215 protein-coding genes, 7 tRNA genes and 1 riboswitch (1 of these 223 cut by a window edge) are annotated in these 230,686 nt (G+C 32.9%); of the genes, 127 read left to right on the plus strand and 95 right to left on the minus strand.

The window, feature by feature from the left end; all coding sequences use genetic code 11:
- Together ACE01P_RS00005 and ACE01P_RS00010 are read left to right on the plus strand one after the other, a co-directional pair.
- A tRNA-Lys gene (locus ACE01P_RS00005) sits at positions 1 to 73 on the plus strand.
- A gap of 43 nt (positions 74 to 116) precedes the next feature.
- Positions 117 to 199, plus strand: a tRNA-Leu gene (locus ACE01P_RS00010).
- A 129-nt stretch (positions 200 to 328) separates the two neighbouring features.
- Here the strand turns inward: ACE01P_RS00010 and ACE01P_RS00015 are convergent.
- On the minus strand, positions 329 to 925 hold the full coding sequence (locus ACE01P_RS00015; protein ID WP_379692726.1) for a hypothetical protein: 597 nt from the start codon (positions 923 to 925) through the stop codon (positions 329 to 331).
- A gap of 486 nt (positions 926 to 1,411) precedes the next feature.
- Here ACE01P_RS00015 and ACE01P_RS00020 point away from each other — a divergent pair, with 486 nt between their 5' ends.
- A complete protein-coding gene (locus ACE01P_RS00020) occupies positions 1,412 to 2,554 on the plus strand; it encodes a DUF6438 domain-containing protein (RefSeq protein ID WP_379692728.1) in 1,143 nt (380 codons plus the stop codon).
- A 159-nt stretch (positions 2,555 to 2,713) separates the two neighbouring features.
- Positions 2,714 to 2,786: transfer RNA gene (locus ACE01P_RS00025), tRNA-Lys, on the plus strand.
- A 67-nt stretch (positions 2,787 to 2,853) separates the two neighbouring features.
- On the opposite strand, the gene ACE01P_RS00030 is transcribed toward ACE01P_RS00025, so the two are convergent.
- Positions 2,854 to 3,549, minus strand: a complete 696-nt coding sequence (locus tag ACE01P_RS00030) for a hypothetical protein (protein WP_379692730.1) — start codon at positions 3,547 to 3,549, stop codon at positions 2,854 to 2,856.
- A gap of 224 nt (positions 3,550 to 3,773) precedes the next feature.
- Here ACE01P_RS00030 and ACE01P_RS00035 point away from each other — a divergent pair, with 224 nt between their 5' ends.
- The 7 genes from ACE01P_RS00035 (at position 3,774) to ACE01P_RS00065 (ending at position 10,506) form a co-directional block, all read left to right on the plus strand.
- On the plus strand, positions 3,774 to 4,274 hold the full coding sequence (locus tag ACE01P_RS00035; protein WP_379692732.1) for a tetratricopeptide repeat protein: 501 nt from the start codon (positions 3,774 to 3,776) through the stop codon (positions 4,272 to 4,274).
- Positions 4,275 to 4,490: 216 nt separating this feature from the next.
- On the plus strand, positions 4,491 to 5,390 hold the full coding sequence (locus ACE01P_RS00040; protein WP_379692734.1) for a MerR family transcriptional regulator: 900 nt from the start codon (positions 4,491 to 4,493) through the stop codon (positions 5,388 to 5,390).
- 39 nt (positions 5,391 to 5,429) lie between these two features.
- Positions 5,430 to 6,896, plus strand: coding sequence for a phytoene desaturase family protein (locus tag ACE01P_RS00045; RefSeq protein WP_379692736.1), 1,467 nt, complete (start codon positions 5,430 to 5,432; stop codon positions 6,894 to 6,896).
- 4 nt (positions 6,897 to 6,900) lie between these two features.
- The gene (locus ACE01P_RS00050; RefSeq protein WP_379692738.1) at positions 6,901 to 7,740 is read left to right on the plus strand and encodes a phytoene/squalene synthase family protein; all 840 of its coding nucleotides are present in this window, start codon (positions 6,901 to 6,903) and stop codon (positions 7,738 to 7,740) included.
- 239 nt (positions 7,741 to 7,979) lie between these two features.
- Positions 7,980 to 8,420: a carotene hydroxylase gene (locus tag ACE01P_RS00055; protein WP_379692740.1), complete on the plus strand. Its 441-nt coding sequence runs from the start codon at positions 7,980 to 7,982 to the stop codon at positions 8,418 to 8,420.
- A gap of 136 nt (positions 8,421 to 8,556) precedes the next feature.
- A complete protein-coding gene (locus ACE01P_RS00060; protein ID WP_379692742.1) occupies positions 8,557 to 9,027 on the plus strand; it encodes a hypothetical protein in 471 nt (156 codons plus the stop codon).
- Positions 9,028 to 9,207: 180 nt separating this feature from the next.
- Positions 9,208 to 10,506, plus strand: a complete 1,299-nt coding sequence (locus tag ACE01P_RS00065) for a cryptochrome/photolyase family protein (protein ID WP_379692744.1) — start codon at positions 9,208 to 9,210, stop codon at positions 10,504 to 10,506.
- Positions 10,507 to 10,848: 342 nt separating this feature from the next.
- Here ACE01P_RS00065 and ACE01P_RS00070 read toward each other — a convergent pair whose 3' ends face one another.
- Together ACE01P_RS00070 and ACE01P_RS00075 are read right to left on the minus strand one after the other, a co-directional pair.
- Entirely contained in the window at positions 10,849 to 12,153 is a 1,305-nt protein-coding gene (locus ACE01P_RS00070; protein ID WP_379692746.1) for an ABC1 kinase family protein, read from the minus strand.
- Entirely contained in the window at positions 12,153 to 12,812 is a 660-nt protein-coding gene (locus ACE01P_RS00075) for a TetR family transcriptional regulator C-terminal domain-containing protein (protein WP_379692748.1), read from the minus strand. Before ACE01P_RS00075 ends, ACE01P_RS00070 begins: the two co-directional genes overlap by 1 nt.
- Positions 12,813 to 12,910: 98 nt before the next feature.
- Between ACE01P_RS00075 and ACE01P_RS00080 the strand changes: the two genes are divergently transcribed.
- Complete coding sequence (locus tag ACE01P_RS00080) at positions 12,911 to 13,822, plus strand: TIGR01777 family oxidoreductase (protein ID WP_379692750.1); 912 nt, start codon at positions 12,911 to 12,913, stop codon at positions 13,820 to 13,822.
- A 3-nt stretch (positions 13,823 to 13,825) separates the two neighbouring features.
- Here ACE01P_RS00080 and ACE01P_RS00085 read toward each other — a convergent pair whose 3' ends face one another.
- The 4 genes from ACE01P_RS00085 to rmuC all read right to left on the minus strand — a co-directional run bounded on the left by ACE01P_RS00085 (position 13,826) and on the right by rmuC (position 17,160).
- Entirely contained in the window at positions 13,826 to 14,392 is a 567-nt protein-coding gene (locus ACE01P_RS00085; protein ID WP_379692752.1) for a YceI family protein, read from the minus strand.
- A 206-nt stretch (positions 14,393 to 14,598) separates the two neighbouring features.
- The gene (locus ACE01P_RS00090; RefSeq protein WP_379692754.1) at positions 14,599 to 14,994 is read right to left on the minus strand and encodes a VOC family protein; all 396 of its coding nucleotides are present in this window, start codon (positions 14,992 to 14,994) and stop codon (positions 14,599 to 14,601) included.
- Between the two features lie 40 nt (positions 14,995 to 15,034).
- Complete coding sequence (locus tag ACE01P_RS00095) at positions 15,035 to 15,583, minus strand: acyl-CoA thioesterase (protein WP_095929541.1); 549 nt, start codon at positions 15,581 to 15,583, stop codon at positions 15,035 to 15,037.
- Positions 15,584 to 15,786: 203 nt separating this feature from the next.
- Positions 15,787 to 17,160, minus strand: a complete 1,374-nt coding sequence (gene rmuC, locus ACE01P_RS00100) for a DNA recombination protein RmuC (RefSeq protein ID WP_379692757.1) — start codon at positions 17,158 to 17,160, stop codon at positions 15,787 to 15,789.
- Between the two features lie 183 nt (positions 17,161 to 17,343).
- On the opposite strand from rmuC, the gene ACE01P_RS00105 reads away from it, so the two are divergent.
- From ACE01P_RS00105 to ACE01P_RS00125, 5 genes are all read left to right on the plus strand, one after another.
- Entirely contained in the window at positions 17,344 to 18,219 is an 876-nt protein-coding gene (locus ACE01P_RS00105; protein ID WP_379692759.1) for a protease complex subunit PrcB family protein, read from the plus strand.
- Positions 18,220 to 18,226: 7 nt separating this feature from the next.
- Complete coding sequence (locus ACE01P_RS00110) at positions 18,227 to 18,625, plus strand: hypothetical protein (protein WP_379692761.1); 399 nt, start codon at positions 18,227 to 18,229, stop codon at positions 18,623 to 18,625.
- Positions 18,626 to 18,712: 87 nt separating this feature from the next.
- Entirely contained in the window at positions 18,713 to 19,228 is a 516-nt protein-coding gene (locus ACE01P_RS00115) for an RNA polymerase sigma factor (protein WP_379692763.1), read from the plus strand.
- Positions 19,225 to 21,084, plus strand: a complete 1,860-nt coding sequence (locus ACE01P_RS00120; protein ID WP_379692765.1) for a hypothetical protein — start codon at positions 19,225 to 19,227, stop codon at positions 21,082 to 21,084. The genes ACE01P_RS00115 and ACE01P_RS00120 overlap by 4 nt, the downstream gene beginning before the upstream one ends.
- Positions 21,085 to 21,129: 45 nt before the next feature.
- Entirely contained in the window at positions 21,130 to 21,639 is a 510-nt protein-coding gene (locus ACE01P_RS00125; RefSeq protein WP_379692767.1) for a MepB family protein, read from the plus strand.
- Between the two features lie 47 nt (positions 21,640 to 21,686).
- Here ACE01P_RS00125 and ACE01P_RS00130 read toward each other — a convergent pair whose 3' ends face one another.
- From ACE01P_RS00130 to ACE01P_RS00145, 4 genes are all read right to left on the minus strand, one after another.
- Positions 21,687 to 25,124 carry a T9SS type A sorting domain-containing protein gene (locus tag ACE01P_RS00130; protein WP_379692769.1) on the minus strand — a complete coding sequence of 1,146 codons (3,438 nt, stop codon included), beginning with the start codon at positions 25,122 to 25,124 and terminating at the stop codon, positions 21,687 to 21,689.
- A 112-nt stretch (positions 25,125 to 25,236) separates the two neighbouring features.
- Positions 25,237 to 25,359 carry a hypothetical protein gene (locus ACE01P_RS00135; protein ID WP_379692771.1) on the minus strand — a complete coding sequence of 41 codons (123 nt, stop codon included), beginning with the start codon at positions 25,357 to 25,359 and terminating at the stop codon, positions 25,237 to 25,239.
- 75 nt (positions 25,360 to 25,434) lie between these two features.
- A complete protein-coding gene (locus tag ACE01P_RS00140; protein ID WP_379692773.1) occupies positions 25,435 to 26,187 on the minus strand; it encodes an SDR family NAD(P)-dependent oxidoreductase in 753 nt (250 codons plus the stop codon).
- 154 nt (positions 26,188 to 26,341) lie between these two features.
- Complete coding sequence (locus ACE01P_RS00145) at positions 26,342 to 26,716, minus strand: hypothetical protein (protein ID WP_379692775.1); 375 nt, start codon at positions 26,714 to 26,716, stop codon at positions 26,342 to 26,344.
- Between the two features lie 143 nt (positions 26,717 to 26,859).
- On the opposite strand from ACE01P_RS00145, the gene ACE01P_RS00150 reads away from it, so the two are divergent.
- The 3 genes from ACE01P_RS00150 (at position 26,860) to ACE01P_RS00160 (ending at position 28,211) form a co-directional block, all read left to right on the plus strand.
- A complete protein-coding gene (locus ACE01P_RS00150; protein WP_379692777.1) occupies positions 26,860 to 27,066 on the plus strand; it encodes a hypothetical protein in 207 nt (68 codons plus the stop codon).
- Between the two features lie 45 nt (positions 27,067 to 27,111).
- Complete coding sequence (locus ACE01P_RS00155) at positions 27,112 to 27,678, plus strand: pseudouridine synthase (protein ID WP_379692779.1); 567 nt, start codon at positions 27,112 to 27,114, stop codon at positions 27,676 to 27,678.
- Positions 27,679 to 27,752: 74 nt separating this feature from the next.
- Positions 27,753 to 28,211 (plus strand): tRNA (cytidine(34)-2'-O)-methyltransferase, encoded by a 459-nt coding sequence (locus ACE01P_RS00160; protein WP_379692781.1) that lies wholly within the window; start codon positions 27,753 to 27,755, stop codon positions 28,209 to 28,211.
- 147 nt (positions 28,212 to 28,358) lie between these two features.
- Here the strand turns inward: ACE01P_RS00160 and ACE01P_RS00165 are convergent, their stop codons facing one another.
- From ACE01P_RS00165 to ACE01P_RS00180, 4 genes are all read right to left on the minus strand, one after another.
- Complete coding sequence (locus ACE01P_RS00165; RefSeq protein WP_379692783.1) at positions 28,359 to 29,135, minus strand: ABC transporter ATP-binding protein; 777 nt, start codon at positions 29,133 to 29,135, stop codon at positions 28,359 to 28,361.
- A gap of 99 nt (positions 29,136 to 29,234) precedes the next feature.
- Positions 29,235 to 29,648 (minus strand): GxxExxY protein, encoded by a 414-nt coding sequence (locus ACE01P_RS00170; protein WP_379692785.1) that lies wholly within the window; start codon positions 29,646 to 29,648, stop codon positions 29,235 to 29,237.
- 141 nt (positions 29,649 to 29,789) lie between these two features.
- Positions 29,790 to 30,815, minus strand: a complete 1,026-nt coding sequence (locus tag ACE01P_RS00175; RefSeq protein WP_379692787.1) for a FecCD family ABC transporter permease — start codon at positions 30,813 to 30,815, stop codon at positions 29,790 to 29,792.
- 2 nt (positions 30,816 to 30,817) lie between these two features.
- Complete coding sequence (locus ACE01P_RS00180; protein ID WP_379692789.1) at positions 30,818 to 31,960, minus strand: ABC transporter substrate-binding protein; 1,143 nt, start codon at positions 31,958 to 31,960, stop codon at positions 30,818 to 30,820.
- Positions 31,961 to 32,053: 93 nt separating this feature from the next.
- On the opposite strand from ACE01P_RS00180, the gene ACE01P_RS00185 reads away from it, so the two are divergent.
- The 7 genes from ACE01P_RS00185 (at position 32,054) to ACE01P_RS00215 (ending at position 39,399) form a co-directional block, all read left to right on the plus strand.
- A complete protein-coding gene (locus ACE01P_RS00185) occupies positions 32,054 to 32,416 on the plus strand; it encodes a DUF5522 domain-containing protein (RefSeq protein WP_379692791.1) in 363 nt (120 codons plus the stop codon).
- 106 nt (positions 32,417 to 32,522) lie between these two features.
- Positions 32,523 to 33,032 carry a bifunctional adenosylcobinamide kinase/adenosylcobinamide-phosphate guanylyltransferase gene (gene cobU / locus ACE01P_RS00190; protein WP_379692793.1) on the plus strand — a complete coding sequence of 170 codons (510 nt, stop codon included), beginning with the start codon at positions 32,523 to 32,525 and terminating at the stop codon, positions 33,030 to 33,032.
- Positions 33,033 to 33,139: 107 nt separating this feature from the next.
- On the plus strand, positions 33,140 to 34,819 hold the full coding sequence (gene cobT / locus ACE01P_RS00195; protein WP_379692795.1) for a nicotinate-nucleotide--dimethylbenzimidazole phosphoribosyltransferase: 1,680 nt from the start codon (positions 33,140 to 33,142) through the stop codon (positions 34,817 to 34,819).
- A 61-nt stretch (positions 34,820 to 34,880) separates the two neighbouring features.
- Positions 34,881 to 35,666, plus strand: coding sequence for an adenosylcobinamide-GDP ribazoletransferase (locus ACE01P_RS00200; RefSeq protein WP_379692797.1), 786 nt, complete (start codon positions 34,881 to 34,883; stop codon positions 35,664 to 35,666).
- Positions 35,651 to 36,184: an alpha-ribazole phosphatase gene (gene cobC / locus ACE01P_RS00205; RefSeq protein ID WP_379692799.1), complete on the plus strand. Its 534-nt coding sequence runs from the start codon at positions 35,651 to 35,653 to the stop codon at positions 36,182 to 36,184. Before ACE01P_RS00200 ends, cobC begins: the two co-directional genes overlap by 16 nt.
- 65 nt (positions 36,185 to 36,249) lie before the next feature.
- Positions 36,250 to 36,456: riboswitch (cobalamin riboswitch) on the plus strand.
- Between the two features lie 26 nt (positions 36,457 to 36,482).
- A complete protein-coding gene (locus ACE01P_RS00210; protein ID WP_379692801.1) occupies positions 36,483 to 38,336 on the plus strand; it encodes a TonB-dependent receptor plug domain-containing protein in 1,854 nt (617 codons plus the stop codon).
- A gap of 4 nt (positions 38,337 to 38,340) precedes the next feature.
- Positions 38,341 to 39,399, plus strand: coding sequence for a DUF5074 domain-containing protein (locus ACE01P_RS00215; protein WP_379692803.1), 1,059 nt, complete (start codon positions 38,341 to 38,343; stop codon positions 39,397 to 39,399).
- A gap of 84 nt (positions 39,400 to 39,483) precedes the next feature.
- On the opposite strand, the gene ACE01P_RS00220 is transcribed toward ACE01P_RS00215, so the two are convergent.
- A complete protein-coding gene (locus tag ACE01P_RS00220; protein ID WP_379692805.1) occupies positions 39,484 to 40,947 on the minus strand; it encodes a S41 family peptidase in 1,464 nt (487 codons plus the stop codon).
- A 168-nt stretch (positions 40,948 to 41,115) separates the two neighbouring features.
- Here ACE01P_RS00220 and ACE01P_RS00225 point away from each other — a divergent pair, with 168 nt between their 5' ends.
- The 6 genes from ACE01P_RS00225 (at position 41,116) to ACE01P_RS00250 (ending at position 44,434) form a co-directional block, all read left to right on the plus strand.
- Positions 41,116 to 41,625, plus strand: a complete 510-nt coding sequence (locus tag ACE01P_RS00225; protein ID WP_308068871.1) for a sigma-70 family RNA polymerase sigma factor — start codon at positions 41,116 to 41,118, stop codon at positions 41,623 to 41,625.
- Positions 41,612 to 42,073: a hypothetical protein gene (locus tag ACE01P_RS00230; RefSeq protein ID WP_379692807.1), complete on the plus strand. Its 462-nt coding sequence runs from the start codon at positions 41,612 to 41,614 to the stop codon at positions 42,071 to 42,073. The genes ACE01P_RS00225 and ACE01P_RS00230 overlap by 14 nt, the downstream gene beginning before the upstream one ends.
- Positions 42,074 to 42,093: 20 nt before the next feature.
- Positions 42,094 to 42,621 (plus strand): DUF4252 domain-containing protein, encoded by a 528-nt coding sequence (locus tag ACE01P_RS00235; protein WP_379692809.1) that lies wholly within the window; start codon positions 42,094 to 42,096, stop codon positions 42,619 to 42,621.
- A 2-nt stretch (positions 42,622 to 42,623) separates the two neighbouring features.
- The gene (locus ACE01P_RS00240) at positions 42,624 to 43,163 is read left to right on the plus strand and encodes a DUF4252 domain-containing protein (RefSeq protein ID WP_379692811.1); all 540 of its coding nucleotides are present in this window, start codon (positions 42,624 to 42,626) and stop codon (positions 43,161 to 43,163) included.
- 181 nt (positions 43,164 to 43,344) lie between these two features.
- Positions 43,345 to 43,743, plus strand: coding sequence for an inner membrane protein YiaA (gene yiaA, locus ACE01P_RS00245; RefSeq protein ID WP_379692813.1), 399 nt, complete (start codon positions 43,345 to 43,347; stop codon positions 43,741 to 43,743).
- 163 nt (positions 43,744 to 43,906) lie between these two features.
- A complete protein-coding gene (locus tag ACE01P_RS00250) occupies positions 43,907 to 44,434 on the plus strand; it encodes a hypothetical protein (RefSeq protein WP_379692815.1) in 528 nt (175 codons plus the stop codon).
- A 72-nt stretch (positions 44,435 to 44,506) separates the two neighbouring features.
- On the opposite strand, the gene carB is transcribed toward ACE01P_RS00250, so the two are convergent.
- Together carB and rpmH are read right to left on the minus strand one after the other, a co-directional pair.
- On the minus strand, positions 44,507 to 47,362 hold the full coding sequence (carB, locus tag ACE01P_RS00255) for a carbamoyl-phosphate synthase large subunit (RefSeq protein WP_379692817.1): 2,856 nt from the start codon (positions 47,360 to 47,362) through the stop codon (positions 44,507 to 44,509).
- Positions 47,363 to 47,507: 145 nt separating this feature from the next.
- Entirely contained in the window at positions 47,508 to 47,669 is a 162-nt protein-coding gene (gene rpmH, locus ACE01P_RS00260) for a 50S ribosomal protein L34 (RefSeq protein WP_008464848.1), read from the minus strand.
- 167 nt (positions 47,670 to 47,836) lie between these two features.
- Here rpmH and ACE01P_RS00265 point away from each other — a divergent pair, with 167 nt between their 5' ends.
- Positions 47,837 to 48,352 carry a DUF2892 domain-containing protein gene (locus ACE01P_RS00265; RefSeq protein ID WP_379692819.1) on the plus strand — a complete coding sequence of 172 codons (516 nt, stop codon included), beginning with the start codon at positions 47,837 to 47,839 and terminating at the stop codon, positions 48,350 to 48,352.
- A 155-nt stretch (positions 48,353 to 48,507) separates the two neighbouring features.
- On the opposite strand, the gene ACE01P_RS00270 is transcribed toward ACE01P_RS00265, so the two are convergent.
- Positions 48,508 to 49,167, minus strand: coding sequence for an alpha/beta hydrolase (locus ACE01P_RS00270; protein ID WP_379692821.1), 660 nt, complete (start codon positions 49,165 to 49,167; stop codon positions 48,508 to 48,510).
- 291 nt (positions 49,168 to 49,458) lie between these two features.
- On the opposite strand from ACE01P_RS00270, the gene ACE01P_RS00275 reads away from it, so the two are divergent.
- Positions 49,459 to 49,761, plus strand: coding sequence for a GNAT family N-acetyltransferase (locus ACE01P_RS00275; protein ID WP_379692823.1), 303 nt, complete (start codon positions 49,459 to 49,461; stop codon positions 49,759 to 49,761).
- Here ACE01P_RS00275 and ACE01P_RS00280 read toward each other — a convergent pair.
- The 3 genes from ACE01P_RS00280 to ACE01P_RS00290 all read right to left on the minus strand — a co-directional run bounded on the left by ACE01P_RS00280 (position 49,758) and on the right by ACE01P_RS00290 (position 54,238).
- Positions 49,758 to 51,188, minus strand: coding sequence for an anion permease (locus ACE01P_RS00280; protein ID WP_379692825.1), 1,431 nt, complete (start codon positions 51,186 to 51,188; stop codon positions 49,758 to 49,760). The two genes, ACE01P_RS00275 and ACE01P_RS00280, sit on opposite strands and share 4 nt — an antisense overlap.
- A 21-nt stretch (positions 51,189 to 51,209) precedes the next feature.
- Entirely contained in the window at positions 51,210 to 52,352 is a 1,143-nt protein-coding gene (locus ACE01P_RS00285; RefSeq protein ID WP_379692827.1) for a porin, read from the minus strand.
- 251 nt (positions 52,353 to 52,603) lie between these two features.
- Positions 52,604 to 54,238, minus strand: a complete 1,635-nt coding sequence (locus ACE01P_RS00290; RefSeq protein ID WP_379692829.1) for an ABC-F family ATP-binding cassette domain-containing protein — start codon at positions 54,236 to 54,238, stop codon at positions 52,604 to 52,606.
- Positions 54,239 to 54,482: 244 nt separating this feature from the next.
- On the opposite strand from ACE01P_RS00290, the gene ACE01P_RS00295 reads away from it, so the two are divergent.
- Positions 54,483 to 54,926: a PepSY-like domain-containing protein gene (locus ACE01P_RS00295; RefSeq protein WP_379692831.1), complete on the plus strand. Its 444-nt coding sequence runs from the start codon at positions 54,483 to 54,485 to the stop codon at positions 54,924 to 54,926.
- Positions 54,927 to 55,060: 134 nt separating this feature from the next.
- On the opposite strand, the gene ACE01P_RS00300 is transcribed toward ACE01P_RS00295, so the two are convergent.
- Both ACE01P_RS00300 and ACE01P_RS00305 read right to left on the minus strand, forming a co-directional pair.
- Positions 55,061 to 56,236: a GlmU family protein gene (locus ACE01P_RS00300; RefSeq protein ID WP_379692833.1), complete on the minus strand. Its 1,176-nt coding sequence runs from the start codon at positions 56,234 to 56,236 to the stop codon at positions 55,061 to 55,063.
- 160 nt (positions 56,237 to 56,396) lie between these two features.
- Positions 56,397 to 56,651 carry a type B 50S ribosomal protein L31 gene (locus ACE01P_RS00305; RefSeq protein WP_250837252.1) on the minus strand — a complete coding sequence of 85 codons (255 nt, stop codon included), beginning with the start codon at positions 56,649 to 56,651 and terminating at the stop codon, positions 56,397 to 56,399.
- A gap of 250 nt (positions 56,652 to 56,901) precedes the next feature.
- Here ACE01P_RS00305 and ACE01P_RS00310 point away from each other — a divergent pair, with 250 nt between their 5' ends.
- From ACE01P_RS00310 to ACE01P_RS00330, 5 genes are all read left to right on the plus strand, one after another.
- Positions 56,902 to 57,432 carry a DUF4199 domain-containing protein gene (locus ACE01P_RS00310; protein ID WP_379692835.1) on the plus strand — a complete coding sequence of 177 codons (531 nt, stop codon included), beginning with the start codon at positions 56,902 to 56,904 and terminating at the stop codon, positions 57,430 to 57,432.
- Positions 57,433 to 57,440: 8 nt separating this feature from the next.
- Entirely contained in the window at positions 57,441 to 58,397 is a 957-nt protein-coding gene (locus ACE01P_RS00315) for a glycosyltransferase family 2 protein (RefSeq protein WP_379692837.1), read from the plus strand.
- 129 nt (positions 58,398 to 58,526) lie between these two features.
- Complete coding sequence (locus ACE01P_RS00320; protein WP_379692839.1) at positions 58,527 to 60,254, plus strand: phospho-sugar mutase; 1,728 nt, start codon at positions 58,527 to 58,529, stop codon at positions 60,252 to 60,254.
- Between the two features lie 236 nt (positions 60,255 to 60,490).
- Positions 60,491 to 62,320 carry an ABC transporter ATP-binding protein gene (locus tag ACE01P_RS00325; RefSeq protein ID WP_379692841.1) on the plus strand — a complete coding sequence of 610 codons (1,830 nt, stop codon included), beginning with the start codon at positions 60,491 to 60,493 and terminating at the stop codon, positions 62,318 to 62,320.
- A 129-nt stretch (positions 62,321 to 62,449) separates the two neighbouring features.
- On the plus strand, positions 62,450 to 63,151 hold the full coding sequence (locus ACE01P_RS00330) for a DUF2971 domain-containing protein (RefSeq protein WP_379692843.1): 702 nt from the start codon (positions 62,450 to 62,452) through the stop codon (positions 63,149 to 63,151).
- Between the two features lie 113 nt (positions 63,152 to 63,264).
- Here ACE01P_RS00330 and ACE01P_RS00335 read toward each other — a convergent pair whose 3' ends face one another.
- From ACE01P_RS00335 to ACE01P_RS00350, 4 genes are read right to left on the minus strand one after another with little or no spacing between them, the layout of a single operon-like run.
- Positions 63,265 to 63,984, minus strand: coding sequence for a hypothetical protein (locus tag ACE01P_RS00335; protein WP_379692845.1), 720 nt, complete (start codon positions 63,982 to 63,984; stop codon positions 63,265 to 63,267).
- A 31-nt stretch (positions 63,985 to 64,015) separates the two neighbouring features.
- Positions 64,016 to 64,657, minus strand: coding sequence for a hypothetical protein (locus ACE01P_RS00340; protein ID WP_379692847.1), 642 nt, complete (start codon positions 64,655 to 64,657; stop codon positions 64,016 to 64,018).
- Entirely contained in the window at positions 64,654 to 67,116 is a 2,463-nt protein-coding gene (locus ACE01P_RS00345) for a TonB-dependent receptor (RefSeq protein WP_379692849.1), read from the minus strand. Before ACE01P_RS00345 ends, ACE01P_RS00340 begins: the two co-directional genes overlap by 4 nt.
- Positions 67,117 to 67,128: 12 nt before the next feature.
- A complete protein-coding gene (locus tag ACE01P_RS00350) occupies positions 67,129 to 68,811 on the minus strand; it encodes a M23 family metallopeptidase (RefSeq protein WP_379692851.1) in 1,683 nt (560 codons plus the stop codon).
- Between the two features lie 180 nt (positions 68,812 to 68,991).
- Here ACE01P_RS00350 and ACE01P_RS00355 point away from each other — a divergent pair, with 180 nt between their 5' ends.
- The 3 genes from ACE01P_RS00355 to rny all read left to right on the plus strand — a co-directional run bounded on the left by ACE01P_RS00355 (position 68,992) and on the right by rny (position 71,349).
- On the plus strand, positions 68,992 to 69,282 hold the full coding sequence (locus tag ACE01P_RS00355) for a hypothetical protein (protein WP_379692853.1): 291 nt from the start codon (positions 68,992 to 68,994) through the stop codon (positions 69,280 to 69,282).
- A gap of 4 nt (positions 69,283 to 69,286) precedes the next feature.
- A complete protein-coding gene (locus ACE01P_RS00360) occupies positions 69,287 to 69,580 on the plus strand; it encodes a cell division protein ZapA (protein WP_379692855.1) in 294 nt (97 codons plus the stop codon).
- 209 nt (positions 69,581 to 69,789) lie between these two features.
- The gene (gene rny / locus ACE01P_RS00365) at positions 69,790 to 71,349 is read left to right on the plus strand and encodes a ribonuclease Y (protein ID WP_379692857.1); all 1,560 of its coding nucleotides are present in this window, start codon (positions 69,790 to 69,792) and stop codon (positions 71,347 to 71,349) included.
- 68 nt (positions 71,350 to 71,417) lie between these two features.
- Here the strand turns inward: rny and ACE01P_RS00370 are convergent, their stop codons facing one another.
- From ACE01P_RS00370 to ACE01P_RS00385, 4 genes are all read right to left on the minus strand, one after another.
- Positions 71,418 to 72,938, minus strand: coding sequence for a PAS domain-containing protein (locus ACE01P_RS00370; RefSeq protein WP_379692859.1), 1,521 nt, complete (start codon positions 72,936 to 72,938; stop codon positions 71,418 to 71,420).
- A 140-nt stretch (positions 72,939 to 73,078) separates the two neighbouring features.
- Positions 73,079 to 73,975, minus strand: coding sequence for a site-specific tyrosine recombinase XerD (gene xerD / locus ACE01P_RS00375; RefSeq protein WP_379692861.1), 897 nt, complete (start codon positions 73,973 to 73,975; stop codon positions 73,079 to 73,081).
- 80 nt (positions 73,976 to 74,055) lie between these two features.
- The gene (locus ACE01P_RS00380; RefSeq protein WP_379692863.1) at positions 74,056 to 74,637 is read right to left on the minus strand and encodes a porin family protein; all 582 of its coding nucleotides are present in this window, start codon (positions 74,635 to 74,637) and stop codon (positions 74,056 to 74,058) included.
- Between the two features lie 204 nt (positions 74,638 to 74,841).
- Entirely contained in the window at positions 74,842 to 75,402 is a 561-nt protein-coding gene (locus tag ACE01P_RS00385; protein ID WP_379692865.1) for an outer membrane beta-barrel protein, read from the minus strand.
- A 290-nt stretch (positions 75,403 to 75,692) separates the two neighbouring features.
- Here ACE01P_RS00385 and ACE01P_RS00390 point away from each other — a divergent pair, with 290 nt between their 5' ends.
- The 3 genes from ACE01P_RS00390 (at position 75,693) to ACE01P_RS00400 (ending at position 79,400) form a co-directional block, all read left to right on the plus strand.
- Positions 75,693 to 76,253, plus strand: coding sequence for a porin family protein (locus ACE01P_RS00390; RefSeq protein ID WP_379692867.1), 561 nt, complete (start codon positions 75,693 to 75,695; stop codon positions 76,251 to 76,253).
- A gap of 129 nt (positions 76,254 to 76,382) precedes the next feature.
- Entirely contained in the window at positions 76,383 to 76,796 is a 414-nt protein-coding gene (gene aroQ / locus ACE01P_RS00395; protein ID WP_198858214.1) for a type II 3-dehydroquinate dehydratase, read from the plus strand.
- Between the two features lie 114 nt (positions 76,797 to 76,910).
- Positions 76,911 to 79,400, plus strand: coding sequence for a DUF5686 and carboxypeptidase regulatory-like domain-containing protein (locus ACE01P_RS00400; protein WP_379692869.1), 2,490 nt, complete (start codon positions 76,911 to 76,913; stop codon positions 79,398 to 79,400).
- A 273-nt stretch (positions 79,401 to 79,673) separates the two neighbouring features.
- On the opposite strand, the gene ACE01P_RS00405 is transcribed toward ACE01P_RS00400, so the two are convergent.
- From ACE01P_RS00405 to ACE01P_RS00420, 4 genes are all read right to left on the minus strand, one after another.
- Positions 79,674 to 80,552: a cation diffusion facilitator family transporter gene (locus tag ACE01P_RS00405; protein ID WP_379692871.1), complete on the minus strand. Its 879-nt coding sequence runs from the start codon at positions 80,550 to 80,552 to the stop codon at positions 79,674 to 79,676.
- 152 nt (positions 80,553 to 80,704) lie between these two features.
- Entirely contained in the window at positions 80,705 to 82,018 is a 1,314-nt protein-coding gene (gene murA, locus ACE01P_RS00410) for a UDP-N-acetylglucosamine 1-carboxyvinyltransferase (RefSeq protein WP_095929490.1), read from the minus strand.
- Positions 82,019 to 82,118: 100 nt separating this feature from the next.
- Positions 82,119 to 82,844 carry a DUF4290 domain-containing protein gene (locus tag ACE01P_RS00415; protein WP_379692874.1) on the minus strand — a complete coding sequence of 242 codons (726 nt, stop codon included), beginning with the start codon at positions 82,842 to 82,844 and terminating at the stop codon, positions 82,119 to 82,121.
- A 4-nt stretch (positions 82,845 to 82,848) separates the two neighbouring features.
- Positions 82,849 to 83,145 (minus strand): DUF493 family protein, encoded by a 297-nt coding sequence (locus ACE01P_RS00420; protein ID WP_035649758.1) that lies wholly within the window; start codon positions 83,143 to 83,145, stop codon positions 82,849 to 82,851.
- Positions 83,146 to 83,435: 290 nt separating this feature from the next.
- On the opposite strand from ACE01P_RS00420, the gene ACE01P_RS00425 reads away from it, so the two are divergent.
- From ACE01P_RS00425 to ACE01P_RS00455, 7 genes are all read left to right on the plus strand, one after another.
- The gene (locus ACE01P_RS00425; protein ID WP_379692876.1) at positions 83,436 to 84,350 is read left to right on the plus strand and encodes an alpha/beta hydrolase family protein; all 915 of its coding nucleotides are present in this window, start codon (positions 83,436 to 83,438) and stop codon (positions 84,348 to 84,350) included.
- Positions 84,351 to 84,361: 11 nt separating this feature from the next.
- Positions 84,362 to 85,156, plus strand: coding sequence for a hypothetical protein (locus tag ACE01P_RS00430; protein ID WP_379692878.1), 795 nt, complete (start codon positions 84,362 to 84,364; stop codon positions 85,154 to 85,156).
- 601 nt (positions 85,157 to 85,757) lie between these two features.
- Positions 85,758 to 86,291, plus strand: a complete 534-nt coding sequence (locus ACE01P_RS00435; protein WP_379692880.1) for an AAA family ATPase — start codon at positions 85,758 to 85,760, stop codon at positions 86,289 to 86,291.
- A gap of 66 nt (positions 86,292 to 86,357) precedes the next feature.
- Entirely contained in the window at positions 86,358 to 88,253 is a 1,896-nt protein-coding gene (locus tag ACE01P_RS00440; protein WP_379692882.1) for an ATP-dependent DNA helicase RecQ, read from the plus strand.
- Positions 88,253 to 89,200 carry a methionyl-tRNA formyltransferase gene (fmt, locus tag ACE01P_RS00445; RefSeq protein ID WP_379692884.1) on the plus strand — a complete coding sequence of 316 codons (948 nt, stop codon included), beginning with the start codon at positions 88,253 to 88,255 and terminating at the stop codon, positions 89,198 to 89,200. Before ACE01P_RS00440 ends, fmt begins: the two co-directional genes overlap by 1 nt.
- A 180-nt stretch (positions 89,201 to 89,380) precedes the next feature.
- Positions 89,381 to 89,653, plus strand: a complete 273-nt coding sequence (locus ACE01P_RS00450) for an HU family DNA-binding protein (RefSeq protein ID WP_008464760.1) — start codon at positions 89,381 to 89,383, stop codon at positions 89,651 to 89,653.
- Positions 89,654 to 89,781: 128 nt separating this feature from the next.
- Positions 89,782 to 90,342 (plus strand): YqgE/AlgH family protein, encoded by a 561-nt coding sequence (locus ACE01P_RS00455; RefSeq protein WP_008464759.1) that lies wholly within the window; start codon positions 89,782 to 89,784, stop codon positions 90,340 to 90,342.
- Here the strand turns inward: ACE01P_RS00455 and ACE01P_RS00460 are convergent.
- Both ACE01P_RS00460 and ACE01P_RS00465 read right to left on the minus strand, forming a co-directional pair.
- Positions 90,339 to 91,175 (minus strand): aminotransferase class IV, encoded by an 837-nt coding sequence (locus ACE01P_RS00460; protein ID WP_379692886.1) that lies wholly within the window; start codon positions 91,173 to 91,175, stop codon positions 90,339 to 90,341. The genes ACE01P_RS00455 and ACE01P_RS00460 overlap by 4 nt on opposite strands.
- A gap of 54 nt (positions 91,176 to 91,229) precedes the next feature.
- Positions 91,230 to 91,622: an START-like domain-containing protein gene (locus ACE01P_RS00465; protein ID WP_379692888.1), complete on the minus strand. Its 393-nt coding sequence runs from the start codon at positions 91,620 to 91,622 to the stop codon at positions 91,230 to 91,232.
- Positions 91,623 to 91,772: 150 nt separating this feature from the next.
- Here ACE01P_RS00465 and ACE01P_RS00470 point away from each other — a divergent pair.
- A tRNA-Met gene (locus ACE01P_RS00470) sits at positions 91,773 to 91,846 on the plus strand.
- 458 nt (positions 91,847 to 92,304) lie between these two features.
- Here ACE01P_RS00470 and ACE01P_RS00475 read toward each other — a convergent pair.
- Both ACE01P_RS00475 and ACE01P_RS00480 read right to left on the minus strand, forming a co-directional pair.
- On the minus strand, positions 92,305 to 93,456 hold the full coding sequence (locus ACE01P_RS00475) for an IS3 family transposase (RefSeq protein ID WP_379692890.1): 1,152 nt from the start codon (positions 93,454 to 93,456) through the stop codon (positions 92,305 to 92,307).
- A 16-nt stretch (positions 93,457 to 93,472) separates the two neighbouring features.
- Positions 93,473 to 94,570 carry an IS3 family transposase gene (locus tag ACE01P_RS00480; RefSeq protein ID WP_379692892.1) on the minus strand — a complete coding sequence of 366 codons (1,098 nt, stop codon included), beginning with the start codon at positions 94,568 to 94,570 and terminating at the stop codon, positions 93,473 to 93,475.
- 387 nt (positions 94,571 to 94,957) lie between these two features.
- Here ACE01P_RS00480 and ACE01P_RS00485 point away from each other — a divergent pair, with 387 nt between their 5' ends.
- The 3 genes from ACE01P_RS00485 to ACE01P_RS00495 all read left to right on the plus strand — a co-directional run bounded on the left by ACE01P_RS00485 (position 94,958) and on the right by ACE01P_RS00495 (position 96,743).
- A complete protein-coding gene (locus ACE01P_RS00485; protein ID WP_379692894.1) occupies positions 94,958 to 95,791 on the plus strand; it encodes a hypothetical protein in 834 nt (277 codons plus the stop codon).
- Positions 95,792 to 95,798: 7 nt separating this feature from the next.
- Positions 95,799 to 96,245, plus strand: coding sequence for a hypothetical protein (locus tag ACE01P_RS00490; RefSeq protein WP_379692896.1), 447 nt, complete (start codon positions 95,799 to 95,801; stop codon positions 96,243 to 96,245).
- Between the two features lie 87 nt (positions 96,246 to 96,332).
- Positions 96,333 to 96,743 carry a hypothetical protein gene (locus ACE01P_RS00495; protein ID WP_379692898.1) on the plus strand — a complete coding sequence of 137 codons (411 nt, stop codon included), beginning with the start codon at positions 96,333 to 96,335 and terminating at the stop codon, positions 96,741 to 96,743.
- A 69-nt stretch (positions 96,744 to 96,812) separates the two neighbouring features.
- On the opposite strand, the gene ACE01P_RS00500 is transcribed toward ACE01P_RS00495, so the two are convergent.
- From ACE01P_RS00500 to ACE01P_RS00515, 4 genes are all read right to left on the minus strand, one after another.
- On the minus strand, positions 96,813 to 97,748 hold the full coding sequence (locus tag ACE01P_RS00500; RefSeq protein ID WP_379692900.1) for a hypothetical protein: 936 nt from the start codon (positions 97,746 to 97,748) through the stop codon (positions 96,813 to 96,815).
- 177 nt (positions 97,749 to 97,925) lie between these two features.
- A complete protein-coding gene (locus tag ACE01P_RS00505) occupies positions 97,926 to 98,219 on the minus strand; it encodes a helix-turn-helix transcriptional regulator (RefSeq protein WP_379692902.1) in 294 nt (97 codons plus the stop codon).
- Positions 98,220 to 98,318: 99 nt separating this feature from the next.
- Positions 98,319 to 99,599, minus strand: coding sequence for a hypothetical protein (locus tag ACE01P_RS00510; protein WP_379692904.1), 1,281 nt, complete (start codon positions 99,597 to 99,599; stop codon positions 98,319 to 98,321).
- Positions 99,600 to 99,824: 225 nt separating this feature from the next.
- Entirely contained in the window at positions 99,825 to 101,108 is a 1,284-nt protein-coding gene (locus ACE01P_RS00515; protein ID WP_379692906.1) for a tyrosine-type recombinase/integrase, read from the minus strand.
- 368 nt (positions 101,109 to 101,476) lie between these two features.
- On the opposite strand from ACE01P_RS00515, the gene ACE01P_RS00520 reads away from it, so the two are divergent.
- The 11 genes from ACE01P_RS00520 to ACE01P_RS00570 all read left to right on the plus strand — a co-directional run bounded on the left by ACE01P_RS00520 (position 101,477) and on the right by ACE01P_RS00570 (position 111,645).
- Positions 101,477 to 101,734, plus strand: coding sequence for a hypothetical protein (locus tag ACE01P_RS00520; protein WP_379692908.1), 258 nt, complete (start codon positions 101,477 to 101,479; stop codon positions 101,732 to 101,734).
- A 178-nt stretch (positions 101,735 to 101,912) separates the two neighbouring features.
- Positions 101,913 to 102,281: a hypothetical protein gene (locus tag ACE01P_RS00525; protein WP_379692910.1), complete on the plus strand. Its 369-nt coding sequence runs from the start codon at positions 101,913 to 101,915 to the stop codon at positions 102,279 to 102,281.
- 19 nt (positions 102,282 to 102,300) lie between these two features.
- Positions 102,301 to 103,719, plus strand: a complete 1,419-nt coding sequence (locus tag ACE01P_RS00530; protein ID WP_379692912.1) for a PLP-dependent aminotransferase family protein — start codon at positions 102,301 to 102,303, stop codon at positions 103,717 to 103,719.
- A 7-nt stretch (positions 103,720 to 103,726) separates the two neighbouring features.
- Positions 103,727 to 104,209: a GNAT family N-acetyltransferase gene (locus ACE01P_RS00535; RefSeq protein ID WP_379692914.1), complete on the plus strand. Its 483-nt coding sequence runs from the start codon at positions 103,727 to 103,729 to the stop codon at positions 104,207 to 104,209.
- Between the two features lie 84 nt (positions 104,210 to 104,293).
- Complete coding sequence (locus ACE01P_RS00540) at positions 104,294 to 105,010, plus strand: type 1 glutamine amidotransferase (RefSeq protein WP_379692916.1); 717 nt, start codon at positions 104,294 to 104,296, stop codon at positions 105,008 to 105,010.
- A 125-nt stretch (positions 105,011 to 105,135) separates the two neighbouring features.
- A complete protein-coding gene (locus ACE01P_RS00545) occupies positions 105,136 to 106,233 on the plus strand; it encodes a DUF1214 domain-containing protein (protein WP_379692918.1) in 1,098 nt (365 codons plus the stop codon).
- 222 nt (positions 106,234 to 106,455) lie between these two features.
- Positions 106,456 to 106,977, plus strand: a complete 522-nt coding sequence (locus ACE01P_RS00550; RefSeq protein WP_379692920.1) for an RNA polymerase sigma factor — start codon at positions 106,456 to 106,458, stop codon at positions 106,975 to 106,977.
- Positions 106,978 to 107,022: 45 nt separating this feature from the next.
- Positions 107,023 to 107,232, plus strand: coding sequence for a hypothetical protein (locus ACE01P_RS00555; protein WP_379692922.1), 210 nt, complete (start codon positions 107,023 to 107,025; stop codon positions 107,230 to 107,232).
- Between the two features lie 12 nt (positions 107,233 to 107,244).
- The gene (locus tag ACE01P_RS00560) at positions 107,245 to 108,087 is read left to right on the plus strand and encodes a FecR family protein (RefSeq protein ID WP_379692924.1); all 843 of its coding nucleotides are present in this window, start codon (positions 107,245 to 107,247) and stop codon (positions 108,085 to 108,087) included.
- A 98-nt stretch (positions 108,088 to 108,185) separates the two neighbouring features.
- Positions 108,186 to 110,804, plus strand: a complete 2,619-nt coding sequence (locus tag ACE01P_RS00565) for a carboxypeptidase-like regulatory domain-containing protein (protein ID WP_379692926.1) — start codon at positions 108,186 to 108,188, stop codon at positions 110,802 to 110,804.
- Positions 110,805 to 110,808: 4 nt separating this feature from the next.
- The gene (locus ACE01P_RS00570; protein ID WP_379692928.1) at positions 110,809 to 111,645 is read left to right on the plus strand and encodes a DUF4249 domain-containing protein; all 837 of its coding nucleotides are present in this window, start codon (positions 110,809 to 110,811) and stop codon (positions 111,643 to 111,645) included.
- A 71-nt stretch (positions 111,646 to 111,716) separates the two neighbouring features.
- Here the strand turns inward: ACE01P_RS00570 and ACE01P_RS00575 are convergent, their stop codons facing one another.
- Positions 111,717 to 112,856, minus strand: a complete 1,140-nt coding sequence (locus tag ACE01P_RS00575) for an Atu1372/SO_1960 family protein (protein WP_379692930.1) — start codon at positions 112,854 to 112,856, stop codon at positions 111,717 to 111,719.
- Positions 112,857 to 112,924: 68 nt separating this feature from the next.
- Between ACE01P_RS00575 and ACE01P_RS00580 the strand changes: the two genes are divergently transcribed.
- A complete protein-coding gene (locus ACE01P_RS00580; RefSeq protein ID WP_379692932.1) occupies positions 112,925 to 113,725 on the plus strand; it encodes an AraC family transcriptional regulator in 801 nt (266 codons plus the stop codon).
- Between the two features lie 91 nt (positions 113,726 to 113,816).
- Here ACE01P_RS00580 and ACE01P_RS00585 read toward each other — a convergent pair whose 3' ends face one another.
- The 3 genes from ACE01P_RS00585 to ACE01P_RS00595 form a co-directional block, all read right to left on the minus strand.
- Positions 113,817 to 117,464 carry a DUF2339 domain-containing protein gene (locus ACE01P_RS00585; protein WP_379692934.1) on the minus strand — a complete coding sequence of 1,216 codons (3,648 nt, stop codon included), beginning with the start codon at positions 117,462 to 117,464 and terminating at the stop codon, positions 113,817 to 113,819.
- 125 nt (positions 117,465 to 117,589) lie between these two features.
- Positions 117,590 to 118,111: a GNAT family N-acetyltransferase gene (locus ACE01P_RS00590; RefSeq protein WP_379692936.1), complete on the minus strand. Its 522-nt coding sequence runs from the start codon at positions 118,109 to 118,111 to the stop codon at positions 117,590 to 117,592.
- Positions 118,112 to 118,146: 35 nt separating this feature from the next.
- Positions 118,147 to 118,611, minus strand: a complete 465-nt coding sequence (locus ACE01P_RS00595) for a GNAT family N-acetyltransferase (RefSeq protein WP_379692938.1) — start codon at positions 118,609 to 118,611, stop codon at positions 118,147 to 118,149.
- A 69-nt stretch (positions 118,612 to 118,680) separates the two neighbouring features.
- Between ACE01P_RS00595 and ACE01P_RS00600 the strand changes: the two genes are divergently transcribed.
- The gene (locus tag ACE01P_RS00600) at positions 118,681 to 120,156 is read left to right on the plus strand and encodes a PLP-dependent aminotransferase family protein (protein ID WP_379692940.1); all 1,476 of its coding nucleotides are present in this window, start codon (positions 118,681 to 118,683) and stop codon (positions 120,154 to 120,156) included.
- Positions 120,157 to 120,158: 2 nt separating this feature from the next.
- Here the strand turns inward: ACE01P_RS00600 and ACE01P_RS00605 are convergent, their stop codons facing one another.
- A complete protein-coding gene (locus ACE01P_RS00605) occupies positions 120,159 to 120,788 on the minus strand; it encodes an MgtC/SapB family protein (protein ID WP_379692942.1) in 630 nt (209 codons plus the stop codon).
- A gap of 196 nt (positions 120,789 to 120,984) precedes the next feature.
- On the opposite strand from ACE01P_RS00605, the gene ACE01P_RS00610 reads away from it, so the two are divergent.
- Positions 120,985 to 121,962 carry a hypothetical protein gene (locus ACE01P_RS00610; protein ID WP_379692944.1) on the plus strand — a complete coding sequence of 326 codons (978 nt, stop codon included), beginning with the start codon at positions 120,985 to 120,987 and terminating at the stop codon, positions 121,960 to 121,962.
- On the opposite strand, the gene ACE01P_RS00615 is transcribed toward ACE01P_RS00610, so the two are convergent.
- The 3 genes from ACE01P_RS00615 to ACE01P_RS00625 all read right to left on the minus strand — a co-directional run bounded on the left by ACE01P_RS00615 (position 121,945) and on the right by ACE01P_RS00625 (position 125,900).
- Positions 121,945 to 122,913 (minus strand): DNA cytosine methyltransferase, encoded by a 969-nt coding sequence (locus ACE01P_RS00615; protein ID WP_379692946.1) that lies wholly within the window; start codon positions 122,911 to 122,913, stop codon positions 121,945 to 121,947. The genes ACE01P_RS00610 and ACE01P_RS00615 overlap by 18 nt on opposite strands.
- The gene (locus ACE01P_RS00620; RefSeq protein WP_379692948.1) at positions 122,910 to 123,794 is read right to left on the minus strand and encodes a type II restriction endonuclease; all 885 of its coding nucleotides are present in this window, start codon (positions 123,792 to 123,794) and stop codon (positions 122,910 to 122,912) included. Before ACE01P_RS00620 ends, ACE01P_RS00615 begins: the two co-directional genes overlap by 4 nt.
- Before the next feature lie 303 nt (positions 123,795 to 124,097).
- Positions 124,098 to 125,900 (minus strand): glycoside hydrolase family 2 protein, encoded by a 1,803-nt coding sequence (locus ACE01P_RS00625; protein WP_379692950.1) that lies wholly within the window; start codon positions 125,898 to 125,900, stop codon positions 124,098 to 124,100.
- Positions 125,901 to 126,236: 336 nt separating this feature from the next.
- Here ACE01P_RS00625 and ACE01P_RS00630 point away from each other — a divergent pair, with 336 nt between their 5' ends.
- A complete protein-coding gene (locus tag ACE01P_RS00630; protein ID WP_379692952.1) occupies positions 126,237 to 127,523 on the plus strand; it encodes a DUF262 domain-containing protein in 1,287 nt (428 codons plus the stop codon).
- A gap of 2 nt (positions 127,524 to 127,525) precedes the next feature.
- The gene (locus tag ACE01P_RS00635; protein WP_379692954.1) at positions 127,526 to 129,376 is read left to right on the plus strand and encodes a DUF262 domain-containing protein; all 1,851 of its coding nucleotides are present in this window, start codon (positions 127,526 to 127,528) and stop codon (positions 129,374 to 129,376) included.
- 52 nt (positions 129,377 to 129,428) lie between these two features.
- Here the strand turns inward: ACE01P_RS00635 and ACE01P_RS00640 are convergent, their stop codons facing one another.
- The gene (locus tag ACE01P_RS00640; protein WP_379692956.1) at positions 129,429 to 130,034 is read right to left on the minus strand and encodes a nucleosidase; all 606 of its coding nucleotides are present in this window, start codon (positions 130,032 to 130,034) and stop codon (positions 129,429 to 129,431) included.
- A gap of 179 nt (positions 130,035 to 130,213) precedes the next feature.
- Here ACE01P_RS00640 and ACE01P_RS00645 point away from each other — a divergent pair, with 179 nt between their 5' ends.
- From ACE01P_RS00645 to ACE01P_RS00660, 4 genes are all read left to right on the plus strand, one after another.
- Positions 130,214 to 130,777: a DUF6642 family protein gene (locus tag ACE01P_RS00645; protein ID WP_379692957.1), complete on the plus strand. Its 564-nt coding sequence runs from the start codon at positions 130,214 to 130,216 to the stop codon at positions 130,775 to 130,777.
- 3 nt (positions 130,778 to 130,780) lie between these two features.
- A complete protein-coding gene (locus tag ACE01P_RS00650; protein ID WP_379692959.1) occupies positions 130,781 to 131,701 on the plus strand; it encodes a helix-turn-helix domain-containing protein in 921 nt (306 codons plus the stop codon).
- A 70-nt stretch (positions 131,702 to 131,771) separates the two neighbouring features.
- Positions 131,772 to 131,972, plus strand: a complete 201-nt coding sequence (locus ACE01P_RS00655) for a hypothetical protein (RefSeq protein WP_379692961.1) — start codon at positions 131,772 to 131,774, stop codon at positions 131,970 to 131,972.
- A gap of 27 nt (positions 131,973 to 131,999) precedes the next feature.
- On the plus strand, positions 132,000 to 132,572 hold the full coding sequence (locus ACE01P_RS00660) for a pentapeptide repeat-containing protein (protein ID WP_379692963.1): 573 nt from the start codon (positions 132,000 to 132,002) through the stop codon (positions 132,570 to 132,572).
- 153 nt (positions 132,573 to 132,725) lie between these two features.
- Here ACE01P_RS00660 and ACE01P_RS00665 read toward each other — a convergent pair whose 3' ends face one another.
- The 4 genes from ACE01P_RS00665 to ACE01P_RS00680 form a co-directional block, all read right to left on the minus strand.
- Complete coding sequence (locus ACE01P_RS00665) at positions 132,726 to 134,303, minus strand: DUF5123 domain-containing protein (protein WP_379692965.1); 1,578 nt, start codon at positions 134,301 to 134,303, stop codon at positions 132,726 to 132,728.
- 26 nt (positions 134,304 to 134,329) lie between these two features.
- Positions 134,330 to 136,144, minus strand: coding sequence for a RagB/SusD family nutrient uptake outer membrane protein (locus ACE01P_RS00670; RefSeq protein WP_379692967.1), 1,815 nt, complete (start codon positions 136,142 to 136,144; stop codon positions 134,330 to 134,332).
- Positions 136,145 to 136,161: 17 nt separating this feature from the next.
- A complete protein-coding gene (locus ACE01P_RS00675; RefSeq protein WP_379692969.1) occupies positions 136,162 to 139,407 on the minus strand; it encodes a SusC/RagA family TonB-linked outer membrane protein in 3,246 nt (1,081 codons plus the stop codon).
- Positions 139,408 to 140,025: 618 nt separating this feature from the next.
- A complete protein-coding gene (locus ACE01P_RS00680; RefSeq protein ID WP_379692971.1) occupies positions 140,026 to 141,192 on the minus strand; it encodes an MFS transporter in 1,167 nt (388 codons plus the stop codon).
- Between the two features lie 103 nt (positions 141,193 to 141,295).
- Here ACE01P_RS00680 and ACE01P_RS00685 point away from each other — a divergent pair, with 103 nt between their 5' ends.
- The 8 genes from ACE01P_RS00685 (at position 141,296) to ACE01P_RS00720 (ending at position 149,926) form a co-directional block, all read left to right on the plus strand.
- Positions 141,296 to 142,129 (plus strand): AraC family transcriptional regulator, encoded by an 834-nt coding sequence (locus ACE01P_RS00685; protein WP_379692973.1) that lies wholly within the window; start codon positions 141,296 to 141,298, stop codon positions 142,127 to 142,129.
- Positions 142,130 to 142,199: 70 nt separating this feature from the next.
- Complete coding sequence (locus ACE01P_RS00690) at positions 142,200 to 142,559, plus strand: hypothetical protein (protein WP_379692975.1); 360 nt, start codon at positions 142,200 to 142,202, stop codon at positions 142,557 to 142,559.
- Positions 142,560 to 142,657: 98 nt separating this feature from the next.
- A complete protein-coding gene (locus tag ACE01P_RS00695; protein ID WP_379692977.1) occupies positions 142,658 to 143,188 on the plus strand; it encodes a DUF3347 domain-containing protein in 531 nt (176 codons plus the stop codon).
- 2 nt (positions 143,189 to 143,190) lie between these two features.
- A complete protein-coding gene (locus tag ACE01P_RS00700) occupies positions 143,191 to 143,751 on the plus strand; it encodes a helix-turn-helix domain-containing protein (RefSeq protein ID WP_379692979.1) in 561 nt (186 codons plus the stop codon).
- Between the two features lie 401 nt (positions 143,752 to 144,152).
- On the plus strand, positions 144,153 to 146,681 hold the full coding sequence (locus tag ACE01P_RS00705) for a heavy metal translocating P-type ATPase (RefSeq protein WP_379692981.1): 2,529 nt from the start codon (positions 144,153 to 144,155) through the stop codon (positions 146,679 to 146,681).
- A gap of 188 nt (positions 146,682 to 146,869) precedes the next feature.
- On the plus strand, positions 146,870 to 149,110 hold the full coding sequence (locus tag ACE01P_RS00710) for a multicopper oxidase family protein (RefSeq protein ID WP_379692983.1): 2,241 nt from the start codon (positions 146,870 to 146,872) through the stop codon (positions 149,108 to 149,110).
- A 112-nt stretch (positions 149,111 to 149,222) separates the two neighbouring features.
- Complete coding sequence (locus ACE01P_RS00715) at positions 149,223 to 149,648, plus strand: hypothetical protein (protein ID WP_379692985.1); 426 nt, start codon at positions 149,223 to 149,225, stop codon at positions 149,646 to 149,648.
- Positions 149,649 to 149,767: 119 nt separating this feature from the next.
- Positions 149,768 to 149,926, plus strand: coding sequence for a hypothetical protein (locus ACE01P_RS00720; protein ID WP_379692987.1), 159 nt, complete (start codon positions 149,768 to 149,770; stop codon positions 149,924 to 149,926).
- 137 nt (positions 149,927 to 150,063) lie between these two features.
- Here the strand turns inward: ACE01P_RS00720 and ACE01P_RS00725 are convergent, their stop codons facing one another.
- Positions 150,064 to 150,516, minus strand: coding sequence for a DUF4442 domain-containing protein (locus ACE01P_RS00725; protein ID WP_379692989.1), 453 nt, complete (start codon positions 150,514 to 150,516; stop codon positions 150,064 to 150,066).
- A gap of 255 nt (positions 150,517 to 150,771) precedes the next feature.
- On the opposite strand from ACE01P_RS00725, the gene ACE01P_RS00730 reads away from it, so the two are divergent.
- The 5 genes from ACE01P_RS00730 (at position 150,772) to ACE01P_RS00750 (ending at position 155,102) form a co-directional block, all read left to right on the plus strand.
- Positions 150,772 to 151,230 carry a DUF4870 domain-containing protein gene (locus ACE01P_RS00730; protein WP_379692991.1) on the plus strand — a complete coding sequence of 153 codons (459 nt, stop codon included), beginning with the start codon at positions 150,772 to 150,774 and terminating at the stop codon, positions 151,228 to 151,230.
- Between the two features lie 96 nt (positions 151,231 to 151,326).
- Positions 151,327 to 151,659, plus strand: a complete 333-nt coding sequence (locus ACE01P_RS00735; RefSeq protein ID WP_008464689.1) for a PadR family transcriptional regulator — start codon at positions 151,327 to 151,329, stop codon at positions 151,657 to 151,659.
- A gap of 3 nt (positions 151,660 to 151,662) precedes the next feature.
- The gene (locus tag ACE01P_RS00740; RefSeq protein WP_379692994.1) at positions 151,663 to 153,420 is read left to right on the plus strand and encodes a PspC domain-containing protein; all 1,758 of its coding nucleotides are present in this window, start codon (positions 151,663 to 151,665) and stop codon (positions 153,418 to 153,420) included.
- A gap of 3 nt (positions 153,421 to 153,423) precedes the next feature.
- Positions 153,424 to 154,158 (plus strand): head GIN domain-containing protein, encoded by a 735-nt coding sequence (locus ACE01P_RS00745; protein ID WP_379692996.1) that lies wholly within the window; start codon positions 153,424 to 153,426, stop codon positions 154,156 to 154,158.
- An 83-nt stretch (positions 154,159 to 154,241) separates the two neighbouring features.
- Positions 154,242 to 155,102, plus strand: a complete 861-nt coding sequence (locus ACE01P_RS00750) for a GIN domain-containing protein (RefSeq protein ID WP_379692998.1) — start codon at positions 154,242 to 154,244, stop codon at positions 155,100 to 155,102.
- Positions 155,103 to 155,213: 111 nt separating this feature from the next.
- Here the strand turns inward: ACE01P_RS00750 and trxB are convergent, their stop codons facing one another.
- Positions 155,214 to 156,161: a thioredoxin-disulfide reductase gene (gene trxB, locus ACE01P_RS00755; protein WP_379693000.1), complete on the minus strand. Its 948-nt coding sequence runs from the start codon at positions 156,159 to 156,161 to the stop codon at positions 155,214 to 155,216.
- Between the two features lie 177 nt (positions 156,162 to 156,338).
- On the opposite strand from trxB, the gene ACE01P_RS00760 reads away from it, so the two are divergent.
- Positions 156,339 to 156,413: transfer RNA gene (locus tag ACE01P_RS00760), tRNA-Pro, on the plus strand.
- Positions 156,414 to 156,555: 142 nt separating this feature from the next.
- On the opposite strand, the gene ACE01P_RS00765 is transcribed toward ACE01P_RS00760, so the two are convergent.
- Positions 156,556 to 158,727 carry a hypothetical protein gene (locus ACE01P_RS00765; protein ID WP_379693002.1) on the minus strand — a complete coding sequence of 724 codons (2,172 nt, stop codon included), beginning with the start codon at positions 158,725 to 158,727 and terminating at the stop codon, positions 156,556 to 156,558.
- A 229-nt stretch (positions 158,728 to 158,956) separates the two neighbouring features.
- On the opposite strand from ACE01P_RS00765, the gene ACE01P_RS00770 reads away from it, so the two are divergent.
- From ACE01P_RS00770 to ACE01P_RS00800, 7 genes are all read left to right on the plus strand, one after another.
- Complete coding sequence (locus ACE01P_RS00770; protein WP_379693004.1) at positions 158,957 to 159,361, plus strand: septal ring lytic transglycosylase RlpA family protein; 405 nt, start codon at positions 158,957 to 158,959, stop codon at positions 159,359 to 159,361.
- A gap of 220 nt (positions 159,362 to 159,581) precedes the next feature.
- Positions 159,582 to 160,346: a ParA family protein gene (locus ACE01P_RS00775; RefSeq protein ID WP_379693006.1), complete on the plus strand. Its 765-nt coding sequence runs from the start codon at positions 159,582 to 159,584 to the stop codon at positions 160,344 to 160,346.
- A gap of 9 nt (positions 160,347 to 160,355) precedes the next feature.
- Positions 160,356 to 161,258 carry a ParB/RepB/Spo0J family partition protein gene (locus ACE01P_RS00780; RefSeq protein ID WP_379693008.1) on the plus strand — a complete coding sequence of 301 codons (903 nt, stop codon included), beginning with the start codon at positions 160,356 to 160,358 and terminating at the stop codon, positions 161,256 to 161,258.
- On the plus strand, positions 161,258 to 161,818 hold the full coding sequence (locus ACE01P_RS00785; RefSeq protein WP_379693010.1) for a DUF5683 domain-containing protein: 561 nt from the start codon (positions 161,258 to 161,260) through the stop codon (positions 161,816 to 161,818). The genes ACE01P_RS00780 and ACE01P_RS00785 overlap by 1 nt, the downstream gene beginning before the upstream one ends.
- A gap of 40 nt (positions 161,819 to 161,858) precedes the next feature.
- Positions 161,859 to 162,560 carry a 4-hydroxy-tetrahydrodipicolinate reductase gene (dapB, locus tag ACE01P_RS00790; RefSeq protein ID WP_379693012.1) on the plus strand — a complete coding sequence of 234 codons (702 nt, stop codon included), beginning with the start codon at positions 161,859 to 161,861 and terminating at the stop codon, positions 162,558 to 162,560.
- Between the two features lie 54 nt (positions 162,561 to 162,614).
- Positions 162,615 to 164,168 carry a signal peptidase I gene (lepB, locus tag ACE01P_RS00795; protein ID WP_379693014.1) on the plus strand — a complete coding sequence of 518 codons (1,554 nt, stop codon included), beginning with the start codon at positions 162,615 to 162,617 and terminating at the stop codon, positions 164,166 to 164,168.
- A gap of 94 nt (positions 164,169 to 164,262) precedes the next feature.
- Entirely contained in the window at positions 164,263 to 164,877 is a 615-nt protein-coding gene (locus ACE01P_RS00800) for a WbqC family protein (RefSeq protein ID WP_379693016.1), read from the plus strand.
- Positions 164,878 to 164,964: 87 nt separating this feature from the next.
- On the opposite strand, the gene ACE01P_RS00805 is transcribed toward ACE01P_RS00800, so the two are convergent.
- The 6 genes from ACE01P_RS00805 to ACE01P_RS00830 form a co-directional block, all read right to left on the minus strand.
- Positions 164,965 to 165,981, minus strand: coding sequence for an endonuclease/exonuclease/phosphatase family protein (locus tag ACE01P_RS00805; RefSeq protein WP_379693423.1), 1,017 nt, complete (start codon positions 165,979 to 165,981; stop codon positions 164,965 to 164,967).
- 48 nt (positions 165,982 to 166,029) lie between these two features.
- A complete protein-coding gene (locus ACE01P_RS00810; RefSeq protein WP_379693018.1) occupies positions 166,030 to 166,893 on the minus strand; it encodes a rhomboid family intramembrane serine protease in 864 nt (287 codons plus the stop codon).
- A gap of 42 nt (positions 166,894 to 166,935) precedes the next feature.
- Entirely contained in the window at positions 166,936 to 167,748 is an 813-nt protein-coding gene (locus tag ACE01P_RS00815; protein WP_379693020.1) for a rhomboid family intramembrane serine protease, read from the minus strand.
- Positions 167,745 to 169,685, minus strand: a complete 1,941-nt coding sequence (gene mutL, locus ACE01P_RS00820; RefSeq protein WP_379693022.1) for a DNA mismatch repair endonuclease MutL — start codon at positions 169,683 to 169,685, stop codon at positions 167,745 to 167,747. The genes ACE01P_RS00815 and mutL overlap by 4 nt, the downstream gene beginning before the upstream one ends.
- Positions 169,686 to 169,851: 166 nt before the next feature.
- A complete protein-coding gene (gene ribH / locus ACE01P_RS00825; RefSeq protein ID WP_379693024.1) occupies positions 169,852 to 170,424 on the minus strand; it encodes a 6,7-dimethyl-8-ribityllumazine synthase in 573 nt (190 codons plus the stop codon).
- A gap of 78 nt (positions 170,425 to 170,502) precedes the next feature.
- Positions 170,503 to 171,285, minus strand: coding sequence for a tetratricopeptide repeat protein (locus ACE01P_RS00830; RefSeq protein WP_379693026.1), 783 nt, complete (start codon positions 171,283 to 171,285; stop codon positions 170,503 to 170,505).
- A gap of 241 nt (positions 171,286 to 171,526) precedes the next feature.
- On the opposite strand from ACE01P_RS00830, the gene recF reads away from it, so the two are divergent.
- The 10 genes from recF (at position 171,527) to ACE01P_RS00880 (ending at position 180,861) form a co-directional block, all read left to right on the plus strand.
- The gene (recF, locus tag ACE01P_RS00835; protein WP_379693028.1) at positions 171,527 to 172,606 is read left to right on the plus strand and encodes a DNA replication/repair protein RecF; all 1,080 of its coding nucleotides are present in this window, start codon (positions 171,527 to 171,529) and stop codon (positions 172,604 to 172,606) included.
- Between the two features lie 203 nt (positions 172,607 to 172,809).
- Positions 172,810 to 173,487 (plus strand): DUF2461 domain-containing protein, encoded by a 678-nt coding sequence (locus ACE01P_RS00840; protein WP_379693030.1) that lies wholly within the window; start codon positions 172,810 to 172,812, stop codon positions 173,485 to 173,487.
- Positions 173,488 to 173,562: 75 nt separating this feature from the next.
- Positions 173,563 to 174,612: a glycosyltransferase gene (locus tag ACE01P_RS00845; RefSeq protein WP_379693032.1), complete on the plus strand. Its 1,050-nt coding sequence runs from the start codon at positions 173,563 to 173,565 to the stop codon at positions 174,610 to 174,612.
- A 117-nt stretch (positions 174,613 to 174,729) separates the two neighbouring features.
- Positions 174,730 to 175,833, plus strand: a complete 1,104-nt coding sequence (gene hisC, locus ACE01P_RS00850) for a histidinol-phosphate transaminase (protein ID WP_379693034.1) — start codon at positions 174,730 to 174,732, stop codon at positions 175,831 to 175,833.
- Between the two features lie 108 nt (positions 175,834 to 175,941).
- Complete coding sequence (gene murB, locus ACE01P_RS00855; RefSeq protein ID WP_379693036.1) at positions 175,942 to 176,955, plus strand: UDP-N-acetylmuramate dehydrogenase; 1,014 nt, start codon at positions 175,942 to 175,944, stop codon at positions 176,953 to 176,955.
- 71 nt (positions 176,956 to 177,026) lie between these two features.
- Complete coding sequence (locus ACE01P_RS00860; RefSeq protein WP_379693038.1) at positions 177,027 to 177,641, plus strand: FMN-binding negative transcriptional regulator; 615 nt, start codon at positions 177,027 to 177,029, stop codon at positions 177,639 to 177,641.
- A gap of 85 nt (positions 177,642 to 177,726) precedes the next feature.
- Positions 177,727 to 178,833 carry a glycosyltransferase gene (locus ACE01P_RS00865; protein ID WP_379693040.1) on the plus strand — a complete coding sequence of 369 codons (1,107 nt, stop codon included), beginning with the start codon at positions 177,727 to 177,729 and terminating at the stop codon, positions 178,831 to 178,833.
- Positions 178,824 to 179,375, plus strand: coding sequence for an RNA polymerase sigma factor (locus ACE01P_RS00870; protein ID WP_109190507.1), 552 nt, complete (start codon positions 178,824 to 178,826; stop codon positions 179,373 to 179,375). The genes ACE01P_RS00865 and ACE01P_RS00870 overlap by 10 nt, the downstream gene beginning before the upstream one ends.
- 156 nt (positions 179,376 to 179,531) lie before the next feature.
- On the plus strand, positions 179,532 to 180,356 hold the full coding sequence (locus ACE01P_RS00875; protein WP_379693042.1) for an energy transducer TonB: 825 nt from the start codon (positions 179,532 to 179,534) through the stop codon (positions 180,354 to 180,356).
- 124 nt (positions 180,357 to 180,480) lie between these two features.
- Positions 180,481 to 180,861, plus strand: a complete 381-nt coding sequence (locus ACE01P_RS00880; RefSeq protein WP_008464535.1) for a PH domain-containing protein — start codon at positions 180,481 to 180,483, stop codon at positions 180,859 to 180,861.
- Positions 180,862 to 180,918: 57 nt separating this feature from the next.
- Here the strand turns inward: ACE01P_RS00880 and ACE01P_RS00885 are convergent, their stop codons facing one another.
- Positions 180,919 to 181,791: a M48 family metalloprotease gene (locus ACE01P_RS00885; protein WP_379693044.1), complete on the minus strand. Its 873-nt coding sequence runs from the start codon at positions 181,789 to 181,791 to the stop codon at positions 180,919 to 180,921.
- Between the two features lie 200 nt (positions 181,792 to 181,991).
- The gene (locus ACE01P_RS00890; protein ID WP_379693046.1) at positions 181,992 to 182,849 is read right to left on the minus strand and encodes a M48 family metalloprotease; all 858 of its coding nucleotides are present in this window, start codon (positions 182,847 to 182,849) and stop codon (positions 181,992 to 181,994) included.
- A 293-nt stretch (positions 182,850 to 183,142) separates the two neighbouring features.
- On the opposite strand from ACE01P_RS00890, the gene lipA reads away from it, so the two are divergent.
- The 3 genes from lipA to ACE01P_RS00905 all read left to right on the plus strand — a co-directional run bounded on the left by lipA (position 183,143) and on the right by ACE01P_RS00905 (position 187,279).
- A complete protein-coding gene (gene lipA, locus ACE01P_RS00895) occupies positions 183,143 to 184,009 on the plus strand; it encodes a lipoyl synthase (protein ID WP_379693048.1) in 867 nt (288 codons plus the stop codon).
- 73 nt (positions 184,010 to 184,082) lie between these two features.
- The gene (gene gap, locus ACE01P_RS00900; protein WP_379693050.1) at positions 184,083 to 185,081 is read left to right on the plus strand and encodes a type I glyceraldehyde-3-phosphate dehydrogenase; all 999 of its coding nucleotides are present in this window, start codon (positions 184,083 to 184,085) and stop codon (positions 185,079 to 185,081) included.
- 26 nt (positions 185,082 to 185,107) lie between these two features.
- On the plus strand, positions 185,108 to 187,279 hold the full coding sequence (locus ACE01P_RS00905; protein WP_379693052.1) for an ATP-binding protein: 2,172 nt from the start codon (positions 185,108 to 185,110) through the stop codon (positions 187,277 to 187,279).
- Between the two features lie 43 nt (positions 187,280 to 187,322).
- Here the strand turns inward: ACE01P_RS00905 and lpxK are convergent, their stop codons facing one another.
- Positions 187,323 to 188,339, minus strand: a complete 1,017-nt coding sequence (gene lpxK / locus ACE01P_RS00910; RefSeq protein ID WP_379693054.1) for a tetraacyldisaccharide 4'-kinase — start codon at positions 188,337 to 188,339, stop codon at positions 187,323 to 187,325.
- A gap of 93 nt (positions 188,340 to 188,432) precedes the next feature.
- On the opposite strand from lpxK, the gene ACE01P_RS00915 reads away from it, so the two are divergent.
- From ACE01P_RS00915 to rluF, 4 genes are all read left to right on the plus strand, one after another.
- A complete protein-coding gene (locus tag ACE01P_RS00915; RefSeq protein WP_379693056.1) occupies positions 188,433 to 189,527 on the plus strand; it encodes a Nif3-like dinuclear metal center hexameric protein in 1,095 nt (364 codons plus the stop codon).
- A gap of 4 nt (positions 189,528 to 189,531) precedes the next feature.
- Positions 189,532 to 190,311: a zinc ribbon domain-containing protein gene (locus tag ACE01P_RS00920; protein ID WP_379693058.1), complete on the plus strand. Its 780-nt coding sequence runs from the start codon at positions 189,532 to 189,534 to the stop codon at positions 190,309 to 190,311.
- Positions 190,312 to 190,470: 159 nt separating this feature from the next.
- A complete protein-coding gene (locus ACE01P_RS00925) occupies positions 190,471 to 191,331 on the plus strand; it encodes an alpha/beta fold hydrolase (RefSeq protein WP_379693060.1) in 861 nt (286 codons plus the stop codon).
- A gap of 78 nt (positions 191,332 to 191,409) precedes the next feature.
- Entirely contained in the window at positions 191,410 to 192,243 is an 834-nt protein-coding gene (gene rluF, locus ACE01P_RS00930; protein WP_379693062.1) for a 23S rRNA pseudouridine(2604) synthase RluF, read from the plus strand.
- 39 nt (positions 192,244 to 192,282) lie between these two features.
- Here rluF and ACE01P_RS00935 read toward each other — a convergent pair whose 3' ends face one another.
- From ACE01P_RS00935 to ACE01P_RS00990, 12 genes are all read right to left on the minus strand, one after another.
- A complete protein-coding gene (locus tag ACE01P_RS00935) occupies positions 192,283 to 193,137 on the minus strand; it encodes a LamG domain-containing protein (protein WP_379693064.1) in 855 nt (284 codons plus the stop codon).
- 94 nt (positions 193,138 to 193,231) lie between these two features.
- The gene (locus ACE01P_RS00940; RefSeq protein WP_379693066.1) at positions 193,232 to 194,623 is read right to left on the minus strand and encodes a DUF4173 domain-containing protein; all 1,392 of its coding nucleotides are present in this window, start codon (positions 194,621 to 194,623) and stop codon (positions 193,232 to 193,234) included.
- 59 nt (positions 194,624 to 194,682) lie between these two features.
- Positions 194,683 to 194,973, minus strand: coding sequence for a winged helix-turn-helix domain-containing protein (locus ACE01P_RS00945; RefSeq protein WP_379693068.1), 291 nt, complete (start codon positions 194,971 to 194,973; stop codon positions 194,683 to 194,685).
- A 4-nt stretch (positions 194,974 to 194,977) separates the two neighbouring features.
- Positions 194,978 to 195,592, minus strand: a complete 615-nt coding sequence (locus ACE01P_RS00950) for a hypothetical protein (RefSeq protein ID WP_379693070.1) — start codon at positions 195,590 to 195,592, stop codon at positions 194,978 to 194,980.
- 260 nt (positions 195,593 to 195,852) lie between these two features.
- Positions 195,853 to 196,779 carry a magnesium transporter CorA family protein gene (locus tag ACE01P_RS00955; RefSeq protein ID WP_379693072.1) on the minus strand — a complete coding sequence of 309 codons (927 nt, stop codon included), beginning with the start codon at positions 196,777 to 196,779 and terminating at the stop codon, positions 195,853 to 195,855.
- A 257-nt stretch (positions 196,780 to 197,036) separates the two neighbouring features.
- Positions 197,037 to 197,924, minus strand: coding sequence for a bifunctional 5,10-methylenetetrahydrofolate dehydrogenase/5,10-methenyltetrahydrofolate cyclohydrolase (locus ACE01P_RS00960; RefSeq protein WP_379693074.1), 888 nt, complete (start codon positions 197,922 to 197,924; stop codon positions 197,037 to 197,039).
- A 151-nt stretch (positions 197,925 to 198,075) separates the two neighbouring features.
- Positions 198,076 to 199,437: a signal recognition particle protein gene (gene ffh / locus ACE01P_RS00965; RefSeq protein ID WP_379693076.1), complete on the minus strand. Its 1,362-nt coding sequence runs from the start codon at positions 199,435 to 199,437 to the stop codon at positions 198,076 to 198,078.
- A 300-nt stretch (positions 199,438 to 199,737) separates the two neighbouring features.
- The gene (locus ACE01P_RS00970) at positions 199,738 to 201,420 is read right to left on the minus strand and encodes an MBOAT family O-acyltransferase (protein ID WP_379693078.1); all 1,683 of its coding nucleotides are present in this window, start codon (positions 201,418 to 201,420) and stop codon (positions 199,738 to 199,740) included.
- A 1-nt stretch (position 201,421) separates the two neighbouring features.
- Entirely contained in the window at positions 201,422 to 202,843 is a 1,422-nt protein-coding gene (locus ACE01P_RS00975; RefSeq protein WP_379693080.1) for a GDSL-type esterase/lipase family protein, read from the minus strand.
- Positions 202,840 to 204,318, minus strand: a complete 1,479-nt coding sequence (locus tag ACE01P_RS00980) for an SGNH/GDSL hydrolase family protein (RefSeq protein ID WP_379693082.1) — start codon at positions 204,316 to 204,318, stop codon at positions 202,840 to 202,842. Before ACE01P_RS00980 ends, ACE01P_RS00975 begins: the two co-directional genes overlap by 4 nt.
- A 278-nt stretch (positions 204,319 to 204,596) precedes the next feature.
- Positions 204,597 to 206,012, minus strand: coding sequence for an HmuY family protein (locus tag ACE01P_RS00985; protein ID WP_379693084.1), 1,416 nt, complete (start codon positions 206,010 to 206,012; stop codon positions 204,597 to 204,599).
- Between the two features lie 12 nt (positions 206,013 to 206,024).
- A complete protein-coding gene (locus ACE01P_RS00990) occupies positions 206,025 to 208,190 on the minus strand; it encodes a TonB-dependent receptor plug domain-containing protein (protein ID WP_379693086.1) in 2,166 nt (721 codons plus the stop codon).
- A gap of 105 nt (positions 208,191 to 208,295) precedes the next feature.
- Here ACE01P_RS00990 and ACE01P_RS00995 point away from each other — a divergent pair, with 105 nt between their 5' ends.
- The gene (locus tag ACE01P_RS00995) at positions 208,296 to 209,198 is read left to right on the plus strand and encodes a DUF6607 family protein (RefSeq protein WP_379693088.1); all 903 of its coding nucleotides are present in this window, start codon (positions 208,296 to 208,298) and stop codon (positions 209,196 to 209,198) included.
- A gap of 83 nt (positions 209,199 to 209,281) precedes the next feature.
- Here the strand turns inward: ACE01P_RS00995 and argS are convergent, their stop codons facing one another.
- Positions 209,282 to 211,060, minus strand: a complete 1,779-nt coding sequence (gene argS / locus ACE01P_RS01000; protein ID WP_379693090.1) for an arginine--tRNA ligase — start codon at positions 211,058 to 211,060, stop codon at positions 209,282 to 209,284.
- Positions 211,061 to 211,383: 323 nt separating this feature from the next.
- Here argS and ACE01P_RS01005 point away from each other — a divergent pair, with 323 nt between their 5' ends.
- A complete protein-coding gene (locus ACE01P_RS01005; protein WP_379693092.1) occupies positions 211,384 to 213,804 on the plus strand; it encodes a TonB-dependent receptor domain-containing protein in 2,421 nt (806 codons plus the stop codon).
- 99 nt (positions 213,805 to 213,903) lie between these two features.
- Here the strand turns inward: ACE01P_RS01005 and ACE01P_RS01010 are convergent, their stop codons facing one another.
- The 5 genes from ACE01P_RS01010 to ACE01P_RS01030 form a co-directional block, all read right to left on the minus strand.
- The gene (locus ACE01P_RS01010; RefSeq protein WP_379693094.1) at positions 213,904 to 214,575 is read right to left on the minus strand and encodes a copper homeostasis protein CutC; all 672 of its coding nucleotides are present in this window, start codon (positions 214,573 to 214,575) and stop codon (positions 213,904 to 213,906) included.
- Positions 214,576 to 214,711: 136 nt separating this feature from the next.
- Complete coding sequence (locus ACE01P_RS01015; RefSeq protein ID WP_379693096.1) at positions 214,712 to 215,719, minus strand: 3-oxoacyl-ACP synthase III family protein; 1,008 nt, start codon at positions 215,717 to 215,719, stop codon at positions 214,712 to 214,714.
- A gap of 258 nt (positions 215,720 to 215,977) precedes the next feature.
- Entirely contained in the window at positions 215,978 to 216,928 is a 951-nt protein-coding gene (locus ACE01P_RS01020; protein ID WP_379693098.1) for an ABC transporter ATP-binding protein, read from the minus strand.
- Between the two features lie 107 nt (positions 216,929 to 217,035).
- Complete coding sequence (locus ACE01P_RS01025; protein WP_379693100.1) at positions 217,036 to 217,731, minus strand: OmpA family protein; 696 nt, start codon at positions 217,729 to 217,731, stop codon at positions 217,036 to 217,038.
- A gap of 18 nt (positions 217,732 to 217,749) precedes the next feature.
- The gene (locus tag ACE01P_RS01030; RefSeq protein WP_250837368.1) at positions 217,750 to 218,253 is read right to left on the minus strand and encodes a lipocalin family protein; all 504 of its coding nucleotides are present in this window, start codon (positions 218,251 to 218,253) and stop codon (positions 217,750 to 217,752) included.
- Between the two features lie 203 nt (positions 218,254 to 218,456).
- On the opposite strand from ACE01P_RS01030, the gene htpG reads away from it, so the two are divergent.
- The 5 genes from htpG (at position 218,457) to ACE01P_RS01055 (ending at position 225,101) form a co-directional block, all read left to right on the plus strand.
- A complete protein-coding gene (gene htpG / locus ACE01P_RS01035) occupies positions 218,457 to 220,340 on the plus strand; it encodes a molecular chaperone HtpG (protein WP_379693102.1) in 1,884 nt (627 codons plus the stop codon).
- Positions 220,341 to 220,514: 174 nt separating this feature from the next.
- Positions 220,515 to 221,597, plus strand: coding sequence for a patatin-like phospholipase family protein (locus tag ACE01P_RS01040; protein WP_379693104.1), 1,083 nt, complete (start codon positions 220,515 to 220,517; stop codon positions 221,595 to 221,597).
- A gap of 330 nt (positions 221,598 to 221,927) precedes the next feature.
- Positions 221,928 to 222,761, plus strand: a complete 834-nt coding sequence (locus tag ACE01P_RS01045) for a hypothetical protein (RefSeq protein WP_379693106.1) — start codon at positions 221,928 to 221,930, stop codon at positions 222,759 to 222,761.
- A gap of 132 nt (positions 222,762 to 222,893) precedes the next feature.
- The gene (locus tag ACE01P_RS01050) at positions 222,894 to 223,616 is read left to right on the plus strand and encodes a DUF4369 domain-containing protein (protein WP_379693109.1); all 723 of its coding nucleotides are present in this window, start codon (positions 222,894 to 222,896) and stop codon (positions 223,614 to 223,616) included.
- A gap of 228 nt (positions 223,617 to 223,844) precedes the next feature.
- Positions 223,845 to 225,101, plus strand: coding sequence for a hydroxymethylglutaryl-CoA reductase (locus ACE01P_RS01055; RefSeq protein ID WP_379693111.1), 1,257 nt, complete (start codon positions 223,845 to 223,847; stop codon positions 225,099 to 225,101).
- 159 nt (positions 225,102 to 225,260) lie between these two features.
- Here the strand turns inward: ACE01P_RS01055 and ACE01P_RS01060 are convergent.
- The 7 genes from ACE01P_RS01060 to idi all read right to left on the minus strand — a co-directional run bounded on the left by ACE01P_RS01060 (position 225,261) and on the right by idi (position 228,355).
- Positions 225,261 to 225,334, minus strand: a tRNA-Thr gene (locus ACE01P_RS01060).
- Between the two features lie 101 nt (positions 225,335 to 225,435).
- A tRNA-Thr gene (locus ACE01P_RS01065) sits at positions 225,436 to 225,509 on the minus strand.
- 76 nt (positions 225,510 to 225,585) lie between these two features.
- A complete protein-coding gene (locus tag ACE01P_RS01070; RefSeq protein WP_111364281.1) occupies positions 225,586 to 225,852 on the minus strand; it encodes a hypothetical protein in 267 nt (88 codons plus the stop codon).
- 57 nt (positions 225,853 to 225,909) lie between these two features.
- Entirely contained in the window at positions 225,910 to 226,878 is a 969-nt protein-coding gene (locus ACE01P_RS01075; RefSeq protein WP_379693114.1) for a type I phosphomannose isomerase catalytic subunit, read from the minus strand.
- A 56-nt stretch (positions 226,879 to 226,934) separates the two neighbouring features.
- Positions 226,935 to 227,393 (minus strand): peroxiredoxin, encoded by a 459-nt coding sequence (locus ACE01P_RS01080; protein ID WP_379693116.1) that lies wholly within the window; start codon positions 227,391 to 227,393, stop codon positions 226,935 to 226,937.
- A 3-nt stretch (positions 227,394 to 227,396) separates the two neighbouring features.
- A complete protein-coding gene (locus ACE01P_RS01085; RefSeq protein WP_066033610.1) occupies positions 227,397 to 227,807 on the minus strand; it encodes a 6-carboxytetrahydropterin synthase in 411 nt (136 codons plus the stop codon).
- 20 nt (positions 227,808 to 227,827) lie between these two features.
- A complete protein-coding gene (idi, locus tag ACE01P_RS01090; RefSeq protein WP_379693119.1) occupies positions 227,828 to 228,355 on the minus strand; it encodes an isopentenyl-diphosphate Delta-isomerase in 528 nt (175 codons plus the stop codon).
- A 293-nt stretch (positions 228,356 to 228,648) separates the two neighbouring features.
- Here idi and msrB point away from each other — a divergent pair, with 293 nt between their 5' ends.
- From msrB to ACE01P_RS01110, 4 genes are all read left to right on the plus strand, one after another.
- Entirely contained in the window at positions 228,649 to 229,203 is a 555-nt protein-coding gene (msrB, locus tag ACE01P_RS01095; protein ID WP_379693121.1) for a peptide-methionine (R)-S-oxide reductase MsrB, read from the plus strand.
- A 7-nt stretch (positions 229,204 to 229,210) separates the two neighbouring features.
- Positions 229,211 to 229,816, plus strand: coding sequence for a peptide-methionine (S)-S-oxide reductase MsrA (gene msrA, locus ACE01P_RS01100; RefSeq protein WP_379693124.1), 606 nt, complete (start codon positions 229,211 to 229,213; stop codon positions 229,814 to 229,816).
- 180 nt (positions 229,817 to 229,996) lie between these two features.
- Positions 229,997 to 230,449: a carboxymuconolactone decarboxylase family protein gene (locus ACE01P_RS01105; protein ID WP_379693127.1), complete on the plus strand. Its 453-nt coding sequence runs from the start codon at positions 229,997 to 229,999 to the stop codon at positions 230,447 to 230,449.
- A gap of 79 nt (positions 230,450 to 230,528) precedes the next feature.
- Positions 230,529 to 230,686: the start of a YciI family protein gene (locus tag ACE01P_RS01110; RefSeq protein ID WP_379693130.1), read on the plus strand. The gene runs 181 nt beyond the window's last position; 158 of the gene's 339 nt are visible here — the first part of the coding sequence; its start codon is at positions 230,529 to 230,531; its stop codon lies beyond the right edge, outside the window.

A 230,686-nucleotide genomic window follows, 5' to 3' on the forward strand; every position in this document is an offset into this window, starting at 1 on the left:
GACTCGATAGCTCAGTCGGTAGAGCACATCACTTTTAATGATGGGGTCCTGGGTTCGAGCCCCAGTCGGGTCACAAAAGGTCGGGTAATTTATTTTACTCGACCTTTTTCTTTTAAGGCCATGTGGAGAAACGGTAGACTCGCCATCTTGAGGGGGTGGTGCTCGCAAGGGCGTGAGGGTTCAAATCCCTCCATGGTCACTATAAGATTAAAAAGCCTGAGAATCTGCATTCTCAGGCTTTTTTTATGGTTCGAAAATTTAGAAGATTTTTTTCTAGCTTTGAAAGTATCATATTTAAATGAGATTGTGGCTCAAAGCCCATCATGGATTAATCCATGAGTTCAGATTCTAACAAATACAAATCTGAATCAATTCCATAGTTTTTCAATTGACCACATATTTTAAGTATTGAATAATTAAAAAAGTTATAGCTTTGAATGGTATTGTCGCCTTCTTTGTTCGAAAAGTAAATCCTTAAAACTCTTCTTTTGTCTTTAAACTTAATTATCGTTTTTAAATAACTATAGTCTTCATTATCATCTATATTAATCACATAGCGATATTTTTTAATTTCAGTTTGAAAATTATAAATTGTTTTTTCAAAACTTTCCCAGTTTTCTTGAAAAATTGATTCAGACTTTATGGAAACTTTAAAAAACATTCGTAAATCATTTTCTGTTAATTTGCTATTTTGCCAAAATCCAACAATTTCATTATCCGGAAGTTTTAATATTACTTCACCTCTTTTAAATCCTACTTCACGGATTGGTTTACCAAAATCAGAAAATTCTATAAGCCATTCAGTAATTTCTCCAAAGTCCGACATATATCTCATGTAATCTTCACCTAAATGACTCAATAAATCATACATAGATGATCCATTACATTCTTTTGGCATTGCAAACTGTATATATTTTTTTTTCATACGAAATAAAGTAAACTGAATTATGTGTTTGAATTCGAATTTCCAATAACTTTTATTTCCGCCTTGTGATGTTCGCCCTTTTCGACCACAATTAAATTAGCTATCCTTGACAAATTTTAGTATTTCTTGTTTTCAAAAATAGAATTTTTAACTCATGAAATTAGCAAATGCACTTTATATTTTTTTTGCACTTTCCTACTGCATCAATGTGAATTTCAACGGCACTACATATTTTAATTAATTAGCAAAAAAAACACTAATTAATAGTGACATCAACTTAGAATCACAATTTAGAAATCATTTAAACCCCTCAAATCCCCCATTAAGCGATTCGAATTCTGTCCCGTCAAGGTCACTTAAAGCGGAAATCTTTATAATTAAGATTTCCGCTTTTTTAGTTTTAAAACCTCTCCTTAAAAACTACTTCCAAAATCGATTATATTTACATTACTGTAAACCAAAAATTACAATAATCGAAATAAATATATGAAGCCGACACTCGTATTATACATCGCACTATTTTTTATTTTATACTCGTGCCAGACCAACAATGACAAAAAATTTGAAAAAGATATTCTTGGCGAATGGATCTATGTTAAAACAGATGACCAGCGAAAACCAAAGACACAAAACCCTAATATCCCACCTCCCCCTCCATTTGACTCACCTAAACAAGGGTATATCTTTTCAGAAAACAATATAGCGGAGTATAAATCTGGATACTTTAAAATGACTGAAGCAAAAGAATGGGACGACAGAAAGACCTATTTTTTAGGAACCACTACTAAATATAAAATCGAAAATGATAGTTTGAAAATTTTTGATTTACGAAGCAAAACTTGGGAAAATCAGAAAATAGAATCTATTATTGGAGATACATTAACAACAAAAGTAGAAGATAGCATTTTTGCAAAATACGCAAGGACGAAATACAAAATCAATCCTGATGAGAATTACGATCAAATTATAGTTTCATCTTCAGGTTGTTTTGGTTCTTGCCCTATTTTAGACATCAGTATTGAAAACAATGGCAACGTCTTATATTATGGCCAAGATTATAATACTCAAAATGGCTTTTTCGAATCTAAAATTACTAAAGCTCAATATAAAGAAATTCAAAATAGATTTAAGAAAGCTGACATAATGAATCTTAAAGACCATTATGAAGCAAACTGGACAGATGATCAAAGGGTTACCATAACATTCATTAAAAACAACAAAATTGTAAAATCGATTAGCGATTATGGAAGACAATCTCCTGAAGCTCTAATTTGGGCATCTATTCCTGTTCGATATTTATACCAACAAATAAAACTAACTCCTTTAAAAACAGAAGACCTTTTATTTCCGATATGGCGAATCAGTTTCAAAAAAGGAAATCAAATTTGTGATTTGACAAAATCGGAAAGCTATTATTTGTTTACCGAAATTTTCAAAGGCAAAGAAACAACTGACGCGTTTGAACACAAATATTATATCGAATTTTGGGACGATCAAGATAAAAAAGAAATAATTTATACTGACGGCAGATATTTCAAATTTAAAAACAAAACCATTGACATTGAATATAACTTCCTAACAGAAAACAACTTAATTAAAAATTTCAAACTAAAAGGCAAATACGATTAAAATCTATCCTAATTTTTATTTACTTAAAACAAGAAGTTTTATTCCACTATAAAACAACACCTTACCAGTTTTTCTAAATTTTATTTCAAAATTCATTCAAAAAAGACTTGCCAAGCTAAATAAAGTCCTTATATTTGCACCCTCATTGAAGAAATGAATGACTCGATAGCTCAGTCGGTAGAGCACATCACTTTTAATGATGGGGTCCTGGGTTCGAGCCCCAGTCGGGTCACAAAAGGTCAAGTAATTATTTTACTTGGCCTTTTTTGTTTTTAGGATATTTGAAAATAAAGAACCGATTAGAGATGCCCTTTTAATAATTTATTTTCATATAATAACTCCAGCTGACTTTCTCTCATATCTATCCCCATAATAAAGCCGAGCTTGTTTTGGTATGCAATATCTAGCAATTTTAAGAAAGATTCTGCCCGTTCATTATCTTCAAAATGCAAATTTTCTTTATCAAGATAAAGAAGTTCAACATCTTCATGTGTTATCCAATTTGCAATTCCCATTCTATCTTCAGACAAAAAATCATACGAATCGTCAAGTTCATCAATAATATTGGACGCCATTGTTTTGCTAGAAATAGTAAAATTTCGTGAAACTCCTCCTTTGCCTAATCCCAAATACGGATTATAGTCAGCGCAAGTCTTAAACAAATAATACTCCAAAAATTTACAAAACTCATAATGACCATCTAATCTGCTTAAAAAAGAATTCTGACTTTTATAGTCTGTAATTTTATCGAATTCATGATGAATCTTAAAAGTCTGATCCATTGATTTCGAAATTGAAATAATGTTTTGATTATTCTGCTCGATTAAACTGTTCAGTTTTTCATCAGACAAATGAGAAATCCCACCAGTAAGATAATGCTTTAAGAACTCCCGAATAGCTTCAGTCAAATCTCCAACTTCCCCTCTTAGCTGCGGAACCACTTCTTTATAGAATTTCTTATCATCAAATAAATGCAAACTACACCAATATCCCATATTAATTCATTTTCTAACGAATGTATAAATAATTTCCCTCTACTTGTTTTCCATTCAAATTTTAAAGTAAAAAGAAACAAAAAATAGCTCTTGACTATTTATATGCTAGCCTATTTTTTTAATTAAATTTTCCATCCATTATTTTAAAAAGAAATCTTTCTAGAAAACAAAACTTTCTTAAATTCGTTCACAAATAATTAAACCACTAATCCCAAATTAGTATTATGAAAAACCTACTATTAGCATCATTTATGATGATGACTTGCTCTATCTGGGCACAATCTGCAACGGGCTATTTCGACAAAGCCATGAAAAAAGCTGAAGCCGGAAACACTAAAGGCGCAATCGCCGACTACACCAAAGCTATCAGCATGAATTCTAAATTTGTTGAAGCTTACCAAAACCGTGGCGTTGCAAAATTCAAACTAAATGACCTGAAAGGCGCTCAAGCTGACTTTAGCAAAACAATCGAACTTGACGACATGAATGCAGATGCTTACACAGGCAGAGCCAATGTTAACTACAAATTGCTAAACTACCAAGGAACAATTGACGATTGCACAGCTTCTTTAGGCTTAAATCCGAAAGATTATGTTGCTTACAATTTAAGAGGTTTAGCTTACAATAAAATCGGAGACAAGAAAAATTGTTGCAAAGATTTTACAAAAGCAATCGAATTAGGAAGTCAGAGCGCTGCAAAAAATAGAGCTACTTTCTGCAAATAATAAAAAACTAAAAAAATAAGAACAGTCTGTCAAGATTTTTAATCTTCAGGCTGTTTTCTTTTTTATCAAAGTAATATATTTCTTAGAAAATAAATACCTGTTTTTAGGTAAAAAATATATTCTAAATACGTAAACCTCTAATTCTCTATCTTTTTAATTTAGTTTTAATGTCGAATCTAAGATTTTATTTTACATTTGTTGACTTAATCGCGAAAAATGATAAACAATATTAAAACTGTTTTCAGCATTAAAGATCTTGAGAACTTATCTGGAATAAAAGCGCATACCATACGCATCTGGGAAAAGAGATACAACATCCTTGAACCGATGCGAACCGATACCAATATCAGATTTTACAATCTTCAGAACCTACAGAAACTTTTAAACATTACGTTACTGCACGAATACGGATATAAGATTTCTAAAATTGCAACTTATCCTGAAGAAAAAATACCGCAACTGGTACGCGAAATAATTTCGAAGAAAAACTCTCAAAACTACGCCATCACTTCTTTTAAAATGGCGATGATGAACTTTGACCAAGAATTATTCTTCAATACATTCGATTGGCTTATTACTGAAAAAACGTTTAAAGAAGTTTTTAAAGATCATTTTTTACCTCTTTTAAAAGAGTTGGGATTACTATGGCAGTCTGAAACAATCACTCCTGCGAATGAACATTTTATGAGTCATTTAATCAAGCAGAAGATATTGATTTATACAGAAAGTCTTCAAATTAGAAAACCAATCAAAACCGATCGAATTTTTGTTTTATCACTTCCGTTAAACGAAATTCATCAAATCGGATTATTATATCTGCAATATGAAATTTTAGATAAAGGATACAAAACCATTTATCTAGGAGAAAGCATGCCTATTGAAAACTTACAGGATTTAACCAAACATTTTGAGAACATTACGTTTATTTCATTCATGACTGTTCAGCCGGACAGAAGCGTAATTAATCAATATGTAAAATCTATGGGACAGAAATTATTGCAGAAAAATAATGAAATCTGGCTTATGGGTAAAATGGTTGAATACATAGATGAAAAAATCTTAACAGACAGAATTCGAGTTTTTGATTCGATGGAAGAAACTATTAACATGCTTTAATTTATATTTGTTTAAGTTTTTCTTATATTTGTTAAACAAATGAGAAAAACTATCCAAATAATAGGCTCAGGCTTCTCTTCTTTAGCGGCCGCATGCTACCTTGCTCAACAAGGAAATAACGTTACCGTTTACGAAAAAAACAGTACAATTGGCGGGCGCGCAAGACAATTCAAAGAAGATGGTTTTACTTTTGACATGGGTCCAAGCTGGTACTGGATGCCAGATGTTTTTGAACGCTTTTTTCAAGATTTCAATAAAAAACCTTCCGATTATTATGAACTGATAAAATTAAATCCAGCCTATCGGGTTTATTTTGGAATGGATGATTTTATCAGCATTTACGATAATTTGGAAGAAATAAAATATACTTTCGAAACCATCGAAAAAGGAAGCGGTCAAAAGCTGCAAAACTTTATTGATCAAGCCAAAAGCAATTATGATATTGCAATCAAGGATTTGGTTTATCGCCCAGGAGTTTCTCCGTTAGAATTAATTACAAAAGAAACTGCATTAAAACTCAATCAGTTTTTTAAGAATGTAAGTTCTGATATTCGGAAAAATTTCAAGAATGAAAGATTAATTCAGATTCTTGAATTCCCAGTTTTATTTCTTGGAGCAAAACCAACTAAAACGCCTTCGTTTTATAATTTTATGAATTATGCCGATTTCGGTTTAGGAACTTGGCATCCTAAAACCGGAATGTTTGATATCATTCGAGGAATCGAAAAATTGGCTTTAGAACTTGGCGTTACCATTCAAACCAATTCAGCAATTGATAAAATAATTGTCGAAAATAAAACTGCAAAAGGAATTGTTATTAATGGCGAAATCTTAAAAGCAGATATTGTTTTAAGCGGTGCCGATTATCATCATTCTGAAACTTTACTCGAAAAAGAACACCGAATGTATTCTGAAAAATATTGGGAAAGCAGAGTTTTCGCTCCATCTTCTCTCCTATTTTTTGTGGGTTTCGATAAAAAAATAGAAAATATTTCGCATCACGCTTTATTTTTTGATGTCGATTTCAATCAGCATGCTGCCGATATTTACGACAATCCAAAATGGCCGAATGCTCCGTTATTCTACGCCAATTTCCCATCTAAAACAGATGCGACCGCAGCTCCAGACGGAATGGAATCTGGATTTTTCTTAATTCCGCTTGCGCCTGGAATCGAAGATAACGAAACCTTACGGGAAGAATATTTCGAAAAGATAATCACTCGTTTTGAAGAACTTACACAGCAAAAGATAAAAAATAGCATTATCTTTAAGAGATCATTTTGCAAAAATGACTTTGTAGCCGATTATAACGCCTACAAAGGAAATGCTTACGGAATGGCCAATACGCTATTGCAAACGGCTTTTTTAAGACCAAAATTAAAAAGCAAAAAAGTCAAGAATCTATATTTCACAGGACAATTAACCGTTCCTGGCCCAGGTGTTCCGCCTGCTTTAATTTCAGGAAAACTCGCAGCTGAATTAATTCAAAAATCTTTTAGATCTTAAAAAAATGAAATCACTATTCGACGCCGTTTCTTTCAAATGCAGCAAACTGGTAACCAAAAATTACAGTACTTCATTTTCGCTCGCCGTAAAAATGCTTTCGCCAAGCATTCGCGATGCCATTTACAGCATTTACGGATTTGTTCGTTTTGCTGACGAAATTGTAGATTCATTTCACGATTATGAAAAAGAATATCTTATCGAAGATTTCGAAAAAGAATATTACAAAGCAATGCAATTGGGCATCAGTTTAAACCCGATTTTGAATTCGTTTCAACACACTGTAAAAGAATATAATATCACCGACGATCTAGTTCAGGCTTTTCTAAAAAGCATGAAAATGGATCTGATAAAATCGAATTATCAGACTCAAACCGAATACATCGATTACATCTACGGTTCTGCCGATGTTGTAGGTTTAATGTGTTTGAAAGTTTTTGTTTCTGGAAAAGAACATAAATACGAACAACTAAAAAACGAGGCGATGCGTTTGGGTTCTGCTTTTCAGAAAGTAAATTTCTTGAGAGATTTAAAAGACGATAACACGATCTTAAACCGAACTTATTTTCCGGGCATCAATCTGAATAATTTCAACGAAGATTCAAAAAACCAAATCATAAAAGAAATTGAAGAAGATTTTAGAATTGCCTATCAAGGAATTGTAAAATTGCCAATCGAAGCCAAATTCGGAGTTTACACCGCTTATGTTTACTATAGAAAATTGCTTCAAAAGCTAAAAAATACGCCTTATTACGAAATTGGAAACTCCAGAATTCGGGTTTCTAATTACACAAAAGCAGGACTTTTGGCGCAGTCTTTTGTGACGTATAAATTGAAATTGGTATAGCACACAGTTTGTCATTAAAGTCCAGTTTGTCATTTCGACGAAGGAGAAATCTCCGCGAGAAGCTCGACAAAGATTGGAATTTCGTTGAGGAGTTACTTACGGAGATTTCTCCTTCGTCGAAATGACAAGATTGGGTGAATTTCGAACAAAACAAAAACCATTTGAGTCAATCTTTTATAATTTAAAAGCTAAACTCAAAACCAATAAAACGATAATTTTAAAACCTCAACATTTATAAAATGATTTCTTTTTTAATCTTTTTAGGCGTTTTTCTTTTCATGGAATGTGTGACGTGGCTGACGCACAAATACGTCATGCACGGATTTATGTGGTATTTTCACACCGATCATCACCAGCCGAAATACGAAAATACCTTTGAGCGCAACGATATTTTCTTCGTCATTTTTGCCACTCCGAGTATTATTTTATTCTACTTTGGCGTTCAGGGCGGATTCAATTATTTGTTTTTCATTGCCTGCGGAATCACACTTTACGGCGCTTGTTATTTTTTAATTCACGATGTCTTGATTCATCAGCGATTTAAATGGTTTAAAAACACCAAAAACAAATACCTCATCGGACTCCGTAAAGCCCATAAAATACACCACAAACACCTCAACAAAGAAAAAGGAGAATGTTTCGGAATGTTGTTCGTACCATTCAAATATTATAAAATGTAAAATATTTTGGGCGTTTCCGCCGCGGCGGATCGAGTGTTCCGTTCCCGCTTTTTTATGTCAGGCAAAAAAAGCCTGCCACAAAAAGAGCTCCACTTCACCCCCTAACGCTCACGTATTTCAAGAAAGATTTGTGATTATGAAATTATATAAGATAGTTACCGTACAAAATATCAATGCAAGCGTAGAAGATTGCTGGGATTTTTTCTCGAGTCCGAAAAACCTCCAAACCATTACGCTCGACAATATGAATTTTCAAATTCAAGATTACGACGGAAAGCGTATGTATCAAGGACAAATCATCACTTACACTTTAAAACCACTTCTCGGAATCAAAGTTTCTTGGGTAACCGAAATTACAGCCTGCAAAGAAAACGAGTATTTTGTAGACATTCAGCAATTCGGACCTTATAAAATTTGGCATCATAAACATTTCTTCGAACCAACACCAGACGGCGGAACCAAAATGACTGACATTGTTCATTACGCTTTACCTTTCGGAATACTCGGAAGAATCATGAACCGTTTAGTTGTAAAAAATAAACTCAAAAGTATTTTTGATTATAGATTCAATAAAATCAACGAATTATTTAATTCTAAAAAAGCTTAAAAATTTTAAACACATAGAATCATAGAAATTAAATTAAGTAAAAAAAGACGTTTCACTCACATAAATACACATAGCTTAAATACACAAACAGCTATGTGTTAGAAACTAGTTTCTTTCTTTTCCCTTTTTTAAACAAAATAAAATCTATGTTTCTATGTGTTTAAAAAATAAAACCAACCAATGACAAAACAAAAAGTTACTTTATTCTGGTTTAGACGTGATTTGCGTTTAGAAGACAATACAGGATTATTTCACGCCTTACAATCTGATTTTCTTGTAATTCCTTTATTCATTTTCGACGATGATATTTTAGAACACCTTCCAAAAAACGATGCCAGAGTAACTTTCATTTACGATTCTTTAGAAAAAATAAATTCAGAATTAAGCAAATTAGATTCTTCTATTCTAATTAAAAAAGGAAAAACTAAAGAAGTTTGGAAATCGCTTATTGAAGAATTTGACATTCAGAACGTTTTCTTCAACAAAGATTACGAACCGTTTGCTATTAAACGAGATACTGCAATTTCATCTTTATTAAAAGAAAATAATATCGAATCTTTCTCTTTTAAAGATCACGTAATCTTCGAAGAAAAAGAAATCACAAAAGCTGACGGACTTCCCTATACGGTTTACACACCTTATAAAAACAAATGGCTGGAGAAATATCATCTTTCAGGATCTGCTCCAGAATATGATTCGACTCCATTTCAATCTAATTTTGCGAAAAACAAATTCAAATTTCCCGAATTAGCAGAAATCGGTTTTGAAAGAAGTTCTATAAAGGTTCTTCCGCACAACTTAACACAAATTGCTAATTATAAAGAAACTCGAGATTTTCCGGCTTTAGACAGCACTTCTTATCTTTCTCCACATTTACGTTTTGGAACGGTAAGCATTCGAAAATTAGTAAACTGGGCGAACAAAAAAAATCAGACTTTTTTAAGCGAATTAATCTGGAGAGAATTCTTTATTCAGATTCTATTTAGCTTTCCAAATTGTGTAAATCATAATTTCAAATCCAATTACGACGGAATTCAATGGCGAAATAACGAAGAAGATTTCAAGCGCTGGTGTTCTGGCACAACTGGATATCCAATGGTTGATGCTGGAATGCGCCAATTAAACGAAACCGGATATATGCACAATCGTGTGCGTATGGTTGTGGCAAGTTTCCTCTGCAAACATTTACTCATCAATTGGCAATGGGGTGAAGCGTATTTCGCAGAAAAACTTTTGGATTTTGAATTGGCTTCCAACGTAGGAAACTGGCAATGGGCAGCGGGAACAGGTTGCGATGCCGCGCCTTATTTCAGAGTTTTCAATCCCGAAATTCAACAAAAGAAATTTGACGAAAAAGGAGAATATATTAGAAAATGGATTCCTGAATTTGATTTTGGTTATAATGAACCAATGGTTGATCACGCTTTTGCAAGAGATCGTGCGATTGCGACTTATAAGAAGGGAATTATTGCTAAATAAATTCCAATTTAAAAATTCCAAATTCCAAACTTTACGCACAATCTTGTCATCCCGAGGAACGAGGGATCTCCACAAGTAGCTCCATAAAGTATGTCTCAATCTGTGTCGAGCTACTTGTGGAGATTTCTCCTTCGTCGAAATGACAAACTTTATGAGTAATATTTTTGTCCTCCTGAGCGAAGTCGAAGGACCGCATGCTGCATCCATACTTTGTGTCCTCACTTTGCGACCCTTCGACTTCGCTCAGGAAGACATACTAGATTTAATATGAAACAAAAAAATCCAAATTCCAATCAAGTTAAACATTGGAATTTGGATTTTAAAATATTGAAATTTAAAACTTTAATATTTCAAATAATTATCCACCACAATTTTTGCTTTCAAATCAAACATTAAATTGTACAAACCAAAGAAAGTACGATTCATGTAAATAAAGTGCTTAGAACCGCGATTTCCGTTCATTTTTTTCAGGTTTGTATCTTCTGAGAAACGTTTTCCTAATTCGGCAATTGCGTTGAAGAATTTTTCATCCGCAAAATCGAAAGTGTCGTTTTGGAAAGGTTTCGTGAAAAGAGATAATAAATCATGAAACATTTCGGTAAAATATTCAATTTCTGCTGGCGTATCGTCTTGACGAAGAATTTCTAATTCGAATAATTTTTCATTGAAAAGCTTTTTATCTGTAATGACATTTTTATTGATCAATTCGAAATACGGCGTATAAAAATCCTCTGGAATTTGTTTCATACAACCAAAGTCTAAAGCAATCAATTGGTTTTTATCATCAACCAAAAAATTGCCTGGATGCGGATCTGCGTGTACTTTTCTCAAAACATGAATTTGATACATGTAGAAATCCCAAAGCGCTTGACCTAATTTATCTCCAGCTTCTTGATCGGTATTCTTGGCTGTAAATTCAGAAAGGTGAATTCCCGTCATCCAATCCATTGTAATGATTTTCTCTGACGAAAACTCCGGATAATAATTCGGGAAAGTGATGTTTTCAATCTTACTGCAAGCTTCAACAACTTCTTGGCTTTGTTTCAATTCTAACAAATAGTTAGTTTCTTCAATCAGTTTGTCTTCAACTTCTTTAAAATATTTATCAGAATCTTTTCCTTGTAGATTAAACATTCGAATCGCAATTGGTTTAACCAAAGCCAAATCTGACGAAATACTATTGGCAACTCCAGGATATTGAATTTTAACCGCTAGTTTTTTATCATTTTTCTTTGCCAAATGCACTTGACCAATACTTGCTGCATTGACAGAATTCGGATTGAATTCGTCGAAAATCTCATATGGCGTTTTTCCAAAATTGCTTTTGAAAGTTTTTAAAACCAAAGGAGCAGAAAGTGGCGGAACAGAAAACTGCGATAAAGAAAATTTTTCCACATAAGCTTGAGGCAGAAAATTCTTGTCCATACTCAACATTTGAGCCACTTTTAAGGCACTTCCTTTTAAGCTTTTTAGTCCGTCATAAATATCTTCTGCATTGTTTTCGTTCAATTTATCACGAGTCAAATCTGGGTTTACCATTTTTTCGGCGTAATGCTTTACGTAGTTTACACCGATTTTAGCACCCGTTTGAACCAATTTTCCCGCTCTTTCAATTTTTGAAGTTGGGATATAATCTATCGTTTTCATTATCTGCTGTGTACTTTTTCTTTAAACAAAAATTTTCCAAAATCAATCAGATGATTCATTGGCGCAACATTCATTAATTCGAATGAAGCGTTAACCGACTTTTCGATAAAAATATCGGTTTTCTCAAAAGCAGGAGATTCATCTTCCATCCAGAATTTAATGGTCATCATTAATTGCAACCAAGAAGATTCTTGAATCGCTTTTTCCTGAAATTTTTGAAATCTTTCTTGTTCTAATCTGTAATCATCCGTTAAGATTTCGGCAACATAATCTTTAAAACTATTTCGAAGCGTTGTCAACTGAACTAAATTCTTAATCGGATTTCTATCTATTTTAAGTGATTGTAAAACATAGCTTCTGTTTGCTGTCAGGATTTCGAAGAAAGTAAAATAAAAACTCAGCATTTTATTCTTCATGTCATATCCTTGATATTCTTCATTTTTGTGAAGAAGATTCACAGTGTTTTCAAAAAACAGTCGGAATATTTCTTTTTCTAAACCTTCTAATGTTCCGAAGAAAGCATAAAACTCAGCTTCAGTAAAATCATTTTCTTTGGCAAAATGATAAACCGATTTTGGTTTTTGACCTTTTTCTAGAACTTCTTCCATATATTTTGAAACGATATCATCTTTGGTAATTACCTTTTTTTTAGTCGTCATTTTATTAAAATTTAGAATTTGCCATAAAGGTAAACATTGTTTAAGTACCTTTACTTATCATTAAACACAATACTCTGTTAAATATATTATAAACTATTATGGCTCAAAATGTTCTATTAACTGGCGGAACTGGTTTCATCGGAAAACATTTGACTGATGTTCTGATCGAAGCTGGCTTTTCTGTATCTATTTTGAGTCGTTCTGATAAAGAAGATACGCCAAGAGTTACTTATTACAAATGGGATCCGAAGAAAAACTATATTGACAAAAATGCGATTCTCAATGCCGATTACATTATTCATCTTGCTGGCGAAGGAATAGTCGAAAAAAGATGGACCAAAAGACGTAAAAGAGCCATTGTTGAAAGTCGCGTTTGTCCAGTAGAAATGATTTATTCTATTTTAGAAAAAAACAATAAAAAACTAGACGCATTTGTTTCTGCTTCTGGAATTGGAGTTTATGGAGCTGTTACTAGCCATAAAATCTTCACGGAAAATACGCCTCCAGCCGATGATTTTTTAGGCACTACTTGTCAGAAATGGGAAAGTGCTGCAGATAAAATTGGTTCTTTAGGTATTCGAACAGTCAAAATTAGAACTGGAATTGTTTTGGGTAAAAATGAAGGTTTCTTAAAAAAAATGATTCCTACGTTTAAATCTGGTTTTGGAGCTGTTTTGGGTTCGGGCAAACAATATCTCCCTTGGATTCATATTGAAGATTTGTGCCAAATCTATTTAAAAAGCATTGAAGACACCAAACTCGAAGGCGCCTACAATGCTTGTGTAACAGACAATACAACAAATGCTCGGTTTTCTAAAACCCTAGCTAAATTGTACGATTATAGTATATGGTTGCCAAAAGTTCCTCCATTTTTCCTAAAAATTCTTTTAGGCGAAATGAGCATTGCTGTCTTAACAGGAACACGTGTTTCTTCAGAAAAAATTCAGGAAACTGGTTTTAAGTTTCAATTTACCGATTTAGAAAAAACGCTTATAAATTGCATCAAATAACTTTTATTTCAGCGTAAGCATCGCTTCATCGCTACGCACTACACCCGTCAGTTCTGTGTTGGCCGTTTTTCCAATTTTCCCAGCAATCGTATTTGGAATATGAATATTAAAATCGGATACCTCGATTGGAAAATCGGAGATAACTTGAATTCCTTCTGGAACCCTTTTAATTAAAGCATTCACAATAATTTCCTTCGACTTTCCGCGCAAATTAAGTTTGCCTTTTATCTGATATTGTCTTTCAACTTCATTAACATTTTTCAAATCAAATTTTTCAATCTTTCCTTTAAAAATGGCTTTAGGATAACGATTGCTTTCCATGTAATTTTCATTGAAATGCTCTTGCATGAGATCCAATTTAAAACGAAAATCTTTGATGATAACAGTACAGATAAAAGTACTTGTTTTAGGCTCTAAAAGTATAGCAACTTGTCTATTTACGGCTCTGACTTCTTCGAACAAAGGAACAGACGCTTCAAAGTTTATTGTCCCTGTATTTGTGAAAAATTTGTCTTGGGCAATGACAGATAAAGCGGTAAAAAGTAAAAATAATAAAGTAGTTGTTTTCATAATCGTCTGCATTTGAACAATTATGTCATTCTATTTTTTCTGGCTAAAAGAAAACAAAAAACAGATTCTGATAAATCTGAAAAAACGAACGGCAGTACCCAGTGAAAAAAATTCCGTAACCCAATAATTACACTTAAAGTTACGGAATTTTTGCTTGCAAAGTTTTAGAACTTATGCTAAATATTTGTGAATGTTTTTGTTGCAAACTAACCTTTCACTTCTGTGCAAATCTCAATCAAAAAACCATTTAAATCTCTTGCATACGCAACAATTTGTCCCCATGGTTTTTCTACCGGTTCAGAAACGATAACTGCACCAAAAGAAGTCGCTTTTTGTAAAACTTCAGGCACGTTCTCAGTTATAAAACCGATTTCTATTGCAAAAGGTTTGTCTTCTAAACTGCTTTCAACAAAACCATCAGGCAGATTTTTTGCCGCTAATTTTTTTGAAGCAAACGAAAGTGCCGTTTCTCCTGTAATTAATTCGCCGTAATCATTATCTGGCGAAACAAATTTTCTCGAAAAACCGAATGCGTTTTCATAAAACGAAACAGATTCTTCGACATTTTCAACGTATAAAATAGTATATCCGAACTTGACCATATTTTCTAATATTTAATGTATTAAATAAATATAAGAAAATTTAGCTAATTTCTAAAAGAACATTATACTTTTCTAGACTTGCCAAATCTTCGATTGAATTGATATTGGCTAACTTTTCGTGTTCTTCAACTTCTTTTCTAACTTCGATATGTTTTATCGCTTTTCTAAAACGGCGCACTTCCTGCAAATTTGACAAAATCAAGCCTGGAACCTGAACGCTTTTTCCTTCTTTATCTTTGGCAACCATTGTAAAATAAGATGAATTACAATGTTTGATAACTCCTGTCTGAATGTTTTCTGCTTCTACACGAATTCCGACCACCATAGAACTTCTTCCGACATAATTTACAGAAGCTTTCATCGTTACTAATTCACCAACTTCAATTGGTTTAAGAAAGTTTACCGTATCTACAGAAGCCGTTACGCAATAATTTCCGCTAAATTTTGATGCCGATGCAAAAGCAATCTGATCTAATAATTGTAAAATATATCCTCCGTGAATTTTCCCGCTAAAGTTGGTATGCGAAGGCAGCATTAATTCTGATATACTAACTTTTGATGATGAAACGGGTTTGAAATCTGTACTCATGTTTTTGTTTTTGGTATTTTTTGATTAGTTGTGTTCTTCTTTTTTTTTAAACACATAGAAACATAGATTTTGGTTTTCTTGAAAAGAACTTAGAAAGAAACTAGTTTCTAACACATAGCTATGTCTGTGTATTTAGCTATGTGTATTTATGTGAGTGACGCCTTTTATCAATCTGAATTCTATGTCTCTATGTGTTTATTTTTTTAATTCAATAATTCATTTTCATCTGAATTCATTGCTCTTGCAATAATATTTTCTGGAAGCGCTTTCTTGGCCTTTGCTCCCATTTTTTTCAATCTTTCAACGCTCGAAATTAAATTTCCTTTTCCGTCGACCAATTTATTCATCGCGCTTTCGTATTCTGTTTTGGTATCTTTTATTTTATTTCCAATTCGGACTAAATCAGACACAAAACCTTCAAATTTATCATACAAAGCTCCAGCTTGTCTTGCAATCTCTAAGGCGTTTTCTTGTTGCTTTTGATTCGTCCACATACTGTCAATTGTTCTTAACGTAGCCAAAAGCGTGCTTGGCGTAACGATTACAATATTTCGGTCGAAAGCTTTTGTGTATAAAGAAGGATCTTCGTTTAAAGCAATGGCGAAAGCAGGTTCCATCGGAATGAAAAGCAACACAAAATCTGGGCTTTCCATTTGATATAAATCGTGATAATTTTTACTGCCCAATTGATCGACGTGCCTTTTTATCGAAATGACGTGTTCTTTCAAAAATTCAATTTTTAAAAGTTCCGATTCTTCGTTGACCCATTTCTCGTAAGCCGAAAGCGAAACTTTCGAATCGACAATCATTTTTTTACCATCAGGGAGATTAATTACAACATCTGGCAAAACTCGATTTCCTTCTGCGTTTGTAAAACTCTGCTGCACTTCGTACTCTCTGCCTTTTTCTAAACCTGATTTTTCTAAAACACGTTCTAGAACTAATTCGCCCCAATTTCCTTGCATTTTACTGTCGCCTTTTAATGCTTTGGTCAGGTTTAAGGTTTCTTTGCTCATTTGCGCGTTCATTTCGCTCAAACCAATAATCTGCTGACGAAGCGCCGCATGATAATCGATACTTTCTTTATGAGTTTGTTCTACTTTTTGTTCAAAAACCAGAATTTTATCCTGCAAAGGCGTCAGGATATTTTTCATGTTTACGGTATTTTGTTCGGTGAACTTTGCCGATTTTTCTTCGAGAATTTTATTGGCAAGATTTTCAAATTCTTTGGTAAATTTTTCCTGAAGTTCGTTGATTTCGCTTTTTTGTTCTTTATGTCGTTCCCATAAATTTTCAAAATCAACTTCTTTTTTAGAAAGTTGAATGGCCAAACTGTCTTTTTCTGTTCGAATGTTTTCTTTCTCAGCCATATTGAGTTGCAATTGTTTCTGCAAATTATTTTTTTCGTTTTCAAACTGCTCTTTTTGCATTTGCAATTGACCGTTTACAGCATTTAATCTTTCCTCAGAAATAGCTTTTTCTGACTGAAATTTTGACGTAGAAAGCATTTTTCCTACGTATATACCCACGAAAAGTGCAACAACAAAACCTAATAAAAACGGTATATAATCAAACATAACTAAGTTTATTTTACGTAAAAGTACGCAATAATACGTAGTGCTTAGTTTTTAAAATAGAAATTTCACTAATTCATTCTCAATTCAAACTAAACCAACATTTTATTCTAAAAAAAAATCAACCTCAACGCAACCTTTTTTTGAAACCGTAATCTACTAAGATATAAACCTATTGAAATAATTATGAAAAAATTAATGCTTGGCTTGTTTGTAGCCTTTGGATTCAGCGCCTGTTCTCTCAATGATGGAAATAACTATGTAGATTGTGGTGCTAATACAATTGTAAATTTTACTGGTTTTCCTTTCTCATGTAATTATAGCGAAAAAACGCAGCAAAGTGTTCCAGCAGCAATTGTTGTTGGATCTCAAGAAAAAATGAATGAATATTTTACAAAACATGCTAACAGCTGCCCTGTTGCAAGTGATCCTAATATTGATTTTACAAAAGAATATTTAGTTGGAATCTTTGCTGGCTCAAAACCTACAAGCGGTTATGAAATCGTGATTAGTTCTATTGTAGAAAACAATTGTGAAATCGTTGTGAACTACTACGAAAAAACTCCTGCTACAGGTGAAACGGTAACGCCTTCTACTACTTATCCTTCAAATTTTGTTTTGATTCCGAAAACATCAAAAGGAATGATTTTCAATAAAACAACAGAGAATGCAGACCATATTGTTGTTGGAAGTTTCAACAACCAATGTTTAAGTTCAGACTGCCAAAAATTCTATCAAATTAATGATTACAACACTTTGAAATTCTTAAATGTTGCTGCAAATCAATATAATTTTGGACAATACAGATATACTCCAACTATTAAAAGAGGCGAATATACTTTATTATTAAAAAGCGTTCCTGCAGAAATTTTAGCTCTAAAAGGACAGACTAAAACATACGGTTCTCCTGACGCTGCAGATCAAGGCGGAATATATTTCGAATTGCAACAAGGAGCAAGCGTAACTAAAGTTTACATCGATAATAACGATACTGAAGATCAAAGCGCCGATATCAAACTTTTCAAAAAAACGATTCAAGAAAAAATTACAAGCTTAAAATAATTCAATCATGAAACAACTTTTTTTATCTTTTATTATTTGTTTTCTTTTTACATCAATGATTTCTGTAAACGCATCTAAAGAAGCCGGCGGATCAATCATAAATACTTGGACTTGGGAAAAATCTATTGGCGGCGCTGATAATCCTTACGTGACAACGCCAAAAACAATCGGATTTACCAAGAAAATTATCTTTACCCAAGACGGAAGGGTTATTACATATAAAAACGATGTTGAGATAAGAAATAGTGCTTATCAGATAGAAAAAGGAAATGGATTTTTTGATCATTCACAGCATGATCTAATTACGTTTGAAGGCAAAACTTACGTAATAGAAAAGCTTGACAATCAAAACTTAACAATAGTAAGTAACAGTCAAGACGGTACTCGAACTATTTTTAAAAGATAGTTTTGTAAGCTATTTAAAACTATTTTTGCAAAATCAAATTTGAACCATTTCTTGAAAGACGAGTTAGAAAAATATATCAAACTGTGCATGAAAAATGACAGAGAGGGACAGCTGAAAATTTATCAGTTGTTCTCTCCTGTTCTGTATGGTATATGTTTGAAATATATGAAGAACGAAGATGACGCGAAAGATGTTTTTCAAGAGGCCTTTGTAATTGCGTTTCAGAAAATAAGCCAGTATAAATTTGAAGGAAGTTTTGAAGGCTGGCTGAAGCGGATTTTTATAAACAAACTCATCGAAACTTTAAATAAAAAGAAAAAAGAGAGTTTCTTTTTAGATGTTTTTGATCCCGACACCGATTTTGTAGAAGAAGAGGAATTAGAAACTATTCCGATAGAGCAGGAAAAACTGCTGGAGTACATTCGGGATTTACCAGATCAATATCGGACGGTTTTTAACTTGTATGTATTTGAAAAAATGAAACACAAAGAAATTGCCGAGCTCCTAAAAATCTCCGAAGGGACATCAAAATCAAACTTAAATCGCGCCAAACACATATTACAAAAGCGAATTTTGAGCATAAAAAATTTTAAAACAGCATGAAGAAGCATAAAATAGAAGATATTTTTTCATCAATGGAAGACTTTTCGAGTGTTCCGCCTCCAGAATTATGGAGTCAGATTGAAGAAAAATTAGACAAACCTAAAAAGAAGAAGAGAGTTGTTCTTTGGTGGTCGGCTGCTGCATGCTTATTATTAGGGTTGCTTCTGCCTTCAATTTTACATTTTACTGGTTCATCTGAAAATACAAATCTTAACAATGGCGGTTTAGAAAACAGCAATAACAGTGTTGTTTTGGACAAAAAAATAAATGACAATTCTAACAACAAAAATTTAGATCAAAATAAAAATATTGGCAAAAGGTCTGATTCTTTAAATGTAAATTCAATAACAAAAAATAAATTCAATACTGAATCTGGAATTCAAACTCAAGAGACTTCTGTAGCAGAGACAAATTCTAAAAATAAAACCGATAAAAAAGATTCTAAATTCAGCGTTCCAAGTCAAAACAATACTCCAAATCAATCTGTAGCATTTCAGAATTCTAATTCATCAGAAGATAGGTCAAGTGTGAAATCTTCTAACAAATCTGTTTTAGGAAATTCAACAAGAAAAAATCAGCTTACTACTGAATCTGGAGTTCAAGCTCAAGAGACTTCTGTAGCTCAAAACAATTCTAAATACAAAACCAATAATAAAGATTCTAAATACAACGCACCAAGTTCCTCAAATACTCCAAACCAAACTGTAGCATTTCAGAATTATGATTCATCAAAAGATAAATCGATTGTAAAATCTTCTGGCAAATCTATTTTAGGAAATAATTCGAAAGTTTCAAACAAAGGAATTTCTGAAGAACGAATTGCATTTGGTAAAGAAAGTAAATTTAATTCGACAGCAAAAAAACAGCTTTCAAATTCTATTTTTGACGAACAACTAGCTGCTAAAAACAACAAAAATCTAGCTTTCAATAGTCAAAACGCTTCTGGAAACAGCAACACATACAAATCGAATACTGCGCTTTCAGGGAAAAACGAAAATATCCGCACGGATAAAGCAGTTATTATAAAAGACGAAGTGAAACTTAACAATAGTTTGAGCAAAGTAGATTCTATGCAGTTGGCTGAACTTCAGAATTTAGAAAAAGGAATTTTATCTCCAGAAAAGGAAAAAGAAGAAAAAGAGAAAAAAGATAATTTCATTGATAAAAAAGAAAGATGGGCGGTTGCCGTTTTTGCTGGTGTTGCAAGTTCTGAAAATACTAAAAATGAAAAAACTCTAGGCAACGTAAACGATTCTAAACAATCTAACTCTTACGGTGTAAAAACAAAATATAGCCTTAATAAAAAATGGGCTGTAGGTTCTGGATTAAAAATTAGTGAATTAGGACAAAGCGTTGCCAATGTATCGTATGTTAGTGCCAAAAGCAATGCGTTTTTTAATTCTGGCAATTCTTATGCTGACAGTCCTGTTGCTACAGCAAATTCATCAAGTCAGGAATATCTTTTGATTTCAAATAGTACAAAAGAAGCGATGAAAAGTGAGAATGTACAAACGGGTAAACTGGATCAAAATTTAAGATATGTGGAGATGCCTCTTGAGGTTTCTTATGCTATTTTTAATAAAAATAAAGCCCGCATTAATCTAAATACGGGAGGTTTTGTTGGTAAATTAATTTCTAACAATGTGAATTTGGACGGACATTCTATTGGAGAAAATATGAATGCAAATGATTACGTTTATGGTTCTACTTTGAGCAGTACAGTTCAATATCGCGTGTACAAAAAAACCAATGTTTTTGTTGAACCTGCGATGAATTATTATATCAATCCGTTAAATAGCCAATCTTTCAATCAGTTTCAATGGGGATTAAATTTTGGTCTGAATGTTTCTTTCTAAAGTGAATTTGCAGTAATTTTCAAAAAAACTTTAGAGTTGATTTTTATGGATTTTATTACTGCTTCAGCTGATTTATTATTAAGCAAAGAAATTGTTTTTGACAAAGCCGAATTACAGCCAGCTTCTTTACAAAAAGAATCTGAAAGCGAAGAATATAGCGCTTATCGTTTTGTATTAAACAATAAAAATATTTGTTACAGAGAAGCGAAAATCACTTCAACCAAAACGGGGCAATTTGTTACTTTATGGAAACGAAATCAAACTGGAATTATTGAACCTTTCGATTATTCCGACGAGATTGATTTTGTAATTGTAACTGTTCGAAAAGATCAAAATTGGGGACAATTTATTTTTCCGAAGAAAATATTACTGGAAAAAGGTGTTTTTTCTACCCAAAATAAAGAAGGAATCAGAGCTACGAGAGTTTATCCGCCTTGGGATGAAACTACGAGCAAGCAAGCACAAAAAACTCAGAAATGGCAATTGGATTATTTCTTTCTTTTTACTGAGCCGGATAAAATTGATTTAGAAGAATTCAAAAAAATATTTGCATAAAAAAAGGCAGTCTTAAATGACTGCCTTTTCTGTTTTATAAAAGTCGATTATTTCTTAATGACTTTATCTTTGAAAATTACTTTATTATTTTCTGTAACCGTATAGAAATAAACTCCAGAAACTAGATTTCCAACAGCCACAACTGCTGTACTAACTTCAGATTCATTTTTAACGTTAATTGGGTTTCCAATTGCACGACCATTAAAATCGTATAATCTAATTTTCAAGTCTCTTCCTTGCGTTGTTTTGATATCAAAATTTAAAACATCTGTTGCAGGATTTGGATATGCTTTTACGAAATATTGGTTCTTTCCAAAATCAGGTGTAGAAAGTACGTCTTCTGACAAATAGAAACGAGCAATAACTGGTCCGTGGTCTGAAGTTGTTGTCGTATAATTTGAAATATAATTTCTCGGGTCATAAACTGCGATCGAGTTAGCGATATAATCATCATTCAATTCGCTTGAAATTAAAATATGATCTAAGAATCCTTGTGAACTTAAGAAACTATAAGCTCCAGCTTGGCTAATTCCTAATGTTAATGCATTATAGTTAGTAGTATCATCTACAAATTTCTTGTAAGACGAAACTGTATTTGCATTTCCAACCCAAGCTTTAACGTCATCATTAAAATCTCCTAAAAGAATTAAATTTGAATCTGGATATTCAGCATCTAATGCATCTTTTAGATAATCAATATCATATTTACGCTGATTGTATTTCGAAATATCACTTCCGCTGTTTGCACGTGCGTGAAGATCAATCAAGTTAATTTCTTTTTTAATTCCGCCAATATTAGCTTCAACTTGAACCAAATAAGGAAGACGTCCTGATGAGAAAAAGCTATCATCATTTTTTTGTGGAGTATCTGTTCCTGGATAACCTCGTAAAACTACCGTGTTAGCGCGAACTTGATCGTACAAATCTTTAAATAACACTTTTGTACTTTTTACAGTAGTAGTTTGCGTATTGTAAATTACAACCAATTTTTGAGGTGGAAAAAATGGATCTAAAGGCTGAAATGAGTAAGACCAAGAAGTTGATATTGTTTTATCGAATGTTTTTCCGTTAACACTAATTTTTTGAATTAAAATATCTAATGATGGCTCATCAGAAACTTCCTGAACTACATAAACGTCTGCGTTCAATGTGTTCATTACTTTCGCTACGTTTTCTATTTGTAACGCATCATTTGTTGGTCCAAATTCTTTACCCGTTGCGTCTCTAGCATCTGTTCCAAAAAACTCTAAGTTATAAGACACTACATCATAAGTGTCTGCCTTTAAAATAGAAGTACCCGTAAATAAACCAATTTGTTTGCTTAGAGCTGTTCCTGTTACCGTTAAAACACCAGAAATATTTGGTAATTTTGTAGTTGGAGCAAATCTTGCATAAACTGTTTTCCCTGTTAATGCATCTGCAGAAGGAACAACAATACTTGATGCAAATGAAATATTATCTAATGATAATTCAAAAGAAGCCGGAGCTGCAATAGTGATATCATCATATCCTGCTGCACTAAAAACAAAAGTTTGACTAGCAGAAACCGAATTCGGACTTACATCTGCAAAATCTAAAAACGGGTTAGAATCTACATATTTTGATCCGTCAAGAATAGCAAAGTCATCAAACGACCATTCTGCAGCGTTATCAGATCCACCAGAAGTAGTTTCGTAAACCCAAGCCAAATAAGTATGATCTGTTTTATAAGCTGATAAATTGATAAACTCAGATTTTGCGTAACTTCCTGTAGTTTCAGGAAATTTACCGTTTAATGGTGTCCATGTTGCCGTATTTGGATCGCTAACTCCGTCATAATTTGTAGAAACTACTAATTTTAAAGATGGTCCATCATAAAATTGGCGAGAATAAAAAGATAATACAGGAATTTGGCTAAAACCATCTAAACGTAATCTCGGAGAAATTAACCAATCTTTACTAGCTCCACTGTCTGAATATCCGTTTACCAAAACTGCTCCAGTTCCAGAATTAACATTACGTGATTGGTTAGTATAAACCCATTTGTTTATTGGTCCTGCCTCATTATATTGCACCCAATCGCTATTTACAAAAACATCTGGATCGTCAAAATTTTGTACAAAAGGATTTACTCCAAGAGCTGTCAAATTAACAGTTTTAGTTGTTCCTCCTGTTGTTTCATGAGTTATTGTACCTGTAAAACTTGCAACAGAAGTTGGAGTGAATTTTACATAAACTGTTGGCGTTGCATTAGCATCAAAATCAGTTGAAACAAATGATAAAGATGAAGTGAATGTCGAATTATCTTTTGAAATAGTAAAACCTCCAGTTGCAGTAACGACTACATTTGCAGTAAGATCTGAAGCTCCTATTTGGTAGCTATTTGTTAAAGTATTAAAATTTGGTTCAGTACCTCCCAAATTCAAAACAGCAACAGATGGAGATATAGCAGGAGGCATCACGCTTAGTGTTGTCACATCTACTTTATTAACCGATGACTGAATATTTCCAACAACATCTTCTGAGATAGAAAATATAGAATATGCTGTGTTTAAAGGCAATCCCGTAAAACTTTTTACATATTCCAGATCAGAATTTGTTACATCAAAAACTCCTGATTCTAATGCAGAAGCTCCATTTGCATCCTGACCTGCTTTTATTTGTGCAACTGTTGGTTCTGCGCTACCTGCAGGAAGTAAAACATAATGCGTTTTTCCGTTTTCATTTATTTTATTAACAAAATCGAAACTTAATCCTAGAACATTAGTAGCTTTTGGGTAACCAACGCTATTAATTGGGGCAACTATATCTTTTTTAATAAGAAGATTATCAATTGCATAAGATTGACGAGAACCCGAAGTACCTGAAGCTAATCTCGCAATCCATCTTATTTGAACCACTTCTTGGTTATCACATGTAGATGGCAATGTAACACCAATTCTTTTAAAAGTATTATCTAACGGATTTGTAACTGCCGTTAATTGCGGTGTTGTACTATTATTAATATAAGCTGTTGAAGGTAAAGTTATAAAAGGCCCACTAACTCCAACACGATATTGTAAAGCCATTTCTTGAAGACGATAATTAGCTGTTCCATCATATGGATTACGTATTACCATAGCATCATATTCAACCCTAACACCTGTTATGCCAGCGCTCGAAAACGCAAAACCAATTGCAAAATCTGCACTAGTTGTATTTAAAAAACCAATTTTACCATTGAAGTTATGTATATTTCCACTGGTAGTATTTGCTGTACTGCTAGCTATCAAACCTCTATCGCCAGTCAATGCTGTACTATAAGTTGAAGTGTTTTGAGTTGAACTTACTAACCAGCCCTGAAAACCAGCTGGATAAGTAGTAGAATTTGCCGCTAATCCATCAAATTTTTGATCAATCGGTAATTCTTGCGCTGTTGGATTATTCTGGGCAAAAAGTTCTCCAGAAATGCAACAAAAAAAACATAAAAGTGCCAAAAGATGGCGCGAAAAGTAATTGTTTTTCATACGTTAAAGAATAGAGTTTTTAGAGTTCAAATTTATTGCCTTTAAAATTAAGCTAATGTTACAAAACCATAAACTTAATGTTTAGTTATTTATCAATATAATTCAATAAAACTTAACACAAACTTAAAGATACTAAAATAAAATCAACAAAAACAACCCAAAACAAAACATTATTCAAAACCACAAACTCCCAAAAACCTTCAAAAACTCCCGTGTTTCCTACAAATTCAGGCATTTTTAAACAAAAAAAAGCAGCAAACTTTCGCTTACTGCTTTCTTCAATTGTCATGTTATTTACTCTAAAAAATAATTAGACTGCTGTATAACCACCATCGGCTATAATATAACTTCCTGTTGTGAAAGAAGATTTTTCAGAACTTAAAAATGTTACCAATTCGGCAATTTCTTCTGCTGTCCCTAAACGATTCATTGCAGATTTTGCCGCAACGGCCTGCATCATTTCTTTATTTAAATTGTCTTTTAAAAGTGCTGTTTCAATATAACCAGGTCCAACAGCATTACATCGAATGTTTTTTTGTGCATATTCTACTGCTATATTTTTAGTCAAACCAACAACAGCATGTTTAGAAGCTGTATATGCTGGACTAAGCGGAGCTGCAACTTGTCCATGAATTGAAGCAATATTTACGATACTTCCTCCTCCGTTTTTCTCCATTTGTTCCAATTGGTAACGGCAGGCATAAAAAACACCATTTAAATTCAATCCAATCACTTTATCCCAAGCCTCAGGTTCGTATTCTCCCGTTGGTTTGGCTGGCCCGCCCATTCCCGCATTGTTACAGGCAATATCCAATCGGCCGTATTTTGAAACCGTAACTTCAACCATATGTTTGTTGTCACTGGCACTCGACGAATCGCCTTTTACAAAAAAAGCTTCTCCGCCTTTGTCTTTTATATTTTTTACGGTTTCTTCACCGTGCTCAACATTTATATCAGATACTACTACTTTTGCTCCTTCTCGAGCGTATGCTTCTGCCACTGCGCGTCCGATTCCTGAACCGCCGCCAGATACGAAAGCAACTTTATTTTCTAAAAGTGCCATATTCTTTAGGTATTAAAATTGTTCTCTAAATTTACAAAGAACTCAACCGACACAGAAGCTTTCAAAGGAGTTTACAAAAACATTAACGCTTACCGCTAATGTTATGTTATTTGATATTAAAATGACTCGATTCTGCTAAAAATTTCGTATTGTATTATTCCTCTTCATCCAATTTCATGTTTCCACGGTCTTCATGATTATCAGGATGCGAGTTTGGGTAGCGATTTGGCGTTATATCAGAATTATGATCTTTATTCTCGACCGTTTTATTGGCTTCTTCCTCTGTTTCTACTCCACGGTTTGCATTTGGATTTTTCGGATTTGTTTGATGGAGTTTTTCATTAATATCCTCATTTTCGTTTCGAGCCCTTTCAACAATCTTTTTATCGCCGTCAGAATCTGTCACCAATTCTTTATTCAATTTTGCATCTTTTAGTTCTTTATCGTGCGAAACGTTTTTTCCTTTAGATTCATCAATATCCTTTTGCGTTCCGTTTATCTTTTTTGTTCCTAAATTATTCGTTTCCATAATATTCGCTTTTAAATTTAAATTATAATATTACGAATTCTAACTGCAAAAAAATTACGACTTAAGATTGCATTCCTTTTATAATTGCCACCTGTTTTTTATTTTATTATCTTTATTCAAAGCAACTTAACAACCTGATTATTATGAATTTCTTCAAAATCAAAACCAGCTGGTCTAATGCCGAATTTATATTGATTAAACTTTGCATGGCTTCTGTTTATATTTTAGTCGGAAGTTATTTTCATGAATTTTTCGAAAACTATTATTCCGTTTTAATAGCCGTTTTTATCGTTACCGTAATTTGGTTTGTGTACCAATGGCTGAAAAAAATGAAATCACAAAACCAGTAGTTGGTTTTAATTTTAGGAAAGAACTATCTTTGCAAAAAATTAAAAATGCACCGACACTTCATTCTTTTTAAACCTTACGGCTACTTAAGCCAATTTATTTATGAATTAAAAAGAAAGAAAAAGCTTTTGGGCGAATTGCATGATTTCCCTGAAGGAACAATGGCAATTGGAAGATTAGACGAAGATTCTGAAGGCCTGCTGTTATTGACAACCGACGGAATGGTGAGCGAATTGGTCAGAAGCAAAAAAGTCGAAAAAGAATATTATGTTCAAGTTGATGGTGTTATTACTCCCGAAGCTATTGAGCAATTAAAAAAAGGTGTCGAAATTGGTTTAGACGGCGGAAAATATAAAACAAAACCTTGCACTGCTTTTATCGTTACCGAAATTCCTGATTTTGGACCAAGAGCCAAAAAAATTAGAGACGAACGCCATGGTCCGACTTCTTGGGCTTCTATTACTGTAAAAGAAGGAAAATTTCGCCAGGTTCGAAAAATGACTGCTGCAGTTGGTTTTCCTACTCTTCGTCTCGTTCGTGTTCGAATAGGAAACGTATATTTGCAAAACCTAAAAGCAGGCGAAGTTCTCGAAGTTGATCAATTTGATAATTAGATAATGTGGCAATTAGTCAATTGATAATTTTAGAAAACTCATAACTTATAACTCATAATTCATAACTCAAAAAGATGTTAAACGTAGTTCTTGTAGAACCAGAAATACCAAATAATACCGGAAATATCGGCAGATTGTGCGTTGGTACAGAAAGCCGTCTTCATTTAATTCACCCTTTCGGATTTGTAATTAATGACAAAAACCTGAAACGTTCGGGATTGGATTATTGGGTTCATCTTGATGTTACGGAATATCAAAATGTAGAAGAATGGATTGCGCAAATTCCGGATCATTCTCGCGTGTTTTTAATGAGTTCTCATTCTGAAAAATCATACATTGAAAATGAATTTCAAGATGGTGATTGGTTGGTTTTTGGAAAAGAAAGCGTTGGTTTAAGCAAGGAATTCATGGCGAGATTCGAAAATCATTTAACGATTCCGATGTCACCGCTTATTCGCAGTTTTAATATCGCTAATTCTGTTGCTTTTGTAGTTGGTGAAGCGAAGAGACAGATTGGATTGAAGAAAGTTTAATCGTTTATTTGTTAAACAGTTTAATCGAAAAAACTTCTTCTGAAAACGGGACTTCTAGCCCTGATGGAAGCGGCATCCTTTTGTGGCCCCGATAACTATAGAGGCCACAAAAGATATAGCGGACAGCAGGATTAGCTCCTAAAAAAACTAAGTCACAATAAACTTTCCTTTTTCAGCATCAAAAACAATATGCTCGTCTTTGAATAAATTGCTGAAACTTCCGTTTGAAATTAAATTACACGGCTGATCTTGCACAATATTTTCTGGTGTCATCATAATCATTTCGTCGCTTAACTGAATCGCCAAATCGATATCGTGTGTCGAAAACAAAATGCATTTTTGAGTTTCCTGAGTTAATTTTTTTAATAATTTGAATAAGGAAACTTTATGAAGTAAATCGAGATGTGTCGTTGGTTCGTCCAAAATAATTAAGGGCGTATCTTGCGCTAAAGCTCTTGCAATTAACACTTTCTGCAATTGGCCATCACTTATTTGAAAATGCTTTTTTGAAGCTAAATGTTCGATTTGAGTCAGACTCATTGCTTCATGAACTTTTGCAATATCTTCATCAGACAATTTATCTACCCAATTGGTATAAGGCTGACGGCCTAAAGCGACCAATTCGAAAACAGAAAGATTACTTGGTGGCAGTTTTTCAGTTAAAACTAAACTAAGGTTCTGCGCCAATTCTAAAGGCTGGTAATCTGAAATTTTTCTTTCGTTCAAATAAACATTTCCCGACAATGGTTTTTGAATTCCAGTAATCGTTCGCAACAAAGTCGACTTTCCTATTCCGTTTGCTCCTATTAAAGTAATGAGTTTTCCTGAAGCTAAATTTAAATTTAAATTCTCAGCAATGGTCGTAACACCTTTCTTGGATTTATATCCAATGTTTAAATTTGAGGTAACGAGAATATTTTTCATTTTTGAGTAGATTTTTAAACACATAGAAACATAGATTTTCTATCTGCTGAAAAAGGTTATTTGAAAATTTACTTGTAAATTAACACATAGCTATTGAACTTAGAACTTTGGCAATAATTTAAAATATTCGTTTACAAATGTTTTTTGACCTTCTTTGAAAATATTTAAGCAATTAAAATTAATTAGAATGCCTTTTGGCGCTTTCAAAAGTTTCATATAAGTCATTAACTGTGCTTCATATATAGAACTTAGTTCTGATGCTGCTTTTAATTCTACGACCAAACAATTTTCAATGAATAGATCACATTTTAAATTCGCCTTTAATTCCTTATTTCTATAAACCAATGGCACATTCATTTCTGTGAAAAAATTTATTTTGCGACAACTTAATTCTTCTTTCAAACATTCGTGATAAACAGTTTCCAGCAATCCTCTTCCAATGGCTTTATGAACTTCTATACATGCGCCTATTACATTAAAACTTAATTCATCTAAATACTTCTGGGTAATCATTATCTTTAATTTTATGAGACAAGCTAAATTTCACTACGTCTATGTTTTGTCTAAAAAGTGAAACGCCTTTATTAAGCTTTTAAAACTATGCCTCTATGTGTTTAAAAAAATTAAAGGTAATTATATTTTATAAGTTTTTTCTTAAAAATTTCTTTTTCTAACTAAAAGCCAAATGACAACCGGCGCACCAATTATAGAAGTAACCGCATTTATTGGAAGTGTTACGTCAAAACCAGGCATTTGAGAAACAATATCACAAAACAACATTATAATTGATCCAAAAAATAAAGTGCTCCAAAATAAAATTGTATGATTGCTCGTCTGGAAAGTCAGTTTTGCAATATGCGGTACTGCTATTCCAATAAAAGCTATTGGTCCAGCGAAAGCAGTAATTGCCCCAGATAATATGCTGGTCGCAAATATGATTATTAATCTTGATTTCTTAAAATTCAGTCCTAGGCTTTTGGCATAATTTTCTCCAAGAAGCAAGGCATTTAGAGGTTTTATACTTTTGGCACTTAAAAGCAAACCAATTACAACACCAAATGTCAAAATTACAATGTTCGCCCACGAAAGATTTCCTAAATTTCCCATTGACCAAAAAGTAAATTTCTGAAGCTGTTCTGCTGTACTAAAATAACTCAAAACACTAACAATCGATGTTGTAAAACTTCCGAACATTAAACCAATAATCAGAATTGCCATTGTATCGCGTAATTTCTGCGAAACCCATAAAACTAGAAACAAAACTAATATACTTCCTAGTGTAGATGCTAAAACAATTCCGTAAGACGATAAAGCTATTACACTTAAAAATGGAGGCAGAAATCCTGCTCCTAAAATCACAAAAGCAACACCAAGACTTGCTCCGGAACTTAATCCTAAAACATCGGGACCTGCAAGTGGATTTCGAAATAAAGTCTGCATTAAAAGTCCGCTGATGGAAAGTCCCATTCCGACTAAAACTGCCGTAATTGCTTTTGGCAAACGATAATTAATGATAATATATTCCCAAGTTGATTTTGTCGCATGGCCGCCAGTTAAACTTGCAAAAACATCTTTTAACGGAATTGTAACCGATCCCAAACTAATGCTGGCAAAAAACATTAATAAAAGACCTAGAGCCAGAACGACAAATAAAATGGTATTTCGTGTTTTACTTACCAAAATTAATTCAGTTTAGAAGCAAAAGTAAATTCATAACTCGCCAATAAATCAGGATGAAAGATCTTGATATAATCTTTCAATACCAAATCTGGTCGGCTTGGCGCTAATTCATAATAAACTGTTCCGCCTGTTGCTCCCACTTTACCTTCAAAACTGTAAACACTTTTATTTTTAAACGCATCAAATTCAGCATAATGCGGATTCGCTTTTTGCAACTCTTCCAAACTTTTAAAAGATCCAGAAGCAATCCAGACATTTGCATCTTTAGCTTTGTCTAAAACTTTTTCAAAAGACAAACCTTCACTTCCAGTTCCTTTCAAATCGGCCCATAAATAATTAGATTGTGCATCTTTCATAAACTCTGCAACCCAGCTATTTCCTTTCGCAACATACCAAACATCTTCATACATAGAACCATATAGAACTTTTGAAGTTGCAGGCTTATCGCTAACTAATTTTTTTGCCTGATTGTAACTTTCTACAATTTTATCAAACAATTCTTTTGCCTTTTCTTCTTTTCCGAATAAAGCGCCGTAAAGTTTAATCCACTCTGCTTTTCCTAGAGGAGACTGTTCCATCCAATCGCCTTGAATCAAAACATTTAAACCGCTTTTTTTAAGATTATCTAGCATCGGATTATTGTTATCAACGCCAAACGTTACTATCAAATCTGGAGCTAATTCTATTAATTGTTCGATGTTCAATTTCTCGTTTTGTCCAACGTTTTTCACAGAACCTTTATCAATTAATGCTCTTGTTTTTTCTGAAGAAATGTAATCAGTATGCGGAAATCCGACTAATTTATTTTCCACTTCTAACATTTCTAAAAAAGGAATATTGGTTGTTGAAGTTACCACAACGGTTTCTAAAGGGACTTTTATAGAAATATATTTATTTAAACTATCAGGAATTTGTGCATCTTTTTCTTTTAAAATGTAAGTAAAATTTCCTTTCGCATTTGGCCACGGATTGCTCACATTTACAATTGAATAACCTTCATTTTTCACGATTGAAAGTCCAGACGCAAATTCGATGCTTTCTTTGGCAGTAGCAGATTTTACAACATCTTGCGCTTCATTCTTTTTACATCCGATTAAGATAAATAGTACAAAAACGACTGGTAATTTATGGAAAAAATATTTCATATTTTATGTTTTGCTTGATCACAAAGGTAAATCAATTTCTATTTTTTTTGTTTACCTTTATTCGTACAAATTTAAACAAATAGCTTTTATTTGATGAATGCACCAAAAACAAAAATCTGCTCCAGTTGTGAAACCGCTTTTTTATGCGGCGACACTTCGCTTGAAATTAAGTGCTGGTGTAATGATTACCCTCCTATTTTCAATCTTTCTGACGGAGGCGATTGCCTTTGCCCTGCCTGTTTTCAGGAAGCCTGCGAAGATAAAATTGATGCTTATGTCGAAACCGTAACTCCAAAAAAGGCTCCTAACAACAAGGCTATGTTTTTGCCTAAAACGGATAATTTAATTGAGGGAATTGATTATTATATCGAAAATGGTAATTATGTTTTTAAAGCTTGGTTTCATCTAAAAAGGGGGACTTGCTGTAAAAATAACTGCCGACATTGCCCGTATTAGGAGTTATGAGTTATAAATTATGAGTTATGAGTGTGACTCTTAATTAAATTTATAAATTGCCAAACAAAACTCATAACTTATAATCCATAACTTATAACTGAATAAAATGATTTACTTGGTAACTGGCGGCGAACGTTCTGGAAAAAGCGGGTACGCTCAGAAACTTGCTTTAGAACTTTCCGACTCTCCTTTATATGTAGCAACTGCACGAAAATGGGATGCTGATTTTCAAACCCGAATCGATCGCCATCAAAAGGAAAGAGACGAGCATTGGACGAATATTGAAAAAGAAAAATATTTAAGTGAAATTGATTTTTCAGAAAAAACAGCCTTAATTGACTGTGTAACACTTTGGCTGACCAATTTTTTTATTGACACTAAAAACGATGTGGAGCTAAGTTTGGAAGAAGCTAAAAAAGAATTCCTCGCTATCGCTAAACATGAAAATGCTAATATAATTATTGTAACAAATGAAATCGGAATGGGTGTTCATGCAGAAACTCACATAGGAAGAAAATTTGTCGAACTTCAAGGCTGGATGAATCAATTTCTTGCTACAAACGCCGATCAGGTTGTACTGATGGTTTCTGGAATTCCAGTAAAAATCAAAGGTTAAATTCCAATATAAAAATTCCAAATTCCAAAGCTATGCTTTATCTTTACTAGAATTATTCCATTTTCGGATTTGGAATTTGGAGTTTAAAAAAAATTGGAATTTAAAAAATGAGCCATTTAGACGATATATTAAAATCCCGCCGAGACACCCGACATTTTACAGCCGATGAGGTTCCAGATGAAGTAATTCAAAAAGCTTTACAAGCTGGACATTGGGCACCTTCTGTTGGATTGACCGATGCTACAAGGTATTTTCTAATTAAGTCGGATGAGGTTAAAACGTCTATTAAAAAGCTTTTTTTAGATTACAATAAAAAAGCCGAAGAACTTACCGACAATCCTGAACAGAAAGAACTTTACAGATCATTAAAATTAGAAGCTATCGAAGAAGCTCCAATCGGACTTATCATTGCTTATGATCGCTCGGTTCTAAATCAGTTTACGATTGGAACAATTGGCAGTAATGAAGCCGTAAAATTCAGCACGGTTTGTGCAGCTCAGAATATCTGGCTTTCGCTTACAGAACAAGGTTACGGAATGGGCTGGGTTTCGATTTTAAATTATTATCAGTTTAAAAAAATCCTCGATTTACCCGAAAATATAGAACCTCTAGGTTATTTCTGCATTGGAAAACCAGCGACCAATTATAATAATCAGCCAATGTTACAGCAATTGCATTGGAAACAAAAATCGGAAGCTCCTATTTGTAGCGAAATCAAAGAAATTCATCAAATAAAGGTTCCAGATTTTGATTTGAAATCAGAAACCAAAATTGAGAACAAATCTGATTTTCATTCACTTTTACAAGAAAAAATAGATTCCAAAACAAAACCTGTCGGTTCTTTAGGAACTTTAGAATCTTTGGCTTTTCAAATGGCAACGGTTTTTGAAACTTTGAATCCGAAAATTGTAAAACCTAATATTGTTGTTTTTGCAGCCGATCACGGAATTGCAAATCATGGTGTAAGCGATTATCCTCAAGATGTCACGCGCCAAATGGTCAATAATTTTCTGGATGGAGGCGCTGCTATAAACGTTTTCTGCAAACAAAATGATATCGAATTGTCTATTGTCGATTCTGGCGTGAATTACGATTTTCCAACAAATGCTAAATTAATCGATGCTAAAATTGCGAAAGGAACTCAATCTTTTTTGCATGTTCCTGCCATGAGCGAATCTGAAGTTCAGCTGTGTTTGGATAAAGGAAAGTCGATTGTTCAAAATATTGCAAAATCGGGTTCAAATTGTATTGGCTTTGGCGAAATGGGAATTGGAAACACTTCAACTGCTTCGGTTTTAATGAGTGTTCTAACCGGTTTTCCTATCGAAGAATGTATCGGAAAAGGAACTGGTGTTGAAAACGAAAAACTACTTCTAAAACAAAACTTACTCAAAAAAGCAATCGAGAATTATTCCGGTCAAGCCGAATTAATGTCACAACTTTCTTATTTTGGAGGTTTTGAAATTCTCCAAATGTCTGGGGCTATGCTTGAAGCTTTCGATAATAAAATGCTGATTCTAGTTGACGGTTTCATTTGTACGGTTGCATATTTAATTGCTTCGAAAATAAATCCGAACATCAAACAAAATGCTGTTTTCTGTCATTGCTCTGCCGAAAAAGCACATTCAGAATTACTGAAATATCTTGGAACAAAACCTGTTTTAAATTTAGATTTGCGTTTAGGAGAAGGCACTGGCTGTGCGGTTGCTTTTCCTATTTTAAAATCGGCTGAGGCTTTTTTGAATGAAATGGCTAGTTTTGAAAGTGCTGGAGTGAGTCGTAAATAGTTTTCAGTCTCGGTCTCAGTTGACAGTCTAATTCGATGAAATCAAATTATCAATATTTTAAATGAAAAAAGAACTACACATTTTCTTTACCTGTTTAATGTTTTACACTAGAATTCCATGTCCAAAAAACATTACGCACCATCCCGATTATTTAAATAAAGCCACAAGATATTTTCCATTTATAGGATGGATTGTTGGGAGTATTTCTTTTTTAGCGTTTTATCTTTTTTCATTTTTTCTTTCTACAGAAATTGCTGTAATATTAGCAATCATTGCTTCTATTTTGACCACAGGTGCTTTCCATGAAGACGGATTTGCAGATGTCTGCGACGGTTTTGGCGGAGGTTGGACTAAAGAAAAAATCTTAATGATTATGAAAGACAGTGCCATCGGTGCTTATGGAGCAATCGGATTGGTTTTACTTTTTTTATTAAAATTCAAACTGCTTTCAGAATCTGTTTCTCTTTTCCCAAATAATCTTCTTCTCGTTTTTCTTTTGTTTATTGCTGCTCATTCTTTGAGTCGTTTGGCCGCAATCAGCATTATATTTACACATCAATATTCTCGTGATGATGCTTCGAGCAAAAGCAAACCAATTGCAAAACAACATACTTGGAAAGAAGTTTTTGGTTCTTTCTTTTTTGGCTTAATTCCGTTAATTGCTTTTTCTTATTTCGATTTGAAATTTCTTCTTGCTGTAATTCCAGTTTTTATAACAAGGTATTTTCTAGCGCGTTATTTTCAAAAATGGATTGACGGTTATACTGGAGATTGTCTTGGCGCTACACAGCAAGTTTGCGAAGTTATATTTTACTTAAGCATTTTATTTTTATGGAAATTTATCTAGTTCGCCACACCGAAACTATTTGCGAAAAAGGAATTTGTTACGGGCAATCTGATGTAAATATTGCCGAACCTTTTGATGAAGTTTTCACCAAAATCATTTCGGAGTTACCTTCAGAAGCAGTTATCTTTTCTAGTCCTTTAAAGCGTTGTGTGATTTTAGCCAAACACATTCAAGAAAATATAAACACCATTTCTTATCAGGAAGACGATCGTTTAAAGGAAATGAATTTTGGCGATTGGGAATTGAAAACTTGGAATGAAATTCCGCCAGAAGAACTCAATCCGTGGATGGAAGATTTTGTGAATATCAAAGCTACAAATGGAGAATCTTTTGTCGAATTACATGAAAGAGTGGGGCATTTTTTATCTGATATCCTTTCAAAAATAAATCAGCCAATCGTAATTGTTGCCCATGCTGGAATCATCAGAAGTATTTTATGCCATCAAAGTTCACTTCCATTAAAAGATGCTTTCAATAATAAAGTTGATTTCGGAGAAGTTATAAAAATCGATTTTTAATGCAAATTATTTATAATTTTTCATGAAACATAAAACAAATTTGAATAATCAATATTTTTAACTTTATCTTTGCAGCAAATTAAGGTTGTGTTTTTTATTTAAAAAATACATTAAAAGGGAATCAAGTAAAATTCTTGAGCTGTACCCGCAACTGTAAGCTAAGTTCTAAAAAGAATGCTTTCTGTTAACTACGACCACTGTTCGCCACGACGAATGGGAAGGTAAACAGCAAGACGCAAGCCAGGAGACCTGCCTTTGTAACAATTATCAAGCTCTCGGGAAAAAGAGTGAAGAAATTATGACTTTAAAAAGATTTTTTATTTTTTGTTTTGTTGTGATGTGCCAGATTATTTCGGCGCAGAACGATTCTATTACCAGTCTTAAAGAAGTTTTAGTTTCAGACAAAAATTTGAAAACCTACTCGGTTTCGCAGTCTGTTTTAAAATTAAACGATTCTGTAATCAATAAAAATGAGGCTCTTCTTACCGATTTATTAAATTTCAATTCTACGATATATTTCAAGGAATACGGGCGTGGAATGCTTTCTACAGTTGCTTTTAGAGGAACAACTTCTTCTCAAACAGCAGTAATCTGGAACGGAATAAACATTAATTCTCAAATGAACGGAAGCACCGATTTTAATACGATTTCGGGTTCCGATTATAATTCTATAAGCGTAAAAGCTGGCGGCGGAAGTGTTATTTACGGTAGCGGAGCTGTTGGAGGAACTGTGCACTTAAATAACGATTTGTTATTTTTTAATCGTTTTGAGAATAATTTAAAACTAGATTACGGTAGTTTTAATACAATTGGGATTAATTATAAAACTTCTATTTCTAACAAAAAATGGAGCGCCCAAATTGGTTTGTCAAAAAATAGCTCAACAAACGATTATAAATATTTAAACCAATATAACTGGAAAGGCGAACAGCGCTGGAACCAGAACGGCCAATATGATGTTATTACGTTAAGTGCCAATGTAGGTTATAAAATAAATGCTAAAAATATTTTAAAATTATATTCTCAAACTTCAAATACAGATAGGAATACTTCATTAGTTTCTGAATCTGAAATGAAAAGCAAATACGTTAATGGTTTCAATCGGAACTTACTTGAATATGACGGTAATTTTGGAAGGTTTACAACCAATTTAAAAACGGCTTATATTTTCGAAAACTATCAGTATTATGCAGATAATTCGACTAATATTTACACTTACGGAAAAACAGAAAACTTAATCACTAAAGCAGATTTCGGATATCAATTATTCAAATCATTGCAAGTTAATGGAATCTTAGATTATAGCAGAACTAAAGGATATGGCAGCGGTTTTGGCGACAATACGAGAGAAATAAGTTCTGCCGCTTTACTTGTTAAGCAAGACGCCTCGGCTAACTGGAAAAATGAATTTGGAATTCGAAAAGAGTTTACAGACAACTATAAATCTCCGGTTTTATTTTCAGCGGGTTCTTCTTATCAATTTGGAAAACTATATAACTTGAAACTGAATGTATCGCGAAACTTCAGAATTCCAACTTTTAATGATTTATATTGGGAAGAAGGCGGAAATCCTGACCTAAAACCTGAAAGTTCTTATCAGGCCGAGATTGGTAACGTTTTTACGTTTGCCAACTTCAACATCACTCAAACCTTTTATTACATCAAAATAAAAGATCTGCTTCGATGGGTTCCTGGAACAAATGGAATTTGGATGCCTCAAAATACAGACAAAGTCGATAGTTATGGAGCTGAAACATTATTAAGCTGGAAAAAAAGTTTTGGCAAAAACAACCTGACAGCAAATGCAACTTATGCTTATTCTGTTTCAGAAAATATTGAAACAAAAAAGCAGTTGTTTTTTGTTCCTTTTCATAAAGCTACAGCTTCTGTTGCCTATTCAAGAAAGAATATTTCTGCCTATTATCAATTTCTTTATAATGACTTTGTTTATACACAATCTGACAACGATCCTGACAAAATTGTTGATGCTTACAATGTATCAAATATCGGAATTGATTATGATTTCAAACTTTTGCAATCTTTCAAAGTAGGATTTCAGGTTCTAAATCTTTGGAATACATTTTATCAAAGTTTAGAATACAGACCAATGCCAGGAAGAAATTTTAATTTGTACTTAAACCTTAAATTTTAATATAATGAAACTAACTAGATTATTTTTAGCAGCAATTAGCGTTTCGCTTCTTGTTTCTTGTTCTAATGACGATGACTCCAATGATCCAAAAGGAGTGTATGATAATGGAGTTTTCATCTTAAATGAGGGAAATTTTACTGATGGTGGTTCTGTTTCTTTTGTTACTGACGATTTAAATACTTTCACTAAAGATGTATACAATACAGTAAACGGTGCTGATTTTGTTGGAAAATATCTTCAAAATATATTTTTTGATGGAGATAAAGCCTATATAATTGCTGGTGGTTCTAATGTTATAAATGTAGTAAATCGTTATACATTTAAACTTGAAGCAAAAATTGAAACTGGCTTAATTACTCCAAGATATGGTGTTGTAAAGGACGGAAAAGCTTATGTTACTAATGCAAACACATATTCGTCTGCCTCAAATCCAGCTGGAAATACTGATGACTTTATTGCTGTTATTAATTTAGCTACAAATAAAGTAGAATCTACAATTGCGCTAAATACAACTGCTAATCATATTGAAGTTTCTAACAATAAGCTTTATGTAACTGAGCCTTATAACAACGATAAATTATTAGTAATAAATCCAACAACAAACAAACTTGAAACTTCTGTAACTATTGGTTTGGGAGCAGATACAATGGAAGTTAAAGATGGAGTTTTATATATAATTAAAAGTTCATTCGGAGAAAGAAGTGAAATTGTAAAAGTAAAATTATCTGATAATTCTATCAGCAAAATTACTTTCCCTGAATCTCTTGATGGAGTTAAAAACTTAGATATCTACAACAATAAAATATACTATACGCTAGAAACTGCAGTTTACGCTATAGATTACACGGCAACATCAGCTTCAACAACTCCAATTTTTCAATATAACTCAACTTCAGAGTATGGAAAAATGTACGGTTTTGCAGTAAATAACGATAAAATCTTTATTGCTGATGGTGGTGATTTTGCTTCAAGCAGTAAAACTTACATTTATAACTTAAGCGGAAGCTTAATAAAAGAATTAACTGTTGGTGTAGGTCCAAACGGATTCTACTTCAACGATTAATTTTACCCTTAGAATTAGTTTTTGTTTTTTTTGGAAAAAAGGCTTTCAGAAATGAAAGCCTTTTATATTTAATAACATTTTATTTTAAAACTTTTTAGGAGCATTTTCAAAATACATTCCGTGTCTTAATCCGTTTAAGATTTTTGAATCTGTCAAGTAAGGATGTTCTGGTTCAGAATCATTAAGAATTCTTTTAGCAGCAGAACCCGTAATCTTTGAAATAGCAAGATTAAGAAGTGGCTCAGTAGTTTCTCCTAAAACACCATAATCATCTAAATATTCCTTCTGCGGGAAAGTTGGTTGCAAACCTTGAGCATAATCTCCAAAACCTACAGAATTTGAGATTTTGAAAACCAAAGGCTGCATCGCATATTTATGATTTGGATTGATTCCTTTTTTTGTGAATAAAGTCTCAGAATCGTAAATCGTATACGAACCTACATTTTTACCTGTAGTCGTTTCTCCAATCTGAACTACATTGATATATGGTTTTAAGCCATTAATAACCAATTCGCTAGCAGATGCTGTACTAGCCGTTGTAATTATATAAACCGTACTTAAGTCCAAGCTATTCAAAACTTTCCCATCAACATTATCTACAAATTTATAGTTCAAACTTTCTAAATCATCGGCAGTCATATCTTTCATCCACTTGGCATTAAACTGTGTTTTTGCAAAAACCTCATTATTATTAAAGTTTCCTTTAATCATACTGGCAAGTTTAACTGCTGAAGACACTGCTCCTCCTCCATTATAACGAAGATCCAAAATAAAGTTTTTTATATTTTCATTTTTAAAGGTTGCAAAAGCCTCGTTTAATTTTTCATCGTATTTAGAATAAAAACCATTATACATTAAATAACCAATCTTATATCCTTCATAATTGATTATTTTACTAATAAAAATAGGATTTTCTTCTAAAACCGTTTTAGTCAAGTCAACCGATTTTCCATTTAAATTATAATTACCTCCGTTATAATCTGCCAAGTTTAATGTATAGCTATCTTTACCGAATAATAATTGCTGATAATTTGAAACGGTAAGTTTTACGCCATCAACACTTGTAAATAAATCACCGCGTTTAATTGCTTTATTAGAAGCATCAGAATTTGGAATAATGTATCGTACAAAACCAACCACATCATTCGATCCTGAAGCTACGCGGCTCAGTCTAAAATCGACACCATTATTTTTTGTAACACCACCTAATTCTTGCTCTAAAACAGTATAATCTTCAACAATCCAGCTGAAACGATCAATTGCATCACCGTTAGGATATTTGCTTTCTGGCTTATTCAATAAATCTTCAAACAAGTCTTCGGGATGAGAATATCCTCTTAAAAACTGATTAAAATCTGGCTGCAGATTACGTCCATCGGCTAGATTTGGCACATCTTGCTGCCATAAGTATACTTCATTTAATCCTCTCCAGATAAAATTATTAATCTGCAAATCTGCCGGAGCTGCAACATCATCTTGATCTTCGCAAGACTGCAAAGAAAGAGCAAATAAAAAGAGAAAAAGAAAGCTCTTTAAAGTTGTTTTCATATCGTGTAGGTTATCTATATTCTGAATAAACGTAAAAGTAGTATCTTTAATTTTAGCTTCGTTAATAAAGCAGTATTTTTTTACATAAAAAATATTTTCTTTTTTGTTGTAACAAATATAATTGTGCCTCGTCTTGAATATATAAGCTAACGATTAACCATCAGATTAATGAACCAAGTTGTATTTATAGAATTAATAAATCCTTTTAAAGACAAAGTTTTTCGTCTGGCAAAAAGATTGCTTACAAGTACTGAAGAGGCAGAAGATGCCACTCAGGAAGTAATGGTAAAATTGTGGAACAAAAAAGAGAACCTGCAAAGCTATAATAGCGTAGAAGCATTGGCGATGACGATGACCAAAAATTATTGTCTCGATCAGCTGAAGTCTAAAAGAGCTAGCAATCTGCAAATTGTTCATAATAATTTCACTGATCGGCAGCCACAATTGGATAAAAAACTAGAAGATCAAGATAGCTTAGAGTGGGTTGAAAAAATTATAAATGAAATGCCCGAACAAATGCAATTATTAATTCAGCTTCGGGATGTTGAGCAATATGAATTTGAAGAAATAGCCAAAATCGTAAATATGAACGAAACGGCAATACGAGTAGCGCTTTCGAGAGCGAGAAAAAAAATTAGAGAATCAATGACAAATACACACCTTTATGGAACTAAATAAAATAGAAGATATATTAGAAAAATACTTTCAGGGAGAAACTTCTATTGCCGAAGAAAATCAATTAAAAGAATATTTTTCTTCGCCGAATGTTGCGCAGCATTTGGAGCAATACAAACCAATGTTTGGATATTTCTCTCAAGCAAAAGAACAAAAATCAACGTATGAAATTCCACTACAATCTAAAAAACGTAACGTAGCGTGGTTATCGATTGCGGCATCAGCTGTTGTTTTGCTGGGAATTGGGACCTACTTTTTTATGAGCGAGCAAAAAGAAGCAACTGCTGTGGCTTCTCAAACAGAATTAGGAACCTATGATAATCCCGAAGAAGCTTTAAAAGCAACTCAAAAGGCTTTGGCTTTATTATCAAACAATGTTAATGTAGGTATTGAAAGTGTACAATACATTAACGAATATGAACAATCAAAAAACAAAATTTTTAAACAGTAATTAAACACAAGAAAATAGTCATGAAAAATTTCATTATAACTTTAGTATTCGCATTCGTTACCACAACATTTTACGCACAAGGTGCTTTTGATAAATTTGATGGTCAAGACGATGTGACCTCAGTAATCGTAAATAAAAAAATGTTCGATTTAATGAGCAAAGTAAAAGTTGATGCTTCTGATAAAGAGACACAACAGTATATTGCTCTAATCAAAAAATTAGATTACTTAAAAGTGTTTACCACTAAAAATCCAAAAGTAGAAGCCGATATGAAAGCTACAGCTGATAAGTATATAAAAACTGCTGGCTTAGAAGAATTAATGCGTGTAAATGATAGCGGAAAAAACGTTAGAATAATGGTTAAATCTGGTGCTTCAGACACACAAATAAGAGAATTATTAATGTATGTTGACGGTGCAAAAAACGACGAAACGGTTTTATTATCTTTAACTGGTAACTTCGATTTAAACGAAATCTCAGTATTAACAGATAAAATGCAACTTCCTGGAGGAACAGACTTAAAAAAAGCTTCTAAAGGCAAAAAATAACCATGAGAACAAATATTTTCATCATAGCGCTTATGGCTCTCCTAACTTTAGGAAGCTGTAATTCTGAACCAACACTGCAAAAATATTTTGTTGAGAATTCGGAGAAAAAAGATTTTATAGCATTAGATGTTTCACCAAACATTCTGAATGTTGACAAAGCAAATTTATCAGCCGAACAAAATGAAGCTTTAAATTCGTTTGACAAAATGAATATTCTAGCTTTTAAAGCCGATCAAAACAATCAGGTGCAATTTGAGACAGAAAGAACAAAAGTAAAAGCCATATTAAAAGATCCGAAATATCAGGAATTAATGAAAATTGGTTCTGGCAAAGATGGCGCTTCTGTAAGCTATGTTGGAAGTGATGATAATATTAAAGAGTTTGTCATTTTTGCCAATAGAAAAGAAAACGGCTTTGCTGTAGTTCGAGTTCTTGGCGAAAACATGAATCCGAACAACATTATGACTTTAATGTCTGTTTTACAAAAATCTAAAATAGATATGGAACAGCTAAAACCTCTAGAACAATTACTTAAAAAATAATACAATCTTACTTTTTCAATTAAGAAAGCTCCAATATAAATTGGGGCTTTTTTTATAACATCAACTAAGATTATACTTATTAATTTATTTGCGTTTTCATTTTGCCATTAATCAAATTTAATTACATTTACGAACTGAGATTGCCAAAAAGTCTCACAAATCTAATTTAACCAGAATTAATATGATACAAAAAACATCAAATGCCTTTATTGCGGCATCTTGGGTGGCTCTAGGAGCGGGAACAATCGGATTTATCGTTGGACTAACAAGAGCTGAAATGTTATTAAATGAAAAAGGATACTATTTTACCGTTTTAATGTTCGGTCTATTTGCTGTAGTTTCTTTACAAAAAAGTGTAAGAGATAAACTTGAAAATCTTCCAGTAACAGATATTTATTACGGAATCTGCTGGTTCGGAACCTTACTTTCAATTGTACTTTTGGTTGTTGGTTTATGGAATGCTACAATTCTGCCAAGCGAAAAAGGTTTCTACGCATTTGCTTTTTTATTAGCATTGTTTGGAGCTATTTCAGTTCAAAAAAACACCAGAGACAATATGAATTTTGGTCAAGGCGAATAATTTCAAAAATATATTAATCAAAACTGATTCCACAATTAAAAGCTCCGTTACTGGAGCTTTTAGTTTTAATAGCAATCTGAAAAAAAAATAGACAGTACCTTAAAATCACGAATTAATAAAAAAATATTTACATTTACTCTCCGTCAAACCTAAAACAAAAAGAATGAGAACACCAAAAACCATATTGATCTTCTTATTATTAATTTTAAACAGCTGCACAAGTGACAATGCAGAGCCTACCAAACATGATCCTGGATATGCAATGACCGCAACTATTGATGGAACAGAATGGGAAATGAACAATCCATTCAATTCTAATACGGCTACAAAATCTTTATTCACTTATTATCCAACAACAGAATTCATACAATTACAAGGAAGAAAAGGATTAAACGAAATTGTGCTTTTAATCAAAAGAAGCGACCTTAAAAAAGGCGAAATTCCAATAGGATTGGCCACATACGACGCATCAAAAACTCAGATCGAAATGTATTACACTACTAAAGAAACTCCTCAGTATGTAGTCGAAGGTCTTTTAGCCATAAATGACATTGATGTAAATGCAAAAATTGTAGCAGGAACATTTTCATTTAACTGTGCCGCTGAAAACAAACCAATAAGCACCTCTAATCCTGTCACAACAAAAGTTACCTATGGAATATTTAACTATAAATATGATGCTGTCAATTAGTAACATTAGATCTAAAACCAAAAAAGCTCCAATTTTCATTGGAGCTTTTCTTTTATATTTAAATATCTGAGATTATTTACTCAAATACATTTTTCTTCTAGAGTACAATTCGTAGAATTGATCGTCTTTTAAATCATCAATAAACAAGATGCTTTCTCCTGTAGACTTCATTTCTGGCCCTAATGCTTTGTTTACATTCGGGAATTTGCTGAAAGAGAAAACCGGTTGTTTGATTGCAAATCCGTTTAATTGTGGGTTGAAATCAAAATCTGTTACTTTATTGTGTCCTAACATTACTTTTGTAGCGTAGTTTACATAAGGTTCTCCGTAAGCTTTTGCAATGAACGGAACCGTTCTAGAAGCTCTTGGGTTTGCCTCGATAATGTAAACTGTATCATCTTTAATTGCAAACTGGATGTTGATCAATCCAACTGTTTTTAAAGCTCTAGCAATTTTATGCGTATGATCTTTAATTTGCTGCATTACAAATTCTCCTAAGTTGAAAGGAGGTAATGTTGCGTTACTATCTCCAGAGTGAACTCCACAAGGCTCGATGTGCTCCATAATTCCGATGATATAAACATTTCCATCAGCGTCACAGATTGCATCAGCTTCAGCTTCGATTGCTCCAGCTAAGTAGTGATCTAGTAATAATTTGTTTCCTGGAATTGCTTTCAACAAATCGATAACGTGCTCTTCAAGCTCTTTTTTGTTGATTACAATTTTCATTCCCTGACCTCCTAATACATAAGAAGGACGAATTAAAAGTGGGAAATCTAAAGTATCAGCTAATTTTGAAGCTTCATCAGCCGTTTCAGCGATTCCAAATCTTGGGAAAGGAATATGTAATTCAGTCAACAAGTCAGAGAAACGCCCTCTGTCTTCTGCTAAATCAAGAGCATCAAAACTAGTTCCGATGATTTTCACTCCGTATTTAGAAAGTTTGTCAGCTAATTTAAGCGCTGTTTGTCCTCCTAATTGAACAATTACACCTTCTGGTTTTTCGTGTTGGATGATATCATAAATATGCTCCCAGAAAACTGGCTCGAAGTATAATTTATCAGCAGTATCAAAATCTGTAGAAACCGTTTCAGGATTACAGTTAATCATGATCGTTTCATAACCGCATTCTTTAGCTGCTAAAACTCCGTGTACACAAGAGTAATCAAACTCGATTCCTTGCCCAATTCTGTTTGGTCCAGAACCTAAAACAATCACTTTCTTTTTATCTGTTACGATACTTTCGTTGTCAACAAAACGCTCTCCGTTTGCTTTTTCAATATCAGCCTCAAAAGTTGAGTAGTAATATGGAGTCAATGCTTTAAACTCAGCCGCACAAGTATCAACCAATTTAAACACACGGTTGATTTTTTGTTCCATACGCAAAGTGTGAACTTCACTTTCTAAACAATTCATCATGTGAGCCAACTGTCTGTCAGCAAAACCTTTTTGTTTCGCTTCAAGCAATAATTCTTTTGGAAGATCAGAAACTTTGTAGTTCGAGATTTCTTTCTCTAAAATATAAAGCTCCTCATATTGTTTCAAGAACCACATGTCGATTCTTGTAATTTCGTGAATTGTGCTCAACGGAATTCCCATTGCAATTGCATCGTAAATTACGAAAACACGATCCCAACTTGCGTAAGTCAGTTTATCAATGATTAATTCGTAATCTTTATATCCTTTTCCGTCTGCACCTAAACCATTTCTCTTAATTTCAAGAGATTGAGTTGCTTTATGAAGTGCTTCTTGGAAAGAACGTCCGATTCCCATAACCTCACCTACAGATTTCATCTGAAGACCTAAAGTTCTGTCTGAACCTTCAAATTTATCGAAGTTCCAACGTGGTATTTTTACGATTACATAATCTAAAGTTGGTTCGAAAAGAGCCGAAGTAGATTTTGTAATTTGATTTTGTAATTCATCTAAATTGTATCCTAAAGCTAGTTTAGAAGCAATTTTTGCAATTGGATATCCAGTTGCTTTTGATGCTAAAGCAGAAGAACGAGAAACACGAGGGTTGATTTCGATTGCTACGATATCTTCTTTTTCGTCTGGCGAAACTGCGAATTGTACGTTACATCCTCCAGCAAAATTTCCGATACTTCTCATCATTAAGATAGCGTAGTCACGTAATTTTTGGAAAGTCGTATCTGATAATGTCATCGCCGGTGCTACTGTAATCGAATCTCCAGTATGGATTCCCATTGGGTCCATGTTTTCGATTGAACAGATAATTACAACGTTGTCATTTTTATCTCTTAAAAGCTCTAACTCGTACTCTTTCCATCCCATTAAAGCTTTATCAATTAAAACTTCGTGAATTGGAGAAGCTTCAAGTCCGCGAGTTAAAAGCTCATCAAAATCTTCTTTTTTATAAACCACAGCTGCTCCAGTTCCTCCAAGTGTAAACGAAGGACGAATTACAAGCGGGAAACCAAACTCTTGAGCAATTTCTTTACCTTCTAAGTAAGAAGTAGCTGTTTTTGCTGGTGCAGTTGGTACATTAATTTTTTCTAAAAGCTGTTTAAACTGCTCTCTATCTTCAGTAATATTAATTGCATTTACGTCAACACCGATTAATCTTACTCCGAAATCCTGCCAGATTCCTTTTTCTTCAGCTTCCAAACACAAGTTCAAAGCAGTTTGCCCTCCCATTGTTGGTAAAACAGCGTCAATTTGTGGATGTTCCTTAAGAATTTCAATAATCGATTTTGTCGTTAAAGGTTTCAAATAAACATGATCGGCCATAGATGGGTCGGTCATAATTGTCGCTGGATTCGAGTTAATCAAGATAACCTCAATTCCTTCTTCACGAATCGAACGAGCAGATTGAGATCCTGCATAATCGAATTCGCAAGCTTGGCCAATAACAATAGGTCCTGAACCTATAATTAAAACTGATTTTATTGATGTGTCTTTAGGCATTTTGTATGTATTGTGTAGTTATTTAAGATTTTAAAAAACTGTTCTAGTGCGTTTAAAACTAGAAAGTTGAGAAAATTTTTACCGACAAGGTATAAAAAAAGGCGATACTAAAAAAGTAATCGCCTTATGTATGTTTATACAAACATTATTTTTTGTGTCTAGGCTCGCTAGAAACAGTTAATTTATGTCTTCCTTTTGCTCTTCTACGCGCTAGAACTTTTCTTCCATTCGCAGAAGCCATTCTGTCCATAAATCCGTGCTTATTTCTTCTTTTTCTTTTCGATGGTTGAAATGTTCTTTTGCTCATTGCTTTGTATCTTTAAAAATGGTATCTATTAACTCTTTTTTGGTTTTGGATATCGTTGTTCAAAAACCGAGTGCAAATATACAAAGACTTTTTTTTCTCGCAAGCACTTTTATAAAAATATTTTTAATTCCTTTTACTATATTTGCAATCACAAATTTACATTAATTATGTTTCACAAAAATATTAAACTGATTTTGGCCGGACTTCTAGTAGTGGCGGGCATTTGGCAATTTACAGAAAGTAATATCGGAAATGGTATATTTTTGATTTTATTGACTGCGATTCCAATTTTTCTTTATTTTAAAAACGAATTTATCCTTTTAGCTTTCCTTAAATTAAGAAAACAAGACTTTGTTGGAGCTAATAAATGGTTATCATATATCAAAAATCCAGAAGGCGCATTAGTAAGAAAACAACAAGGATACTTAAATTACTTACAAGGTATCATGTTATCTCAAACAAATATCAACCAAGCAGAGAAGCATTTCAAAAAAGCAATCGAACTTGGATTATCAATGGATATGGATTTAGCTGTAGCTAAATTAAACCTTGCAGGAGTTGCAATGTCACGCAGAAGAAAACTTGAAGCGACTAATTTATTAAATGAAGCTAAGAAATTAGACAAGCAAGGAATGCTGAAAGAGCAAATCACTATGATGAAAGAACAAATGAAGAAAATCTAAACGATTTTTAATTTTCAATTTTTAAAATCCCAAATTCCACAAGAATTTGGGATTTTTTATTTGTGTTTTTTTTCATTCCGAGGAACGAGAAATAAAAACTAAGCGGTTAAACTTTGACAAAGGTCAAAAACTTGGAATTTGGAATTTAAATCTTTTTAGTCTTCCAATATAATAGAAGGCAGATTTTCATTCAGCCATTTATACTTATTTAAGATCATAATATGTGTTCCTCCTTTCACTATAATACACTTATCAATATACTTTATAGGAAAAACATCGTCGTGATCTCCGTGAATGTGCACTACATTTTCATCGATTTTATTGCGATCCCACAGAATTACACTTTCTACTGCCCATTGCAGATAACCTAAATCACGAACAGATAAAAATTTCTCGTACAATTTGATTCTCTTATTGACTTTTTCACCAAAAGAAAATTTAGCTAATTTTTCAACATTAAGAATTAATTGCATCGGAATTAATTTGTAGGCTTTTGTGGTCTTCCCTATCTTCATTCTTCTAGGAAATTCCAAATTACTTCGAACACTCGAAATAATAATTACTTTTCTAGCTTTTATATGTTTAGAAATTTCCTGCACTAGGATTCCGCCAAAAGAAACTCCGACCAAAACAGGATTTTCGTCTTTTATCTTTTTACTAATTCGAAGTGCATAATCTGACAAAGATTCTTTTGGATTTGGAATTTCCCATTCTAAAAGATGCATTTCAAAAATATCTTCATCCAATTTTATTCTTTCAAAAATAGATGAACTCGCAGCCAAACCTGGCATAAAATAAACTGGAATTTTACTCATAACATTAAAATGAAATTACCATTAGGGTATTTATTCTAAAAAATAAAGTTACTTTTTTTAATATCATGACAATCAAATTTCAGACCTATTTTACAGCGATTCCAAAAAAATTGAACTTCGAAACAATAACTTAAAGTTTATAGCTACAAAAAATAATTTAATATTGAAAATCAAATGATTACCTTTGCAATTCGAAATATTTTTTGAATTTAAAACTTATAAAGAATTTTCTTTCAATAAAATTTCGGATCCCAAATTCACTATTTACCAATAACCTAACAAGAAATTACTATGGAAACTTCTGTAACTATGGAAATCAAAGACAACACATTTGCACGCCAATTCGAAACTGTCATCCCTGAAGGTATGTTAGCAGTTGAGTACTCATTTCAAGAAAAAAAGATCTTTTTAACCAAAATCAACAAGCCAGATTCATACGAGAACGAAGATGCAATTAACACTTTACTTAAAAATATACTAGATTTAAGTTCTGAAAAAAATTACAGAGTAGTTCCTATCCATCCAAAGATTGTTACATTTTTCAAAAAAAATCCTAGATATAAAGAATTGCTTCCTCCTGGAATTAGAATCTAAAAATATCCAATAACTCGGAGCCATAATCCTCCGATTACCATATAAATTAAGAGCATAACCAAACCGGTTATAAGCCCTTTGACCCAACAGCTCTTTAGGTCAACGTAGCCGCTCCCGAAAAACACGGGTGCCGGACCATGACCATAATGAGTTAAAGTTCCGTAAAGAGATCCGATAAAACCAAGCATGAATGCTAACAATAACCCCGGAATCCCGAGCGAAACTCCAACACCAAGCAAGGCTGCGTACATTGCTGCAACGTGCGCAGTTGCACTTGCAAAAAGATAATGACTAAAGAAATACACCAATATAATAATCGGAAAAGCCATCTGCCAGCTTAATCCGCCGATTTGCGCTTTTACTAAATCGCTGAACCACGCTATAAAACCTAATTCGTTTAACGAACTGGCCATCATTACCAAAACAGAAAACCAGACAATTGTATCCCAAGCACCTTTTTCAGCTTTCACATCTTCCCACGTTAAAACTGAAGTCAAAAGTAGAATCACTAATCCGATAAAAGCGGTTGTTGTAGCATCAATAGAAAGCAAATCTCCTGTCATCCAAAGAAAAAGAAGAATAAAAAATGTCAACAGCATCATCCATTCGTTTCTTGTAATGGCGCCCATTTCTTTTAATTTCTGCATGGCAAGCTGTGGAGCATCACCCGTTTTCTTTAATTCTGGCGGATAAATTTTATAAAGCACAAACGGAATCACAAAAAACGCGCACAAACCCGGAACAATCGCCGCCGCCGCCCAAGACATCCAACTAATTTTTATTCCTAAATTAAGTGCAAACTTTTGGCACATCGGGTTACTTGCCGTACCTGTTAAAAACATAGAAGAGGCAATCAAATTCATATTATAACTATTCAAAGTCAAATATGCACCTAATTTTCTATGTGTTTCAGGCTTATCAGGCATTGAACCAAAACTCATCGACATAGATTTCATGATCGGATAAACGATCCCTCCTCCTCTAGCCGTATTACTTGGCACAGCTGGCGCTAAAACCAAATCTGCCAATCCTAAACCATAAGCCAATCCTAGAGAACTTTTTCCGAATATTTTTATGAACAAAAAAGCAATTCTGTTTCCAAGACCCGTTTTTATAAATCCCCTTGCTATGAAAAACGAAATTCCGATCAGCCAGATTACTTTATCACCAAATCCTTTTAATGCCAATGTGATCGATTTTCCAGGATCTCCCGGAGCCAAAACCTGAGACATTGCCGTTAAAGCAATTGCAATCATACACATAGTTCCCATCGGAGCTGCTTTTAAGATGATTCCCAAAATAGTAGCTACGAAAATGGCAAACAAATGCCATGCTTCTGTCACAACGCCTTCTGGAGCAGGAATAAACCAAATGGCAACTAAAACTGCCAGCGTAATTAGAGTCTGAGGAATTTTTACTTCTTTCATAAAAAACAAAAATTAAGTGAATTAAATTCTAAGCTGTAACTGAATTAAAAACAGGTTATCGTTATAGGTTGACGTATCTGGAATACTTCTATCGAATCTGTCAATTTCAAATCCCATTTCGATACGGCCTGTATACGATTTTCCAAATTCTAAACTGATCATTGGCGTGTAAGTAGTACGAACATTTGAATCGACCTTATAACTTGGGTCGAAAGTTTCGTAACGACAAGAAATTTCAAGTGCCGTGAGTTTATTATAATTTACTACATATCTAAAGTTTGGCAGAAAATATATGCCTCGCATTTGATAATCTGCAACATTATCTGTACGGTTAGCAACTGGCAAAGAGTAATATAAATTATGATTTGTTCCTTGTTTATATTCTATCTGCAAATCGAAACTAAGTTTATCAGTTATTTTAAAATCGCTGGTAATATCAGCTCCAATAGCAAAAACATCTTCTTTAAAAACCTTACCAAAACCTCCGTTTAAACCCAGATTAATTTTATGTTCTTTTGACAAACCAAAAACCCATCTTGACGAAAATTGTTTTCCGTTATCTTTATCCATTTCTGCATTTTTCCCATTTCCATTTAAAACAGAAACAGCATAATTTACTGGAATCTTTCCAAGGTCAAAAGCTCCTGTTGCTGACGCTCCAATCTGAAAACTCGTCCATCCGTTTTTTCCAAATTCATAATACTGATTTGAAAAATCAAAAGACTTAATAATATCTACCGGAACAAGCTCTTCAATACCAAATGCCGGACGAAATTGTCCTCCTGTTAAGGCTATGTATTTATTAAAAGTATACTTCCCGTAAGCGTTTTCAAGAACTTTCCCTTTTGGATCAGATTTAAAATCAGCTAAATTGACTAGAATTACAATTTCTGTAGTCTCGCTTAACTTCGTATTTAAACCGACACGCATTCTTTTTATATCAAAAGAACTTTGAACTGCATCTCCTGTCGAATGATGTGTTCCTAAAACATCTACATTATCTCCAAAGCTTTCTAGATATCTTGCTTGAAGAAGACCTTTTAATTGAAATTGTGGATATTTTACTTCTTCAATTTCTTTTTTATCAGTATCAGCTCCTTGATTCAAATCACCTTGGGCGTGTAAAAAAGTTGGCGTTATAAAAAAGAGAAAAAAAATTGGCATTAGTAGACTTTTACTCATAGGCTCAAAATAAATGAAACAGTAATGCTTATACAGCAATTTATAAATCAGCTCTTTATTCTTAAGATCAAAAAGTTAACTACTGATAGTCAACGCGAAATGGGAGTACTAAAATAACAAAAAAAGACATTTATTGTAAAAAAAATTGCATTAAAATAATGTTATAAATATTGCAATAAAAAAAGGGCGTAAGAATTAAACTTACGCCCTTTTAAAATTTATAGTGAAAAATATTATTTCTCGATCTCTCTCATAGAATCCATTTTCTTGTGCGCTAAGAAACCAGCCACATCTTCAAAATGTTCTTTTACTCTTTTGTTTCCGAATTCAAAAACTTTAGTTGCTAATCCGTCAAGGAAATCACGGTCGTGAGAAACTAAGATTAAAGTTCCATCAAAATCTCTCAATGCATCTTTAATAATGTCTTTTGTTTTCATATCTAAGTGATTCGAAGGCTCATCCAGAATTAACAAGTTAACTGGCTCCAACAATAATTTAATCATTGCCAAACGTGTTTTTTCTCCTCCAGAAAGCACTTTTACTTTCTTAGTAATATCATCACCTTGAAACATGAAAGCTCCCAAGATATTTTTGATTTGAGTTCTAATGTCTCCAACCGCTATACTATCAATAGTTTCAAAAATTGTAGCATTTTCATCTAACAATGCCGCTTGATTTTGAGCAAAATATCCAATTTGTGCATTATGACCGATTTCAACGCTTCCTGAGTCAACGCCGATTTCTTTCATAATTGCTTTAATCATGGTTGATTTTCCTTCACCATTTTTCCCAACAAAAGCCACTTTTTGTCCACGCTCGATTACAATGTTTGCATCTTTAAAAACCACATGATCTCCGTAAGCTTTAGACATTTCTTTCACAATAACAGGATATTGTCCAGAACGCGCAGCAGGCGGGAATTTTAAACGTAATGCAGAAGTATCTACTTCATCAACTTGAACGATTTCTAATTTTTCCAACATTTTCACACGAGACTGAACAGCGTCTGTTTTAGAGAATGTTCCTTTAAAACGATCAATAAAAGCACGATTTTCCGCAATCATTTTTTGCTGCTCATCGTATGCTTTTTGTTGGTGAATTCTACGATCTTTTCTTAATTCTAAATAATGAGTATATTTTGCTTTGTAATCGTAAATTCTTCCCATTGTCACTTCGATAGTTCTGTTTGTAATATTATCTACAAACGCTCTATCGTGCGAAATTACCACTACCGCTTTAGCTTGATTTAGCAAAAACTCCTCTAACCATTGAATACTTTCAATATCCATGTGGTTCGTTGGCTCATCTAGCAAGATCAAATCTGGTTTTCTTAATAGAATTTTAGCCAATTCAATACGCATTCTCCATCCTCCAGAAAATTCAGAAGTCTGACGTGTAAAATCTTCTCTTTCGAAACCTAAACCAACTAAAATTTTCTCTACTTCTGCTTCGTAGTTAACTTCTTCAATTGCATAAAATTTCTCGCTTAAGTCAGAAACTCTTTCGATCAATTTCATGTATTCGTCACTTTCATAATCAGTACGAACTGTCAATTGCTCATTGATATTGTCAATTTCAGCTTTCATTGTAAAAATCTCGCTGAAAGCTTTTGACGCCTCTTCCATAACGGTTGCTCCGTCTTCAGTAAGCAAATGCTGTGGCAAGTAAGCAATTACAGCTTCTTTTGGAGCAGAAATACTTCCTGTAGAAGGTTTGTTTACACCAGCAATTATCTTTAAAAGTGTCGATTTTCCCGCACCATTTTTACCCATAAGGGCAATTTTATCATTTTCATTAATAGCAAAAGAAACATCGCTAAAAAGTGTAGTTCCGCCAAACTGAACCGAAATATCGTTAACTGTAATCATTTGTCTTTGTTAATTTGTTTAATCGGTTAATCGTTTATCTGACTACCCCATTTTTTTCGTGCTGCAAAGATAGATTAATTAGATAATTAGGCAATTTGAAAATTAGATAATTTTGAAAATGTGTATATTAGATAATTTACTAATTAATAATACGTTAATTCTAAATAAATAAAAACCTAAATGGTTTTTAACATTTGAAAATTTTAATCTTAACTTGTACTATAATTTTAAAAATCAGCAAAATATGAGAACGAAATTAAAACTGACCGTTTACTTAATTGCAGGGTTGCTATTTGGACTTTCTGCAAATGCGCAAAAAACCGTAATTAAAAAAGAAGCTTTACCCGCAAATGCGCAAGCTTTTTTAAAAACACATTTCGGATCGAAAAAACCGAGCTACATATTACAAGACAAAGACATTCTTTCTACAGAATACAAAGTAAAATTTAACAATGAGATCGAAATCGAATTTGACAAAAAAGGAAACTGGAAAGAAGTTGATGGAAAAAGTAACAACATTCCAAAATCTATAGTTCCTAAAAAAATCGCTTCTTACATAAAAGAAAATTTCCCAAAAGAAAAAGTAACCAAAATCGAAATCGAAAGTTCTGGCTATGAAACGAAACTTACTAACGGTCTAGAATTGAAATTCAACTTAAAAGAAGATTTTATTAAAATTGACAAATAAAAAAATGTGTCAATTTGATAATGTGCCAATTAGAAAATTCTCAATACTTTAAAACAAAACCCGACAGGTTTTTGAAATCTGTCGGGTTTGGAAAAATTATCTAATTGACTAATTTTCTAATTATCTCATTAAAATTAATCCTTTCTCCATTTTTTAGTTTCTTCGAAGACATGCTCTAATATCGCCTGTTCAGTTTCATCAAAATCGATATTTCTTCTTGACAAAACCAATCGAGCAGTTTCAAAAGCTTTTTTAGTTACGTAAGTTGTAAATCCTGCAGCACCTCCCCAAGAAAAACTCGGAACAAAATTACGAGGAAAACCAGAACCAAAAATATTAGCACTTACACCAACAACAGTTCCTGTATTGAACATCGTATTGATTCCGCATTTACTGTGATCTCCCATCATTAAACCACAAAACTGAAGTCCGGTTTTAGCAAAACCTTCTGTTTCGTAGCTCCATAATTTCACTTCTTCGTAATTGTTTTTTAGGTTTGAATTATTAGAATCTGCACCGATATTGCACCATTCTCCTAAAACAGAATCTCCTAAAAATCCTTCGTGTCCTTTGTTTGAATTAGCAAAAAGAACTGAGTTCTTCACCTCTCCGCCTATTCTAGATCCAGGCCCAACAGTTGTTGCACCGTAAACTTTAGCCGACATTTTTACCATTGCATTTTCGCATAAAGCGAATGGCCCGCGAATTACAGTTCCTTCCATAATTTCGGAATTCTTACCTATATATATAGGTCCGTTGGATGCGTTTAAAGTTACGAACTCTAATTTTGCTCCTTCTTCGATAAAAATATTTTCAGGCGCTATTACATTAACGCTTTTAGGAATTGGCTGTGAAGTGCGATCTTCTGTCAAGTATTTAAAATCCTGACGAATTGCAGCATCGTTTTTAGAAAAAATATCCCAAGTATGTTCAATAGTAATACAATCTTCGTTGTATGGAATAATTTCGTAAGAATCAAAATCGACTTCTTCCTGATTTTCGCTTGCAAAAAATGCAATTACATCTTCGCCTTTAAAGATTGCTTGATTTTCTGATAAATTAGAAACCATCTCTGCAAGAGTATCATTTGGCAAATACGCTGCATTGATCATTACGTTTTCTTCCATTTCAACCATTGGGAATTTCTCCGATAAATATTCCTCAGTAATGGTAGTGATAGTCGAACCTAAATATTTTTCCCATTTCTGACGAATGGTCATAATTCCGACTAAAATATCAGCTACGGGTCTAGTAAAAGTAAAGGGTAATAAAGCATTCCGAACGGGGCCGTCGAAAAGAATGTAGTTCATAAATAATTGAGTGTTTATTAAAAATTAGTTTGGTTACCTGGTTCAAAGTTACAAATAATTTACTGTTTTAATTAAAAACCACATTAACGAAAAGTAATATTTCACCCATAAAAAAAGCCTTCCAGAGTATGGAAGGCTTTTGTATAATGTAAAACAGCTATTATTTTTTAGCGTGTTTAGCGTATTTAGTTTTGAATTTATCAATACGTCCTGCAGTATCGATAAGTTTAGATTTACCAGTATAAAAAGGGTGAGATGTTCTAGAAATCTCCATTTTTACAACTGGATACTCAACTCCGTCAACTTCAATTGTTTCTCTTGTATCTGCAGTAGATTTAGTGATAAAAACGTCATCATTAGACATGTCTTTAAATGCAACTAATCTGTAATTTTCTGGGTGAACTCCTTTTTTCATCTTTTCTTTTTATTTTATTGTTATAGAGCACTTTTATTTTGAAGCTTTTTCATGGTTAGAAAAAGGTATAAACAAGCAATACTCTTTTTTGTTTAAAAATTTAATTATTTTTGAGTGTGCAAATTTACAATTCTTTTTTAATAAACAAACAGTTAGCCTACTTTTTTTTAGTTTATTTCGAAAAGCTTTTTTTATATTCGATTATAGTGGGAATTACTATATTTGTGGATTAATTTTAAACCTATCAAATATGATTAATGAAGTTATAAAAAAGAATGGCGTTACGTATGGTGTAATGATCGGAATTGCATCGGCTTTGGTTACCGCTACAATCTATGCTGTTGATTTAAACTTATTTACAGCTTGGTGGATGGGAATACTAGGAATCGTAATAAGCCTTACAATTAGTATTATTTTACTTTCTAAAACTAAGAAAGAATTAAATGGCGTTTTTCCTTTCAAAGATGCTTTTACTACTTATTTTATAGCCGCAGTAATCGGTATTTTAATATCTACAACTTTTAACATCGTATTATTTAACGTAGTTGATCCAGGTGCAAAAGATACTTTAAGCGAAATTATGATCAAATATACTGTTGGTATGATGCAGAAATTTGGCACACCAGCATCGGCAATTAACGAAGCTGTCGCTAAAATGAAAGAAAGCAACCCATACTCTACTTTTGAACTATTAAAAGGATCAATTTTTGCTATGGTTGTCAGCGCAATTTTCGGATTAATTTTCGCAGCATTTTTTAAAAGCAAATCTACACAAGAATAAAAATATAAATGAATTTATCTATACTTATACCGCTTCTAAACGAGGAGGAATCACTTAAAGAACTCTATACTTGGATCATTAAAGTGATGCAGTCTAACAATTACTCTTATGAAATCATTTTTGTAGATGATGGTAGTACAGATAATTCTTGGCAGATTATTGAAGGCTTTTCTAACGAAAACCCAAATGTAAAAGGGATTCGTTTCATGAAAAACTTCGGAAAATCTCAAGCTTTGCATGCTGGTTTTGCAAAAGCAAAAGGTGATGTTATTATTACTATGGATGCTGACTTGCAAGACAGTCCAGACGAAATTCCTGAATTGTACGAAATGATTACAGCTCAGAAATTCGATTTGGTCTCTGGCTGGAAAAAGAAACGTTACGATTCTGTTGTAGCAAAAAATCTTCCTTCAAAATTATTTAACTGGGCGGCTAGAAAAACTTCTGGCGTTGAGCTAAACGATTTTAACTGCGGATTGAAAGCCTACAAAAATGTCGTAGTAAAAAACATCGAAGTTTCTGGTGAAATGCACCGCTATATTCCTGTTTTGGCTAAAAATGCCGGATTCGGAAAAATTGGCGAGAAAGTAGTAATTCACCAAGCTAGAAAATATGGTGAAACTAAATTCGGAATGGAGCGTTTCATAAACGGTTTCCTAGATTTGATTACGATTTGGTTCTTATCAAGATTCGGAAAAAGACCTATGCACTTATTCGGCGCTATGGGATCTTTAATGTTTATCATCGGATTTTTATCTGCAGGATATATTGGTGTTTCTAAACTATACCATATGTATACTGGAATGAAATATACTTTAGTTACAAACAATCCATGGTTTTATATTGCTTTAACTACTATGATTCTTGGTACTCAATTATTTTTAGCAGGTTTCTTAGGTGAAATTATTCTAAGAACTAAAAGCAATGAAGCACGTTACAAAGTAGCCCGAGAGGTTAATTTTTAACGAAAAGCCCTAGCCCTGATGGGAACGGCATCCTTTTGTGGTGGGGTTCACCACAAAAGATATAGTGTACAGCAGGATTAGCTCCTGAAAAAAAACTTATCTTTAATTAAAACTTTAAAAAGACATTACATGAATATCGCACCAAATATATTAGATGCTGTAAACGAATGGTTAACACCAACGTTTGATCAAGAAACGCAAGCTGCTGTTAAGGAATTAATGACAACTTCTCCAAAAGAACTAGAAGAGAGTTTTTACAAAAACTTAGAGTTTGGGACTGGTGGAATGCGCGGTGTTATGGGTATCGGAAACAACCGAATCAACAAATATACGCTTGGAAAAAATACTCAGGGATTATCTGATTATATGCATAAAGTTTTTCCAAACGAGCCTTTAAAAGTTGCTATTGCTTACGATTGCCGTCATAATAGTAATACTTTGGCAAAAGTGGTTGCTGATGTTTTCTCTGCAAACGGAATCCAAGTTTATTTGTTTTCTGATTTAAGACCAACTCCAGAATTATCTTTTGCTCTTAAATATTTAAAATGTCAGTGCGGAATTGTGTTAACAGCTTCTCACAATCCACCAGAATATAACGGTTACAAAGTATATTGGCAAGATGGCGGACAGATTGTTCCTCCGCAAGACAAAGAAATTGTCAATGAAATTGAAAGCTTAAGCTATGACAAAATCAAATTCAACGCAAACGAAGATTTGATTCAATACATTGATACAGAAATAGACAAAGCTTTTATAAAATCGTCTATTGAAAACGCAAGTTTTAACACTCCGGCTGAAGCCAAAGACGATCTTCATATTGTTTTTACTTCATTGCACGGAACTTCTATAAAATCAATTCCAGATACTTTATCGCAAGCTGGATACAAAAATGTTCATATTGTTCCAGAACAAGCTGTTCCAGACGGAAATTTCCCAACAGTAAAATCTCCGAACCCAGAAGAACCAGAGGCTTTAACAATGGCTTTGGCTTTGGCAGACAAAACAAATTCTGACATTGTAGTGGGAACAGATCCTGACTGCGACCGTTTAGGAGTTGCTGTTCGTAATAACGATGGCAAAATGATTTTATTGAACGGAAACCAGACTATGGTTTTAATGACTTCTTTCCTTTTGAAACAATGGAAAAAAGCTGGTAAATTGAACGGAAAACAATTCGTTGGTTCAACAATCGTTTCAACTCCAATGATGATGGAATTAGCGACAAGCTATGGTGTTGAGTGCAAAGTTGGTTTGACTGGTTTCAAATGGATCGCAAAAATGATCAAAGATTTTCCTGAACTTGAATTTATCGGTGGTGGTGAAGAAAGTTTCGGATTTATGGTCGGAGACGCTGTTAGAGACAAAGATGCTGTTGCAGCTACTTTATTAATTTGTGAAGTTGCCGCTCAAGCGAAAGCTGCCGGAAGCTCTGTTTATAAAGAACTTTTACAGCTTTATGTTGAAAATGGTTTTTACAAAGAATTCTTAGTTTCATTGACTAAAAAAGGAATGGAAGGCTTACAAGAAATCAACCAGATGATGATTGATTTACGTGAGAATCCTCTAAAAGAAGTTAACGGACAAAGAGTTATTATGGTTGAAGATTACCAGTCGTCTACTGCTTTAAACTTATTAGACGGATCAGAATCAACAATGGATATTCCGAAATCGAATGTATTGATTTATTACACAGAAGACGGATCAAAAATTTGTGCAAGACCTAGTGGAACTGAGCCTAAAATTAAATTCTACATCAGTGTAAATGCTGAAATCGAATCGGTTTTAGATTTTGAGGAAGCTGAGAAATTCTTAGACAGCAAAATACAAAACATCATTGCAGACATGCAATTGAACTAAATCTGTATTTTTCAATAATATATTTTTGCACATTGCGTACAAAACTAACAAGTTAGACATCTTCACTCTGATTTACAATCTTAAAAGTAAATCAGAGTTTTTTTTATAAAAAAAACTAAAAAGAAATTGAAAACACCTCAATTGGATTAATTTTGTGCAGTAAAAATTACACGCTCAAAATAAACACCAAAATCCAAAAGAGCTGACAAACCAAAAAAATAATATCAAAAAAATAAATGAGTAATTTCAAAAAAATAGTTCCCTTTATATATCCGTATAAAAAATACGCATTCTTAAATATCTTTTTCAATATTTTGTATGCACTTTTCAGCACACTTTCGTTTGTTGCTTTAATACCGATGCTTCAGGTACTATTCGACAAAACCAAAGAAAATTATGCAAAACCTGTATACACAGGAATTTTACACATTAAAGAGTATGGAGAAGATTACTTGAGCTACTATATTACTACTTCAAAAGGAACTCATGAATCTGGTTATGTGTTATCTATAATGGTTGCCATAATCATCTCAATCTTTTTACTTAAAAACTTAGCCGATTATTTGGCGATGTTTTTCATTAATTTCCTTCGAAATGGTGTTTTAAAAGACATGCGAAATGCATTGTACAAAAAAACATTAGAACTTCCTTTGGCTTTTTATTCTGAAAAAAGAAAAGGAGATGTAATTTCAAGAATTTCTGCTGACGTAAACGAGGTTCAAAACTCCTTCTTAGCAATCTTAGAACTTATCGTAAAAGAACCTTTAACGATTATCTTTACGATTATCACCATGCTTATTATTAGCACTAAACTGACTCTATTTGTTTTTATTTTTATTCCGGTTTCTGGTTATATCATTTCATTGATCGGAAAACAGCTTAAAAAACAATCTACTAAAGCGCAGGAAGAACAAGGAAGATTTCTTTCTACTATCGAAGAAACAATTGGAGGATTAAAAGTTGTAAAAGGTTATAATTCTGAAAATTATTTTAATCAAGTTTTCCAAAATTCGACAGAACGTTTTTTCACGTTATCAAATAGTATCGGAAACCGCCAAAACTTAGCTTCTCCTGCAAGTGAATTTATGGGAATCACTGTAATTGCCATTTTACTTTGGTACGGAGGTCAGATGGTTTTAATTGATAAAACTTTAGAAGGCGCTGCATTTATCGCTTACATGGGATTGGCGTATAATATTCTAACTCCTGCAAAAGCAATTTCTAAAGCTTCTTACGGAGTAAAAAGAGGAAATGCCGCAGCAGAACGCGTTCTTGAAATTCTAGAGCAAGAAAACACTATTGTTTCTAAAGAAAATGCTATTGAAAAAACAACTTTTGACGACACTATCAGTGTGCAAAATGTAAACTTCAAATATGAAGAAGAAACGGTTTTAAAAGACTTTTCTCTTCAAATTAAAAAAGGGCAAACTGTTGCTTTGGTTGGACAATCTGGAAGTGGAAAAAGTACTATCGCGAATTTATTGACTCGTTTTTACGATGTTAATGACGGTGCTATTTCTATTGACGGAATCAACATTAAAGACATGAATCTGCAATCGCTTCGCAGCTTAATGGGATTGGTAACGCAAGACAGCATTTTGTTTAATGACACCATTAAAGCAAACATTTCTTTAGGAAAATTAGACGCTACTGACGACGAAATCATCGAAGCGCTTAAAATTGCTAACGCTTACGAGTTTGTAAAAGATCTTCCGCAAGGAATTTACACGAATATCGGAGATAGCGGAAACAAACTTTCTGGAGGACAAAAACAACGTTTATCTATTGCTCGTGCTGTATTGAAAAATCCACCGATTATGATTTTGGATGAAGCTACATCAGCATTAGACACAGAAAGCGAAAAATTTGTTCAAGTTGCACTTGAAAACATGATGCAGAATAGAACTTCGATTGTAATTGCGCACCGTCTTTCTACTATTCAAAAAGCAGATGTAATTGTCGTAATGCAAAAAGGGAAAATCGTTGAACAAGGAACTCATGAAGAATTGATCGCACTCAACGGAACTTATAATAAATTGGTAACGATGCAGTCTTTCGAATCGTAAGAAACACATCAAGCCAAAATAATTCTACACAGATTAAGGAAATATTAAAACTCAGTTTAATTTCTTTAATCTGTGTTTATTTTTATAACTTTAGGTTAGTTAAAGAATAAATCATTTAATCACACAAAAATGTATCTTAACAACCCAAACATTACACTTCCTGAAGATCCTAACACTGTAGTTTGGAAATATCTGGACTTATCGAAATTTCTAGATTTACTGCTTTCAAAAAAGCTTTTCATGTCTCGTTCAGACAAATTTGAAGATCAATACGAAGGCACTTTCAGCGAACCTACTTACGAAGAGATTAAAAAACTCGCTATTGACAATCCTGACTTTTTAAAATATTATAAAACCCAGCGCGAACAAGTTGCCATAAGCAGTTGGCATATCAACGAATATGAATCTTTTGCCATGTGGCAGATTTTTACTCAAAATAGCGAAGGACTGGCTATTCAATCAACAATTGGGAGATTGCAGAAAGCATTAAAACCCGAAAATAATTTTGACCAATATATCGGCGAAGTAAATTACATTGATTATAAGAAAGAATATATTCCATTTGATGATTTGTTCTTTCCGTTTTTATTTAAACGAAAAAGCTTTCAATACGAGCGAGAAGTCCGCATTATTACAGACACTTCAAAAAGTGACATCAAACTAAACGACGGATTAAAAATAAATGTAGACATTAATCAGCTAATCGAAAAAATATACATTCATCCAAAATCTGAAAACTGGTATAAAAAACTTGTAATAGAATTAGTTGAGCGTTTGGATTTTGGTTTTGAAATTGAAAAATCGGATTTAGAAAGTGATATTTTGATTTAAGATGCTGAGATACTAAGATTCTAAGATACTCAGTTTTCCTATTGTGACTTAAAAGAAAAACCGCGTAGAAAAATTTCTACGCGGTTTTTTTATCTGTAGCAGATCTTAGAAGCTTAAATAGGCTTATAACTTTTCACTTCCCATTTTTTCGAAGCCAAATCTATATAATTATAATGTAAAACATCGTTTTTATCAAACTGACCATTTTGGTTTGTATCTTCTATTGTTCTAAAATACAAACGGTTTTTAGATTCAATTAAATTCCAATCTACCAATTCTTCTAAATCTGCCGAAACTTTTGTGAAGTTCTCTCCACTGATATCGCTTAAGTATAAAGTTTTAATATCGCTTGTATCGATTTTTCCGTCTTTATTGGTATCTGAATCTGTTAGCGTGTAAACCATAACATTATTATGCGTTTTGTCAGCAACAGTTTTTAAATAAGTAGCCGTTAAAATCAAAACTGGTTTATCAGATAAAGGTCGGATAGAATCTGAATCTACTTTTTGGAATTTTAAATTCTGCAGATAACCTGTGATTTCATATTCGCCTAAATTAGAAATTGTAAAACTTACATCATTTACACTTGAAGTGCCAAATCTAGCTTTAGAACCTCTTTCAAAAACTCTTAAGTCCCCAACTGGATGAATTAAATAATTAGTTCCTTCCATTTGGATTGGCAAATCAGCGATTTCAATTTGAGTTGTATCGGCTTTAGTAATACTCACTTTATTTGAAGCACTGTAGCTTACTTTTGGTTTTTGAACTTCTTCTCGGCAGCTAATTACTGTTCCGACAAGTATTAGGGCGATATATTTAAAATACTTTTTCATCTATCAAGATTATATACGATTATCAAATATACTATTTTTGATTGTATTTTTTGTTTTTATTGAATTTTACTAAAGCAAAGATATTGATTAGAACAATTCCAAAATATCCTAAAAGAATAGGCCATCGCTGCTTTAAAAAAGAGATTTGAAAAACATTAAGTTCCTTTTCCCGATTTTCTTCCTCTATTAAACGTGAATTTCTTAAAAAATATTCTGTAGTTCCACAAACAAATCCACGTTTCTTTGGCTTAGCACTTGCAATTACATACATATAATTATTAAATAAAACATATGTTGGCACTTTTTCTTCAGAAACAATATCAATTACACTAACAAAAGTATCATAGTCCGTTTTTGGTCCAAATTGAACTTTTGCTCCATTAATAGTATCATATTGTTTGACTAAATCACGTGTAAAAAATCGTAATTCTTTTAGTTTTTGCTCTTCTTTTGATTTCTGATTATTGAAATTAAATATTTTATATTTTCTTAAATCCCCAACTCTATGCTTTTCAAAATCTTCTTTATTTGGAAGCCCAAAATCTAAAGCTCCATAAGTTTTAAAAGCCTCAATATTATCAAAATGGCACAAACAAAACAAAGGAATCAAAACCAAGGAAATCATTCCTGGAACGTAAAAAATCTTTTTTCTTTTTTCACGTTTTTCTATCACAACCTCGCATTTAACTTAACGTTAAAAACCCTCGAAGTCATATAATTTGGAATCGCATATTGATTTTTTGAATACACATCACGAACCCAAGTATTTGTAATTGCGTTTTGATTATTAAAGAGATTAAAAATTTCTAGCCCTAAAGACAATTCTTTAAAGTTTTTCAGCCAGCCTGTTTTTGTGTTTTGCGTACTGCTATCTACAAAAACTTTTGCAAAACCAATATCAGCTCTTCTGTAATCATTTAATCTATTTTGATACAAATACGGATCAGAGTATGCTGGCGCACCGCCTGGCAATCCAGTATTGTAAACCAAATTTAAGTACACTTTTACACTTGGAATATTCGGCATATAATCCTGAAACAGCATCGCAAATTTTAAACGCTGATCCGTCGGACGAGCAATATAGCCTTTGTTGTCGTAATTTTCTTCGGTTTTCATATATCCAAAACTCACCCAAGATTCAGTTCCAGGCACGAATTCACCATTTAATCTAAAATCCAAACCTTGCGCGTAGGCTTTTGCATTGTTGTTGGCAACATAACGAATACGAACATTATCAATAGAATATACGTTTACATCTGAAAGCGATTTATAATACAATTCCGTTACCCATTTAAAAGGACGATTCCACATTTTAAAATTATAATCGTTACCCAAAACAACATGAATTGCTTCTTGTGCTTTCACATTCGGATTCACGACTCCTTCCAAATCACGTAACTCTCGATAAAACGGCGGCTGATGATACAATCCTCCAGAAATCCTAAAAACCATATCACGATCCCAATCTGGTTTTATTGCAAACTGCGCACGCGGACTTACCACAAATTGCGTTTTTCCTTCTTCTATAGCTCCAGAAACATTCCATCCCTGAAAACGCGCTCCCAAATGATACCAAATTTGGTTTGAACCAATTTCCGATTGCTTATTCCATTGTGTATAACCTGAAATTCTATTTATAGTATTAAAATTTGTCGCACGAATATTTTGATATGGCAAAAGTGGACCAGTGTAAGGCGTGTAAGGTTCGTTATTTTTTGGAAGCTCTAAAGGCGGATTTATAGAAAATCCTGCAGAATCGATTACCTCCCATTCCACTACTCGATCTCGGATCGATTCTCTAGTGTACTTTAAACCAAATTCTAACTGGCTTTCTTTCCAATCTTTAGTTCCTTTCAATTCGATATTTGCGATTAAAGCATCTAAATCATTTCGAGCATGATTCAATTGAGAACCAATTCCTCGTGTAAAATCAATTGTAGATGCATTTTCTGGATCTTCAGCATTTACACTTCCTAAACGGTATTGAGCCAAAATATCGAAATGTTCTTTTTCTTTAGTATGAAATAAAGATCCTATTAACTTTAAAGTCAATGTAGGCGAAGCTTTGTAAGTCGTTTTTAAAGCTCCGAAATAAGTATCATATTGATCTTTTTCTTGTCCGTCATAATAAACCGCAAGTGCCATTGGCTGATCTACTGTTCCAAAATTTGTTTGACGCACCAAAGGCTCATACGAATATTTATTCTGAGAAATATTTCCTAAAAAGCTCATTTGCCATTTTTCAGAAATATCATAATTTACATTGGTTTGAATATCAGCAAAAGTCGGTTTGTAATTTGTCTCCGTATCTTGACTATTTACCAAAAGACTGTTATTTCTGTAACGAACGCCAGTTACGGCAGACCATTTTTTATTTTTAGAAACTAAATCAACCGCCGCGCTTCCTCCTAGAAAACTTGCCTCAAAAGCAGCTCCAAATTCTTTTGGTTTGCGATAAGTAATATCTAAAACAGAAGATAATTTATCTCCAAATTTAGCCTGAAATCCGCCGGCAGAAAACTCAACATTTTGAACTAAATCTGTATTGGTAAAACTTAAACCTTCCTGCTGTCCCGAACGAATTAGAAAAGGACGATACACTTCTACTTCATTTACATAAACTAGATTTTCATCGTAATTTCCGCCGCGCACCATATATTGCGAACTTAATTCATTGTTTGAATTAACGCCAGGAAGTGTTTTTAGAATATTTTCAATTCCAGCATTTGCACCTGGAATTTTCTTTATGGTTTCAGTGTCAACAGACGTAATCCCTTGAACTCGCTTTCTATTTCCAGAAGAAACGAAAACTTCGCCCATTTGTTCCTCAGAATTATTCATAATCGGATTAAAAACAAAAATTTCATTTGTTTTCAAACTAACCGTCAAACTCATCATTTTTAATGAAACATGAGTAAAAATCAAAGAAACTTTTTTGTTTGAAGGAATTACAATTTCATAAAAACCATTTGAATCAGATTGCACAAAAGTGTCCTGCGAAGAAACATTCACACCCGAAACAGGATGTTTCTCTGCATCCAAAATCAGCCCTTTAATTCGAGCGTTTTGAGCTAATGCAATGCAGCTGAAAAATAAAAAGAGAAAAGCGAATGTAAACCTATTTTGACTCAAAGATTTTGGGTTTTATTTTTTTTGACTTCTAAAAAAACGTGTTTCAAAGATAGTAGTATTTCCTACATTATCAACTACCTCAATTTTTAAAACATTTTCTCCTTCCGCCAAATACTGATCATCGAAAGTATGTGTAATTCTTCTAGCTTTATTTTCATATTCAAATAAAACCCAACTTCCGTTTAAATAGCCGTTATAAGATTTTATTCCCGACAAAGCATCGCTTATTGTAAGATCAATTTTCTTTTGATCGCTGATCCATTTTCCTTCAACAGGTTTTGCAATTTTTATAACAGGCGCAATCGTATCTAAAACTAACCCATATGCACCTAATATTTTTGCTTTGGCAGTAAAAACATCACCTTTTCTGATTGTTCCGTTATGACTAGTTCCTTTACCTATATAAAGTTTATCTCTTAATGATTCCGGATAAGTGGAGTCTTTTATCGTAATTGTAAAATTAGAATGTACAGGAACTGTATCATCATGAATATAAACTTTGTTATTTTTTACATCAAAATTCATATTAAAATCTTCGTAGAAAGTTCCCGCTGGAAAGAAAACAGACATATTGTCTTTTTCAAAATTAGCATCTCTATTGTACTTGATAAAATATTTTCCGCTAACTGGCTCTGCCTCGACAAGTGGTGTCGCAGCATCAAACTCAATTGGAACTGTAATTGAATTCATATTCCCAAAATAATCTGAAACTTCAATTTTATAATTTGAAGTTAAGTTCGGTTCAGCTTTTAAAATTCCACGAAGAGAATCTGTTTTGATAATGCTTAACGCAAAAGGCGTTTTCATAAAAAGCTTCTGCACGCGCTGTCCAGACTTTTTATATCGTGAATAATCAATAAAAGCATTGATATAACGCATCTCATCAAAAGAATACGTATTAAACTGACAATTGTAATTCTGATTTCCGTTTAAAAAAGTCGAAACATTAAAAACTCCATTTTTGTTATGCGAAACATCATCCGTATCTACAGCATTGATTCCGAAACCAATTTTTCCGTTAGCTTTTATTTTAGAAGCCAAATACGTTCCATCTTTTTGAAGCGCCATATTAACCAACAAAGGCTGTTTTGAAAGATTTACAGTCGAATTATCTAAAGGATAAACATACAAACTCGACAAAGTAGGCTTTTTAGTATCTTTTAAATTTTGGTCAAAGCCAAAGAAAATCGGATTAATAACAAATTCTGTTTTAGTATCTCTTATTTCGAAATGAAGATGAGGACCTTCAGAAGAACCTGTATTTCCAGAAAGACCAATTATGTCTCCTTTTGTAACAGGAAGTTCATCTGGTTTTGGAAACATTTCAATTTCATACGCCTTTTCTTTGTAATGCGTTTTTTTCACATAATCTAAAATTGGCCCAACCGGTGTTTGCAAATGTCCGTAAACTGAAGTATATCCATTTGGATGTGTAATATAAATACATTTTCCGTTTCCATAAGTCGAAATTTTAATTCGAGAAACATATCCATCCGCAATGGCATGAACACTCAAGCCTTCTCTTTGATTGGTTTTCAAGTCAAAACCAGCATGAAAATGATTAGGTCTTAACTCTCCAAAATTACCAGAAAGTTGCATTGGAATATCTAGTGGAGGGCGGAAATAGTCTTTAGGATATTGCGTTTGAGCAAATATAAAATTACAAATTAAAAGGGTAAAGGCAGAAAATCTCATAAGCAACATTTTTGCTAAGATAAAGAAAAATACAGCAATAAAAGCAAGAAAAAACTTATAATTTTACAATTAATTGAAATACATCTATTTATCTATTTTAATGTAAAAAAATCGATAAAAAATTGCATTAATAAAAAGGAATATTAACTTTGTATGATTAAGTAATGAATAGGATGTATAATGAGTGTAATTGCAGAAATAATTGATACTCTTGAATATAAAGTCGAAAAGCTTTTTGAGAAGTCAAAAAGTTTGGAGCAAAACAATCAAGTATTACGATTAGAATTAGCCAAAGCTGCGCAAATTATCCAGAAACAATCTGAGGAAATGGAAACTTTGAAAAAGCAAAATGAAACACTTAAGATAGCCAATTCGTTGCTTGGCAGCGACAATAACAAGAGAGAGACAAAGCTTAAAATAAATTCATTAATTCGCGAAATTGATTACTGTATAGCACAACTATCAGATTAACAGCATGGACGGAAAGCTTAGAATTAAAATATCAATTGCCGACCGCGTTTACCCACTTACGGTTGAACCCGCTCAGGAAGAAGGACTTAGAAGTGCTTCTAAAAAAATTGATGTCATGATAAAGCAATTCGAAGAAAATTATGCAGTTCGTGACAAACAAGATGTTCTAGCAATGTGTGCATTACAATTTGCATCGCAAGTAGAACAAAAACAGATAGATAATACAATCGATGGAGAAGAAACTATCGAAAGAATTAAAAGATTAAATACGCTTTTAGATCAATATCTCGAAAAATAAACGTTCTTTACAGAAACTAAGATACTGCCTACATTAGTTCACAATTGGTAAACTCAACACTAACAATTTAGAATGAGCAAATCGTCGCTACTATAGTATGCCCTCCATTTGGCTGGGAAACTTGAACAGTGAGTTAGCTCAAAACTTGTCTTTACGAGTTTATACAAGCAATTAATGTAGGCTTTTTTTATATATAAACCCTAACAAACATGGACATCATAACGATCATTATTGGTATTGTAGGTATTGCAGCAGGATTTGCAATAGCTAAAATTATCGAGAAAAGTAATATTTCAAACCTAATCAAAAACGCTAAAAAAGAAGCAGCTTCTATCTTAAAAGATGCTAATTTAGAGGCAGAAAATATCAAAAAAGATAAAATTCTTCAAGCAAAAGAGCGTTTTATTGAACTTAAATCTGAGCACGAACAAGTTATTTTAGCACGTGATAAAAAAGTTGCTGAAGTAGAAAAACGTGTACGCGATAAAGAATCTCAAGTTTCTAATGAACTTTCAAAAGCTAAAAAAGTAAATGACGAATTTGAATCTAAAACTGCTGAATACAATAACAAAATTGAAGTTTTAGACAAAAAACAAGCTGAAGTAGACAAACTTCACAAAAGTCAACTACAACAATTAGAAGTAATTTCTGGTCTTTCTGCTGAAGAAGCAAAAGAACAATTGGTAGAAGGATTAAAATCTGAGGCAAAAACTAAAGCAATGTCTCATATTCAAGATACAATTGAAGAGGCTAAATTAACGGCACAACAAGAAGCTAAAAAAATCATTATCAATACAATTCAAAGAGTTGGAACTGAAGAAGCGGTTGAAAATTGCGTTTCTGTTTTCAATATTGAATCTGACGATGTAAAAGGACGTATTATTGGTCGTGAAGGACGTAATATTAGAGCTCTTGAAGCTGCAACTGGAGTTGAAATCATTGTAGATGATACGCCAGAAGCAATCATTCTTTCTTGTTTTGATCCAGTTCGTAGAGAAATCGCTCGTTTGTCTTTACACAAATTAGTAACTGACGGACGTATTCACCCTGCGAGAATTGAAGAAGTTGTTGCTAAAACAGCTAAACAAATTGATGACGAAATTATTGAAGTAGGAAAACGTACTGTTATCGACTTAGGAATTCACGGTTTACACCCAGAATTAATTAAAGTGGTGGGTAGAATGAAGTACCGTTCTTCTTATGGACAAAACTTATTACAGCACTCAAGAGAGGTTTCTAAACTTTGCGGTATTATGGCTGCAGAATTAGGATTGAACGTTAAATTAGCAAAAAGAGCTGGTTTATTACACGATATCGGGAAAGTGCCTGATACAGAAAGTGATTTACCACACGCACTTTTAGGTATGCAATGGGCTGAGAAATATGGCGAAAAAGAAGAAGTTTGCAACGCAATTGGAGCTCACCACGATGAGATTGAAATGAAATCTTTATTGTCTCCAATTATTCAAGTTTGTGATGCTATTTCTGGAGCTAGACCAGGTGCTAGACGTCAGGTTTTAGATTCTTACATTCAACGTCTAAAAGATCTTGAAGATGTAGCTTACGGATTCAGCGGTGTTAAAAATGCTTATGCAATTCAAGCCGGTAGAGAATTACGTGTGATTGTAGAAAGCGAAAAAGTTTCTGATGATAATGCTGCAAACTTATCTTTCGAAATTTCACAAAAAATTCAAACAGAAATGACTTACCCTGGACAAGTAAAAGTTACAGTTATTAGAGAAACTAGAGCTGTAAATATTGCTAAATAATCTAAGGAAAACATAAATAAAATAAAGGCTGTCAATTGACAGCCTTTATTTTTTATCTCTATTTAGTTTTACATATCATTAAAAACGATTTTAAAGCTTGTTCCCACTCCTACCTCACTTTCTACTTCAACAGTTCCTTTCATTGCTTCAATTTGATTTCTTGTAATATACAATCCTATACCGCGAGCTTCCTCGTGTTTATGAAAGGTTTTATACATTCCGAATATTAAATCACCATAAACCTTCAAATCGATTCCGAGACCATTATCTGTAATTTTAAGCGATTTAAAGCCTTCTGGTTCAATTGCAAAATCAAAAGTAATTACCGGATTACGATCAGGATGCGCATATTTGATCGCATTTGTTGTAAAATTCAACAAAACACTTTCCATATAAGCCGGATTAAAATTAATCGTCAAATACTTCGGAACATTGTTTACAATCGTTACTTCACGCTGTTTATCATAACCTTTGATTGTCGAAATCGTCTTTTCAATATATTCACAAAGCTTCAAAGGAACAACTGCAATATTTATGTTACTCTGCGTTTTTACAATCTGAGTAAGATTTAGAATCGTTTCATTCAGATCATTAGAAACAGCACGCAAATATTCCAGCATTTCTGTTACAGTCTGTTTATTGACATCAGCATCAATAAGATCCAAAATCGATTTGATATTTCCGGCTTGCGTATTCAAATTATGCGAAACAATATGAGAAAAGTTCAACAAACGACTATTCTGATCACTATATAATTTCATCGTTTTCATAAGCTCCAGCTCTTTTTCTTTTTGAGCTGAAACATCTGTATGGGTTCCAATTACGCGTAAGGGTCTTCCGTTTTCATCACGTTTAATCACTTTGCCTCGGTCTAAAATCCATTTGTAGTTGCCGCTAGAAGTCATCACACGATGGTAATTTTCATAAAATGGAATCTTATTGTCAAAATGCTCATGAATATCTGAATAGTATTTTGGAAGATCATCAGGATGCACAATTTTATCCCAGCGCTCTGGATCATCAAAAACATCAGCTGATTCTAGTTCTAAAATTTTGAGAGATAATGAAGAGTAAAAAACACGATTCGTAACCATATCCCAATCCCAAATTCCAGCCGTAGAAGCATCTAGAGCGAACTGAAAACGTTCTTCCGAGATTCTGAGTTTTTCTTCTTTATCTTTTAATTCGGTAATATCTGAAACATGACCGTAAAAAATCACATTTCCATTTGTTGAAGATTCTGTTTTGGAAGAAACCTTAAACCAGCGAAGTCCTTTATTAGGAAGGAGAGCTCTAAATTTTACATCCCAAGGTTTTATTTCTTTTCTGGCTTTAACTAAAGATTGAAAAAAATGTTCACGATCCTGTGGTACAATTCGATCGTAAATTATAATCTTTATATCATTTTTAAAATCTGCTGCAGAGAGCTCAAATATTTCATCTGCCGATTTACTTACAAGGGGAAAGGTGTAATTATTATCGACATCAATCACAAATTGAAAAAGCAGGTCGGGCATTTCGGCCAATAATTTTTTGTAAAAATTATTTACCTCTAAGCAATCATCATTTCCATATAAATCAAAAACCATATACTACTTTTTTATGTAAATAAGATATTCAGAACTTATTCGAAAAAAGCAAAACAAGCTATATTGTTTTAGTGCTTTTTATTTGTTTTAACACAATATTAAGAATTTCCTAAATAAAAAACGCATAATACGGTAAAAAATTACTTTCTGGGATGAAAACTATGCATTACTTCTTTTAAAAAACTGCGGTCTAAATGCACATAAATTTCTGTTGTGGTAATAGATTCATGTCCCAACATTAACTGAATCGATCTCAAGTCAGCTCCATTTTCAAGCAGATGTGTTGCAAAAGAATGTCGTAATGTATGCGGACTTATACTCTTTTTGAGCCCCATTTTTTGCGCAAGATCTTTAATAATAGTAAAAACCATGGCACGAGTTAACTGATTTCCTCTTCTATTCAAGAATAAAGTATCTTCAGCTCCCTTTTTTATATTGAGATTACAGCGTACAGCATTCTTATAGATATCAATATATTTTTGGGTTAATGCTCCAATCGGAACAAATCTCTCCTTATTCCCTTTTCCTGTAATTTTAATAAATCCTTCATCAAAAAAAAGATCAGAAATTTTAAGTGAAACCAATTCAGAAACCCGTAATCCGCACCCGTATAAAGTTTCGAGCATAGCTCTATTTCTTTCTCCTTCATTGGTACTCAAATCAATTGTTTCAATCAAAGCATCGATTTCCTGAAGCGATAAAGTATCAGGTAATTTACGGCCAGTTTTTGGCGCTTCTATTAATTCTAAAGGATTGTCATTTCTATAATCTTCAAAAACCAAATAATTAAAGAAACTTTTAAGCCCAGAAATAATTCTTGCCTGAGATCTTGGATTTACTTCTTTAGCAACCGCATAAATAAATTGCTGCAATGTCTCTTCGGAAATCTTTATTGGCGAAACATCAATTTGATTGGTTTCTAAAAAAAGACATAAACGTTCAATATCAAAGCCATAGTTTTCGATTGTATTTTTAGACAAACCTCTTTCTATCCTCAAGTATGACTGATAATCTTTTATATATCTGTTCCAATTCATATTTACAAAGTAAGTAATTTTTTGGCATAAAAAAACCTTCCGTTATCGGGAAGGTCTTTAAAATATTTTTAAAATTCTGATTAGAATTTATATGCTAAAGAAAGCTGTAAATTGCTGTTTTTTGCACTATTATAATAATCATCTGAATTATCAATATCATTATCAGAAATTGGAGATAAACCGATAGTATAACGAAGGCCTACAGAGAAATTTTCAGTAAAGCTATATCCCGCTCCTAAATTAAACCCAAAATCAGTCGATCTAGTGTAATCTTTAACGTCTTCACCATTTCCTTTAGCTGACAATAAAATTCCAAGTTGAGGACCAGCTTCTACATTGAATTTTTTATCAACGATGTAATACTTTGCTAACACAGGAATGTTTAAATAATTTAATTTAAGATCTCCATCAGATCCAAAAGGTCCATCAAATTTAGCTCCTTGTGCAGAGTATAAAAGCTCTGGCTGAATATAAAACTTTTCAACTACATGTATTTCAGCTAAACCACCTACATGAAAGCCTACTAGTGTTTTATTATTGTCTACATCTCCTCCAACAACATTTGAAATATTAAGACCTCCTTTTACTCCAAACCTTGTTTGCTGTGCATTTGTAAATGCAAAAGCCATAATTGCAATGGCAGATAAAATAACTTTTTTCATTCTAATTTGTTTTGGGTTAAATTAATTAAGTCAAATATAAAAATATTCTTCATAAATCAATATTAGGAATTTAACAAATAAAATAGTAAATAATACAGTAATTGTTAATTTTCAATTAAGCCAATTTAAAAATTAGAATTTAGAGCATAAAAAAGCCTTCCTTAAAATTTAAGAAAGGCCTTTTAAAATTAACTAATTGTCTTATTAGAATTTGTAGATAACTCCAAAACTTACGTCTCTTAAGTCAGTACCGAAACCAAATGATTTTGTTTTTTCAGCTCCGTGACCTCCGTTATTATTTACAGCATATCCTAAACCTAACCAAGTAGCTTCAATAGCAAAATGGTTAGACAAGAAATAGCTTAAACCTAGACCGATGTTAGCACCAATTTCGTTTGATTTAGCATTACCTGGTTTAAACTTGTGATTTGTAAAATCAAGACCAGCTTGACCATAAACTGAAAATTGAGAAGCAGGTGTAAAATAGTATCTACCAAAAGCTCCTGCAGTGAATGAATTTTCTTTGTCATCTCCATGCTTGTCTGATCCAAAACCTAATTTTGCACCAATTGCAATATTTTCACTCACAAAATAACCTACTTTTGGCTCGATTGTAAAGCCATTACTTTTTGCATCTCCTGTTTTTTCTGAACTTACATTGAAAGCTCCAGAAATAAAAGCATCTCCTTTAGCAAATCCTCCTGTTTGTGCATTAGCAAATGAAAAGCCTAATACTGCAATAGCAGTTAAAACAATTTTTTTCATAATTTCTAAATTTTATTTTAATTTATTTAAAAGCAAAAATAAGATTAGACTTACAAAATAAAGAGCGCAGTAGGTTTAAAAAGTATCAAAATAGGACAAAAACAAACTTGCATAGACGCGTTGAAAATCAGAATTTTAAAAGAATAAAAGAAGATTTTTAAATATCAAAATTCAATTCGAGTGGGAATTTTATTAATTATTTAATCCAAAACATAATGCAATAAAATCCCAAATATGTAGTTTTGACCTATTAAATAACATTTGAAATACCAATTTTTAAAAACCTTTTTATGAAGAAAATACTTTTAGCAGCTGTTATGTTTCTTGCAACATCAGCGGCAGTAAACGCACAATTTGTACAAATCGGGGTGAAAGCAGGGGTTAACTTTGCAAACCAAACTGGAGGTTCTGACTTTGGTGGAATTTCTGTTGATAAAGAAGGTATTACAAGTTACCACGCAGGTCTTGTAGCAGAACTTAAATTATTAGAAAAATTCTCAATTCAGCCAGAGCTTTTATACTCTACACAAGGAGCAACTTATAAAAATGCTTTTACTGAATTTAAAAACGAAATGGGATATATTGCTATTCCTGTAATGGCAAAAATCTATATGACTAAATCTCTTAGCTTAGAGCTTGGTCCACAGGCATCATTCCTTGTTAGTAACAAAAAAGAATTTGATGCTGCAGATCCAAAAACATTTGACTTTTCTCTTAATGCAGGTTTAGGATTAAAAGTTGTTGGAGGTCTTTTTGTTCAAGCTCGTTACGGTATCGGTTTAACAGAAATCTCAAAAGAAGCTGATTTTAAAAACTCTGTATTCCAACTTTCAGCTGGATACATGTTCTAAAAGAATATCACATACTTTTACAAAAACCGCTCTATTTATTAGTGCGGTTTTTTTATTTTTACACTTACTATGAAATGCCTTTTGGAAATCTAAAAATGCATTCGCATAACTATTAAAACTATTTATTTTATGAAAATCTGCATTATCAACGGACCTAATTTGAATCTTTTAGGGAAAAGAGAACCTGAAGTTTACGGAAGCCAAACTTTCGAGGATTATTTTGAAACGTTGAAACAAAAATTTCCTAACATTGAACTTTCATATTATCAAAGCAATATTGAAGGCGAACTGATTGGGAAAATTCAAGAATGCGGTTTTACTTTTGATGGAATCATTTTGAACGCAGGCGCTTACACACATACTTCTATTGGTTTAGGAGATGCCATGAAAGCTGTTACAACTCCAGTTATCGAAGTGCATATTTCTAACACTTACGCGAGAGAAAGTTTCAGACATCAGTCTTATTTATCTGGGAATGCAAAAGGTGTTATTTTAGGTTTTGGACTTAAAAGCTACGAATTGGCAATCCAGTCTTTTTTATAAGATTTCGACATCGCGAAGCCTGACAAAGGATCTTATGTAGCCTTTTGGAATTTAACAAATTATTAATAGGCTCAGATTTAACTTATTATATTTTTGTAGGATAAGCCACACTACATGAGAAACTTTATTTTATTTGCCTTTTTAGTTTTTTCAATTACTACTTTTTCTCAAATTAAAGGAACAATTACAGATGAGAAGGGAAATCCGCTTCCTTATGTGTCCGTTTTTGAAGAAAACACTTATGCTGGAACGACCTCAAATGAGCAGGGAAAATATCAGCTTAATGTGAAAGAAATTGGAAAGAACAAAATCATTTTTCAATATTTAGGTTTTAAGACTCAAAAGATAAACGTTGCTACAGGAAACAAAACTGTTACTTTAGATGTTCAGCTTCAAGAAGAAAGCTTTGCACTAAATGAAGTGATAATTGATCCTAAAAACAATCCTGCAAATGCTATTATTAGAAGTGCAATAGCAAACAAAAAGGAAAACTCAGATAAAACCGGAAGATATACTGCTGATTTTTATTCGAAAGGAATGTTCAAAGTAAAAGATCTTCCTAAAAAAATTCTAGGAAAAAAAGTAGTACTGGGCGATGACATGTCATCCAATTTAGACTCTACGGGAACAGGAATCTTATATTTATCTGAAACAATTTCTAAAGTTAGTCTTGAAAAACCAAACAAGTTTAAAGAAAACATTATAGCTTCTAAAATTTCTGGAAACAATCGTGGTTACAGTTACAACACTGCCGCATTATCCAATTATGACTTTTACGACAATGCTTTAGATTTTGATGTAAAACTCATCTCTCCTATCGCAGACAATGCTTTCAATTATTACAAATATAAATTGGAAAGCTCTTTTTACGATGATAACAATCAGCAGATTTACAAAATTAAAGTCATTCCGAAACGTGATAAAGAACCTGTTTTTGAAGGCTACATTTATATTGTAGACGATAGTTTTGCCATTTATGCCATTGATTTGGATATCAAAGGCTATAGAATGAAGAATGAATTCACAGAAATAATGACTCTAAAACAGAGTTTTAGCTATAATACAAAAAATAAAATCTGGTCTAAAAATGCACAGACACTTTCTTTTAACGCAGGTATTTTTGGTGTAAAGTTTTCTGGAAACTTCAATTATGTTTATTCTAATTATGAATTTCCAGAGTCATTCGAAAAGAAGACTTTTGGAAATGAACTCGTAGCTTTTGATCTCAATGCCAATAAAAAAGATGATGCTTTCTGGAATGAAATTCGCCCGATTCCGTTAACTATTGAAGAAAGCAATGATTATGCTAAAAAAGATAGTTTACAAACCATTAGAAAATCAAAAAAGTATACTGATTCTATAGATGCGAAAAACAACAAATTCAAGGTTTGGGATGTTTTAATGGGTTATGATTATAAAAATACTTTCAAGAAATATTCTTTTGATTATAAAGGTTTATTGAATATTACTTCTTTAAGTTTCAACACCGTTCAAGGTTTTAATCTGGATTCTGGCTTTTCTTTTAAGAAATGGAATGAGGAAGAAGGAAAAAGCACTTCGATAAGCACTACTTTTAATTATGGATTTTCTGATGAACGCTTTCGCGTAACTGGAGAGTTCAGCCACCGATTCAACACTATCAATTACGCTACGATTTGGGGTTCTGGAGGAACAAAAACAGCTCAGTTTAATAGCGCCGAACCTATTTCTAAATTGATCAACTCTATAAGTTCTTTGTTTTTTAAAGACAATTATATGAAGTTGTACAACTTAGAATTTGCTGAAATCAATTACGGACAAGATATTGCAAACGGTGTAAATCTTACTGGAAAAATTGGCTACGAACAGCGAAAACCGCTTTTTAATACCACCGATTATTCGTTCTTTAAAAAAGATGATATTTATTCATCTAATAATCCTTTGGCTCCAAATGATTTTACAACGCCTGCTTTTGACCAGCATCATTTGTTTAAAGCACTCATAACTTCGAGAATCAACTTTGGTAATAAATATATTTCAAGGCCAGACGGAAGATTTAATTTTAAAGATGATAAATATCCGACGATTTATTTAGCTTTCGAAAAGGCATTCGCGGCAAGCGAAAAAAAGTATGAATATGAAAGAATCGGGGCTTCTGTTCAATATGATTTATCTCTTGGAAATAAAGGTCTTTTAGGGACTAATTTTAGAGGAGGAAAATTCTTTAATGCTGAGAATATTTCGTTTATCGATTACAGACATTTCAACGGAAACCAAACTCATGTCGGAACAAGCGAACGTTATTTGAATGTTTTTAATTTGATGCCTTATTATTCAAACAGTACAAACGATAGTTATTTTGAAATGCATACGGAATATAATGACACTGGTTATATTATGAATAAAATTCCGTTGCTAAATCTTTTAAAATCAACTATGAATATCGGATTCCATGCTTTAGCAATTCCAGATCGAAAACCTTATTCTGAATTTACAATTGGTTTAGACAATTTAGGTTTCGGAAAATTCAAATTATTCAGAGTCGATTATGTTCATTCTTACCAAAGCGGAATTCAACAAAATGGTGTTGTGTTTGGATTGAAGATTTTAAATGCGTTGGACTAAGGTTCAGAGGAACAAAGGCGCAAAGGTTCAAAGTTTCAAAGTTCTTTCTAAATGTTCTTTTGGTTGAAACCAAAGGCTATGTCTTCAAATAGAAAATCAAAAATCCGTTTAAATCAAAAATCTGTGAAAACAGACTGCAATTTAAACGGATTTTTTTTATTTGAATTTCTTTACGAGAGCTTCTCTCGCAGACTGGGGACGCTCAGCCAGACAAAAAAATTAATCTCTAAGAAGAAAACCTTAGCACCTCAGAGCCTTTGTTCCTTTGAACCTTTAACAATGATAATCATCTGGTTCAATATGAATCAGAACATTGCCTAATTGCGGAATTTGTTCTTTCAAAGTATCCTGAAGTTTATGAGACAAATCGTGTCCTTCTTTTACTGAAATTTTAGCAGAAACAATCGCATGAAGATCTACGTGGTAACGCATTCCTGCTTTACGAATAAAACATTTTTCTGTTCCTAAAATTCTTGGAACAGTCAAAGCGACAACACGAATTTCTTCGACTAAATCATCGTTTAAGTTTTCATCCATGATTTCGCCAAGCGCAGGTCTAAAAATTTTATAACTATTATATAAAATAAAGAACGCTGCAAAAAGCGCCGCCCAATCATCTGCAGATTCGTAACCTTTTCCCATAACAAGCGCAATCGTAATCCCGATAAATGCTGCAACAGAAGTAATCGCATCGCTTCGATGGTGCCATGCATCAGCCGCAAGAGATGAACTATTGGTTTGTTTGCTTCGTTTCATTACCAAACGAAATGAATATTCTTTCCAAATTATAATTGCTCCTAAAACATAAAGTGTCCAAGATTTTGGCAAATCATGCGGAGTTCCAATGTTGGCAATACTTTCATAACCAATAATTGTTGCTGAAGTAATTAAAAAACCAACAACCAAAAACGTAATTAAAGGTTCTGCACGGCCATGACCATAAGGATGATTTTCATCTGCTGGCTTATTTGAATATTTAATTCCAAACAGCACCAAAAATGACGAAAATATATCCGTAGTCGACTCAATCGCATCTGCAATCAAGGCATAAGAATTGCCAAAAAAACCTGCTAAGCCTTTTATAAGGGCCAAGCAGGTATTTCCAGCTATACTAAAGTATGTAGCTTTTATAGCTTTTTGTTCGTTTGTCATATAACGGACATTTATTTTTTTTCGCCACGAATTTCACAAATTACACGAAGATCAGCTTTGTGTTTTATTACACAACTTTTTAAAATAAATTCGTGTAATTGAATTTCAAAATTTAAAATTAGTGCAATTCGTGTAATTCGTGGCTAACTTTTTTATGCTCTAACAATTTTAGCGCCGATTGCTCTTAAACGCTCATCTATACGCTCGTATCCACGGTCGATTTGCTCAATATTTTGAATTGTACTTGTTCCTTTTGCAGAAAGCGCCGCAATCAATAATGAAATTCCCGCACGAATATCAGGAGAAGACATTGTAGTTGCTTTCAATTGAGATTCGAAATTATGTCCCATAACCACAGCTCTGTGCGGATCACATAACATAATTTTTGCTCCCATATCGATTAGTTTATCCACGAAGAATAAACGGCTTTCGAACATTTTTTGGTGAATTAAAACGTCTCCTTTTGCTTGAGTTGCTACAACCAAAACAATACTTAACAAGTCAGGCGTAAATCCTGGCCAAGGCGCATCAGCAATCGTTAAGATAGAACCGTCGATATCTGTTTTTACTTCATATCCATCTTTGTGAGCAGGAATATAAATATCATCGTTACGTTTTTCGATTGTAATACCTAATTTTCTGAAAGTATTCGGAATCAAACCTAAATTTTCCCAGCTTACATTTTTGATTGTGATTTCGCTTTTTGTCATAGCCGCAAGACCAATCCAAGAACCGATTTCGATCATATCTGGCAAAATTCTGTGCTCGCAACCACCAAGGCTTTCAACACCTTCGATAGTCAATAAGTTTGAACCAACTCCTGTGATTTTTGCTCCCATAGAGTTTAACATTTTACATAACTGTTGCAAGTATGGCTCACAAGCAGCATTGTAAACTGTAGTTGTTCCTTTGGCTAAAACCGCAGCCATTACAATGTTTGCAGTTCCTGTTACAGAAGCTTCGTCTAAAAGCATATCTGTTCCAGTTAATCCTTCTTTTGGAGATTCTACTCCATAAAAGTGATCTTCTCTGTTATATCTAAATTTTGCTCCAAGGTTAATAAAACCTTCAAAGTGTGTATCTAATCTACGACGACCAATTTTGTCTCCCCCTGGTTTTGGAATATATCCTTTTCCGAAACGAGCCAAAAGTGGACCAACAATCATAATAGAACCACGAAGCGCTCCACCTTCTTTTTTGAAAGCTTCAGTTTCTAAATATCCAACATTAACTTCGTCAGCTTGAAAAGTTATTGAACCTGGTTCGTTACGTTGAATTTTCACCCCTAAATTCCCCAACAAAGTGATTAATTTATTGATGTCTATAATATCAGGAATGTTATTAATTTTCACTTTCTCTCCTGTTAGAAGCACGGCACATAAAATTTGTAATGCCTCATTCTTTGCTCCTTGCGGAGTGATTTCTCCTTTTAAAGGAGTTCCTCCTTCGATTTTAAAAATTCCCATAGATTGTTTTTAGGTTCTTTTAAAGTTTCTAAGATTCTGAGATCCTAAGATTCTAAGTAAAAACTCAGCAACTTAGCAACTTAGTAGCTTAGCAGCTTTTTTATTTCTGATTATTGTTTTTTTGAAATGTCTTTTTTTGACCGCCTTTGTTATTGTTGTTCTTGTTATTCTGAGTTTTCGGCTGTGCACCAGAAGCTGTTTTGTTCGACATACGTTTATTTGTACGCATTAAATCTGTCGTATTCAACAACTCTTCTGTGCTGTGTAATAAATTGATTTTGCCTCCAGATAACTCATATAAATGCTCAAAAATCACATCATCTTTCACTGTGTCTTTGTTCCAGCTCAAGAAAGATTTTTTCATGTGGTTGGCAATTACCATTATCAGCGCATTTTTCATTTCGCCATCTTCCCATTTATTCGCAACATCAATCATATACTTGATATTGTTGCCATAAAATCTGTATTTTGGAAAGTTCTGCGGATATTGCAAAGCGTCTGGCTTTAACTCCAAAACTTCTCTTGACGGAATTGGGTATGGCGATTCTACATTCAGTTTGAAATCAGACATGATAAAAAGCTGATCCCAAAGTTTATGCTGAAAATCTGGCACATCACGCAAATGCGGATTCAAACTTCCCATAACCTGAATGATATATTTTGCAGCTTTGTTACGCGTTTCGTCATCCTCAATTGCAGTAGCCTGATCAATCAGTTTTTGCAAATGACGACCGTACTCCGGAATAATTAAACGCTGTCTTTCAGAATTGTATTCTAAATTGAAGACAACATCGCTTGCGGCTTCTCTTTTATATTTTTCGATCATAAGTTTATAATGAAACTATACCTTCTATTGTAGAAACTTCTTTGTATTTACTGATCACATCATCTGAGCTGTGCATGGTAACATCTACAGAAACGCTGGTAAACTTACCAGTTTTCGATTTTGTTGTTTTAATCACCGCTCCCATTCTATCAAAAGCTTTTTCAACACGCTCCACATTGTCTGCTACAGAAGGCACAATGAATTTGTACAAGTATTCTGCTGGCCAAGTATTTGCGTTATCAAGCTCTAATTTCAATCTTTCGTAAAATTCGGCTGTATTTTTTTCTTTATCGTTCTCCATTCGTAATTAAAAATAAACGCAAATATACGTTTTTGATTTCAGATTTCAGATTTTAGATTTTAGATTTTTTGACTCTAAAAATGAAGGTATTTTTTTGCCACAAATTCCACTAATTAGCGCAAATTATTCAATCCCAAAAATTCAATTTCACCAATTTTAATTAACTTGGCAAATCAAAAAATAAAAATTAGCTAAAATTCGTGAAATTGCTTCGCCTGTTCGCTATCGCTCGGGTCGTGGCAAAAAAAACTTTGCGACCTCGCGACTTTGCGAGATTAAAACAAAATACAATGAAAAAACTCCTTTTACTTTTTACCGTTCTTATCCTAAACTCGCTTCAAGCACAAGAAGTCAAAACACTAACCTATTTCCAAAACGATACTTTAAAACTAGATTTAGATTTATACCTGCCAAAGAAAAAAGCAGGAGAAAAAATCCCGTTGATTCTATTTGCTTTTGGCGGAGGTTTTTCTGGTGGAGAACGTACAAGCGAGAAAGATTTCGGTTTATTCATGGCGAAAAATGGTTATGCGGTTGCGAGCATTTCGTACAGTTTATATATGAAAGGAAAAGATTTTGGCTGTAAAGGAACTTTAACCGAAAAAATAAAAGCAATTCAAATTGGCGTAAGCGATATGTGGCAAGCAACAGCTTTCATGATTGAGAATGCGGACAAATACAATCTTGACACTTCAAAATTCTTTATTTCTGGAATTAGTGCTGGAGCCGAAATTGGTTTTCACGCTTCTTTTTGGGATTATAAATTAATGAATTTATACAAAAGCAATCTTCCTGAAAACTTCAAATACAAAGGATTTATTGGAGGTTCAGGAGCAATTCAGGATATTAATTTGATTACGAAAGAAAAAGCGATTCCGATGTTATTGGCTCACGGAAATAATGACGATACCGTTCCGTACGCAGCGGGTTCGCACCGTTCTTGCCCGACAAATGCTTCTGGCTGGATGATTCTTTTTGGTTCTTATGCGGTTTACAATCAAATGCAAGATTTACATAAAGACATTGAATTGATTACTTTCTGTGGTGGCGGACATGAATTTTCAGGTTATCTTTTCCATGAAGGCCAACAATATGTTTTAGATTTTGTGAATGATGTTTTGAATGGTAAAAAATTCCAATCACATTTGATTATTCCTTCTAATAAAAAAGGAAAGGATTCTGGGAAGTATTTATTTTGTGAGTAAAATAAAATCCTATGAAAATGAGAATAAAAATAATATTGTCAGTAATAATTTTAGGATTAAACATTCAATGTAAGCACAATGAAGAAAAACAAAAAAACAAACCGAAAAAAATTGAAAAAATCTTAGCCATAAACAATTACACGTTTATAGGAAATACAAGTTTAAAATTTCAATTCTTCTCCGATAGCTCTTACATTTTCACAATTATAAAAAAAGAAGATGACTACGAAAAGTTAGAAATTTTTAAAGGCTCATGTTTTGTAAAAAATGACACAATTTATTTTAAACCATTTGATTTTAAATTTAACAGAAGTAGTGAAAAAGCAGTAATTAAAAATAATTTTATTGAGTTCGACAAATCAGCATTAAAAATAGAAATCAAAAAAAATCTGTGTAAGACAAAAAAGGGATTAGACTTTACAAAATTTAATGATTATGCATTTTTTAGTTTCAACCAAGAAATGCATAGTCCAACATATTATAGTTACGAACCCAACACAATAAAACCTTATGACCTAACACAAAAAGAGTTAGTTGAAACAGATTTAATTCTAAAAAAGTGTTTTTCTGAAAACAAATCAAAACTTGAAAAATTTGACAAATACATAAAACAATGTATTGTCGTTATAAACAAAAACCAAGAGAAAGAGGTTTGGATAAGTTGTTATTGTAATGATTTTTACATTAAAGATACTTTCAAATATGATTTAATCAGAATGAATGACGGCGGAAATTGTAATATTAATTTAAAAATCAACTTAACAAAACACAATTACTCAAATTTAAACATTTCAGGGAGAGCATAAAAAAACAATTTCCCATTTCAAAAATTGCTCCAGCGGAGCAAAATATTTATAGCAAATTCAATTTAATCCAATCAAAAGCTCCATCGGAGCGGCATAATTTAAATAGTTTATATGTCGCTCCGATGGAGCTTTATCTTTTATTGCATACATTTTTACTCAATTCAAAAACAATCCCTGAATAAAAACAAAATGAAACATATCGCTTTTGTAATCACTTTAATTCTACATTTTTTTATTGTTTATTCCCTTAAATTACTGGACAATTTTTCGGCAATTATTTTAGAGATTTCAACTTCAATAATAATCGGATTTATAATTGTAAAACTCTCAGAAAACAAAAATTCTATCAAAAACTTAGGATTTGGCATTTTGTATGGTTCTATCATATCACTGATACTTCTTTTATTATTCAGTCTATGGTTAAGCAATAATTTTCCTCAATAACAAAAAATATCATTCAATTTTTCTATAAATATCCCGTCCCTCTGGGACTTTAAACAGGCAACTTTTGTTTATCAAAATATCAAATCTTTCGTTTCTGATAAATATTCTTTTTAATTATAAATAAGTTTAGGTAAATTTGCGCTTTATTTTTAGAATAGTGCAAAAAGAAATTATTGTCTTGCTTGGCGGACCTGGTACTGGAAAATCGACTCTTATTAACGAATTGGTAGCTCGTGGCTTTTGCTGCTATCCTGAAATCTCTAGACAGGTTACCATGAAAGCGCAAGAACAAGGCATCGAACAGCTGTTTCTAGAACAGCCGCTTTTGTTTAGCGAAATGTTATTGGAAGGTCGTATTGAACAATACAAAAATGCTCTTGAAGAACCTGATAATGTTGTTTTTATCGACAGAGGAATTCCAGATGTTGTGGCTTATATGGATTATATTGGAGACGAATATCCTAAAGGTTTCGTACAGGCTTGCGAGGATTATAAATATTCTAAAACTTTTATTCTACCGCCTTGGGAAGAGATTTACCAAAGTGATTCTGAGCGTTATGAAAATTTCGAGCAGGCAGTTAAAATTCAGGAACATCTTATTGAAACCTATAAAAAATATGGTTACGAACTGATTGAGGTTCCAAAAGATACGGTTGAAAACAGAATTCTTTATATCTTAGACAAAATTTAGCAGCATGGTTTAAAGTTGCAAAACTAGAAACTGTTTTTCTAAATTTTTAACTTTAAAATAAAAGCGATGCTCGGAGCGCAGGATATTCTTCTAAAATACTGGAAACACGACAGTTTTAGACCGTTGCAAAAAGAAATTATCGATTCTGTTCTTGAAGGACAGGATACTTTTGCCGTACTTCCGACGGGCGGCGGAAAATCAATTTGTTTCCAAGTCCCCGCGATGATGCAAGAAGGAATCTGCCTCGTTATTTCGCCTTTGATTGCTTTAATGAAAGATCAGGTGATGAATTTGCAGAAAAGAGATATCAAAGCGATTGCTCTTACTGGTGGAATTCATACCGAAGAATTGATCGATCTTTTAGATAATTGCCAATACGGAAATTATAAATTCTTATATCTGTCTCCAGAAAGATTGCAATCGGACTGGATTTTGGAGCGCATCAAAAACTTACCCATTAATTTAATTGCCATTGACGAAGCGCATTGTGTTTCGCAATGGGGTCACGATTTTAGACCTGCTTATCTTAAAATTTCGGAACTGAAAAAACATTTTCCGAAAATTCCTTTTTTGGCTTTGACTGCAACGGCAACTCCGAGAGTTATTGAAGATATTAGAACGCAATTAGAATTAAAAAATCCGAGACATTTTCAACAATCATTTGAGCGAAAAAATATCGCGTACATGGTTTTTGAAGTTGAAGATAAATTATATAGAACGGAACAAATTCTGAAAAAGAATCCGCAACCTTCTATAATATATGTGCGAAATCGAAAGGCTTGTTTAAACATGTCTTCGCAATTGCAATCGCTAGGTTTTACGTCAACATATTATCACGGCGGACTTTCGTCTAAAGAAAAAGACAAAAACATGCAGTTGTGGATGTCGGAGCAAGCGCAAGTAATTGTCGCTACGAATGCTTTCGGAATGGGAATTGACAAAGACAATGTAAAAACGGTTATTCATACACAGCTTCCAGAAAATTTAGAAAATTATTATCAAGAATCTGGGCGCGCGGGACGAAATGGCGCAAAAGCTTTTTCGGTTTTACTTTATAATAATTCAGATTCTATCCAAACCGAACAGCAGTTTTTAAATATTCTTCCAGACAAAAAATTTCTGAAAACGATGTACATCAAATTGTGCAACTACTTTCAGATTGCTTATGGCGAAGGTTTAGACGAAACTTTCTCTTTCAAATTGAATCATTTTTGCAATAAATATGAGTTCCCTACCCTTAAAACATACAATGCTTTACAGTTTTTGAGTCAGCAAGGAATTATTACGATGTCTCAGGAATTTTCAGAAAAAATCAGTGCTCAATTTTTAATTGAATCAAAAGAAGTGATTCGATACATGAGTCTGAATCCGAATGATGAAGAAATCATTTTGGCAATTTTGAGAACTTATCCAGGCATTTACGATGTAAAAGCCAATTTAAATCTAGGATTACTTTCAAAAAAATCAAATCGATCAGAAGAGCAGATTATTGCTGTTTTAGAAAAACTGAAAGAAAAAGAAATTATTGAATACAAGTCTAAAAACAACGACGCTACTATTTTATTTAATGAAGTTCGCGAAGACGATCATACGATAAATAGGGTTTCTAAATATTTAGAAAAACAAAATGAAGTTAAAAAAGAACAGCTTTTATCTGTTTTACATTATATAAAAGATAACAAAACCTGCAAAAACAGATTGGTTTTAGGTTATTTTGGAGAAGAAGCCAAAGAAAATTGCGGCATCTGTTCGTACTGCATTACACAAAAAGGAAAAATTACCGAAGCCGATTCGATTGCAGATAAGATTTTATCTTTATTAAAAACAGCTTCTTTGACTTCGAGAGAAATTGAAAATCAGATAAAAATGGACACCAAAGATATTTTATCTGTTCTTCAGGAATTACTCGAAAACAATCACATCACTATACAAGCGAATAATAAATACACTTTAAAATCATAATGGAGAAATTGAGAATTATATTTATGGGAACGCCAGAATTTGCTGTTGGCATTTTGGACACCATTATTAAAAATAACTACGAAGTTGTTGGCGTAATTACTGCTGCAGACAAACCAGCAGGACGCGGACAAAAAATAAAATATTCGGCAGTAAAAGAATATGCGCTTGCCAACAATCTTACTTTATTACAGCCTACCAACTTAAAAGACGAAAGTTTCTTAGCAGAATTAAAAGCTTTAAACGCCAATTTACAAATTGTAGTTGCTTTTAGAATGTTACCAAAAGTAGTTTGGGAAATGCCAAGTTTAGGAACTTTCAATCTTCACGCTTCATTACTTCCAAATTATCGTGGAGCTGCTCCTATCAACTGGGCAATTATCAATGGTGAAACCAAAACTGGAGTTACGACTTTCTTTATTGATGATAAAATTGACACTGGTGCAATGATTTTAAATTCTGAAATCAATATTGAGCCAGAAGAAACTGCGGGACAATTGCACGATCGTTTGATGCATTTAGGAAGCACGACTTTAATTGACACTTTGAAAGTGATTGAAAACGGAAATGTTACAACAACAATTCAAGAAGATAATGACGATATTAAAACAGCTTATAAATTAAACAAAGAAAACTGTAAAATTGATTGGACAAAATCTGGAGCAGAAATCAATAACCTGATTCGAGGTTTAAGTCCGTATCCTGCTTCTTGGTGCTTTTTGAAAGACCAAAATGAGGAATTGAACATCAAAATTTACGAAGCTAAACTAGTCTCAGAATCACACTCTTATGAGGTTGGCAAGCTAATTAGTACTAAAAAAGAAATCAAGATTGCAATAAAAGACGGCTTTATTCAGTTATTAAGTCTACAATTTCCAGGAAAAAAGAGAATGCTTGCTTCAGAATTATTAAATGGAGTAAGTTTTTCGGAAGCTGCAAAAGTGTATTAAGGTCAGTAAAACAGGGGTTTGTACCTACTTTTTATCGATAAACAACACCCTTTATGAACAAAAAAAGCAAGTTATTAACAATTTTTGCTAAAAATAAAGAAAACACTTGCACGCAACGGATTTCCTACTAAATTTGTGTATTAACAATTTTTTTTAACCAACAATTAATAACTAATTATTATGAACAAATCAGAATTAATCGATGCTATCGCTGCTGATGCAGGAATCACAAAAGCTGCGGCGAAATTAGCTTTAGAGTCTTTTTTAGGTAATGTAGGAACTACTTTGAAAAAAGGTGGAAGAGTTTCATTGGTAGGTTTCGGATCTTGGTCAGTTTCTTCAAGAGCTGCTAGAGATGGTAGAAACCCTCAAACAGGAAAAACTATCAAAATTGCAGCTAAAAACGTTGTAAAATTCAAAGCTGGAGCTGAATTAGAAGGTGCAGTGAACTAAGTAAGAAAGTTCTCTAAACTAATAATATAATTAAAACCTTCCATATGGAAGGTTTTTTTATGCGGTTTAACGATTTTTTTTGTGATTTTAATTTTTTTATGATTAAATTTAATAAAAATTGTAACCGTATGATTTCAGAAAAATTAAAAAAAGGACACCTGCTTATTGCCGAGCCTTCAATAATTGGAGATTTATCTTTTAACAGATCGGTAATTTTATTAGCAGACCATAACAAGGAAGGATCAATAGGTTTTATTATCAATAAGCCATTAAAATATACCATAAATGACTTAATACCTGAAATTGATGCTAACTTTAAGATATATAACGGAGGCCCTGTAGAACAAGACAACCTTTATTTTATTCACAATATTCCTGAGTTAATTCCAAACAGTGTGGAAATTTCAAATGGGATTTATTGGGGAGGCGATTTTGAGTCCACTAAGGACCTAATAAACAACGGATCTATTAGTAAAAATAACATTCGTTTTTTCTTAGGGTACACCGGATGGGAAGAAAATCAGCTTGAGAATGAGATGCAAGGAAACTCTTGGATTATTGCTGATAATAATTACAAAAATAAAATTATCGGAAAATCTACCACTCATTTTTGGAAAGAGCAGATTATTGAGCTTGGCGGTGATTATCTTATATGGTCTAACGCACCAGAAAATCCATATCTGAATTAATTTTCAGTTATGGATTCATTTAGTTTCTGCACTAATAGATGAGCCAGATTCGTTGTAAACTCCTTTTTTCGATATTTAGTTATCGGCTGTATTCCCATGATTACATTGGTTAGAAATAATTCGTCAGCTTTTTGAAGATCAAATGGCGAAATTATTTCTTCAGATACTTCTATGCCTTCTACTTTTTTAGAAAGAGCTAAAATTTGTTTACGCATAATTCCGTTTAAAGCACCTTCAGAAACTGGAGGAGTAATAAGCTTTTTGCCTATTAGCATGAAAATATTTCCTTGAAGCGCCTCGACAACATTTTTGCTGTCATTCAGTAAGATACAGTTGGCAAGGTCGTTTTCGTGTGCATAAATGCTTCCTGTAATGTTAATCATCTTATTAGTCGTTTTAAGAGACGATAACAATTGTTTTGTTACATAGAAGTCTTTATACAAATCAACTTCATATTCGCTTGAATTTATACTATAAGAAGTGCTTTCAAGTGGAGTTGCATTGATTAGGAATGAAATGTCATTTGTTTTTGGAAGATATAAACCGCCATCATTTCTAAAAACGGTAATTCTTGCACGTGCTGAAGTAGCGATTCCTTGTTCTTTTACCAAGTTCAGAATTTGCTCTTCAAAATATTCCATTGTAAAATCCATAGGAATCATCATTCTCACTACTCGCATAGAAGCCATTAGTCTAAAATAATGATCCTCAAGAAACAAGATTTTTCCGTTGATAATTTTTACTGTTTCAAAGATACCGTCTCCGTATAAAAAAGCGCGGTTTTGAGTTAATATCGTATCTTCTTGCGCTATGTTTCCGTTAAAATTAATCATAAAAAAACCCTGAATTTTGTTCAGGGCAAATATAAGGTATAAAATAGACTTTTACTAAACTGATCCTATAAGATGTTTTAGATCTGAGATTTGATTCTCCCACAATTGTTTAGCCTCGCCTAATTCTTCTTTCTCGGCAAAATCTACCACCATAAGTGATACGTCTTTAGTTAATTCATCAACTAAAATATGAAGTTCAAAAAAGTATTCAGTATCCTTACTGCTTTCGTCAACCCATTTAAATTTTACTTTTTCTCCAGATTTCTTTGAAGCCAAACGTGCTTTTTCCTGCGAATCATTCCAGATGAAAGTAAAAATTTCACCTCTTGAATTAACATTGTCAGCAAACCATTCTTGTAAACCTGACGGTGTTGATATATATTGATACAATAGTTGTGGCGAAGAATTAATCGGAAACTCTATTTCGTAACGTATTTTTGAATCCATGTGCTACTTTAATTTTTTTCGAAATATAAGAATATATGTCCAAAAACAATGCATTTTTAAAAATATTTTTTTTTCTTCATTTTATGCTTGCACGCTTTAATATTATTTCTATCTTTGCACCCGCAATCAGGAATTCATGATAGCAGTCCAGGCGAGGTAGCTCAGTTGGTTAGAGCGCAGGATTCATAACCCTGAGGTCACGGGTTCAACTCCCGTCCTCGCTACATTTTAACACCCTAATCACTTTAAGACTAAGTGGTTAGGGTTTTTTGTTCACGGATAATTCACGAATAATTTTCACTTTCACTTTTCTCAACCTATTTTAATATATTGAAAACTAAGTTAATTACAATTATAGCTAATTTTCAAATAGAGATTTTAAAGAAATAAAAAAAAACTTTTGTCTAAATCAAAAATAAAACCTCACTTCTTTTGAAATTTAGCCGTATGGGGGTACAAACATATTTAACACTCGCCCAATTCTACAAGGTACATATTAAAGGATTCGTATACACCATTTTTACCATACCACAAACGGCAACAGTTAAAATAACAACAATATTAGATTGATTAATATGCACGATTGCACTTTAAATTTTATAATATTACAAAGAACAAATTTTTAAGCATAGTCACGTGGTTGTCGATAGAATTAGATTTAAGGCATTCAAAATAAATTATCCTAGGTAAATTTATTAAATTCCTCAATCGTCTTATATTCTAAAAATGAATGCCTTCTTCTTTTATTATACCAATTTTCAATGTAATCACACACTTCAACTCTCATACTTTTCCTCGTCAATATTTTATTTCCCCTTATTAATTCAGTTTTAAAAGAATGGAAAAAGCTCTCTGCTACAGCATTATCATTATGATTTTCTTTACGGCTCATACTTCGCGTAATACAACTATAAGAGCTTAATTTATCTGAGAAGAGTTTATTTGCATATTGAACCCCTCTGTCCGAGTGGAAAATTAAATTTTTAGTGATTTCTCTATTATTTACAGCCATTTCGAAAGCAGGCAAACTAGTTTCTTTAGCATTCATTTTGGTACTTAAGCACCATCCAATGATTTTCCTATCAAATAAATCCATTACAATCGTAAGATATAAAAAACCTTTCGTAGTTTGTATGTATGTTATATCAGAAACCCATGCTCTAGCAGGCTCTGTGACTGTAAATTGTCTATTTAAAACATTTGGAACTACATAATCATTATGAAATGAATCTGTTGTCACTTTATATTTCCTTTTGACTATTCGACGTAGCCCTAACAACCTCATGTATTTTTTTACTGAAGAGTTTTTAATTTTAAATCCTCTGCTTTGAAGTTCTCTAGTAATTTTGAAGCAACCATATCTTCGATTAAATTCATAATATATCGACGTAATTTCCTGCTTTAATAATAACACTCTAGATTCTGTATCTGTAAGTTCTTGTTTTTTAGTCCTATAATATGTGGTTTCTGACACTTCTAATACGGATAACATTTTTGCAATTGAAAATTCTGATTTGTTGTTTTCAATGAAATTTTTAGTAGCTATTTTTCCTTGTGAGACATATTTGGTTCCTCTTTTTAAGATTTCGAGCGTAATTTTAGAATCTTCAATTTTTCTTTCAAGGTCTCTGATGACAGCTTGTTCTGAAGTTAAATTAGGGTGACCAGATCCTGGAAAGCTTCTTTTTCCAAATTTTTCATAGTCTTTTCGCCATTTATACAGACTATCCGAACTTATTCCCAACTGTCTTGCAAGACACGCTAGTTGTCCTTTACCTCTATCATAACTTAATTTAACTGCATGCACTTTGAAAGCACGTTCGTATGTTATCATAGACTAAAGTTTAAGGTCAAAGATTTTCTAAATATTCAGTTATTTTTTCCTCCATTTGCTTTTTAGTCAGAAGATTATTCAAATCAACAAGTTCAGATTTTAGAGAAATAAAAAAGCTTTCACAAACAGCATTGTCAGAATGATTTCCTATTCGATTCATACTTCGAATAATCAGCTTATAAGAGTCTAATTTATGCACAAACATTTTATTTGCATATTGCATTCCTCTATTAGAGTGAAATATTAATCCCATTTTTGTTTTACGAATTTTAACAGCCATCTTCCATGCTGCCATTGTAGTATCTTTAACACTTAATCCATTGCTTAGACTCCAGCCTATTATTTTTCTGTCAAATAAATCCATTATAATTGTTAAAAATAAAAGCCCGCTTTTTGTTTGAAGCCGTGTTATACCAGAAACCCAAGCCTTGGAAGGTTCTTCTATCGTAAATTGTTGATTTAAAACGTTAGGAAATGTACAACTATAAAAACGCGAAGAAGACTTGCTTTTATAATTTCGTCTAAATTTACTGACTAGACCAAGATCTCTCATATAGTCACAAATCTGTCGCTTTCCAATACTAATTCCTCGACTTTGCAATTCCACAGCAATTTTTGCGCTACCATATATTTCTTTGTATTCGAAAAATATTGAAGTTATTTGTTCTTTTATCAAATTTGTTCGAAGAAGTGTTGGCGAAACGATCTGATTTTTCCAATTTTTATAAGAGTTAATGCCAACTCCTAAAGCCTTGCATAATTTTTTCAGTTTATACTTTTTTAAATTATTTTCAATGAAGCAATATGTCATTAGCCTTCCTTGAGAAACATATTCACTCGAACTTTTAAAAATTTCAATTTTAAATTGTAACTGCCTCAGTTCTCTTTGTAGCTTTATTTTTTGTTCAGAAAATATTTTTTGCTCTGGATTAAATCTTGATTTTCCCGTTCCGCAGAAACTTTTATCGCCATATTTAAGCAACTCCTTCTTCCATTTATATATATTGGAAGAATCAATGGCAAGTTGTTTCGAAGCTTTTGAAACACCTAATTCAGAGCCCAAACGAATTGCGTTTAATTTAAATTCACGATCATATTTTTCAAGCCTCTCCATTTCTCACGTTTAAAAGCTATTCTTATATAAATTTAAGAAATATAATGAATCGAAATGAACTGTGTTTAAAATCAAATTTATCTCTAATTATTTTGCAAAGAATATACATTTTTGAAGCTAAAGTAAAAACCTGTTTGAAATCTATTGTAATTTATTACTTTTACTTTATAATAAAATATTAGGCGTTAGCTATTTTTTCGTGTCAGGAATTCCGACAATTTCAAAACACACCGAGAAAGTAAGACTGATGCCCGCGCTTCGGCGTGGGCTTTGTAGTACTTGTTTGTGTGTGGGCCGTCGGAAGCCTCTGACTAATTAAGGCTATGAACCCACGCTTTTTTGTATCATAACTTCGCTTTGGGTTTGGGTGATATAATTTTTGAACCTATGATTATATTCTTTGTCATTCTTTTAGCAATAGCTTTATATTTTTACGCTTTTAATAATAGAGATAAAAATTTAGACTACAAACTTACATCCGAATATCAGAAATCTGGAAATGACGACAAACTGCGTGCAGACATTTTGAAAGAACTTGAAACAGTTATTAAGAAAGAAGTTATAACTAGCTTTTCTGACGCAACTTTAAGAATTAAAGCAATAGAAAACCTTATTAAAACCAGAGAAGCTTCTTATTATTTGAATATAGAATCAATAGCCCAGCAGTACAAAATCAGCCATAGCGCTACATTTGATGCAATATTTTCAAGTCTCAACCATGTCCGTTTTAAATTTAACCTCCCGACCGAATCATATCCAAGTCATGGCAAACAAAAAACAAAAAAAACTGACATTACAGAATCTGAGTTTTTCTCTGATGTTGCACAATCGCTTACGAGAACACAGAAATTAGCATGTAACACATTCATAGCTGGAATCACTTCTTTTAACTATATAACCGATGCTTCCGTAAGACAATTATACTCCAATATTGCAGATAGTCATCTAAAAATTTTAGATCTACGTTTATCGGAAACTTATGCATATCAAGATATCCTATTCACTAATATGAAATCCCACAAAGACACGTTAAACTCTTTAAATGATAAGCAAAAAGATTTACTTGTGTTCATGGCTATGGAATTACTTTGGTGTAATGGCGAACCGACTCAGCTACAATACAATAAATTTCAGAAAGAATTCGAAAGAACATTAGCCATAAGTGAAAATGATTTTGCACAGAGAGTTTTAAAATTAAGTTCCATAAAAACTATTTCCTGAAAAATTTATGAATAGATTTTTTTACATTTTTATACTTTTTTCTTTTACCGTATTTTCACAAGAAATCTCTGTAGACGATCCAACAAACAAAATTTATTTACCAAATGCTAAGCAAAATACCGTTAGTAATCTTGAAAAGTATAAAGGTCAGCATATAGCAAAATCAGTAGATAAATATAAGTTTGTTAATAATGAATGGCAACTGACAGAAAGCTACACTGGAGCTTCCGAAATCAATTATTTCGACTATTATCTCACATTCAAAAGAAGTTATTTTAAAGAGCCTTTAATCCGTTATCTTTTATTAGATGGATACAACGCCAAGGAAAACTATTATTTCTATACATCTTATTATGGCGAGGTTCACATCTACGGAGGTTTCAAAAAAGTAGTTTTATTTGACAAACCAGATCCAAACGGAAATCCAACAAATAAGTATATCTTTAACTTTTAAAATTGAAATAATAATACTTACAATAATCGGATTTATAATTTTAGCAACAATCAGTAAGATCATTAAAGCTTAACTAAAATCAATATTATGAAAAAAAATTACATTTTATTACTGACAGTGTTAATCATCTTTTCCTGTTCATCTTCAGAAGAAAATAATTCCAAAAGTAAATCCTTAAATCCGCCAAGCTGGATACAAGGAACATGGGCGCAAAAATATGGAAGCAATGGCTCGTACACATATCAACCCACTTTCAGATTCACTAAAAATGATTTTTGCGTATTAAGCACTAACAGTAGTATTTGCATACTAGAATCCTCAAACAATGCAACAGATTTAAAAATAGATGAAACCACAACTGATTCCGAATATAAATTCTCATTTAGCACCAAAGGCGTAACTACTTCTTACAGATTCATTAAAATATCTAATTCTAAAATCGAACATGATATTTATTCAAATCAAGATATGCCAAATATGGAGCTATTCAAACAGTAATCCAAACATACAAACACCCGCTCATAAAAAGGCGGGTTTGTTATTACTATAATATTTGACATTTAAGCCCTATGATGATTTTGGTTGAAACAAATCCACTTCATTAAAGTCTATTAATTCCCAAAATTTATTCATTAATTTATCATCTAATTCTCTCTTTAAAGTATCTAAATTATACTTCTTTATCAAAAGATTACAGTTCTTCTTTAAGTTATATCGAACTTTATAAGATTTGTTTTCCCTTAATCTTTGCCAATAATTAGGGTTTGTATATTTATTTAGTTTTTCTAAATCTTGTTGCGGAATATCAAATTTATCTAAACCATCAATTATCATTAATTTTTGGTATTCATTATACAAAAACTTAAAGACAGTAAAAATCTTTTCTTTATCCAATAAATCATTTAAAGAAAATATTCCTAGTCGTTGTATAATTCTTTTAGACTTTAGTTTTAATTCTATTCTTAAAATATTATTACTGATTTTAAATTCTTTACCGTACTGTTTTGATTTGTTATAAATTTTTATTGAAGAATCAGTTTTAGTAAATTCTTTATAATCTCCATTCCCGCGAAATTTCAAATTCTTTGCATGGCTCTTATAATCATACATTAGTAGATTGTTATCAATTAATTTTTTAGGGTCAAAATCTAATTTTAGATTAAAACCCAATTCTAGATAACTCAAACTGTTATTACCTTTTAAATCAAAGGTTTCTTCTAATCTAGGAATCAATGAAGACAATTGAAGATAAGTAAAATCATTATAGTTTTGATCTTCTCCTAAAAAGACAAGGTTTTCAAATTTATGTAAACTACCTGATAATTTAGAATGAAAAGGGTTGATTTTAATGTCTAGATTTAAATATTTTCCACACTTGGGATACTCTTGTATTTCTCCCGTAAAGTTGTTTGTAAACGTCATTAAATCTGCTATTTTATTATTGATAATATTCTGCTCAAATCTTGAGCTATCAATTACGTTTGTTTTTATAAAGTCATACATAACTTATCGGTATTTTTAAGGCATAGCAATGCCATACTATGTTTTTATAACATTGCTACAGTGTTAGTAATAAATTGATTTTGTGGGCGGAAATTGCCCGAGTAACACAATCTGATAGTCTTTGTCTCTAGAAAACAAAGCATTCACAGAAGTTTAAACCGTTAGAAGAATAGTTTCTTAATTACGGAATTTAAGTTTTTCCATAATTTGAGCCTTTTGATAATACACCCTACTTCCTATTTTTTGCGCAGGAAGCGTATCATCATTATTCCAATGAAAAAGCGTGGTTTCGGAAACATTTAAGAGCTTACAAACTTCTTTCCTTGTAAGTAGTTCGCTTTCTTTTTCTTGTGGCTTTTCGGCAAACAAATTGGCAATTATTTGTAATTCCATTTTTACAGCTTCCTGAATTAACTGTTGCAAATCTCCTACGTTAAGTTGAACTAATAGATTTGATTTGTTTTGTGTCATATTTAATTTTAGAAAATGTTGTTGGTTTATCATTTTCATAAAGCAAAACAAACTAAAGGGAAAAGAGGGAAAAACACAGGGAAATCATTTAACATTTTTTTACTTATATAACACTCGCTTAAACATTCCTGCATTACTTATTATTTTTTCAAGTAACAAATTAGTACTATTTTCGAATTGACTAAATGGGTAATGCCTAGAATTTTTGTTATCTATATTTTCATAATACTTTTTGAACTGCTTATTGTCTAGCTCTTCTTTTAAACACTGAAAATTAATAACTAAATCAAAATCTCTAGCTGAACTAAAGTTTTGTGCATCACAAAAATCAAAAACATAAAAAGCATATAAAATATGAAAAACTTCTATCTGTTTTAAATTATTCCTTTTCAAAAATTTAAATCCCAATTCACCAAATTGATTATTTGATAATATATTAAGAATATTTTTTACATCCATATCAGTAAACCCTTTTTTCATCAAAAAGTCAACATAATCAGTTTTAGAGTTATAAAAAATACTATATTTAGTTTTCACCAGATCATTTGTTAGCGAAAAAGGCACTTTATTAAAGTGATATTCAAATAATTTGATTAAGTATTCATTTAGTGCAGTTTTAATTTCTTTTCTTAAAACCATATTTTCATATTCAATCTCGTTAAATGACAACAAGAACTCCAACTGTTTAATTAGTGACTTATTTATATCCACAGTAAAATCAACTGCATCATCATTCATATTCACAACAAATTCATATACATTAAATTCAAATTCGTGAATATATGTCTTAATTAATTTTCTATGATGGTAATTTATAAATTCACTTTTATGTATTGCATTAATTTTATTTGAATCGGAATATTTTTTTTTTATTCTTCTGTTTTCCCTTCGCAAATAAACACAAATCCAGTCATCATATGCAATAATGATTTGTTTATAATACGAAATAAAAACTTTGTCATTTATTAAAGCTAAAGAATTATAATCCTTTAGATAATCCTTTATCTGACTTATTGAAATTTCAAGATTGTTTTTTTTTCTTGGAGTTGCACCATAATCTTCAACTTCACTTTCAGAATTATACGAGAAATTAGTACAAAAATAATTTTCCAAAATTTTAAAACCCTCGTTAGAAATCTCAAAGCTTCCATTTAAGGATATGGCTTGTACAAGATACTTGCAATCAAGTGATTCCCTAAGATATTTTTCGTAACCATTTGGTTTTGTAATTTTAGATGTTTTTTTCTCGGTATGCTTGTAAAAAGGGAGAAAGAAAGAGTTTAAAATATGATCATATCCTGTATATTTATTATAGTCATACAAAATATAAGCTATAAAATCAATTAATCTACTTTCATTCGATAAAGGTTTTAATTCCATACTTGCATTTTTTAAAATTTGCTGTTCCTTTACTAATTTGGTAAAAGAAAAAATTAGTTAATAGAATTTAATATTTGTTTCTGCTTCTCCCACAATGCTTTTAATTTTTTAGCAAATTCTTTCAGTATTAATCTAATCTAGAAAAAAACTGTTTCTCAATAGATATCTCATAATTTGAGTATTGTCACAGTATTAATTTTCCGAATACCTCGTTACATAAAATTCTCAAACAATTTTCAAATTATTTTTCAACTCTTCCTTTTCTGCCCAATATTTTTCGAATTTATTCGCATGTTCCTTTAAGGTAGTTTTGACATATCGCATGAACTGAGAATGACTTTTATGTGTGGAAATAGCCATTATTGTTTTATCATCCAACTTCCCATAATGATTCGATATAAAACTTCTTCTCATAGAATGCGTCGAAATTAATTTATATTTTGGATAATAATCCACTTTTTTCCTGTTAGTCTCAGGGTCTTTTATACTGCCTAATATAACTTCATTAATTTTTGCTATCTGACAAACTCTCTTAATATTTATATTAAAATTTTGCTCCGACAATTCAGGTAATACGTTATTCCTTTTTTCCAAAACATACTTTAATTGTGGATGGATTGGTATTTCTACAAAAGCATTATTCTTTTCAGTTCCCGCAATGCTAATTCTATTTTGTGAAATATTAAAATCATTAATTCTTTTTAGGTCTGAAACCCTTAGCCCTGTCCAAACTCCCACAATTAATAAATCTCTTGTATTATCCAAACTCTTATTTTTTGACAGATCTAAGTTAAATATCTTATCTATTTCGTTTTCATTTAAATATGTATCTATTGTTTCATCTCGAACAAAAGTAAATTTTGAACTTTCAATTTCAACACTTGTCTCGAATCCTTCAATTTTTGCTTCCTTTACAAAATACTTAATTTGACTAATATATTTCTCAATCAAAGTGCTGGAATATTTTTTATCAAGCTTTAAATAACTTGTAAAACCAGCGTGAAATTTTAAATTAATTTCTTTTGTTTTAAGCTTTAATCCTTTTAATGTTTCATATTCTTTTATTCTTGTCAAAGTAGTTGTATAATTCTGAATCGTTTTTTCAGATATTTGTTTTCCGTTCCTCGGATTCAGCCTAGTTTTTGATTCTTCTATGAATTTTTTAACAAATGGCGCAAAATAATAATGATAATCATCAAAATCATTTGGTCTGCCATAAAACAAATCCACCTTCCTAATTAACCAATCAGAATCTATTTTCTCCCCCTTTGGAAAATCGAATTTAAAACTATTTAAAACAAACTTAGAAAGTGAATCTATAGTCTCATTAACATACTTTTTAATCTCATCAGGAGCAGTTTGCTTTATTTTATGAGTCTTGTCACTCCAGTCTTTATTATCGACAAAAATGTTAGATTTTGCATAACAGTTAATTTTATTATGAAAAAATCTCATGTTTAAATTTACAGGGTCTTTTTTACCTAGTGCCTTGAATTGGATAGTAGCCATAAACCATTGATTTTATTGATAACAAATATATAAATTTATTCACGGATAATTCACGGATACTTATGAATTTTATTAAAATTTCTCTAAATTTAAATCAATTAAATAATGAAACAATACCAACAAATACAGCACCTTACAAACAAAAATCAATTCAAAAGATTCAAGTAAATTAAGCTTGTTACTCCCGTCCTCGCTACTCAGAAGATAAAACCCTTAAACAGAAATATTTAAGGTTTTTTTATTTTAATTACTCTTTTTGAACAAAAAAACTTTAGTGAAAAAATCTTTTTGAAACACTAAAAAAACAAGAAAATAAACATTGATAACTACCATTAAAATAGTTATTTTGCAGAGGTAATTTACAAAACATGGATATAGTTAAATTTAAGATCACATCAAAAACAATAAAAGTCGAAGTGCGCAATTCGAATAATTATGTTTTTAATTTTAATACTGCTTTAGAAATAGATAAAGCAGATCGAGATGTTTTATTGAAACTGTACAATGCCCTAGACCTTCTTTTTAAGAAAGAAGCTACACTGGAAAATAAAAACTACATTTCGCCAAATCAAACTAATATATTAGATCAGATTTCTGCAGCCGATTTAGAAAAGGAAAATCAATAACTAATTTCCTTTTTCTTTTATATAATTTAAAGTCCTTGAATCAAATTCAGGGACTTTCTTTTTATAATTATTTTTCCCTATCAACAAAAAACAGTAATTTTAATCTGTACCCTTAAAAAAATCTTTTTCTGTATCTGTACCCAGATATTCAATAGCAATAATTTTGCTAAAAAAAGATATGGAATCTAAAGCAGCAACACAGGAAAAAACAATATTTAGAGAAGTTTATGTATTTGATATGGAGATCTTGCAAAATATCTTCATTAAAAATATTCGTGAGAAAGCTGAAGATAAAATGCTTTTTGGAATGCCTTTTCTTCTCTGCGAAAAAGAAAATGAAATTAATTCGTTTGCGAGTTTAGTTTTGGATGAAAACAATGAAATCGACTTTAAAATTTATGATAACGGAAGTTTGACAAATGAAGACAAAGCAACGTTTATTGAATTCATCAAAAATTTTCTAGCGAAAAAAAGAAGTGCTAATTTCAATAATGCCGAACAGCTAAAAAAAAGCACCGAACATTTCATTCATTATCTAAACCTTTAAACGCTTAAGAAAAAGCACAATGAAGAAACAAGAAACATTATATTTAAAAATTGCTAAAATCATTGAAGATCAAATTCACAAAGAAACTTTGATGCTTGGCGACAAACTGCCTTCTGTTCGAAGTGCGCAGAAACTATATAATGTCAGCTTGAATACCATTAAACAAGCATATTTAGAACTTGAAAGCCGTTCGCTAATAGAATCTCGTCCAAAGACGGGATATTATGTGAGCAAAAGTTCACAGCGTACAACGGCACTTCCGACAATTGCAAGCATAGACAATCACGAAACAGAAAATACGCCCGAAGAGCTTATCGATAAAGTTTTCGGCACGATCAATCAAACTGATGTGACACAATTTGCACTCGGATTACCTGGAAAGAATTTCTTACCCGTTGCAAAATTGAATAAAGGAATCATCAATGCTGTTCGAAACAGAGGCGATGCTGGAACAGCCTACGAACCAGTTCAAGGATCTGAAGAACTTCGACGCGCCATTGCAAAATGGGCAATTGTTATGGAAGGAAAAATTACCGAAGATGATCTTGTAATAACTTCTGGAGCCATGCATGCCATGTACAATGCGCTTATGGCCGTGACATCTCCAGGAGATAGTGTCGCAGTAGAAAGTCCGGCGTATTTTGGAATCCTTCAGGCCATTAAAGCTTTAGGATTAAAAGCGGTTGAAATTCCGACGCATCCTTTATATGGATTAGATCTCGATGCTTTAAAAAAAGTTTTACCCGAAATAAAGGCCTGTTGTTTGGTTACTAATTTCAATAATCCAATGGGATTTCAAATGCCCGACGAAAACAAACAAGAACTGGTAAGACTGATTACACAATATAACATTCCATTGATTGAAGACGATATTTACGGTAATCTTTACTTTGGTTCAGAACGTCCTAGACCTTGTAAATTTTATGACGAAGCTGGTTTGGTTTTATGGATCGGATCGGTTTCTAAAACTCTTGCGCCAGGTTATCGCGTTGGATGGATTGCGCCAGGAAAATTTAAAGATAAAATCATACGTCAAAAACTAGTTCAAACGGTTTGTAATTCTTCTTTATATTCAGATGTAATTGCAGATTTCTTGGAACACGGACGCTACGATCATCATTTAAGATCTTTTAGAAATAAACTTTACAACAATTATCTTCAAATTAACCGAGCTGTAGAATCTTATTTTCCAGACAATACTAAAATTGCACAGCCAAAAGGCGGTTTTATGTTATGGCTAGAATTAGATGAAAGAATTTCTACAACAGAATTATACAACACTGCCCTAGCCCAAAAAATTGTCTTTGCACCGGGAAGAATTTTTTCGCAGTACAATCAATATAATAACTGCATGAGGTTAACGTATGTTTTAGAATGGAATGAACGCGTAGATTCTGATTTGGAGAAATTGGGCAGACTAATAAAAAATAGTATTTAATAGCATTATGAAAAATAACGAACAAGTAGAAATAGCAACATATAACCCAAAGTATAAAAAAAGTTTCAAGGATTTAAATATAGAATGGATTTCAAATTATTTTGTAGTTGAACCAAATGATGTAAAAGCACTTGATCACGCCGAAGATTACATTATTAACAAAGGCGGAGAAATTTTTGCAGCTGTTTTAAATGATGAAGTTTTAGGCGTTTGCGCTTTAATAAAAAGTGACGGAAAAGATTACGATTACGAATTGGCAAAAATGGCTGTTAGTCCGAAAGCCCAAGGAAAAGGCGTTGGATTATTATTGGCAGAAACGGCACTAAAATGGGCTAAAGAAAAAGGCGCTTCTAAAATTTATTTAGAAAGCAACACCAAACTGCAGCCAGCCATTAAATTATATGAAAAATTAGGTTTTAAAGAAATAACAGGACTTTCTTCAGCTTATGATAGAGTCGATATTCAAATGATGCTTACGCTGAATTCTTAAATCTGGACTATTTTAGTAAAAGAAAAAGTGGACTATCAAAAACGTTCTTTATCCTAATATATTTGCTGTAATTTTTTAGATCGAATGAACATACACTTTATACAACACGAAACTTACGAAGCTCCAGGCGCGTATCTGAATTGGGCAGAAAGCAGAAATCACGAAATAACTTTTTCTAAAGTTTATGAAAATGAGGCGCTGCCAGATTCAGCTAATTCTATAGATATGTTAATTGTAATGGGCGGACCTCAAAGTCCCAACACTACTCTTGAAGAATGTCCGCATTTTAATGCCGAAGCTGAAATTGCTTTGATTCAAAAATGCATTTCTGCAGGAAAAGCAGTTGTGGGAGTTTGTTTGGGTTCGCAACTTATTGGCGAAGCTTTAGGCGCAAATTTCGGTCATAGTCCAGAAAAAGAAATTGGGGTTTTTCCTATTACTCTAACCGGAGAAGGATTAACAGATGAAAAAATAAATCATTTTGGCAAAAGTCTAAAGGTTGGTCATTGGCACAACGACATGCCAGGTTTAACTAAAGAAAGTAAAGTGTTGGCATTTAGCAAAGGCTGTCCTATTCAAATTGTTTCTTATTCCGATCTTGTTTATGGTTTTCAATGTCATATGGAATTAACAACTGAAGTCGTTTCTCTTTTAATTGAAAGCGAAACTGATTTATTAGCGAAAAGCAAAAAACATCAATTTATTCAAAATCCTCAAGAAATTCTTTCTCATGATTTTGCCGAAATGAATGAAAAGCTTTTTCAATTTCTAGATAAACTTATTGCTGCTTATCAAAATTAACTTTTTCATAATTTTACAAAAAAACACATAAACAGACACTTACAAATTTCAACTTTAAAATAATTTCATAACTTAGCTAGAAGAATCCTACAAATAATTTATTTTCTAACTAAACCATGAGTATTATGAAAAGTAAACAAAATTTTTTGTCGGGAATGTTTTTGATGATTTTGACATTCCTAGTTTTTTCCTGCAAGAAGAATACAGCAAATGAATCTGAAGCTTTAAAACAAGATTCTACATCTGTAAAATCTGTAGATTCTACTTCAGAAAAAAGCATTCCTGTCACTGCAGCTAATTTCAATCGTGCTGAAACAGATCTTTATTTTACAACTTCAATCAAACAATCTGGTAATGTTGGCACATTTTTTCATTATAAAACCTTAATGCCAATTGACAAACAAAGTGTAATTCGAGCAAATCGTGACGTTTTATATTCATCGGCTGTGTTTGATTTAGATGCGGGGCCTGTTACAGTAACACTTCCAAATCCTGGAAAGAGATTCATGTCAATGCAGACAATTGATGAGGATCAGTATTCTGAAACCTATTATGCTCCTGGAACTTTCACTTTTAGCAAAGACAAAGTAGGCACGCGATATTTGATGTTAGGAATACGCACTTTTATTGACCCAAATGATCCTAAAGATTTGTCAATTGTGACAGCATTACAAGATGCAATTAAAGTCGACCAAAAAGAAAAAGGAACTTTTACAGTACCAAATTGGGATACAGTAAGTCAGAAGAAAGTTAGAGATTCATTGATCGAAGTGTCTAAAAAACTTCCAGATACAAAAGGAATGTTCGGACCAAAAGGAAAAGTAGACGAAACTCGCCATTTGATTGGTAGCGCAACTGGATGGGGAGGAAATCCTGAAAAAGATGCTCTTTACCTTTCTGTTAATCCTGCAAAAAATGATGGCAAAACAATTTATAAACTTAAAGTCAAAAATGTTCCTGTAGATGGTTTTTGGTCTGTGAGCGTTTATAACAAAGAAGGTTATTTTGAAAAAAATAATCTTGATAGCTATTCATTAAATAATATCACAGCAAAAAAAGATGCCGACGGATCAATAACGATTCAATTTGGCGGGTGTGATGGCAAAACGCCAAATTGTATTCCAATTACAGATGGTTGGAATTACTGGGTAAGATTGTATCGCCCGCATAAAGAAATATTAAACGGAACTTGGAAGTTTCCCGAAGCTCAAATTGCAAAATAATTAATAAACCTTATAGAAAACACAAAACCCTTAGGCAGATGTTTAAGGGTTTTTATTTTAAATAAGTTGTAACATTTCTCCAATAAAAGCGTCAAATCTAAAATTTAATTACGGTTCTTTGTAACTTATTACATTTCAGATTTGAGATTGCTCAAATTTCCAAATACAATAATATTGAAACCAATGAGTTTAGACTAGGAAGCTAGTCACGACATTTTCGTTATGGACAATAAAAAGTTTATTTTAAGTTTAAAAAAGGGTAATGAAGCCGCTTTCAAAGAAGTGTACTTCAGCTACTACGATAAACTGATAAATATTGCCAAGCGATTTCATTCTTCTGTTTTTACTCCCGAAGATTTTGTTCAGGAAACTTTCATTCGATTATATAATAAAAGAGAATTGCTTAACGAAGAGGTTTTGTTAGACAAACAGCTATTTGTTATCTGCAAGAACATTATTATCAATCATCTTAACAGAGAAAATAAAATAATTCAGCTTGATCCGAATCAAGTTGACGTGCCGCAGGAAGAATCAGATTCTGGAATTTTTGAAGAAAGACAAGAAAAACTACAAAATTTTATTAATCAGCTTCCAGAACAGCAACAAAAAATCTTCACTTTACATAAACTGGAAAACCTTAGCTATAAGGAGATTGCAGAGTTAACAGATCTTTCTGAGAAAACTATTGCCAATCATATTTATCTCGCCAGTAAATTTATTCGAAAAAAAATCGAAAACCATTAGGAACTTTTCTGTTCTCGTTTGTTATATATAAAAAACCAGAACAGAATGCATATCGAAGCGTATAAAACTAACGTTAAAACAAAAAAAGAGGCAAGTTTACTTGTGGCTCATTTACAGTTTATCATTTCTGATTGTATCATAAATTTTGATCGACAAGGACGCGAAAACATCCTTAAAATTGAAACTAATCGTGATATTAAAGAAATGGTATATGGCGTTTTTAACAAACAAGGATTTCATTGTCAAATCATTTAATACCTAGAAAAGATGGATCAGGAGAAATTTGACGAGGAATTTAAAAAATTATGGGAAGAGTCTCCCGTTTCTCATTCCGAAGACGAAAAAGAAGCTTCTTGGGAACAATTTCAGGCTAAAACATTTCCGGAGAAGAAAAGAAAACTTAAGCCTTGGCATCTTTATGCAGCGGCTTCGGTCGCCATTTTTGCGCTTATTGGAACTGGATTTTATTTTACTGAAAACACTTCAGCTGAAAATCTAGTGCTTTCTGAAAATGTAATCGAGAATACGACCTCAACAATAAAATATGTCGTTTTGCCAGATAGTTCAAAAGTCGAATTGGCTCCAAATTCTAAAATTATTTACGGAAACGATTTTGCTTTAAATAGAAAAATTGAAATGGATGGCGAGGTGTATTTTAAAGTGAAGAAAGACAAAAAGCATCCTTTTCAGGTTTTCTGTGATGAAACTACAACTACGGTTTTAGGAACTTCTTTTACAGTGAAAGAATCTGAAAATGAAGAAATAACTGTAGAACTTTTTGAAGGAAGCGTTCAGATGAATGTAAAAGGACAAAACCAAAAATGGGTTTTGAAACCGGGAGAGAAATTTACTTACGGAAACCAAATTGCTTCGGTATCAGAGTTTAGCCGATTTGTAGATTTTGACAACGAAAACCTTTCTGTTATAAGCCATTATATCGAAGAAAATTACGGCTATAAAGTGATTCTTCCGAAAGAAAATCAAGATCAAAAAATCACTATTCGAATCAATAGAAAAGAAGATTTAAAAACGATTCTACAATTACTATCAGAAATGTATAACCTAAATTTTGAAATAAATGAAGATTTAAAGCAGATTACTTTTCAATGAAGAGAAAAAAGGATGTAAGCCGCGAAACTCCACATCCTCCTAATGTTCAGGATAACATTAAGTTATCCATTTAATAATATTCAAAAATACAAAATTTCATGAAGCATATAATTTCAGCATGCTTTTTTTTATTCAGTTTGTGTATGTCTGCTCAGAGCGTCACCATAACTGTTGATCAAAATGTAACTTTAAAAGAATTCTTCAAACAGGTTGAAAGTCAAACCGATTTCAAGTTTGCTTTTACAGATCAAATTGATACTAATAAGAAGTATTTCACACAGAACCATACTTTTAACAATGCCGGAATCAGCAAGATTATTACGGAATTAAACCAAACTTCGTCTGTACAATTTTCTATATCGGGCAACAACATTTTTGTAAAACAGAAATCTCAAATTCAAAAAGCTCCGAAAAAAAAAAGCAAGCTGACCGGTCAAATTCTTGATGACGAAAGACAGCCTGTTATTGGCGCTAATATTTATGTTAAAGAATTGGAAACTGGTGTTGTAACAGATGCCAACGGAAAATACAGCATTGAAGTTCCAAATGGAAGTTATACGGTTCAGGTGAGTTATGTTGGATTTAAGAATGAAGAAAAACGAGTTTCTGTTTCTGATGATACTAAAGTCAATTTTAACATCGATTCTGACAGCCAGCAATTGGGAGAAGTTATTGTAATGAATAACAAAGCGGTTGATATTAAAACCACACAAATGAGTGTGAACAAGCTTTCGATGCAGGAAATCAAGAAAATTCCAGTTGCAATGGGAGAACCAGATCCTTTAAAATCGATTTTGACTTTGCCTGGAGTTACTAATGCTGGAGAAGCCTCTTCTGGTTTTAACGTTCGTGGTGGTGCTGCCGATCAGAATTTAATTCTTTTGGATGGTGCTCCTGTTTACGCAGATTCGCATATGTTCGGGTTCTTTTCGATTTTCAATGCTGATATCGTTAGCGGTTTAGATTTATACAAAGGAGGAATTCCGTCAAAATTTGGAGGACGTGTTTCTTCTGTTTTAGATGTTACGCAGCAAACTGGAGATTTTGAAGAATATAAAGTAAATGGAGGAATCGGGATTATTTCGAGCCGTCTTTTAGTTCAAGGTCCGTTGCAAAAAGAAAAAGGTTCTTTCATTCTTTCTGGGCGTGCTTCTTATGCACACTTGTTCATGAAATTGGCTGATAATAATAATTCTGCCATGTTTTATGATTTGAATGCCAAATTGAATTATCGTTTTAATGCTAAAAATTCGCTTTCTTTTTCTGGTTATTTCGGAAATGATTTATTCGACATTAATGACCGTTTTGCAAGTACTTACGGAAGCACAATGGGTATTTTAAGCTGGAAACATAAATTTTCTGATCGATTAAACAGCAATTTATCTACTTTCTACAGCGATTACAGATTTAATTTAGAAATTCCGATTGAAAGTTTTAAATGGGACAGCAACATTCAGAGCTACGGATTGAAATACAATTGGAATTTCCAACAATCTGAGAAATTCAAAATCAATTATGGAATTGATGGTTTGTATTACAACTTTAATCCAGGTGTTGTAAAACCAACTTCTGCAGATTCGCAGTTTAATTACATGCAATTGGATAAAAAATATGCTTTAGAAGCTTCTGCTTTTGTTGATTTTGAAAATCAAATTACAGAAAAACTGACTTTCCGTTACGGACTACGTTACAGCATGTTTTACCGTTTAGGAGACGAGACGATCAGTACTTACGAAAATGGTCAGTCTGTAGTCTATAATCCGTTATACAATATTTACGAAGAAGGAACACCAAACGGAAGCATCACTTACGGAAAAGGAAAAACCATCAGCAAATTTGATAATCTTGAACCGAGAGCGGCCTTGTCTTATGCCTTTAACGAAGAAACTTCTATAAAAGCGAGTTACAACAGAATGGCGCAGTACATTCATATTTTATCCAATACACAATCTCCGTTACCAATGAGTATTTGGACACCAAGCGGCCCTTTTACAAAACCTCAGATTTTGGATCAATATGCTATGGGTTATTTTAAAAATTTCAGAGATGGAGATTACTCTTTAGAAACCGAATTATTTTATAAAAATGTACAAAATCGTATTGACTATATTGACGGAGCTGATGTTTTGGCTAACAACAACATTGAGCAAGTTATTTTAAACGGAAAAGCCAGATCTTATGGATTAGAACTATTGTTTAGAAAAAACACTGGTAATTTTACCGGATGGGTTTCTTACACCTTATCTAGAGCAGAACAAAAAACACCAGGAAGAACTCCAGAAGAACCTGGTATTGCAAACGGTGACTGGTATTTATCTGGATATGACAAATTACATAATTTGAGCATTGTTGGAAGTTATGAATTGAATCCGAAATGGTCTTTCAATGGTAATTTCACTTTACAATCTGGTCAGCCAGTAACATATCCGAATAGTTATTATGAAATTGGTGGAATCCATGTGCCGAATTATTCTTTGAGAAACGACAACAGATTGCCTCTTTTCCATCATCTTGATCTTGCGGCAACTTATACTCCAAAACCTGACAAAAAGAAAGGATGGCAAAGCTATTGGGTATTTAGTCTTTACAATGTTTACAACAGAAAAAATGCTGCTTCTATGAGTTTTACAACCAATGAAGATACGGGAGCAAATGAAACCAGAAGACTTTCTATTTTCGGAATTGTTCCTGGGGTTTCTTATAATTTTAAATTTTAATGCTATGAATAAATTGAAAAAATATATGGTAATGAACAAAGCGCTGGCATTAATAAGTCTTCTTTTTGTTTTCGCTTCATGCGAAGATGTGGTAAATCTTGATTTGCCAACTGGAGAAACCAAATTGGTAATCGATGCCGAAATTATCTGGAAAAAAGGAACTGACGGAAAAGATCAAACCATAAAAATTAGTAAAACGGCTCCATATTATAATGGTTCTACACCAAAAGTTTCGGGTGCGCAAGTGAGAGTAGAAAACAGTAACGGAGATGTTTTTCCTTTTAATGAAACCGAAGCAGGAGTTTACAAATGCACTAATTTTGTTCCTGTAATTGATGCTGATTATAAATTATTTATTGATGCTGAAGGACAAAGTTTCACGGCAGTTGAAAAACTGACTTCTGTAACTCCAATTAATAAAGTGGAGCAGAAAATTGTTCCTGATTTTGACGGAACAGATATCATTGAATTAACTTTTTATTACAATGACCCAGCAGATCAGACCAATTATTATGTAACCGATTATCAAGCTCCATTTTTGATTTATCCAGAATATGAAATTACAAATGATGAGTTTTATAACGGAAACGAAATCAGCACTAGATATTCTCATGAGGACAAAATGTTACCTGGAAACACGGTAACGATTACGCATAGAGGTGTTTCTAAGAATTTCTATAATTATTGGAAATTAATTCTGGAAGCTTCAAATTCTAATCCGTTTTCTGTTCCTCCTGGAAATATTAGAGGGAATATTGTCAACACTACTGATGCTAGTAATTTTGCAATGGGTTATTTTAGACTTTGCGAAGCCGATCAGGTTCCTTATGTAGTACAATAGAAATAATAATTTCATCTATACAGAAACTCCTTAAATGTTTTATTTAAGGAGTTTTCTTTTTCAACTTAATATTATTCTACTTCAAAAACAGCTTGAATTTCTACTGAAGAATTTACCGGAATTGAAGAAGCTCCAAAAGTTGCTCTTGCATGTTTTCCTTTTTCACCAAAAATTTCAACTGTAAGATTTGAAGCAACGTTCATTAAATCGGCGTGTTTTGTGTAATCGTCTTTTGTATTAAAAATTCCTGTCAATTGAACACAACGTTTTACACGGTTTAAATCGCCATCAACGGCTTCATTCAAAACTGAAATTACATTTAGCATTGTCAATTCCGTTGCGTCTTTTACTTGCTGTTCGTCCACATTCAATCCTAATTTTCCTGGATTTAAGATTTTTCCATCTTTCAAAGCTACCTGATTAATAAATATCAGATTTCCTGTACGCACATAAGGCTGATAATTTCCTGCTGGTTTTGGCACTTGAGGCAATACAATATTCTTTGATTTTAAAATAGTATTAATCGAAGGTTCTTCTTTTAGCGTAATTTCCTTTTTAGAAAAAGTCCCTTTTAAAGCAAATGCAACTTTAGCAAAATTTTTCCCTTGCAATTCTGCTAAATAACGCTCGCTTTCAGTTGGCCTTTTTACATCTTTTAAAGAAGCCAAACTTGTTGTTCCCAAAACAGAATTTCCCTGCGGAATTTTCTTGTCGATTTTTTCGTTTCCTCTAATTCCGTTTGACACTAAAACCATTCCGTGAACAGCGAGACTATTCCAAAAAGATTGTAAAGCCAATTCTTTTCCAGCGCCACTTCCTGCTGACATAAAAACTGTTGCAGGCATTCCTTCCAAAGCATGATTCGACCACAAATCGACTGTTTTAGAAAGAAACTCACTCATTGCTGTACTGATATTTCCAAAATAAACAGGCGAACCAAATGCGATTCCGTCATAAGATGGTAATTCTTCAACGGTTGCAACTGGAATATCTTTTAATTTAGAATTTGTGGTTGTTTTTACTTGTTTGATAATTGCTTTTGCATTTGGATCACTTTCAATTCCTTTGGCAATTTCTTTTGCCAGTTCGTAAGTTCCTCCATTATCCGAATGAATCAGAACTAATATGTTTGTTTTTTTATTTTGTGCTTCCATTGTATTCATTATAAATGCTGTAAAAATGGCTACTAAAAAGAAATGTAGTTTATTCATGTTTATTGTAAATTATATTCATTTACAAAATTAGCGATGACGTTTTTATTAACTTTGCCAAAAAGTACATGCAGAACGCCAATTTAAAATGCGGTTTATCCGAAAAAAACGAAGGTCAATTTGAAGATAATATTCAAACAAACGCTTATGTTTGGTATGATAAAAACTGGCAGCATGACGATTACGTTCACACACACGAACGTTACCAATTGACTTATGTAGAAGAAGGCTATCAATATTTTCATATCGAAGAAAAGACGTATCTCGTTCCGCAAAACCATGTAATCTGGATTCCGACCAAAAAAGAGCACCGCATTTCTTCAGAATCTAAAACAGTAAACTTGATAATTGCTTTATTCAAATCTGTTCCCGAACAAGATTTTTTTCAAAATGTACATGTTTTTTCAGCTCCCAATGTTTTAAAAGAAATGATTCTTTATGCTCAAAAATGGGATAAACTTTTAACGGAAAACGAAGAACAAGCCAATTTCTTAAAAGCGATTTTAACGAGTCTTCCGAACTTTTGTCACGAAAACAATTCACTGCAAATTCCAGTTCCTGCAGACGATCGTTTGATTCCTGTTTGCGATTACATCAATAAAAATTACCAATATGCTTTTGAAATTGATGAATTGGCTAATCTAGCTCAAATGTCAGTTCGCAGTTTGCAAAGGATTTTTAAACAGAAAACAAATATTACGCTTCAGAAATATTTGCAATTAATTCGTATTCTAAAAAGCATCGAACTTTTAGATACCAAACAATATACTTTAAGTCAAATTTCTCATTTGGTTGGTTACAAAAGTCTTTCGGCTTTTAGCACTTCTTATTTTGCTGTGATTCAGGAAAAACCGAAACTTAGAAAATGATATTTTACTAAAATTCAAATTTGATGTAAAACAGAAAAACCACAAATTCAAATAATGAATCTGTGGTTCTTTTTATTAAACAAGATTTATGTTAATCAAATCGTTCTTTGTATTTTTTAAATAGCGTATTCATAATTAAAAGTACTATTCCAACTCCTAATAAAACCAAAGCCCTAATTAGGAAATCTGCATTGGATAAGTCGAAAAACATGAGTCGGATAACGCAAATTCCGACCAAAGACAATGACACATATCGGAAATATTTTTCTTTAAGAAGAATACCTAAAATCAACAATCCTAAAGATTCTAATATCCAGAAGAAAGTTAAAATTCCTTTGTCAAATGTGAGGAATAAAAATAAACCAATACTGAAAGTTGCTGGATAAATAATGATGCTGTTTTTAAATTCGAAATCTTCGATATATTTATAGACAATAAAAATGTATAGTGCCAGTAAAGCGAAAATAATTAGGTATACAAATTCAAATTTAGATTCGAAATAATAGAAACTTACAAAAGCCAGATGGAAATTGGCCAGCAAATAATATACAATACTGATTTCCTTTTTGTTTCCGATTTTTTTAGAATAAAGAATAATATTTACAATCGCGGTTGAAGCCCAAAACACAGGAAGCCATTTATGCTCTAATTGCGCAAACATAATGGTAGAAAGCCAAAGATTAATGACAATCTGATAATCTACTTTCAATTCTTTTATGAAATCTTTTTTCTTAATCAGGATAACTAAAACAATCAATAAAGCAACGCTCAATAGTTGTACTGCCCAATCGATCCAAGTAAAATCATTTAGATTTTTGATGCTGTAAAAAGCAGAAACTAAAATCGGTAAAAGCGCAATAATTAAAACCGATTCTGGAGCTAAATTTACTTTTTTGTATAAAATCAAACCGAAATTTAAGATTGCTAAAAGCATAAATATCGGCGCTAAATAAGCTATTTCTACTTGAATGAATAATAAAGCTATGATCCATAAATTTTGAACAATTGGTAAAACTGAAATAAACATTTTACCTGCTTCTCTAGTGCTTTTTACTTGTAAATAATAATAAACTACAGACAACAAAACACATACGGTTTGGATGCTGTACAGTATAATTTTATTATCGATATCGGCATCATAAATGGCTTGGTATATACTTAAAGATATTGTTCCTATTAATAATACAAACGAATAAATGTTGTAACGCTTGAATTTTTCGATTTTCTGAAAAATCCAAAAAGTCAATAATGCCAAACCTCCTAAATATATTGGAAGGTAATTGATCTCAATACAAGAGAAACCAAAAATTAAGGCATTAAAAAGTATTAGCTCACAATTTAGCGTATGGAAACTTCCCCAGCCAGAAATGATTTCATTTGACTTGTTTCTTATTTTATTGGCAAACAAAATATAAACTTCGACAGCAGAAAGTCCTAAAGCAATTAATCCGATTTCGATATTATTTAAAAATTGGGTATTGTATAAAAACAAGGCATTTCCGAATATCAAGAAAGCGGCAGTAAAAAGATACAGCAGAATTTGATTGTCTGAAGAAAGTGTTTTTCTTTTAAATTGAATCCAAAGAAATTCATGATTTAATAAAGCAATTCCAAACCAAGGTAAAATTTGAATAATATTTCCTAAAAACAGATATTTATAAGAAAGCGGAACAAGTAAAGCGTTCGCACCAATTATACCGATTGTTTTAATAATGTTTTTATCTGCGTAGAATTCTTTTACAAACCAGTTCGTTACGATTACAGAAACAATTCCTAAAGCATAAAAAATATCTGAATTAGATTTTGATTCTGTAGCAATTAGTACCACTCCTACTACAATCGCAATGTTTAAAAAAGTAAATCTTCCTAAATCGAATGTGTTTGTTTTGAATTTGAATCGCAAAAGACACCATAACAAAGCAATAAATACAAGCGGATAATAAAACGAAATTTCAATTGTATGATACCAACTTATGAAGAAAAACATCGAAAACAGAATAGAAAGAATTCCGTTTAAACTCAAATCTTTCTTTAAAACAAAAGCATCTGTTTCTAAAAACTCTTTTCTTGCAACACAAAAAACAGAAACTAGCAAAGTTGCCAATGTCATCACAATTAAAGAAGCAAAGACATTTGTAATATTCGTTTGCACTGAAGACAGATTAATGTGCAAAATAAAGAAGCCCAAAATAAATATTCCTAAAACATGATTGATTCCTAAAAATATCTTGTGCAATAAAACTTCTTTGTTTTTGTAAACAATAATTAGACAGGTAACAACTAAGAAATACAGTCCGCATGCGATAATATCGTAACCTACTTTCCAGTCGTTAAGCATGAAAATGGTTAAGGCAAAAAGCACAAACGAAACCATTCCGTCAAGATGATAAAGCCAGAAAATCTTTTTCTTTCTTGCAAAAAGTGTTGCAAAAAGACAAAGAATACCCGCTACCAGTAAAACAAAAATTTTGATTCTGCTTCCCGTTGAATGTAAAACCAAACCTAAAGCAAATAAAATCCAATTGGTTAAATGTGTTGCAAAAGCAGTTTTATCAAATCTTGTATTAGCATAAATACTTCTGTATTGCATATACATACAACTTACCGAAACCAAAACAATACCGATTATGGCAAAGATGTTTTGAGAATTACTTAATGCATTTGCGCCTTGTGTAAACCAAATATCGAATATTATAAAAGCAGAAATAACAATAAGTAAATGATATTCCCATTTTTCTTTGTACGATAAAATAATTCCTGCTGTTGCAGTAAGTGACGCCAATAAAAATGTGATTAAAAGTTTATCGGGAATTACGCAAAGAATTAAAATACTTAAAATTGTATGAAGCGATAAAAAGGTTTGCTGTTTGATAATATATCCAACATACAAATTGATTCCGATTCCTAATCCGATAAGCGAATACGCGAGGGGAATATTATCTAAAAAAGTAAGCGCCGGAATCTGCGATGCGCCAAAACAACCAAACAGGAATAAACTTGCTCCAGCACTACGAAGCCAAAGTCCCGTTTTAAACCATTTTTCTTTATTCTTTAAAAAATAATAAGAACCGCCTAAAATTCCAGCATACAACCAAAGAATTAATACTCGGAACATTGGTGAAACTTTCAAGGCTGTATAAATACTCAGATAGCCAATTCCTAAAACCATAATGGCTGTTCCAAGAATTCCTGTCCAGTTTTCGGCAAATTGCTGTTCTAATTTTTTCATTAAAACATAAAGAGCGCTTTCAGGATAATCTTGCTCTTCTTCAAGTTCTTTCGAATCATCGTGTACAACCTCTTTATTTATAGGAAGTGTTTCAAAATTTTCTACAAACTGAGGAGTTTCGTTTGCTTCAATTTCGTTATATGAATCAGTAGTAATAGCATCTGAAACTAATACTGGTTTTTCTGAAATTTCTTCTGCTACAATATTATTTTCTAGAGAAATATCTTCAATAACAGATACAGCATCTGGTATAATTAAAGGTATGTTTTCGGGTATTGGTTCATCAATTATTTCAACCTCATCTTTTACAGAAGTTAAATTTTCAGGTTTAAAATCAGGTTCTGTAAGCTGATTTTTTATTTCCTCAATTTCCTTTTTTAAGGTTTTATAATCTTCCTTAATCTTTGTAAAAGAAGAATCTAAAAACTCATTTTCCTTCTTTAATTTCGAAAAATTATTAAATAAAATGACAACACATGCAATTAATATTAAAAGAATAAAATTCTCCATAGGCTAAATTTTGAATCTGCTAATGTAAGAATTGTAAGCTTAATTTAACATTCGAAATAAAATAGTTTTGTGATAATTCAGAAAATCAAAAAATAGCCGTGATCAGAGGCATTACAGCCGCTAATTCAATTTGGTTTCTCGATCTCATAAACGAAATTCCATTTTGGTTTTTCTCCAAAGTAAGCTACTTCTTCTTCGGCTATCTTTTGGGCTCCAACTCTTGAAATCGCAATTTGCGAACGAATATTTTCTGCTCCAATATGAAATCTAACTTTAGAAACAGATTTAAAAAGATAATCCAGCATTGTCTTTTTTACACTTAGATTAAAACCTTTTCCCCAACAGGAAACGGCATAAAAAGTATAGCCAATAAAAATACAATCTTCTTCTTGATTGAAATCGTAAAATCTTGTACTTCCAACAACTTCTCCAGTTTCTTTTTTTATAATTTTAAAAGCGCCTTTGCTTTGCATTGCTCCTTCAAAAAACTTTTCGAAGACTTCTTTTTTCCATCGATCTTTATTCGGGTGCTGTTCCCAAATCTTAGGATCGGAAGCCACTTTATATAATGCATCAAAATCTTTTTCTTCTAAAGGAGATAGAATACAAAGATCGTTTTCTAAAACGGGTTGTAAATTAAAATTCATAATCTGATTTTTTCAATTCTAAAATTAATCAATATTTAAAGATTCCATTCGTAGTTTAACCAATCTTTGTTTTCGTTGGCTCCAAGTCTTTCGTAAAACTTTTTTCCAGCATCATTCCATGGCGCAACGGTCCATTTAATTTGACCGCAATTATTTTGTTTAGCTTCTTTATGCAAAGCATTCATTAATTGTTTGCCAATTTTCTGACCTCTATATTTTTCGTCAACATATAATTCTTTTAAATAAATGGCTGGTTTATTTACAGCGGTATAAGACAGAAAATAATAGACTAACATTCCCGCGATTTGTCCTGCATCTTCTGCAACAATACAATAAAAATCAGGCGGACTTTTTCTGAATCCGCTTTCGCGAACGATCTCCGGCGTAATGGCAAAAACATCAATGTATTTTTCAAATACGGCCAAATCTCGCATTAAAACCCAAATTTTTTCGGCATCAATTTCCTGTGCTTTTCTTATTATGATATTTATTTCATTCATAGCATTTTATCTTTTAAAGTTCAAAATTAAATTTAAATTGGATTATATTTGTAGTCCAATTTATTCAAAATGAATAGTCCAATTTTAAAAGTGATTTTTAATGATCTCGATTTGAATCCAAATGGAGACAAACCGATATATCTTCAGTTAGCTGCCGTTTTATTGCTTTCTATAAAACAAGGAAAACTTCAAGCGGGACAAAAATTGCCTTCTTCGAGAGATATTGCTGTTTTTATCGGAATCAATAGAATTACGGTTTCTAAAGCATTTGAAGAATTACAAAATCAAGGTTGGCTTGAGAGTTTTACGGGACGCGGTACATTTGTGTCTGCCCATATACCAGAAATCAAACCTGAAAAACTTCAAGAAAAATCCAACAAAGCACAAAAAGTAGCTGGTTTTACAATTGATAAACCTCAGTATTTAGAAAACTCTTTTTTTGTGCCTAAAACCCAACTTCATTTTGATGATGGTTTTCCAGATCCTAAATTGGCTCCTTTAAAAGAACTTTACAGAGCTTACCGCAATCAATTAACCCGAAGCGGACTTTACGATAAATTTGGAAGTTATGGAAATCCAGACGGATCTGATTATTACAAAGAAGCTATTTCAAAACATTTAAATGAAACTCGCGGTTTAAAAACGACTTCCAAAAATATATTATCAGTACGAGGAACTGTTATGGGAGTTAATTTGGTTTGTAATGCCCTTATACAACCAGGAGATATCGTTGTTTCGGGAATTCCTGGTTGGCGTCGTGCCGAAAACAATTTCCTCCATGCAAAAGCTCAACATATCGGGATTTCTGTTGATGAACATGGTTTGGTTATCGAAGAATTGAAAAAAGTCTGCCAAAAGAATAAAGTTCGAATGGTGTACATTACACCGCATCATCATTACCCAACAACTGTTGCGCTTCGCATTGATCGCCGATTGGAATTATTAGAACTTGCGAAAGAATACGGTTTTATCATTTTTGAAGATGATTACGATTTTGATTTTCATTATAGCAATCGTCCGTTGCTTCCTTTAGCAAGTGCCGATGAAAACGGAATGGTTATTTATTGCGGTTCTTTTAGCAAAAGTTTTTCTCCTGCTTTTAGAATGGGCTATTTGGCCGCTCCAGAAAATGTAATTGAGCATTTAACGAAAGTTCGTGTACTTCTAGACAGACAAGGCGATCATATTCTTGATAATGCTATGGCAGAAATTATAAATGATGGAACAGTACAACGGTATCTTCGAAAATCTCTTTCTATTTATGAAGACAAACGAAATCATTTCTGTAGTTTATTAAACAGTGAATTAGGAAATGCCGTTGATTTTTCTATTCCGCAAGGAGGAATGACGGTTTGGACTAAATTTGATCAATCAATCCATTTAGAACAACTGGCAAAAGAAGCGTATAAAAAAGGATTGTATTTCTCTGATGGAAAAGCACACCGATATCTAAATTATAATGAAAACGGAACAAGACTTGGTTTTGCTTCTTCTTCTAAAGAGGAATTAGAAAAAGGAATTGAGATATTGAAAAAACTAATCTAAAATTACAACACCAATTCTTCAAAAATTGGATCTGCTAAAAGTGAAGCATACAAAGATTCAATCGAATGTTTAGAACCGTGAATTTGCCATTCTAAAATAATATGATCTATATTACGGTGTTGCACTAACAGTTTAGATTTTATACCATAAGTCGAAAAAAGCTCTTTGCATCTTGCGTGACCTGCATCTGAGCGTTTAAAGGTTATTCGAAGCATTTTATGTTCGTTGATGAGGTCAATTTTATCTTGAAGAACCGTTAGCATCGTTAGAATTAGAAGAATCATAAGCGCTGCACAAGCCGAAGCAAAATAATACCCCGCTCCTACGCCCATACTAACCGCCGCAACCGACCATATTGTCGCCGCCGTTGTAATTCCCGAAACATGACTGTCTGACCTAAAGATTACTCCCGCACAAAGAAAACCTAAACCAGTAACAATATTAGAAGCTATACGGTCTGGATTTCCAGTGCCGCCGATCCATTCAGACATTAAAGTAAAAAAACAAGCTCCGACAGAAATCATTATTGTGGTTCGAAGTCCAGCGGCTTTTCCTCTGTATTCTCTTTCGGCACCAATTAAAGCTCCCCAAAATGCTGCTAAAAGCAATCTTATGATAATTTCTATCTCCATTTTAAGTCTGTTTTTGTTCAAATAAAATTACGGAAAAAACACAAAAAAACCGTAAAAATACTTGTGGGTTAAGTTTAAATTATTGCTACACTTGTATATATCCAGATTAAAAAATACCACTTCTCGGTAAGACTATAAATTCTTATAATTTAAAGACGCCAAGAACTCCAAAAACAAATTTAATAATTAATATATTATGGAAAAAAAAGATATCCTAGAAGGCATACATATGCTTGTTTCTAATAATGTTATAGGAGATAAACAATTAGCAAGCAGATACAAAGGCTTTAGAGGAGAACTATTTCTTGAAAATTATTTAACTTCAAAGTATCCAAATTACAAACAGATGGAAGGAGGAATCATAATTTCTAAAGATAGTAATGAATCTAGTTTAGATAATTCTCTTTATCTATCGATTATTCCTGAGGAAGATTTCGACGGCAGTTATGTTGAAGTTTTCAGCTTTTTATCAAAGCTCAATTTTCAAAAAATGTATTTGATTTCATATACAGATAATTGGAAAGAATTACCTGTTATGAAATATGCAAATGAAAATATATCTCTTAATGTTCCAGATATAATCATACATGAATTTGATACCGATACAAATACTTTCAAAACGACTTCCAATAACATTGAAGAAATAACAGACTTTTTCACTACAATTGAAAACAGAAAGAAAAATTCTTACCCAATACTTGAATCTACAAAACAATGGTTAATAGATAATTTAGAACCTTTTTCTACATCTCAGCTAATTAAAATTTATCTAAACAGATTATTTCTAGATGGTTATTTAGGATTTGGCAAAGAAAAAGGAAAACCTTCCGATATTGACATGATAGTTAAAACATCTGAAAATGTTTACCGCTTGATTGAAGTTAAAGAAAAAGATTTACCAAAATTTGCAAAAAAAGGTTTTGGATTAGATGTACCACGTCTAAATGATTTAGTGAGAATTTCCTATGAGACACAACTAGAATATTATCTAATTGTAAGACAAATTAATAATCAAACTGAACGGGAATTAGTTGCTTGGAAATTTATCAAAATTGATAGTTTTTTTGATAATGTAAAAGAAGACCAAACAGTAATTGGTGGCACTGGTATGAGAAGTATTAACTCAAAAAATGAGACCTTAATTTGTGATTATAACTTATTCAATAATTTGTAGCTCTTTAATCTCAATTTGTTCTGCTCCTTTTAGGCTTTTTATCATTTCACTTGCGACTGCTTGTATTGTATTAACTGGAACACTATTGCCAAATTGTTTATATGCTTGGTTATTTGAAACAACTATTTTAAAAGTATCTGGATACCCCTGGAGTCTTGCAGCTTCTCTGGGGGTTAACTTTCTAGGATTTTTGCCTTTTTGTTCAATTAAAATTTCACTTCCATCTTTATAATATCTTGCAGAAATTGTATTAGTATATTCTGAATCTTTATTCACAATCCCAAATCCAAAACCTTTTCCTTTCAATTTATTTTCAAATTTTCGTCTTTGGTGTCCTTCCCAAAGCTTATCTGAGATCGTATATTTTGGATCGACTTTTGTTTCTAATATATCACCTACCCTTGTTAATTTACTTATAGGTTTCGGAAATTCAAACTTCACATTCTCATCTAAAAATCCCACAATAAATATTCTTTCCCTGTTTTGAGGCAAACCAAAATCTCTAGCTTTTAAAACATCTATATAGATATTCTTATAACCCGCTTCTTTTAAATGCTTAATTATAATTTCTAACGTTCTCCCATTGTCATGAGTTTTCAACCTTTTAACGTTTTCTAATAAAAAAGCTTTTGGTTGTTTCGTTTTTAATATCCTTTCAATATCAAAAAATAAAGTTCCTCTTGTATCATCAAATCCTTTCTTTAATCCTGCTTGAGAAAAGGGTTGACAAGGAAAACCAGCTAATAAAATATCATGTTCAGGTATATCATTAACATTAACAGTGGTAATATCACCAAAGATTTCTTCGTTAGGATAATTAGCTTTATATGTTTGAACAGCAAAATTATCCCATTCACTTGTGAAAACACATTCAATTTTTTCATTTGAAGCTTGCTCAAATCCTCTCCTAATGCCTCCAATTCCAGCAAATAAATCAATAATTTTTATCATTTTCTCCAAAACTCTATAATTGTTGGTATTTCTTCAAAAAAATACTCTTCAAAACTTACTATATTTTTTGCTTTAGCTAATTTATTGCCATTTGCAATCCATGAATAAGCTACAATAACAATGTTATGCTTAGACATTTCTTCCGCCTTACTTGCTGAAATTTCCTCATCAACCGTTAGTAAGTGAATTTCTGGTATTTTAGTTCTTTCTATTTCCTCTGCAACTTCCTGCCATCTTTCTCTCAAAGAAGTTTTCATTGTTCCAATAATAGTTTTATTTCTCCTCTGATTAAATTTTTCAATACTCGGCAAAACTGAATCAACTTTTTTCCCTAGACCAACTTCGCTAAAAATTTGTCTTCCGATTTTATTTTGAGAATCAAATTCATAATCTAATAAATTATATAATTTGTAAATAATTGCCTCAAAAGTTTTTCCCGCCCTTGCCCTTCTTGATTGGGTATTACTTAGCGAAAGAGCATATAAATAAGGAAATACTCTTCCGGCATACTCTCCACAAAGTTCTTTAACAGAAATTTTTAAATCCTCTCCTTCTTTGGATACAATACTGTTTTCAATCAAAACGTCCAATAATATTTTAGGAGTCTTTAAAATTTTATACAGGTCTTTCATTACTGCTGCATTAAAATTAACCTCATCCTTTAAGAACTCATCCCAAACTTCAGTTCTAAGTGATTTAATTATATCACTTACCATCTTAGTTTCAATAATATTGTTTTGTAAATCTGGTCGTCTTAAAAAAATTTCATCTACAATTTGTTGAGATGACCTAATATACTTCCCACGTTGAGAAATTATAAATTTATCAAAAGAAAGCTTTTCTTCTTCTGGAATTTGAATTATTATAGGTATATCAGACAATTCGTGGTATTTAAGATTTAGACAAAAATAAAGCAATTTTTATTCTTTTGAATTACACTATATTTTTTTTTTAAATGATTTATCAACCAAATAAAACAAATTACAATCAGATTTGATAGTGTCAATAATCTATTACTATTAGAGCAATCTACCAATCTGATTAAAATCATAATTCCTTATTTTCTATAATCAATTTTGCAAATCTTGTTTGATATTTAATATATACTTAATCATAAAACACACAAAAACCTCCAAAATCAAAATTGATTCTGAAGGTTTTTCTCTTTATCTAAAACTTCAAACTTATTTATATTCTTTCTCTTTCTGCGCGTACCAATCTTTCATCACATAAAAAGCTTTCTTTTTAATTCCTTGATCAGAAATTAAACCTTTGCGGTTGAAGAAATCCTGAATGTTTGGCAATTGTCTTCTTGGCGATCTAAAATCTACTAAAATCCACGGAGAAACTCCTGCTAAACCTTCAATTCTATTGAACATCTGAGTGTTTTGAATATACAATTCTTCTTGATATTCTTCGTTCCAACGTTCTTTTTTATCTCCGTGAAGACCTTGCAAAGCCTCACCACCAAATTCACTGACAATAACTGGTTTGTTATACGGAATTACCCATTGCATGTCTTTACAAGATTCGTTGGTTCCTCTGTACCAACCTAAATATTGGTTAAAACTTACAATGTCTACATATTCGTTCATATTATCATGAAGTGTATTGATATTATTAGAGCTTGAAGTCACTTCCATCGCCATACTAATCAAACGAGAATTGTCTTGCGTTCGAGCATATTTTGCCAATTTGCTTAAAAAAATATCTCGATCGTCTCCATGTGGTGTCTCATTCGCAATAGACCAAATCACGATTCCGCAACGGTTTTTATCTCTGTAAATCATATCGTGCAATTGGTGTTCGGCATTGGCATAAGTATCAGGATTTGTCCACGAAATGGTCCAATAAACTGGAACTTCAGACCAAACCATTAATCCCATTTTTTCGGCTTGTTTTACCATATTTTCGTTGTGCGGATAATGCGCCAAACGAACATAATTGCATCCTAGTTCTTTTGCCCAAGTCAACAACGTAATTGCATCATTATCAGACCAAGCTCTTCCAGATCTAAAAGGTGCTTCTTCGTGAATACTGATTCCGCGTAAAAAGACTTTTTTTCCGTTTAACAGAATTTCTTTGCCTTTGGTTTCAATAGTTCTAAACCCAATTTGATCCACAATATTTTCATATGCTTTGCTTATGATTACGTCGTATAGTTTTGGTTTTTCAGGAGTCCATAAAACTGGATTGGCTTTGATTTCGAAATAGGCCATTCCTTTAGCATCAGTCGCAACGTTCTTTTTGATTTTTAATCCTGGAATTGAAACTGAAACATATTGGTTTCCACTTTCGGTATTCAGTTTTATCCAGCCCGAAATTTTTCCTTTTTCTTTTTTATCCAATTGAATCAGATAATCTTCGATATACGTATTCGGAACTTGCGCTAAAGTTACATCTCTTGTGATTCCGCCATAATTCCACCAATCCATATTTACCGTTGGTACGTTGTCTTTATGGCGTTTGTTATCGACTTTTACTACTACGAAATTATTTCCGTCAACTAATAAATCGGTTACATCAAAGTTGAAAGGCGTATAACCGCCAATATGAGTTCCTGCCATTTTTCCGTTTACATAAACTTTCGCATCATAATTGACTGCTCCAAAATGCAGAATCCCTTTTGTTTTAGAATCCTTTTTATAATTGAAGTCTTTCTGAAACCAAACCGTTCCTTCATAAAAAAACAATCTCTGATCTTTCGAATTCCAATCTGACGGAATATCCATAACTGCTGAGGTTGCAAAATTATATTCACTCAATTCTGTGGTATTCCATTTTTTGTTTTCGAAAAATCCGTTATTTTTAAAAGGCTCCAAACGGTAATTGTAATATCCATTTTCTAACGGATCTACGATATATCTCCATTTTCCGTTTAAAGTAATATTGTTTCTGGCTGAAATATTAGTCACTAATGGAATTTCCTGCGCTATTGTTTTTCCAAATAAAAGAAAAGCACAACACAGTATTATTATTTTTCTCATAGTTAAAATCATTTTGGTTTTGAGGTTTTTTAATTAGTAAAAAGGAATATTATAAAGTTAAAAAGTTTCTTTAAAGCAGTATTAAATCAACCTCATCCATTTCTACGAAATAACCCATCAAATACTTATCAATTTTAAGCTATGAGGCTTCCAGTACAGTTTTCATATAAAAAGCCAATACATTATACGATTTCAAAAAGATGCTGGAGTCATTTTGAAAAATAATTACTGTTAAAATTTATTGTTAAAGCTAAGGTCTGAGCTTTTAATTTATATTTGAGTTGTCTAATTTATACTTAAAAGCAACCTACAACCCGAGCAAAAAAAGCATTAATAATGAGTGACCCAATTACAAGTAATGTAACATTGAATACCGTTTCGTTGAGAGAAATTTTAGGAATCGAAACAGACAATGCAATCAACAGCGAGTACAATCTTTCCATTCCAGATTATCAGAGAATATATTGCTGGGAGGAAAAAACAGTCTTAAAACTGATTGATGACATCAAAAATTTTTCAGAAAAGAAATACCATTTAGGAAACATTATTCTACACAAAAGAAAAGAAAACCAATACGATATTGTTGATGGTCAGCAGAGACTGGTTACTTTATCACTTTTGTTATTACAAATAGGAGGATATAAGAAAGATTTCTCTTTATTAAACTCTGCTTTTAATTCAGAACTGGCAGTAGAATATCTGAGTTATAATAAATGGCTAATTGAAAATCATAAAGATAATGAGAACCTTACGGATAAAACAGATCAAATATTAAACAATTTACAATTTAGTGTCTTGACTATCGAAGACCAAACTATTGATTTAGCCTACACTTTTTTTTCTAATCAAAATTCCAGAGGAAAATCATTAACCGATTATGATTTGCTCAAAGCGCATCATTTGCGTTTTATTCATATTCCAGAACAAGCAAATCATATGGCTGAAAGATGGGATGATTTAATCTTAAATTTCGATAATGACTCTACAGACAAAGATTTGGGAAGAACTTTTGAAATTTATTTGTTTAGGCTAAGAAAATGGATGCGCAAAAAAGATTGGAATAACGATCAAAAATTTAAAGTCAAAAATGAATTTGAGGCTTCTCCTATAATTTCAGAAATTCCTCCTTTTGGAGAACAATTTAGATTTAATGAATCTATACAAGGTGGATCTCACTTTTTTGCTTACACAGATTTTTTCATTTATAAATTCAAAACATTTTCAGAGACTTTAGAATACAAAACTCTTCATGACAATTTATGTCACGAAAGCCATTGGTGGTATCGTGATGCAATCGAAGCTTTTCTATTTGCTTATTATTTAAAATTTGGAACTCTCTACATGTCTGACGCTTTAATTGGCATAATAAAGATTATGTCTAAACATCGATATGAAAATAATAGGGCTTATTTACATTCAATACTAAAATTTGCTTCCAATTCTGAAATAATTATGATGATTGAGCAAGCAACATCTCCAACTTTTTTCCTAGCAGAAATGTTGGAACAAATAAAAACCCTTCATTACGGCACAAGTTTTCCAGGTATAAAGGGAAGATATCAAGACAAGACAAAGAATATTATTGAAAAATTAAAAAAGAACACTATTGTTAAATATAATTAACCATGAATAATAAATTTACGCCAGCTACAATAGGTCAACTAAGTTTTTCAATTCCTTTATACCAAAGATTGTTTGAATGGACGGAAAAGGAAATTTTTCAATTATTGACTGATTTATATACCGGTTTTAAAACCAACAAAAAGAATCCTTATTACATTGGAATGTTGACCATTTTTAAAAATGGCGGCGAACAAAGTTTAGTTGATGGACAACAGCGTTTTACTGTCTTAAACTTAATGGGACTTGCTTTTGATTCTGAGGATTGGAAAAAATTTGTTAAGCCTGATGAATATCGTTTAAAGTTTTTTGCTAGAGAAAAAGATGCAAATTACATAAAGAGCATTTTTGAGAAAACGGTGACAAATGACGCAGGGCAATATGTCAACAAAAAAATGAGAGATGGAATTAAAACTATTAATTCTTTCATAGACAATTTATCTGCTGATAAGAATGAGTTTATAAATTATATATATGAAAAAGCAACTTTCTTTATTTCTGAGCTTCCTGAAAGCTACACTGCTCAAGATCTAAATAGATATTTTGAAGCCATGAATGCCTCTGGAAAAGGTCTTGAAAATCATGAGATTTTGAAAGTTGATTTGTTGAAAAAAATCAGTGACGACAAGAGTTTATATACACAAATTTGGAATGCTGTTTCAGAAATGGATAAATCTCTAATACGTCCACATAAAGAAGAAACAGTATCAAACCTTCAATTGAGAATAAAAAAATCTTTATATCAATTATCTAATTATAAGAAAATTGCAAAATATTGCAATGATATCAAAACAGATGAAAATGGAAAAACTGAAGAAAAAGAAATTAAAACAACGATAAAACAAATTACCTCTAGTTCCAAACGGCCAAATCCTAATTATATAGCCAGAAGCGAAAAATCAATTTTAAATTTTACTGAGTTTTTACTTCAAGTTTTATGGTTACAGCTTTCAGAAGAAGAACGAAAAACAACTACCAATTTTTTTAATACTTATAAATTACAAGAGACATTCAATAAAAATTTAAAAAACGATGAGGTTAAAACTTTTTTTGAAAACCTTTTAAAATACAAACTTCTATTTGATCAATTCGTTGTGCGCATCACTCACAACGAACAAAATGACACTTCGTATTTTATTAATTTCAACGACAATGATGCTAATCCTAATGATGGAAAAAAAATAACCCAATATCAATCCATGCTTTATGTGAGTACTTCCTATCATTTGTGGTTGACAAAACTACTAGAATATATAGCACAAAATCCTGCCGACATAAAAGCTGAAGAATTTATTGAAACAATAAAGGAATACGATAATGAGCGTTTTTCTATTGAAAATTTCAACAGCTCAAATTTAGCTTATGGAAGTATTGACCGATATTGGTTCTGGCGTTTAGATTATTATTTATGGGAAAACAGAAATGTTGTTTTTAAAGATGACAAAAGCATTAAAATTGCAGAAAATTATCTTTTCAAATCCAATCGATCGATTGAACATATTGCTCCTCAAACTCCTCAAAGAAATAGTACTGTAAAATTAGATAAAGATGATTTAGATCGTTTTGGGAACTTAGCTATGATTTCATCTGGACAAAATTCTTCTCTGCAAAATGAGCCTTTTGAAATAAAAAGAGCCCATGTAAGAACTTTTATTAATGAATCTAAGAATGGTACAATTGAAAGCTTAAAAATGTTACACATTCATAATTTTGAAACATGGGATATTGATGAAATTAAAAAACATGAGTGTAAGATGGCCACAGTTTTAAAAAATTCTTTTCCAAACAATTCCGCAATGTTTGGTTATTTATCTAAAATAGCAGAACCACTTTCTAACACTCCTGAAAATAATTAATGATTACGAATACATACTTTTTATATAAATAAAAAAACAGAAGCCACTTCAATTAAGAAATGGCTTCTGTCTCTTCAATCAATCCTAAGATTTTACCGTAGGCGATTGCAGCTTTATGAACTTGAACTGTCCAATCTTCGGCGGCATTATCATCGGCTCCGTCTGAAATATATTTTAAACTTAAAAACGGAATGTTTTCTTTCATCGCAATCATCGCTAGAGCGTAAGCTTCCATGTCGACAACATTGTATGCATCTGAACAATGTCCCATTTCGAAATTATCTCCTGTTCCGCAAATTCCTTCTGGAAGATTATCCATCAACAAACCATATTCTAAAACTGGAGGCAAACCAGAAAGTGGCGTTTCGTATAGTGCAAATCCCAAACCTTGAACGTCCATATCTCTTTGTACAAATTTAGTACAACAAATGACTTCACCTTTTTGAAAACAGCTACTTCCTGCCGATCCTAGATTTATAATTACAGAAGGTCTTTTCTTTTGGATTGCTTTTGTCAATTCGTAAGCAGCGTTTACTTTTCCAATTCCAGTGAATAAAATATTGTTTCCTTTAAAAACTTCTGCTGCTTCAGATTCAAGAGCAAAACAGAATAATATATCTTCAACCTCAAAAGATGTGGTTTGATTAATTTGTATCATGCGTAATTTATTTTCGGTTTACAAAAATACGCTTTAAAATTTACGTAGCTGTAACCTAAATTTAAAATCCAAAAAACACGTTAAAGTCTGCTTTCTATGGTAGATTTTGTTTTATAAAAAATACATTTGTGAGAATCCGTAAAAGAATCAAATCTTAAAAAAACAGAAAGGAAAACTGCATGGATAATGAAAAATTCATTTTCTGCCTAGAAGGCGTTCGAGATATAGAAGATCATACCCCGACCAATGTGGTAAAATGTCTTGAAGAATTGGCAATTGACCAAGGCATTTCTAGTATTCATAAAACTTGCGATACAATTGAGGGCTTAGAAGAAAGCTTGAATATTTTGCTTTATGAAGATCATAATTTTAAAGATTATGAAATCATTTATCTTGCCATGCCTGGACAGGAAAATAATATCTGTCTTCACGATTATTATTACAGCATTGAAGAAATTGCCGAACTTTTTGAAGGAAAAATGAAAGGTAAAATTATTCATTTTGCCAATCTAAAAGTTTTAGATTTAAATGAAGAAGAAGCACAATATTTCTTAGACATTACTGGAGCAAGAGCCATTTCTGGCTACGGTTCTACTTATAATAAAATTGCAAGTTGCAGTACTATTGACAAAGCATTTTTTAGCCTATATCAGGAAAATGACAATCTGATTGAAGTGGTCGAAGATCTTTATACCAAACATTACAATCTATGCAAACTGCTCGATTTTAGATTATATTATTAAAAAATGAAAAAGAGTCAGGCAGAGAAAATAAAGACCTATAATCTAAAAGGATTTCGAGAAAAGTTTTTGGGAGAAGACAATCCTATCCACATGCTTTTCAAATCGAATTCTGAACATTTTTTCTGTCTTGAAATTGGAGAGATGATGCAGATGCAGCATCCAGTTCCTCCTTCTAAGCATTCTTGCCATACTCTAATTTTTATTTCTTCGGGAGAGCATACTATGAAATTGGGGTATCAGGAATATATCACGACTGATAACGAAATGATTATGGTTCCGGCTGGTCAGATTTTTTCGCTTGATAATGTGAATAATATACACAGCGGATATATTTGTCAATTTCATCCTGATATTTTAATTCGAAAATACGGCAGCCGCGAACTCCTCAATGAGTTTGATTTTTTGAAAATTTCAGGAGACCCAAAAATTAAACTTGCTCCTGAAGATCTTGCGCCAATTACCAACATTTTGGAACGATTGAAAAAGGAATATTCTGAAACAACTGTTACTGATCTAAACATTGTGCAATCGTATCTGATTACTTTGTTTTATGAAATGAATAAAAATGCGGTAAAAACCTCAAAAAGCATTTCGGCGGCAGAGGCAATTACAGGAAAATTCAAAGAATTAATTCATAATCATATCAAAACCCAGCATCAGGTTAATTATTATTCTTCGCTGCTAAATGTTACTCCAAACCATTTAAACAAGTGTGTCAAAACTGTAACGGGAAAGTCTGCGGTAAAATGGATTGACGAAAACATATTGCTAGAAGCCAAATATTTATTGTTTCAAACTACACTTTCTGTAGGTGAAATCGCAACGCAAGTAGGCTTTGAAGATCAATCTTACTTTAGCCGATTTTTTAAAAAAGCAGAAGGGATTTCTCCTATCCGATACCGAAAAATGATTGATAAGTCCTAATTATTGATTATAGAATCCTAACAAATATGTGGGTGTTTTTCGGAAATTTGCTAGCTCAAAAATGCAAATTATGATTTATGTTTTTAAAACTTCCGTTGATAATCAGACCAAATTCGAATCGGCTTCTGCATTACTAAATCAATTATTACCAGAATCGCAGTGGAACTTCGATCTTGAAGATTGCGATAATATTTTACGAGTAGACAGCGAATTGAATGTTGCTGAATTACTTCAAAACAATACCCTTTTCGATTGTATCGAATTAGAATAAAACTTTACATGCCTTTTAAATTTTTTAATGGAATCAAAATTATACCAAAACCGAACTTTTGAAACAATCGATTATTCGGAACAAAGTTTAGCCAATACTGAATTTGTAAACTGCGAATTCATCAACTGTAATTTCTCTAAAAGCGATTTAAGCCATAATGACTTTCTAGATTGTACTTTTAAAAATTGCAATCTTTCTTTAGCGACTTTACGAAATACTGGATTGAAAAACATCCAATTCATCGGCTGTAAATTAATGGGATTGGATTTTAGTGCTTGCAATAGTTTTTTGTTTTCAATGAATTTTCAAGATTGTATTTTGGACTATTCAACTTTCATTTACAAAAAACTAAAGAAAACCAATTTTATAGATTGCCTTTTAAAAGAAACTGATTTCTCGAATACCGATTTGTCTTTAGCTGTTTTTAAAAACTGTGATCTTTCTGGAGCCACTTTCGTGGAAAGTATTCTAGAAAAAACCGATTTCAGAACTTCCAGAAATTATGCTTTTGATCCGTCAGAAAATAAAATTAAAGGAACAAAGGTTTCGCATACGGCACTTGCAGGTTTGCTTCAAAAATTTGATTTATCCATCGAATAAATTTTAGTTTTCAGTCGCAGTCTCGGTTTTCAGTTACTTCTGCGACTGAATACTGAGACCGAGAACTGAGACTGCGACTGCGACTGAAAACTTAAAAAGCGGGATTGCAAACTAAATTGCATCCCGCTTTTCCTATTTAATCAACCACGATTTTTATTTTAACCAACGAGGATCTCCAATGTTATTGTCAATCATTGTTTGGTTTTGAACTTTAAAGTTACCTGTCGTAGCATCCACAAATTGTGGGTTTGCTGTTACTCCACTTGCATCAACTTTGTTTAAAGCAATACTCGCATCCATAAAACTTGCAGCAGTATAGTAATAATTTTTACTAAATGTAGGCGCTTCTGTAGTCGTCTGATTCGTATAAATAGCTGATGTTGAAACAATCAATGTGTTCATTACAGTAGAACTATTATCTGCAAATCTTACATATAAAATTCTTTTTGGAGCTACTGTATTTGAAACATTATACAACGTACAGTTTTGTATTAAAGTTGTAGTTTTTAATCCAGTACCAGAGAAACCTCCTCCAGCTGGAAGAACTGCATCTACCCTAACAAAATCACGTCCTGTAGAACAAGAATCGAATGTACTATTTTTAAGTACTATACTTGCAACATATGTATTTCTAAAATCAATAAAATCAGCTCCAGCATTCGTATTTACTAACTTAACAATACTATTATCAACCGTAAATGAAACTACTTTTGAATTTGAAGCACTAGCCGCAATTAAAGCACGTGTGTAATCATGGATGTAAGATTTAGTGATTAAAATATTTCCATAATTAAGAGAAGCTCCTGAAACAGTTACAACCGCAGCATTAGTTAATCCGGTTCCATATAATTCTAAATCTACCAATGAAAGGTTAACAAGTCCTGAATTTACAGTAAATTTCACATTTAATTTTGGTTTATCCTCTGGTCTTACACCTCTAATGATAAGCGATTTATTTAAAATCACCTCACCAGTTGTCTGATAAATACCTGGCATAAGCAACAATCTAGATCCTGCTGTCGCCAGCGCTATTTTAGCATTTAAATCATCTCCTGGATTTACTATAATACCATTTGTAAGATCAACACCACTTGTAAAACTTAATGTTCCTCTTGTTTTTGTTCCATTTTTTAAAGTAACTGCATAGTCTGTTTCAGGAGTTAAACCAGTAACAATTGCTACTCCAGCCGTTTTCTCTTCTGCTGTTATAGTATGAGTTACATCACCCGGTTGAAGCGAAATATGAGTTACATTACTATTTGGCGTCCATCTCAAAGTAACAGATGTACCTTGAATTTCTTCATCTTTTATTGGGAAGAAAATCTGTTCAGATAATGTTGTCGCAGTAGTAATAGACCATTTAGAATCCTCAAGACCAGATGCACTTACCGATTTTACTCTAATAGAATAAGTAGTTTCTCCTTCTAAAGCTACTTGAATTGGTAGTTGACTAGCTGAAACATTCATTGTTTTAAAAATAGTCTTGAACTCTGGATCATCTGGACTAAACTCTACCACGTAATGATCTGGGTTTTCATCTGCTTTAACACTCCAGTTTAATTCAACTGTAGTTGAGTTTCTAACTCTGGCTGTCAGTGCAATAGGAGAAAATTCTCTTGTATTTCCTACACCGTCTAACAACTCTTCATTATAACTTTCACAACCCGAAATTGTAATTGCAAGCAATAATATGGTTATTAGTCCTCTAAATATATTTTTTGTGTTCATCATAATAACTTATTAATTTATTAAAGATTTTAATAACCAAAATCATTTTTTAACTGGCCATTACTTCCATCAAGAAATACTTGCCATATTGGCCAAAATTGTCTGTTATCAGGATTTACTCCTGGTTTGTACAATGAAGCGATCTTAGCATCGGCAGAAGTTCCTGTCCATGTCCATGTAAAAGCTGTATATGTAGCTCCAGGATTTGTAGTTTCTCCTCTGTTTAATCCATAAATATCTAAGCTAACATTATCAGATTTATATTTATAGTATAAAGTACCAGGTACATCAGCATATTCACCAGTACGAGCTGATAAATCTGCCATTTTTTGTTTTGCTTTGTCTAAGTTTGTTTTAAGCAAGTTCCAACGAATAAGCGCTTGTTTACGCTCCATTTCTCCAGTGAACTCAAATTTATTTTCTTCAACAAGAGCATTAAACATTACTTCTTTACTAGTTAAAGCATTTACATAGTTCTCAACTTTCACAGTCTGATCAGCTGAAGAAAATGATCTTCTTCTAATTTCTTTTAAATAAGGCATCGCTGCACCAGGACCTTCTAATTCATTTGCTGTTTCAGCTGCAATAAGAAGCACTTCAGCATAACGCATGTACATTTTATTAACACCATCATCATTATCTGAAGTAACTCTTCGTGTCATCCATTCGTAACGATATTTACCAAAACACCATGTATCTAATGATGCTAACTCTTGCTTAGCAATAGGATAAGGAGTTGCTGCTACGGCAGTACCCCATTTGTAAGGTACACACGTAACATCTCTACGTAAATCTGTCTGATCATAATCATAGAAAACAAATGGTAAAGGACCTGCTGTACCTCCACGGTTTGCTCCATTTTGCTGGAATTGATCGCTTGGAGAAGTATGTTTTACTGCAAATGTAAACAACATACGACCACGACCATCAGCAAAAGGAAGTTCCCAAAGAGATTCTCCTCCTGCAGTAGTAATTTCTTGATTGTATTTTCTCCATAAACCTTCAAAAGTAGATTCTAAATGAGCAGAACCGCTTTCAATAACTTCACGAGATTCTTTTAATGCCAATGCATACATGTTAGCAACTGAAAGTTCTGGATCATTGCTTCTTCTTACTCCGTCAGGATATTGTTGGTAACCGCTTGCCACCAAAGCCAAACGCGCTCTAAATGCTTTTACAAATGCCTTATTAACATGTTCAACTGTGCTAGTATAAGACGTTGCATTTGGCCATGCAACCAAAGTAGAAGCTTCTCCTAAATCTGCAATTAATTGCTTGTAAATAACATCTCTATCCGTTTTAGGCAAGTATAAAGTTGCAGTAGTAATAGGTTCAAATCGAGCAGGAACATCTCCCCATGCTTTAAGTAAATCAGCATAGTATATTGCTCTTAATGTTAAAGCTTCTCCTAACAACTGCCCCATTTCTGTTCCCGGTTTAGGATCTCCATATTGACGCATACCTGTAATACAAACATTCGCACGTTCAATACCTGAAAACATCATTGAATAAGCATTATTTGTTGTATTCATCTCTGTGTTACTTGGCTTTGCATCGTAAACAGCCAAATCTGCCTTATCACCTGCTGTCTGCGACGTATTGTACCATTCTGTATCTGTATTTAATCCATAGTAAGGTAAAAATCTTCCTCTATAAGAGTTCGTCTCAGCAAATGGAACTTTTATTCCATCAACAGCTCCTTTTGCAAGTGTCGGTTCAGAAAAGATCAATGCTGGATCTAATGTTGATGGCGCATCTGTATCTAAATAGTCATCTTCAAACTGCTGGCAAGAACTAAATAAACTCGAAATAATTAGTCCCGCTATTATTAATTTATGTTTCATTTTGTGATAATTTAAAATTAGAAATTAAGATTCATTCCAAAAATCATTTGTCTGCTTCTTGGGTAAGGACTTGAATCAACCCCTGGTGTAAGCGGGTTTTTTCTTCTCGTTGAAACTTCAGGATCAGAGCCTGAGTAGTTTGTCCAAACAAAAACATTGCTTGCCGTCAAGTAGAATCTTAATTTAGAAATTCCAAGTTTAGATGTAAACATTTCTGGAGTTGTATATCCTAATGTTAAAGTATTTAATCTTAAAAATGATGCGTCTTCAACTGCCCAATCTGTAAATACAGCAGTTCTCATATATGGAGACCACATAGTTGTATTAGCATTAAGAGCTGCTAAAGCTTCCGGATTATCTGTTACTAATTGACCTGTCGCTGGATCAAAATTTGTCCATCTTTTTCCATCAGCCATAGTAGAATTTAAATTTTTATATCTTCCTGAAGCTGTAGCTGTAGAAAATTCAATTTTATCAGCATTGTATATATCATTACCAATACTCCAGTTAAAAGCTGCCATTAAATCAAATCCATAAGCATTTCCATTGATGATAAAACCTCCTGAACTTTTTGGATTAACATTTCCAATGATTGTTTTATCGTTTATGTCTACTTTACCATCTCCATTAATATCTTTTAATTTCATGTCTCCAGGTTTAAGAGCACTTCCGTCTCCTACAAGAGTTGTAGCAGTAGAAACTACTCCAGTTTTTAAAACATATTTCCCTCCAACATAATCAAAATCAGAAACTTCATATCTTCCATCATTTTTATATCCATACATAGCACCTAAAGAAGAACCAACTTCTATAAGATAATCATCTCCAATTTGTGAAGAAGCCCATCCAGTTGCTTGTCCAAAATTATTCATAACACCCAATGAGTTAATACGATTTTTGTTTACTGACATATTGAATGAAAAGTTCAAACCATATTTAGCTTTTTCTATAGCTACAACATTTAAAGTCGCTTCGAAACCTGTATTTTGTGTTTCTCCCATATTACGGTATTGGTAATCATATCCAGATCCAGGAACTGGGAAATTAATTAACAAATCGCTTGTAATGTTTTTATAGACATCGAAATTACCGCTTAAACGGTTTTTGAAAAATCCGAAATCTAAACCTAGATTCTGAGTAACTGTTGTTTCCCATTTCAAGTCTGGATTAGGCATTGTTTTAGAAGGTGCCCAAACACTTGTAACTCCATTGATCCATGTTGTTGGTGTAGATTGAAAAATTTGAATTTGCTGTCCAACAGGAATATTATTATTTCCTGCTTCACCATAACTAGCTCTTACTTTTAAAAGATTGATCCAAGTTTTATTTTTTAAGAAATTCTCTTCTGAGATTTTCCATCCTGCTGCAAATGCTGGGAAATATCCCCAACGATTTCCATCTAAGAATTTACTCGAACCATCTGCACGAAAAGTAGCTGAGAAGATGTAACGATTTTTGTAATCATAATTAGCACGTCCGAAGAATGATAATAATCTATCATCTGGGTTGTAGTAGTTATCTACTGCTTGTGGTGTTCCTTGACTTGTAAGTGTTTTTGCTTTTTCGAAATCAAAAAAAGTAGGATACCCATGAATAGTAGTCGTTACTGTATTTGAAGTATATGAAATACTTTCTTGACCAAGAAGAGCAGTCAAATGGTGATCATCACCCATTATTTTTTTGAAATCATAATTTAATGTATTAGCATTTCTAAAACGCTTTTCTTTACTATCGCCCATAATCATTGCAGGCATATCTTGCAAAGTTGCCGCTGGCGAATTAGCTACGTAGTAAGTAGTTAGTCCATAGAAACGGTAATCTAAATTGTTAAAATTATCAAGACCTAAATCAACTTTCAATTTCAAATTATCTACAATTTCCCAACCAAAACTTCCTAACATATTAAAGTTTTTACGAAACTGCTGACGATCATTATCTGAAACAGATTTAAAAGGATTTACCAATAAATCAGATCCATCTCCAGCAACATCTTCTGAAGTCAAACCAGCAACAGGAAGTGGTGCATAACCTACAATAGTACGCATACGAGAATCTGACGAAGATTTCTCATTTTGCTCATTTACCCCACCACCATCAATTTCTGTATCTGAATAACGCATAGTGAAAGCAACATCTACTTTATCACTTAATTTGCTTTTTAAAGCTAATGCTAGGTTATTTCTTTTATAGTTAGAACCTATCATGATTGCCTTTTCATCATAATGAGCATAATTAAAGTTATAATTAAGCTTATCTGTTCCGCCTCTAATTCCTAAATCACGGCTTTGCACCTCACCTCTACGTCCAAAAATTTGCTTTTGCCAATTATCTCCCTTTAATCCTTTGTACATATCATGATCTTCCCAATTTCCAAAATACTTAGTGTATGTATCTGGATTAGAAGCTACTTTTGTTCCTGTTTGAGAAAGCATAGCATATTCGTATTGCCATTTCGTATAATCTTCAGGTGACAAAACATCAATTTGGTTAGCCATCGTTTTCATACCATAGAACATATTAAAGTTCACGGCAATTTTCCCGTCTTTTCCGCTTTTTGTAGTAATAAGAATAACTCCATTTGCACCACGAGATCCGTAAATTGCAGTTGAAGCAGCATCTTTTAAAACAGTCATAGAATCAATATCAGATGAAGAAATATCATTCATATTATTGATTGGAAATCCATCTACAATAATTAATGGCGAAGCATCTTGAGTAAGTGAACCACCTCCACGAACTCTAATTCTAATATCTGCATCTGGAGAACCCTCTGAAGCAGCTACTTGAACACCTGCAATACGACCTGTTAAAGCTTCAGCGACATTTGCCACTGGGACTTTTTTCAAATCTGTACCAGAAATAGTAGATACAGCTCCAGTCAAATCAGATTTCTTAGATGTTCCATATCCAATTACAACAACTTCATTTAAGTTGTTAGAATCTTCAGACATGGTTGCATTAACTTTCGTTTTTCCTTCAGTCGAAATATCAATGTTTTTGAATCCGATAAAAGAAAAAGTTAATACCGCTTTCGGGTTGGTAAGCTTTAATTTAAAATGCCCGTCAAAATCGGTAGAAGTTCCGTTCTTAGTTCCTTTTTCTAAGACGTTTACCCCAGGAAGAGAAAGTCCCGCAGCATCCTTCACGGTTCCCTCTATCGTTGTGCCCTGCGCGTGTACTTGACTACCGATCAATAAGCACAGTAAGAAAACAAGTTTAAAGCAAAAATTTGCCCCTTTGTTTAATAGTTCTTTAAAGTTCATGGTTGATTGTTTAAGTTATTAAAAGTTTTTCTTTTTGGTTTAAGTGGTTTTTTGTGGTTACTTTCAATTCATTTTTAAGTTAATATTTGTGGTTTTATTTTAACAGTAATTTATTTATATCTCCTCTAAAGCTTTATTCCTGCTCTGTTTTATCTACTTTTTACTTAATCGATTTCGAAGAACGAAAACAAAGTTGTAATCGATTACACAAACATAGATATTTTTTTTAAACGAAAAATAAAATTTCCCAAAAATTTCATAAAAAAAATTACATATTAAAAATTTTATCGGTTTTTTATGTGACATATATAATTTATATCAATATAAAATATTAAATATATTATTATTAAACGTTCATTTGATTCACTTTTTACAAAAAAAACAATCGATTACATGAATATTAATTACGAAATTATTAGGTGTTAATTTTACACTTAAAAAGTTAAAGGGATCCTAAAAAAAATGAAAAACAGAAAAAAGAAATGCTTTATTTTAAAGTGTATTTTCTGACTAGAAGAGCTAAATGAGCAACTTAAAATAAAATATAGCGTAAGTTTAAGGCACAAAAAAAGCCCTTAAACAAACGTTAAGGGCTATAAAAAATTAAATTCTAAAGGTTTAAATACGCTGCAACTGCAATTGCTTTTGATGTAACCTCATCAATATGAATGTAATAATCATTCCGATTACAGACATTACAACTCCTATAAGGTTTGGAGACGAATAACTGAACCCAGCTGCTAAAGGTAATCCGCCAAGAAAAGCTCCTAAAGCGTTACCAATATTGAAACTTCCTTGAAGCGATGCAGAAGCAATCATCTCTGCTCCTTTTGCCGTACGAATCATCAACATCTGAATTGGCGCAATAACTGAGAACGAAATAGCTCCCGTTAAGAAAGTCAGAAATAAAGACATATATTGATTGAATGAGAAAAAGTAAACCAAAACTAAATCAATAGACATTACAAGCAACAAAGCTAATGTTGTTGGCGCTGGCGAAAAACGATCTGCTAATTTCCCTCCTACGAAATTACCAACCACCATTCCTAATCCTGCTAGAATTAAGATTGAAGAAACATCTTCTGGCGAAAATTTCGATACATTAATTAATAAAGGAGCAATATAACTGATCCAAGCAAAAAGACCTCCAAAACCAATTGCTGTGATTCCGATAATCAACCACGCTTCTGTTTTCTTAAAAAATTGAAGCTGTGTTTTCATATTGACACTTTCACCTTTTTCAAGATTTGGCATCCATAAATAAATAGCCAAAAATGTTAGCAAACCAACAATCGCAATTAACACAAAAGTATAACGCCAAATGAAATGGTGACCTATATAAGTACCAATCGGTACACCTATTAAGTTCGCAATCGTTAAACCAGCAAACATTATAGAGATTGCTTGCGCTTCTTTTCCTTTGTCTGCCAAACGGCTTGCGACTACTGCTCCCACTCCGAAAAATGCTCCGTGTGGCAATCCAGATAAAAATCGAGAAGCAAATAAAATATTATAATCGGGAGCTATAATTGACAATGCGTTAAAAACTGCCAACATTAAAGCTAAAATTAAAAGCATTTTTTTAGGCGCATAATTTCTTCCTGCGATTACTAATAAAGGTGCTCCAATAACAACTCCAAGTGCATAAGACGAAATTAAATATCCCGCCACAGGAATTGAAACTTTCATATCTGAAGCAATATCTGGGAGTAACCCCATCATTACAAATTCTGTAATTCCAATAGTTAACCCTCCTAAAGAGAGTGCAATAAGACTTTTTTTCATTTTGATTTAATGTAGAAAGGAATAGATTTCTACGGTGCAAATTTAACACCGTTAACCTTTAAAAAAGTTGTAAATTTGCAATATAAAATTGTACATTTAAGTTATGCCGAAATTAAATCAGTTTAAAACGCTTGTTCTTGATGAATTTGAAGAAGAGAAATTTCATCTTCCTCCGCATACTCATACGTATTACGAAATCATTTATATAAAGAAAGGAAGCGGTATTCATCATTTGAACAATAATCTGCTTCCTTATAAAGCAGGAGATCTTTTTGTGATTTCACCAGACGACGAACATTATTTTGATATAAAGAAAAGCACGCGATTCATTTTTATCAAATTCACTGATAATTATTTCAATTCGAAACAAAACTTGACTTGCGACGAATTCCTTGTAAATACTCCTGAAAGTTTCATGCGCGACAAAATCTTAAAAGAAACGGTTTTAAAGTTTGATGAACCTTGCAAAACGATTTTAAAAAACACGGTAGAAAATATTGTTACTTATGACAAATATATAGATGTCACTTCTTCTCCAATTGTTTTCTATCAAATTCTTTCGATTTTTGGTTTAATTAAAGAAACAATCCGATGCATGAATCTGCAAATGCAATCAACACATTTGGATACGGAGCAAATTGCCAATTACATTCATCAAAATATTTATCAGCCAAAATTGGTTCAGGTAAAAGTCATTGCAGAACATTTTAATATTGCTCAAACCTATTTTAGTGCATATTTCAAAAGAACATTCAGCATTAGTTATCGCGAATACATTCATAATTTGAGAACGACTTTAATCGAAAAAAGATTTCACAACAATCAATTGCCGATTAAGCAGATTGCGTACGAATTCGGTTTTACGGATGAAAGTCATTTGACGAATTATTTCAAGAAACGCAAAAACATGAAACCAACCGATTTTAAGAAACTGTAGTTAGCAAAATCTTAAAAAGTAATTTCCTCGAACATTTTTAGCTAAATTTGTACTTGAAAAAACAATTTCTTTGAAAAAGAAAATCCACATAATAATGCTTTTTATAACGCTTAGTTTCTTTTTGAATCCGAGTTATACTTCTGCATGCAATATGGGACATCACAAAGAAATTGCCTCTAAAGAAGAAAATAGCTGTTCTAAAAAATGCTGCGAAAAGAAAACTTCGAAACAAGAAAAACACAATTGTGATGGAAAATGCCGTCATTCTGGATGTACAACCTCAGCATTGCAATTTGTTATTTTGACTTCAAACGATCTTGATTTACAAAATGATGTTTTCAATTTTTCTTTAAAAAACACGATTTCATCTTACAGTAATTCTACTATTTCTTCTGGATTTACTTCTATTTGGCTCAAGCCGAAAATATAATTATCATATTTATGACAGCCCATATTGGGTCTTTTCAAAATCAACTTTTTTAATTAATTTTAAAGGAAATTAAATCCTTTACTCAAATAATATATACAATGAAAAAATCAATCATAGCTTTAGCAACAGTACTAACAGTAGTTTTTAGTGCAAATAACATTCAGGCAAATACTTTAAAATTAGAATCAGGAACAACAGAAATCGTTGATGCGAGTCAGCTTCAATCGGTTTACGACGCTTATTTTAATGTGAAAGATGCACTTATTAAAAGTGATAGCAAATTGACTTCGGCGAAAGCGGCAACTTTATTAACTGCGATTTCTGCAGTAAAAATGGACAAACTAAAAAGCAACGAACATACGGTTTGGATGAAAGTGGTTAAAAAATTAACTGCCGATGCTAAAAGTATTTCTTCTACAACAGATCTTAAAAAACAACGTGAGACTTTTAAATCTTTATCTAAAAACACTTACGATTTGATAAAAGTTTCTAATCCAGAACAGCCAATCTACAAACAATATTGTCCAATGGCAGACGCTGATTGGTTAAGCAAAGAAAAAGCAGTTAAGAATCCATACTACGGTTCTTCGATGTTGACTTGCGGAAACGTGGTAGAAACGATCAAATAAATATGAAGCTTTACATCAAAAACATGGTGTGCGCGAGATGCAAAATGGTTGTGGAGTCTGAGTTTGAAAAACTCGGACTTCAGACCACTGCTGTGGAATTGGGTGAAGTGGAATTGGAAGAAGAAATCAGCGACGAGCAAAAAGAAGTTTTATTGGAAAATCTTCAAGCTTTAGGTTTTGATTTAATTGATGATAAAAAGACAAAAACGGTTGAAAGAATTAAAAATCTGATTGTCGATTTGGTACATCATAAAAACAACGATCTAAAAATCAACTTGTCTGATTATTTGGCTGAAAACCTGAATCAAGATTATAATTCGCTAAGCAATTTGTTTTCGGAAATTGAAAACACCACGATTGAAAAGTATTTCATCAGTCAGAAAATTGAAAAAGTAAAGGAGTTATTGATTTACAATGAGCTTTCTTTAAGCGAAATTGCCGATATTTTAAATTATAGCAATGTGGCGCATTTGAGTAATCAATTCAAAAAAATTACGGGCTTTACTCCTACTTCTTTCAAACAATCAAAAGATAAAAAGCGTATTCAGATTGAGAATATATAGTTTTATTTCACGCAGATTTAAAATGATTTAAGCAGATTCAGCAGATATTTTTTTAATTAAATCTGCTTAATCTGCGACAGACTTAATTGCCACGATTGGCACACAATAATATTCAGCAACAAATCTCTCGAAAAGTCACTAAGATGCAAAGTTTTTTCATCAAGATCAAAATTCAAAATCTAAAAGTTATGTTTCACGCAGATTCCGCAGATTGAGCAGATTATTTTTATATCAGCTTAAATCATTTTAAATCTGCGTGAAACAAAAAGACTTTGCGACTTAACGTTCTTGCGAGAACATTTTACCCATTTTGTAAATCTTACAAATCATTCACAAAATTATACAAACCGAACTCAGCCATAGTTCAGAAATTTGCATTGTAATACTTAAAAACCAATACAATGACTCATCAATATATAATTTCAGGAATGTCGTGCAACGGATGCCGAACTAAAGTCGAAAAAACTTTGAACGAAGTAGAAGGCGTTCAGGCAGAAGTAACTCTAAATCCGCCAACGGCTACGATTACGATGGAGAAACATGTTCCGACAGAAAAATTTCAAGAAGTTTTAGCTGCTGCGGGAAATTATACTATTGAAATGGATTCTCCTAAAAATCATGGCGAAGCACCGAAATCTTGCTGTTCTGGTCATAAAAAAGAGAATCACAAGCATCATAAATCAGAACCTAAAAAAATACAACACAGTGCTAATGGCGTTTATTACTGCCCAATGCATTGCGAAGGTGACAAAACCTATAACAAACCTGGAGATTGTCCAGTTTGTGGAATGGACTTAGTGCCACAAGTTGCCATAACAGCAACACAATTTACTTGTCCGATGCATCCAGAAATCGTTTCAAACGAACCAGGCGATTGCCCGATTTGTGGAATGGATTTGGTTCCGATGCAAGCTTCTGAAAGTGAAGAAAACAAAACTTATTCTGATTTATTGAAAAAAATGAAAATCGCGATTTTATTTACGCTTCCAATTTTCATTATATCAATGTCAGAAATGATTCCGAATAATCCACTTTACAATATAATGTCTATCGAAAAATGGAATTGGGTTCAGTTTTTATTTTCACTTCCTGTTTTGTTTTATGCTGGTTGGATGTTTTTCGTTCGCGCTTACAAATCAATTGTGACATGGAATTTGAATATGTTCACATTAATCGGAATTGGAACCAGCGTTGCTTTCCTATTTAGTATTGTCGGAATGTTTTTTCCAGATATTTTTCCTTCGGAATTCAAATCGCATCATGGAACGATTCATTTGTATTTTGAAGCCGCAACCGTAATTATCACTTTGGTTTTACTAGGACAATTGTTAGAAGCAAAAGCGCACGGACAAACAAACGGCGCAATAAAAGAATTATTGAAATTAGCTCCAACCGAAGCCACTTTAGTAGAAAAAGGAATAGACAAAGTAATTTCAATTCACAATATTAAAAAAGAAGATTTATTACGCGTAAAACCTGGAGAGAAAATTCCTGTTGATGGAAAAATCTATTTTGGAGAAAGCAGTATTGACGAATCTATGATTACGGGAGAACCAATTCCGGTAGATAAAAAAGTAGGAGATTCTGTGATTTCTGGAACAATAAACGGAACAAAATCATTTGTGATGATTGCTGAAAAAGTAGGTTCAGAAACTATGCTTTCGCAAATTATTGAAATGGTAAATAATGCCAGCCGATCTCGCGCCCCAATTCAGAAATTAGCCGATCGCGTTTCTAAATATTTCGTTCCGACAGTTGTTTTTATTTCAATTTTGACATTCATTCTTTGGGCGAAATTCGGTCCAGAACCTGCTTACGTTTACGGATTAATTAATGCAATTGCGGTTCTAATTATTGCTTGTCCTTGCGCACTTGGACTAGCAACTCCAATGTCGGTAATGGTAGGTGTTGGAAAAGGCGCTCAAAACGGAATTTTAATAAAAAATGCCGAAGCTTTAGAAAACATGAATAAAATTGATGTTTTAATTACGGACAAAACAGGAACAATCACTGAAGGAAAACCTTCTGTAGAAAAAATATATGCAGTAAATAATAACGAAGATTTTCTACTTGAAAACATTGCTTCTTTGAATCAACATAGTGAACATCCTTTGGCGCAAGCTGTAGTCAATTTCGCGAAAGCAAAAAACAGTGAATTAAAAGAAGTTCAAGGTTTTGAAACAATTGCTGGAAAAGGAGTTTTTGGAACTATCGAAGGTAAAAAAGTTGCTTTAGGAAATAAAAAACTAATGGATGAAATCGGTGTTTCTGTTTCTTCAGATTTAGAAAACAAAGTAACTGCCGAGCAAAATCTTGGAAAAACTATTTCGTATATTTCTATAGAAAAAGAAGTTTTAGGTTTTGTTGCCATTATCGATGCAATCAAAGAAAACAGCGCAAAAGCCATTAAAGAATTAATCGATCAAGGCGTTGAAGTCATTATGTTAACTGGAGATAATCACAACACAGCAAAAGCCGTTGCTGAGCAATTGCATTTGAGTTCGTTTAAAGCCGATTGTCTTCCTGAAGATAAATTGAAAGAAATCGAACGTCTTCAAGCGCAAGGAAAAGTTGTCGCAATGGCCGGAGACGGAATTAATGATGCGCCTGCTTTGGCTCAGTCCAATATCGGAATCGCGATGGGAACAGGAACTGATGTTGCAATTGAAAGTGCTAAAATTACTTTGATAAAAGGCGATTTAAACGGAATTGTAAAAGCTAAAAACTTGAGTCATGCTGTAATGTCAAACATCAAACAAAATTTATTTTTTGCGTTTATTTATAATACGTTAGGAGTGCCAATTGCGGCAGGAATTTTATTTCCGTTTTTAGGAATCTTGCTTTCGCCAATGTTGGCGGCGGTTGCTATGAGTTTGAGTTCTGTTTCGGTAATCGTAAATGCTTTACGATTGAGAAATTTAAAATTATAAGTTGGGGCGAAATTATTTAAACACATAGAAACATAGTTTTGCTTTGTGAATAAAGGCGTTTCACTTGCATCAATACACATAGCTATGTGTTGAAACTAGTTTCTATTATACTCTTTTTAGACACAAAATTCTATGTTTCTATGTGTTAAAATTAAATTGCGCCTAATTTTTTAAAATTATAATTTATCATGAAAATCAAATACCTCTTTATATTTTTCTTAATCGCTTTTCAGCTGAAAGCCCAAAAAATCGTCCGTTACGATTTGTACGTTCGCGATACGATTGTCAATTTTTCGGGTAAGGAAAAGCGTGCGATTGCAGTAAACGGACAAATTCCGATGCCGACTTTGACTTTTACCGAAGGCGATATTGCAGAAATTTATGTTCATAACGAATTAAAAAAAGAAACCACCTCAATGCACTGGCACGGATTATTTCTGCCAAATAAAGAAGACGGAGTTCCGTATTTGACTCAAATGCCGATTGAACCTGGAACAACTCATAAATATACTTTTTCAATTATTCAAAATGGAACGTATTGGTATCACAGCCATTCGGGTTTGCAGGAGCAAATTGGTTTGTACGGGCTTTTTATCATCAACAAGAAAAAAGACGATTCAACTATCAGAAAAGGAATTGATGATTTGCCGACAATTCCAGTTATTTTGAGCGAATGGTCAGATTTGAAACCAGAGAATATTCAGCGAATGCTTCACAATGCCAATGATTGGTTTGCGATTAAAAAAGGAACGACTCAAAGTTATGCCGAAGCCATCAAACAAGGACATTTTTCTACAAAAGTTACCAACGAATGGAAACGAATGAACGCGATGGACGTAAGCGATGTTTATTATGAAAAGTTTCTTCTTAACGGAAAAAATGAGCAACAGCTTTCTGATTTGAAACCTGGCTCAAAAGTTAGATTGCGAATTGCCAACGGAGGCGCTTCAAGTTATTTTTGGCTGACTTATGGAGGAGGAAAAATTACCGTTGTGGCCAGCGACGGAAATGATGTCGAACCTGTAGAAGTTGATCGTTTGATTATTGCCGTTTCTGAAACTTATGATGTTGTCGTTACCATTCCAGAGGACAATAAATCTTTTGCTTTTTTGGCTACAGCCGAAGATAGAACAGGATCTGCGTCATTATTTTTAGGAAATGGCGAGAAACAGCCCGTTCATCATCTTTCGAAATTAAAATATTTTGAAGGGATGAAAATGATGAATGATATGATGAAAATGAATGGCGAAATGAACGACATGGGCATGAATATGTCGTTGAATAAAATGGACATGAACGCCGTAATGTATCCTGAAATTTCAGGCGAAGATGAAAATGCAAAACCTGCAATGGATCATTCGAATCATAATATGGAAGACATGAAAATGGAAAGTGACAGCACTGAAACTTCTGAAATTGTGACTTTAAATTATGGAATGCTGAAATCTCCTTTTAAAACCAATCTGCCTAAAGATGCGCCTGTAAAGGAATTACGTTTTACGCTTTCTGGAAATATGAACCGTTATGTTTGGAGTTTAGACAATAAAGTAGTTTCTGAAACAGATAAAATTCTAATTAAAAAAGGAGAAAACGTTCGCATTACATTATATAATGGTTCAATGATGCGCCACCCAATGCACCTGCACGGGCACGATTTTAGAATCTTGAACGAACATGGCGATTATTCTCCACTCAAAAATGTGATTGATATTATGCCAATGGAAACCGACACCATAGAATTTCAGGCAAATGCAGATGGCGACTGGTTTTTTCACTGCCATATTTTATATCACATGATGGCGGGAATGGGACGTATTTTCACTTATGAAAATTCAGCTCCGAATCCGTTGATTCATCATCCTGAAATGGCTTTTAAAATGCTAAAAATGGATGATAGAATGTTTCATTTTATGGCCGAAAATGATTTTGCATCCAACGGAAATGATGGTGAAGCAATGTTTAGCAACACAAGATGGAGCATCGGAACGGAATGGAGATTGGGTTATAATAACGAACATGGTTATGAAACTGAAACGCATATCGGAAGATACATTGGAAAAAATCAGTGGTTGATGCCTTTTATTGGTTTTGATTGGAGATACCGAAGAATGGGAATGGACGAACAGGAACAAAATCTTTTCGGACAGAAAAATACCAAAGACAATCGTTCGGTTTTTAGCGCGGGTTTGGAATATACTTTGCCAATGCTGATAAAAGCGCAAGTTGAAGTCTATACAGATGGAAACGTACGCGTTCAATTTGAGCGAAAAGATATTCCGCTTGCTAAACGTTTGCGAATGAATTTAATGTGGAATACCGACAAAGAATATATGGCTGGTTTGAAATATATCATTGCCAGAAACTTCGGAATCACGACACATTATGACAGCGATATGGGAATTGGATTTGGAGTTAATTTGAATTATTGATTTTTTTGAACCATATAAGTTATTTAAGTTCATTGAAAAAGAATTCTAAATAATGACACAAACTATATCTTAGTTTAATTACTTTTAATCCAAATATATTAGATTCTTTAAAATGAAAAAACTGTTTTTTCCAACACTCTTTATCGCCATTTTCACTTTAACAAGTTGCGATCCTAGCCACAATATTAACTTTAAAAATAACGGAACTCATATTGTGAAAGTAAAGCTAAAAATAGATCCTAACACTGAAGAATTTGGGTTAACTGAAAATATGAAGGGAGATTCGATTGTTTTCAATTTAAAACCTGGTTCGACAGAAACTGCTGAAGGGAACTTGTTATTTGGAATTGGCACTTGGCATGATACTAACATAAATGAAATTTCTAAAGCGATAAAAAGTATTGAAATTGAAAACATTAATTATAAAATACTATATAAATCGGAATACTCCATAAGAAAGGTATTACTGCAAAATCGAAAAGGTTATTGGATGAGAACAGATATTGATTTTAATATTAATGATGATTTAGTGAATTAAATTCAACTTTGAAAATAACTTTATAAAAACATTAACAATAAAACTATTCTCACAAATAAGAAATCAATTTATATTTGGATTACCAATTATAATCTCTAACACAAAAACATTTAAACAAAATGACAAAAGTAATCACTGCAGTAACTGTTGCTTTCTTTTCTATTGGCGTAATGGCACAAGAAACAAAACCAGCGACAAAAGAAAAAGCTAAAAAAGAATCTTGCTGTAAAAAAACAACAGACAAAAAAGACGCAAAATCTTGCTGTGTTAAAAAATAAATGAAACTTGATTTCAAGAAAAAGGCCTCAAAAATTGAGGCCTTTTTTTATGATCTTTTGCCACGAATTTCACGAATTAACACAAATTTTATTCGCAAATTAATTAATGATAATTTGTAAAATTCGTGGCTATAAAATTATTTCACGCGAATACTCCATTCAAAATCCATTTCAGAAACCTGAACACCTTCTTCGTTTGTTCCTATAGATTTCATCCAGAACGTCTGCCCTTCTCCCGTTTCTATTGTTTTCTTGATGGCATCGGCTATTAAATGTCCGTCTTTGCAAACAAATGTAATTCTTCCAGTTGCTTTTTTGGTGAAGTTTCCTTTGTTGTTAGCTACCAACATCGAGATCTTTTTACCACTTTCCTGAATCTGAGAAATCACCAAAGCTCCAGTTGTAAGCTCCGCCGCCATAGCTTGAACCGCAAAATACATAGAGTTAAACGGATTCTGATTGATCCATCTGTGCTTTACTGTTACTGTACAACTGCTATCTTTTATATCTTTTACGCGTACTCCGCAAAAGTATGCAGAAGGCAATTTGAATAAGACGAATTTATTAAGTTTTGATACCGAAAGTGCCATATGATTTGTTTTTTCTTGTAAAAATACAAAAAAACTATGCATGCACAATAAATTATTCTCATATCAAAAGGAAGCCAATAAAGACAAGTGTTTCAAATGATTTTCAACATTTTAAATACTATTTCATAGTTTTAAATTTGTTAAATTTTTGTTAATATTAAGTACTATGTAAAACAAGATACTATTTTTTAGACATATATTTGCATAAGAAATTACTATATACTTTTAATCATGCAATCAACAACACCACTCATCATGGAAAACACATCAGAAAAGAATACAGCAGCATTTACTCATTTGAGTACTTTAAGTCAATATATAATTCCTTTTGGGAACTATATTTTTCCGCTAATCATTTGGTCAAGCTATAAAGACAAATCTGAATTTGCAGATCATCACGGAAAACAGGCTTTGAATTTTCAGTTAAGCATTTTGCTTTACTCTTTGATTTTAGCACTTATTGCTATTCCGATTTTTATCGCTGTCTTTTTGCAGAATCTTCCAATAGAAGCAGTTTTTAATGACGAAGATTTTGTAATCAGAAACTTTAACTTTCAAGCCAACATTGGACTTTTAAGTGCCGGAATTACAGCTGTCGTCCTTTTTGGATTATTGAAATTTGTTGAATTCTTTTTAGTGATCTATGCTTCGATAAAAGCTTCAAACGGAGAATTATACAAATATCCGCTTACGATTCCTTTTATAAAAAATTAAAAACTAAAAATTAAAAGTTGTAGTCGAATCAATCATCAATCAATCATCATCAATCAAAAAACGAATTGTTCAATCAAAAAAAAACAAAATGAAATTATGAACATTGAAAACACAAAAGCACAGATGCGCAAAGGTGTTCTTGAGTTTTGCATCTTATCAGTTCTAAAAGAAAAAGACGCATATACATCTGAAATATTAGACACTTTAAAAAACGCAAAATTACTAGTTGTAGAAGGAACCGTTTACCCGTTGTTAACCAGATTAAAAAATGACGGTTTACTAAATTATCGCTGGGAAGAATCGACCTCGGGACCTCCACGAAAATATTATGGATTAACCGAAATAGGACAAACTTTTTTAAACGAACTTAGCGGCACTTGGACCGAATTGTCTGATGCCGTGAATCTAATCACCAATCAAAATCAATAAGTCATGAACAAAACAGTAAATATTAACTTAGGCGGGATGTTTTTTCACATCGATGAAGATGCATACTTAAAATTGACACGCTACTTTGACGCTATAAAACGATCACTTAACAACTCATCTGGTCAGGATGAAATTATTAAAGACATCGAAATGCGTGTTTCTGAATTGTTGACAGAAAAACAAAAAAGCGAAAAACATGTTGTTGGACTGAAAGATGTTGACGAAGTGATTACGGTAATGGGACAACCTGAAGACTACCGTATTGAAGACGAAGAAAATGCAAATCAATCTTTCAATAATTATACTGCAAGAAAACATAAAAAATTATACCGTGATAAAGAAAATGGTATGATTGGAGGTGTTGCAACAGGTTTAGGACATTATTTCGGAATTGACGCTGTTTGGATTAAAATTATATTCTTAATCTTCGTTTTTGCAGGTTTTGGAACAGGAATCTTAGCTTATTTCGTTCTTTGGATTGTAACTCCGGAAGCCGTTACAACTTCTGAAAAATTAGAAATGACAGGAGAGCCCGTAACAATTTCGAACATCGAAAAAAAAGTTAGAGAAGAAATTGATTCGCTTTCTGACAAATTTAAAAATGCGGATTATGACAAAATGGGAAACCAAGTAAAGTCGGGAGCTGGGAGAATAAGTAGTTCATTTGGAGACTTTGTCATGACGGTTTTTAAAATTTTTGCTAAGTTTTTAGGCGTGATTCTAATTATTGCAGGAATTTCAACTTTGATCGTATTATTAATTGGAGTTTTTACTCTTGGAACAAACCTTTTTATTGAGTTCCCTTGGCAACATTTTCTTGAAGCAGGCAATTTCCCTGAATATCCGCTTTGGGCATTTGGTTTACTAATGTTCTTTGCAATTGGGATTCCGTTTTTCTTCTTGACTCTTTTAGGATTTAAATTATTATCTCCAAACTTAAAATCAATTGGAAACATTACAAAATATACACTTTTAGCTCTTTGGATTATTTCTATCGCAATTTTGAGCAGTATCGGAATTAAACAGGCAACTGAAATTTCATACGATAATAAAGTAGTGGAGAAAAAAGTTCTAGCGATCAAACCAGCAGATACTTTATACATTAAATTCAAGTACAATGATTATTACACAAAAAGCTTGAATCACTATAAAGAATTTGAATTTGTACAAGATTCTGCAAATAATGAATTGATTTATTCTAATGATGTACGTTTACACGTATTGCGTACAGACGAAGCGGCTCCGTTCATGCAAATCGAAAAAAGTGCAAGAGGAAACTCTTTTACGAATGCTAAAAAAAGAGCAGAAAAAATTAATTATAAGTTCCAACTTGACGGAAATCACTTAATCTTGGATAACTTTTTTCTGACAGATGTAAAGAATAAATTTAGAGGACAAGAAGTTGACATTTATCTTTACGTTCCAGAAGGACAATTGATTAAACCAGATTCTTCTGTTAGAGATTATTACAATTCAGATGACAATTTCTTTGAATTAAATTACAATGGAGATTACAATTACAAAGTTATTGGTTCTAAAGTAAGATGTTTGAACTGCCCTGCTGATGAGGACAACAACGATTACGAGAATGATAACAACTATGAAAATGATACTGACTACGAAAATGATATTGACGTAGATACTAATGACACTATAAAAGAAGTTTCGGTTAAAATTAACGGAAAAGAGGTTTTAAACGGAAAAAAAACTAAAGGAAGACTAACTACTGATAAAAACGGAGTGATAATCAAAATTAACTAAACCATGATAAAAATAATCATTCATATTACGAAATTTATAATCATAACTATTACCGCTTTATTGTTTGCCTCATGTAATTTTAACATGAATACAATTGAAGGAAGCGGAAATGTTACAACAGAAAAAAGAACCGTTAACGGAGAATTTAAAAATATCTCTGTAAGCAACGCCATAGACTTGGTTATTGAACAGTCTGACAAAACAGAAATCACAGTCGAAGCTGATGATAATCTTCAAAAAGAAATCGTTACTAGAGTAGAAAACGGAACACTTATTATTGAATGCAAATACAGTTCTTTCCGCAACATTACAACAAAAACGGTTACTGTAAAATTGCCTGCTATTCATAAAATTGAAGCTTCTAGTGCATCAACTGTTGAAACGGATAAAGTTTTCTTAGGCGAAGATATTACTCTGGAGGTTTCTAGTGCTGCATCGATGGATATGAATATTGAATCGGACAGAATTTCAGTAGATGCTGGAAGCGGCGGTTCTGTAAATCTTGAAGGTAAAGCATTAAGTCTTAGTACTTCAGTTTCAAGTGGCGGAAGTATTGATGCCGAAGCATTAATGGCGAATGATGTTCATGCAGATGCTTCTAGCGGAGGAACAGTTTCTGTACGCCCGATCTTAAGCCTAAAAGCAGAAGCTTCTAGCGGCGGAAATATAAACTATAGCGGTACTCCAAAAACGGTTGAGAAATCTGCAACTTCTGGAGGAAGCGTAAGCAAAAGCTAAAAGCAAAACTGTTAAATATAAAAGAAATCATTCACCAAAAGTGGATGATTTTTTTATATTTGTGAAAATCAAATCTAGAATTAATGAAAAAAGGTACAGCGCTGCTCTTATTATTATTTGTTACTACTTTCACTTTTGCACAAAAAAGAGAAAAAATTAAAGGCTCTAAAATTGTAACTACCTCAATAAAAGAAGTTGGAAATTTTGATGCTCTTGAAGTCGATGATAATCTGGAAGTTTATTTGGAGCAGGGAGAAAAAAATGAAATTAAAATTGAAGCCGACGATAACCTGCATGATATCGTAGGAATGGATTTAAGAGAAAAAACGCTTCGATTATATACAAATAAAGAATCTAGCATATTCAAGAAATTATCTGTTAAGGTTACTTACACTAAATCATTGAATAAAGTAATCACTAAAAATGAAGCTATTGTTTACGCTATTCAAGAACTACAATTAGACAATATTACAATGAATTGTCTTGATTTCTCTAAATTATACCTGAATGTAAATTCGAAGAAATTCTCTCTAATTGCTGATGATAAAACCAGAACAGAATTGAATTTAAAAGCGGAAGACGGAAATCTTCAATTGAGTAAAAATGCTGCTGTAAAAACTTTGGTTTCTGCTGTAAAGTTCAAATGTGATTTGTACCAAAGAGCAACTGCCGCAATTGAAGGTATTGCAGAAAAAGCAACAATTAGATTAGACAATAATTCTGTTTTCACTGGCACGAAATTTACTTTGAAAGATGCAAATATTACGACTGAAGGTTCTGCTGTTGCAACCGTTTTAGCAGAAAACACTATCGCAATTGCAGCTGGAGACAAGTCTGAAATTTCATTATTGGGTGATCCAAAAATAGACCTTACACGCTTTAGCGAAGAAGCAAAACTGATAAAAAAACCAGGTGCATCAAAACCAAAAGCAACGACATTATAAACTTTTAAAATTAAGAGTTTAAATAAAAAAGTCCCATCGTTAAGATTGGGACTTTTTTATTTAAACAACACAGCGTAAACTGTGACTGCGACTAGTTACTTTAACTAAAAATTACTCTTTAGAAGCTAAATATCTTTCAGCATCTAAAGCTGCCATACATCCTGTACCTGCAGCAGTAATCGCTTGACGGTATACATGATCTGCAGCATCTCCTGCAACAAATACACCTGGAACGTTTGTGTTAGATGTACCTGGAGTATTTACGATATAACCTGTTTCATCTAATGTGATATAATCTTTAAAGATATCTGTGTTTGGTTTGTGACCAATTGCTACGAAGAAACCAGTTGCAGGAATTTCGATAACTTCTCCAGTAGTTTTATTTAATGCCTTAATAGCATGAACTACATTATTATCTCCAAGAACTTCAACAGTATCGTGGTTCATTAAAATCTCGATGTTTTCTGTTTTACGAACGCGCTCTTCCATAATTTTAGAAGCTCTGAATTTCTCGCTTCTAACCAACATTGTTACTTTCTTACAAAGCTTAGATAAGTAATGCGCTTCTTCACAAGCAGAATCTCCTGCTCCAACAATTACAACATCTTGGTTTCTGTAAAAGAATCCGTCGCAAACTGCACAAGCAGAAACTCCACCACCCATATTTAAATAGTGTTGTTCTGATGGCAATCCTAAATATTTAGCCGAAGCACCTGTAGAAATAATTACAGTTTCACAGTGCAATTCGATTGAATCATTAATCCAAACTTTATGAATATCTCCAGAAAAATCAACTTTTGTTGCCCATCCATCACGAATATCTGCACCAAAACGTTTTGCTTGTTCTTGTAACTGAATCATCATTTCAGGTCCTGTTACTCCATCAACATAACCTGGAAAGTTTTCAACCTCATTAGTAGTAGTCAATTGACCACCAGGTTGCATTCCTTGATATAACACTGGATTCATGTTAGCTCTAGCCGCATAAATAGCTGCAGTATAACCTGCAGGACCAGAACCTATAATAAGGCATTTAATTTTTTCGATTGTATTTGACATAGTAATAGTTTTTTTCAGTTGCAAATGTAAACTTTATTATAAAAAATAACGCCGAAAATAAATCTGAAATAGCTATCTTAAAATAAGTTTTATTTATTTTCATTTTTTTCTTTTACAAATCAAATTTATTTATATCTTTGCATCCGCTTTCGGGCACTACAACAAAAATTACATCTTCGGGGTGTAGCGTAGCCCGGTTATCGCGCCTGCTTTGGGAGCAGGAGGCCGCAGGTTCGAATCCTGCCACCCCGACAAAAGTCTTTTCAATTTTGAAAAGACTTTTTTTTTGCTTTAAACTTAAATATAAACTTTCGCGACTTTGCGAAAAAACAAAAAACTCCGAAAACTAAATCAATAGTCTTCAGAGTTTTAATTGCAAGAATTTCTTTCTTGATTATTTTTCCATACTTATATAAGCAGGATACGATTCACGATTTGGCAAAGCAAACTCTTCATCAAAAGGCTGTGTCCCTTCTCCATTACTGTATGATGCTACACGTTTTGCACCAGTTGCTGTACTTCCGCCTGTACTATTAATAATATTTTGAATATTTCCAGGACCAGCGAAACGAGTGATGCACATTTTTCCCAATTTCACATTTGGACTATTCGGTATTTCAAAACCATTTTTCTTATTCACATTTCCATCCGTTCCTGTAAAAACAGCATAAGATCCCATTCCGATTGTATGATGTTCTTTTACAGTATTCGCTACTTTAAAAGCCGCATAACCATCAACTCTACCCCCTTGACTGCTCCAAGCAGCCTGATTCGGCGCATCGTATGGAGGTTCATTTTGAAAGAAGAAAGTTCTTCCACGCTCGCCAAGCCATAAAACTTCATACTCTTGAAAATGTTCAACAAATAAGGCATAAAGCGTAACATCATTTCCCGTAACTATAAGTCCGTTTTTACATCTGTCTCTTGTCCAACGCGCATCACCGCCTTTTTGCGAACCATGATCGGCGCGCCACAACCAAAAATGATCTCCAACCACATTATTGCTATTTATCTGCATTGAAGCCTGAATCTGAATATTTTTTGACTGCACTCCACCAACCCTACAAGTAATATCACTAAGCAAAATAGGATCTGCGGTATGATCCGCTTTTGCATCCTCATTGCCAATTCTAACTTGATACGTTGTACTATTAAATGAATCCATCAGAAGCCCGGCAATAATAATTCCGTCTTTATCATCCGCATAAATACAACCCCAAGTATTTTTCTCCGTTGGCTCCAAAGTTACCGAGGCAATTCCGGCACCAAGAAGGATTGCATCTTTTCTGTTTACTTGAATTGGAGCATTTAATGCATAATGTCCCGGAGTAAAAAATATATTTTTTCCTGCTTTCAGCGCGGCATTAATTTCTACATCCGTATCTCCTTCTTTGGCAACATACCATTTCGTAATCAAATCTTGAGATTGCCCCTTACCCATATCTGTCGAAGACCAAGAAACTCCAACTCTATCCTTTTGCCATGCTGGAACAAAAACTTTGTATTCTCCATCACTATCAATAAAAAGAAAAGGTTTTTCTCTAATAATGGGAGTTGTAGCAATTGGCGAATTACTGTCATTTGCTTGTGGCGAATTTACACAACCCTGCCAAACCATATTATAAGAACCTCCCATCGCACCAGAGCCCGAAGGAAAAACAGAGTTTCTGGTATACCATTGCTGCTGTCCGCCCCAATTTGGTCTTACTGTTGTATAATGAGCATCGGCAATAAAACCACCGCTTCCCCAAAAATTCGTATCTCCGATATCTGAAATGTATTTTGAAGTACTTTCAATTAAAAGTCTTCTCGCGCTTGTTGACTGAGAAACCGTCCACGAAAAATCACGCATTATTTCTACATTTTCTACAGAACGCCAAAATGTACAAGTTGCATTAGCTCCGCCAGAAAGATGAGGCCTTGTAAATATTGCTCCCAATTTAACATCTGAAGGCACTTTACCTAATCCTCCAATATGAGAATAAAATCCTAGTTCAATAGCATTTGCTTCTTTTGATGATGCAGAACCTGATCCACCAACATCATACGTTTGACCATTCACATTTGGCTTAAAATAATAAGCTTGGCGTTTTGTTGTCCATTCGCCATTGGCACCACCTAAACCGATACTGCTAAACTGCGAGTTAATTTCATTTCGGGCTGTTTCGGCTTTTTCATGTTTTCTATCATAGAAATACATATTGTCTCCAAAAATCTGATTTTCGAGCGAAATTATAATTGTAATATCATTACGAGTTACTTTATAATAATTCTCATATTTATCCTTGTTAGGTTTATTGTCAATAAATGTCAATTTAGAAGTTGACCCAACTGATATAAAATCTGACGCCAAACGACTTCCTCCTCTTGTAATTACATAATTTCCTGAAGAGCCAAAAGCTGACCATGACAATGTAATACTATGTTTCTTTTTGTTATAAATAATTTTACGTTCTCCTTTTTGATTCCCTTCTAATTTTTCGTCAAGCGAATTAGGTGAAATAAAACTGCATAAAAACAGAAAAAACGCAAATACTGTAAATAATGAGATTGCTTTTTTACTCATAAGAATGTTCATTTTGTGGTTTGATAGATTGTAATAATTGTAGTTTTTTAGAAAGCCCAAAATAGCAATAATACTTAAGTCGTCTATTCGTTTCTAGCCTCAATTTTCTTATCAAAAACACTACAAAACCTAGGATTTTGGTCCTTTTTTGGCATAAATAAACCTTATTGAACACTTTCTGTTTTTCAATAATGCCTTTTTTTTGTCCGCAAAAAGAATTAGAAATAAAATGAAAAAGATTACACTATTTATGGTTTTAGTTTTTTCTATTACTGCCATCGCACAAGAAAAAAACATCATTTCCATTGACTCATTTCCATTGGCAAAAAAGAGTGTGCTATACAAGAAGAATGCCCATGCATCTTATTATCATGATAAATTTAATGGCCGAAAAACGGCAAGCGGTAAAATATTCAACAATAATAATTTTACTGTAGCTCATAAAAAATTTCCTTTTGGCTCAATATTAAAAGCAACCAACGAAGCGAATAAGAAATTTGCAATTGTAGAAGTTATAGACCGAGGACCATTTATTAAGGGAAGAGAAATTGACCTTAGCAAAAAAGCTTTTATGAACATTGCTTCAAATAAAAAAAGCGGTTTGGTTTATGTCACTATTGAAATTTTAAAATAAGTCCTTTTTTCGAAGCAGAAAATCAAACTCATGCCTTTTTCCAGCAAGAATTCGAACTAAATTGCTTAAAAATCTTATTGATAATTTTATTGATATCTATTTTTTTTTGTGCCAAACACCCATGAAACCACGATTAATGGAACTTTCACAAATGTTAACAAAATAGATTTTCAGAAACCATAAATAATTGTATTTTTACGGTTCAAAATTCAGAAAATAAATGGGCAAAATCATTGCTATTGCTAATCAAAAAGGAGGCGTTGGAAAGACTACTACATCAGTAAATCTTGCTGCCTCATTAGGTGTTTTAGAGAAAAAAGTATTGTTGATCGACGCTGATCCACAGGCCAATGCTACATCTGGTCTTGGAATTGACGTAGAAACAGTTGAAACTGGAACTTACCAAATCCTTGAGCATACTGTAACACCAAAAGAAGCCGTTTTAAAATGTACAGCTCCAAACGTAGATGTGATACCTGCTCACATTGACCTTGTTGCTATCGAAATTGAATTGGTTGACAAAGAAAACCGTGAATACATGCTTAAAAAAGCATTAGAAGAAGCAAAACAAGAATATGATTATATCATTATCGACTGCGCTCCTTCTCTAGGTTTGTTAACTTTAAATGCCTTAACAGCAGCAGATTCTGTAGTTATTCCTATTCAATGCGAATATTTTGCACTTGAGGGATTAGGAAAACTTTTGAACACTATTAAAAGTATTCAGAAAATCCACAACCCTGATCTTGACATCGAAGGTTTATTATTAACAATGTACGATTCAAGATTACGTTTATCAAATCAGGTTGTAGAAGAGGTTCAAAAACACTTTAACGATATGGTTTTTGACACTGTAATTCAGCGAAATGTAAAATTAAGTGAGGCTCCAAGTTTTGGAGAAAGTATCATTAATTATGATGCCACAAGTAAAGGTGCCGTAAACTATATTCATTTAGCACAAGAAATTATAAAGAAAAACAGTTAAACAGTTTTTATGACAAAAGTAATTAAAAAACAAGCCTTAGGAAGAGGATTATCTGCACTATTAAAGGATCCGGAAAACGACATTAAATCAGTAGAAGACAAAAATGCTGATAAGGTTGTTGGAAATATCATTGAGCTTGAAATAAGTGCGATTGAAATAAATCCGTTTCAGCCTAGAAGCAATTTTAATGAAGAATCATTACGTGAGTTAGCCACTTCTATTAAAGAACTTGGTGTAATTCAACCTATTACTGTTCGTAAATTAGATTTTAATAAATACCAGTTAATCTCTGGAGAGCGTCGTCTTCGTGCGTCTAAATTAGTAGGCCTTACTCATGTTCCTGCTTATATTCGTATTGCAAATGACAACGAATCATTGGTTATGGCTTTGGTTGAAAACATCCAGCGTCATGACTTAGATCCAATTGAGATTGCTTTATCATACCAACGTTTAATCGACGAAATTCAATTAACTCAAGAACAAATGAGCGAAAGAGTTGGAAAAAAACGTTCGACAATTGCCAACTATTTACGTCTTTTAAAATTAGATCCGATTATCCAAACAGGTATTCGTGACGGTTTTATCAGTATGGGACACGGTAGAGCAATTATCAACATTGAAGATTTAGACGTTCAAACCGATATTTATCAAAAAATCGTTAGCCAAAATTTATCAGTTCGTGAGACAGAAGCTTTAGTAAAAAATTACCACGAAGGTCAACAGCCTAAAGCGGATGGCAAACCTAAAGCTGATGCCGGATTTGTTGTTAGAGAAACTCAAAAAAACAGTTTCAACGACTATTTTGGCTCAAAAGTTGATATAAAAGTCGCTGGCAACGGAAAAGGAAAAATTACAATTCCATTTAATTCTGAAGCTGACTTTAACAGAATTATGAAATTAATAAACGGATAGTGAATAAAATTGTCCCCATTGGTCTATTGTTCTTTCTAACAGGAACCGTTTCTCTTTTTGCCCAGGTAAAAAAAGACACGGTTTTGGTCGTAAAAGACACTACTGCATTACAAGAAATAGACCCACTTACTCCAGCAAAAGCAGCTTTTTATTCTGCCGTTCTACCTGGTCTAGGTCAAGCATACAACAAAAAATATTGGAAAATTCCATTGGTTTACGGAGCAATTGGAACAAGTTTATATTTCTACATAGACAACAATAAGAAATACCACGATTATCGTAATGCCTACAAACGAAGATTAGAAGGCTATAACGATGATAAATATAAATATTTGGATGACAGCCGACTTATCGCAGGACAAAAATTCTACCAAAGAAACAGAGATTTATCTGCTTTATTTGTTGTCGGATTCTATGTTTTAAACATTATCGATGCCAATGTTGACGCGGCTTTGATACAGTTTAACGTAAACGAAAGACTTTCAATGCGTCCAGAAATTTATCCTGCCGATGTAACATTTAAACCAAACGTCGGACTAACCTTTAATTATAAGTTTTAATAGATTGAATTCTATTTAAAAAATCAAAAAACAAATCATAATGAAAATTGCGCTTTTAGGATACGGAAAAATGGGTAAAGTAATCGAAAGAATTGCTTTAGAAAGAGGTCACGAAATAGTTTTAAAGAAAGATGAATTTAATACTTATGATGGACTTTCGACAGCCGATGTTGCCATCGATTTCAGCGTTCCATCAGCAGCAGTTAGCAACATTTCGGCTTCTTTTAATGCCAATGTACCTGTAGTATCTGGAACTACTGGATGGTTAGAACATTATGACGAAATGATTGCGCTTTGCAATGAGAAAAAAAGCGGATTCATTTCTAGTTCAAATTTTAGTTTAGGAGTAAATATTTTCTTCGGATTAAATGAATATTTGGCTAAAATCATGAAACAATTCGATACTTATAAAGTTTCGATGGAAGAAATTCACCACATTCATAAACTTGACGCTCCAAGCGGAACAGCAATTTCTTTAGCTCAAGGCGTTATCCAAAACAGCGATTACGCTAATTGGACAATGGAAGATCCTAAAGCAAACGAAATTCGTATTGAAGCAAAAAGAACTGGCGAAGTACCTGGCACCCACACTGTAAATTACGATTCTGCTATTGACAGCATCGAAATTAAACATACTGCTCACAACCGCGAAGGTTTTGCTCTTGGCGCTGTTATCGCAGCAGAATGGCTAGCAGGAAAACAGGGGATTTTCTCTATGAAAGATGTACTAAACTTACAATAATTGACCAAAATTCAAGATTACTAAAACTTGAATTAAAACTTAAAATACAATATTATGACATTTTACTCTTGGTTCGTATTTTTCTTAGCCGTTCAAATTATCCATTTTCTTGGAACATGGAAATTATATCAGGCAGCAGGAAGAAAAAGCTGGGAAGCATCAATTCCGGTATACAATTCTATCGTTTTAATGAAGATTATCGGGCGCCCAACATGGTGGACATTACTGCTTTTTATTCCAATCATCAACTTGATTATGTTTCCGGTTGTATGGGTGGAAACTTTAAGAACATTTGGCAAAAAATCAACTTTAGACACTATTTTAGGTCTTTTCACTTTAGGTTTTTATATCTATTTTGTTAATTACACTCAGAAATTAGAGTATAATAAAGACCGAAAATTAACTCCAGAAAATAAAGCTGCAGATACTGTTAGCTCTCTATTATTTGCGATTATAGTAGCAACATTAGTACATACTTACGTTGTACAGCCTTATACAATTCCGACATCATCTTTAGAAAAATCTTTATTGATTGGTGATTTTCTATTTGTAAGCAAATTAAACTACGGCCCTAGAGTTCCAATGACAACTGTTGCATTACCAATGGTTCATGACTCTATTCCTTTAACAAAAACAAAATCGTATTTAAGCTGGCCACAATTGCCTTATTTAAGACTTCCGGCTATTCAAAAAATAAACCGATGCGATATTGTCGTCTTTAACTGGCCTGTCGATACGGTTCATTATTTCTTTGAACCAAAAGGAAGACCTGGCGTTATCAAGCCAATTGATAAAAAATCTAACTACGTAAAAAGATGTGTTGGTATCCCTGGAGACAGCTTATCAATCAAAGATGGTTATGTTTTTATTAATGGAAAAAAATTAGTTTTACCTGAAAGAGCAAAACCTCAGTATTCATACGCGGTAGCATTAGATGGAAAAACTCCAATTGATTTTGAAACGATCTTCAAAGAATTAGATATTACTGATCCTGCAGGTTTTAGAACTGAAAAAAGAGACACGCTTTATTTAGGCGCTTTAACAGAAGCCGGAGCAGAAAGATTCAAACATACTCCAGGAGTTACTGCAGTAATTAGAAAAGTTGACACAGGAGATAACAACGATATTTTTCCTCATATCAACAAATGGAACCAAGATAATATGGGACCTATTTACATTCCTGAAGCAGGAAAAACAATTGCTTTAACAAATGAATCTCTTCCTTTTTACAAAGAGATCATTACAAATTATGAAGGAAATACGCTGGAATTACAAGGTTCAAAATTCTTAATCAATGGAAAACCTGCTACAACGTACACTTTCAAACAAAACTATTACTGGATGATGGGAGACAACCGTCATAACTCAGAAGACAGCCGTTACTGGGGCTATGTTCCGGAAGATCACATTGTAGGAAAACCAGTTTTCATTTGGATGAGCTGGGATACTAACGGAAAAGGAATCAATAAAGTTCGCTGGAGCCGAGTATTTACAACTGTAGATGGCGAAGGTCAGCCACAATCTTACTTTAAATACTTCTTAATACTTCTTGCTATTTATTTCGTAGGAGATTTTATCTGGAAAAAAAGAAGAGAGAATAAAGCATAATAAAAAATAAGTTATTTTTGTTTCAGGTTTCAAGTTTTACGTTTTAACGCTAACTTGAAACCTGAAACATTTTAAACCCGAAACGAAACAAAAAATGAATTCCTTAATACTTCCAACTTATTTCCCATCTATCAGTCATTTTGCAGTAATTGCGCAATCTGACAGCATTACTTTTGAAATGGAAGATAATTTTCAGAAACAGACTAATAGAAACAGAACGTACATCTATAGTCCGAATGGAATTCAATTATTAAATATCCCTGTTAAGCATTCTAAAGAAGCACATCAGAAGACAAAAGATATTTTGATCGAAAACGAATTTGATTGGCAGAAACAGCATTTCAAATCGCTTGAAGCAGCATATAGAAGCTCTCCGTTCTTTGAGTACTTTGAAGATGATATCACTCCTATTTTCGAGAAAAAGCACCAGTTTTTAATGGATTTAAACTTCGAAGTCTTAGATGTTGTGACTAAATGCCTTCGAATGAAATTGGAATTTGGAAAAACTACTGAATACTTTCATGAAGTGAATCGATTTACCGATTTCAGACATCTAGCAAATGGTAAAAAAGATGCCAATTCATTCGAAAAATACACTCAAGTTTTTGATGACAAACATGGCTTCATCAACAATTTAAGCGTTTTGGATTTACTTTTTAACGAAGGTAAATTTGCAATGGATTATTTAAAAACGCAGAAAATCGTATAAATTATGAATTATAAGTTATGGGTTATGAATTCTCATATCTCGTAAAACTAACTTTTGACTTTCCCACTTTTGACTTTCGCCTAAAAATCACTCCATTGAAAGTCTTGTCATAATTGGATAATGATCTGAATTTTCGAAATCAGGGAAGCTTTCAAATTGTTTTACTTTCATTTTACTGTCCGTAAAAATGTAGTCGATTCTTGCTGGATAATATTTGAATTTATAAGTAGCGCCAAAACCTTCTCCTGCTTCCTCAAAAGCATCTTTCAGTTTTCCTTTTATGTTTCTGTATACATAAGAAAACGGACTATTATTCATATCTCCACAAATAATCATTGGAGTTTTGCAGTTTTTTATATGTTCTCTAAAAATCTCAGCTTGTTCTTGCTGTTGCTTGAATCCTTTACTTATTCTTCCGTAAATACGCTGTGATTTCTTTTGGTTTACATTATCGATATCATCTGATATTTCGCTTACATCAGGAGAAATCTTAATAGACTGCAAGTGCATATTATAAACACGAATAATATCTTTTCCACGTTTTATATCTGCATAAACTACATTGTTATCCGATTTTGGAAAAACAATCTTTCCTTCCTCAATTATAGGGAATTTAGAAAAAATAGCTTGGCCTGTTTTAATTTTTTTTCCATCAATAAAAATATAACGGTGAGGATATACTTTTAAATCCAAATGTGCAGAATTGGAATATTCTTGAATACACAAAATATCCGGATCTTTTTCGTCGATAAAAGCCTTAATATTTGACGGAATATCATCTCGATCCAGCCATTTAAAAACATTAAAAAGACGAACATTATAACTCATAACAGAAAAATCTTTTTCGTCTTTCACATATTCTTTTGCAGAAAACTTATAGAACTTGCTGATAAATGTAATTCCAGTCAATAAAACTAAACCAGACAAAATAAGGCGTTTTTTAAACTGAATTCCCCAATAGACAAAAAAGAGGCCGTTTGCCACAAAAAAAGCAGGCATAAACAAAGTAAGCACCGATAAAAGCGGGAAACTTTTAGGTGCTAAAAAAGGTAAAACATAGACGCTAAATGTAAGCACAGTTAGCACTATGTTCAAAAAGAACATTATTTTATTAAACCAAGAAAGGTTCTTCATATTTAATCTCCTACAAGTTTATTTTCCAGCTTTAAATAAAAACTCTTTTTCTTCTTTTGTCAGACAATCATATCCTGACTGACTGATTTTGTCTAAAATCTCATCAATCTGTTGTTGCGTTTTGTCTTTTGTAACAATTCTTGACGTCGTTTTTTCTGTAGGTTTTTTGTAATTTTTATGAACTTTTGTAAATGGGGTCGTAGGAGATTTTCTAAAAAGATTTGCAAAGAAATCCAAAGTTTTAGAAACAATGGTACTCAAATCGGTACCGTTTTGAAGCAGTTTTATATAAGCAAATCCGAAGAAAGCACCTGCTAGATGCGAAATATGTCCGCCCATGTTTCCGAGACGGAACTGCATCAAATCTAAAATTATAATAACAGCCGTAATATGCCAAAGCTTTACATTTCCGAATAGGAACAAACGAACATTCATTAACGGGGAATAGGTAGTTGCAGCAACCAAAATAGCCATTATAGCAGCCGATGCTCCAACAATAGAAGCAGCTGTTCCTAAAATATAAAAACTTAAGGCAAAAATAATTCCAGCGAAAATCGCACTTAAAAGGTACAATCCTAAATATTGCTTTTGAGTAAAATAGGTTAAAAACAAAGAGCTGGCAAAATTAAGCACCATCATATTAAACAACAGATGGAAAAATCCATCGTGAAAGAAAGCATACGTTAAAAGTGTCCAAGGTTTAAACATGAATACCTGCGGATCTGACGACAATGCCAACCAATTTGGAAAATCAAAAAGACCAATTGAAAATTGATAGAAGAAAATAAGCGATACAATAAAACAACCTATATTCCAATACATAACACGCATTGCAATACCTCCTAATCTATATTGTAATTTTAAATCGTCTAAAATATTCATAGAAACTCTTTTGTTTTAGAATTTGTACTTTAAAGTTAAAAATTAATTCCAACGGTTGTTATTAAACTGATTTTTTTTCCAGTATAACATCATTAAAAAACCTGCAATTGCACCACCGATGTGTGCGAAATGCGCAATTCCAGTTCCTCCGCTTCCAAATAAAGAACTCCCTTTAAAACCTAAAAATAAGTCAATTGCTAAAATTCCAGGAACAAAATATTTTGCTTTGATTGGAACAGGAATAAACAACAAACCAAGCTGTGCGTTTGGAAACATAAATGCAAAAGCTGTTAACAAACCATAAATTGCTCCAGAAGCCCCTAAAACTGGCGATTGAACTATACCGCTAGCTTGTGCAAGAGCATTAAATTGTTCTTGCGTACAATGTGCTTTATTTAAAATAGTAGCAATTTCTCCCTGCATCATTTTTCCGCTTGCATCAAATAAAGAAGAATAATTTGCATTTAAAATCAGATGCAATTCTGATTTAGATAAATTCAATTCAGAAACAGAGCTTAAAAAAGATTGCAATTGCAAATAATTTACTCCTGTATGAAGCAATGCTGCACCTAAACCACAAGAGATATAGAAAAACAAAAACTTTTTTCCGCCCCAAAAGTGCTCTAAAGCAGAACCGAAGCTATATAATGCAAACATATTGAATAAAATATGAGCAAAATTTGGCAATGGCGCATGCATGAACATGTGCGTAACAATTTGCCAAGCTCTAAAGTTTTCGCTTTCTGGATAGAACAACGACAAATATTCGTAAGAAACTGGCACCAATTGGGAACCAATAAAAAAGATAATATTAATAATTAGCAGTTGTTTAACTACTGGAGTCATATTCATCATACAGCAAACTTTTTATCTATATCCTCAACACGCATCGTGATGAAGGTAGGTTTTTGAAAAGGTGAAATATTTGGATCTTTACAAGCAAACAATCCGTTTACTAAATTATCTTGTTCTTTTTCGGTTAAATAAGATCCTGTTTTAACCGCTAAACTTTTCGCCATTGATTTGGCAATTGTATCGTTCTGACTGTAACTGTTCGCCGGAATTCCGTCTTGTAAGTCGCTTAATAATTGTTCAATCACCAACGGAACTTCACTTTCTGTAATATTCACTGGAATTCCAGAAATTACAATATGATCGGTTTTACTTTCGTCAAATACAAAACCTGTTGTTGCTAACGAAGGTTTTAATTCTTCGATTAATTCCATTTCAGATGCTGAATAAAATAAATCTAAAGGAAAAAGCAACTGTTGGCTCGCTGCTTGATTAACCGTCATATTTAGCAAAAATTGTTCGTACAAAATTCGCTGATGCGCGCGCTGTTGATCAACAATAATCATTCCTGATTTTATTGGCGAAACAATATATTTTTTATGAATTTGATATGTCTTCTGAGTAGCCTGTTCTACATCTTCATCATTAAACAAAGAAGAAGTCACTTCTTCATTTTCGAATGTAAACGGAGAACTTTCGATGCTTTCAGGATTTTCGACATCTAAACCAGTATATAGACTTTCCCAGCTTGCAATTGGTTCTACTCTTTTAGAATAACCTGAATAAGATGATCCCGAAAATGAAGAACCAGATGAAGATGAAAAAGAAGAACCTGAACTGTATCCTGACGATCCCGAACCAGCTTTACTATAATGCTGATTGGTTTTGTCATCTGTAAACGGATTAAAAGTTCCATCTACCTGAATTGTTGGCACTTCTGCACCTAAATCTTTATAATGATATGGCGTATCTAAATTTGCATCTCTATCAAAATCTAAAACCGGAGCAACATTAAATTGTCCTAAACTATGCTTGATAGACGCTCTTAAAATAGCATACAATGCTTGCTCATCGTCAAATTTAATTTCAGTTTTAGTTGGATGGATATTAATATCAATTGTATTTGGCGGAACTTGCAGATACAAGAAATAACTTGGCTGAGAACCATCTTTCAGTAATCCGTCATACGCAGACATTACCGCGTGATGCAAAAAACTGCTTTTTATAAATCGATCGTTTACAAAAAAGAACTGCTCTCCCCTATTTTTTTTAGCGAATTCAGGTTTGCATACAAAACCTTGAACATTGATAATTTCTGTATCTTCATTTACAGGAACTAGCTTTTCATTTGTTTTTCCTGACATAATACCAACAATTCGTTGGCGGTATCCTGCGCCTGGAAGATTATACATCTCACTTCCGTTGTGATAAAAACTAAAATGAATATTAGGATGCGCCAATGCCACACGTTGAAATTCATCCATAACATGGCGAAATTCAACAGTATCGGACTTTAAGAAATTACGGCGAGCAGGAATATTAAAAAATAAGTTTTTAACCGCAAATGAAGTTCCTTTTGGCAAAACAGCCACTTCTTGCGAAACAAATTTACTTCCCTCAATTATAATATGCGTTCCAAGCTCGTCCTGATCTTGCTTCGTTTTCATTTCCATGTGCGCAATCGCCGCAATAGAAGCCAAAGCCTCTCCGCGAAAACCTTTTGTACCAAGTGAAAACAAATCCTCAGCTTGACGGATTTTAGAAGTAGCATGGCGGGCAAAACACAAACGAGCATCTGTAACGGTCATTCCAACACCATTATCAATAACCTGCACTAGCGATTTACCAGCATCTTTTATAATTAATTTGATATCAGTTGCTTTGGCATCAACAGCATTTTCTAACAACTCTTTTACGACTGAAGCTGGTCTTTGAACCACTTCTCCAGCAGCAATTTGGTTAGCAACGTGATCAGGAAGCAATTGAATAATACTCGACATTAAGCAAAAATAATTTTAAAGTTTAGATTCGGTTTTTATAAACCAAGAAGTACAAATTTAATGAATTTTGATCGTCTTTTAGAATAAGAATAATCATAAAAAAAATAAAAAAACCTATACCGTTATTACACAGTATAGGTTTTAATTTTATTAAAACAAATGTGTTTTATTCGTTTTCTATTTTCTTTGGCGAATCTTCAATTTGAAGCGCTCCCGAAGTTAATAATGGCTGATTAAAAACGTGAGCTATTGAAGCCTGCTGACGAATGTATGCCATTTTTATTGCAGCAATTGCCGCTTCAGTTCCTTTGTTTCCGTGAACTCCTCCACTTCTGTCAATTGATTGCTGCATATTATTATCTGTTAAAACACAGAAAATAACTGGAACATCAGTTTGAACATTCAAGTCTTTAATTCCTTGTGTAACGCCTTCACAAACAAAATCAAAATGTTTAGTTTCTCCTTGAATTACGCATCCAATTACGATAACCGCATCAACATTTTGTGTTTGAAGCATTTTTTTTGCTCCGTAGATTAGCTCAAAACTTCCTGGAACATTCCAACGGATAATTTGTTGAGCAGGAACATCACAATCAACTAAAGCATCAAAAGCACCATTATAAAGTCCTTCTGTTATAGTATCATTCCATTCAGAAACAACAATCCCAAACCGAAAGTCTTTCGCGTTTGGGATTGTGTTTTTATCGTATTCTGATAGATTTTTATTTTCAGTAGCCATCTGTACTATTTTTGTTTTTTAATTTCAGACTGCTAAAATACGAATCTAAAATCTAAAAACTGAACTCAAATAGTATAATTATTGCGCTAATCCGATCAAAGCATCAACAGATGCTGCTTCTGGAGTACTGTCGTAATTATCTTTAATGTCATTGAAATATTTCAAAGCATCTTCTTTTTGTCCTAAAGCTAAAGCAGCTTTTCCTGCTTTTAATAAGAAACGAGGCGTTGTAAAATCGTTTTTGTTAGATTCAGCAGCTTTTACATAAAAATCTAAAGCTTCTTTTGGCTGATTTTTTTGAGAATAAGCATCTCCTGTAGCACCTTTAGCTAAAGCGCTTAAGATTACATCTTCTGATTTGAATTCACCTAAATATTTAATTGCCTCATCAAATTTACCAGTATTTAAATAAGCGATACCAGCATAGTAGTTTGCTAAATTTCCAGCATCAGTTCCAGAATATTCGTCAGCGATTTTAATAAATCCGAATTTACCTTCTGAACCGTTTAATGATAATTTGAATAATGAATCGCTAGAAACACCGTTTACAGCTTTTTCAAAGTTTTGTTGAGCAACGAACATTTCACTTGCAGCCTCTTCTTGTTTTGGAGTTGCAATAAATTTTTGGTAAGCCAAATATCCAATTGTAGCAACTGCAATACCAGCAACTAAACCAATAATGATTTTTTGATTTTTAGCCACCCAATCCTCAGTTCTTGAAGCTGTTTCGTCTAATTTTGAGAAAACTCCAGCAGTTGTACTGTCTTTCTCATCAATAACTACTTGTTGCTCTTCAGTAACCACCTCTTTTACTTCCTTTTCTTTTGGTGTCTTATATCCTCTTTTATTGTAAGTTGCCATTTAAAATTTATTTAGTGAACGGCAAAAATAAAATTTTTATTGAAAATGACGTAAAAAATTTCAATTTTATCACTATTTTAAAAGAAATATTTTGTTTTGTGATTTGCGCTTTCGCGAAAGCGCTAAAATAAATTGGCTGAGAATTGCTCCAAAGCCAATTATATCGATAATTTTCGGTAATTTGCAACCTCAAATTTTTACTGCTTAAAAACAGTAAATTTTACACTGGAGTCCCTAAAAAATGCATTTAAACAAAATCTCTTTATTCAATTACAAGAACTTTTCTGAAGCAAGTTTTGATTTCGACATCAAAATCAACTGTTTTGTGGGTAAAAACGGCATTGGAAAAACCAATGTGCTCGATGCTATTTACCATTTGGCTTACGGAAAAAGCTATTTTAATCCGCTTGCTGTGCAAAATATCAAACATGGCGAAGAGTTTTTTGTGATTGATGCCGAACTCGAAAAAAATGAGAGAACCGAGCAGATTGTCTGCAGTTTGAAAAAAGGACAAAAAAAGGTTTTAAAGCGAAACGGCAAGCCTTACGATAAATTCTCAGATCATATTGGGTTTATTCCACTTGTAATTATTTCGCCAGCCGATCGCGATTTGATTATTGAAGGAAGTGAAACGCGCCGTAAATTTATGGATAGTGTGATTTCGCAGCTAGACTCAACTTATCTGCACGAACTAATACAATATCAAAAGGTAATTACGCAGCGAAATGCACTTTTAAAATATTTTGCGCTGAATCATGTTTTTGACAACGATACCTTATCTATATATAATGAGCAGTTGCAAGCGTACGGAAAATCAATTTTTGAAAAACGAAAAGATTTCTTAGAACAGTTTATACCTATATTTAATACGCATCATCAGGCAATCACGGGATCTGAAGAAAGCGTGCAATTGGTTTACGAAAGTCATTTATTCGAAAAAGACCTTTTGACTCTTTTACAAGAAAACATTAATAAAGATCGAGCTTTACATTATACCTCAGTTGGAACTCATAAAGATGATTTGTCTTTTGAAATTGATTCGCATCCGATAAAAAAATTCGGATCGCAAGGACAGCAAAAATCTTTTCTGATTGCTTTAAAATTGGCCCAATTTGAATTCCTGAAAAAACAAAGTGGTGTAAAACCAATTCTTTTGTTTGATGATATCTTTGATAAACTAGACGAAACGCGTGTTGCCAAAATTATAGAAATGGTGAACAGCGAAACTTTTGGACAACTTTTTATTTCTGATACGCACCCAGAAAGAACCGAAGCGATTGTAAAATCGACGCATCAGACTTACAAAATATTCAATTTGTGATTGATTTTTTTTGCCACGAATTACACGAATTTACACTAATTTACACTAATTTATATTTAACTTTTAACTTTGACAAAGTTTAAAACTTTGTCAAAGTTGAACGATCAGTAATTAAAAAATTAGTGTAAATTCGTGTAATTCGTGGCAGACCAAAAATCAGTCTCCCACAATAAACATTAAAAACAACTGCAATAAAAAAGAATATGTTAGCGAAAGAATCATTGCAATTTTTAGACGATTTAAGAAAAAACAATAACCGCGAATGGTTTCAAGAAAATAAAAAGAGATACGAAGTTTTCAAGAAAGACTACCATCAATTGGTAAGTGATTTTTTGGATGCAATGAAACCGCTTGATCCTTCATTGGAATTATTGGAAGTTAAAAACTGTACTTTCAGAATCAATCGTGATATTCGTTTTTCTAAAGACAAATCTCCATACAAAGCGCATTTGGGAGTTTGGATGTCGGCTGGAGCAAAGGGCGCAAATCGTTCAGGTTATTATGTTCATATCGAAAAAGGTGCAAGTTTTATCGCCGGCGGATTTTATTCGCCTGAAGCGGAAGATTTAAAGAAAGTCCGTAAAGAAATTGCTTTTTTCTATGAAGATTTACAGGAAATTTTAAACGATAAAAACTTCAAAAAAGAGTTTGGAAGTTTAGACATAAACGAAAACAATTCGCTAAAAAGCATGCCTCGCGGTTACGAAAAAGATCATCCAGCGATTGAATTTTTAAAATTGAAAAGCTTCACGGCAACTCAAGTTTACAATGTTTCTGAAGTTTTAGAGAAAGATTTCGTAAAGAAAATGAGCCAAAAATTGATTGCTTTAAAACCATTAAACGAATTCATCAACCGGGCTTTGGACACGGAAGAATTTTAGAGATAAAAAAAAATCGCCATGAATTCACGAATTATTCAAAATTAATTCGTGAATTCGCAGCGAAAAACTTTTATAATGAAAAGGAAAATACTTTTTCTTGGTGAATCTTATCGCGCTGATGCCATAACTTGGATGAAAGGTCTAAAGGAATTTGGCGATTTTGAAATTATCACTTGGGAACTTCAAACCTCAAACAATCATAGATTCAAACGTATTTTAGAGTATTTCTTCTCTCCTATTTCTATTCGAAAAATCATTAAAAAAGAAAAACCAGACATGGTTATCGCAGAAAGAACAACCAGTTACGGTTTTCTTGCGGCATTATCTGGTTCTAAAACCATTGCAGTCGCACAACAAGGCCGAACCGATTTATGGCCTGAAGAATCTGCTTTATATCCTTATAAAAAATTCATTCAGAAATATGCTTTTAAAAAAGCACATTTAATTCATGCTTGGGGACCAGTAATGGCAATTCACATGAAAGCAACTGGTGTTGATATGAACAAAGTTTTGGTTCTTCCAAAAGGAATTGACTTATCGCTTTTTACTCCTTCAACAAATAATTCGAACAAAATTGAAGCGATTGTAACGCGTTCGCTTCAACCAGAATATCGTCACGATTCTATTTTAAAAGCTTTCGGAATTTTAAATCAAAAAGGAATTGATTTTTCGCTAACCATTGTTGGCGACGGAACAAGATTGCAATTTCTGAAAGATTTAACCAAAGAACTTCAAATCGAAAACAAAGTGATTTTTACAGGAAGAATCCCTAATACAGAACTTCCAAAATTACTGCAACAATCGAATATTTATATCAGCATGCCAATTACTGAAGGCGTTTCTGCTTCTTTATTTGAAGCAATGGCCTCCAATTGTTTCCCCATAGTTTCTGATATTCCCGGAAATCAAAGTTGGATTACGCATCGCGAAAACGGACAGTTAATTACAATTGATGATATTGAAATGCTTGCAGAAGAATTGATCTGGTCTTTTGAAAATCCTGAATTGCGAAATGAAGCGATTACTCGAAATAGAAAATTTGTGGAGGAAAATGCTAATTATGATATTAATATGAAGGTCATTTCGGAGAAATATCATGAGTTGTTGAATACCAGAAATAATTAACCATCAAAACTCTTTTTTCTTAAACTTATTTTTCTGTATAAGGATCGAAATGTAACTTTTCACACACCCTATCGACATATTGCTTATTTAGATTCTCTAATTTAATCTTAAAGAAATATGAATAATAGAAGAAATTGGTTAAAACAAGTAAGTTTAGGCGCAGTAGGATTAGGCTTTTGTCAATTTGAAGCATTTGCAAATACTTCAACTGAAAATGATATTTTTCCAGATGTAGAAAAATCGCCTATTTTATTGCGTTCAAATGAAAATCCATACGGACCTTCTCCTTTAGCGCGTGCCGCTATGCAGAAAAGCATCAATACTAGCAATCGATATGGCTGGGATCTTTCAGACGAATTAATTTCTCTTATTGCTAAAAAGAATAATGTTTCAAACAATAATATTCTTCTTGGCGCGGGTTCAACTGAAATTTTGGATTTAGTTCTTCAATATACCGCACTTCAAAAAGGCAATTTTGTATTAGCCGAAACCACTTTTAATTATTGGACATTTCCTTCTGATAAATTAGGAATTAAAAAAATCACAGTTCCTTTAACTTCAGACAAAAAACATGATTTAGCCGGAATGTTAAAAGCAATTGATACAGATACCAAAATGGTTTACATCTGCAATCCTAATAATCCGACTGGAACAATTTGCGAAAGAGAGCAATTGGTTTCTTTTGTAAAAGAAGCTTCAAAAAAAGCCATTGTTTTTGTTGACGAAGCGTATCTTGATTTCACAAAAGAAGAATCATTAAGCAACCTTGTATTGGAAAACAAAAACTTGATCATTACTAAAACCTTTTCAAAAATGTACGGTTTAGCTGGTGCACGCATTGGTTATGCCGTTGCTACTGCTTCAACGATAGAAGAAATCAGCGCGTTAAAATCTTCTCCTAATTTATCTATTAGTGTAGTGTCTGCAGTTGCTGCTATCACTTCTTTAAAAGACGAAAAATTTATTGAGCAAGTTCATTCGTCAAACGAAGAAGTTAAAAAATATACAATAGAACAGCTTACAAAACTCAATTTAACCTGTATTCCATCTCACGCCAATTTTGTTTATTTCTCATTGGATAATTACAAAAAAGATTATTTTAAACAATTGGAAAATCATAATATACAAGGAACTAAAATCTACGAAGAAAACGGAAAATGGACCAGAATTACGATTGGAACAATGAAAGAAATGCAGCAATTTATTGAAGCCATAAAGTAAAATTTCGAAAAAAGTCTTTTTATAGAAAATCTACTCAAATAAATTATAATCGTTACTTTTGATCTCAGAATTTTTCCGAAGTTTCGGAACTTAAAAAGCCTTTTATTTATGGAAATCCAATCCAATTTTTCATTAAAAAAATACAATACTTTCGGCATTGAAGCCAGTGCTAAACAATTCGTTGCAATTCATTCTATTGCTGAATTAAAAACGGTTTTAGAGGAAAACAAAAATGAGAAAAAATTCATTTTAGGAGGTGGAAGCAATATGCTTTTAACGAAAGACATTGACGCTTTGGTTATTCATATTGATTTAAAAGGAAAAAAAATAACAAAAGAAGACGATGATTTTGTTTGGGTTGAAAGTCAGGCTGGCGAAACTTGGCACGATTTCGTTCTTTGGACAATCGACAATAATTTTGGAGGTTTAGAAAACATGTCGCTTATTCCTGGAAATGTTGGTACAACTCCAGTTCAGAATATTGGTGCGTACGGAACCGAAATTAAAGACACTTTTGTTTCTTGCGAAGCCATGAATATTGCAACTCAGGAAATGAAAACTTTCGATAATGCTGAATGCAATTTTGGCTACCGCGAAAGCATTTTCAAACATGAAGTAAAAGACCAATATATTATCACTTCGGTTATTTTCAAACTGACCAAACGCAATCATAAAATCAATACTTCTTACGGAGATATTTTGGCTGAATTGGCTAAGAACAATATTACAGAACCAAACTTAAAAGACGTTAGTAATGCTGTAATTGCGATTAGACAAAGCAAATTGCCAGATCCGAAAGAATTAGGAAACAGCGGAAGTTTCTTCAAAAATCCGATTTTATTGAAATCTGATTTTGAAAAAATCCACCAAAAATTCCCAGAAATGAAATTTTACGAAGTTTCTGAAACCGAAGTAAAAGTTCCTGCGGGCTGGCTGATTGAACAAGCAGGTTTTAAAGGAAAGCGTTTTGGAGATGCAGGAGTTCATAAAAATCAAGCTTTGGTTTTAGTAAATTATGGAAACGCAACTGGACAGGAAATTTTAGCAGTTTCTAAAGAAGTTCAGAAAACTGTTTTTGAAACTTTCGGCATTCATATTGAAGCGGAAGTGAATGTAATTTAAATTAAGATAATTAGATAATTTCAGCCCTAGAACCTTTGCTCCTTTGTTCCTTTGAACCTAAAAAAGAAAAAATGTATACACCCGATTTATACAAAAACGAAAATCAGGAAGAGATCAGAGCTTTTTTGAAAGAAAACAGTTTTGGAATCCTGATTAATCAAACTAACGGAAAGCTGACAGCAACTCATATTCCGATAGAATTGGAATTGAATTCTGAAGGAAAAGAAATTCTACAAGGGCATATTTCAAAACTGAATCCGCAAGCAGAAGGTTTTAAGGAAAATGATCAAGTTTTGGCTGTTTTTACTGGGCCTCACAGTTACATTTCTTCTTCTTGGTACGATCATGAAAATGTTCCGACTTGGAACTACATATCTGTGCACGTTTACGGAAAAATCAAGATTGTAGATTACGAAACTTCAGTAGATCAATTAAAGAAACTGGTTGATAAATACGAAATGAATTCTAAGAACCCAGTTCGCGTTGAAGATTTATCTGAAAAAACAATGCGCGAAGCTCGAGGAATCTTTGGCTTTGAGATTGAAATTGAGGAAATTCAAGCTACGAAAAAGCTATCACAAAATCGAGACGATCACAATTATAAAAATATAATTTCGGAATTGGAAAAAACCGAAAACCCTCAGTCTATTGCTGTTGCAAAAGAAATGTCAAAATGCCGAAAGTAAATCGGCTTTGGCTATTGAATTTAACGAATTCATAATTACATTTGCAGTCGCAGAACGTGAAAATTAATAGAACCAAATAAATCAGATGCTTATATACATATTTTACTTTTTTATTGCTATTGTCGTAGTTCAATTATTTTATTATTTAGGTTTTTTTGGAAAATTTGCTTTTGCCAAACCACAGCATGTGAAACCTAAAAACCTTCCAGTTTCTGTAATTGTATGTGCTAAAAACGAAGAAGAGAATGTAAAGAAATACGTTCCTCTTTTGGCGCAACAAGATTATCCAGATTTTGAAATTGTCTTAATTGACGACGCATCTAGCGATGAAACTCTTGAAGTTTTTGAAGAATTTGAAAAACAATTCTCTAATATCCGTTTGGTAAAAGTAGAGAACAACGAGGCTTTTTGGGGGAATAAAAAATACGCTTTAACGCTTGGAATAAAAGCGGCAAAAAAAGATTATTTATTGTTTACAGATGCAGATTGTTTTCCAAGTTCTAAAGACTGGATTACTTCTATGACTTCGCATTTTAGCACAAACAAAACTATTGTTTTGGGCTATGGAGGTTATGAGAAAGTAGAACGTTCATTTCTAAACAAAATCATCCGCTTTGAAACTGTTCTAACAGCAATTCAATATTTTTCATGGGCAAAAATGGGTCTTCCTTATATGGGAGTCGGCAGAAATCTTGCTTATAAAAAAGAAGAGTTTTTTAATGTGAATGGTTTTATTGACCACATTCAAATTCGCTCTGGTGATGACGATTTGTTTATCAATCAAGCTGCAAATAAAGAAAATACTACTATCTCTTATTCACCTGATAGTTTTACGTATTCAAAACCTAAGACAAGTTATAAGGAATGGTTTACTCAGAAAAGAAGACATATTTCGACTGCAGAACATTATAAGTTTTTTGATAAAATGCAGTTAGGATTATTTTTCCTTTCACAATTATTTTTCTTTATATCAGTTATCATACTATTAGCATTTCAATTTCAATGGATTGCCGTATTAGCAATTTTAGCAACACGCTATACTGTTGTTTGGACAGTAATTGGATTTTCAGCAGGAAAATTAAAAGAAAAAGATATTAAAATTTGGTTTCCAGTTGTTGAGATAGCGCTTATATTAACGCAAATTAATATCTTTATAACTAATATCTTTTCAAAACCGGTATATTGGAAATAAATTCTAAAATAGAAAAAGCAAAAAAAGGCGATCAGATCGCCTTTACTTTTTTATTAGATCATTATTGGAATGAGGTGTATTCGTTTATGCTTAAACGAACCGAAAATGAAACCACCGCAGAAGATATTACCATAGAAACCTTCTCTAAAGCTTTTGACAAAATAGCTTCTTATAATCCAGAGTTTCAATTTAACACCTGGCTTATAGCAATTGCAAAAAACGTCTATATTGATTTACTTCGAAAAAAGAAAACCAATCTCTTTATAGAAATCACAGACAACGAAGACCAGCAGGCATACAACATCGCCGACCCTACTCCCTCTGCAGAAGATGCTTTAATTAAAGAACAGAACCTCTCTCGTCTGCTCTTATGCATCAAAGAACTTAAACCACACTATCAAGAAGTAATTCAGCTTCGTTATTTTCAAGAAATGTCTTATCAGGAAATTGCCGTTAAGATAGATGAACCTTTAAGCAGTGTTAAAGTAAAACTTTTGCGCGCTAAAAAATTATTAGCAGAAATCATTGAACGTAACAGATAATTTACTATCTTTAAACAAAGGATAAATAATTACTACTTTTATTCTTAAAATAAATATATTTCCATAACACTAAAACTACAACTTTCACGTTGTTAGCTCAAACCTAAACCTTTCTGCGTATGATTTAAAGTTACTTAACCTTAAAACCCAAAAATTATGTCTAAATTAAGCATTTATGAAAACAAGTGGACCGATCTTGTTTTCGAGAACAAAAACAAAGAATACGGCGCGTATCAGTTACGCCAGGAGAACTCCAAAAACTCTGTTACAGCTCTCTTTATGGGTTTATTGTTAATAACGGCTTTAGGAAGTGCACCGGTACTTATTAGCAAATTTAGGAATTCACCAGTTGAAGTTGAGCCAGAACCTCAAATTTACGAGCCAACGATTGTACACGTTGACCCGATTGTTGTGCCGCCACCACCAGCTCCACCTGCGCCAGTAGTTGAGCAAAGTGCTGCAAGTCAAACAGAGGCAATTCAATTGACAAATCCTGTGGTAGCAAAACCAGAAGAAGCAGTTGATAAAATTGCTACAAACACGGAAAATACGCCAGTGGTAGACAATGCAAATGGAAATGGAACTGCAGTTAATCCGATACCTACAACGGGGGGAGGAGGAGATGGAGATGTTGCTTCTGTAACTCCTAAAATTGAAGGACCTGTTTCTTCTGCAATTTTGGATAAACAACCAGAATACCCAGGCGGAATCGGACAGTTTTACAAATATGTTGGGAACAATTTCCGCAGACCAGAACTTGATGCAGAAAAAACACTAAGAGTGTATGTATCTTTTGTAGTTGAAAAAGATGGATCGCTTACAGACATTATGGTAAAAAATGATCCAGGTTACGGAATGGGCAAAGAAGCCATTAGAGTTTTAAAATCATTAAAAACAAAATGGACTCCAGGGATTCTTAACGGGCAAGCAGTTCGAACTGCATACAATCTTCCAATAACAATAAAAACAGAAGTCGAATAATATAAATATTTTGAAAAGTAAAAAGCAGAACTTAGGTTCTGCTTTTTTATTTATATTCATTTAAAAATCCACTACATTTACTACTCCAAAATGGAATTCATTCTAACTAATTAAAAATAAAATAATGGGAATATTTTCAGCTATTCTTGGCAATGCAGGTTCTGTAAGTCAAGAAGATTTAATTAAGAAGTACGGACAGCTTTTGACAGCAAATGAGGAAATTGAAATGGGTTTTAAACTTATTCGCGATACTTTCATTTTTACCAACAAAAGATTAATCTTAGTTGATGTTCAAGGAATCACAGGAAGCAAAACAGAATACAAATCTATTGCTTACAAAAATATCACAAGATTCAGTGTAGAAACTGCAGGAACTTTTGATCTTGATGCCGAATTAAAAATCTGGATTTCAAGCGAACAGCAGCCAAGCATTGTAAAACAATTCAATAAATCGGTTAATGTTTATGAAGTGCAAAAAATTCTTGCTTTTCATGTATTAGGATAAAAAAACAACCCCGACAATAAAAAAATGTCGGGGTTTATTATTTATTAGAAACAACTTTTATTTCTTTTTTGCAGTTGTTTTCTTTGTAGTTGTAGTTGCCTTTTTAGTTGTAGTCACAGGAGCTGTGTTTACAATTTTCTGTTGTACATAAGGTTTGTACAAACCATCTTTTTCAGCTCTCTTCTTAGCATCATCTGCTCTCTTTTTAGAATCAGGATGCGAACTCATCATCTGATCAATAAATGAAGCTTCAGCACCTTCACTCATTTTTGCTAAAATTCTAAATGCAGATTCTTCAGCATTAACATTGTAACCATTTTTTTTCAAGAAATCATACGAAAACAAATCCGCTTCTGTTTCTTGCTTACGGCTATATTTACTATCAATAATAGCACTTCCAATTTTCCCTAACTGACTATCTGTAACAGCCGAAATCTTTGCCGATTGCGAAGATGCGCCATCCATTAGAGCTTCTTTTTGATATGCTGCGCGCATTGCATCTCTCGAATCATTATTTGCTACGTGACCAATTTCGTGACCAATAACCGCTAATAACTCATTGTCATCCATAATATCCATCAAACCAGAATATACACGTACGCTTCCATCAGCTGTTGCAAATGCATTTACCTCTTTTAATTTATAAACTTTATAATTTAATGTAAAACCTTCGCCAGAAGTATGTTTTCCAAAAACTCTGTTTAATCTCAAAGCGTAACCATCAGTTGGTCCTGCTATTTCATTAGCTGAATCTAATTTACGTACTGCTTCTTTTGACAAAGCTGCAGCATCAGCGTTACTTAAAGTAAAACTTGTGACACCTTTTTGAAGTGCTCCAATGGCTTTATCTCCTAAATTTATTTGCGCATTCATTTTAGTAAAACCTAATGTGGCAAATAAAACTCCAAAAACTAGTAATTTCTTTTTCATGTTTTTATTTATTACAATTTGACAACAAATTTAGCACAACAAAATGCTTTATTATTTTACACAAAGATTGTTTTTTCAACAAATAAAGATATAAATTTAAAACGAGTAATAATGATCTATGAGCTATTATTCGCACAACGCCCGAACAAAAAAACCGGCAAATTCTGAAGAACTTGCCGGTTTTAATTTTTATGCAAAAATTATTTCTTTTTTGCTGTTGTCTTTTTCGCGACTGTTTTTGCTTTAACTGGCGCAGTATTGTCTATTTTCTGTTGTACATAAGCATTATACAAACCATCTTTTGTTGCTTTTTTCTTCGCATCGTCTGCTCTTTTTCCAGAATCCGGATGTGAACTCACCATTTTAGTCATAAAAGAAGACTCAGTTCCTTCACTTAACTGCTGAAGAATTCTGAAAGCCGACTCTACAGCATTGACATCATAGCCATTTTTTTTCATAAAATCATAAGAAAACGAGTCTGCTTCAGATTCTTGTTTTCTACTGTGTTTGCTGTCGATCATAGCACTTCCTAATTTTCCTAATTGAGAACTTGTAAGAGTCTCAATTTTTCCTGATTGCGATGATGCCGCATCCAACAAAGCTTCTTTTTTATAAGCTGCTTTTATTGCATCTCTGGTGTCATGATTTACAACATGTCCAATTTCATGTCCAATCACAGCAAGCAACTGATTGTCATCCATTACATCCATCAATCCCGCGAATACACGAACACTTCCATCAGCACAAGCAAAAGCATTAATATCTTTTACTAAGTAAACTTTATAATTCAATGTAACTCCTTCGCTTGAAGCGTGTTTAGCAAATACACGATTCAAACGAATTGCATATCCATCCGTTGGTTTAGCAACAGGGTTATTTGCGTCTAATTCTTCTATTGACTGTTTAGCTAAAGCAACTGCATCAGCATCACTAAAAGTAAATCCTGAAATACCTTTGCTCACTGCTCCCATAGATTTGTCTGACAATATTTGCGCATTCATTTCAGTAAAACTAAAAGCCGTCAGTAAAACCCCTAATGTTATAAATCTCTTTTTCATTTTTAAATAATTAAATTAACAGTAAAATTACTATAGGCTGAATTTTAGAAGTGGTCGATTAAGTCAAATTTGTAACAGAATAAGACGGAATAAAATTTTAAAAAAAATGAAGTTTATTACGAAAATCTTAAGCAAGAAATAAAAAGGCATTGCAAAAGCCCTTTCAAAAATTAAAGTATTAACACTTGAACTTAATTATCACAAATAACAGCAAAAAGGCAAACTAAACGAAAAGCAAATTAACGCCTCTAAATGAACTACATTCCGTATCTTTGTACTTTGAATTTTGATATATGGAAACAGTCATTGAAAATGTACCTGCCACAAAACCAAAGTGGTTAAAAGTAAAATTACCTATCGGACAAAAATATACTGAACTTAGAGGTTTAGTTGATAAATATAGTTTAAATACAATCTGTACTTCTGGAAGCTGCCCAAATATGGGAGAATGCTGGGGTGAAGGAACAGCTACTTTTATGATTTTAGGAAATGTTTGTACTCGTTCTTGCGGTTTCTGTGGTGTAAAAACCGGAAGACCAGAAACTGTAGATTGGGATGAACCTGAAAAAGTGGCTCGTTCGATCAAAATCATGAATATCAAACATGCTGTAATCACTAGCGTTGACAGAGACGATATTAAAGACGGTGGTTCTATTATTTGGATGGAAACCGTGAGAGCTATCAGAAGAATGAATCCTCAAACTACTCTTGAAACTTTGATCCCAGATTTTCAAGGAATCGAAAGAAACCTTGATCGTATAGTAGAAGCAAATCCTGAAGTTGTTTCTCATAACATGGAAACAGTACGCCGTTTAACTCGCGAAGTTCGTATTCAAGCTAAATATGACAGAAGTTTAGAAGTACTTCGTTATTTAAAAGAAAAAGGAATTAACAGAACCAAATCTGGAATTATGCTTGGTCTTGGAGAAACTGAAGAAGAAGTTTTCCAAACGATGACCGATTTGAGAAATGCAAATGTTGATGTAGTTACTATTGGACAATATTTACAGCCAAGTAAAAAACACCTTCCTGTAAAAGAATTTATTACGCCTGAACAATTTGCCAGATATGAACAATTTGGTCTTGAGTTAGGTTTCAGACACGTAGAAAGCGGACCTCTTGTTCGTTCTTCTTATAAAGCACAAAAACATATTTTATAAAAAAGTTTAATCGTTTAATCGTTTAATTGTAAAACCGATTAAACATTAAACAGTTAAACGAATAAACAAAACATTGAAAACAAGAATTGCCATTAATGGATTTGGAAGAATTGGAAGAAATTTATTCCGATTGCTTTTAAATCACCCTGAAATCGAAGTTGTTGCTATAAATGACATTGCAGACAATAAAACCATGTCACATTTAATAAAATATGACAGTATTCATGGAGTTTTGCCTGCTCAAGTAAGTCATGACGAAAATAGTATTATTGTAGACGGAAGGCATTTTTTCTTTTTTCACGAAAAAAATATTTCAAACATAGATTGGAAATCGCATTCGATTGATATTGTAATCGAATCGACAGGCAAGTACAAAACGCATGAAGAATTAAATGCACATCTTGAAGCTGGAGCAAAAAAGGTAATTCTTTCGGCTCCTTCAGAAGTTGACACCATAAAAACGGTTGTTCTTGGTGTAAACGAACATATTTTGGATGGAAATGAAGATATAGTTTCTAATGCAAGCTGCACGACAAATAACGCTGCTCCGATGATTAAAATTATCGAAGAATTGTGCGGAATCGAGCAAGCGTATATTACAACTATACATTCTTTCACAACCGACCAAAGTCTTCATGACCAGCCACATAAGGATTTACGCCGTGCGAGAGGTGCCAGCCAATCAATTGTTCCAACAACTACAGGTGCAGCTAAGGCATTAACGAAAATTTTTCCTAAATTGCACAATAAAATGGGTGGCTGTGGTATTAGAGTCCCAGTTCCAGACGGTTCATTAACAGACATAACCTTCAATGTAAAACGTGCTGTTAGCATTGAAGAAATAAATAAAGCATTCGAACAAGCCTCAAAAACAAATTTAAAAGGAATATTAGATTATACCGAAGATCCGATTGTATCGGTTGATGTAATTGGCAACACACATTCTTGTTTATTTGATGCTCAGCTAACTTCAGTTATCGATAAAATGGTAAAAGTTGTAGGCTGGTACGATAACGAAATTGGCTATTCATCTAGGTTAATCGATTTAATTTTACTGATAAGAAAAAAATAAGATTCATTGTAATAGCATTGCCATACATGAAATACTATCTTTTTATTGTTGTTTGTTTTTTTAACTCGTTTTTGTATTCTCAATCTAAAAAGAATACGGATAGCGTGACCTATTATAACAAGCTGGCCAATTCTAACCTTAACAATAAAAAGTACAATCAGGCGGTTTATTACACCGAAAAATCGATTGTTTTTTGCGAAGGCAATGGCAAAAAAGAGAGTCTGGCCAATCAAACTTTTAAGCTCGGTAAAATTTATTATAACCAGAAAAAGTTTGAAGACGCCTTAAAAAACTTCCACAAGACAGTTTCTTTATTTGACACCCTTAAACCAAGCTGTACAAAACTCTTGGCCTTGCATTATATTGGCGTAACCAATACGGCAAAAGGCGATTACAAAACTGCTACTGTTTATTACACAAAAGCCAAAGATTTACTAAAAGAACTGAATATCAATGATAATGCAGAAGTATTAGCTTATCAAAAAGCTTTGGCGTTTAAAACCAATAATGATTTCAAATCGGCGGTAAAAACTTTTAAAGCAATTACAAAAAAACCAGACAATAACGTTCTTATAAAAACAAAAGTAGACGCGTATTATCAGCTTGGGCTAATAGAAACACAGCTCAGAAGAAATGATTCGGCTATTATATATTTTGACAAAGCATTAGAATACAACGATAAAATTAATGACTTTCCGAAGAAATCCAAAATCGTCTTAGCAATAAGCCAATACTACAGACAAAATAAAAATTATGATCTGGCGTATTCTTATTTAGAGGAACATTATCAGCTGGAAAATTATATTTTAAAATTAAAAAATGCTAAAATTGATTTGGATGAATTCGCAAAATTCAAAAAAAATCAATCTTTAAATAATTCGATTAAAAAAGAAAGCGAAGAAAAATTTCAACTCAAAACCTATCGCTATTCTAAGTTGGTTAGTATTTTGGCAATTGCTTTGATTTCGATTTTATCTCTTTTGAGTTTGGCTTTGTACAAAAACAATATCATTAGAAATCAGAATAATTTATTGCTTCGCGAAAAAAATAAAGAGTTGATTTTAGCTAAAAATAAAGCAGAAAAAGCTTCAAAAGCGAGATCTGAATTTTTATCGACAGTAAGTCACGAACTCCGGACGCCGTTGAATGCCATTAACGGAATTACCCACATTCTTCTTGAAGACAAACCAAAGAAAAAACAATTAAAGTACTTAGAGTCTTTAAAATTCTCTGGAAATTATTTAACCACTTTTATCAATGAAATTTTAGAAATTAATAAAATTGATTCGACTAAAGTTGAAGTTGAAAATATCAGCTTTAATTTAAAAGAATTGCTTTTTAATATCCAAAGTTCATTAAAAGAATTGGCAACCGCCAACAAGAATTACTTTAACCTAGAAATAGATAAAGCAATTCCTGATAATTTGATCGGAGATCCCACAAAATTATCTCAGATTATCCTTAATTTAATCAATAATGCCTTAAAGTTTACCCAAAACGGACATGTAAATGTTATTGCAAAATTGTATTCGCAAGAAGGCGAAGATGCAATAATCTATTTCGAAATTGTTGATACTGGAATCGGAATTCCAGAAGACAAGCTTCAGTCTGTTTTTGAAAGCTTTTCTCAAGGTTCTATCGAAGTAAATAGAAAATACGGAGGAACAGGCCTTGGACTTACCATTGTAAAAAAATTAATTGAACTTTTAGGAGGCGAAATAAAATTGAAAAGTGAAGTGGGCAAAGGTTCTACGTTTACCTTTAAACTAAATTTCAAAATCAACAACGAACCATTAGAAGTAATCGAAGAAGTAAAACCTTATAACGACAAACAATTGAAAAACAAATCTATTTTATTGATTGAGGACAACAAAATCAATCAAATGATCACTCGCAAAATGTTGGAAAACAAAAACATTACTTGCGAAATTGTTGACAATGGAGAAGATGCTGTCGAACTTTTAAAAGTCAAACGCTTCGATATGATTTTAATGGATGTTCATCTTCCTGGGATCAACGGAACTACTGCCACTAAATTGATTCGCGAGTTTGACAAAGCGACTCCAATTATTGCTTTAACAGCTATTTCGCTTGACGAAAACCGAGATATGCTTCTTTCTTTCGGAATGGACGACGTGATTACAAAACCTTTTGTTCCAGACGATTTCTACACAACTATTGCTAAGTTTTTTGATTAACTAAGGTTCTGAGATTCTAAGCTACTAAGATTCTAAGTTTTTTTTAGATGCAAATTTCTATATACTCTAAAATCGTAGCATCGAAATTTTGCTGATGGTTGATGAAAGAACTTTTTATTGGAAGATAATACAGTTGATCTACCAACTCTGAGTCTTTTAAACGCACATAATCTTTTTCGGTTGTAATTATTTTTCGCCCGTTTGCTTTATTTCGAATTGTATCTAAATCTGAATCAGAAAAATGATGATGATCTGGAAAAGTTAGACATTCGTCATTTTCATTTTTCAAGTAATCAAAAAATGGTTTTGGTTTTGCAATTCCAGCCAAAAGCAATTTAGATTCCGATTTGATTTCGCTTACCGCAATTTCTTCGTTTTTACCATAAATAACCAAATCATAATCTATAAAAGTAAAAAAGACTTGCTGTGTCGATTTTAACTTCAGTTTCGATTTAATTTTAACTTGTTCTTCTTCGGTTAAAATTTTAGGGCATTTGGTAACAACAACAATGCTTGCTCTTTCTGCTCCGCTCCTACTTTCTCGCAAATTTCCTGTTGGAAGCATAAAATCATCTGCATACAAATCACCGTAAGAAGTCAGTAAAATGTAAAAACCTGCTTTTACTTTTCGGTGCTGATACGCATCATCAAGCAAAACAATTTCAGGTTTTTCATTTTGCGAAAGCAATTGCTGAATTCCGTTTGTACGATTGGCATCAACCGCTACCATCACATTTGGAAATTTTTGATAAAACTGAAATGGTTCGTCTCCAAGAATTTCGGCATTCGAATTTTCATCAGCCAAAACAAAACCTTCAGACTTTCTTTTGTAGCCACGGCTTAAAGTCGCAACTTTATATTTATCAGACAATAAACGAATTAAATATTCGATTTGAGGTGTTTTTCCAGTTCCGCCCACACTAAGATTACCAACTGCAATAACCGGAAGATCAAATGATGTCGATTTTAAAACGCCTTTATCAAAAAGAAAATTACGGATTGAAGTAATGAATCCGTATAAAATGGCGAAAGGGAAAAGTAATTTTCGAAGTAAGTTCATTCTACGAAAGTATAATTTTTTTCGTTATTTTGTTTAAGGTTTCAGGCAGTAATGAAAAACATGAAACCTAAAACTTGAAACAAAACAAAAAAAATGAAAATCAAAAATATTATATCGGTTCTCGAAGAAATGGCTCCTTTGGCTTACGCCGAAGATTTTGACAATGTCGGACTTTTAGTCGGAGATGCCGAAACGGAATCTACTGGAGTTTTAGTTTGTCACGATGCCTTAGAAAGTGTAATTGACGAAGCTGTTTCTAAAAACTGCAATCTCGTTATTTGCTTTCACCCGATATTATTCTCTGGAATTAAAAAAATCACGGGTAAAAATTATGTGGAACGCGCGATCTTAAAAGCAATTAAAAATGACATTGCGATTTATGCTGTTCATACCGCACTTGACAATCATTCGCAAGGCGTAAACAAAATTTTCTGCGACGCATTAGGCTTGACAAATACCAAAGTTTTGATCCCGAAACAAAATTTCATTCAAAAATTAGTCACTTTTACTGTTCCTGATAATGCTGATAAAGTTCGAAATGCTATGTTCGAAGCTGGCGCGGGAACAATTGGAAACTATGACAATTGCAGTTTCAACTCGCAGGGATTTTTTACTTTTCAAGGAAATGAAGACAGTAATCCTGTAATTGGAGAAAAAGGAAAACTGCATACAGGCGAAGAAATCAAAATTGAAGTGGTTTTTGAAAAACACTTACAATCTAGAATTTTAAAAGCACTTTTTGCTAATCATATTTATGAAGAAGTCGCTTATGAGATTTACGATTTAAAAAACTCGCACCAAAATATTGGTTTAGGAATGATTGGCGAACTGGAAACTCAAATGGATGAAAAAGATTTCTTTATTTCTGTAAAAGAAAAAATGATTGCCGACGGAATTCGCCATTCTGCTTTTTTAGGAAAGAAAATCAAGAAAGTTGCCGTTTTGGGAGGATCTGGAAGTTTTGCCATAAAAAATGCTATTCAGGCTGGAGCCGATGCTTTTTTGACTGCCGATTTGAAGTATCATCAGTTTTATGAGGCTGAAAACAAGTTAGTTTTGGCAGATATTGGTCATTTTGAGAGTGAACGCTATACAAAAAATTATATTGTTGATTATCTTCGAAAAAAAATTCTTAATTTTGCAATCATTTTATCGGAAGAAAATACAAATCCAGTTAAGTACTTATAAGAATATGACGAATACGAAAGAATTAAGTGTTGAGGACAAGTTAAGAGCAATATACGATTTACAGCTTATTGACTCTAGAATTGACGAAATCAGAAACGTTAGAGGAGAACTTCCTTTAGAGGTTGAAGATTTAGAAGATGAAGTTGCAGGTTTGAGCACTCGTTCAGAGAAACTGAAAGGTGAACTTGAAGTGATTGAGGAGCAAATCAAAGCAAAGAAAATTGCTATTGAGGAGCATAAGGAGGTTATCAAAAAGTACACAAAACAACAAGAATCAGTACGTAACAACAGAGAATTTAATTCTTTGACAAAAGAAGTTGAATTTCAAGAATTAGAAATTCAATTGGCTGAAAAGCAAATCAAAGAAATGAAAGCTTCTATCGAGCACAAAAAAGAAGTTATTTCTAATTTAAAAGAAAAACTTGATGCTAAAAGCTCTCATTTAAAACATAAAAAATCTGAATTAGACGCTATCATGGCTGAAACTCAGAAAGAAGAAGCTTTCTTAACTGAGAAATCTGCTGAATATGCTGGACAAATCGAAGACAGATTATTAGCAGCTTACAACAGAATCAGAAGCAGCGTTCGTAACGGATTAGCTGTAGTTTCTATCGAAAGAGGAGCTTCTGCTGGATCTTTCTTCACAATTCCACCTCAAACTCAGGTTGAAATTGCTTCAAGAAAGAAAATCATCACTGATGAGCACTCTGGAAGAATCTTAGTTGATACACAATTAGCTGAAGAAGAAAAAGAAAAAATGGAACAATTGTTCGCAAAATTCTAAATATCAAGTCCCGATTAAATCGGGACTTTTTTTTTGCCACGAATTTCACCAATTTCCGCTAATTTACTTTTTGTCGGCAATAAACGAGAATAAAAAATTCGTGTTAATTCGTGTAATTCATGGCAGACCTTTTTTTACCTTTAGAAAAAAAATTAAGTTTTGGGAATTAAAAAAGGTATCCGTTTTATCACACTAAAATCTGTTGGTTCTTACATTAACATTTTAAGTTACGTGCGTCCTCAAAAAGCTGTTGAGCTTTCTTATGCGCTCTTCAGCCAGCCTAGAATTGGCCGATTACAAAAAGAAAAACTTCCTAAGGTTTTAAAAAATACAGAAACAGAAATTTTTCATCATAACGAACATCATTTTCAAACTTATATTTGGAAAGGAAATGAAACTAAAATTTTATTAGTTCACGGCTGGGAGAGCAATTCTTCTCGCTGGAAAAAAACATTGCCTCATCTTCAAAAATCTGGAAGTACCATCATCGCACTTGATGCGCCTGCACACGGACAAAGCAGCGGAAAAGAATTTAATGTTCCGCTTTACGCTGAATTTATCAATAAAGCAGTAGAAAAATATCAGCCAGAAATTATTATCGGACATTCTATTGGCGGTGCGGCTTGCGTTTACCATCAATATTTATTTCCGAATACGAGCATCAATAAAATGGTGATTTTAGGAGCTCCGTCTGAGTTGAAAACCTTGATTGATAATTATGTTTCAATGTTGAGTTTGAATACTAAGATGTTTTCACTTTTAGAAAGTAAATTCCTTGACCGATTCAATTTTAAATTGGAAGATTTTTCAGGACAAAAATTTGCTTCCCAATTTAATATTCCTGGATTTATTGCTCATGATACTTCGGACAAAATTGTGGCTTTCGCCGAAGGGCAAAAAATAGCCAGCAATTGGAAAAATAGCCAATTTATCGAAACTTCAGGTTTAGGCCACGGAATGCATGATGATGATTTATACGATAAAGTGATTGAGTTTCTTTTTAATGAGCAAAGCTCTTAGAGACAAAGGTTCTTTCTGAAATAAATCTAAAATCGGAAATCTAAAATCTAAAATCTTTTTTTTGCCTATTTTTGCAGTATGGAAGAAAATTTAAAACGTCTTAATAAATTTATAGGAGAAACCGGTTATTGTTCTCGTCGTGAAGCGGATAAACTGATTGACGAAAAACGTGTAACGGTAAATGGTGCTGTGGCTGAAATGGGAACTAAAGTTTCGCCAGATGATGAAGTGCGCATAGACGGAAAATTGATCGTTGAGAAAAACGAAAAAATGGTTTATCTGGCTTTCAATAAGCCTGTCGGAATTGAATGCACTACCAATTTAGAAGTTAAAAACAATATTGTCGATTATATCAATTATCCGAAACGTATTTTCCCGATTGGAAGATTGGATAAAGCCAGTGAAGGATTAATTTTTATGACGAATGATGGTGACATTGTAAACAAGATTCTTCGTGCAAGAAATAATCACGAAAAAGAATATACGGTTACTGTAAACAAACCAATTACGGAGCGTTTTATTCAGAGAATGGGAAATGGTGTTCCGATTTTGGATACTGTTACTAAGAAATGTAAGGTCGAGCAAATCAGTAAATATACTTTCAAGATTATTTTAACGCAGGGATTAAACCGTCAGATTAGAAGAATGTCTGAATATTTAGGTTATGAAGTTACTGCGCTTAAACGTATCCGAATTATCAATATTTCTTTGGATGTTCCTGTTGGAAGATACCGAGATTTAACTGATGATGAAATAAAAGAATTGAATCAATTAATTGAGCCTTCTAGTAAAACGGAAGAAGCAAGTTTTCCAAAAGTTGAAAGTTCAACTTCTAGTGCTGCAACTCCAACCAGAAGAAAAAATTTCATCTCAAAACACGATCCAAGATTTAAAAAAAGAGGAGACCAATAAGGCCTCCTTTTTTTATTTAGTTATTTTTTCTTTTACCGACTAATCCATTCGTTGGAATATAGGGCCTTTTGCCGCTCCTGCAGGCATAGTGTTATACTCATCTGGACTTTGATCTTCTTTCCCTTGTTTCTGATCATTAAAAACACCTAACGAATAAGATTCTTTTGCAAAGTCCTTTTCTTTGTATAATTGCTGAATTTCACTTGCTGACAATCCTTTTTTGTATATTCTGATTTCGTCAATTTTACCAAACAAATTTTCTCCACCATCTGCATAAAGATTTCCAATGGTTAAATTTTCTCCTGTCCACAAAAAATTAATTATCAAATCTTTTTCAGTTATATCTTTACCTGCCTGATTTATGATAAACTTTTCAGGTTTTCCATTGATATACATTTTAAATGCTTTTCCATCAAAAGCAAATGCTATATAAACCCATTTATTCTTTGGTATTTTATTTTTAGAATAAAAATGTGTGTAACCATAGTTGTAAGCGTAATGAAAATTGAGATAGCCTTCATTTGAAATCTGTAGATTAAAATCCCTATTCGGACTTACTTTTGATATAATCGTATTATGTTCACGATAATTGTCAAGATAAACCCAACCACTTAATGTAAAGGCTTTCAAGCCATTGAAATTATTAACATTTAAAACACTCAGATATCCATTTTTGCTAAATGAAAATGCTCCATTTTCAATTCCAAACCGGTCTTTCTCTGGAACTAGACCTCCAGAATTGGTATTGTTTTTTAATGAACTTTGGTCTTCTAAATTCCCGTTTAGAGGCAAATATAAAATTAGGTCTTTATCAAATTGAAAGACATTTTGTTTCTGTGCCTGTAATATTGCTAAATTAAAAAAGACAAGGTAGGCTAAATAATTGCGAATCATGATTATGAGATTTGGTAAACAAATATATAAAACCGCCTTTTAAATCAAAAAATGCTAAATCAGAATTTAATATTTCTTCATATTCTCTTAAACCTTACTCTGATCTACGATCCAAAAACTCATAATATAAAGCTTTAGATAAAAAACTAGCGTCTTGATACTCTGCAATCATTTCTTCTCTGACAGATTCTGCATTTTTTCCGTCTAAATTGTTCTTTTTTAAATATTCTCTTCGCGCTTCATCGTTAAAATTTAATCCGCTTAAGAAAACTGGCTCTACGCCTTTGTTTACAGAAATATTGTAATCCGTAATTAATCCGCCCCAGTTTACATAACTGCATAGAATAATTGTTCCGTAGAAATACCAAATCATTTGATTGAACAAAAAGGCATTTGTTTTCTTTTTAGTTATTTTTTGGAATGAAACTATTAATCCGATTATAGCTAAAATTAGAAAAGCATAAACCCCTAACCTTTTATAAGTCAACCCATAAAAAGAAACATATTCTGAGTTTTTAATGATGGCGCTTATAATTAAAACAACATTTAGTCCAAGCCAAATTTTTGCCAGTGTTTTTAAAGAAGAAGCTTTTTCATCAAAATTAAAACCTCCTTTAAAATAGAACATAATTACTCCGACTGCCATCAATATTGAGAAAATTACAGCGTTTACACGTTCGTGTGTATCAGAACTTAGATTAGCTTTTTCTACCACTTCAAAAAACTGCTCGTAATTATAAGTTCCAATAAAAACTAAAAGCATTAAGTTTAAAAGAAACAAAGTGATTACACCGCTTTTTCTTTCAAAGTCCAAATCTAAAAATGAAAAAGTACTTTGATTTTTCACTTCAGAAATATTAGTAAAATCATTGTTTAATTTCGGATTGCATTCATAACAATTGTCTGGAACCCAATAATTCCAAAAACTGAAAGAAATATAAAAACCTATTATGGTTACAGCAATTAACTGCGGAAAATTAATATCAAATTCATAATCTGTAAATAGAGAAGAGAAATGATCGCTTCCGAAAGAGTAAACGATAAAAAACAATCCTAAAAAGATAATCGGAATAAGAACAAAGGCAACTAGCTTTTTAGCAAAATCATTGTGGATTTTACGCTCTGGAAGCCATTGATGGAACATGAATATTCTACCTACGGAAGTAAATCCGTTTAAAATTATTAAAGGAAAGACCTGAATTACTTTGAGTTCTCCATCTTGTGTTTTGAATTGTAAAAATAGAATTGATAAAGCTAAAGCAAAGAATGAAGCTGCATCGCCATACCACGCAAAGGCAAAGCAAGACAAAATAGAGGTCATTACGAGAACCAAATGCGATCTGCCGACAAACTTTTCCTGAAAGAAATAACTAATCAAAAGCGTAAGCACTACGCCAAAAATAGAAATATTGATTCCAACAGATTGGTTGTAAAAAAGCAGTATAAAAACCGCTGTACAAGCTAGGATAATTTGATGTTTTTTCATGATTGATAAATTTAAAAGTACTTTGTAATTCAAAGTTTTTAGATAAAAAAATAGTGTTATTAGGATTTCATTAATTTTTCAAGGTACGACAAATGCTCTTTAAAGGCTACACGCCCTAAATCAGTTACTTGATAAGAGGTTTTTGGCTTTTTGCCCACAAATTCTTTCTTCACTTCGATATAACCTGCTTTTTCAAGCGCCGAGGAATGACTTGCTAAATTACCATCGGTGATATTCAAAAGCGCTTTCATCTCGGTAAAATCTACCCAGTCGTTAACCATCAGAACGGACATAATACCCAGTCTGACACGGCTTTCAAAATCTTTATTTAGTTTATCAATAATTCCCATTGGGTTATTTGTATTTTTTGAACATCACTAATCCGTATACGATATGCAGGATTCCGAATCCTATGATCCAGAAAATCAAACCATATCCTATATTAAAAAGTGCAATACATCCTAAAATCAGTTCCGAGAAACCTAGATATTTAATGTCCGAAAATGTATATTTTTCTGCGTTTACAACTGCTAGTCCGTAAAAAATTAATGTTGCAGGCGCTACCATACCAAAGTGACCCTGATACATTAAAGCCAAACAAAATATCCCGCCAGTTACAAGCGGCACCGCCAAATGAAACAGCATCTTTTTTGTTGCTGAAGTCCAAATTGGCAAATCGTATTTTCGGCTTTTTCTAACTGTAAAAAAAGCAGCGAATACTAATGCAACAACCATAATTATAATTCCGATCCAGAATAATTCTGAAACTAGATTGGTAGAATATAATCTATGTCCATCGTTTAGATAATCAATACCATTTGCTTTGAACAATTGGTAAACATAGATTCCGCCAATTAAAGCTGAAAGACCCGCGAAAACTCCAGAAAGCCCGCTTAATGATATAAATCTTGAAGAGCGCTCCATCATGGAACGAATATGTGCTAAATCTTCTTGGTGCTTTTGATTCATAATTAAAGTACTTTGAGTTACAAAGTTATTATTTATTTTGAATTGGCAAATAAAAAAATGAAAAAATCTTTTCAAAATATTTTTTTTTCACGCGTGAGGGATAGGAATAAGCTACCGAAGTAGCATGGATAGCCCGACCCTATTTTGCGAATGGCGCGTATGACCACAAAGATTGGTGCGCCATTTGTAAAATAGGGTCACGCCCAGATTATAAAACAAAAAGCCCATTCTTAACGAACAGGCTTTTATTTGATTTTATTTTAGAACCATCTTCTGCGTTTGAATAAAAATACGCCGAAAGAGGATAGAATTATAGAAATTAAAAGCAGAATCCAGATCCCGTATTTACTTTCTTCTAGGCCGTTTGGGACGTTCATTCCGTATAAACTGGCAATTAATGTCGGAATCATCAAAATGATGGAAATTGAGGTCATCTGTTTCATAATATTGTTCATATTATTGGAGATTACCGATGCGTATGCGTCCATCATTCCGGTTAGGATGTTGTTGTAAATATTGGCTGTGTCTTGTGCCTGATTCAATTCGATTTCGACATCTTCTAATAATTCTGGATCGTAACTCTCTTTATGGGCTTTTAAGTTTTTAATTCTTTGAAACAAAACGTCATTTGCTTTTAGCGAAGTGATAAAGAATACAAAGCATTTTTCGATTTGAAGCAATGCCTGCAGTTCTTCATTTTTGATCGATTTCTCTAAATTATCTTCGGCCAATTTTATTTTCTGATTGATTTGTTTCAGGTATTTTAAGTACCAAACGCTTGAAGACAGAAGCAATCTTAATACTAAATTAAAATTGTCTCCGATTTCGATGTTTTTGCGTTGCGAATACGACACGAAATCGGCAATGATTTCTGTTTTGTAAAAACTGATGGTTACGCAGATATCGTCTTTAAAAATGATCCCGAGAGGCACGGTGTGAAAAGGGATTTTAACATCGTCGCTTTTTACAGGAATGCGCATGATAATCAATGTCCAGCCGTCTTCGATTTCGATACGAGGTCTTTCATCGATATCCTCGATATCATTGTAAAATGCTTCGGGAATTTGAAGTTCTTCTAGTAAATATTTTTTTTCTGTTTCTGTTGGAGATTCAATGTGAATCCAGCAATTAGAAGTCCATTTTGGGATTTCAATTAATCCGTTGTTGTTTGTGTAAAAGGCTTTCATTTCAAAATACAGGATTTTATCGCAGCATTTTGAAATTTCAAAAGCTGCTTAATTTAATACTAACGAATGATAATAATCGTCCATTTGGAGAAGTGTGTTTTTTAAGTGGTGCAAAAGTATCCTTTATTTTTAAGAACTAAAACTTTAAACTATTAATTATATATTAAAACGATGTTTTTCAGGTATTTTTTTAAAGAAGCATAAATAAAAAAGCCTGCTCAAATAGAACAGGCTTTTTAAATATTTAGAACGCAATATTACTGGTTTCTTGCGCTTCTCATTTTTCTTGCTAAAAGTGTATTTTTAAGCAACATTGCAATTGTCATTGGCCCTACTCCTCCTGGAACTGGTGTAATGAATGATGCTTTTTTGCTTACTCCGTCAAAATCTACGTCACCTTTGATAACGTATCCTTTTGCGTTTGAAGCGTCTTCTACGCGAGTAATTCCAACATCAATAACCGTTACTCCTTCTTTTACCATATCTGCTTTTAAGAATTCTGGAACTCCTAAAGCTGTAATAATGATATCTGCGTTTTTAGTGAATTCTGCTAAATCTTTCGTACGGCTATGAGTCAATGTTACTGTTGAGTCTCCAGGATTTCCTTTACGGCTCATTAAAATACTCATAGGACGCCCAACGATATGACTTCTTCCAATTACTACTGTATGTTTTCCTGCAGTTTCTACTTTGTAACGCTCAAGCAATTCCATAATTCCGAATGGTGTTGCTGGAATAAAACTTTCCATTTCAAGAGCCATTCTACCAAAGTTAGTTGGGTGGAATCCGTCAACGTCTTTATCAGGATCGATTGCTAATAAGATTTTTTGCTCATCGATATGTTTTGGCAAAGGCAACTGAACGATGTATCCGTCAAGGTTATCATCTTCGTTCAATTCTTTAATTTTTGCTAAAAGCTCGTCTTCTGAAATAGTTTCTGGCAAAGCAACTAAAGTTGAATCGAAACCAATTTCTTGGCATGATTTTACTTTACTTCCTACGTAAGTTAAACTTGCTCCGTTGTTTCCCACTAAAACCGCAGCTAAATGAGGCACTTTTCCTCCAGCAGCTTTTATAGATTGAACTTCGACTGCAATTTCGTTTTTAATGTCGTTAGATGTTTTTTTACCGTCTAGTAGTTGCATTGTGTTGTGTTGTTTTGTTTCAGATTTAAATTTATTTTGTTTCAGGTTTCATGTTCCAAGTTGAAAACGAAACTTAATATATATTTAATTAAAAAAGTTTCAAATTTTGATTTCATAACTTGAAACCTTAAACTTGAAACTTTTATTTTTATTATTTTGGCATTCCTGGCATTCCACCTGGCATTCCTTTCATACCACCCATCATTTTCATCAGATTTTTTCCGCCTGGCCCTTGCATCATCTTCATCATTTTGCTCATTTGGTCAAACTGCTTCATCAGCTGATTTACTTGCTCGACTTTAGTTCCCGAACCTTTTGCGATTCTGGCTTTTCTTTTTACGTCGATAATGGCCGGTTTGCTTCTTTCTCCTGGAGTCATCGAATAAATGATCGCTTCGATATGCTTGAAAGCGTCGTCTTCGATTTCAACATCTTTCATGGCTTTTGAAGCACCTGGTATCATTCCAACCAAGTCTTTCATATTACCCATTTTCTTCACTTGCTGAATTTGCGTTAAGAAGTCATCAAAACCGAATTCGTTTTTAGCGATTTTCTTTTGAAGTTTTCTTGCTTCTTCTTCGTCAAATTGTTCCTGAGCTCTTTCAACAAGAGACACAACGTCTCCCATCCCTAAGATACGCTCAGCCATACGTTCTGGATAGAAAACATCAATTGCTTCCATTTTCTCTCCAGTACCAACAAATTTAATTGGTTTGTTTACAATCGATTTGATTGAAAGCGCAGCTCCACCACGAGTATCACCATCTAATTTCGTTAAAATAACTCCATCAAAGTTTAAGATATCGTTGAAAGCTTTTGCTGTATTTACAGCATCTTGTCCTGTCATAGAGTCTACAACGAACAATGTTTCTTGTGGCTGAATTGCTTTGTGTACACGTGCAATTTCATCCATCATTTCCTGATCTACTGCCAAACGTCCTGCTGTATCGACGATAACAACATTGAACCCGTTTGCTTTTGCATGTTTAATTGCGTTTTGAGCAATTTCTACAGGATTTTTATTTTCTGGTTCTGAGTAAACCTCAACACCTATTTGGTCTCCAACAACATGCAACTGATTGATCGCCGCCGGACGGTAGATATCACACGCTACAAGAAGTGGTTTCTTATTTTTCTTTGTTTTTAAGAAGTTTGCTAATTTTCCAGAGAAAGTTGTTTTACCAGAACCTTGAAGTCCTGACATCAAAATAACTGTTGGATTTCCAGAAAGGTTAACACCAGCAACGTCTCCACCCATTAATTCGGTAAGTTCGTCTTTTACTAACTTAACCAATAATTGTCCTGGCTGTAATGTTGTCAATACATCCTGACCAATTGCTTTGTCTTTTACTCTTGCTGTAAAATCTTTAGCAATTTTAAAGTTAACATCGGCATCAAGTAACGCACGACGAACTTCTTTTAAAGTATCGGCAACGTTTACTTCTGTAATTTTACCGTGTCCTTTTAATATATGGAACGCTTTATCTAACTTATCACTTAAATTATCAAACATATCATTTTCTTTATTTGAAGTGCAAAGATAATCTAATTAGATATTTCAGGCAATTTTTATTTAAGTGCATTTAACCGCAAAGTTCGCAAAGGTTTACACTAAGTCCGCAAAGATTTTTTACTCATAAGACTACGAAGTTTTTTCACGCAGATTTAAAAAAGATTTAAGCCGATTCTACAGATTATTATTTAAAATCTAAAAATTAAATCTGCCAAAATCTGCAGAATCTGCGTGAAACAAAAAAGGCGCAGAGAAAAAACCTCTGCGCCTTTGTAACTATTTCTCTTTGAATCTTTAAAATTAAAACTGGAAGTAAATAAAAGGTTGTGAACCTGCCACCGCTGTTGCGTAAACAATCCAGTAAACGAATCCTAAGATTATGGCTTTTATTAGTAAAGGTGTTTTGTCGAAAACCGATTTCATTCCGTTTGTGAATGATTCTGGTAAGAAATGCCAAACGTAACCGAATAACATTAATCCGAAAACATTTTTATAACCAAGAATAATTGTTTTCCAAAGTTCTGGTTCGAATGTTAATTGACCGATATTATTAATTACCTGCAAAGCTGTTTCGAAATCTCTTGCTCGGAAGAAAATCCAACAGAAAACCACAAAATGGAATGTGATCACGATTGAGAAAAATCTCCATAAGAAATTTGGGCTTTTGTCTTTCTTCGAAGGAAAAAATTCCATGAATATTTTATGTACAGCCAAAGCTAATCCGTGAAGTGCTCCCCAAACAATAAATTGCGCTCCTGCTCCGTGCCACAAACCTCCTAGAAGCATCGTGGTGAACAGGTTGAAATTGGTTACTAATGTCTGTTTTATTTTACTTGAAAGTAAAAATGACAAAGCGAAAATTAAAATACTGATTCCAGCAATGACAAGCGGAATTATACTTTCTTTATAACAAGACATTCCCCAAAGCAATAATCCGAAGAAGAATAAACTTGGGAATAAATATCCTGCAAAAGAACCTTGTCTGTTTCCTCCAATCGAAATGTATAAAAAGTCTTTTAACCAAGTTGAAAGCGAAATATGCCATCTTCTCCAGAAATCGGTAATAGAAGTTGATTTGTATGGAGTTCTAAAGTTGACTGGCAATTTAAATCCAAGCAACAATGCAATACCAATCGCCATATCCGAATATCCTGAGAAATCGCAGTAAATCTGAATGGCATATCCGTAAGAAGCCATTAAATTTTCGAATGAAGTATAACTCAGTGGCGTATCAAAAACACGATCAACAAAGTTTACTGATATGTAATTTGAGATTACGGTCTTTTTAATTAAACCTCCAATAATTAGAAACAAAGCATTATTTACATCTTGTTTTGTCAGATTCAATTTTTGATAAATCTGAGGCAAGAAATCCTTTGCACGTACAATTGGTCCAGCAACTAACTGCGGGAAGAACGAAACGAAGAATAAATATTCGATGTAATTTTTCGTAGGTTTAATTTCTTCTCTATAAATCTCAATAATATAACTCATCGATTGGAAAGTATAGAACGAAATTCCGACAGGAAGGAAAACATTATGAAGTGCAAAATTACCATGAAACATATCATTGTAAGTTACAATCAAAAAGTTCATGTATTTGAAATAACCCAAAAGTGCTAAGTTCAAAATCACACTTATAACCAAATATAATTTCTTAACGCCGTCTCTACTTTCTCTATAAATAATCTGGCTCAAACCATAATCTACAACAGACGAAAGCAATAGCAATAGAAAGTAAATTCCACTCGATTTATAGTAGAAGAAAAGAGAGAAGAGAATAACATACGTTAATCTCAAATAAAATGTTTTGCGTAAAAAACCATACACAAAATAGAAAACCAGAAATAAACCTAAGAATAAACCGGTATTGAATAAAAGTTTTTCGTCGGGATCGTAAACGAACCAACTCTTAACTTGTTCTATCGTAATTGCACCAAAGTTTTGAATAAACCAATTATTAATGCTATCTATTGTTGTCAATTTACTTCTTTAATTTAAAATTATCGTATGATTTTAAAAACGCCTGAGTAAACAAATCTCCTTGTTTCTCGTATCCTTTTTTTGAATAATGAACCCAGTCTGGTCCAATTAATCCTTGTACTTTTAATTGTTTGATTCCGCTCATTCCGCCAAACTCATCGTATAAATCCCAAACGGCAATATCTTCTTTTTGAGCTATATTGATAATTTGTCTTGCATAATCATCAATATAAGTATTTGGCTTTCTTCTTAGCAAAGATGGCGGCGGTGTCATTACAATGATTGGCGCATCTATCTTTTGTGCCCTTATGTTGCTAATAAATTCTTTTAACTCGCGAATATATTTTTCTGGATCTAAGTGATCGTAGCTTTCATTTGTTCCTAACGAAAAAATCAGCAAATCTGGATGCAATGATTTTAATTGCTCAAAGAATAACGGATATTTATTGAAATCTGAATATTTAGCTCCGTTTACTCCTATTCCGCTGTAAATAACTCCTGGAGTATTTTTCTCTAAAACAATTCCGTTTAGCTCATAATCTTTTGCTTCTTTGTTCGGAATCAAGAAAATTCGGCTCAAGGCATTTTCTGAATTGTAATAATGCGAATAAGAATCTGATTCTATTGTTAAAGGAACAAATTCAGACATCGAAATAGTCTTTTCTCTTGTTTCCTTTGTGGCAATTTTTAAAGTTCTTCCAGCACGAATATTATTAGATTTTAAATGATTTACTCTTCTAATTTCTGCAACCGAAACATTGTATTTATCCGCGATTGTTCCAAGTACTTCACCTTTTTTAATCTTATGCGTAATTACTTTTGGTTCGGTCGTTTGAATGGAATTGATTTTAGACGAAATTGCCAAATCAAACATATCCTGATTCTGTGGCGTAATTATCTTTATTGTATTGAATTTGTAAGCTAGATCTTTTACATTCATTTCCATTACAAATCCGCCAGAATCTCTCCAAAGTCCAATTCCGCTTAACCCAATCGGGCAATTCTTAACTGGATGAATATTTCTATAACTTTCCCAAGTTCTGTTCGATTTAAAACGCTCGTTATACGAACCGTTTGTTTTCGCTAATTGGTAAGGAAATACTAAACCGCGTCCAGCATTACCAAATTTTTGCTGCAGTTTTTTTCTAATCTCATTGGTCATCAAATCACCTTGAATATGCGAATCTCCAATATGCACAATATTGAGTTTTTGATTCTTCTTATCCTCGTTTTTTTCCAGCTTCTGAAAAAAATCGCTTAACGCTTTTGCATTATAAATTTGATCATCAGAAGGAGCATCAATTGCTGCTGTATCTGCTTTTTGAATCATACTTTTTGGTGTTGGATGTACGTCTGTTTTTGGAGTTTTTCCATTTGTTGCAAAAAAAATACAACAAAAGAAAAAAATAAGTTTGTTTATCATACACTGTCTTTTGTTACTGAAACGGAATCAGGTCTGGCTTTTCTTACTGGTTTTGGCTTCGTTCCTTCAGCATCTCTTTTTTCTCTGAGCACCTTATATTCTTCGTATCCTTTATTTAATTGTCCGTATAGCAAATTACCAATTGCTTTTGCCCCACGTTGATTAAAGTGAGTATAATCTTTATTTGCTTTTGCCGGAGCTTCATCAACCCATTTGATCATAGAACCATCTCCTCCCATCAAAGTATATAAATTGACAAATCCAGCCTGTGCTTCCAACGCATAGTGTTTTTGAGCCTTCATCAAAGGAACTACGGCAGAATCGGTTTTCATTTCCAAATTATATTTTGTCGATTTATCAGCAGTAGAAACAATAAGAATTGAAACTCCCGGGAAAGATTCTTTTATTTTATTTACGGTTTTCGTCATTCCTTTTTCATACCAAGAATAATTTTTGGTTCCGTAATTTAATACGTTTGTTCCGTAATGCAAAATAATTAAATCATATTTCAAACTAGTATTGAAAGCTCTCATTACATCTGCATTGAACATTGAAATCGGAAGTCCTGAATTTCCTCTTTGAGAGAAGTTATCTACGTGAACTCCTGCTCCGTTATCAAAGTTAAATCCGTAAATCGGAATAGAATCTGCTTGAACGAAATTTGCTTTAAAAGCTTTTAAACTTCCTGATGAAACTTTCAGCGTATTAACTAAACCATTTGGAGAAAGGCTTTTCTTGATAGTATCTTTTCCAATAATGAAATTAACTTTTCCTGTTTTAGATGAACGACCATAAAATAAAGTCGCATTATCTAAAGAAGTAGAATATTTATTTAAGCCAGCCTCATACTGAACCCAAGTTGAATTAGATTTGTCGTTTGCAAAAAATACGTGTCCGTTAACTCCAAAAGGACTTGTTGGTCTTTTTACATTTAAATAAGACTGTGTCTTCCAGTTTTTAGAATACTTTGATTTTACAGAACCTCTCGAAGCAGCAGATTCTGAAGTAATAGAAACAAAACCAACACCGTTTCCTCCAAAACGTTCTTGATAATTGGTACGAACGTCCTGAACGATTAAATCTCCATCGGTCATAGAATCTCCATAATAAGCGATTCTAACTTTATTCTGCGGATTTTTCTCTAACTGATACAATTTTTCATAAAAAGAAATCAGGTATTGATACCCTTTGTAGTTTTCGAATGTTTCAGCAGGAAACTCGATTCCTTCCGCTTGATCAAAAACAATTTTCTGCCCGCTTAATGCTTGCTCGCTTTTTGCGATACTGTCTTTGTCTAACGATAAAGAATCTTCAGCAACAGATTCTAACAGTAAGCTGTCTATTAATATATTTTTAGAATCTAACTTACTCTCAGAAAATATTTTGTCTGGAAGGATTTGCTTGAACCCAATAAAAGCAACCAGCGCCAAAGCCACGATTGCAAAAGACTGAAAAAAATAAGATTTTGTATTCACCTAATAATTATAAAATATGAAAATCTGCATTCAAAAATTAAACCAATTAAATAATTGTTAACTTATTGCAGAAAAAAATTTGTGCAAAGATAGAATAACATTTTGTTTCTATTTCATTTTAACAAGAAAGTAGAGCAAAAAAAAGAGGTTAGACTTTCTAACCTCTTAAATCAAAAAAAAATAAAAAAAACAAAGTTAATGATTAACTAAATTTTTGGTGCAACCACCATATGTTTTAGAATGAAAACCTGTATTTCTTAGATTCTTCATTTATGAATTTATTTTAAGATAGCATATTGGAATGTAGGATAACCTCTTTCACCTGCAGCATTTACACCTGCAGTAAATCTCACTTTATAAACATTTCCTGCTGGATCTTTAACAACATAGAAACGATCTGATCTTGCTGCAAATCCAGAAGTTGGATTACCATTTGCATCTGTTCCTCCCACTGTTCCTCTCCAGTTTGAACCAATATTTCTTTGATCATCTGTGAATTTTGCACTATCAACATTTGCTAATGTAAAAGCATCATATGCGAAAGCTGTTGTAAGTACTTGATAAGCTCTTGCACCACCTTTAACGTTATTTAAAATGAAATCCGCAAAATTATAAGGAGCTATACCTCCTGACTGTGTACCTGTTGTATTAGTAAAACTTGTAAAACTAATATCCCATTGTGCTTTTTGAGGCTCAACACTAACTGTTTTTTTGTCTAATAAACTTAAGAAAGTAAAGTTATAAGCTGCATTTTTAGTAACAATGATTTCGTCGTGAGTAGTAGCGGCAATATCAGCATATTGTACTTTATAATCATTTCCGCTTCTTAAAATTCTAACTTTTTTCCAGCCTCTAGCAGGCCCAGTACCTGTACCCTCAGATCCAACTTTAGGAGGAACTGTTCCAGGATTACTTCCCATATTTATCACATATACTTTATTATCAGCATCTGTTGCAGAGATTACTGCAATAGCTGTTTTAGTGATATCTCCTGTAGGATCATCAATTTGAGTAGTGCTTCCTTCACCATTAACAAGCATAGTTGCATCTTCCGCTTGAACTTCGTCAATATTTACACTAGTCGTTTGTTTAGCAGTCATTTTTACAGTATGATTTATTATAACTCTAAAATCTGTCCCAGAATAGAATCCTAAATCCCATGAAACTCTAGGAACAGCAGTCATTTTTCCGCTGCTTAAGTCAACAAAAACTTGATTTGGTTCTGTTGGCCCGCCAACTTCCGGAGCTAATGCATTTCCTAAAGAAGCTGTTTCGTTAAAGTTTACCTGAATAGATTTGTTTTCAGAAATTACAGCATTGATAGTTGCGCTACTAATAGTGAAAACTACATTTTTAACTTCACCTTCAATAGCTTCTTTTAATTTCTTAAAAGTAAATGTCACAGAAGAAACATTTTGATCAAAAGGAACGATTAATTTACCTGCAACGATTGCTGGCGTAGTACTATAATCTGTACCACTTGCAACTGCTGTTTCAGTGTAAGTTAAAGTTAAAGAACCTGCCGATGCAGTTGGAGAAGCAAATTTAATTTCGATTGGAGTCGTTTCAGCAGATAAATTTACTGAAGTCGCTGCAAAAGCTACAACATTGGCTTGAGCTGCTTCATCATCACTACTACAAGCACCAATGGCAAGCAATACAAAAGATAATATTAAAATAAAGTTTTTTTTCATGGTATTGATTTATTAATTAAAATTTAGATTATATGAAAGTTTTAAGAAGTAAGATCGGCCGTAGCCAAGCATCATATCGCTAGAAGTTCCTCCTCCATGCGCGCCACCACTTGCATCGCCACCGCCGCCATTTTGCACAGATTGTAAATTGGTTACATTAAATAAGTTTCGAGCTCCAAGTGTAACTTCAAATTGATTTTTAAAAAATGCTTTTCGGATAGAAGCATCCATCCAACTGTAAGATTCCAATGTACTTAAGAAGAAACCAGATTTCCCGTCTGTACCAGTACCTGCAACATATTGTTGCTGTTGTCCATTATATTTATAAAAAACAGCTAACAAAGTATTCCATTTCGGAATGTTATAAGAAATACTTGAATTTAATCTGAACGAGTAGAAAAACTTATCATCAGATACCAAATTTTCAGCTGCCAAATCCAATTTTCTAGAAATTCCTACTACAGCTGCTCCCAACATTACATTCCAGTTTTTATAAGTGTATTGTTCAACTGTAGAAATATTCCACATTTTGTATTTGTTGATGTTCATATATCTATAATTCCAAGTAGGAGTTACTTGTGTAACCACCATATCAATTCTGTCATCAACATCCAAATACGTAACAGCTAAATTGTTAGATATTTGAGCGCCCGAATCAAAAGAACAAGCTCTTTTAAAACTAACTTCATACGACGTACTGTTTTCAGGAATCAGATTTGGATTTCCTTGCATATTATGGTTTGAATCAACAAAATAAGTATACAACTCATCAAAGTTCGGAGTACGATAAGATTTACCTAAAGAAGCTCTTGCTTCTAATCCTTTATCAAAAAGATATCTTAAACCTAATGAACTTGCATACTGATTATCAAAAGCGCTTTGAAATGAAAATCGAAGCCCTGGACGAATGGAGAATTTCTCGTTTACGCCAATTTCTGCAACTGAATAAATATCATAATTTTCAAGTCTCTTTCTAATATCTACCCCCTGCTGATTATCATCTCTAAATGCCCCAACTGAAGAGTCATAGAAACCATTCTCGTTAGTGATCTCGTAGCCAAGCTGAAAGTCTACATTTTTATTATCAAAGAAATTGCTAAGTGTACCTGTCGAATAAAAGACCTCTTTTGATTGATAAGTGGCTCTTTGATTATCTACCTCCTGTTTTGTATCTATTTGATAGACAAAATTTTCCAAATCACGTTCTTGTTTCTGTTGAGAAACGGAAACATTATATTTTAATTTCGAAAAAAGATTTCCATTGGCATTTAAATGGTGGTAATAACGATTGGTGATGTATCTTTTATCTCTCGAAAAGTAAGTGTCCGGAAAAGGGTAATTATCCTGTATATTTACTTGTGGATTGTAATAGTGAACATTTTCACCATAATAATCAAATTTGTAAAAAATTCTAAAACCATCTTTTTGGTAGCCTAAAATTGCATTTCCTACCAATTGTTCTTTCGGAAGCTGGGTATAACCTCTAAGGCCATCATTTTTATCATAATCTTTTCCTTGCTTATCATCATAATAACCGGCCATCGCATTTCGGTTTCCTCCAATATTGACAAACCAATTTTCATTAAAATTGTAACCAATTTTAGCCGATTGAATATGACGACCTTTATCAAAAAATGCAAACTCTTTACCTACCGTTTCTTCTTGAACGGTCGCATTAATCTGCCACTTATAACCTCCTCCTTTTTTTGTAATAATATTTAAAATACCAGTAACTGCATTTGCTCCATGAGTTACTCCCATTGATCCTTCGATAATTTCGATTCGCTCAACGTCGTCTAAGTTTACTTGGGTTAAATCTACATTTGTTCCCATTCCTGTATCGCTTACTAAAGGTATATTATCAACCAAAATTTTAAAATATTGAGAATCTAATCCAAACATTGAGACCTTAGAACGTCCGTCATCTCCATTAGATGTCACAGTAATATTTAAATACTGATTTAAAACATCAGCCAAATTATTTGCTGCCAACTGCTTTATATTCTCCTTTGTAATCACCCTAACATTAAAAACCGATTTTTTTATAGACTGCGGCTCAAACTGTCCAGTCACAACAACTTCTGATAATTTTTCAGCTGTTTTTATAGTATCTTTTTGCTGCGCAAAAGAATATGTACAAAAAAGAAGGCCAGCAAAAAGGGTAATTTTAATTTTCATTATTTTTATTCAGTCTTAATAATCGATGCAAATATATAACTATTTTTAATTGTTCTAAATTAAATTTATATATTTGCGAAAAATTTAAAAACAAAACAATAAGTTATGATTTCAAAAAGCCTTTTTTTGTCAGCCGCTATGGCTTTAACATGTGGTCTTGGATTTAGTCAGGACAAGAAACAACAAGACATAAAATCTATTAAATCGATGTGTGGTTGTTATGAAGTGAAGTTTAATTTCACTGAAACTTTCTCTTATCCAAAAGATTCTCTTACTTATAAACCTTCTGAAACGAAACACGAATCGGCTTTAGAATGGGTAGAATTATTAGAAGACACTCCAAATAAAATCGTAATGCAGCACTTATTAATTGTAAGTGATGATATGATTATCAAACACTGGAGACAAGACTGGCTATACGAAAACACAGACTTATATTCTTTTGACAAAGGCAATACTTGGAAATACAAAAAGCTAGACAAAAAAGCGGTTAAAGGACAATGGACTCAAAAGGTATATCAAGTAGATGATAGTCCAAGATATGAAGGTTCTTCAACATGGGTTCACGTTGATGGTCAAGATTACTGGGCAAACGTTGCCGATGCACCACTTCCAAGAAGAGAGCAAACAAAACGTAACGATTATAATGTTTTAAAAAGAAGAAACATCCACGAAATCACTTCTACAGGATGGAACCACGAACAAGACAATGACAAATTGGTTCGTGACGATGCTGGAAAAGATGTTCTTTTAGCGCAAGAAAAAGGATTTGATGTTTATACTAAAGTTCCAGACGTAAAATGTATCGCAGCTCAAAAATGGTGGGTAGCAAATAATGCTCTTTGGAAAAACGTTCGTGATAAATGGCAGACTCTTTTTGACAGACACCAAGACTTAAACCTTGAAGCAAAAGTGGAAAGAAAAGCGCTTTACTCTTTATTATTTGATTTAAAACCAGATACTGCAAAAGCAGAAACAGATAAAATCATTGACAAATTTGTTAAGTAATTAGAATTAGTTAGTATAAAAAAGCCGGAAGTTTAGAGACTTCCGGCTTTTTTTATATTGATAAGTTATTTGCTTTTCAAATATTACATTCTCTCAGGAACTTCAATTCCTAATAATTGGAACGCAGATTTAATTACCTCGGCAACTTTTTGAGAAAGCTGTACTCGGAATATTTTTTTTGTTAAATCAACTTCGCCTAAAATGTGCACTGATTGGTAAAACGAATTGTATTCTTTTACTAAATCGTAAGTATAATTAGCAATTAAAGCTGGACTATGATTTTGAGCGGCATTTTGAATTACTTCTGGGAAAAGTTCGATTTGTTTTACCAATTCTTTTTCTTTTTCGTGCAATTCTTCAATTTCAATTTCATTAGAAAAATCAAAATCTGCTTTACGGATAATTGACTGAATTCTCGCGTAAGTGTATTGAATAAATGGACCTGTATTTCCAGCAAAATCAACAGATTCTTCTGGATTGAATAAAATACGTTTTTTAGGATCTACTTTTAAAATGTAATATTTCAAAGCTCCTAAACCAATTGTTTTGTACAATTTTGCTTTTTCTTCGTCAGAATAGCTGTCTAGTTTTCCTAAATCTTCTGAAATCTGTTTTGCTGTGTCTGTCATATCTTGCATCAAATCATCAGCATCTACAACAGTTCCTTCACGGCTTTTCATTTTTCCAGAAGGCAAATCAACCATTCCGTATGATAAGTGATATAAGCTTGAAGCCCAATCAAATCCTAATTTCTGTAAGATTAAGAATAATACTTTAAAGTGATAATCTTGCTCGTTTCCAACCGTGTAAACCATTCCACCAACATCTGGCATATCTTTCACACGCTGAATCGCTGTTCCGATATCTTGCGTCATGTAAACCGCTGTTCCGTCAGAACGTAAAACAATTTTACGGTCTAAACCTTCGTCAGTCAAATCAATCCAAACAGAACCGTCTGGATCTTTTTCGAAAACGCCTTTATCTAAACCTACTTGCACAACATCTTTACCTAAAAGATATGTGTTGCTTTCGTAGTAATATTTATCAAAATTGACTCCAAGATTCGTATAAGTTGTTGCGAAACCTTCATAAACCCATTCGTTCATTTTTTTCCAAAGTGCAATCACTTTTTCATCACCAGCTTCCCATTTCTTAAGCATATCTTGCGCTTCAATAATAATTGGCGCTTGTTTTTTTGCTTCTTCTTCTGTTTTACCCGTTTCGATTAAACCGTTAATTTCAGTTTTATAGGCTTTGTCAAACTCAACATAATATTTACCAACTAGTTTATCTCCTTTTAAACCAGAAGTTTCAGGAGTTTCTCCGTTTCCGAATTTCTCCCAAGCCAACATTGATTTACAGATATGGATTCCTCTATCATTGATAATTTGAGTTTTGTACACTTTTTTACCAGAAGCTTTTAAAATCTCCGCAACAGAATATCCTAACAAATTGTTACGAACATGTCCTAAGTGCAAAGGTTTATTAGTATTTGGAGAAGAATATTCTACCATTACCGCTTTTTCCTCTGGATTTGAAGCTAAAAACCCGAATTGTTTTTGGTCTTTTATTCCGTTAAAGAAATCTACATAATAACTGTCTGAAATAACAATATTCAAGAAACCAGAAACTACATTAAAGCGCGCAACTTCAGAAACATTCTCAACTAGATAATTTCCAATTTTATTTCCCAATTCAGCCGGATTACTTTTAATCACTTTTAGCAAAGGAAAAATGACCATTGTAATATCGCCTTCAAACTCTTTTCTAGTAGTTTGAAACTCGATTTTATCAACAGTAACATCAAATAATGCTTGTATTGCTTTTTGTATAGAAGGTGTAAGAATTTGTGATAATGACATGTAAACTTATTTTAAAGTGAGCAAAGATACTGCTTATTCATCAATTAGAGAAAATCAAAAACATATTAAATTCAAGAAAAGAGTTTCAATTTGATAAAAAAGTACATTTTTTAATTGTTAAAATTATCAAAAAATCAAAAGCTTAATCTCTTACAAAACAGCCAATGAGAAAAAAAATATATTTTTTTCTTCAATTTCTTGTAACATATCCAATACAAGGGAGTCTTACATAGTGATTTCATTTTTTTGAGATCAGAAAAAAAAGAAAAAACTAACAAAACGAAATCATCATCAATCAAATCAAAAATAATCAGTAAAAAATCATGAAATTAAAATTCTTTCTGTTTGCGTTATTAGGTATAATCGCAACTGCACAGGCCCAGAATACTGGAAGTGTTTCTGGAAAAATTACAGAAAAGTCGAACAACGCGCCGATTTCTTACGCAACTGTTTCGCTTAAAGAAAATGGAAAAGTGGTTTCTGGAGTAAATACAGATGACAACGGAGATTTTTCATTTAAAAACATTGCTCTAAAAAGTTACACAATCGAAATTCAATATATTGGTTTTAAAAAATATATCGGTTCTGTTCTTTTGAGCGAAAACAGAAAAACTGCTACTGTAAATGTTTCTCTTGAAGAAGAAGCTACTCAGTTAAAAGGCGTAAACATTGTTGCAGAACGTTCGACAATTGAACAAAAAATTGACCGAAAAGTGGTTAATGTTGGTAAAGATTTAACTACTGCGGGAGCTTCGGCATCAGATATTATGAACAATATTCCTTCTGTGAATGTAGATCAGGATGGAAAACTTTCGCTTCGCGGAAATGATAATGTTCGTGTATTAATTGACGGTCGTCCATCTAACATTGATCCTGCTCAATTATTGAAACAAATTCCATCAACTTCTATCAAGAAAATTGAGTTGATTACCAATCCAAGTGCAAAATACAATCCAGAAGGAATGTCTGGAATCATCAATATTATTTTGCATAAAAATGCTAATACTGGTTTTAATGGAAGCTATAGCGGTGGTATTACTTTTGGTAAAACAGCAAAATACAATCAGTCTTTAGATTTAAATTATAAAACTGGAAAAGTAAATTTCTTTGGAAATGTGGGACAAAATTTTGGAACATACCAAAATAAAGGTTTCATTCAAAGATTTGATCAAGATATCACTCAAAACATTAATGTATTGAATGATAACGATTCATACCTATACAAAATCGGAATGGATTATTTAATCGATGATCACAATACTTTATCGATCTATACCAACCAAAACAAATCTACTGGTAAAGGTTTTGTAGATACCGATATTGATTACAATAATGTAACGGGTTCTGATATTTCTAACATTTTCCAAAAATCAAGATATTGGGGACCAGACCAAGTTGGAACTTACAATTTGGCATACAAACACATCTTCAAAAAAGAAGGTCATACTTTAGATTTTGAAGCAAACTATAGTGATAATAAAGAATCTCAAAATGCCTCTTTTGATACTCAAACTACCAAAATTGACAATTCAGCATCAAATGTTGTATACGACGATTTTTTAAAAGGTGGTAGAAAACTAAGCACAATAAACGTAGATTATGTTAATCCGTTAAACGAAAAAACAACTCTTGAAGCTGGAGCAGAGGCAAGAATCACAAGAACTGACAATGATTACATTACTGGCAATCCTTTGCTTCCTGTTGCAGATCAAACTTCTCATTATACTTATGACACAGATATTTATTCTGCTTATGTAACTTTTGGACAGAAATTCAAAAAGTTAAGCTATCAAGTTGGTGCACGTTTTGAAAGCTATAAAGTTCAAGCTAACTTAAATTATGGTCAAACTAAATTTGATGATGATTATATTACCTTATATCCATCAGCATATTTAACGTATAATATAACTGAGAAAAACACTTTGCAATTTAGCTACAGCCGTCGTGTAGACCGTCCGAGTTTAGAGCAGACAAAACCAATTCGTGAATTTGCTACTCCGTTAGTTACTTCGCTAGGAAATCCTGAATTAAGACCACAGTTTACTAACTCTGTTGAAGTAAATTATACTAAAACTCTTGAAAAAGGAAGCTTTACAACTGGAGTTTTTGTGAGAAGCATTAACGACCAAATCAGCAGAATTTTATATCCAGATCCAGCAGATCCAAGTATGGAAAAACAAATTATGAGTTTTACCAACTACGATCACAATACAGCTTACGGATTTGAGGTTTCATTCAATTATAAAATCACAAAATGGTGGGATATCCAGCCATCTATTGATTTCTCAAGTATTAATCAGCAAGGTATTGTATTCCAATATGATCCTGCAACCAATACAAGCAATCCAATTGATAGAAAAATTACAGTTGCTGCTTTCAACGGACGTATGAACTCTAACTTCAAAGTAAACAAACGTTTAAGTTTCTTAGCTTTCGGATTCTATAGAGGCGCAACAGATGGACTTCAGAACAACAGCCACGAAATGTATAAAATGGATATTGGTACACGTTACACATTGTTAGACAACAAAATGAACTTAAGTGTACGTTTCAATGACGTTTTCAATACAATGAAATATGCTTTCGATACGATGTATCCTTATCCGCAAGCAGGACAGTTTAAGTGGGAAAGCCAAACGGTTTATGTAGGTTTAACTTACAACTTTGGAGGCGGAAAAATCAAGAATTTACAACGTAAACAAAGAGACGACAATACTAACAAAGGCGGGGGCGGAATGTTCTAATCTTGTCTGAGAAGATTTTTTAAATAATTTTTGAATAATTTCTTGTAGAAAAAAAGTCTGGAGATTGCCACCTCCAGACTTTTTTTGTTTTATTAAGCACTATAAAAAATTACGTAATTCCTTTATTTCTTCTGGATTTGCAGTTTCAGAATCATCTGTAATTGCTGACGAATGATAAAAAGTCAAATCTAACTTTTCCTGAAGCAATTTGATATTTGAAGATCTTAAACCACCACCAGGCATAATTTCAATTCTATCTCCAGCTAGCTCTTGAAGCCTTTCTAAAGCTTGAATTCCTTCTTCAACATTTACACCTTGACCAGAAGTCAAAATTGTTTTGAAACCACAGTCAATAACAGATTCAAGCGATTTTTCTGGGTTTTTAACCACATCAAAAGCACGATGAAAAGTACACGAAAGAGGATGTGCCAAATGCACCAATTCTTTATTTTGTTTCTTATTTATTTTTCCGTTTTCCTTTAAAATTCCAAAAACAAAACCGTCTACACCTAGCTTTTTATATTGCTTAATGTCTTGTTTCATTTCTGTGAGCTCTTCATCAGAATAAACAAAATCACCGCCTCGAGGCCTAATAATGACATGCATTTTTATATTTAGGTTTTCACGAACTTTTACCACCAAAATTGAGTTTGGAGTAGTTCCTCCTAATTTCATGTTTTCACAAAGTTCAATTCTGTCCGCACCATTTGCCTGAGCAATCAATGCCGATTCATAATTAAAACAAGCTATTTCTAGTTGATTTTTTTTCATTTATAGAATAATTTCTTCTGGTTTGTCATTGCAAAGAACAACAAAAATTATGCAATTTATTTTCAACACTAAAATATAAAAAACCTGCTCCAATTAAGAAACAGGTTTAAAAAAAATATAATGTAAGATGATTATTTTACCATTTAATAATAGCACTTGCCCAAGTAAACCCACTACCGAAGGCTGCCAAAACTACAGTATCTCCAGATTTGATTTTTCCTTGTTCCCAAGCTTCAGTTAAAGCAATCGGAATAGACGCTGCCGTTGTATTTCCGTATTTCTGAATATTATTATGAACTTGATCGTCTGTTAATTTGAATTTATTTTGGATGAATTGCGAAATTCTCAAGTTTGCTTGATGCGGAATCAACATATCGATATCTGAAACTTGTAAACCATTTGCCTCTAACCCTTCATTGATCACTTCAGCAAAACGAACTACAGCATTTTTAAATACAAATTGTCCGTTCATGTAAGGATAATAACTTTCATCATTAGGATCATTATCAGCAAGAATATCGGTTACCCAACGCGCTCCCATTCCTGGTGCTTGCAATGCTAATTCTTCAGCGTGCTGTCCTTCAGAATGTAAATGCGTAGATAAAATTCCTTTTGTCACATCTTCTTCACGGCTTAAAACCGCCGCTCCTGCTCCATCTCCGAAAATTACAGAAACTCCGCGTCCGCGAGTTGTCATGTCTAATCCTGTAGAGTGAACCTCAGAACCAATTACCAAAATATTTTTATACATTCCGGTTTTAATATATTGATCTGCAACAGAAATTGCATAAACAAAACCAGAACATTGATTTCTAACGTCTAATGCTCCAACTGTTCTTAAACCTAAATCTCTTTGAACCAAAACTCCTGGTCCTGGAAAATAATAATCTGGACTTAATGTAGCAAAAACTACAAAGTCAATATCTTCTTTGGCAACGCCAGAACGCTCGATTGCAATTTTAGCTGCTTTCACTCCCATTGAAGTCGTAGTGTCTTCTCCACGGATAATGTGTCTTCTTTCCTGAATTCCGGTTCTTTCTTGAATCCATTCATCATTGGTATCCATTATCTTAGACAAATCATCGTTAGTCACCACATTAGAAGGAACATAATATCCTAAACCAGCTATTTTTGAATGATACATAATCTATTATTATTTATTAAAAAATTGGATTGCAAATTTACGCATACTTTAAAATATACGTATACAAAATACTATTTTTTTCGTTATTAGCAATTTAATATATTTTAATTATACATTACTTTGCGCAATTTTATATTCTAAAAAATCAACAATACGCACTATTTCCTGCTAAAAATCTAAAAGCTTATTATAGGATAAATTTTAATTTTATTGAAAAAAGAAAACCCGACAATCTTTTTTTAATCATCGGGTTCTATATTATAAGTAATTCAATGCCAGAAAAACTTCTTGTTCGAGCGGTAAATCTATTTCGCTTTCAAAGAAAATCAACTGCCTTTTGTAAACTGTCTCAACTAAGTAATGACTTCCTCTAAAATAAGTTCTTCTAATTTTTACCATTAGTTTTGATTCTGAAACCATTTTAAACTGATGCGGATAGACTAATGTTTTATGAGTTTCATCAGTATAAGGCAATAATAAATGTGTCGGAATTTCATTTACTTCACCAAACAAAGAAGCCACATATTTAACTTTTGGGTCTTCGTATATTTTTGAAGGCTCATCTTTTACCATTACTTCTCCATTTCTCATCACAATTGCCTGATCTGCAAAAGACAAAGCATCTGTACTATCGTGCGTTGCAATAATGCAGGTAATTCCTTTTTGTTTTAAATAACGAAATAAATTACGGCGCAATGCATTTTTTCTAAAAGCATCAATCTGACTGAATGGTTCGTCTAACAAAATCACTTCTGGTTCTAAAGCCAAAACTCGCACCAAAGCGACTCTCTGCTGCTGTCCTCCACTCAAGAATTTTGTTTTTACATTAGCAAACTGATCCATTTCTACCATCTCCAGCAATTCTTGAACACGAAGTTTTTTCATGTTTGCAAAACCATTGGATAGAAACTTACCTACGTTTTCAGCAACTGTTTCATAGGGAGACAAATCAAAATCCTGTGCCAAATATTTCATATAAGGCATTCCGGGAATCAAATTAAATTTTGGCCCCAAAACTGGTTTGTCTCCATAAAAAATTTGTCCCTCGTCTAGATCATATAATCCGTATATGAGCTTGAGAAGCGTACTTTTTCCGCAGCCACTCTCACCTATAATGGCAATGTTCTGACCTTTTTCAATAGAAAAAGAGATGTTTTTTATAACGGGATTTTCGGTATACGAAAAAGATATATTTTGAATGTCGAGCATGAGTTGTAATATGAGTCGTCAAATTTACAATGTTTAATTTCTAAAGTCAAAAAAAAGCTGCTTCAATTATTTGAAACAGCTTTTTTGATGATTTATTTTATTAGAAACTATTTTCCAGCTTCTGCTTTAGCATCATTTACCATTTTGTCGTTTGCTGTAATTGAGAATTCAACACGACGGTTTTGAGCTCTTCCTTCTGGAGTATCATTTGTTGCAATTGGATCAGCAATTCCTAAACCTGAAGTTTTGAAACGGCTTGATTTTAATCCTTTAGCTACTAAATAAGCTTGCACAGATGCAGCTCTTTGTCCTGAAAGCGTTAAGTTGTATTCTGGTTTTCCAGTATTATCTGTGTAACCAAAGATTTGAATATCTGTATCTCCGTATTCTGTAAATACAGGAATCAATTTATCTAAATTAGCTTTTGCTTGAGTAGTTAATGTAGATTTATTTGTATCGAAACGAACAGAGTTCTCGTTTAAAGTTAAGTGAATTCCTTCTCCAACTCTTTCAACAGAAGCACCTGGTAAAGCCTGATCGATTTCACGAGCTTGTTTATCCATTTTATTTCCGATCAAAGCTCCTGTTCCACCACCTACAGCAGCTCCAATTGCAGCTCCTAAAGCAGCGTTTCCGCCTTTACCTAAATTATTTCCTAATACTGCTCCAATTACACCACCTGCAACTGCTCCAATTCCGGCTCCTTTTTGTGTATTATTTGCATTTTTTACTGAATCACAGCTTGTAAAAAAACTAGCTATAACCATTAAACTGCTTAAACCTAAAACTTTTATCTTTCTCATTTTCTATATCTTTAAATATTAATTAGCTCTTTGGAATTGATAAACCACATCTTTTACCTGTCCCCCAACATTGATGTTATCAATTAACTGAAATGAACTTTCAGTTACACCTGCAACTTTAAGCAAATAACCATCTCTTACTTTCTTCGCTTTTTCACCTGCATTAAGAATTTTCAATACAAATAAACCTTGATTGTTGATACTCCATACAATTGGCGAAGAAAATCCAGTACAACTTGGAGAAGTTAAAGCCATTGTTCCTTTGTTATTGTTTGAAATAAAGCTCCAAGTACTTCCAATAAAACATTTTGAATCTGCAAGATCAAATGAATTTACTTTAATGTAATCTGAACCTGGGTAAGAAACATTGGTAAGAACCCAATTTCCTTTTAACGCCACTTGAGTCGATTTGTCAAGTTTTGTTGAAAGCGTAGTTGCTTCAGAAGATGAAGCTGTTGACGAAGCTGATTTGCATGCAAAAAACATAGCGGCAATCAAGCATATAAAAATACTCTTCTTCATTTTGTACAATTTTTTTAGATTAATAACTTGCCTTTTTAACAATTATTGTACCACAAATATACGATTCGTTGAGATATTTTTCGTTTTACAATCTATTTATTTTCTTTCAAAATTAACATTTCCGACATTTTGTCACCCAAAAAACAATTGGTATTCTATTTGAATAAATGAAAATCATCACATTAAATCAAAAATTAAAAAATATGGCAACAGGTAAAATTAATGTTTCAGTAGAAAACATTTTTCCCTTAATTAAAAAGTTCTTGTACAGCGACCACGAAATTTTCTTGCGCGAGCTTGTTTCTAACGGTACTGATGCTACTTTAAAATTAAAACATCTTATTAGCATTGGTGAAGCTAAAGTAGAATACGGAAACCCAATTATTGAGGTTAAAGTGGATAAAGAAGGCAAAAAAATCCACATTATCGATCAAGGTTTAGGTATGACTGCTGATGAAGTAGAAAAATACATCAATCAGGTAGCTTTTTCGGGTGCTGAGGAATTCTTAGACAAATACAAAGATTCTGCTAAAGATTCTGGAATTATCGGACATTTTGGTCTTGGTTTTTACTCTGCTTTTATGGTTGCAGAAAAAGTAGAAATCATTACAAAATCATACAAAGATGAGCCAGCGGCACATTGGACGTGTGACGGAAGTCCTGAATTTACTTTAGAGCCAGCTGACAAAACTTCACGCGGAACTGAAATCATTCTGCACATCGCTGAAGATTCTTTGGAGTTCTTAGACGATTCTAAAATCTCTGGTTTACTAAACAAATACAACAAATTCATGCCTATTCCGATTAAATTCGGAACTAGAACTGAAACACTTCCAAAACCAGAAGATGCTCCAGAAGATTACGTTAATGAAACAGTTGAAACTGACAACATCATTAACAACCCAAATCCAGCTTGGACAAAACAGCCTTCTGAATTATCTGACGAAGATTACAAAAACTTCTACAGAGAATTGTATCCAATGCAATTTGAAGAGCCGTTATTCAACATTCATTTAAATGTAGATTATCCGTTTAACTTAACTGGTATTTTGTATTTCCCGAAATTGGGTTCAGACATGCAAATCCAGAAAGATAAAATTCAGTTGTACCAAAACCAAGTTTACGTTACTGACAACGTAGAAGGAATTGTTCCTGAATTCTTGACAATGTTGAAAGGTGTAATCGATTCTCCAGATATTCCGTTGAACGTTTCTCGTTCTGGTTTACAGGCTGACGGAGCTGTTAAGAAAATTTCAAACTACATTACTCGTAAAGTAGCAGATAAATTAAAAGCTTTATTCAACGAAAACCGTGCTGATTTTGAAGCAAAATGGAACGACATTAAAATCGTTTTAGAATACGGAATGCTTTCTGAAGATAAATTCTACGAAAAAGCAGGTGCATTTGTTTTGTATCCAACTGTAGATGACACTTACTTTACTTTAGAAGAATTAAAAGAAAAACTAAAAGAAAACCAAACTGACAAAGATGGTAAATTAGTGGTTCTTTACGCTGGAAATAAAGATGCTCAGCACTCATATATTGAAGCAGCAAAAGAGAAAGGTTACGAAGTATTGCTTTTAGATTCTCCGATTATTTCGCACTTAATCCAAAAGATTGAAAACGATAACAGCGGATTAACTTTTGTACGTGTTGACTCTGATCATATTGACAACTTAATTAAAAAAGAAGAAAATGCTATTTCTAAATTATCTGATGATGAAAAAGCAACTTTAAAAACTTCTTTAGAAGCTTATATTCCAAAAGCATACAGCGTTCAATTGGAAGCTATGGATTCTCAAGCTGCTCCATTCATTATCACGCAGCCAGAATTTATGCGTAGAATGAAAGAAATGAGCCAAACTGGTGGAGGCGGAATGTTCGGAATGGGTAATATGCCAGAAATGTACAACTTGATTGTAAATACAAATTCTGATCTAGCTTCAAGTATTTTAAATACAGAAGACAAAACGCACCAAGAACATTTAGTTAAACAAGCTTTAGATTTAGCTAAATTATCTCAAAACCTTTTAAAAGGTGAAGCGCTTACTGCCTTCGTTAAAAGAAGCTTTGAAATGATTAAATAATCATTCGAAAATACTATTTCCAAAATCCTGCAAATTAAATTTTGCAGGATTTTTTTTTGCTCTAAAACTACCCTGTAAAAAAGGGTCATTCTCCCCTTTTCTCAAAAAACAAGATTGTATAATTTTGATTTTCAAATAATTAATTCAAAAACCAAAACCTAAATTCTAGAAATCATGGATAAAAGAAAGTTTACAGAAAATGGAGAAATTCTAGCAATTATAAAGGATTTAAAAGAACAGATTAAAGGCAAAAAATTCTCAGATATTATAGACAATAATAATTGCCAATATGTCGACCTTGTACAGGAAGGCGGCGGCGTGCTCGGAATTGCATTGGTGGGATATGTGTATGTTTTAGAAAAAATGGGAATTCGATTTTTAAGTCTGGCTGGAACTTCAGCAGGAAGTATTAACACAATGCTGATGGCGGCTGCAGGAACATGCGATGTAGAAAAATCAGAATGGATTTTAGATTGCTTGTGCAACAAAAACTTATATGATTTTGTAGACGGAGATCATGATGCTCGAGATTTTATTGATGCTTTATTAAGCGATTCTGGAAATTTGAAATTAATAATGAAAGGCTGTCAGGTCGTAGACAATTTTAAAGACGATTTAGGACTGAATCCCGGAAACAATTTTCATCAATGGATGACCAATCTTCTTTCGCAAAAAGGAATAAAAAATTATGCCGATTTGAAAGCTTTGAGAGAAAAAGGAATTTCAGATAAAAATAAATTATACCGAATAAATGAGCCAAATCACGGAGATAAAGAAGAATATACACGAGTAGACCATTGGAGTCAAATGGCAATTATAACTGCAGATATCACTACAGAAAGCAAAATTATTTTCCCAAAAATGATTGATTTATTTTACTCTAATCCAGATGTTCAAAATCCAGCCGATTTTGTTCGCGCTTCGATGTCGATTCCGTTGTTTTTTACCCCTTTTAAAATCAAAAATATCCCAAGCGGAATTGAAGCTTGGAACAAATGGAATGATGCAACTTGCCTTAGAACATCAGTTCCTTCAGAAGTTATGTTTATGGATGGCGGCATAATTTCCAATTTTCCGATAGACATTTTTCACGAAAATATGAATGTTCCCGCTTCTCCAACCTTCGGTATCAAATTGGGTTATGATAAAAACGAAATCAATAAAAATGAAAAATTCTCCAACTTAATAGGCTCTCTTTTTGACACAGCTCGATACGGCTACGATTCTGAGTTTCTCCAAAAAAAATCCAGACTTTAAAAACTTAATCGGATATATTGATACCGGAAGTCACAATTGGCTCAACTTCAATCTAACTGATGATGCAAAAATCGATCTTTTTATAAGAGGCGCTCAAAATGCAGCCGATTTTCTAAATCGCTTTAATTGGGAAGACTACAAAAAGATAAGAAAAGCCAAAAGCAATTATTACAAATCAGTTTAAATCATTCAGCATTATTAGCCATAATTTTTTCTTCAAAAAATCGTTATAAAATCCTGTAAATTAACCATTACAGGATTTTTTATTTGCAATTCGTTTTTTTATTACATTTGACCGCCTTATTAATCTAATCCAAAACAAAAACCACTATGAAAAAAACAGCTATTTTACTTACAAGTATTTGTGCTACAGCACTTCTATACATTTCTTGTTCAAGCGACAATAACGAAAAAACCGCTTCTACAGACCTATCAAGCATTGGCGCATCAATTGCCGCTGACACTTCAACCGAAATGGATATAAACACGAGTATTTTAATCAGCACGAGCACCTCAACTACTGGAAAAACTGCCGAAACAGCTCCTGGAATTTGCGCAACAATTACTGTTACAAAACCAAATGGAGAAGATTATCCTAAAGTCTTTTTGGCAGATTTCGGAACTACAGGATGCGAAGATGCAAACAAACTAACAAGAAAAGGACAATTAAAAATAACTCTTTCTGGACCAGTTGCTACACCTGGAAGTAAAATGACAATTGAAAGAATTAATTATTCAATAAACAACATCAAATTAGAAGGAACTATTGAATACACTAACACCACAACTGTTGCAGCTGTTCCGCAATGGACTAGAAAAATTACCAATGGTAAATTGACAGATTTACAAGGAGCAGTTTATACAAATTCTGGAATTTACTCAACAAAACAAACTGCTGGTGTAGATACGCCTTTAGTTTTATCTGATAACATTTACGAAATTACAGATGGCACGCATACAGTAACCTCATCAAACGGAGTAACGCTTACTTTGACCGTAAAAGAATCGTTGATTAAGAAATATTCTTGTCTATTTATTTCAAAAGGACAATTAAAAGTTCAAGGAGGTATTTTAAACGGCGTTATTGATTACGGAAACAATGATTGCGACGCGCTTTACACGTATACACACGAAAATGGCACTTCATTCAATTTGTCAATGTAAGACCTTTTGCTGCACTACTTTAAAAATCCCAATTTAGAAATAGATTGGGATTTATTTTTTTATAAAAATAAAACGCCTGCCTCTTTACATTTAAACTATTTTCTTTATTTTGCACCAAAATCTCAAAAACCAATGAAAAAAACATTAATTGCTTTTGTTACTCTTGCCGTATTAGCATCTTGCAGCAAAAAAGAATCGGCTGCTGATAATTTGCACATCACAGGAAACATTAAAGGTTTAAAAACCGGAACTTTATATATCCAAAGAGTTGTTGATACTTCTCTTGTTGCTATCGACAGCATTAAAATCGACGGAAATTCAACTTTTGAAAGAGACATTAAATTAGAGTCTCCAGAAATGCTTTACTTATTTTTAGATCGCGGTGTAACAAATTCTTTAGACAACAATCTTTTGTTTTTTGCTGAACCAGGAAATATGAATATCGAAACGAACTTAGATAACTTCATCGCTGGCGCAAAAATTACAGGATCTAAAAACCAAGAATTATACGAGGAGTACCAAAAAATAAATGTTCGTTTTAGAGATGAAAATCTTTCTATGGTAGAATCAAAATTTAAAGCTTTAAAAAGACAAGATCAAAAAGCAGTTGATAGCATTGATGCAAAACAACAGTCAAACATCAAAAGAAAATATTTATACGCGACAAATTTTGCAATCAATAATAAAGATCACGAAGTAGCACCTTATATTGCTTTAGCAGAGATTTACGACATCAACTTAAAGTTTCTTGATACTATTCAAAAATCGATGACTCCAAAAGTAGCACAATCGCTTTACGGAAAGAAACTAACAAAATATGTAGCTGAAATTAAAAAAAGCGAGCAACCAAAATAACATAAATATATAAAAACCAACAAGTTACAGTAGTTAAAATATATTTTTTCAACGTTTCAAAAATCCTGTTTTTAAAAGAACAGGATTTTTTTATGCCATTTTTTTCGATATCAATTTTTATCATCATAAATAATTGAAAATCAAATAATTAAAAGTTAAATTGTCAGAATTTACATAAATACATTTTTAATTTGTAATAACTTCGCTTCAAATTAAAAAACTACATTTATGGAAAATTTAACCAGCAACATTAGTCGACCTAAGTATGATTACATAGATTCGTCAGTTTTTCACAAATTAGAATCTTATAATCCAAATCATTCTCAAGCAGAAAAAATTCCCGATCAAGACCCTTACACTTTAAATGGTCAAAAATTACGTCTGAATTTCATTCGTAGTCAATTAAATTTAGATCTAGATTTTCTTTCAGGTGAAAAAGTTTTCACCAATAATGAAAGCCTTAAAGGTAATATCGAAAATTACATTGGAATGAGCCAGATTCCCACCGGAATAATTGGTCCATTGGTAATAAACGGAAGCGTTGCCCAAGGCCCTTTCTACGTTCCGCTTGCCACGACTGAAGGCGCATTACTCGCATCTTACAACAGAGGTGCAAAAGCCTGTAGAGAATCTGGACCAATAACCGTAATCACCCTACAGGAAGGCGTACAAAGAACTCCAACTTTCAAGTTTAAGACTGTTATTGAATTAGGCAAATTTGTCTCTTGGGTTTTAGACCACACCGAAACCTTTTCAATATTAACCAAACAAAGTAGCAATTATGCTATTTTAAATGATATCGGAATCAATATCGAAGGAAACATTCTGATCTTAAAATTTGAATTTTCTACTGGTGATGCATCTGGTCAAAATATGGTAACAATTTGCTCCGATAGAATATGCCAATATATTATTGAAAATTGCCCAATAAAACCTGTATTCTGGACTATTGAAGGTAATTTTTCGGGAGACAAGAAAATAAGCCCTTTAAACACTCGAGTTCGTGGAAAAAAAATTACCGCAGAAATCGTAATAAAAAACGAGGTTGTTAAATCCGTTTTAAAAACCACTCCTGCATTATTACACGAACAATGGAAAACATGTGTTACTGGAGCCCAAAAAGCCGGCGTGGTAGGTAGCGGAATGCATCCTTCCAATGCGCTTGCTGCTTTGTTTATTGCCTGCGGACAAGATGTCGCTTGTACGGGTGAAGCTGCTCTTTCATTTACCAGAATGGAAATTACAGAAGAGCAAGATATTTATTTTGCCATTACAATGCCTAACTTGATTGTAGGAACTGTTGGCGGAGGAACATCATTTCCTACCCAAAGAGAATGTCTTGAACTATTAGACTGCTACGGCGTAGGCAAAAGCGGGAAATTTGCCGAAATTGCAATTGCATTATGTTTAGCCGGTGAACTTTCCATTTTCGCAGCCATGTCTTCGGGACAATTTACCGCTGCTCATGAAAAATGGGGAAGATAAAACTACTCTAAAATTCAAATATTTTTAAATTCCAAATTCCAATCTGTAATGAAATGGGATTTGGAATTTTTATCTTATCAAACCAACCTTATCAAAGGTGACATTTGGAATTTGAATTTAGCGCATAAAAAAACCACCACATTTCTGTGATGGTTTTTGAGCCGATAGAGGGACTCGAACCCACGACCTGCTGATTACAAATCAGCTGCTCTAGCCAGCTGAGCTACATCGGCGTTTATTTCGGGTGCAAAGATAGAATTGTTTTTTAATATTACAAACAAATTTGCTTTTTATTTTTTTAGTAAAAAACCACCATATTTCTATGATGGTTTTGAGCCGATAGAGGGACTCGAACCCACGACCTGCTGATTACAAATCAGCTGCTCTAGCCAGCTGAGCTACATCGGCGTCATTACGGGTGCAAATATAGAGCGGTTTTTCGTTTTCCCAAAATAAATTTGCACTTTTTTACGCTTTTTTTTGCTTATAATGCGTTGATTTTTTCAATCAATTGATTAGCAGCTTGTTCTAATTCAACATTAATTTGCTTGAAGTGCGCTTTTTTATTTTCAACGTTCTTTGCGTTCACTTTTGTAATCAAAGTGTCAAATGCAGCAATAGCTTCATCGACCAAAGCATTCGTTTCTGGAGTCGGATTTCCTGTTGTTGACATCTCAAACAAGTAAACTGCTTCAATAATATCTCCTAATACGAAGTTGATGTCTTTCTTTAAATTCTTAACGTTTGCCATTTTCTTTTTTATTTTAATTTGCGTTTGCAAAAGTACATATTATCTTTAAATTTAATGCTAAGAAATGTATATTTCTAAAATTGAAGCTTTTCCGCTTAAATTAAATGCATTTATTGCAGCTGGAACCAAAACGGTATCTCCTTTTTTATAAGCTTGTTTGAATCCGTTATATTCGATTTCAAAATCACCTTCAATACACATATATACTGTAAATGTTTCTCCAGTTTTAGCAACTTCTAATTTATTTTCTAACGGAAGAAAGTTCGTTGTAAAATAAGGACAGTCTACAATCGTATTTGAAGTATTAACTTTAGAATCGTATTTTTTCTGTGTATCTACTTTATTATAGTTAATTGCATCTAAAGCAAGATCTACGTGCAATTCTCTTTTGTTTCCTTGCGCATCTACACGATCAAAATCGTACAATCTATACGTGATGTCAGAAGTTTGCTGAATTTCGGCAACAACCAAACCTGCACCAATAGCATGAACTGTTCCTGTTTCTAAAAAGAAAACATCTCCAGGTTTTGCTTTTACATCGTCTAAGATTGAAACTAAAGTATTATCATGTAAGTGTTTTAAATATTCTTCTTTATTAGAATCTTCTTTAAAACCAACAATAATTCTAGCATCTGCATCGGCTTGAGTAACGTACCACATTTCAGTCTTTCCGAAAGAATTATGACGCTCTTTTGCTAATTTATCGTTTGGATGAACTTGAATTGAAAGATCTTCTCTTGCATCTAAGTATTTAAAAAGTAGCGGAAATTGTTTTCCGAAACGCTCATAAACTTTAGTTCCTAAAACAGCGTCTGGTGTTTCATCAATTAAATCCATCAAAGATTTTCCTTGTAAAACTCCATTTGCAACCACACTAACGTCTCCTGGAACAGTAGACAATTCCCAGCTTTCGCCAGTAATTTTAGAAACGATTGGTTTGTTTAGAATAGTTTTCAGTTTTTCTCCTCCCCAGATTCTTTCTTTTAAAATCGGTTCAAATTGCAAAGGGTATAAATTTTGACTCATGTTTTTAGGCTAATATATTTGTTTAATTAATTCTTATTTGATACTATTTTGGTAATCTATAATACTAATTCTTGAACAATTTCTAAGGCTTTCGGTATATGTTTGGCAGCATTTGCGCTGTCAAATATCGAAATCACCAAACCGTTCTTATCTATTATGTAGGTAACGCGTCCTGGCAAAAGTCCGAACAAACTATTGCGGACACCAAAAAGTTTTCTTAATCTTTTATCTTGATCCGAAAGCAAAATAAAAGGCAATTTATGTTTAGCTGCAAATTTATGATGTGACTTTACACTATCGCTGCTAATACCAATTACCTCAGCTCCCAAATCTTTAAAATCTTCGTATTGATCCCGAAAAGTACAAGCTTCGGTTGTACAGCCTGGAGTATTATCTTTTGGGTAAAAATAAATTACCAGTGGCTTTCTTCCTAAAACACTTTGGCTTTCAAAAAGTTCTCCATTGTTGTCTTTCGCAATAAAATTCGGAACTATATCTCCTATTTTTAATGACATTTTTTATTCTCCTTTATAAGTTACAAAATTTCGTTCCGTTTCGTTCAGCACAACTTCTAAGTCAAAGTCGGCATGAATTCGTTGTCTAATTTTATTCCATATCACAACCGCGATATTCTCGGCAGTCGGATTCAAATCTGCAAATTCTGGAACATCCAAATTCAGATTTTTGTGATCAAACGGAATTTCTACTTCTTCTCGTATAATATCCGCTAATACTTTCACATCTAAAACAAAACCAGTTTCCGGGTCAATCTTTCCTGTAACACTTACTGTTAAACCATAATTATGACCATGAAAGTTCGGGTTATTGCATTTTCCAAAAACAGCATCGTTTTTTTCAAATGACCAATCCTTTCGATGCAGTCGATGTGCAGCATTAAAATGTGCTTTTCTTGATATGGTTACTCTCATTTATGTTTCTGGTTAGTTGGCTATAATTTATGGTCTTCTAGATAATGATCAAATTCATCAAAAATTATCTTAAACCAAACGGTATAAATTTCGGGCTGTTTTTCAATATCTGCTTTCACATCTTCAATACTCATCCATTTCCAGTCTTCAACTTCATCTGGATTTATATTGGGTTCCTCATTATAATAACCAATCATAACATGATCTAGTTCATGCTCTGTCAAACCATTATCAAAAGGCGCTTTATAGATAAAATGAAACAATTCTTTCAATTCAGCTCTAAAACCCATTTCTTCAAACAATCGTCGGCTTCCTGCTTCGATATTGGTTTCGCCTTCTCTCTGATGACTGCAACAAGTGTTAGTCCAAAGCAAAGGAGAATGGTATTTATGATGAGCACGCTGCTGCAGCATAATTTCGTTTTTACTATTCAAAATAAAAACCGAAAAGGCACGGTGCAAAAGCGCTTTTTCATGTGCTTCTAATTTTGGCATTAAGCCAATCTGTTCATCGTTTTGATTAACTAGTATTACGTTTTCTTCTGTCATAAGGCTCATTAAGCAAACAAAAATACGAAAAAAGAAATGGCTTAAAAATGCTAATTAAGATTGTCAAAAGCTTATCTCCAGACTGAATTTCTATTTTCTTGATTTACAACTCAATAATTACGCTAAAAATTAAAAGCTGTTAAAATTAAGACATAAAAACTACATTGTCTCATTTTACGTAACTAATAAAAAGTTAAAACACACTTAAAAAAATCTCAATAATAACTTCTGCTGTAATTTGAAGCTAAATCTCGACGTATCTTTAAAATACAGATTAATGCATCTTATAACTTATGAAATCTAAAAATCTAATTTTCAGCCTTTGTTTCCTACTGCCGCTTTTTATTTTACAGGCCTGCGGACAAAACACAAAAAAACAATCTGCAAAAACTACTGTCATGGAAAATAAAATCAGTAAGCCCGGAAATCCTTATTATTCAAATACTGATACTACGAAATTAAATGTAAGCAATGCCGAATGGAAGAAAGTCTTACCTGCAGACGTTTACGCGGTTATGCGCGAGGCCGATACCGAAAGACCTTTTACAGGAAAATATTGGAATACTAACGAAAAAGGAACGTATTACTGCGCTTCTTGTGGCAACTTGCTTTTTAGATCAACTGCAAAATTTTCAAGTAGCTGCGGATGGCCAAGTTTCTTTGAACAGGAGAACAAAAAAAGCATTGTTTTTAAAGAAGATAATTCTCTTGGAATGGAAAGAACCGAAACTCTTTGCGGGCGTTGCGGCGGGCATTTAGGCCATATTTTTGATGATGGACCTGAACCAACTGGAAAACGCTACTGCATGAATTCGATTGCTCTTGATTTTATTCCTGATCATAAATAAGCTACAAATGAAAAATATACTTTTAATATGTCTTTTTACGCTTTCGCTGAATGGCTTTTCGCAAAATAAAAAAGCCAATTTAGAAACTATTACGCTTGGCGGAGGTTGCTATTGGTGCGTTGAAGCCGTTTACGAAAATCTGGACGGAGTAAAATCTGTTGTTTCTGGATTTTCAGGAGGAAAAGTTGCCAATCCAACTTATGAAGAAGTTTGCACAGGAGAAACGGGTCACGCCGAAGTAGTTCAGATTACTTATAATAAAACGGTAACTGATATTAATGAAATCTTCAAAGTGTTTTTTACCGTTCATGATCCAACCACTTTAAACCGTCAAGGCGCAGATGTTGGAACACAATATCGTTCTGTTATTTTCTATAAAAATGAAGAACAGAAAAAAGCAGCGCAAAGCATTATTGCCGAACTAAACAAAGCAAAAGTATACAACAGTCCGATTGTGACAAAAGTTGAACCTTTTAAAGCATTTTATAAAGCTGAAGATTATCATCAGAATTATTATGCAAACAATAAAAATCAGCCGTATTGCAAAATGGTAATTCAGCCTAAACTAGAAAAATTCGAAAAGGTTTTTAAAGATAAACTGAAAAAGAAATAAAGATTTAAAGCATATTCTAAAAGCGTTCATCAAAAATGGACGCTTTTTTTATTTCGTAAACCCTTATAAACATTAGGGTTTACATTTAATTGAAAAAATAATTTAATTTTTTTTCCACTTTTTGTCCAATTCTGAAAGTTCGATTGTTATTAGGGTATAAACAATTAAAAATTATACATCATGGAATCTAGATTAAATTTATTCGAACAAGGTCAAAAAGCAGTTAGTACATTATTTGGAATCAGCGGTTATTTGAAAAAGGGAACAATTGAAATGTCTCTTATGGAATTAATAAATTTCAGAATTTCTCAAATTAACCATTGTGGTTATTGTTTAGACATGCATTCAAAAGAAGCTTTAGCGGCTGGAGAAACAACACAACGTTTATTTGGATTAAGTGTTTGGAGAGAAACTCCTTATTTTACACAAAGAGAAAGAGTTGCTTTGGCTTTAGCGGAAGCTGTAAATGCTTGCGATGTTCCAGACGAAATCTACGAAATTGCAAAAGCCGAGTTTACAGAACAAGAATTAATAGATCTTACTCTTGCCGTTGCCGCAATTAATGCTTGGAATCGTCTTAACATTACTTTTGCCAACGTACCCGGAACTTATAGAGTTGGACAGTTTGGATAAACAGTAATTGATTTTATTTTCTAAAAACAATTAACTTTATACAACCCAAAGCAAATTATTCAATTTAAAAACATAAAAAATGAATGAGTTTTTATTGATTTTCAGAAGAGATTTTAAAACAAAAGAAACACAGCCTTCTCCAGAAGAATTACAACAGCACTTGCAACAGTGGCAAAATTGGTTCGGAAGTCTTGCCTCTCAAGATAAACTGGCAAGACCTTTACAGAAATGGGACGG

It is taken from the genome of Flavobacterium sp. HJSW_4, from assembly GCF_042436695.1.
Taxonomy (GTDB): domain Bacteria; phylum Bacteroidota; class Bacteroidia; order Flavobacteriales; family Flavobacteriaceae; genus Flavobacterium.

Bases quoted from the DNA above. Each gene is read 5' to 3' on its own strand.
- ACE01P_RS00685 (WP_379692973.1), top strand. From the start codon at position 141,296: ATGCCGAAATTAAATCAGTTTAAAACGCTTGTTCTTGATGAATTTGAA.
- ACE01P_RS01105 (WP_379693127.1), top strand. From the start codon at position 229,997: ATGGAATCTAGATTAAATTTATTCGAACAAGGTCAAAAAGCAGTTAGT.
- lepB (WP_379693014.1), top strand. From the start codon at position 162,615: ATGACATTTTACTCTTGGTTCGTATTTTTCTTAGCCGTTCAAATTATC.
- ACE01P_RS00575 (WP_379692930.1), bottom strand. From the start codon at position 112,856: ATGAATAAACTACATTTCTTTTTAGTAGCCATTTTTACAGCATTTATA.
- ACE01P_RS00700 (WP_379692979.1), top strand. From the start codon at position 143,191: ATGAAGCTTTACATCAAAAACATGGTGTGCGCGAGATGCAAAATGGTT.
- ACE01P_RS00020 (WP_379692728.1), top strand. From the start codon at position 1,412: ATGAAGCCGACACTCGTATTATACATCGCACTATTTTTTATTTTATAC.
- ACE01P_RS00235 (WP_379692809.1), top strand. From the start codon at position 42,094: ATGAAAAATTTCATTATAACTTTAGTATTCGCATTCGTTACCACAACA.
- ACE01P_RS00545 (WP_379692918.1), top strand. From the start codon at position 105,136: ATGAAAAGTAAACAAAATTTTTTGTCGGGAATGTTTTTGATGATTTTG.
- ACE01P_RS00240 (WP_379692811.1), top strand. From the start codon at position 42,624: ATGAGAACAAATATTTTCATCATAGCGCTTATGGCTCTCCTAACTTTA.
- dapB (WP_379693012.1), top strand. From the start codon at position 161,859: ATGAAAATTGCGCTTTTAGGATACGGAAAAATGGGTAAAGTAATCGAA.
- ACE01P_RS00275 (WP_379692823.1), top strand. From the start codon at position 49,459: ATGGAAACTTCTGTAACTATGGAAATCAAAGACAACACATTTGCACGC.
- ACE01P_RS00705 (WP_379692981.1), top strand. From the start codon at position 144,153: ATGACTCATCAATATATAATTTCAGGAATGTCGTGCAACGGATGCCGA.
- ACE01P_RS00355 (WP_379692853.1), top strand. From the start codon at position 68,992: ATGAGTGTAATTGCAGAAATAATTGATACTCTTGAATATAAAGTCGAA.
- ACE01P_RS00170 (WP_379692785.1), bottom strand. From the start codon at position 29,648: ATGATTACCCAGAAGTATTTAGATGAATTAAGTTTTAATGTAATAGGC.
- ACE01P_RS00740 (WP_379692994.1), top strand. From the start codon at position 151,663: ATGAACAAAACAGTAAATATTAACTTAGGCGGGATGTTTTTTCACATC.
- ACE01P_RS00860 (WP_379693038.1), top strand. From the start codon at position 177,027: ATGTATACACCCGATTTATACAAAAACGAAAATCAGGAAGAGATCAGA.
- ACE01P_RS00775 (WP_379693006.1), top strand. From the start codon at position 159,582: ATGGGCAAAATCATTGCTATTGCTAATCAAAAAGGAGGCGTTGGAAAG.
- ACE01P_RS00475 (WP_379692890.1), bottom strand. From the start codon at position 93,456: ATGATAACATACGAACGTGCTTTCAAAGTGCATGCAGTTAAATTAAGT.
- ACE01P_RS00270 (WP_379692821.1), bottom strand. From the start codon at position 49,167: ATGAGTAAAATTCCAGTTTATTTTATGCCAGGTTTGGCTGCGAGTTCA.
- ACE01P_RS00660 (WP_379692963.1), top strand. From the start codon at position 132,000: ATGGAATCAAAATTATACCAAAACCGAACTTTTGAAACAATCGATTAT.
- ACE01P_RS00180 (WP_379692789.1), bottom strand. From the start codon at position 31,960: ATGAAATATTTTTTCCATAAATTACCAGTCGTTTTTGTACTATTTATC.
- ACE01P_RS00765 (WP_379693002.1), bottom strand. From the start codon at position 158,727: ATGAGTAAAAAAGCAATCTCATTATTTACAGTATTTGCGTTTTTTCTG.
- ACE01P_RS00425 (WP_379692876.1), top strand. From the start codon at position 83,436: ATGAAAAAACTCCTTTTACTTTTTACCGTTCTTATCCTAAACTCGCTT.
- ACE01P_RS01075 (WP_379693114.1), bottom strand. From the start codon at position 226,878: ATGAGTCAAAATTTATACCCTTTGCAATTTGAACCGATTTTAAAAGAA.
- ACE01P_RS00035 (WP_379692732.1), top strand. From the start codon at position 3,774: ATGAAAAACCTACTATTAGCATCATTTATGATGATGACTTGCTCTATC.
- ACE01P_RS00585 (WP_379692934.1), bottom strand. From the start codon at position 117,464: ATGGAGAATTTTATTCTTTTAATATTAATTGCATGTGTTGTCATTTTA.
- ACE01P_RS00120 (WP_379692765.1), top strand. From the start codon at position 19,225: ATGAAGAAGCATAAAATAGAAGATATTTTTTCATCAATGGAAGACTTT.
- ACE01P_RS00015 (WP_379692726.1), bottom strand. From the start codon at position 925: ATGAAAAAAAAATATATACAGTTTGCAATGCCAAAAGAATGTAATGGA.
- ACE01P_RS00805 (WP_379693423.1), bottom strand. From the start codon at position 165,981: ATGTTCTTTTTGAACATAGTGCTAACTGTGCTTACATTTAGCGTCTAT.
- carB (WP_379692817.1), bottom strand. From the start codon at position 47,362: ATGCCTAAAGACACATCAATAAAATCAGTTTTAATTATAGGTTCAGGA.
- ACE01P_RS00385 (WP_379692865.1), bottom strand. From the start codon at position 75,402: ATGAAAAAAATTGTTTTAACTGCTATTGCAGTATTAGGCTTTTCATTT.
- ACE01P_RS00070 (WP_379692746.1), bottom strand. From the start codon at position 12,153: ATGAAAACGATAGATTATATCCCAACTTCAAAAATTGAAAGAGCGGGA.
- ACE01P_RS00885 (WP_379693044.1), bottom strand. From the start codon at position 181,791: ATGAAAAAGAAATTACTAGTTTTTGGAGTTTTATTTGCCACATTAGGT.
- ACE01P_RS00455 (WP_008464759.1), top strand. From the start codon at position 89,782: ATGATTTCAGAAAAATTAAAAAAAGGACACCTGCTTATTGCCGAGCCT.
- ACE01P_RS00075 (WP_379692748.1), bottom strand. From the start codon at position 12,812: ATGACGACTAAAAAAAAGGTAATTACCAAAGATGATATCGTTTCAAAA.
- ACE01P_RS00110 (WP_379692761.1), top strand. From the start codon at position 18,227: ATGAAACAACTTTTTTTATCTTTTATTATTTGTTTTCTTTTTACATCA.
- rny (WP_379692857.1), top strand. From the start codon at position 69,790: ATGGACATCATAACGATCATTATTGGTATTGTAGGTATTGCAGCAGGA.
- ACE01P_RS00085 (WP_379692752.1), bottom strand. From the start codon at position 14,392: ATGAAAACAACTACTTTATTATTTTTACTTTTTACCGCTTTATCTGTC.
- mutL (WP_379693022.1), bottom strand. From the start codon at position 169,685: ATGTCGAGTATTATTCAATTGCTTCCTGATCACGTTGCTAACCAAATT.
- trxB (WP_379693000.1), bottom strand. From the start codon at position 156,161: ATGTCAAATACAATCGAAAAAATTAAATGCCTTATTATAGGTTCTGGT.
- murA (WP_095929490.1), bottom strand. From the start codon at position 82,018: ATGGGAATTTTTAAAATCGAAGGAGGAACTCCTTTAAAAGGAGAAATC.
- ACE01P_RS00370 (WP_379692859.1), bottom strand. From the start codon at position 72,938: ATGGTTTTTGATTTATATGGAAATGATGATTGCTTAGAGGTAAATAAT.
- ACE01P_RS00880 (WP_008464535.1), top strand. From the start codon at position 180,481: ATGGGAATATTTTCAGCTATTCTTGGCAATGCAGGTTCTGTAAGTCAA.
- ACE01P_RS00510 (WP_379692904.1), bottom strand. From the start codon at position 99,599: ATGGAATTAAAACCTTTATCGAATGAAAGTAGATTAATTGATTTTATA.
- ACE01P_RS01055 (WP_379693111.1), top strand. From the start codon at position 223,845: ATGGAAAATTTAACCAGCAACATTAGTCGACCTAAGTATGATTACATA.
- ACE01P_RS00935 (WP_379693064.1), bottom strand. From the start codon at position 193,137: ATGATTCGCAATTATTTAGCCTACCTTGTCTTTTTTAATTTAGCAATA.
- ACE01P_RS00830 (WP_379693026.1), bottom strand. From the start codon at position 171,285: ATGGCAACTTACAATAAAAGAGGATATAAGACACCAAAAGAAAAGGAA.
- ACE01P_RS00515 (WP_379692906.1), bottom strand. From the start codon at position 101,108: ATGGCTACTATCCAATTCAAGGCACTAGGTAAAAAAGACCCTGTAAAT.
- ACE01P_RS01015 (WP_379693096.1), bottom strand. From the start codon at position 215,719: ATGTATCATTCAAAAATAGCTGGTTTAGGATATTATGTTCCTTCTAAT.
- htpG (WP_379693102.1), top strand. From the start codon at position 218,457: ATGGCAACAGGTAAAATTAATGTTTCAGTAGAAAACATTTTTCCCTTA.
- ACE01P_RS00165 (WP_379692783.1), bottom strand. From the start codon at position 29,135: ATGAAAAATATTCTCGTTACCTCAAATTTAAACATTGGATATAAATCC.
- rpmH (WP_008464848.1), bottom strand. From the start codon at position 47,669: ATGAGCAAAAGAACATTTCAACCATCGAAAAGAAAAAGAAGAAATAAG.
- ACE01P_RS00200 (WP_379692797.1), top strand. From the start codon at position 34,881: ATGAAAAAAGAACTACACATTTTCTTTACCTGTTTAATGTTTTACACT.
- ACE01P_RS00330 (WP_379692843.1), top strand. From the start codon at position 62,450: ATGTATCTTAACAACCCAAACATTACACTTCCTGAAGATCCTAACACT.
- ACE01P_RS00250 (WP_379692815.1), top strand. From the start codon at position 43,907: ATGAGAACACCAAAAACCATATTGATCTTCTTATTATTAATTTTAAAC.
- ACE01P_RS00490 (WP_379692896.1), top strand. From the start codon at position 95,799: ATGAATAGATTTTTTTACATTTTTATACTTTTTTCTTTTACCGTATTT.
- ACE01P_RS01020 (WP_379693098.1), bottom strand. From the start codon at position 216,928: ATGCTCGACATTCAAAATATATCTTTTTCGTATACCGAAAATCCCGTT.
- ACE01P_RS00415 (WP_379692874.1), bottom strand. From the start codon at position 82,844: ATGATCGAAAAATATAAAAGAGAAGCCGCAAGCGATGTTGTCTTCAAT.
- ACE01P_RS00080 (WP_379692750.1), top strand. From the start codon at position 12,911: ATGGCTCAAAATGTTCTATTAACTGGCGGAACTGGTTTCATCGGAAAA.
- ACE01P_RS00645 (WP_379692957.1), top strand. From the start codon at position 130,214: ATGGATAATGAAAAATTCATTTTCTGCCTAGAAGGCGTTCGAGATATA.
- recF (WP_379693028.1), top strand. From the start codon at position 171,527: ATGCATTTAAACAAAATCTCTTTATTCAATTACAAGAACTTTTCTGAA.
- ACE01P_RS00650 (WP_379692959.1), top strand. From the start codon at position 130,781: ATGAAAAAGAGTCAGGCAGAGAAAATAAAGACCTATAATCTAAAAGGA.
- murB (WP_379693036.1), top strand. From the start codon at position 175,942: ATGGAAATCCAATCCAATTTTTCATTAAAAAAATACAATACTTTCGGC.
- ACE01P_RS00055 (WP_379692740.1), top strand. From the start codon at position 7,980: ATGATTTCTTTTTTAATCTTTTTAGGCGTTTTTCTTTTCATGGAATGT.
- ACE01P_RS00680 (WP_379692971.1), bottom strand. From the start codon at position 141,192: ATGAAAAAAAGTCTTATTGCACTCTCTTTAGGAGGGTTAACTATTGGA.
- ACE01P_RS00975 (WP_379693080.1), bottom strand. From the start codon at position 202,843: ATGATAAACAAACTTATTTTTTTCTTTTGTTGTATTTTTTTTGCAACA.
- ACE01P_RS00505 (WP_379692902.1), bottom strand. From the start codon at position 98,219: ATGACACAAAACAAATCAAATCTATTAGTTCAACTTAACGTAGGAGAT.
- ACE01P_RS01025 (WP_379693100.1), bottom strand. From the start codon at position 217,731: ATGAGAAAGATAAAAGTTTTAGGTTTAAGCAGTTTAATGGTTATAGCT.
- ACE01P_RS00595 (WP_379692938.1), bottom strand. From the start codon at position 118,611: ATGAATGAAATAAATATCATAATAAGAAAAGCACAGGAAATTGATGCC.
- ACE01P_RS00495 (WP_379692898.1), top strand. From the start codon at position 96,333: ATGAAAAAAAATTACATTTTATTACTGACAGTGTTAATCATCTTTTCC.
- ACE01P_RS00840 (WP_379693030.1), top strand. From the start codon at position 172,810: ATGTTAGCGAAAGAATCATTGCAATTTTTAGACGATTTAAGAAAAAAC.
- ACE01P_RS00335 (WP_379692845.1), bottom strand. From the start codon at position 63,984: ATGAAAAAGTATTTTAAATATATCGCCCTAATACTTGTCGGAACAGTA.
- ACE01P_RS00090 (WP_379692754.1), bottom strand. From the start codon at position 14,994: ATGGTCAAGTTCGGATATACTATTTTATACGTTGAAAATGTCGAAGAA.
- idi (WP_379693119.1), bottom strand. From the start codon at position 228,355: ATGACAGAAGAAAACGTAATACTAGTTAATCAAAACGATGAACAGATT.
- ACE01P_RS00210 (WP_379692801.1), top strand. From the start codon at position 36,483: ATGACTTTAAAAAGATTTTTTATTTTTTGTTTTGTTGTGATGTGCCAG.
- ACE01P_RS00315 (WP_379692837.1), top strand. From the start codon at position 57,441: ATGAATTTATCTATACTTATACCGCTTCTAAACGAGGAGGAATCACTT.
- ACE01P_RS01050 (WP_379693109.1), top strand. From the start codon at position 222,894: ATGAAAAAAACATTAATTGCTTTTGTTACTCTTGCCGTATTAGCATCT.
- ACE01P_RS00050 (WP_379692738.1), top strand. From the start codon at position 6,901: ATGAAATCACTATTCGACGCCGTTTCTTTCAAATGCAGCAAACTGGTA.
- ACE01P_RS00815 (WP_379693020.1), bottom strand. From the start codon at position 167,748: ATGATGAATATGACTCCAGTAGTTAAACAACTGCTAATTATTAATATT.
- ACE01P_RS01080 (WP_379693116.1), bottom strand. From the start codon at position 227,393: ATGTCATTAAAAATAGGAGATATAGTTCCGAATTTTATTGCGAAAGAC.
- ACE01P_RS00325 (WP_379692841.1), top strand. From the start codon at position 60,491: ATGAGTAATTTCAAAAAAATAGTTCCCTTTATATATCCGTATAAAAAA.
- lipA (WP_379693048.1), top strand. From the start codon at position 183,143: ATGGAAACAGTCATTGAAAATGTACCTGCCACAAAACCAAAGTGGTTA.
- hisC (WP_379693034.1), top strand. From the start codon at position 174,730: ATGAATAATAGAAGAAATTGGTTAAAACAAGTAAGTTTAGGCGCAGTA.
- ACE01P_RS00160 (WP_379692781.1), top strand. From the start codon at position 27,753: ATGTTAAACGTAGTTCTTGTAGAACCAGAAATACCAAATAATACCGGA.
- yiaA (WP_379692813.1), top strand. From the start codon at position 43,345: ATGATACAAAAAACATCAAATGCCTTTATTGCGGCATCTTGGGTGGCT.
- ACE01P_RS00570 (WP_379692928.1), top strand. From the start codon at position 110,809: ATGAATAAATTGAAAAAATATATGGTAATGAACAAAGCGCTGGCATTA.
- rluF (WP_379693062.1), top strand. From the start codon at position 191,410: ATGGAAGAAAATTTAAAACGTCTTAATAAATTTATAGGAGAAACCGGT.
- ACE01P_RS00750 (WP_379692998.1), top strand. From the start codon at position 154,242: ATGAAAAAAGGTACAGCGCTGCTCTTATTATTATTTGTTACTACTTTC.
- ACE01P_RS01005 (WP_379693092.1), top strand. From the start codon at position 211,384: ATGAAATTAAAATTCTTTCTGTTTGCGTTATTAGGTATAATCGCAACT.
- cobU (WP_379692793.1), top strand. From the start codon at position 32,523: ATGATTTACTTGGTAACTGGCGGCGAACGTTCTGGAAAAAGCGGGTAC.
- ACE01P_RS00300 (WP_379692833.1), bottom strand. From the start codon at position 56,236: ATGAACTACATTCTTTTCGACGGCCCCGTTCGGAATGCTTTATTACCC.
- ACE01P_RS00155 (WP_379692779.1), top strand. From the start codon at position 27,112: ATGCACCGACACTTCATTCTTTTTAAACCTTACGGCTACTTAAGCCAA.
- ACE01P_RS00730 (WP_379692991.1), top strand. From the start codon at position 150,772: ATGGAAAACACATCAGAAAAGAATACAGCAGCATTTACTCATTTGAGT.
- ACE01P_RS00480 (WP_379692892.1), bottom strand. From the start codon at position 94,570: ATGGAGAGGCTTGAAAAATATGATCGTGAATTTAAATTAAACGCAATT.
- argS (WP_379693090.1), bottom strand. From the start codon at position 211,060: ATGTCATTATCACAAATTCTTACACCTTCTATACAAAAAGCAATACAA.
- ACE01P_RS00535 (WP_379692914.1), top strand. From the start codon at position 103,727: ATGAAAAATAACGAACAAGTAGAAATAGCAACATATAACCCAAAGTAT.
- ACE01P_RS00460 (WP_379692886.1), bottom strand. From the start codon at position 91,175: ATGATTAATTTTAACGGAAACATAGCGCAAGAAGATACGATATTAACT.
- ACE01P_RS00030 (WP_379692730.1), bottom strand. From the start codon at position 3,549: ATGGGATATTGGTGTAGTTTGCATTTATTTGATGATAAGAAATTCTAT.
- ACE01P_RS00890 (WP_379693046.1), bottom strand. From the start codon at position 182,849: ATGAAAAAGAGATTTATAACATTAGGGGTTTTACTGACGGCTTTTAGT.
- msrA (WP_379693124.1), top strand. From the start codon at position 229,211: ATGAAAAATATACTTTTAATATGTCTTTTTACGCTTTCGCTGAATGGC.
- ACE01P_RS00150 (WP_379692777.1), top strand. From the start codon at position 26,860: ATGAATTTCTTCAAAATCAAAACCAGCTGGTCTAATGCCGAATTTATA.
- ACE01P_RS00040 (WP_379692734.1), top strand. From the start codon at position 4,491: ATGATAAACAATATTAAAACTGTTTTCAGCATTAAAGATCTTGAGAAC.
- xerD (WP_379692861.1), bottom strand. From the start codon at position 73,975: ATGAATTGGAACAGATATATAAAAGATTATCAGTCATACTTGAGGATA.
- ACE01P_RS00615 (WP_379692946.1), bottom strand. From the start codon at position 122,913: ATGATAAAAATTATTGATTTATTTGCTGGAATTGGAGGCATTAGGAGA.
- ACE01P_RS00320 (WP_379692839.1), top strand. From the start codon at position 58,527: ATGAATATCGCACCAAATATATTAGATGCTGTAAACGAATGGTTAACA.
- ACE01P_RS00610 (WP_379692944.1), top strand. From the start codon at position 120,985: ATGGAAAAAAAAGATATCCTAGAAGGCATACATATGCTTGTTTCTAAT.
- ACE01P_RS01085 (WP_066033610.1), bottom strand. From the start codon at position 227,807: ATGAGAGTAACCATATCAAGAAAAGCACATTTTAATGCTGCACATCGA.
- ACE01P_RS01010 (WP_379693094.1), bottom strand. From the start codon at position 214,575: ATGAAAAAAAATCAACTAGAAATAGCTTGTTTTAATTATGAATCGGCA.
- ACE01P_RS00225 (WP_308068871.1), top strand. From the start codon at position 41,116: ATGAACCAAGTTGTATTTATAGAATTAATAAATCCTTTTAAAGACAAA.
- cobC (WP_379692799.1), top strand. From the start codon at position 35,651: ATGGAAATTTATCTAGTTCGCCACACCGAAACTATTTGCGAAAAAGGA.
- aroQ (WP_198858214.1), top strand. From the start codon at position 76,383: ATGAAAATCTGCATTATCAACGGACCTAATTTGAATCTTTTAGGGAAA.
- fmt (WP_379692884.1), top strand. From the start codon at position 88,253: ATGGAGAAATTGAGAATTATATTTATGGGAACGCCAGAATTTGCTGTT.
- ACE01P_RS00045 (WP_379692736.1), top strand. From the start codon at position 5,430: ATGAGAAAAACTATCCAAATAATAGGCTCAGGCTTCTCTTCTTTAGCG.
- ACE01P_RS00675 (WP_379692969.1), bottom strand. From the start codon at position 139,407: ATGAACTTTAAAGAACTATTAAACAAAGGGGCAAATTTTTGCTTTAAA.
- ACE01P_RS00670 (WP_379692967.1), bottom strand. From the start codon at position 136,144: ATGAAACATAAATTAATAATAGCGGGACTAATTATTTCGAGTTTATTT.
- ACE01P_RS00130 (WP_379692769.1), bottom strand. From the start codon at position 25,124: ATGAAAAACAATTACTTTTCGCGCCATCTTTTGGCACTTTTATGTTTT.
- ACE01P_RS00625 (WP_379692950.1), bottom strand. From the start codon at position 125,900: ATGAGAAAAATAATAATACTGTGTTGTGCTTTTCTTTTATTTGGAAAA.
- rmuC (WP_379692757.1), bottom strand. From the start codon at position 17,160: ATGTTTGATTATATACCGTTTTTATTAGGTTTTGTTGTTGCACTTTTC.
- ACE01P_RS00940 (WP_379693066.1), bottom strand. From the start codon at position 194,623: ATGAAAAAACATCAAATTATCCTAGCTTGTACAGCGGTTTTTATACTG.
- ACE01P_RS00995 (WP_379693088.1), top strand. From the start codon at position 208,296: ATGATTTCAAAAAGCCTTTTTTTGTCAGCCGCTATGGCTTTAACATGT.
- ACE01P_RS00960 (WP_379693074.1), bottom strand. From the start codon at position 197,924: ATGCAACTACTAGACGGTAAAAAAACATCTAACGACATTAAAAACGAA.
- ACE01P_RS00350 (WP_379692851.1), bottom strand. From the start codon at position 68,811: ATGAGATTTTCTGCCTTTACCCTTTTAATTTGTAATTTTATATTTGCT.
- ACE01P_RS00630 (WP_379692952.1), top strand. From the start codon at position 126,237: ATGAGTGACCCAATTACAAGTAATGTAACATTGAATACCGTTTCGTTG.
- ACE01P_RS00115 (WP_379692763.1), top strand. From the start codon at position 18,713: ATGAAAAATGACAGAGAGGGACAGCTGAAAATTTATCAGTTGTTCTCT.
- msrB (WP_379693121.1), top strand. From the start codon at position 228,649: ATGAAATCTAAAAATCTAATTTTCAGCCTTTGTTTCCTACTGCCGCTT.
- ACE01P_RS00845 (WP_379693032.1), top strand. From the start codon at position 173,563: ATGAAAAGGAAAATACTTTTTCTTGGTGAATCTTATCGCGCTGATGCC.
- ACE01P_RS00655 (WP_379692961.1), top strand. From the start codon at position 131,772: ATGATTTATGTTTTTAAAACTTCCGTTGATAATCAGACCAAATTCGAA.
- ACE01P_RS01040 (WP_379693104.1), top strand. From the start codon at position 220,515: ATGGATAAAAGAAAGTTTACAGAAAATGGAGAAATTCTAGCAATTATA.
- ACE01P_RS00665 (WP_379692965.1), bottom strand. From the start codon at position 134,303: ATGATGAACACAAAAAATATATTTAGAGGACTAATAACCATATTATTG.
- ACE01P_RS00905 (WP_379693052.1), top strand. From the start codon at position 185,108: ATGAAATACTATCTTTTTATTGTTGTTTGTTTTTTTAACTCGTTTTTG.
- ACE01P_RS00955 (WP_379693072.1), bottom strand. From the start codon at position 196,779: ATGAAAGCCTTTTACACAAACAACAACGGATTAATTGAAATCCCAAAA.
- ACE01P_RS00865 (WP_379693040.1), top strand. From the start codon at position 177,727: ATGCTTATATACATATTTTACTTTTTTATTGCTATTGTCGTAGTTCAA.
- ACE01P_RS00430 (WP_379692878.1), top strand. From the start codon at position 84,362: ATGAAAATGAGAATAAAAATAATATTGTCAGTAATAATTTTAGGATTA.
- ACE01P_RS00140 (WP_379692773.1), bottom strand. From the start codon at position 26,187: ATGGCACTTTTAGAAAATAAAGTTGCTTTCGTATCTGGCGGCGGTTCA.
- ACE01P_RS00985 (WP_379693084.1), bottom strand. From the start codon at position 206,012: ATGAAAAAAAACTTTATTTTAATATTATCTTTTGTATTGCTTGCCATT.
- ACE01P_RS00555 (WP_379692922.1), top strand. From the start codon at position 107,023: ATGCATATCGAAGCGTATAAAACTAACGTTAAAACAAAAAAAGAGGCA.
- ACE01P_RS00735 (WP_008464689.1), top strand. From the start codon at position 151,327: ATGAACATTGAAAACACAAAAGCACAGATGCGCAAAGGTGTTCTTGAG.
- ACE01P_RS00560 (WP_379692924.1), top strand. From the start codon at position 107,245: ATGGATCAGGAGAAATTTGACGAGGAATTTAAAAAATTATGGGAAGAG.
- ACE01P_RS00280 (WP_379692825.1), bottom strand. From the start codon at position 51,188: ATGAAAGAAGTAAAAATTCCTCAGACTCTAATTACGCTGGCAGTTTTA.
- cobT (WP_379692795.1), top strand. From the start codon at position 33,140: ATGAGCCATTTAGACGATATATTAAAATCCCGCCGAGACACCCGACAT.
- ACE01P_RS00500 (WP_379692900.1), bottom strand. From the start codon at position 97,748: ATGTATGACTTTATAAAAACAAACGTAATTGATAGCTCAAGATTTGAG.
- ACE01P_RS00530 (WP_379692912.1), top strand. From the start codon at position 102,301: ATGAAGAAACAAGAAACATTATATTTAAAAATTGCTAAAATCATTGAA.
- ACE01P_RS00405 (WP_379692871.1), bottom strand. From the start codon at position 80,552: ATGACAAACGAACAAAAAGCTATAAAAGCTACATACTTTAGTATAGCT.
- ACE01P_RS00125 (WP_379692767.1), top strand. From the start codon at position 21,130: ATGGATTTTATTACTGCTTCAGCTGATTTATTATTAAGCAAAGAAATT.
- ACE01P_RS00420 (WP_035649758.1), bottom strand. From the start codon at position 83,145: ATGGAGAACGATAAAGAAAAAAATACAGCCGAATTTTACGAAAGATTG.
- ACE01P_RS00220 (WP_379692805.1), bottom strand. From the start codon at position 40,947: ATGAAAACAACTTTAAAGAGCTTTCTTTTTCTCTTTTTATTTGCTCTT.
- ACE01P_RS00290 (WP_379692829.1), bottom strand. From the start codon at position 54,238: ATGATTACAGTTAACGATATTTCGGTTCAGTTTGGCGGAACTACACTT.
- ACE01P_RS00800 (WP_379693016.1), top strand. From the start codon at position 164,263: ATGAATTCCTTAATACTTCCAACTTATTTCCCATCTATCAGTCATTTT.
- ACE01P_RS00065 (WP_379692744.1), top strand. From the start codon at position 9,208: ATGACAAAACAAAAAGTTACTTTATTCTGGTTTAGACGTGATTTGCGT.
- ACE01P_RS00305 (WP_250837252.1), bottom strand. From the start codon at position 56,651: ATGAAAAAAGGAGTTCACCCAGAAAATTACAGATTAGTTGCATTTAAA.
- ACE01P_RS00465 (WP_379692888.1), bottom strand. From the start codon at position 91,622: ATGGATTCAAAAATACGTTACGAAATAGAGTTTCCGATTAATTCTTCG.
- ACE01P_RS00600 (WP_379692940.1), top strand. From the start codon at position 118,681: ATGAATAGTCCAATTTTAAAAGTGATTTTTAATGATCTCGATTTGAAT.
- ACE01P_RS00950 (WP_379693070.1), bottom strand. From the start codon at position 195,592: ATGAATCAAAAGCACCAAGAAGATTTAGCACATATTCGTTCCATGATG.
- ACE01P_RS00715 (WP_379692985.1), top strand. From the start codon at position 149,223: ATGAAAAAACTGTTTTTTCCAACACTCTTTATCGCCATTTTCACTTTA.
- ACE01P_RS00485 (WP_379692894.1), top strand. From the start codon at position 94,958: ATGATTATATTCTTTGTCATTCTTTTAGCAATAGCTTTATATTTTTAC.
- ACE01P_RS00990 (WP_379693086.1), bottom strand. From the start codon at position 208,190: ATGAAAATTAAAATTACCCTTTTTGCTGGCCTTCTTTTTTGTACATAT.
- ACE01P_RS01030 (WP_250837368.1), bottom strand. From the start codon at position 218,253: ATGAAGAAGAGTATTTTTATATGCTTGATTGCCGCTATGTTTTTTGCA.
- ACE01P_RS00135 (WP_379692771.1), bottom strand. From the start codon at position 25,359: ATGCCTGAATTTGTAGGAAACACGGGAGTTTTTGAAGGTTTTTGGGAG.
- ribH (WP_379693024.1), bottom strand. From the start codon at position 170,424: ATGGCTACTGAAAATAAAAATCTATCAGAATACGATAAAAACACAATC.
- ACE01P_RS00285 (WP_379692827.1), bottom strand. From the start codon at position 52,352: ATGCCAATTTTTTTTCTCTTTTTTATAACGCCAACTTTTTTACACGCC.
- ACE01P_RS00520 (WP_379692908.1), top strand. From the start codon at position 101,477: ATGGATATAGTTAAATTTAAGATCACATCAAAAACAATAAAAGTCGAA.
- ACE01P_RS00230 (WP_379692807.1), top strand. From the start codon at position 41,612: ATGGAACTAAATAAAATAGAAGATATATTAGAAAAATACTTTCAGGGA.
- ACE01P_RS00590 (WP_379692936.1), bottom strand. From the start codon at position 118,111: ATGAATTTTAATTTACAACCCGTTTTAGAAAACGATCTTTGTATTCTA.
- ACE01P_RS00720 (WP_379692987.1), top strand. From the start codon at position 149,768: ATGACAAAAGTAATCACTGCAGTAACTGTTGCTTTCTTTTCTATTGGC.
- ACE01P_RS00725 (WP_379692989.1), bottom strand. From the start codon at position 150,516: ATGGCACTTTCGGTATCAAAACTTAATAAATTCGTCTTATTCAAATTG.
- ACE01P_RS00810 (WP_379693018.1), bottom strand. From the start codon at position 166,893: ATGAATATTTTAGACGATTTAAAATTACAATATAGATTAGGAGGTATT.
- ACE01P_RS00400 (WP_379692869.1), top strand. From the start codon at position 76,911: ATGAGAAACTTTATTTTATTTGCCTTTTTAGTTTTTTCAATTACTACT.
- ACE01P_RS00265 (WP_379692819.1), top strand. From the start codon at position 47,837: ATGTTTCACAAAAATATTAAACTGATTTTGGCCGGACTTCTAGTAGTG.
- ACE01P_RS00745 (WP_379692996.1), top strand. From the start codon at position 153,424: ATGATAAAAATAATCATTCATATTACGAAATTTATAATCATAACTATT.
- lpxK (WP_379693054.1), bottom strand. From the start codon at position 188,339: ATGAACTTACTTCGAAAATTACTTTTCCCTTTCGCCATTTTATACGGA.
- ACE01P_RS00635 (WP_379692954.1), top strand. From the start codon at position 127,526: ATGAATAATAAATTTACGCCAGCTACAATAGGTCAACTAAGTTTTTCA.
- ACE01P_RS00875 (WP_379693042.1), top strand. From the start codon at position 179,532: ATGTCTAAATTAAGCATTTATGAAAACAAGTGGACCGATCTTGTTTTC.
- ACE01P_RS00695 (WP_379692977.1), top strand. From the start codon at position 142,658: ATGAAAAAATCAATCATAGCTTTAGCAACAGTACTAACAGTAGTTTTT.
- ACE01P_RS01045 (WP_379693106.1), top strand. From the start codon at position 221,928: ATGAAAAAAACAGCTATTTTACTTACAAGTATTTGTGCTACAGCACTT.
- ACE01P_RS00060 (WP_379692742.1), top strand. From the start codon at position 8,557: ATGAAATTATATAAGATAGTTACCGTACAAAATATCAATGCAAGCGTA.
- ACE01P_RS00580 (WP_379692932.1), top strand. From the start codon at position 112,925: ATGCAGAACGCCAATTTAAAATGCGGTTTATCCGAAAAAAACGAAGGT.
- ACE01P_RS00780 (WP_379693008.1), top strand. From the start codon at position 160,356: ATGACAAAAGTAATTAAAAAACAAGCCTTAGGAAGAGGATTATCTGCA.
- ACE01P_RS00440 (WP_379692882.1), top strand. From the start codon at position 86,358: ATGCTCGGAGCGCAGGATATTCTTCTAAAATACTGGAAACACGACAGT.
- ACE01P_RS00770 (WP_379693004.1), top strand. From the start codon at position 158,957: ATGAAAAAGATTACACTATTTATGGTTTTAGTTTTTTCTATTACTGCC.
- ffh (WP_379693076.1), bottom strand. From the start codon at position 199,437: ATGTTTGATAATTTAAGTGATAAGTTAGATAAAGCGTTCCATATATTA.
- ACE01P_RS00710 (WP_379692983.1), top strand. From the start codon at position 146,870: ATGAAAATCAAATACCTCTTTATATTTTTCTTAATCGCTTTTCAGCTG.
- ACE01P_RS00105 (WP_379692759.1), top strand. From the start codon at position 17,344: ATGAAAAAATTAATGCTTGGCTTGTTTGTAGCCTTTGGATTCAGCGCC.
- ACE01P_RS00145 (WP_379692775.1), bottom strand. From the start codon at position 26,716: ATGGAAACGAATAATTTAGGAACAAAAAAGATAAACGGAACGCAAAAG.
- ACE01P_RS01070 (WP_111364281.1), bottom strand. From the start codon at position 225,852: ATGGCAAACGTTAAGAATTTAAAGAAAGACATCAACTTCGTATTAGGA.
- ACE01P_RS00640 (WP_379692956.1), bottom strand. From the start codon at position 130,034: ATGATACAAATTAATCAAACCACATCTTTTGAGGTTGAAGATATATTA.
- ACE01P_RS00185 (WP_379692791.1), top strand. From the start codon at position 32,054: ATGAATGCACCAAAAACAAAAATCTGCTCCAGTTGTGAAACCGCTTTT.
- ACE01P_RS00915 (WP_379693056.1), top strand. From the start codon at position 188,433: ATGAAAATCAAAAATATTATATCGGTTCTCGAAGAAATGGCTCCTTTG.
- ACE01P_RS00360 (WP_379692855.1), top strand. From the start codon at position 69,287: ATGGACGGAAAGCTTAGAATTAAAATATCAATTGCCGACCGCGTTTAC.
- ACE01P_RS00295 (WP_379692831.1), top strand. From the start codon at position 54,483: ATGAGAACGAAATTAAAACTGACCGTTTACTTAATTGCAGGGTTGCTA.
- ACE01P_RS00550 (WP_379692920.1), top strand. From the start codon at position 106,456: ATGGACAATAAAAAGTTTATTTTAAGTTTAAAAAAGGGTAATGAAGCC.
- ACE01P_RS00565 (WP_379692926.1), top strand. From the start codon at position 108,186: ATGAAGCATATAATTTCAGCATGCTTTTTTTTATTCAGTTTGTGTATG.
- ACE01P_RS00920 (WP_379693058.1), top strand. From the start codon at position 189,532: ATGACGAATACGAAAGAATTAAGTGTTGAGGACAAGTTAAGAGCAATA.
- ACE01P_RS00215 (WP_379692803.1), top strand. From the start codon at position 38,341: ATGAAACTAACTAGATTATTTTTAGCAGCAATTAGCGTTTCGCTTCTT.
- ACE01P_RS00605 (WP_379692942.1), bottom strand. From the start codon at position 120,788: ATGGAGATAGAAATTATCATAAGATTGCTTTTAGCAGCATTTTGGGGA.
- ACE01P_RS00310 (WP_379692835.1), top strand. From the start codon at position 56,902: ATGATTAATGAAGTTATAAAAAAGAATGGCGTTACGTATGGTGTAATG.
- ACE01P_RS00095 (WP_095929541.1), bottom strand. From the start codon at position 15,583: ATGAGTACAGATTTCAAACCCGTTTCATCATCAAAAGTTAGTATATCA.
- ACE01P_RS00525 (WP_379692910.1), top strand. From the start codon at position 101,913: ATGGAATCTAAAGCAGCAACACAGGAAAAAACAATATTTAGAGAAGTT.
- ACE01P_RS00945 (WP_379693068.1), bottom strand. From the start codon at position 194,973: ATGGGAATTATTGATAAACTAAATAAAGATTTTGAAAGCCGTGTCAGA.
- ACE01P_RS00380 (WP_379692863.1), bottom strand. From the start codon at position 74,637: ATGAAAAAAGTTATTTTATCTGCCATTGCAATTATGGCTTTTGCATTT.
- ACE01P_RS00390 (WP_379692867.1), top strand. From the start codon at position 75,693: ATGAAGAAAATACTTTTAGCAGCTGTTATGTTTCTTGCAACATCAGCG.
- ACE01P_RS00450 (WP_008464760.1), top strand. From the start codon at position 89,381: ATGAACAAATCAGAATTAATCGATGCTATCGCTGCTGATGCAGGAATC.
- ACE01P_RS00540 (WP_379692916.1), top strand. From the start codon at position 104,294: ATGAACATACACTTTATACAACACGAAACTTACGAAGCTCCAGGCGCG.